The following is a 202701-nucleotide window of genomic DNA, read 5'->3' as shown; positions in this document are numbered from 1 at the left end:
AGGTAACACGGGTGCTACTGGCGCTACCGGACCTCAGGGCGCTCAAGGTAACACGGGTGCTACTGGACCTCAAGGTGCTCAAGGTAACACGGGTGCTACTGGACCTCAAGGTGTTCAAGGTAACACGGGTGCTACTGGACCTCAAGGTGTTCAAGGTAACACGGGTGCTACTGGACCTCAGGGTGCTCAAGGACCAACTGGCGCTACCGGCGCTACTGGTATCGGAGTTACCGGACCTACTGGACCTAGCTTCCCAGTAGCGACAATCGTTGTAACAAACAACATCCAACAAACAGTACTCCAATTTAACAACTTTATTTTCAGTACTGCAATTAACGTAAACAATATTATCTTTAACGGCACAAATACAGTTACTGTTATTAACGGTGGTATTTATGTAATTAGCGTATCTATTTCTACAACTGCGCCAGGATGCGCTCCTCTTGGAGTAGGCATTTCAATTAATGGAGCAGTCGCAACTGATAACTTCTCTTCAAATTTAATAGGCGACTCACTTTCATTTACTACAATCGAAACGTTAAGAGCTGGTGCAAACATTTCTGTCCAATCTACTCTTAACGAGATTACAATCCCTGCAACAGGAAATACTAACATTCGTCTAACTGTATTTAGAATTGCTTAAACTTCACTATTTATTATTTATGACAAATAAAAAAAGAGCGAAAAATTCGCTCTTTTTTTGTTATGTACACTAATTCATTACTACTCTAATTCAATTGAAACATTTTTTTGAGGTACAAATGTAGAAATTGCATGTTTATAAATAAGCTGTTGCTTACCTTCTGTTTCCAGTAGGACTGTAAAATTATCAAATCCTTTAATTAATCCACGAAGCTGGAAACCGTTTAATAAGTACAGCGTAACAAACGTATTCTCTTTACGGAGTTGATTTAAAAACTGATCTTGAATATTGATAGATTGCTTCATGTCGAATCCTCCTCTTTTTCTCTACTTACTATTATTCGACTTTAATTGTAACTTTCCTTCTATGTATCGTAAAATTTCTGACGCTTTTTCACCATCTGTAACATCAAACCACGTGACATCCATTTTATTACGGAACCATGTTAATTGACGTTTTGCATAACGGCGTGAATTCGTCTTTAATTGTGATACCGCTTCTTCTAAAGAAACACGATTCTCAAAATAATCATAGATTTCTTTATATCCAATGGCTTGAATAGATTGACAATCTCGTACCCCTCTATTATACAGCCCTTCTACTTCCTCTAACAAACCTTGTTCCATCATCAAATCAACTCGTAAGTTAATGCGATCGTATAGCATTGCTCGATCCATTGTCAAGCCAATTAATGACACATCATACAGCAACTCTTTTTCTTGTTTCTCAATTTGTTCACTCATTTTTTCGCCCGTCGTGTGAAAAATTTCTAACGCGCGGATAACACGTCGTACATTATTTGCATGAATACGTTCCGCACTTTCCGGATCTACTTCTTGCAATTTTTTATGTACATATTCTACACCACGTTCTAAAGCTATCTTTTCCATTTGTTCTCGGTATATCACATCACCAGCATCATCTGTAAACTGATAATCGAATAAAACAGATTGTATATAAAGACCGGTTCCACCAACTATAATTGGTAATTTACCACGCTCTGTAATCTCTCGGATATGCTTACGAACACGTTCTTGAAATTCTGCGACGGAAAATGAATCTTCCGGATCTTTTATATCGACCATATAATGTGGAATTCCATCCATCTCTTCTTTCGTCACCTTTGCAGTTCCAATATCCATTGTACGATAAATTTGCATGGAATCACCACTAATAACTTCACCGTTCAACGCTTTTGCAAGATCGATACTTAACTTCGTCTTCCCAACAGCCGTTGGTCCAATGATGACAGCAACTTTTTCACGTTGCACTTCTCCCATATCATTCAACTCGCTTTATGTAATGTACTCCATCTATTGATTATACCCAATCTTAACAATTTTAACGGCATTATTGCAAGTTCTTTCAATTCGGTACATGAAATTTCATATAAAAAAAGAACATAGTTTGTCCAAATCTGCATATACATGATAAAAATCGTTCGGAGAGGATGCGTTGACCATGAAACAATCCACTATCAATTTTGCAGCATTAACAAATGACCTCATTTTGGCTACCGCTACAAAAGAACAAAATTGTTCACAAGAAGAATTATACTTCGCCTTAAATTGTTTACTACGTTCCTTTTATTCTACTCTTCAAGAGACAACCTTACATGCGGAAAATGCACATACAGAATATATGCAAACTCAATTTTGCAGCGCATATAAAATTATTACAGGTAAAACAATTTATCCATTTCAATAATCATTTTTGAGACGAAAGTGTTCTATCACACACAAAATAATAAAAAGCGGTTGCTTACATATTTTCGAGCAACCGCTTTTTTACATTAATAAAGGTAAATTATTGTATAACTTTCACTTTTACAGATTTACGTCCCCAACTATTGGCACTACCATCCGAACCAACTAATACATCAATACGGTTTCCTTTAATCGCACCACCAGTATCTCCAGCAATCGCTTCTCCATATCCTTCCACCCATACTTTCGATCCAAGTGGAATTACCTTCGGATCAACAGCGATTACTTTCATATTTGGGTTCGCCGTTAAATCATGCCCCATTGCAGTTAGTACACGACCACCATACGTACCATTCTCACTTGGATTTGCTGTATACGCTGTCGCTTCTACTGTTATTTCACGACCACCACCTGCAGGCGCACTAGTTTCAGTAGATTTTGCCACTGGTTTCGCCACTGGCTTTGCTTTTTCTACAGGTTTACTTGATTCTACACTCTTAGCGGATTCCTTATTCTTAACTGCTGTATTATTTTTAACCGACGTATTTACTCTAGCCGGTGCTTCTTCTTGCGTTACAACTACTTTCTTTTCAATCAAAGGTGCCGTTCCTGTTAAAAATGGCACATGAACATATCCGACTTTTCCATTGTAGTCGAATTGTAACCATTCATTTTGAACTTGATTTGTCGTTTCAATCACATCATCTTTATTAAGTTTACCAAGAACTTCAGAGCCAGTATTCGCTCCAGCACGAACATTTAATACGCTCGCCGTTACATAATATGTACTTTTTGTAAATTCAGCACTTACAAATGCTTCTTTACCATCTAACTTAATTTTCGTCCATCCATTTTCTGTATTTATCACATCTAATTTATTTCCACTTAACATTTTACCTACAAGTTTTGACTCTACAGTTGGGTTTTCTCTAACATTTAATACATCTGTTGTTACAATCGTTTCTGCTTTCGCAGAACCCGCAAAAATCCCAAGACCAAAAACTGCTGCTGTTGCTATACCTAATAATTTTTTCATGAATAGCCTCCATTTGCTTTGTTTTCGTATTTTTATTATAGCAACAGATTTTTAGGATTTTTAGAAATCACACAATTACAAACCATTCGTAATATACGATTAATGAGTTGTAACATAAATTTCCATATTAATAAATTCCATTTCCAATAGAATCCCCAATAGTTTTCATATATTTTCCACATACGAGCACCAGAATTTTTTTCCAAAAAAAATTACAGTATTACTTTTTTGTTACAAAAAATTCACATTTCATTACATCTTTTACCAAAATTCATCATTCTTCAATTATTAACCTACTTTTTTGTAATAAAAAAAGAGCAGCTAATAGCAGCTACTCCCTTTTCATTTGTTATTTAATTTTCTTTTTCCAAATCCCCATCATAAGAGCTGAAACAACTGTCCCTATTAATATAGAGAAAATATATAGTAATGGTTTATTTACTAATGCAATAACAAACAATCCACCATGTGGTGCTGGTAATGTAATTTGGAATAGCATTGATAATGCACCTGCAATACTTGAACCAACAACACAACTTACTATCACTCGAACCGGATCTGCTGCCGCAAATGGAATCGCACCTTCTGTAATAAACGACGCTCCCATAATATAATTCGTTAAACCCGATTTACGTTCTGCCTCAGTAAACTTTGATTTAAAGAAGGTAGCTGCGAGTGCAATTGCTAATGGTGGTACCATACCACCAGCCATAACTGCTGAGTGAACACCAAAGTTCCCTGCTGAGATTGCAGCGATACCAAATGTAAATGCTGCTTTATTAATTGGCCCCCCCATATCGATTGCCATCATACCACCTAAAATTAAACCTAATAGTATAGCATTTGTACCACCTAAACTATTTAACCAACTCGTTAACATTTCGTTTAACGCAACTACAGGTGGATTAACTACTTTTAACATGATAACACCTGTAATTAATAACCCCAATACTGGGTAAAGCAAGACTGGTTTAATCCCTTCTAACTGCGCTGGTAAACTAGAAAATAACTTTTTCAACCCAACAACAACATACCCCGCTAAGAAACCAGCAATTAATCCACCTAAAAAGCCAGCATTTGCTTGCGCCGCCAAAAATCCTCCAACAACACCAGGCATAAAACCAGGTCGATCAGCAATAGAACTTGCAATAAATCCAGCTAAAATTGGTACAAGGAATAAAAAGGCTCCTTTTTCTCCACCACCAATGGTCATTAACATTTCAGCAATAGGACCTTCCGCCTTAATTCCACCGAACATAAATGCTAATGCGATTAAAATTCCTCCACCAACAACGAATGGAAGCATATTACTTACACCGCTCATTAAATGCTTATAAATTCCTAACCCTTTTTCTTTCTCTGCACTTTCTGCCTTCCCATCTTCTTTTATTCCTTTAAAGATTGGTGCATCTTGTTTTACAGCTCGATTAAGAAGCGTTTCCGTTTTTCTAATCCCGTCAGCGACTGGCACTTGAATAACATGTTTCCCAGCAAAACGGTTCATTTCGACTTGTTTATCTGCCGCAACAATTATAGCCGTTGCGCGTTCAATATCCTCTTTTGTGAAACCGTTTTTTATACCTGTTGACCCGTTTGTTTCAACTTTAATTGCTATTCCTAACTCTGCCGCTTTTGCTTTTAAGCTATCCGCAGCCATATATGTGTGAGCGATTCCAGTTGGGCAAGCCGTAACAGCTAATACGTATGGTTCATTTCCTTCTGGTTTTGCAACCTCAATGCCAGCTTCTTCTTCTTTTTCATTTTCTTTTTCATCAAATAAACGAAGAAGTTCCTCTTCATCCTTCGCTTCTAATAATTGCTTACGAAACCCTTCATCCATTAATAGTGTAGATAGGCGTGATAACGTTTCTAAATGAGTATTATTCGCCCCTTCACTCGCAGCAATCATAAAGAATAAATGTGCAGGCTGTCCGTCAAGTGATTCATAGTTGATACCGCTTACACTTCTACCAAAACAAATCGCTGGTTGCTTAACAGCTTTTGTTTTCGCATGAGGTATTGCAATCCCTTCACCAATGCCTGTTGTACTTTGTGACTCCCGCTTTAAAATAGCTTCTTTAAATTCGGCTTTACTATTTAAACGATTTGCCCCGTTTAATTTCTCAACTAATTCATCTATGACAGCTTCTTTATTTGAAGCTGTCAAATTCATAATGACTGTATCCCTTTTTAATAGTTCTGTAATTTTCATATGTTGCTTCCCCCTATCGCTTAGTTACAATTACTTGCGACAATAATTCTTCTACTTTTTCCTTTGCACATAAATCAGCTGAAAATGCTGTTGCACTCCCTGTTGCAACACCATATTGAAATGCCTTTTCAATATCTTTCGTCTGTTCATATTTACCTACAAACCCTGCAACGAGAGAATCTCCAGCCCCAACCGAATTAATTACAACACCTTTTGGAACAGTTGCTTCATATATACCTTCTGCCGTAAATAATAAAGCTCCCTTGCCTGCCATTGATACGATAACGTGCTCTACACCTTGTTCAATTAATTTTTTTCCATGCGGTAAAATAGCTTCTACTGTTGAAACCTCTACTCCAAATAACTCACCAAGTTCATGATGATTAGGCTTTATTAAAAAAGGCTTATTTTTAATTACATGCTGCAGTGCACTTCCGCTCGCATCTACTACTACGCGAATACCTTTTTCAGCTCCGAACGCTGCAATCGATTCATAAAAAGTCGTTGGGATAGATGCCGGTACACTTCCAGCTAGTACGACACAATCCCCTTGCTTCATACTTTCAATTTGTTTCATTAATATTTCAAATTGCTCATTTGTCACACTAGGGCCTTGCCCATTTAACTCTGTTTCTTCTTGCCCTTTGATTTTCACATTAATTCGTGAATCTCCGTCTACTTGTACGAAGTTTGTTGTCACACCTTCCTCATGTAATACATCTTTAATAAATCGACCGGTAAATCCACCAGTAAATCCAAGCGCTACATTTTCAACACCTAAACGATGAAGAACGCGAGAAACATTAATACCTTTTCCTCCAGGAAACTTCATATCTTTCTCCGCACGATTTACTGTTCCTAAATCGAAAGAATCAACTTGTACTACATAATCAATAGATGGGTTTAAAGTAACTGTATAGATCATTGTTTATCAGCCTCAATTACATTGGTTTGTCTTTTATATTTTTCTAGATCAATCTCTAAATAGTTTGTAATAATATTTGCCTCTTCAACATTGGCAATTTTCGCAAACGCAACTTCCGAAAACTTACTTTCATCAATTAAGAAATATCCTTCGTTTGCTAACGTTAATGCCATTTGTTTCAAAAGTGCCTCTTCTGGATCTGGCGTTGTAAAACCAAGTTGTTCATGTACACCATTCGCTCCTAAAAAACATTTATCAAAACGGTACTTCTGCATACTTTCCTGTGCCATCGCACCAATTAAAGCTTTCGTCCTACTCTTCATCATTCCGCCAAGTAAATATGCACGAATATTATTTTCAACTAAAGCTTCAATATGCATAAGTCCATTTGTAACGACAGTAACATCTTTATTTATTAAAAATGGAATCATTTCAAATGTTGTACTTCCTGCATCTAAATAAATGCAATCACCTTGTTCAACAATACTAGCGGCATACTTCGCAATTTGTTGTTTTATTTGAATGTTTTTGGATGATTTTTCAACCATCGTTGGCTCCTGTCCTTTTCCTGTTAAAACAGCAGCACCACCGTGAACTCTTTTTAATAACCTTTGTTTTTCCAATTGTGCTAAATCACGACGAATTGTCGACTCAGAGCTTTCTGTTCTTTCCACTAATTGTTGTAATTTAATAACCTTCTGCTCTTTTACAAGTTGCAATATCATTTGATGACGTTCAGGAGTTAACATTTTATTCACCTCTTCTTTGATTACAGTATAATGAAAACGATCACGAAAATCAACCACAAACATTCACAAATAATCAAAATCAGCCACAAACAATTATAAACAACAAAAAAGAAACCCATTTGATATAACAATCAAATGGGTTTCTTTTCTTGATTCACTTATAAAGAAGCTTTATATATACTTAAAACATCGTCTTTATTTAATTTTTTAAAGTTACCAAATTCACCATAAGCCATCGCTTTATCCGCCATTAAGTTAATCTCACTTTCCCCAATACCGTAATCAGCTAAAGTTACTGGCGCTTCAATTGAAGTCCAAAATTGACGTAACGCCTCAATTCCTTCTAATGCCACCTCTTTATCTGTTTTACCGTCTGTTTCTACATTAAACACACGAATAGCGAACTGTTTAAAGCGACTTACATTTTCATCTACAACATGCTTCATCCAGTTCGGGAATAAAATCGCAAGGCCACCCCCATGCGGTATATCATGAACAGCTGAAACTGCATGTTCAATATTATGAGTTGCCCAATCTCCTTTTACTCCCATCGCTAAAATACCGTTTAACGCCATCGTGCCGCAATATAAAATGGTCTCTCTATACTCATAATTTTCTAGATTACTTAAAAGCTTTGGAGCGGTTTCTATTACTGTTTTTAAAACAGATTCACAATAACGATCTTGTAATTCCGTATTTGTTCCATGATGGAAATACTGTTCTAATACGTGTGACATAATATCTACCATACCGTAAATCGTTTGATCTCTCGGTACAGATGCAGTATGGACCGGATCTAAAATGGAAAACTGCGGGAAAGTAACAGGACTACCCCAACCATATTTTTCATTCGTTTCCCAGTTTGTAATTACAGAACCAGCATTCATTTCAGAACCTGTCGCTGCAAGAGTGAGTACAGTACCAAATGGTAACGCCTCACTAGCAAATGCTTTTTTTGTTACAATGTCCCATACATCACCATCATATTTACTACCAGCAGCAATCGCTTTTGTACAGTCGATTACACTTCCGCCACCAACCGCTAAAATAAATTCGACTCCATTGTCTTTACAAATTTGAATCCCTTTCTTTACTGTCGATAAACGAGGATTCGGCTCAACACCTGTTAACTCAAATACTTCCGCATTTATATCCTTTAAATTAGAAATTACATTATCATAAATACCATTCCTTTTAATGCTGCCTCCCCCGTATACGAGAAGAACTTTTTTACCGAACTGTGGAATTTCAGTTTTCAACTGTTCTAATTGACCTTTACCGAAAATAAGTTTCGTTGGATTACGAAATACAAAATTTTGCATATCCCTTTACCATCCCTTCTATATGAAAAGCAACTATACTTTTGTATAACATACTTTTTTCATTTCACAAAAATATTTGCCTAACAAAAAAATCTCAGCCTTTAAGGCTGAGATTTTTTATTGATAATAAGGTGAGATCATTAAGTAAACAATAACACCAGATAAACTTACATATAACCAAATCGGCATTGTCCAACGTACAATTTTGCGATGGCGTGTTAATTGGTTTGTAAAACCAAATACAAGTGCAAACAATGCAAGTGGTACAATAATTGCTGCTAAGATAATATGTGTAATTAAAATGATGAAATACACATATTTAATAAATCCTTCTCCGCCAAAATGTGTTGCTGGCGCCAAGTAATGATACGATAAATAAGAAACACAAAATAGCAACGTTGTTGTAAATGCTGCTAGGATAAAACCACGGTGCATTTTCACATTCTTCTTAATAATAGAGTATAAAGCTGCTAATAAGAATACGAACGTAAAGCTATTAAAAATTGCATTTAACATTGGTAAAATTGTTACATCAAAATGTACTTCTCCTTCATAGCCAACAGGTCCAAAGAATAAAAATAAAATAATCGCATTTACAATTACAGAAAGCGTTATCACAATAGGAGCATAGCTTTTCTGATTTGTTGATTGATCCACCAAAATGGTCACTCCCTCTTCCTTCAAATATGTATACGTAACCTCACTATTTTAACATATTATTCACAGTGTAAATGTGACAATAGTTTGACACAGCAAGACAAGACAAAGAAAAAAATCCTTCTTAATAAAACTTCTTAAGAAGGATTTTATCGTTTTATTATTTAAATAGCAATGTAATTAGTTTTTGTTAAAAAACGTGCTGCTATATGCTTGAAAAATTTCAGACACTTGATATCCCATTAATGAAATTGCTGTTAATGAAAAGAAACCAATCATAAGAAATCGAAACCACATATAAATCTCCTCCTTGTATTTAGCTTAAAAAGCATTCGCTATATTACAAGTTGAGTGGCACTCTTCATCATCACTTTCTTTTTTCTTTACAATTGCTGTTATAAATCGAATCATAAAGAAGATAACAAAAGGAATTTGTTCGTAATTTATATTGGCATAGTGTAGCAACGGCTCGCGTTGCAAATCGAACGGAGATGAGAAGGAATAGAACATACCTTGCTCTTCCACATATACGATTACAATTTTCATGCAAAATACTATTCCTAGAAACGAAACAATATCTTGCCATTCTGTCGTATATAACAGGTTATACAGCTCTAATACGTACTCTTCCATCATCATCCCCCCTTCCTTTTTTACCATTTTGCTCGCCTTCGTATAAAAAGTCAAGAAAAAAGTTTATATTCACTATGACAATAGTAATTACTCTTTTCTTTATTTGTATATGAATCTTTTCTAGCAATGATTGGATTGGGTTTCCTTCACAAAAAATAAAATTACTATCGTACAAATTCTTCATTACTAATTATTATTTTTCTTCAACACAAATACTGAAATCTCAGGTACACTCCAAAATCTAACAGGCATTCGGGTTGTCCCAATACCACGGTTTACATATAAATATAACGGCTTATTCTTCCCCTCTAATTCATACATTCCTTCAACATAGCTCTCAGCTAATTTTGTAGTGATTAATGGACCTACAAAAGGAATTTGAACTTGTCCTCCGTGACTATGTCCTGACATTTGAAAATCAACTGGGTAACGTGCTACTTTGTCTACAACATCTGGTTCATGTACTAATAGCATATTGAAATCTTGTTGTTTTAAGTTTTTTAAAGTTGGGTCTATTTGTGGCTTTCCTAATAAGAAATCATCCAAACCTGATATTGTAATGTAGTTTCCATTGTCCGATTTAATTTTTTGTACTTCATTTACTAACACCGAAAAACCAGCTTCCTCCATATATTTTTTATAAAACAAACTACCGCCGCCACCTCTATCATGATTTCCAAACACAGCATATTTACCAAGCGGCGCATGAATTTCCTTCAAAATCTTTTTCGCTTCTTCTCTTTCCTCATTATAAGTTCCAAACTTATCTATTAGATCTCCTGTAAAAACTACTATATCTGGATGTAACTCATTCATTTTTTCAACCAAACTATCTAATTGTTTCAATGAAAATTCTGGTCCTAAATGTACATCTGAAAATTGCAAAATTTTCTTATTATTAAATTCTTTAGGGAGTTTAGAAGATTTCACTTCATTCCAAGTAACCGTTATTAATTTTCGTTCTATTTCCGTTGCATAGTAACACACGCCAACCGAAATCATTACCATACTTATAAAAACAGTAATGATAATTTTTCTAAAGTTTGATATGTTTTGTTCTTTCTTCATACGATGAGTATTCATGTTTTCACCTCTAGAAGTACTTTAAAGCCTTATTGTTACATTCATGTGACAACATGAACTGTTATTCATATCCAATTCTATCCCCTTCACTTTGACAAATTTATTTAGAAGTCATAACATATTTTTATAATACATAGATTCTTTGGAAAGTTCTTTCTTTCCATCACAATATGACGGAGGGGTTATTCATGTCTGTATACACACCAGAAGAAATTACAGAACTTGCTGCTAATTCTGGAAGAAAAAAAGCTCATTTATCATTACTCCCTATGTTAATTCTCGGCTTTTTTGGTGGCGCTTTTATCGCATTAGGGTATTTACTCGATATTCATGTTATTGGAACGATGCCAAAATCTTGGGGATCATTTACTAGTTTCTTAGGTGCCTCTGTCTTTCCTATCGGTCTTATACTCGTTATTCTTGCAGGCGGCGAACTAGTAACTGGTAACATGATGACAGTTTCAATGGCTTGGCTTCAAAAGAAAATCACCTTATTCCGCTTACTACGTAATTTAGTTATTGTTACGTTTAGTAACTTTATAGGGGCTGTATTCGTTGCTTATTTCTTCGGTCATATCGTTGGATTAACAGAGGGAGTTTTTTTAGCTAAAACAATTTCTATTGCACAGGCTAAATTACAAGACACACCACTGCAAGCCTTCATTTCTGCAATTGGATGTAATTGGCTCGTTTGTTTAGCTGTTTGGCTTAGTATAGGAAGTAAAGAATTTATCGGAAAGATAATCGGTATTTGGTTCCCAGTTATGACTTTTGTCGCGATTGGATTTCAACACGTTGTAGCCAATATGTTTGTCATCCCAGCTGCAATTTTTGCTGGTCATTTAACTTGGGCTGAATATGTTCCAAATTTCATTTTTGTTTTCTTTGGAAATTTAGTAGGAGGTATGTTATTTGTAGCACTACCTTATTTCATATCTTATAATAAGAAACTATCTTCCTCTACAGAGAAGACGGAAATAAAGAATAAATCTATATCCGCTTAAATTGAATGTCTGTAAAGTCGCGCTAAAAAATATTACAAATTTCATTTTTTTCGCGAATATATGTACGTACACTTGTTCTCGAATGTTTTATACGTTATAATAACAACTTAAATAGCATTATTTACATATGAGGTGAAAAACATGAACAAAACAGAATTAATCAAAAACGTAGCACAAAATGCTGAGATTTCTCAAAAAGAAGCTACTGTAGTTTTACAAACTGTAGTAGAATCAATCACTAACACTTTAGCTGCTGGTGAAAAAGTACAACTTATCGGATTCGGTACATTCGAAGTTCGCGAAAGAGCTGCTCGTACAGGCCGTAACCCACAAACTGGTGAAGAAATGCAAATCGCAGCTTCTAAAGTACCTGCTTTCAAAGCTGGTAAAGAACTTAAAGAAGCTGTAAAATAATGAAAAAATAGCCTTCTCGTTTACGAGAGGGCTATTTTTTCATTACATAATTAATAAAGATCTGACCATTATGCTGTTTCTTTTGTTCCTTTATGCAAATAAAACCTTTACTTTCAAAGAAAGGTTTTGCTGTAATACTCGCTTCTGTATATATATCCTTATGCCCCAAGTTCACTGCTTCTTTTTCTAACTCCTGTAGTATGTATGACGCTATCCTTTTCCCTTGATAATCTTTATGCGTAAATAGACGATCTACGTAATGATCATCATTATAATCCCCAAATCCCACTATCACACCGTTATAATCCGCTACATAACTAATATTCTTCTCTAAAGATTGTAACCAACTTTCCCTATCTAGTCGATCTGGCGCCCATGCCTGTAGTTGTAATTCGTTATAATCTTTTGCATTAATTGTATGAACTGTTTCATAGAACAACTGTAATACTTGTTCTAAATCCTCTTTATGAAATGTTCTAATAATCGTATCTTTTAACATAGTAGAGCCTCCTTACTAAACTATCATTTAACTTTTCTACCACCTACGATTCAATATTGCTGCTTTATTATATCTTTTTTCTTTCTATATGAACAAAAAACAATACTTATTTCAAAGTATTGTTTTTCGTTTTAAAAGCATATGCAATTACTCTATAGATTTTTATTTTTTTAATTTCACTCTTTGCAGTCGTAATGCATTTAATACAACGGATACAGAACTAAATGCCATCGCGGCTCCAGCAACCCAAGGTGCCAAGAAACCGAACGCGGCAATCGGGATTCCTAAGCCGTTATAAGCTAGTGCCCAGAATAAATTTTGCTTAATATTTCTTATCGTCATCTTACTCATAAAGATTGCATCAGCAATACTATTTAAATCACCACGGATTAACGTAATATCTGCCGCTTCCATCGCTACATCCGTTCCGGTTCCAATTGCCATACCGATATCCGCCGTAGCCAATGCAGGCGCATCATTTATTCCATCTCCAACCATTGCTACTTTCTTACCTTGCGCTTGCAGTTTTTTCACTTCTTCTGCTTTTCCTTCTGGTAATACTTCTGCAATTACATGATCAATACCAACTTGCTTAGCGATTGCCTGAGCGGTTTGTGTATTATCTCCTGTAATCATAACAACGTCTAGACCCATTTTCTTAAGTCTTGCGATAGCTGCTTTTGAAGTATCTTTTACAGTATCCGCAACGGCAACTATTCCAGCATACTCCTTATCTATTGCTATTAACATTGCTGTTTTTCCTTCTCGTTCTAGCGCTTCCATCGATTTAGAAACTTCTTCAATATCAATATCGAATTTCTTCATTAATCGACGTGTACCAATTAATAATTGTTTCCCTTCTACAACTGATTCGATACCGAATCCTGGAATCGCTTCAAATGTTTCTGAACTTGGGATATCAATTTTCTTTTCTTTAATTCCTTCTACAATCGCTTCTGCAAGTGGGTGTTCAGAATTTTTTTCTGCCGCACCTACTAAACGTAGTATTTCTTCTTCATGGAATCCATCTGCTACAATTACATCTGTTAACACCGGTTTCCCATTTGTCACAGTACCTGTTTTATCTAGAATAACTGTATCTAATCGGTGGGTTGCTTCTAAATGCTCTCCACCTTTAAATAAAATTCCATATTCAGCCGATCTTCCTGATCCCGCCATAATAGACGTAGGTGTTGCAAGACCTAATGCACACGGACAAGCGATAACAAGTACGGCTATCATTTTCTCAAGTGCTCCGCCAAAATCACCAGGTGTAACAAATAGCATCCACACAACAAATGTAATAATCGCAATTCCAACTACAACCGGTACGAAAACACCTGAAATTTGATCTGCTACCCTTTGAATAGGAGCTTTTGAACCTTGAGCCTCTTCTACTACTTTAATAATTTGAGCTAATGCAGTATCTCTTCCTACCTTAGTTGCTTTCACTTTTAAAAAGCCATTTTTATTTATTGTAGAACCGATTACTACATCCCCAATTGTTTTATCAACCGGGATACTCTCGCCTGTTAACATCGATTCATCTATTGCTGACTTTCCTTCTACAATTTCCCCATCTACCGGAATTTTTTCCCCTGGTTTCACATAAACGATATCACCAGCTACCACTTCTTCAATTAAAATTTTCATTTCTGTTCCATCTCGTACAACAGTAGCGGTTTTCGCCTGTAATCCCATTAATTTTTTAATTGCTTCTGACGAGCGTCCTTTTGCTTTCACCTCAAATAATTTACCTAAAATAATTAATGTAATAAGTACTGCACTCGTTTCAAAATACAAGTCTGTCATATGTTCCGAAGAACCAATCGACCTAATACTTAAATACACACTGTAGAAATATGCCGCAGACGTTCCAAGTGCAACGAGAACATCCATATTGGCGCTTTTATTACGTAACGCTTTATAAGCCCCAACATAAAACTGCCCACCAATGATAAACTGAACTGGCGTTGCAAGTGCTAGTTGTACCCATGGGTTCATAAGCATATCTGGTAAATAAATAAACGATGTAAATGAGAAATGACTTACCATTGCCCACAATAACGGAAATGATAAAATAAATGAAATGATAAATTTCTTCTTTTGTCGCTCAATTTCTTGTAAGCGATGATCAGTTGATCCATTTTGCTCATCTGATTTCACTTCTAATTTATATCCTAATTTCGTAATTGCACTCTTCATTTCATTTACATTAATTTCATCAGGATTAAAATCTACTGTAGCCGATTCTAAAGCGAAATTTACTGTCGCTCCGTTCACACCTTCTAACTTATTTAAACGCTTTTCTACTCTATTGGCACATGCTGCGCATGTCATCCCTGAAACAGTAAACTCAGCTTTATCACTGACAATTCCATACCCTAACGATTCAACTTTTTGCTTAAATTGTTGCGGATTCGTTTTCGCTGGATCGTACATTATTTTTGTTTTTTCAAGTGCAAAATTTACATTTGCATCATGAACACCTTCTACTTTTTTCAGACCTTTTTCAATTCTATTTGCACATGCTGCACATGTCATTCCTGATATTTGAAGATTGGCCTCTTTTTGTTCATTCATATCTCTCACCTCTATATACCCTTATGAGGTATAATTATTAGCAAAATAAATCGTACTTCATTTAAAGTACGATTTATTTCCATATCTAAAAATAATTATTGAACATCGTATCCTTGGTCTTCAATAACAGCAACGATATCTTTTAATGTTACAGCAGACGAGTCGATAGTAACTTCAACAGTTCCTTCTGCTAATTGAACTTTCACTTGTTCAACACCGTTTAGCTCTTTCACACTGCTTTCGATAGCATTTACACAATGTCCACAAGACATACCTTCAACTTGTAATGTTAACTGTTCCATTTAAAATCCTCCTCTTGTTTCTTCATTGTTTGTTAATCACAACTACATCTTACCATACCCCCCTAAGGTAATCAATGGTTTTGTATCATGATTTTTCAATTATTTTCTAAAAGTTTATTTTACATACACTTTTTCACTACAATACATCTAAATCCTATAAGGGTAAACAAAAAACAAGCCAGTTAAAAACTAGCTTGTTTTTACGCTTTTGAAAAACGTTCAAATACTGTCATTAATTCCTCAATTGCTTCGTCACCATTTCCATCTTTAATGGCTCCTGAAACACAATGACTTGTATGATTTTTTAAGACACCCATTCCTACTTTTTTCATCGCTGCATTAATCGCTGAAATTTGCACTAAAATATCCACGCAATAACGATCATTTTCAATCATATTTTGAATACCACGAACTTGGCCTTCAATTCTCTTTAATCTATTTATAATTTGCTCTTTTTCTTTTTCTGATCTATGTGTTACTGATTCATGCTCTTTATGATCCATATTATCACCTTCTTAAAGTTTCTCTTCATCCAATACAAGAATTGCTTTTACGAGTACACCAATTATAGCATTAAATATCTATGTATGATACCCCATATGAGTATATTTCCACTCTATGATTATTCTTAACAAATTATTAGCTTCTCAGTCTCAATTTTCATAATACCCTTTCCTTTTTTCAAAAAACATCAATAAGTGGGGATTGTCCCTCCCCACTTATTATTCGTCCCCAAATATAAAAGTCTCAATTTTCACACGTGCAAACTGAGACTTTTTTCTTCCTATATATAATTACTGCTGATCACATACTTTTGTATCATTCACTACTGAAGTTCCTTCAACGGTTACCGTATGAAAACAGTCATTTACACGAACTGTCACAACATTATCTTGCCGATCAATGATATGATATTCATTAAAATTTTTATTTAGAGCACTGCGAATTTGTTCTCCTTCATAAATTGGAATGCCATGTGATAAAACCCAAATAAGTCCAGCGATAGCAAGAATAGCTTTCATACGATCTACCTCCTTGAGAATATAGTGAACTTTTTATCCGTGCTTTTGCAGCTCTACGAATCATGTTTGGAATAAACCAAGCCTTTTTGGAAATAAGTTCATTTCGTCTATTCTATGCTTATGCTAATTGTGACCGAATTGTGACAACTTTTTGCCTCTTTAGACGAAAAGTTGAAACAAAACTTTCAAAAAGGACAATTCTACTTGAACAAACAAAAGGCTATGGAGAATTTCCCCATAGCCTTTTGTTTGCATTTTATTAAACAATCATTTCGTTATGTTTAATTTTAAGCGTTTCAATTTGAATTGTAGCACGTTCAATATGGAACTGTTTTTTTACATATCAATCATATTTTGAGGAACTTCGTGATTCTCCTGTTTCTTATCAATCGTCCAAATATGAAAAGTATGCATATCTCGTACACACTCTACACACAACTAATAAATCGTAATCCCTTACTTAAAGAAGTCGGCACAACAGATGCATGATTCTCCCCTTCAGCCTCATAAAACATAAATCTAAACTGATCGTGTTTTACTTGGAGAAGGCGCTCTGACAATTCGTTTGCCCCTACAACCATATGACCTCGTTCTAGTGACCCAACTGTAAGGAACACTCCTGTTTCAAACTTGGCACTATTTAATTCACTTATAAGATTCTCTTCTTTTTCAAGCACAGATTGGTTATTCCACCAAATAGATGGACTACTAATAAAATAATTTTGAAAGGCATTTACGTTTGTAAATAGTATATGTAAAGCAAATAAACCACCTAGCGAATGCCCAAATAACGTTTGTTTTCCTTTATCAATCTCAAAATCATTTTCGATTTGAGGCTTCAGTTCTTCTTCTATAAAAGTAAAGAAGTTATGTGCTCCTCCTGTTTTAGGCCACGGTTTGCCATCTGGTTTTAAAGGCGCATCTTTTGAAATTACGCTAGGCGTAAAATCATAGCATCTTTCTTCACCTGAAAATGCACCTTCAATTGGGTAACCAATACCTACTATAATGGCTGGTGAAACACCTGTTTTTTCTGCTCGAACTGATTGTATTTTAACCGCTTCATGGAATGTTTGAAAAAAGGCATTGCCATCTAATACGTATATAACAGGATAGCCTGACTCTGGTGCTGGCTGCCTCGGCTTTGAAATATGAATTTGATATTCCTTACCTTCTAATTTCGAATACATTTTCCACTGTTCTGTATTAGATGTTATAATCTGCTGTTTTTCAATAGTAGTAGTCATCTTATATCCCCCCTTCTTAACTCGTTACATATATTTCTACTTTTTCTTCTTGAGATACAACGCTATCATAACCGAAACAAACAGGAGCCCCATTATACGGATCAATCATGACACGTGCATCAATATGAAATACTTCTTTTAACACTTCATTTGTAATGATTTCTTCTGGGCTACCAGTTGTAACGATTTCCCCTTCTTTCATTGCAATAATTTCATCTGAAAACCTTGCTGCATGGTTAATATCATGTAGTACCATTACGACCGTACAATTATGTTCTTTATTTAATTTCTCCACAATTTGTAATACATCTAATTGATGAGACATATCAAGATATGTCGTTGGTTCATCTAGTAGTAACACTTCTGTCTCTTGTGCTAAAGCCATTGCTAACCATACCTTTTGTCGTTGACCACCTGATAAATTTGCAATTTGTCTCGTTCGAAATTCAGAAGTTTTCGTTATTTCTAATGCCCAATCAATCATTTCTTTATCTTTTGAAGTTAACTTATTTACGTTATTTCGATGTGGATAGCGTCCATAAGAAATTAACTCTTCTACTTTAAGCTCGCCTGGCGCAATTGGAGTTTGCGGAAGTAAAGCTAACTGCTTCGCAATTTCTTTCGTCGGAATTGTATTTAAATCCTGTCCTTGCAAATATACTTTACCGCTCTTTTGCTTTAAAATTCTTCCCATTGTTTTTAACAATGTCGATTTACCACACCCATTTGGCCCTATAATTGTCGTTACTTTTCCTTCTTGTATTTCCACATTTAAATCGCGAAACACTGTAAGCTTTTCATAACTCGTTTCTAAATTTTTTGCACTTAAAATACTCACTTTTATTCCTCCTCTTACGCTTTCGCCTTATAAAGTAAATATAAGAAATACGGTACACCGACAATAGAAATAACGATTCCAACTGGTAACTCTACAGGTGTGAACACTGTTTTTGCAATAAAGTCCGAAGCAATTACAAGAAACATTCCGATTACCCCGCACGTAGGAATAATATACTTATGCTGAATACCCACAAGCCTTTTCGCTATATGCGGTGCCATTAGTCCAATAAAACCAATACTCCCTGAAACTGCGACACATGCGCTCACAAGTCCTATACTACTTAGTAGTAAAATAGATTTCTCTCTTTCTACTGAAACACCTAAACTTGTAATACTCGTTTCTTCCAATTGAAATAAATCTAATAAATAAGCTTTCTTTTGTATGAGAGGAATTAATATAATAAGCCACGGCAACATAGCAATAATATATTTCCAGTTTGCATTATAAATACTTCCAGACACCCATACTGCAGCCATTTCAAAATCAGTTGACTTCATTTTGAGTGATAAGTACATAGAAAAGGCTCCAAATCCTGATCCAATCGCAATCCCTGTTAATAAAAGACGCTGCGAATCTAACTTACCGTTTTTCCAAGAAAACAGATAAATGATGATAGCTGCACCTAATCCGCCGACTAAACCAAACATTGGCATCATCATAATAGAAACCCAGTCTGTGCTTTTTAATTGCCCTTGAAAGAAAAACATAAAAATTACAATTGCTGTTCCTGCTCCGGCATTCACTCCTAAAATACCTGGATCCGCCAATCCGTTTCTCGTAATCCCTTGAATAACAGCACCCGCAACACCGAGACCTAATCCTACTAATCCAGCAATTACAATACGCGGAAGACGAAACTCAAAAATAACTAAATCATGGTCTGGTACTGGATCAATTCTAAGGAGTGTTTTAAATACATCTGTAATCGTAATATCAAACGTACCATTCGTTAAACTAATATAAATAGCACATAGTATTAAAAATATAATAATCCCCATCGTCATTCCAAAACGTTGACTTGAACTTTTAAGCATGTCTCTCTCCTCCTCTTGTACGGATTAAATAAAGGAAGAAAGGAATTCCAATTAAAGATGTTACGACTCCGATTGGCGTTTCAAATGGATAATTTACAAATCTACTTAAAACATCACATAATGCTAGAAAAACGCCGCCAATAACGCCTGCACATGGCAAAATCCACTTATAATCTACTCCAATTATAAAGCGAGTAATGTGCGGAATAATTAAACCTACAAAACCAACTTTCCCCACTAAAGCAACTGCCGTTCCTGTTAAGAAAATAACTGATAAAATTGCCATCGCTTTAACTAGTTTTGTACGCTGTCCTAGGTTAATAGAAACTTCTTCTCCTAAAGAAAGAATAGTAATAGATTTTGATATAAACAGCGCTAAAACTATTCCAATTATCCCAAAAGGTATCGTGATTTTAATTATATTAGGATCGACTTGATCTAATTTTGCATTAAACCAAAAACTAACATTTTGAGAAATTTGGAAATATGAAGCCATTGCAGCAGATACACTGCTTAAAAATGTTCCAATAACTGTCCCTATAATTGCTAACCGAACTGGTGATAAGCCATTTTGAAGAAGCGAACCAAAACCAAACACGATACCGGCTCCAAGTGCAGAGCCAATCATTGAACATAAAACCATGCCAATTGAGGACATGCCCGGAAGAAAAATCATACAAAGTGTAATAACAAAGGCTGCCCCATCCGTCACACCCATAATAGAAGGGGATGCAAGATAGTTTCTTGTCATCCCCTGCATAAGTGCTCCTGATATGGCTAGAAATGCTCCGACTAAAAGAGCTGCAACTACCCTTGGTAAACGTGAAGTAATAATAATATTATGATTTACATCGCTTGAATCAAAATGAAATAATGCGTTCCACACTGTTTCAGCATCAATACTTTTTGCCCCATACAAAATGGAAAGTACAACTGTAAATAAGATGAGTATGGGTGCTATACATAATATAGTTACTGGTACTGCATTTGTTTTCTGCATATCATTCAACGCACCTTACTTATTATATTATTTAGATAAATTTTTCACTGCTTCTTTTAAGAATGCTGTTTTACTCCAAGCAGTACCACCTTGTGCCATTGGATCAACAACGTTTACAAATACTTTCTTTTCTTTCGCGGCATTCATACTTTGCCAAATTGGATTCTTTTCAATTTCTTCTAGCACTTTCGGGTTTTTATTCTCAGTTGTCTCATATTGTAAGAAAATATAATCCGGGTTAAGTTCGGCAAGTTTTTCAAATGAAATCTTCTCTTGTGCTTTTACAGTCTTTAATTGTTCTGGAGCAGTTAGCCCAAGGTCTTTATAAATTACAGGGTTGAAGTACACTCCTTCTGGATATAGGAATAATTCGTTTGCTCTTAGTCTGATTACAAGTACTTTTTTGTCTTTTAACTTATCCCCTAGTTTTGCTTTTGCTTTTTCAGCATCTGCATTATAATCTTTAATAATTTTTTCTGCTTTATCCTTTTTACCAGTTAATTCTCCCATTAACTTTAAGTTATCTTCCCAATTTGTTGAAACATGTGATACTGGGAACGTCGGAGCTACTTTCGTAAACTTTTCAGCTGTTTCTGCTGGGAATTTCGTACTTGATGTAATAACGTCTGGTTTTAATTGAAGTAATGTTTCGAAATTTGGTTCCATTTTCTCACCAACAGATTTCGCACCTTCTAAATCTTTCTCTAGATACTTCGGTAATTTACCACCAACAGTAATGGCACCAACTGGTTTAATTCCAAGTACTGCTGCATCTTCCATTGACTCTAAACTAGCTGTCGCAATTTTATCTACTTTTGCTGGCACTGTATATTCTTTACCTAAGTATGTAATTTTTCTTTTTTCTTCTTTTTTCGTCTCACTAGCCTTTGTTTGTTGTTTTTGCTCTCCTGAAGTTTTATCTGCACTATTACATGCCGCTAAACCTACACTTAAAACTGTAACCATCCCTAATGTAAATAATTTCTTGTTCATCTTTATATAGCTCCTCTCGAATTTTCAAACTATGTTCTCAAAAAACTTAACTATATGAAACTTATCTTACATATATATTTCATTAGATGAATAATCCTATCCAGAACTCATTCTCGTTCACTTCCCCTAAGCTATAATTCTTTTACACCTCATCCATTGATAATCTTTTTCATTGATAATGATTATCGTTACTAAGTATATATTTAATATGCAATTATTTCAAGAAAGATTTGAAAAATTTTAACAAACTGAATTAAAAAAGAAGTATCCGCCTAACGTTAGGGGGACACTTCTTTTTTTAGAAATTTATATGTAATTCAACTGGGCAATGGTCTGATCCCATTACTTCACTATTAATTTTCGCCTCTGTTATTTGGTCTTTCATTCTTTCGGAAACAACAAAATAATCTAAACGCCATCCAATATTTTTTGCCCTGGCTCCCATTCGATACGACCACCACGAATATGCGCCTTCCTGATCAGGATATAGATAACGATATGTATCAATAAATCCTTCTTCTAAAATACATGTGAATTTCTCTCTTTCTTCATCAGAAAACCCGGGATTTTTCCGATTACTTTTTGGATTTTTTAAATCTATTTCTTTATGAGCAACATTTAAATCACCGCAAAAAATAACTGGTTTCTTCCCATCTAATCGTTTAATATACGCCCTGAAATCATCTTCCCATTTCATTCTGTAATCTAATCGTTCTAATCCTCGTTTGGAGTTTGGTGTATATAACGTTATCATGTGAAAATCTTCGAACTCTAAAGTAATAACTCGTCCTTCTTGATCATGCTCTTCAATTCCTAAACCGTATGTAACAGAAAGCGGTTCTTTTTTCGAAAAAATAGCTGTCCCAGAATATCCTTTTTTCACAGCATAATTCCAATATGTATAATATCCCTCTAGATTTAAATCAATTTGTCCATCTTGTAATTTAATCTCTTGTAAACAAAATATATCAGCATTTGATTCCTCGAGATATTCTAAAAATCCACCTTTTGCGATAACTGCTCGCAAACCATTTACATTCCATGAAATTAACTTCACTTATAATCCTCCTCTTGATGTTCACTTTCAAATTTCATGCTACCACAAAATAGAAAATCAAGCATATTTCCATCTTTGTAATCTTGCTCTTACATTTGTAAATACGTACATATGCACATTATTCAGGTTATACTAATTTCAGAGGTGATGTTCTTTGCACAATCAAGGATTTACATTAACAAGTGAGTATTGGCAAGCAATTATTCATAATGATTCTTCCTATGATACTAAATTCTTTTATGCTGTGAAATCAACTAGGATCTTCTGCAGGCCATCGTGCAAATCGAGAATACCGAATAAAAACAACGTACGAATTTTTCTAAATGCTGAGCAAGCATTGCGTGAAAACTTTCGTCCGTGCAAACGTTGTAAACCAAATGGGATAACTCTACCTAACGAAGAGTGGGTAGAACAAATTAAAGATTATATCGAAAAACACTTTGACGAAGGATTAACTCTCGACCTACTCGCAGAAATGTGCCACGGTAGCCCATTTCATTTACAACGTACTTTCAAAAGACTGATAGGAATAAGTCCAATAGAATATATACAACAATTCAGGATTGTTAAAGCTGCAGAATATCTTTCACATACAAATCAATCTATTAAAGAAATTAGTACTGCCGTCGGGATAGAGAACCCTGAGTATTTCGCAACTTTATTTAAAAGGAAAACCGGCTTTACTCCGACTGAATATCGAAAAAAGAATACAATGAAAGAGGGATACAATAATGAATTCCTACAAAAATAAATCTATATATTGGACGCTCCTTACACATAAAAATTGGCGCTTTCATATTGCCGCAACTGAAAATGGACTATGTTTCATTGGATCACAAGACGAAAACTTCGAAGAACTAACTATATGGGCTAGAAAAAAACTGCCGCAATATAAATTGACCCGCAATCCAGATTACTTGCAAACATATACGAAAGAAGTTATCGAGTATTTGGAAAACAAGCGGGAAACTTTTACATTCCCTATCGATGCTTACGGAACCGCCTTTCAATTATCTGTTTGGAATACGGTACGTGAAATTCCTTATGGGAAGACATATTCTTATTCAGAAATTGCCGAAAAAATGCAAAAACCTACAGCTATACGTGCCGTTGCTACTGCTATTGCTGCCAACCCTCTTCTCATTACAATTCCTTGCCATCGTGTTATCGGAAAGAATGGGAAACTAACCGGCTTTAGAGGTGGATTAGAAATGAAGAAAGAATTGCTTATATTAGAAAAGTCACAGGTAGAATGCATATGACAGCTGAATATACTAGCGCATTAACTTTAACAGTTCCGAAAGAATTTAGTTTCCAAGAAAATTTACGGTATCTATCCCGTTCTAACAATGAATGTATGTTTCACATTGAAGATAATAAAATTTATAAAGTTATTCCTGTTCAAAATATAAACCCTTTGGTTGAAATTAATATGAACATTGATGGCCATTTGGAAATACGTTTTTTAGGAGAATCATATATCTCTGACAAATGGATATGCGATGCTGTAGCTAACTATGTAACAGAGTGGTTTGATTTAACTACGGATTTAGCTCCCTTTTATACATTAGCTCAACTTGATCCACTCCTTCAAGGTCCTGTTCAAAACTTTTATGGACTTCGAACTTTAGGTATTCCGGATTTATTCGAAGCACTTTCCTGGGGAATTATCGGTCAGCAAATTAATCTCACATATGCTTATACGCTAAAAAGAAGGTTAGTTGAGACATTTGGAAGTTATGTAGAATGGGACGATAGAAAACATTGGATATTCCCATCACCTGAAATAATTGCAAATTTACATGTAGAAGATCTTAAAGACTTAAAAATGACGACAAGAAAATGTGAATATTTAATTGGTATTGCCAAGCTTATTACAGAGGGAAAACTGTCAAAAGAGGATTTACTACAAACACAAGATGTAAAGCTTGCTGAGAAACAACTAACTGCTATCCATGGTATAGGACCGTGGACTGCCAACTATGTTTTAATGCGCTGTTTACGATTTCCTTCCGCTTTTCCAATTGACGATGTCGGTTTGCATAATGCTATTAAATGTATAACAGGTTCCGAAAATAAACCTGCTAAACATGAAATAAAAGACTTTGCGGCAAACTGGGCAAATTGGGAATCTTATGCAACCTTTTATTTGTGGCGAGTACTATACTAAAAGAACCAAGTAGCACATTCGTACTACTTGGTTCTTTTTTAAGCTTGCTCCTCAAATCGTCTTGAAATTTCTACAATAACTTGAACAGCTTTTTCCATAGTATCTACCGAAACATACTCAAATTTACCGTGATAGTTTTCACCACCAGTGAAAATATTTGGTGTCGGTAATCCCATATATGATAACTGTGATCCATCTGTTCCACCGCGAATTGGATGGATATTCGGTTCGATATTTAAACTTTTCATCGCTTCATATGCAATATCAACAATTTCCCTCACAGGTTCAATTTTTTCAAGCATGTTATAGTACTGATCATTCATTTCTAAAACGACTGCATCTTGTCCATATTTCTCTTGCATTTGCTTCACAATATTTTCAACGTTATGTTTACGCGCTTCAAAATTTTCACGATCAAAATCTCGAATAATATAATACGCTTTACTTTGCTCAACATCACCGTTTAAAGAAAGCAAATGATAGAATCCTTCATATCCTTCTGTATATTCTGGTGCCTCTTCTACTGGTAAATGCCCGTTAAACTCCATAGCCAGTTTAGTTGCGTTACGCATTTTATTTTTCGCTGTTCCAGGATGTGTATTTGTTCCGTTAAATGTTAACTTAGCACCTGCAGCATTAAAGCTTTCATATTCCAAACCACCTAATGGACCTCCATCCATCGTATAAGCAAATGATGCGCCAAACGCTTCTACATCAAAATGCGATGGTCCACGGCCAATCTCTTCATCTGGTGTAAATGCCACTCTAATTTTCCCATGCTTAATTTGCGGATTATGTATTAAATAATTCATTGCAACCATAATTTCAGTCAGACCGGCTTTATCGTCTGCTCCAAGAAGTGTCGTACCATCAGTTGTAATAATCGTATGACCTTTATAAGATGGTAATTCTGGGAATTGTTCTGGTGTTAACACAACATTCAGCTCTTCATTTAATATAATCGCATTCCCATCAAAATTCTCATGAATTTGTGGTCTTACGTTTTTCCCTGTAAAGTCTGTCGCTGTATCTAAGTGTGCTAAAAAGCCAATTACAGGAACATCCTTATCCGTATTAGCAGGAAGTGTTGCCATTACATATCCATTCTCATCCATCGTCACTTCTGTTAACCCAATTTCTTTTAGCTCTTCCACTAATAACTTACCAAATTCGATTTGTCCAGGTGTTGTTGGAACTGTATGGCTTTCCTCATTTGATTGCGTATCAATTTTTACATATCTCGTAAATCTTTCAATAAGCTCTTGTTTCAAATTTGTTCACTCCCTTTTATATTTCTTTCTTCATTATAATCCTTAAGACAAAATTTTTTAACTTTTTTGACTGTGAAAGTATATATTCCATTTACATTTTTAAAGATTTAAAACAAATCAACAGGAGTCATAATATTTGTACATTTAAACTTTAACATGTAACATTCATAATTATAAAATATAGGAGGTATGAAAGATGAGGTTAACCCTCTTTCGCTATTTTCTTTTTTTCTTAGGATTAATTTTCTTTGGCCTTGGAAATGCTCTTGCAGTCAAAGTTAAATTCCTCGGGTTACATCCTTGGGAAGTTTTAAATATGGCCCTCTACCAAAAATTCGGATGGACCATTGGCACGTGGAGCGTCATATGCGGATTATGTCTCGTTTTGATTTCTTTGCTAGTAGATCGAAAATATATAAATGTGGGTACATTTTTAAATGCACTACTTATCGGTCCTATTATGGACTTTTTCTTACAATCAAATATTCTTCCAAACGCTACTAATTATTTATGGCTAAACTTACTCATTTTATTTTCTGGTATTGCCATTACAGGTATCGGAGGAGGTATGTATGTTGCGGCTGGAATTGGCGCTGGACCTCGTGATGGATTCATGCTTACTATTTCCGATAAAACAGGTCTATCTATTAGCCGTGCTCGAATCATTGTAGAATGCGTTGTACTCGGTATTGGATTTATGCTCGGTGGTCCTGTTTTTGTCGTAACTTTTCTATACACTTTTATTCAAAGTCCAATCTTTCAGCAATCATTTAAGATGTTTCAAACACTCTTACATACTTTACAAAACAAAAACAAAGAGCAAATTAATGAAAATTTATAAAACACAACTTAATACAAATGAATTCACCCTATTTACGATTTTTACCGCAAATAGGGTGTTTCTATTTTCATCTCACAATTTAAGAATATAGACTACTCATTCACAATAAAAGTATATACATCATCATAAACACAAACATTTACCCTAATAACGTACTTCCCGGGTTTACTAAAACTAATTGTTTATTCTGTAAAAAAGAGTGTTTTTTATAAATACGAATTAAAACACATTCCATATATTCAGTTTCATTCTCCTATCCATAATCTTTCTACATCCATTAATTGCTCGTCTTTAAATTCCAATTTATATATGTCAGGCTTCGATGTATGTATAAGAAATTCAAACCCGTATTGATTATCAAAATAATTCATCATTTGTGTCATTACAAGCCCATGTGTACCAATTACAATTTTTCCCCCTTGAAAATCCATTAATATTTCTTTTAACACTTTCACTGCCCTTCTCTGACAATCCTTATATGACTCCCCTTCCGTTAGTGCAAAATCCTGATTTGAAAACATCTTCTTTACAAGTGGATACACCTCTTTATCTGATATAATCTGATCCTCACTTAAAAACATACACTCTTTGAGATTTTCATATATTAATATTTCTTTTTCATAGAAACCCGCTGTTTTTTCTATCGTTAACACAGCCCTGTTATACGGACTTGAAATGAAAGCATCAATTTCCTCTGTTTTTAATATGTCCGTTACTCTATGAGCGTCTAAACTTCCCTTTTCAGTTAATCCACGTGTTCTTTCATTCCCTTCTAATTTTGGCGATTCACCGTGCCTAACCATATAGATATATGTATTCATACGTCCTCCTTGAAAATGTTCATTCGTCTTTTATAAAGTGAAACTTTAATCAGTGGGGGTTTTCTTCATCCCCCACTGATTATTAGTTGAACCAATCGGACTTTTATGGGCAGTTGATCCCCCAACTAACTTCTTTGCTTTCGCTGAATTTTGAGGTGGGGGTCTTACTGCCCATTAAAGCGGGATAAACTTTGCTGATTTGTTCGTCTAATCCATTCTCCTACTAAGCTCTCGAATAATTCAGGCTGTTCAATTTGTAAGTTATGCCCTGCCATATCCAAAACTGATAATGTTGCTCTTGGATAATCTTCAATAATTTCTATAATATCTTGATACCCTACCGATATATCTTGTCTTCCGGCTAATAAAAGAACGGGTTTCTCATATTTTTTATGATGAAAATCCATAGTAAGAGAGTAATTATTTTGCAACCTTGCAATAAATTCATAATTAGCAATATCTAGTTCTGGCTTAATTTCTTCTTTAAATCGCTTATATGTATATTCATTTGCTACCACCGCTAACTCACTAAAACCCTCTCTTTCCGTAGAAGTGAGCTTATTTAAAAATTCCTCATCTTGTAAAATTACCTGTTTATCTGGAAGAGTCCTTTTTTCTGGATCCGCTACAACAACAGGACATACTAATAGTAATCCGTTAACTCTTTCAAACAGCCTTGTGAGTATTCCCCTAGCTAAATAGCCTCCGTATGACTCTCCTACTAATAAAAATTCTTCCGTAGAAATGATTTTCTCAATAAATGTGATAAGCACTTCTACTATACGATCTGAACTATTTATCCAATCTGGAGCATTCGATTTTCCCATTCCAGGTAAATCAATATATATTCGCTTATAACTTTCATATTTCTGAAATACTGCTTCCATGCATTTCATCATTAACCTATGATCAGGAGCGCAGCCATGTATGATAATGACTGGTTTTCCTTCTCCAACGATTTCATAGTATATTTCTGCATCTTCAATTCGAAATAACATAAAAAACCCTCCCTATTTACACATTTCTTTTGAATTGCAATACTATCAAACTTATAAGAATACACGTTCTCAATTTACATCCCCTTTCAATTAATTGTCAAATTAAAATTTTCAGACTATAAATAAAAAACTTCCTTCTATTTTTATTTCCTAGAAGGAAGCTAATTTATTTTTACCCCATCATAATTTGAAACCTTGTTCTTCTATTTTCATCAACACAATTCTCCAACCATCTGGATCCTCTATTGTTATCCCTTTTTCTTTCCAATACGGATTCTCTGATTCTACTTCACCGTATCCCATTGCATGCAGCCTCTTACTCACTTTTTCTATTTCACTATATTCTCGCATATAAAATACTAATAAATTGTCTTTCGTTGGAGCTGGACAGGGACTTCCATCTTCATGTCTTGTAAACTCCAGATGATATTCTTCATCAGGTAGACCAAACATAACTCCATCATAGCCTTCATGATCATAGAACTCACCTATACGTTTTAAACCTAATCCTTTTTCATAAAAAGATGTAACCTCTTCAAACTTATCTGTTGGACGTGCTATCCGAAACTTCACCCAGTTTTTCATGTTCTTCCTCCCATACTAAAAATTTCATACATGATTACGTATTATTGTATATGCGTAAAACATTTTTGAAATCCCTCATTAGTATGAGAATAGATACATACAAACGTCTTACTTAAAGCAACCTATAACACCCAAAAACTCATCTAGAAAGAATGTTTTCATCATTTTATATGCAATTTTACATATTTACTTGCAAATCACTAAAAAATCTTTAAAATTCAAATGATGACTAAATATACAATTTCCATCTAAAATCCTAATAACAGTACAAACTATCAAATACAATACTTTTTCAATTTTAAGAAGTATTACACTCTTTAATTCTTTCCTTATAAACATGATTTTTATAAAGAAATCTGATACAATCCTTAAGTAATATTATTATGTATAGATATTACGAATATAGCGCATACTTATAGAAGGTGATTTAATTGAAACTAAATAAAAATTTGCAACTTTGTATATTAATTACAACACTGATAGGCTATTCCATCTATTCTATGTTTTTCTTTCTATTCCCTACTCAGTTTTCAAATTTCAGTGTACGCTTCGCTTCACTCATCGTTGAAGCCATTACATTTGTATCACTCATTTACTCTATATATTCAAAAAAAGTCCGTTCAAATCCGTTTTGGATATGTATCACTATTGCCATTGGAAATTTTCTATTAGGAAAAGTTGTATATACATATCAAAATACCTTTTTTGAACCTGCAATACACCATTTTACTGTTTCTGATGTGTTTTACATGTTTTTCTTACTTTTTTTCCTTATCGCTTTCTGTTATAAAATCTTAAAAAAGTGCAATAAATGGGGAAAATTGTTCTTTATTTGTGATATATGTATCGTACTTACTTCTATATTCACATTAGAATGGTATTTATTTAATGAGCCGGATTTAAATATATTCTCTCTTTCACTGGGAGATATTTTCCTTTCATTTCTATATCCAATTGCAGATTTATTATTTCTTCTACTAGGTGTTAGTATCTTTTTCCGCCCAACAATTTTTAATTCTAAACGGAAAATTTATATTTTTATTTTTGTATTAATAAGTTCTGCAACTTTTAACTATATTTATTTTTACTTAAACAGCCATTTATCAACAGAGACGATAACATTATTACGCCTTTTATATAGAATACCTATATTACTCATTGCGATAGCTGGTTCTATTCCAAAATCTCAAAATAGCGCTACAAGCTATTTTATTGTAGATCCTATTCTAGGAAAAAAAGTTTTAGTCGTATTTCCCTATCTTGCTGTTGCAATCTTAATTGGATTTACACTCAAAGAGCAAACATCATCATCCACCCTTATTACAGGAAATTGTATTACTTTTGTATTCGTGCTGATTCGTCATTCCATTGTACATATGCAAAACAAAAAATTAACACAGCGCTTACAACTATTTAATACTCAATTAGAAGAAAAAGTTACTTTACGAACTACTGATTTAGTCAAAAAATCAATAGCTTTATCTCAAAAGCAACAAAAATTCAAATCATTATATGAATATCATCCAGACCCTATTTTTACAATTGATTTAAACGGGACGTTCTTAAATGTAAATAAAGCAGGAAGTATTCTATTCGGAGCGGCTTCTAGTGAATTACTTGGTGAAACTTGTCTTTCTGTTATTTTAGATGAAGATAAGCCTAAACTTGTGTCTGCATTAGCAAAAGTAAAAAAACAAGAATCTACTTCCTTACAACTTCGCTCTCAATATAAGAACGGCTTTACTTATTTTTTATATGTTACTATCGTTCCTATTATGGTAGATGAACAAATTTCAGGAAGCTACATTATGGTGAAAGATATTACCGCCTTTAAAAAACAGCAAGAAGAAATAAAATATTTAGCATTCCATGATACTGTAACAAAAATTGGGAATCGGGCCTTTTTCCAAAAAAAATTAAGAACTGTTATAAGAAATGCAAAAGCAAAACAAAGTGAATTTGCACTGCTATATTTAGATTTAGACCGCTTTAAAGTTATTAACGATACACTTGGACATTCTACAGGTGATTGTATATTAGAAGAAGTAGCAAAACGTTTCCAATCATGCCTTTCATCACATACTTATGTTTCAAGAATTGGTGGGGATGAATTTACAATCCTAATTGAAAACTATACTGACCAAGATTCCTTATTATCGTTATGTAACCAATTATTTAAAAGCATGAAAAAACCGTTTGTCATACACGAACATAAGTTGACTTTATCTCTTAGCATCGGGATTGCTATTTATCCACATTCCGGAATCGATATCACTACACTATTGAAAAACGCTAATGTTGCAATGTATGACGCAAAGGAAAAAGAGCTTAACTCTGTCTCTATTTATGACGATATAATTGCTAGAAAGATTGAAAGACGATTACGATTAGAAAAAGATTTACCGAACGCAATTCAAAATGAAGAGTTGTTTCTTTTATACCAACCTCAAGTTGATAGCAATTGTAATAAAATTGTTGGAGCTGAAGCTTTAATTCGCTGGAATCATCCAGATCTAGGTATCATTTCTCCAAATGAATTTATACCAATTGCTGAGGAAACAATGCAAATCATTCCAATTGGAAAATGGACTTTACAACAAGCATGTCAGCAAATGAAACGCTGGCACACACTAGGATATTCTCATTTAAAAATAGGGGTTAATTTATCGGCCAAAGAATTTGAGCAAGAAGATTTTATACAATCCATTTCTTCTACTTTAGCAACTACTGGCTTACCCGCAGGTTCTCTTGACCTAGAATTAACGGAACGCATTGCAATGATGGATGAGAAAGAGACATTATTAAAGCTACGGACACTCAAGGGTTTAGGGATTCACATATCAATCGATGACTTCGGTACAGGCTATTCTTCGCTAGCATACTTACCCTTATATCCAATTGATACGTTAAAGATCCCGAGAGAATTTATTACAATGTCCGAAACGTGTGAAGATGGAAAGGAAATCATTAAAACAATCATCACATTAGCACATACATTAGAGATGTCTGTTATCGCTGAAGGCGTAGAAACGAAACAACACGTGAGTTTCCTTCAAAAAAATAAATGTCATTTTATTCAAGGTTACTATTACAGTAAACCTATTCATGCCGATTCATTTTCTACTCTGCTGGAAAAGTGAACTCATTCTTCATAGGTTTATATAATAATTTTCAGCTCCAATAAATACGAAAAAGGAAAGAAGGGTCAGTCTCCTCTTTCCTTTTTCTTTATGTTGCAACTTTTCATTTCCTTCACATATCATTTATTTAAGTAGTTACTAATACATTTATGATAACAGACTTAAATAGGGGGGATTTATATGCACCACGACAACACACATAATAAACGTTACAAAAATACCCCTCTTTCCCTCTTCTCTATAAAAAATGAGCTAAAACAAAAATGTACCAACGTAAATAACTCCCATTACACCCTTTCGAAAGAGGAAGAAATATTACTACATACAATTAAAGAACAAACAAAATTATTAAATCAAAATAATGTAACAAGGACTCGTGCTTACTTTCAGTTTCACAAAAAGTATCCTGAAATACATTGGGCACTGCTCGGACATATGGTGTCACGTAACGGCGGTTGGAACATGACTGATTTAAAAGGAGATTTATATACAAAGCTATTATCTGAAAAAGATCAATTTACTTTCTTTTCTTTTTTAGAACGTGGAAATTGGCTTATTTTTCAAGATGTATATCCACAATTTTTACTATATGAACAAAGTGTAAAAAGAGCTACAAACCTTTTCCGCCTTCTCTCTCACCTCAATGTTTCCACCTTTATGGAAACGATGTGGAATTCCTTTTGGAAAACTGGCGACAAAAGAACGTTAGCAATCGCTACTATTATTAATGAGCAAAATTACTTAGAAAAAAGAGTTATCCAAAATGAACACTTCAAAAAAAATGTTCTAAACAGCATTGGATTTAAACTATTTGATTTTTTTCAGTTCAATCATATCCTCTTCCCTTTTTACGAAAGTAAAATGAATGCTAAAACATTACTAATTGGTGATACAATGACACACTTCACTTCGCTACATGAACGAATTTCACTTGGAAAAAGATTATACACATTGTTATTTCATAATGAACATATTTTATCTCAAGTTAAGCATTGGGCAGATACTAATCCTCATACAGGCTCAAGAAAAGATTACTGGCCACATTTATTTTCAAGTGTAAATGAATCCTTTTCAAGAGAGTTTTATAAACGAAGAATAAAAAATTGCCAATTAAGAAATGATTCCTATCGTATATATAGTCCTGCACTTATGTACGCGTGGAAAAATGTGAAACACGAAGAAACAAAACATGAAGATTGGTTTAATGACTGGCAAGTGATACATTATTTAACTAATAAGGAGGAACATATACTTGGGCAAATTACAGAAGACTACTGCAAAACACTCGAAAAAATTGAATTGGCAATTCTCGCAAAGAAAAATGTCCTCCTTAGAGAAGAAGAATGATTTTTTAGCATTAACAGTTACAATCTTGCTCTCTACTGTTATCGGAACGTGCTTAGATGCTTTCTTTGTCACGAAACAAATATATTCCTTTCCAGTTAGACCGTTCCCATCCATATTTTCAGTCAACATAGGCTTCACGTTATTTGTACTACCAATTTTAACAGCTGCTTTCATACAAATTTCAAAAACATTATCTGCAGTTTCCAGAACTCTACTTATTATCTCAATAGGTATTTGTGCTAGTATGGTTGAACAAGTCACTGAGAAACTAGGTTTATTTATTCATAGTGCAAATTGGCATCATACTTATTCTTTGTTTGGGTATATGATTTTCCTTTCTTTTATTTGGATGATATACAATTGGATACAAAAATAAAGAGACCATTATTGATCTCTCCTTAAGCATAATCTTCATTTATTGCTAATGGTGCCAAAGTTTGAAGACTTTTAGAACGTAAACGATAGGCAACAACGTTCTTCTTGTATTGTTTTATTACATCAACATGTTCCTCATAGCTATATATCGATAATGTAATTGTTCTTTTCCCTTTCTTCGTTTCAATGATGATTGGTGTCCCTTCTCCGTGCGGCGGAAAATAATGTTTATCTAAAAATAAAGCCTCATTAAATTCGTGAATAACTTGCGTTTTCTTTTCCCCTTCTATATTCTTTCCATCTAACGATACAGTCGTATGTTCTTCATCAAGTTTTTGATGTAATTCAAATCTACTAATAATAGATTCTACAACAGAAGTCGGCATACTAGAAACTAGTACTTTAAGAGCGCCAAAAATAAATAATGTAACTATAAACCATGTTGTCACTTTTATCATCTCCATACATTTTAAAATACAAATTTCATTCCATACGGTATTAATATACTAATAAGTATTCCTGTTACAATCATCGTTACTGAACCAATAGTGGCTTCTTTCTCGCCTTCTTTCACTAGACGACTCACACCGATAATATGTGATGCGCAACCCATTCCAACACCTTTTCCAATCGTACTTGTTATACCGCAAAGCTTAAGTACTGTCGGTCCAATAATAGCACCAGTTATTCCTGCCACAACTACAAAACTAGAAGTCATAGATGGAATACCACCAATTTGATCCGCTAATGAAATAGCAATAGGCATCGTTGCTAATTGTGGTAGAGTAGTTAATATCAGTTCTTTATCTATATTTAAAATTCCACCAATCACTACAGTCATACTTGTTAAGGCCACTATACCTATCACTACACCGATAAGTATTGATAAAAAGTTTTTCATAAGTATCTTTCGCTCTTTAAATAAAGGTATGGCCAATGCTACAATTGCAGGGCTCAAGAACCCTGAAAGGATGTCCCCTCCATTTTCCTTATAATCTTGATGAGAAATTCCTAACGTGAGGAATAAACAAATCATAATCGCCGTTACTGTTAACACCGGTAAAGTAAATGGAAACGTGAATTTTTTATATAACTTTGTCGCAAATATATATATTACTACAGTAATAAAAATTAAGAGCATTTCAATAACGCACCTTGTCGATTTTATTTTTTTGATGTTACTAACAATTGACTTACATACCCTGAAATGGCCAAGGTTACTACCGTACTTGCAACAACTAAAAGGAATATACTGCTGCCCTTACTTAACAGAAACGATCCATATTCCATTAATCCGGTTGTCGAGGGAATTAAAAATAACGGTAAAAATACGATTAGCTTCTCCGCACCCAATTCAAACCATTTTAATGGAAAAGTCCGAGTAGAAAGGAGCAAGAACAGTATTAACATCCCTATTAAACTTCCTGGCATCGATAATTCAAATACTTCCTGAATCCATAGACCAACTAGGCTAAATATATACAGCACGCCTACTTGAAGTAAAAGTGTCACGTACTTCATTTCTTTCCCTCTTTTCACTATCTTGACATCCATATTATGAAATCTCATTTAACGTATCAGCAAACCGTGTAATTCCAAGTTGAATTTGTTCTATATTCGCTCTACCAAACGTAAATCGTATATATTCATTTTTAGAACCTAAAACACTTCCAGGAACAAATGCGACACCATTCCGTATAGATTCACCCAATAAGTGGTATTCATCAAACGTTCCCTTCACTTTACACCATACATGTATTCCACCCTCTGGAACGAAACATTCAACTCGCTCTCCCAATATTTCGTTAAGCTTTGCAATTAATACATCTCTTCTTTGCTTCAATTGTCCACGAAGCATCGTAATATGCGTATGAAAATCCTCTGATTCTAAAAATTGATTTGCTACCCACTGCGTAAATACACTATGGCCAAAATCAACTTGCTGCTTTGCATCTGCTAAACGCTCTATTACGCGCGTAGGACCAATTACCCATCCAATACGTAATCCTGATGCAACAATTTTTGATAGTGAACTTATATAAAGAACATTCCCGTTTGGATCCATCGATTTTAATGTCGGATTCACTTCTCCATTAAAAGAAGTCAAACTATACGGATCATCTTCTACAATTGGTATACCATATTCAGAAGATAATTCTAAAATCTTTTTACGTCTCGTTAATGATAGTACTGTTCCAGTTGGATTTTGATAATCTGGATTTAAAAACACCATTCGTATACGATGTTTTTTATGCAAATCAATTAAGTCATCTGGATTCATTCCATGCTGATCAACAGGTAAATGGAATATTTTTAACCCTGCAGATTTAAACATGGGAAGTGAAAAACAATAGGAAGGATCCTCAATCGCAATCGCATCTCCAGGCTTTAATAAGCATTGAACGATAAGATTAAGTGCCTGCTGTGCTCCTGATGTAATAAGGATAGAATTTGAATCCGCTTCAATTTGTTTATATTGATTAACGTGTGCTGCAATTGTTTTTCTCAACATTTCATTTCCAAGTGGATGGTCATAACCGAGATTTTCCATAAATGTTTTCTCAGACATAATCGTTCGAAACCTATCACTTGGAATTAATTCTGGTGACAATTCACCACTCGCTAAATTGATTAAGTCATCTTTTTGTGTTTCTGTTCGAATTTGTTGAACGAGTGGGACATTTGGTAAGAACGATCCATCCTCAACGTACCTACCCCAGTTCGGTATACGTTTATGCGACACACCCCATATATCTGTGTTCACTCTTGTTCCGCTTCCTTTTTGCCGTTCTACTACTCCAAGTGACTTTAATTCTTCATACGCAGCTACTATTGTGCTCCGGTTCACTTGTAATTCCTTTGCTAACATACGCTCAGAAGGTAACTTACTATCAGAAGGAAATTCACCTGAAGAAATGCCTCTTTCAATATAATCAGCGATTTGTTTATACACGGGGGTCTTCTCTGCACGATTTGGTTTCCATTCCATCCTGTTCCCTCCTCTCAAAACGAACTATCTTCAATTTATTAACAACAGGATTAACCAATCTTATTATTTAAAAACGCATCTACTGTTAAATTAAAGCTAGTAGGTTGTTCTAAATACGGTAAATGCCCACTATGTTTAAATTCAGCGTAAATCGTATTTCTTAAACATACCTCAAATTCTCTCACATATTTCTCCGGAACAAAATAGTCGTTTACACCCCTTATAATTAAAACAGGACAAGCAATAATGGAAAGATACGGTCTTTGATCATAATCAACTAATTCAGCAAATAACCTTTGAATATGCGCCGGTTTAATGGACTGTAAAGATTGATAAAACCCCCGGACAATTACTTTATTACCTTCTACTCCCATCGCCTTCAATAACGTATCCGCCCATGTTTTTCCGTTATCCGGTATGCTAAGTAAATCATATACTTCAAGGCGTTCTTTGCGATCTTTTAATTCTAAATAGGGAAATGCATTTACAATAATTAAGCTCGAAACAAAGCTTGGATATTGAATAGCAAAATCAATCCCTACTCTAGCCCCTTTTGAAAGACCACAAATAACTACTTTTTGTAACTTTAAATAATTGCATAACTCATACAAAACATTTGCGTATTCTTTAAAACTAATTTCCACCCCTTCAGATTTCCCATGTCCAGGTAAATCCAGTGAAACCACTGTCCAGCTTTTCTTGAAATATTGCCTTTGATATAACCAATTATTTGAGTTTCCTCCAAGACCATGCAAAAACAACATGACAGGTCCCGATCCTTCTATATTGTAAAAGACCTTTCGATTCCTATATTCAAAATACATATTCATCACCTTCAACTATCGCATCACTTAGTCTTATCTCTGAATGGATATATCCAAAATGGTTCTCTTTCTAACCACTCAACAGTTTCTGGAACACCATCTTCATACTCTCTTTTCAGTTCTGTTACCTTAGTAGCAAATTGTGATGCATGCGCTCGCAATGCCTCCAACTTTTTTGGCACATATTGTTTCACTTCATTTTTAAAATTTGGAGGACCTATTTCTCCGCTTCATGATTATTTGAAAAAGCTACTGCATAAAATGTTGGTCTTTTGTATTCCGGAATATTAGCTAACGCCTCAGCCACCGCTTCTCCTGTTGCATCATGATCTGGATGAACGGCATATCCCGGATAAAAAGAAATGACTAACGAAGGATTCAATTCTTCTACACATTTTTGTATTACACGTCTTAACTCTCCGGGAGTTTCAAATTCAAGAGTTTTATCACGATATCCCATCATACGTAAATCTTTAATCCCTAAAATGTTTGTAGCTCTCTTTAGTTCCTTCTCTCTTATAGCATATAATGATTCACGTGTTGCAAAAGGAGGATTTCCCATCGCTCTTCCCATCTCACCTAGTGTTAAACAGACATATGTTAAAGGAACCTTTTGCTCCGTATAAGCTAAAACTGTACCTGCCACGCAATAGGACTCATCATCCGGATGTGGAAAAACAACTAAAACGTGGCGTTCATTTTTTATCACTACATACTCCTCCATCACTTTCAATATTAGCCTGTTCCATTGCATACTATCAAATCATTACCGCATACCATGTTACCCCCACCAGTAGAACAAATAGAAGGAGAATATAGATAACAGATAAATTTTTTACATTCTTCTTTGTAGACTTCCCGTAATTCTCCTCCACATTTCGCGCAACTAGTACGGTCCCGAATAGCGATACAATTACAATAATAACCACTAGTGAAATTGCAAAGCTCATTGTATTTTCACCTCTCTAAAGACAATCTATTTTAATAAAGAACTTCCTCTTTAAAACGTTAATAACATACTACCTTTCTTCTCTTATCATAATGGATGTTTGCAAAAAACGGACCAACCACTTTTGTGTTTTTTTGCTCATCCACTTTGAAAATAAAAAAGCAACTGATCACTTATGATCAGTTGCTTTTTCATAGAATTCTCTACACCCATTTTCATATACAATTAACATTCATTATGATGACTTCCCTAATTTAACTAATTCTTCTTCCGAATCAGGACGTAATAAAGAGACTATAATACCAACAAATAAGCAAATAAAGAATGTTGCAGCCTTTGCAGATACAAGCACTTCAAGCGGTGAAAGTGACCAAATAATTGCACTGAAAAATCCAACAATAATCGTCGCAATAACACCTGCGCCCGACATACGTTTCCAAAAAAATATTAATAAAATAATAGCTGAAAATGTGTTACCAATACCCGCCCATGCAAAAGATACGAGGCTGTAAATTACAGATCCAGATTTAAGTGAAATAATTATACCTACAATACCGCTAATAACCGCTACAATACGTGATAAATGAACTAGCTTTTTACTTGAAATATTCCAGCGCAATGTTTTATGAATAATATCCTCACTAATAGAAGTTGTAATGACTAATAATTGCGATGAGGCAGTCGACATAATTGCCGCTAAAATACCTGCAATGATTATCCCCGCTACCCATGGCGGTAGTATATCAAATACCATATAAGGTAAGATCATCTCTGGATCGTCTATTGTACCTTGTTTATATAAAGTAGAAGCGAATATGGCTGATAAAAAAGCACCAATGTATACAACTAAAGTCCAAAGAATCGCCATATTACGACCTGTAATACGCTCTTTCTCAGTGGTAATTGCCATAAAGCGAGAACTTAATTGTGGTTGACCACCTAACCACCCAAAAAACCATGATACGTTTGTAAATAACATTGTACCTAAGGCGATTCCATTTAAACCACCAACCCAACTATCCGCACCATTTTCCATTTTAGCAAGCTCAGTTGAAATACTTAATCCTTGGTTTTGAATTTCCATAAAAGCTGCAATGGGAACGATAATGAATGATACAAGCATCAAAAAACTTTGAATCGTATCAGTCCATACTACAGACATAAAACCTCCCATACAAGAGTATGCAATAATGATTATAGCAATAATAATCGTTCCCCATGTAATATTAAAACCAGAGAATGAATAAACAGTTTTTCCCATTCCGGAAAATTGTGCTGCTAAATAGCAAACGAAAAACAATACAAGAACAATCGAAGCTAACCAACGGATGATATCTGCATGCTTTGGAAATTTCACAGCTATGTAATCCGTTAAACTATTCACCTTATATTTTTGTTGTTCCGTCATAAAACGTTTTGATAAAAATATCCATGAAAAAATAACCCCTAAAAACATTCCAGATAAAATCCAAATACCAGATAAACCAGCTACATAAATAAATCCAATTGCCCCTAAAAACATATAAGCTGATTCTCCTGTTGCACGCTCTGAGAACGCTAATGCCCATCCCGGAAGTTTATTCCCTCCTAAAAAATAGTCGTTGTGCGATAAATCTTTCTTGCTGAAATATATACCAATTGCAAGCATCGCAAGTAAGTATATAAAGATTTCAACATATACAACAGTTTGCATGACTTTATTCCTCCATCTGATTAAAGTAAACAATACCAATAGGTTTTATCAGATAGTATTTCGGAATTTTTTATTTGTCAATAGTTAGATTCCAAGTTTGAGGCGAATTTCTTGCATATTTCTAAAAATTCTAAAGCACCTGGAGAAAGATGGACACTACGATTATGGGCAATTCCAACATTCCTAACATACGACTCATAAAAATTTTTTCGGATAAGTTGATGTGGTGCATGAATTAAAAGTGAACTCGGTACAATTGAAATTCCTAAGTTTTCATTTACCATCGACAAAATAACTTGATCAACGGAAAAATCATATACGATATTTGGATGAATTTTATTTTCTGTTAAAATGCGTGAAACATCACGATCAATCGTTCGCTTTGGCATAATCCATCTTTCATTTTTTAATTGTTCTAGGTGCAGTTTCTCTTCATTAGCTAACGGATGATGCTTTGCCATAATACAAACGAGTTCATCATTAAAAACATGATTAAAAATAAGATCTTTTGAATGCGGCTCTACTAAAAATCCAATATCAACAACCCCATTATGTAGCCATTGCTCAATTTGATCATAATCGCCTTCCATTAAACGAATGTGTAAGTTGGGATGATGCTCCTCAAAATACGCTAACACTTTCGGCAATAAAACGAGCGATACACTGGGTAGTATACCAACAGATAATGAACCTCCAATAAGATTCTTTAAATCAGCAACTGCACTTTCAAGATGTTGCTGCTGTTTTAATATTTTTGAAATATGATCATAAACTACTTTTCCTTCGTTCGTCAAAACAATATTATTTCGATTGCGGATAATAAGAGCTAAGTTTAGTTCTGCTTCTAAATTACTAATAGCGTGACTAATAGATGACTGTGTAAGATTAAGCTTTAAACCAGTTGCAGTAAAATTCCCAGTATTGATGAGTGTATGAAATGCTGTATATTGTGCTAACGTAGCCATTGGTTAACTCCTTTTATGAATTTTTTTCATACTCGAATATAAAAACATTCATTTGATTTATTTTCATGCCCACCTCTATAATAAAAACAAAAACCAAGTAAATCAATACGGATTATTGAGGGGGTGCTAAAACATGGCAGAGGAAAAATTGATGATGAAAGCCTTATCCATGGACATCATTACAGCAAAAATGTTTACCGAATTACATGTATCTATTACCGAAGAGTATGATGAACGTGGACGGAACTTAATCCAAAAAGGGTTAGAAGTCTTCGGACTGAAAGACGCTGAAGCTATGGCAAAAAAAGCAACTGCAGAAGGTGAAAATCATACCTTCTTTGAATATTTACCACAAACTGTTGAAGGTGAAGAAAAATTTTCAAATTTAACTACGTATGCACGTTTTTCGAAAATGTTTGCACAAATCGCAAAACAAGTTGTTGATGAATATGGGATGGAAGGCGAACAAGTCATCATGCGAGCAGTCGAACGTTTCGGACAAAAACGTGGTGCTGGAATTGCACAGCGCGCGCGAACAAATGGCCTAGACAATTCTATTGAAAATTATTTAACAAACTATGATATGGGACGCAGTGATTTATTTGAAATAGATACCATCTACAAACAAAATGAAATTGAACAAACATTTACTCAATGTCCATTTGGTCAACAATGGGCTGATGACGAAATGGGTAAATACGGTATTCTATATTGCAAAGTAATCGATCCATCCATCGCCAAAGGATATAATAAAGATTTCGAAGTCGTGCATGACCAATTTGTACTTCGCGAAGGTCAATGTCATTTCCAATTCCAAATGAAAGAGTGAATGTAATGATTAATACGAATCGGCTGTTAGACCGCCTTCAACATTTAAGCAAAATTGGTCGTAATAAAATAACTGGCGGCATAAATCGCTTTTCTTTCACACATGAAGAACAACTAGCTATTAACCTTATAACCTCTTTTATGAAAGAAGCAGGTATGACTGTTACTACTGATGCTGTCGGAAATATTATTGGCACATTTGGTGAAGGTACTGAAACAATTATGCTAGGCTCACATATTGATACCGTTCCAGAGGGCGGAAAATATGACGGTGCTTTAGGAGTTTTAGCTGCAATTGAGATTGTGCAAACAATTCATGAACAACAATTAGCACTTTCAAAAAAAATACAAGTAGTTGCATTTAAAGATGAGGAAGGAACACGCTTTGGATTCGGATTGATTGGCAGTCGCGCTATGGCTGGCCTTTTAACACATAAACAATTACAACAAAAAGATATGGCGGGTATTACTATTGAAGAAGCTATGAAACAATTTCATTTATCCCCTCTTCCTTTAGACAACGTAAAACGTAGTGATATTAAAGCTTATTTAGAAATGCATATAGAACAAGGAAAAGCACTTGAAAATGAAGAACTACCGGTGGGCATAGTTTCAGGAATCGCTGCACCGTTATGGCTAGAAGTTACCGTTACAGGAATTAGTGAGCATGCTGGTGCAACGCCAATGCCAATCCGGCATGACGCGCTAACGGCAGCAAGTGAAATGATTTTAGCCATTGAACACATGCTTAATAATACGACCACCTCTGTAGCAACTGTCGGTAAACTAAATGTCGAACCTAACGGCGTAAATGTCATCCCGGGTAAAATAACCTTCACTATTGATATCCGTGACATAGACGAACAAAAAATAAGCACATTAGAAACTAATATTATAGATCAACTAAAAAAAATTGCTGAACGTAGAAATGTTACGATAGATTCAAAGGTGTTACAACGTGTCAAACCTGCAAAAACAGATGCTTTCTTAAATCACCAACTAACAAAAATTATCGAAAAAAATGGTATACGGCCTTATTCATTAATAAGTGGTGCTGGGCACGATGCGATGAACATTGCTGCTGTGGCACCAATCTGTATGTTGTTCGTCCGCTCCAAAGATGGTATTAGCCATAACCCGTTAGAATATAGTTCAGATGAAGATATCATAATCGCTACGAATATTTTTTATGACACAGTCCTTGAGCTTACAAAATAATTTTTCTATTTAATAGAAGAAAACCAAAATAAGAAGCCATCTGAAAAATTATTTTCCGATGGCTTCTTATTATAAAGACAACTAAATCTTTACTCATTATAGGAATAAGTAATTCCTGAAAGTCTCCTCCCTTGAATCATACATACCTTACGAAAACAAACACACCTTCCCTCCCTATCAAAATAGCTAGTTCCTCCCTTCACTAATTTGTTATACACTAAGAAAATAACAAACAAACTATTCGTTAGCAGGTGAAAGAATATGTATGATGTTACAATTATCGGTGCTGGAGTAAGTAGCATTTTTATGGCTTATTCACTAGCTAAAAGTAACAAAAAGGTTTTAATTCTTGATAAAGGTAAAGCGCTAGAAGATCGCCATTGTCCTTTAGACGAAGGAAAAGCGTGTAATTGTACTACATGTGATAAATATTTCGGATTTGCTGGTTTAGGAAAATCTGAAGGGAAATTTAATTATACAAACGGATTTGGTGGAGAACTTGAGCAAAAGGTTGGTAAAGAAAGCTTTATACAACTCATGGCCGAAGTAGATGAAATTCTATGTCAGTTCGGAGGAAATTCAATTTCAAAATATTCTACAGAAAATCCAAATCTCAACAAGAGGGCTGAATCGTGCGGTTTACAAATGCTAACAACTGAAGTACGGCATCTTGGTACTACCCTTTCAAGTGAAATTTTTCAGCAGCTCTACGAATTTTTACTTACGAAAATAAATATACAATTCGATATAGATGTACAACATATTATGAAACAGAAAGAGCATTTTACAATAGAGACAAATGAAGGAAAAGTTCAATCTAAGCAACTAGTATTGGCAACCGGGCGTTCCGGAGCCGATTGGTTAAAAGAAATGTGCACTTCTCTACATATTTCTCAAGAACAAACCCGTGTAGATTTAGGTATTAGAGTTGAAATGAAAGAACATCAATTACGTTCTATATTAAAAGATACTTTTGAAACGAAACTTTCTTATCAAGACGAAAATTTCACAGCAACTACATACTGTATGAATCCAAAAGGACGAATTATTCGAAAGTACGAAGAAGGTTTAGTTATGCCTGACGGTCAAAATTTTCGAGAGAAAGGAACTGGCACACCTAACTTAAATTTCACTTTATTTATCCCGCGCTATTTTTCAACTCTCAAAGAAGCAAATTTGTATGCAAGCTCAATTATTAAAGGCATTAACCAAGGACGAGATCGGATTATTATACAGCGCTTAGAGGACTTAATAAAAAAACAACCTACAACGGAAAACAGCATGAAACATAATCGTATACAACCTACACTTCACGGAGATTATGGAGATTTGCATAAAGAAATCCCTCCATTATATATTGAGGGGCTCAAAGAATTTTTATTACGTTTAGAACAATTTATACAAGAACCTATCGATCAAGATACTTTATTATATGGAATTGATGGAAAGTTCTATACCCCTACGATAAAAATCAATAACCATTTCGAAACAAGTATACATGGGTTATTTTTAATTGGAGATTGTTCTGGCGTCACTCATTCATTATCTCAAGCAGCTGCAAGTGGTCTATATGTTGGAAACTATTTATCTGATATTTGAACACCCTTCAAATCGTTTAAGTTTCACTATCATTAATAATTAACCCACAAAAGATTAGGATTTTACGAAATATATGAAAAATACACAAAAACTACATTCTCTATAGAATGTAGTTTTTTTACTCATTAATATCCCCGTTTACTTTACGCTCTCCTTTCATTTAAATTTCGACTAATTGAATGTCAATAGTTTAATAAGTGTCTATCCATTTTCACTTTCATTTGTTCGATATTTTGTAACATCACCATAGTGTTTAATATGGTAGGATGTCTATAAGTCAATTTCACTACAACTATGACTTTTTCTGCTTCGTTTCTAAAACAATTAAATTTATGTTACTTCGCTTTAAAATTCCACATTGTGTGTATATGAATACTTCAAATTATTACCTTTAGAAAATATAAATCTACAATGGTTCATTACACTCTAATAGTTATAAAAATATAATATATAACTTCAGTTGAATAAATCGCATAAAGAAGGTGTAAAAATGAAGAATAAAATCAATTTACAAATGCAAAATGTTAGCTTTGTTATCATAATGGCTTTGGCAGTTTGGTTAAAAACATATCTTATTACGCGATTCAGTTTTGATTTAAAAATTGAGTCTTCTACACAAGAGCTGATTTTGTTTATTAGCCCCCTAGCCGCCTCATTAGCATTCGTTGGATTAGCATTATTTGCAACGGGTGAAAAACGAAATTATATCGCGCTATGTATTAACTTCTTATTAACAATCGTACTTGTTGGAAATGTAATGTTCTATGATTTTTATAGTGATTTCGTTACGTTACCAGTACTTGGACAAACATCAAACTTTGGCCAATTAGGCGGCAGTATTATAGAAATATTGAACTATAAAATTATACTCGCTTTCGTAGACATTATTTTCTTCTTTATTTTGTTAAAAAAGAAGTCATTAGTCTTCCAAACAGGACGCGTAACTCATTCGGTACGCTTTGTATATTTTCTCTTAACGATTGGTATATTTTTTGCAAATCTACATCTTGCAGAAAAAGAAAGACCTGAACTATTAACGAGATCATTCGACCGAGTCATGCTTGTGAAAAATTTAGGACTATACACGCATCAAGTATATGATTTAACACTGCAAGTAAAAGCAGGTTCACAAAAAGCACTTGCTGATAGCAGTAAATTACAAGAAACTGAAAACTACGTAAAGGCAAACCAAAGTGAACCAAACCCTAATATGTTTGGTGCAGCCAAGGGAAAAAACGTAATCGTTGTCACCCTTGAATCCCTGCAAACCTTTTTAATAGGCGCATCAGTTAACGGTCAAGAAGTTACACCATTTTTGAATGAATTCATAAATGAAAGCTATTACTTTGATAACTTTTTCCACCAAACTGGGCAAGGAAAAACATCCGATTCTGAATTCTTAATCGATACGTCGTTGTATCCATTAAATCGAGGAGCTGTATTCTTCACACACGGTAACAATGATTATACTGCAACTCCAGAAATTCTGCGTCAGCAAGGTTATTTCACTTCTGTATTCCATGCGAATAACGCCACATTTTGGAATCGTAATATCATGTACTCTGCTCTCGGTTATGATCGTTACTATAATGAACTTGATTACAAAATTACGCCCGAAACAAATTTAAATTGGGGATTAAAAGATATCGAATACTTTGATCAATCAGTAGATATATTAAAAACTATTGATCAACCATTTTACGCTCGTTTCCTTACTTTAACGAACCATTATCCATTTACGTATGATGAAGATACAAAATTCATTGAACCATATAACTCGGGTAATGGCGTATTTGATCGTTACATCGTAACAGCACGTTACTTAGACGAATCAATTAAAAAATTTATTGAGCGTTTAAAAGCCGAGGGAATGTATGATGACTCTATTATTGTGTTATACGGTGATCATTATGGCATTTCTGAAAAGCATAATCGCGCAATGGCACAGTTTTTAGAAAAAGATCAAATAACAGAATTTGATACTTTAAATTTACAACGTACACCTTTATATATTCATGTCCCTGGACAAACAGAAGGTCAAACGATTTCAAAGCCTACTGGACAAATCGATATGAAACCTACTATTCTAAATTTATTAGGGATTGATACTACGAACGATATTCGTTTTGGTCATGATATGTTTTCAGATGAATATACCGGTTTTGTTGTTTTACGTGATGGTAGCTTTATTACAGACAAGTATGCATACAAAAACAATACTTTCTATGACCGCATAACAGGTGAAATTGTAGATTTACCAAAAAAAGAAGCACAAGCACTCATTAACCGCGCACAAAATGAATTACGAATGTCTGACAAAATTATTGAAGGCGATTTATTACGTTTCTCAGAAAGTAATAAAATTAAAACTGGTGAAGTACAAACTAAAATTAAAGAGACTGAAAAATAATTTATATAAAAAGGAGCAACTCATTATGGTTGCTCCTTTTTTTACTTTCTTATAACACATGATGCAATTTCAAATAAAAACTCTTATATATCTTACTTTTACTCTGCGCTTGTTTCTAAACTTACATCTATATAAGTATGATCATCACCTATATTTAAAATTACTTCACATTGACGTAATCTCAATTCAAAGAGCATGATAGAATCATGATATACTTCAGGATTGGATTTCATTTTATGTAACATCTCTTGTTTTTCTTGTATTTCTAATTGCGTATTTTCTACAGCTTGTTTCAAGGAGTTAAATGGATTCCTAAAAAATATATTAATATCCCGCTCTTGTGTGTTTTCAAATAGCTCAAATTGCAAAAAGAATTTCTTCATAATAGAATCCGTTACCTCGGTATAATCTTCATTTTCTACATACTGTTTGTATTTGTTATATAGCATAGCTTTGTTTTTAGGAAGAACTCCAAATAATTTACCGGCACTTTTCAGTAAAAATTGTGCTGGCGTAAATCGACGTAAAATATTTACTTCATCCATTTGTATTCTAGTCGTCATTCTGTCAGTATCTCTTCGCCAGTCATCAAGTACTTTAAAGTCACATTCTAACTGTATTCGATTTTCTCCAAATAAAGAATTAAGTCCTTCACTAAGTTCTTCTAAGTACGATTGACTTTGAAGGAGCTCATTATTAGAAGTTGCAATCCAATTTTGCATAGAAAGAGCAAGATTAGGTAATACAGTTTGTTCTAAATATTTATGCACTCTTTCATTCATTGCTTTATTTAGTTCCATATCCATGTGACCAAAATCGCTTTCTTCACTCATTAAATCAGAACAACTCTGTAATATCTTCGGAATATTTTCAGTAAGATCATTCGTAATTTCCGTTTTCATTGTACGATATGACTCTGTAATGAAATGAATTTTTTCCTTCTCAAATGCAGAAAGGTTATTAATGCTACCGTTTAGTTTCACTAGCATATCTTCATTCCAATTAATAGCATCCACTAGATTATTTTCTTTCTCAACGCGTTTATCCAAAAGATATGTAATTGTTTTTCGAATGAAGAACAATAGCTTTTCAGTACGTTCTGCATCGATATTTTTATGGTTAAAGTTAAAACGAATAAACTCTGTTAAATCATTTAGTTGTTGGCTATTTGTATATAACGAAGAATAAGGGAAAATCCTCGCATGCGGGAAATATGTGTTTATTCTTGCTGCCGTATCATGTAATACTCTTTTCACTTCTGCTTCACTATAAATGTTATCGATTTTATTTAATAAGAAATGCACTTGTAAATTTGGTGTATGTTCTTGAATGCTTAATAGAATATCACGTTCCTTATCAGTAAAAGGGGAATCCGCATTCAATACAAACAATAATTCATCCACAGAATTTAGATATTCAAATACCTCATCCCTAGTGTCGTTATTCCTATTAAAGCCAGGTGTAACTACGAATGTAAGCTTATTTTCACTTAAAAATCTGCATGGTAATTTAAATTCAACACATGCTCTATCTCTATATGTTTGGTGGTGTAACGACATTATATTATGGTAATCAAAGAAATTTTCAGTTGTTGTAATGGCTGAATCTGATATAGCTTTAATTTCTGTATGAGCATCATTTTTTAAAACTACTACATTTGAGATAGCGTTTTCTAATATATTTTCTCCTAATATAGAGTTAACAAATGTAGTTTTTCCATTTCCTGAAGTTCCCGTTACTAAAATACGATTTGTTCTTAAATCTGCGAGTTCGTCAACTAACCATCTAAATCGGTGACCTATTTCTATATTGTGCTTTTGTGCCCACTCTGTAATAGATTCAAAAAGATGTAGACTGTACTCTAAACCATTCACATGATTAACAGAATATAACAGTAGGTCTTCCGCATGTTGTATATTTGCTACATCCATTTTGGAAGGGAAAATTTCATCCCATGCCAACACAGCTGCTGATGGAAATACAGCATAAGATGGATTGACTACTTTTAACCAATTTGTTAAAAGACTTGGAATGATATCATGTAATTGTCTAAGCATATATTTCCCTTGAATTAATGCAAAGTATGTTTCTTCATAAAGAGAAGAAATTTTGTCCCATATGTCGGACGAATGTATTTCAATATGTAAGAAAAATTCATTTATTGTGTTAAGCCACAATAAATAATTTTGTTCATTTTTATAACTGTTCCAAAGTGATGAAACCATTTGCGTAAATTGCACTTGATCTACATTATTTAATGTAACTAATGCATCATAAAAATAATCTGGTGAAATATGTTTAGTAAATCCTTTATCGATATATCCTTTTAACACCTCAAACCATGGATAAGATTCTGTTCGAATTAACTCATTCACAGCAAGCTCTACTGCACTATCAAAATCTTGCTGCTCCTCATAAAAAGAACGGGCAATTTTTGTGACATTCGGATAATCCGGATTTAAAGAAACCGCTTCTTTAATAACAGCGAAAGCTGAATCAAAACTATTTTGCTCTATGTAAAGAGAAAGTAATTGTAGTCTAATTTCGGTCATCAATATTTTATTATCAGTAGTAATGGAAGTATAAACATTTTCAGCAACTGATAATTGATTAAGTTCGAAATAAGCATCCGCAATATTTTTTTGTGCCCATGGCGCTAATTCATTACCAACCTTCTCCCATTTAAAAATAGCTGCTTCAAAATCTTGATGGCGATAATAAAATTCACCTTGTGCAAAACGAATATAAGATCCATCAGAAATCTCATTTTTTTCTTCGTTTACATACGCTTCTCCAAGTACGTCAAGAGGTGCTTTTGTTTCATTCTCCATTAGGAACGTTTCATAATACATCTTTTTTATTAATTGTTTTTCTACTCTCATCTTTTCCCCCACTATATCTTGAAAATACACTTTTAAGATATGTCAATACTTTTTTGTATATATGCTTTTTATCTTAACAAAGAATATCTTTTGGAAAATTTCATTTTCCTTTCATTTTTCAAGTTAGATTGAATTTTCATGAGAAAAGTTTCAGTTTTTTTTCAATTCCCTTTCAGTTATGAAACAGCATTAAATGTTCCTAATAACCTGATAAAACTATAATTCCCCTGCATTATATTATCAATAAAAACCTATATAAGCCATATTATAAAAACAATTTATAACGAATATATATACAAAACTCCCTTCCCTAACAAATAAAAGAAATCATTATCATATATTTCTCCAATTGTTTTCCTTTAAAATATTTCAGTAGTTATGTAATTAATTTGTTCTAACCTATATAAATAACTAGTCCAAAAAAAATCTATATGCATATCATGTTATAGTAAAGAATTCAGGAAATCCTAAAAGGAGGCACTTTCATGTTTGAAGATAAATCTAAAATAAATTACCCATATGAATTTACTGAAACTACAACAGTTCCCCTAACAAACCCCATTGATAAAAAATTCAAGAACGGCACAGGTACACACAATTTCCCAATTAAAAAGCATTATAAAGAGCAAGTTTTATATACTGAAAAAATTAATAATAATAATAAAAATAAATAATCATATTGATCCTTATAACAATTAGCCAAATAAGAATCAATATTTGGCCATGCATAAGTTATATGTTTAGTAATGTAGCAATCTTTATTATACAATTTACGTACCTTTAAAAAGTGCTGATATACGGCGCTTTTTTATACATAGATAAATGAAAGTTATCTTAGTCTAGAACTACTTACAACCTTAAGGGTGATACACTCAAATTTAAATAAACTACAAAATCACTCCGCCATATTTCCGTTTAACAATTAACTCTACATATTAACTGTTGTCGAGGAAAAATTACCTTAACTACTTTCCTTTGATTGAATCGACTTGTCAGTTTAAGAGCATTTCGTTTCCTACTTGTGTAACAAACGGACCAGATTATTGGGAAAAGAAAACAAATCACCCAATGCTTTCTGAATATTATGGGAGGATGTACATACTGTGAACACTGTATATTTAGTGTTTAAGTCAACTTATAATTAAAAAATCGCGCTACATTAAATTGAAAGGTGAAAAAGTATGATTACAAATCAACAATTAGTAATAAACAATTTGGAAGAAAAATTAAAAGTATTTACTCATGCAGTTAGCGGAGAATTTACACAAGAAGAAGATTTCGTCATAGCAAATACAGAAATTCCTACTGATACGTTCAATGTAGTATTACCGAAATCTCCAAATATCAAAAATGCAGTTAAGATTAAACATGGTATCGATAATTTTTTTGATAAAAAATATCCCTTTAGCATTTGGATTGATGCTCAGTATTTAACTGAGGACTGGACAAAACTTATGCAAGAATATGACCAAAAAGAAGCAGAACGTAATGTAATGATGAAACTTGAAAATACGCTTAATGTTGGGCAAAGGATTTCCAATCAGCTTATAATTACTAATGTAAAAAATAATGAAGAACTTTTGAAATATAGCGGAGTATTTATGAGCCTATTTGAAGGTACACCCGAAAAAGATGCATTAGAAAATTATTTTAATAAGTTTTCACAAATGAAATTAGGTTCAGAAGTTCAAATGTTTATTGGATGCATAGATGAAATGCCTGTAACTACTGGTTTATTAATAGAAAGCAAAAATAGTTATGGTATTTATGATGTGATGACAAAAGAAGCATTTAGAGGTAAAGGAATTGGCAGTGAAATGTTTCAGTTTCTTCTAAATCAAACAATGGATAAACAAAAGCCAGTTGTATTACAAGCTTCAGATGCCGGAAAAAATATTTATAAGCGATTTGGATTTATAGATGTCGGAGAAATGGTTGTATTTGAATAAAAGGTTTTCTTATTTAGCTACAAGGCAGGATTGTTGAGCAATATAGGTAGGAAATAATCCAACTTCTTATAAAAAAATGACCAATGGAAACCATTAAGGGCGTGTTTTGATCAATCTTTTTTCAAAACACGTTTTTTCTTTTTGTTTGTTTCTCAAGGTTATTTGCATTCATTTGAACAAGCTTTATTCTAAAACAACAATGGAAACAAAAAAGATGTTTTCGGTATTATACCGAAAACATCTTTTAAGTACTTTATTTTGAACTCAATACATTATCTCTACATAACCCTCTTAAACATCTTCTCCAACTCATAAGTAGAATGATGTACAAGAATCGGCCTTCCGTGCGGGCATGTGTATGGGTTTGTTGTTGTACGAAGTTCCTCAAGTAAAGCAAATATTTGATCGTTCGTTAAATACTGATTTGCTTTAATGGAAGCTTTACAGCTCATCATGATAGCAGCTTCTTCACGCAGTTTTTTAATATCAACCTTTTTTAGTTTAACGACTTGTTCCATCATTTCGTCGATAATTTCTGTTTCTTGTCCTTTCGGGAACCACGTTGGATGCGAGCGAACGATAAAGGATTGATGGCCGAATTGCTCCAAGAATAGTCCAACTTTTTTCAGTTCTTCTAGCTGCTCTTCGACACGTAAAAATTCAGTAAGCGATAAGTCAATACGGTATGGTACAAGTAGTTCTTGTACTTCTTGTGCTACCCTTCCTACTTTATCACGGAAGTATTCATAATTAATACGTTCCTGCGCGGCATGCTGGTCAATCATATATAAGCCTTTATCATTTTGAGCGAAAATATATGTTCCATGCATTTGTCCAATTGGATAAAGCGGTGGTAAATCATTACCGTTCATTTCAATCTCTTTTATTTCCTGAACTTCTTCTTCTAATTCCTCTAACTCAAAGTCTTCATCGTTACTGCTCCATGATTTCTCTTCTCGAATCGGTTCTTGAATTATAGGTTTAGTAGATGGCTGCCAACTTTGTTCTTCTCTTACGAGCGACTGTGGTGGTTGCCATTCTTGCTTCGGCGGTTGCCACAGTTGTGCTGGCTGTTTCACAGCCAGTGGTTCTTCTTGTTTTTCATCCATGCCAGTCGGTAAAACGATGTTTGGCATAGATGGTTCTTTCGGCTTCGTATGCTCAAACTGGAATTGTTCTTGCACACTTTCATCTTTTTCTTTTTTCTTCGTTGTTACACCTGCATCTGGAATGAGCTGTATTTTTTTGAATGCTGCTTGCAAAGTTTCTTCGATCAGCTTTAGTAATTCTTGTTCTTTACTAAAACGAACTTCTAATTTCGCTGGATGCACGTTAACGTCAACTAGCATTGGATCCATTTCAATCGATAAGAAGCCGATTGGATATCGTCCGACTGGCAATAATGTATGGTATCCTTGCTGAACGGCTTTCATTAATACGAAATTTCGAACGTAACGACCATTTACGATCGTTGACATATAATTTCGAGATGCTCTCGTTACTTCTGGTAATGTTACATAACCTTTAATTGTGAAATCTAAAGATTCAGCTTCAATTGGAATAAGCTTCTTCGCAACTTGAATGCTGTAAATCGATGCAAGTACTTGTCTTACATCACCATTTCCTGATGTGTGAAGCAATTTCTTTTCATTATGAAACAGCTTTAACGATACTTCTGGGTGTGACATTGCGATACGATACACGATATCTGTAATATTCCCAAGCTCTGTATGAATGGTTTTCATATATTTAAGACGCGCTGGTGTATTAAAGAATAAGTTTTGTACTGTAATATCTGTTCCTTTTCGGCTCGCTGTTTTCTCCTGCTTTATAATGTCTCCACCTTTAATCATAAGGTGCGTACCAGGCGCATCACCTGTGCTAGTGATTAATTCTAATTCACTAACTGAGGCAATACTCGGCAATGCCTCACCACGGAAACCGAGTGTTCTAATGCGAAACAGATCGTTCTCATCTTTAATTTTGCTCGTTGCATGTCGTTCAAAGGCGACAATACAATCTTCTTCTGCAATGCCATCTCCATTATCAATGATGCGAATTTTTGATAAACCAGCTTCTTCTAAGTGGATTTCAATAGATGTACTATTCGCATCGATAGAATTTTCCACAAGTTCTTTTACGACTGAAGCAGGGCGCTCTACTACTTCCCCTGCCGCAATTAAGTTAGAGAGTTGGTCATCGAGTTTGCGAATTTTCCCCATCTACTTACTCATCCTTTCTTTAACTTTTTCTGTAAGCGATACAGTTCGTTCATCGCTTCTAAAGGTGTCATATCAAGTAAATCAATTTTTTTAATTTGTGCAAGTACTGCCGTTTCTTTTGCATCTAGAACTGGCTTGTCTTGTTTTTTCGAAGACTGTTCTCCACCAAAGAATGATAATTGTGATTCTTCTTCAGTCTCTACTTTCGCCCTTTGTACTTCTACTGGCTCTTCTTTTACAACTACAGGTTCTGGAGCAACTTCTTGTACTGTCACTTCTACACGCTTTGGAATAATAATTTCTTCCTGTCCTTCTAGTTGTGCTAACACTTCTTTCGCACGAGCGATTAAACTATCTGGAAGCTCCGCAAGTTGTGCAACATGAATTCCGTAACTTTTATCAGCTGCTCCATCTTGAATTTTATGAAGGAATACTACTTTTCCGTTCTCCTCAATTGCTGAAACGTGTACATTCTTCAGTTGATCTAGACTTTCTTCTAGCACCGTCAATTCATGATAATGCGTAGAGAATAACGTTTTCGCACCAATTTGGTCATGAATATGTTCAATGATTGCTTGTGCAAGTGCCATACCATCATACGTAGATGTACCGCGTCCAATTTCATCGAATAAAATTAAACTTCTTTCTGATGCATTTGCAATTGCATTTTTTGCTTCTAACATTTCGACCATAAATGTACTTTGTCCTGATATTAAATCATCCGCTGCACCAATTCTCGTAAAGATTTGATCAAATACAGGTAATACTGCTTCTGTTGCTGGTACGAAACAACCGATTTGCGACATAACCGTTACAAGTGCTAATTGTCTCATATACGTACTTTTACCAGACATGTTCGGTCCTGTAATTAAAAAGACATCCATCTTCTCTGGCATAATACAATCATTCGGTACATACAATTTCCCGTTCAATACTTTTTCAACGACAGGATGACGACCATCTTTAATAAAGATTTCACGCTTCGTTGTTAGTACAGGTTTTACAAACTGTTCTTCTTCACTAACTGTCGCAAAACTTTGCAGTACATCTAATTCACTAATTACTTTCGCTAAATGCTGTAATTTCGGAATGAAGACTTTTACTTCTTCACGAAGCGCTGTAAATAAATCGTATTCTAGTTGTACAATTTTTTCTTCTGCTTCTAAGATTAACGTTTCTTTTTCTTTCAGTTCATCTGTAATGAAACGTTCCGCATTAGCAAGCGTTTGTTTGCGTTCGTAGCGGCCTTCTGGAAGTGCTGCAAGATTCGCCTTCGTCACTTCAATGTAGTAGCCGAAAATACGGTTGTACCCGATTTTTAACGATTTAACTCCTGTAATATCACGCTCTCGTTTTTCAAGCTCAGCGATCCACGTTTTTCCGTTTTTACTAACGTAACGATATTGATCAAGCTTGTCATTATAACCGTCTTTAATAATATCTCCATCTTTAATAGAAAGCGGTGGGTTTTCTTGAATACTTCTTCCTAGTAATTCAGTTAAGCTCTCACATGGATCCGCTCCTTGAATTAACCTTGCTGCATAAGCATTATCTAACAAACTAATCGCTTCTAAAATAGCTGGTACTTGAAGTAAAGATCGTCTTAACTGTAATAAGTCCCGTGCATTCACATTACCAAATGCAACTTTCCCTGCTAAACGTTCTAAATCATATACTTCTTTTAGTTTTTCTTTTAAATCTTCACGTAAGAAGTAATCATTTACAAATGTCTCAACCATTTCTAAACGCTCTTCAACTTTTTCTTTCTGAATAAGTGGACGTTCCATCCACTGTTTTAACATACGACCACCCATAGCTGTTTTTGTTTTATCTAATAGCCATAATAATGATCCTGTTTTTTCTTTCGTTCGAAGTGTTTCTGTCAGCTCTAAATTTCGCTTTGAATGCACATCAATTTTCATAAATTGATTCGTATAATAAATTTCTACTGGTTGCAAGTGATCTAACGAACGTTTTTGTGTTCTTATTACATAGTTAAATAAGCGTCCAATTGCTTTAATTAACTTTGCTTGTGAAACATTTTTCACAAGATGTTCTAATCCTTCCGGAATAGTTGTTGCATCTTCATACGAAATCGTCATTTTTAATGTTTCAGTTAACTTTTTTAGTTCATCTTTAGAAAAGGAAGAATCTACAACAATTTCTTTCGAACCAGTTGCATACACTTCTAATAAAATATCTTCTACTGAACCTGTTAACAACGTTACTGTATTTTGTCCAGTCGTTAAATCATTACAAGCTAAAGCATACGATCCATCTTCAAAATGTGTTAATGCTGCTAGGAAGTTATTTTCTTTCTCATCAATCGTACGCCCTTCCATCATCGTTCCTGGCGTAATTAGTTGTACTACTTCACGGCGCACTACACCTTTAGCTGTTTTTGGATCTTCCACTTGCTCACAAACAGCTACTTTATATCCTTTTTCAACAAGTTGTTCAATATAATTTTTAGCTGCATGATGCGGTACACCGCACATCGGTATACGATCACTACTGCCACCATCTCGGCTCGTTAATGTAATTTCAAGTTCATGAGCTGCTTTAACCGCATCTTCAAAGAACATTTCATAAAAATCACCTAAGCGGAAAAATAAAAAGGCATCTTGATAGTCTGCCTTAACCTTTAAATATTGCTGTATCATAGGCGTATATTGCGTCATACTTTTCCTCCATAATTCTTACATAATAATCTATTTTCATATATGTCACATTTCACGGACACTCTTATCTCCTATTTCAGGAGTCTTTCTTCATTATAGCACATTTCATAAGGAATCATGTTCATTCAAGCACCACTTATGTAAAGTAAAAAGCTAGGAAGAACTTCTCCCTAGCTTTCTATTACTCTTCTTCTGCATCAACGATAAAGTTCGGGTCTAACTCTTCAAACTCATCATCATCGATTTGGAAATCTTCGTCTGATTCTACACAACCTTCAGGATTTACACTTACACAAATTTTCGTTTCGCCAACTACTTCTGTTACAAATTCACGTTCTACAGTTACAACAATTTTATTACCGTTTGGTGACACAAGAGCTTCTAAACAATTTGGCGGCTGAATAACACGAGCGATAATTTCTAAATCATCACCAGAAAAGTTTTTATCACGATAGCCAATGCTTACTTCATCCGTGTAGTTCACACGTTCTGTTACAACTTCTGTCTTTGTATTGCCATCAAATGAATACCAAGTGTTCACATCATAGAAACCTTCAATTTCCACATGCTTTCCGTTCTTTCTTGCTTCATACGAGTGGTTAATTACCCAGCACCCTAAAATACTTGTTGGCTCATTATTCGATTCACATGTATGCGTTGACTTTGTATACTTACGTCCTTTTCCAACCACTGCTTTTGTAATAATCTCTCTAAATTCGGACATTCGTAACCCTCCTCAATCACTATTCACTTAATCATATGCGTGACAATAGCGGAATGTGTCATTCTTTTTTCGAGAAGAACTTACGTTTAATCCACTAAAAAAAGAGATGTCAATTCGACATCTCTTTAACAACCACAATTTCCTTTTTTACTTTCTACCGCTGCGCCCGTTTCACCCTTCAATACATCGCCATTAGTTGAAATTAATATTTCATCTGTTACGTTGTTAGAAATCGTACTTGCAACTAGCTGTAGTAAGTCATTTACGTATGTTTGTGAAGATTTAAATTCTTGTACGACTGGGATACTATCTAACTTATCTTGCAGGGCATCAATTTCAGCTTCTACTTTTTTCAAAGCTTCCCATTTCCCGTAATGTTGCAAGTTTACTGCTTGTTTTTGCAGTGCTTTAATTTCATCAATTGCACGCTTTACATTTTCATTTTTATGAATTTGCGCCTCTGCTTTCTTAAAGAAATCAACTTCTTCTGTTTCAGAAATCATTTTTGCTAATTCTTTCGCTTGCTCAACAATTTCATCTTTCGAATATACTTTCATCTATTATTCCACCTCAATCGGCTCTTCAACTAATTCTCCGTTAAGAGACCAAGTTTTTGCATCCGTTACTTTTACTTTCACAAGCTGACCAATTAAAGATTTTGAAGCGACGAAGTTTACAAGTTTATTAGTACGAGTATAACCTGCAAGTACTTCCGCGTTATTTTTACTTTCCCCATCAACTAACACTTCTACAATTTGCCCTTTATAACGATTGTTCTTTTCAATTGCCAATTTATTTACTAATGCATTTAAGCGTTGAAGACGTTCTTTCTTCACTTCCATCGGTACGTTATCTTTCATTTTCGCAGCTGGTGTACCTTCGCGCGGTGAATAAATAAAGGTAAAGGCAGTATCAAATCCTACTTCACGATATAGCGACATCGTTTCTTCAAATTGCTCATCAGTTTCATTTGGGAAACCGACGATAATATCAGTTGTTAATACCGCATTTGGAATTGCTTCTTTAATTTTTCTTACAAGCTCTAAATAATGCTCACGTGAATATTTACGCGCCATAATTTTTAACATATCTGTACTTCCAGATTGAACCGGTAAGTGAATATGTTCTACTAAGTTTCCACCTTTTCCAAGCACTTCAATTAAGTGATCATCGAAATCGCGTGGATGGCTCGTTGTAAAACGAATACGAGCTATATCAACTTTACGGAGTTCGTCCATTAAATCGCCTAGACCGTATTCTATATCTTCAAAGTCTTTACCATATGCATTTACGTTCTGTCCAAGTAACGTAATTTCTTTATAACCATTCGCAGCTAAATGACGAATTTCTTGGATAATGTCTTCTGGACGCCTGCTTCGCTCTTTTCCACGTGTATACGGTACGATACAATATGTACAGAACTTATCACAGCCATACATAATATTTACCCAAGCTTTAATATCACCACGGCGTACTTTCGGAAGGTTTTCAATTACGTCCCCTTCTTTTGACCAAACTTCAACTACCGTTTCCTTCGAGAACATTGCATCTTTTAGAATGTACGGTAATCTATGAATATTATGCGTTCCAAACACCATATCTACATGCTGATTTTTTTGCATAATTTTATTTACAACAGATTCCTCTTGAGACATACAACCACATACACCAATTAAAAGGTCCGGATTTCTTCGTTTTAGTGATTTTAAATGACCTAGTTCACCGAACACTTTATTTTCAGCATTTTCACGAATGGCACAAGTATTTAATAATACTACATCTGCATCCTCAGTTGAAAAGGTTGGCTCATATCCAAGTGCAGTGAAAATACCAGCCATTACTTCAGTATCATGCTCATTCATTTGACAACCATATGTACGAATATAGAACTTTCTCCCTGTACCAAAATTGCGAAACTCTTCAGGTAAGCCAAAATCCCGTTCAATTTTAACTTCTTCTTTCCCTCGCTTTTTCGCATCTTTTAAGGATGGTGGTTGGTATACATTTTCAAAGTATTCGCTATAATCTTTCTCTTCTTTTTTCGTAGAGGAATTTGCTTGTTGACTTGCTAATCGTTGTTGCTCGTTCATCGGTAATCTCCTTTCACCCTTAACTATACACACTCTATAGTCCATTTTAATGCGCCTAGACCCACCTCAAAAATGGTTAGATAGCTTGAGAGATAACTTGTCCTTTGAAACTTGAGTAATCAATCTAATCATCCGTAAGAATGAAGTCTTCCCCACACAAATAGACATTCCCTTTTTGTATTTCTTTTGTCCTACCCAAAAGCATATTGCTTTATCCCTATAAACATTACCATAGTATGAAGCGTTTCGCCAATTTTTACAAAGAAGAAGGCTTATCCTATTATTACATTTCCTAGTTAATGAACATGCAATTTTCATACAACGATTTATATATTATTTTACCATTCTGAATTTTCTAAGTAAATATAACTACCTTATATTTTTCCTCATTAAAAAAGGTTGCCAAATGGCAACCTGCTCTTCTTACATTACATAAATTCAGCAACAAGTTCATCAAACATTTTCTGATCCATATTTAAATCAGATTTCACTAAAGGCTCTTCACTATAGCCTTTTACAAGTTCTTGGTATGAAGGTTGCGCTGTATTTTGATAAATTAAACCTGTTACTAATCCGTTATTTTCCATTAACGTTTGCATTGCCATCATGCGATTAGACGGATCATATCCCTCTACTGTACTTAGTTTTGTTAAATTTTCTTTAAACCAATCGTAAGTATTTACTTTATTGTAAGTAACACATGGGCTGAATACGTTAATTAATGAAAATCCTTTATGGTTAATACCAGCTTCAATAATTTGTGTTAATTCTTTTAAATCACTTGAAAAACTTTGCGCCACAAATGTTGCACCAGCCGTTAAAGCCATTTCCATAACATTTAGTGACGGTTCAATTGAACCTTGTGGTGTACTTTTCGTTTTAAATCCAGCTTCACTACGTGGTGAAGTTTGACCTTTTGTTAATCCGTAAATTTGGTTATCCATTACGATGTACGTAATGTCGATATTACGACGAATAGAATGGATTGTATGTCCCATACCGATTGCAAATCCATCACCGTCACCACCTGATGCGATAACTGTTAAATCACGATTTGCCATTTTCACACCTTGTGCAATTGGAAGGGCACGACCATGAATACTATGCAAACCATATGAATTAATATAACCTGAAATACGACCTGAACAGCCGATACCAGAAATAACAGCAAGTTCATCTGGGTTTAAGCCAACGTTAGCTGCCGCACGTTGAATTGCAGCTTGCACCGAGAAGTCTCCGCAACCTGGGCACCAATTTGGTTTTACACTGTTACGAAAGTCCTTAAATGTTGCCATTTAGTACAACCCCTTTTTTGCATTCGTTGTAAATCTCTTTTGGCAAGAATGGGTTTCCATCATATTTTAAAAGACTAGAAATTTTCTCACCATTACCAAGATTCATTTTCATAATGTTAGCAAGCTGACCTGTTGCATTGTTTTCTACAACTACAACGCGCTTCGCATTTTTCACAAGTGGATCGATTTCAGCTGTAGGGAACGGGTGAATTAAACGCACATGAGCATGGTTTACTTTCATACCCTCTTGTTCTAAACGCTCCATTGCCTCTTCGATCGCACCACGAGTTGAATTAAATCCAACAAGCAATACGTCTGCTTCGTCATGCTTAACATTTTTATAAACAGGGGTATTAAACTTCAAGTTATCCATTTTACGGAAACGTTTGTCCATTTGATCTTTACGGTTTATTGCGGATTCAGAAGGTTTACCCATTTCATCATGTTCTACACCTGTAACATGGTGAATACCATTTTTCATACCAGGTAGAACACGTGGTGAAACGCCATCTTCTGTTACTTCATAACGCTTGAAGTATGCTTTATTCTCACGTTCTGGTATTTCTATGTCTAAATCAAGCTTACCACGGCGAATTTCCACTTTATCTAACTTAAGTGGTTCTACAGTTTGTTTCCCTAAAGAAAGCTGTAAATCTGTTAAGAAGATAACAGGAACTTGATATTCTTCAGCTAAGTTAAACGCTTCTACAATATCATAGAAAGCTTCTTCAACTGTACTTGGTGCCATTACGATTTTTGGAATCTCACCATGCGTACCGTAAATCATCGCCATTAAATCAGACTGCTCTTGTTTCGTTGGTAATCCCGTACTTGGACCACCGCGTTGTGTATCAACAATTACTAATGGTGTTTCTGTAATACCCGCTAAACCAATCGCTTCCATCATTAAAGACAGACCAGGACCAGCAGACGCTGTTAATGTACGAACACCAGCATAGTTTGCACCGATTGCCATTGTACAAGCTGCGATTTCATCCTCAGTTTGGATTACTGTTCCGCCAACTTTCGGCAATTTTTTAATTAAGTATTCCATAATTTCAGATGCAGGCGTGATTGGATATGCTGACATAAAACGAGCACCACCAGCTACCGCACCAAATGCGATTGCATCGTTTCCAATCATAAACATACGTTTCTGACCATCAGCTTTTTCAAGCTGCATCATGTTTACTTTCTCACCTAGCAATTCTTTCATATATTGAGAGCCACGTTTAATTGCGTCCATATTTTTTTGAACGACTTGCTCTCCTTTACGACCAAAGATCTCTTCAACAACATCTAAATAAGCTGTTTCATCTAATCCTAATACCGCACTTGACGCCCCAACTGCAACCATGTTTTTCATTAATGATGTGCCTAATTCTGAAGCAATGTCTGTAAACGGTATCACATATAAATTCACATCTGTGTTGTCAGGTATTGTTGGATTAAATTTCGCATCCGCAACTACAATCCCACCCGGACGTAGTTCATGGAAATTAAAATCAATTGTTTCTTGATCAAAAGCAATTAAAATGTCTAAATCATCTGAGATCGCGCGTACTTCTGTTGTACTTACACGAATTTTATTATTTGTATGGCCGCCTTTAATACGTGATGAGAAGTGGCGGTAACCGTATAGGTAATATCCTAATCGGTTTAATGCAATACAGAAGATTTCTCCTGTACTTTCAATTCCTTCACCTTGTTGGCCTCCAACTTTCCATGAAAGTTGACTAATCATCTCCTACACCCCTTTTGGCTGCATTCATTGTAGTGTATTTTTTTACAGTAATAGTTTAGCATTTTTTATGCAAATAAACTACAACGGACGCAAATTATGCCTCTTCTGATTTCCCTGAATCTTTAGTATAAAGCTATTTCGTTTTTCATTCTAGTATTAGGTCTTAAAAAAATCAATAATATCAAATGAATTTATTTTAATTTTTCTGAATTTTTAAAACAAAAACTCAAAAACTGATATGTTCAACAAAATTATCGTATAAAAACCGTTCGACCATAGATGCATCATAGTGTTTGTAAAGCTCATTAACTACATTTTCATACTCTCTATATGCAGTTAAATCTACAACCGTCTCCAAAATCCCATCAAAGTCTGAACCAAAGCCTATATTCTTTTCTCCACCTAAGGAACAAATATATTCAATATGTCTTACTATATCTGTTATATTTGCCTGTCTTTCGCTCGTTAAAAATTGTGGTACAAAAGTAACGCCAATCACGCTATTTTTCTTTATGAGTGCTCTAATTTGTTCATCATTTAAATTACGTGGATGTTGACAAAATTTATAGCAATTTGAATGAGATGCAATTGGGTTTTTAGCAATTTCTATAACATCCCAAAAGCTTCTTTCATTCAAGTGAGACACGTCGGTCCATAAATGTAACATATTCAGTTCTTGTACAATATGTTTCCCAAAGGTTGTTAAACCCGCTCCACGCGTCTCTAGCGCACCGTCAGCTAATAAATTGGCATAGTTCCATGTCAGCCCAAAGGAACGCACTCCCAATCGATAAAACAGCCGTAATTTCATTGCATCCTTTCCAATGGCTTCGCAACCTTCTAATGTTAACAGCGCTCCAATCTCGTCCTGTTTTAACATGTTAATATCATCTTTTGTCTGAATAAACTTCACACCCGGTAATGATAAAATTTCATTATAAAAAATATCTACCATTTGTAATGCCACTTCAAATCGTTTTTCATATAGCACCGTTTCTGGCACATATATAGCAAAACATTGTATACTCCCTTTTCTTTTCTTTAATTGTTCCAATGTAATATGTAATTGCGGATCGTTTTTAAAATCCTTTTTCCCCTGTGCACTCCATAACTGAAAGAGTACATCACAATGAGCATCAAAAATTTTCATTTCCATTCCTCCATTATAAAAACAACCTGTTTGCATACTGCAAACAGGTTGTTTAAACTTAACGAGGTTCTACAATTAATTTTATTGCTGTACGCTCTTCCCCATCAATCATAATATCTGTGAACGCTGGGATACAAATCAGGTCCAAACCACTAGGCGCTACAAATCCTCTTGCAATTGCTACTGCCTTTACCGCTTGGTTCAATGCACCTGCACCAATGGCTTGAATTTCTGCTGTTCCGCGTTCGCGAATAACACCTGCAAGTGCACCAGCTACAGAATTAGGGACCGACGTTGCTTTAACTTTTAATATTTCCATTCCGCGTTTCCTCCTCGTTTCTATAAAAAGTATTAGCAATTATTTCACTTTAACTTATATTCACGAGGAATGACGCGTATTCCTGCTAAATTTCTGTAATTTTTCTAAAAAATTAAAAAATAATAACTTTTCTAATTTTAACCTAGAAATTACTCAAAAAATGGTTGATCATCATTAATTAAGATACGTTGAATTTTCTTAGCTTTTCCTGTATTAGGATCCACATCAACTAGCACTGCACTTAATTGTGTTCTACCAGTTGTCACTTCAAATCGTACTGGTAAGTTTGTTAAAAACTTCTTCAATACTGCTTCTCGATCCATACCTAAAATTCCATCGTAGGGCCCTGTCATACCAACATCTGTGATATATGCCGTTCCGCTTGGTAAAATACGATTATCTGCTGTAGGAACATGTGTATGTGTACCTACTACTGCTGTAGCACGACCATCAACATACCAACCTAACGCTTGTTTTTCACTTGTAGTTTCCGCATGGAAATCAATAAAGATAATATTCGTACGTTTTTTTGCAATGTTTATTAATTCATCCACTTTACGGAATGGGCAATCAATTGGAGGAAGGAATGTACGTCCTTGTAAGTTAATAACTGCAACTTCTGTTCCATTACAGTTCACAAAGATAAGTCCTTTTCCTGGAGTTCCTTCTGGGAAGTTAGCTGGTCTTGCAAGATATTTTGCATCATCAATAAATTCAAATACTTCACGGTTATCCCAAGCGTGGTTTCCAAGTGTAACCGCTTGTGCCCCGCATTCTAAAAAGTTTCGATATATTTTTTCCGTAATTCCACGTCCACCTGCTGCATTTTCTCCATTAATAATGGTTACTGTAGGTGTATATTTCTTCTTTAATGCCGGTACGTATTGTTGAATCATACCTCTACCAGGAGATCCTACTACATCCCCAACAAATAATATTCTCATATGTCTTACCCTTCCTATGTACTACATTTTTTATTACTATAGCTTCAAGTGATTCCCTTACAATATATGTATTATAAGTTTGTTTCACTTGTATGCTAATTTCCTTTATTTTAACCAATTCCAACACAAAAAAATAAAGTGGTGTTTCACCACTTTATTTTGCGTATTCCACTGCACGTGTTTCACGAATAACAGTTACTTTAATATGTCCTGGATAATCCAGTTCATTTTCAATACGTTTTCGAATATCACGAGCTAAACGATGAGCTTCTAAATCATCAATTGTATCTGGTTTTACCAGAATACGAACTTCTCGTCCTGCTTGAATTGCGAAAGATTTTTCTACGCCTTCATAAGACTCTGAAATCTCTTCTAACTTTTCAAGACGACGAATATAGTTCTCAAGCGTTTCACTACGAGCTCCAGGTCTTGCAGCTGATAATGCATCTGCTGCTGCAACTAAAACTGCAATGATAGAAGTTGGTTCTGTGTCCCCGTGGTGAGATGCAATACTATTTATAACTACAGGATGCTCTTTATACTTCGTTGCGAGTTCGACACCAATTTCAACGTGGCTACCTTCTACTTCATGATCAATCGCTTTACCGATATCATGTAATAGACCAGCACGTCTTGCTAGTTTTTCATCCTCACCAAGCTCTGCTGCCATAAGTCCAGTTAAATATGCAACTTCCATAGAGTGTTTTAAGACGTTTTGTCCGTAACTTGTACGGTATTTTAAACGACCTAAAATCTTAATTAAATCTGGATGTAATCCGTGAACACCCACTTCAAACGTTGTTTGCTCTCCGACTTCGCGAATATACTCGTCCACTTCACGTCTTGATTTTTCGACCATCTCTTCAATACGCGCTGGGTGAATACGTCCGTCCTGTACTAGTTTATCAAGAGCGATACGAGCTGTTTCACGACGAATTGGGTCGAATCCAGAAAGGATAACCGCTTCTGGTGTATCATCAATAATTAGGTCAATACCTGTTAACGTTTCTAACGTACGAATATTTCGACCTTCACGTCCGATAATACGTCCCTTCATTTCGTCATTTGGAAGATTTACAACCGAAACGGTTGTTTCAGCAACATGATCAGCTGCACATCTCTGCATTGCAAGAGATAAGATTTCTTTTGCTTTCTTATCCGCTTCTTCTTTCGCACGAACTTCACTTTCTTTTACCATTACGGCAATTTCATGAGAAACTTCATTTTCTACTTTACCAAGAATAATTGCTTTCGCTTGTTCGCGTGTCAGATTGGAAATGCGCTCTAATTCTGTTTGTTGCTTTTGAACTAACTCTCCCACTTTGCTTTCCAACTCTTCAATCTGTTGTTGTCTCGCTACAAGAGAATCCTCTTTCTTTTCTAACTGTAGCTCGCGTTTATCGAGCGTTTCGTCTTTACGATCAAGGTTCTCTTCTTTTTGCATTAAACGATTTTCTTGTTTTTGTAATTCGCTTCTACGGTCACGAATTTCTAATTCAGCTTCTGTACGAAGTGTATGAATTTCATCCTTTGCTTCTAAAAGCGCTTCTTTCTTAAGTGCTTCAGCCTCACGATTCGCTTCGTCTAGAATACGTTTCGCTTCATTAGCTGCACCATTAATCTTCGCTTCAGCAATAGACTTTCGAACAAAAAAGCCAACAACTGCACCGACTGTTGCAAGCAAAATGGAGATGAGTATCCAAACTGTACTACTCATGATTTCACCTCCCCTTGCTATGAATGAAAAAAGACTGTCGGCATGTACATTGAATACCAACATACAGCAAAGACCGTCGTCCCACTTTTTTAAGGGACTTTCTTCATTTCACAATTAAAATGTCATATTATTATTTCGGCAAGATTTAAGTCTTACTCCGAATATTACTTCTCTTCTTGAGAAGAGTGTTTCGTATATAAGAAAAAATATACATTCTCATTGTATCTATCGCAATTTTCATTGTCAAGCGTTGTCTACTTTTACTTTCTTTACCTTCAGCCCTAATTCATATATGAATTTAAAAAGCAGACAGCATATTATCCTGGAAAACCTTAGTAAATTCCAGTTTATTCATATAAAACATGCATATATTCCTCTTTATACATAGCCTTTTAAGCAGATTAAATATTTTCTCTCCAACGATATACAACGCTTTCATAATAATTAAAAATAAAAGACACGGGACCGTGTCTTTTATTTTTTAATCTTGAAGATTTGAATCTTCCGTGTCTTCCACACCAGAGTCTTCACCAATTCCGTGATGATCACGAACAAAGAAGGCAATTTCCTCTCTTAAATCCGTATTCTCTTTTAAGAATTGCTTCGAATTTTCACGACCTTGCCCTAAACGCTCTTCATTATAAGAGTACCAAGCACCACTCTTTTGAACGATATCAAGTTCAGAAGCCATATCTAAGATTTCACCTTCTCTTGAAATACCTTCTCCATACATAATATCAACTTCAGCAACACGGAATGGTGGTGCTACTTTATTCTTAACTACTTTTACTTTCGTTTTATTACCAACGATGTCGTTACCTTGCTTTAATTGCTCCGCACGACGTACTTCAAGACGAACTGTTGAATAGAATTTCAACGCACGACCACCTGGAGTTGTTTCTGGCACTATCTATAGATTTTCCATCTCTATAGTCCGGACTATCTCTTCATCTCTTTACAGAGAGCCTTGCACTTCCAGCAGTAGCCTATCACCTGCCGTACCCTACTCAGTTAACTAAAAGTCCTTTTCGGTAGTCTCTACACCTTCCCCATATCACTATGGAGCTTGGCACGGTATTACCCTAAATAATGGTGGGCTTCACCGTTAGCAACTATATGAATAGTTACACCCTTAGGCAATAAGGTTCACAAGGTTTTTTAACATGCTATCACTAGCAAGGGAAACCCAAGGTAAACTCCTTAATCTTTTGCAAGACTTTTTCTTTATTTGCTAGCTCTTCTTCATGTATAACAAGATATTTATAACAGCTCTCTTCCATAAATAAAAGTTTTCTTTTATCTCGTTCTTTTATTTTCGGGAGTGAGTGTGCCCATTTCCCATGGACATCTAAACAATATTTTCTACCTAAGTAGAAATCAATAGACCACTTATCGATTCTTTTTTGCTTAATGAACGCCAAATCTAAGCTTAACAATATCTCTTCAATCTGTTGTTCCAGTAAAGTATCATAATTTTTCTTTCTGACCTTTACATTAAGCTCTTTTCTCCTTTTAGCAACACATGTATCGGACACACCATACTTAACGGCAATGTCAACATGTGATAAATATGGATTTTTCAACTCTTGTTCAACTTCTGCGGTTTTAGGTAAGTAAATCTTCCTATGTCTGTTTCTTTTAATTCCGAGTAGCTTTAATATTTCACCTACTCGCCTTTCATCAAGATTAATTTCTTTACCTATATCTTTTAATTTTCTATCCGCATGTTTCACAATAAAATCCACTTGCCATTGTTCTATTTTTCGATAAGTTCTATTTCCAATTGTCACTGCCACTTTAATCTCTCCTTATAAGAAATCCCTTATAAAGACTTAAATGAGGAAGACAAATAAAGATTCAAGTACTACACACTGATTAAGCAACTTGTAGTTGATTTCCAAACATAACCCCAACTTTTTCACGAATTTGGTTAATAAAGATTGCGATTGTTTTTGATTTATTAATTGCACCTGAAAGTTTACGAAGTGCTTGAGACATTAAACGAGCTTGTAAACCTACGTGTGAGTCACCCATGTCTCCTTCAATCTCAGCTTTCGGTACAAGAGCTGCTACAGAGTCAATTACAATAATATCAACCGCACCACTTCGTACAAGTGCTTCTGCGATTTCTAAACCTTGCTCCCCTGTATCAGGTTGTGATAATAGTAATTCATCTATGTTAACGCCTAATTTTTGTGCATATACAGGATCCATCGCATGCTCCGCATCAATGAACGCTGCTTGTCCACCTTGACGCTGTACTTCAGCGATTGCGTGTAATGAAACTGTTGTTTTACCTGAACTTTCAGGTCCGTAAATTTCAATAATACGGCCACGTGGGTATCCGCCTACCCCTAGTGCCACATCAAGTGCTAAAGAACCACTTGAAATTGTAGAAACTCTACGCTCCGCTTGTTCTCCTAATTTCATAATTGAACCTTTACCGAATTGCTTCTCTATTTGTTTTAACGCCATATCTAATGCCGCTTGACGATCACTCATTCAAAATTCCTCCTTAACTGAATTGCTAATCTTATTATACCTATTTTCAATTCAATTTGCCAACAAAAATCGAACATTTATTCGATTTTTTTATTTTCCATTAAATAAAACTGCATTTAACCATTAAAAAAAAGCTAAAAGAGACTTATATCTCTTCTAGCTTTTTATACAAATGATAAAATCCATATTTTGCTGAGCGTTCCCTAATTTGTTGACGACTTCCGCTTAAATTAAGAGAAAAGACTACAGTTTGTTCATCCTTAATCGCCAATCCAACAAATACTGTTCCCGGCTCTTTATGTTCTGAAGCATCTGGTCCTGCTACCCCAGTGAAACTAATTCCGATATCCGCTTTTAATAATTCTTTAACATTTTCAGCAAGATAACGAGCACATTCTTTACTAACTGCACCATCCGTATGCAATATTTCTTCAGGCACATGCAAAACATGCTGCTTCACATCATTATGATAACAAATGACACCGCCTTTAAATACGGAAGATACACCCGAAATTTCTGTTACTTGATTTCCGAAAAGACCACCTGTTAAACTTTCCGCACAAGCTAAAGTTAATTCTTTTTTCTTCAATAACTCTATTGCCTTATAATGCAGAAATTCTTGGTCATATCCGTAGAAAAATTCTCCTACTCTTTCTAAAATCAAATCTTCTATACGCTGAATGAGTTTCTCCGCTTCCTCAGCATTTTGATGCTTTGCAGTTAAACGTAATGTCACTTCTCCATCATTTGCGAGTGGGGCGATTGTCGGGTTCGTTTGTCCATCAATTAAATCTTGAACTTTCACCTCTAATTGAGATTCCCCAATCCCGAAGAAGCGAAGCACACGAGAATAAATGTTTTCTCCCGTTGTAAAGTTACGTAAAAAAGGCTCTACATAACTTACATACATCGGCTTCATTTCTTTCGGTGGTCCTGGTAACAAAATATAAACTTTTCCGTTCTTATTTAACCCCATACCAGGCGCCATACCGTGATCATTGGCAAATACATTTGCTCCATTCAAAACAAGTGCCTGCTTTTTATTATTTTCAGTGAACTCACGACCTGTACGCTTAAAATAATCGCTTATTGATGCTAATGCCTTTTCATCATATACAAGCTCTTCTCCTAAGCTAGACGCAATTGTTTCCTTCGTCAAATCATCTTTTGTCGGGCCTAATCCACCTGTAAAAATAAGCATGTCCGCACGTTCTTCCGCAACTTCAATCGCCTGCTGTAATCGTTTGTTATTATCCCCAACTACAGTATGGTAGTACACGTTAATTCCGATTGAAGCTAACTTTTCAGATAAAAACTGGGCATTTGTATTTGCAATTTGTCCAAGTAATAATTCAGTTCCAACCGCAATAATCTCAGCATTCATCCCAATTCCCCCATAAACTTCTATTTTGAGTTTACAAAAGCAGCTCTATTTTTCCAGAAATAATCCCATCCTGAAATAACAGTAAAGAATAATGCAATCCATATAAAAATATCAGCAACCGGAATATGGATTAAATTTAAAGGTACATCGTGTAATAAATATGCTGCAATCGCGATAATTTGTGTCCAAGTCTTAATTTTCCCTAGCTGATTTGCTGCAACTACTTCTCCTGTTCCAGCAAGTACAAGGCGTAAACCTGTTACTGCAAACTCACGGCTTATAATTACAATAACAATCCAAGCAGGTACATATTGCATCTCTACTAACGTAATAAGTGCCGCTGAAACAAGTAATTTATCCGCTAACGGGTCAAGAAATTTCCCTAAATTCGTTACAAGATTATACTTTCTTGCGTAATGTCCATCGATCCAATCTGTAGCTGAAGCAACAATAAAGATAAGTGCTCCTACTAAATGTTGAATTGGTAAATCAACATTACCAATTGTGTATGAACCCCAATTAAAAGGCGCTAACATAATTACCATAAAAATTGGAATTAAGAAGATTCTAGATATTGTAATTTTATTTGGTAAATTCACAGCTATTCCTCCATCATATCAAAAACATTTGTTCATTGAAAAAAGTCATCGAAGCGATGACTGTTATTGTGCAGGTTGCTCTATCCCTAGATTTTTAATCAAGAATTTTTGGTGATAATTCTCTTCTGGATTCAATGGGAATGTAACGACTTGGCCATTCAATTTAAATTCAACATTCGGTGCACTTCCTATATTAAGGTTTACCTCTTTCGCTGTTGATAAATCATATTTTTGGGTCTGGCCCGCCTGTATAATACCGCTAAAGATATCATTTCCTGCCTCATTTTTAATACCTACATAACTTGCATCTTTTGTTATAATTTCCAGCTCTAACGTTTTATTATTATGAATTTCCAAAGTAGATACATTACCACTTGTTCCAACTACTTTCACTTCTTGTTGTCCCGTTGGTTGTGTTGGTTGTTCCTCTTTCTTTGGCTCTTCTTTTTTCGGTTCTTCTTTCTTTGGTTCTTCCGCTTTCGCTTCTTCTTTCTTCGTATCTAACGGAGAGTTTTCCGCTTTTTTAACTTCAATTTTCTCACTTTGAGCACTTGGAACTTTCTCATCATTTTTTCCAGTTAACGCTTGAAACACAAACCAAATTACCACTCCACATGCGATTACTAACAGCGCAACTAAGATTTTCGGCATATGATCTGCAATTGGCCATGATGAAGATTTTTGCATTGTTTCTTGTGTTTTTTGTCCAGTTGATACTTGTGGGACTTCACGCTTTTCAGATTGTGGTATCGTACTCTGATATTCTACAAGCAGTTCCTCTCCATTTAATCCAACAGCATCTGCATATTGTTTAATGAATGCACGCGCATAAAAAGCTCCCGGCAATACATCATAATTGCCTTCTTCAATCGCTACTAAATGACGTTTTTGAATTTTTGTAATCTCATGCAGCTGATCGATAGACAAGCCTTTCGCTTCTCTTGCTTCTTTCAGCTTTTGTCCTAATTCTGTCACTACTAACACCTCAATATTTCTTTAAAAGTCGAACATAGAGAAATTATTTTGCGTACCTTGCTCAATTTCATCTACTAAATTATATTGAATTTCTTCATCATAATCGTTACGTAACTCGATAATATAATCAAAATCATCCAATGTATATTCTGACTGACTCACAAATACATCAGGATGCTCCACAACTTTTGTTGCAGGCAATCTCATAATTTCACGAACAAGCTGCCAATGTCTTTCATTTGCACGCTTTGTTGACACAATTCCATCTAGGATGAAAATATTGTCGTCGCTATACTCATCTTCAATCAATTGACTACGAACAGTTTGCTTAATAAGAGTAGATGATACAAACAACCATCTTTTATTTGCACAAACACTTGCAGCAACAATGGATTCTGTTTTTCCAACACGAGGCATTCCTCGTATCCCAATTAGTTTATGGCCTTCTTTTTTCATTATCTCCGCCATAAAGTCAACAAGTAAGCCTAATTCATCACGTACAAATCGAAATGTTTTCTTATCATCTGCATCTCGTTGTATATACCTACCATGTCTAACCGCTAGCTTATCTCTTAGCTTTGGCGGACGATATTTCGTTACCGTTATGTTATCCATCGTATTTAAAATTGATTCAAGTCTAGAGATTTGCTCTTGATTATCACACATAAGGAGTAAACCACGCCTTGCATTATCCACACCATTAATTGTGACAATATTAATGCCGAGCATACCGATTAACGAAGAAACGTCACCAAGCAAGCCAGGTCGGTTTTTATGTATTTCATATTCAAAATACCATTCAATCATCCAAGATCACTCCCCTTGCTTACTTTACACCTACGTACTATATTATATGATTTCACCTTAATAGGGAAGCTAAATGTATAATCTAACCCGCGTAATTATTATACAAAAAAAGTAGAGAGGAGAATCTCCTCTCTACTTTTACTTATGTTGCACAAACTTAACCATTAAATTTGCGATTGTGTGTTGCTCTTGTTCATCAGCAACTTTCCAAAGCTCGGCTAATAATTTTTCTTGGTCATTACGTCCTTCTACTTCATTAGCAAGGTAATCACCAACACGGAATGCCATATCTGATACCGCGCCACCATCTAAACCTTTTCCTTGCGCTTGCTCTAAACGGTCTCCTAAGAAACTCTTCCACTGATCGAAATTTTCTAATACTGACATAATTAAGCACCTCACTATTGAGTAATAAAATCATGCTTAATTTGTACAATTTCTCATTTTTTATGTAAGAATTTTTTAGCAATGCCAACCGCCATTCACTCCGATAATTTGCCCAGTTATGTAAGATGACCCTGATGATGCAAGGAATGACACTGTTTTTGCTACTTCTTCTGGTAAACCGATTCTACCTAATGGTATGTCCTCAGCAATTCCAATTTTATCCTCTTCAGAAAAAGCACTTAACATTTCTGTTTCAATTGCACCTGGTGCTACTGCATTTACACGTAATCCACTTAAAGAAACCTCTTTCGCTAAAGCTTTTACGTATGAATTTTGGGCTCCCTTTACCATGGAATATAGCACTTCACAAGAAGCACCTATTTGCCCCCATATAGACGAAACAATTACAATATTGCCATCTCTTCGTCCAATCATTGACGGAAGTGCCATTGATAGTAGCTTATAGACACTTTTCACTTGCAGTTCCACCATATAATCCAATTCCTCGTTCGTTACATCTGTTACAAGTCCAAAGATACTCTTCCCAGCTGCGTATACGATAACATCAATAGGATGTTCAATTTGTTCCCACAATTGCTCTGCCCCATCACTAGAGGCTAAATTCGCTTTTACAGGGATTACTTCCTCCCATTCCTTTTGTAACTCTGTTACCTTCTTTTTATTGCTATTGTAATGAACATATACTGTATATCCATCCTGAATTAATTGTTTTGAAATAGCAGAGCCAATTCCTCCGCTCCCTCCAGTTACTAGTGCATACTTTTTCATAAATTCCCTCTCTTATCTCTACAAGTTCAACTTTCACACAACTAAATAATACCCTCATCTTACAATTTTTCAATAATAAGATGAGGGTATCTTTTAAATTTTATTTTTTCGGTAAAACTTGACAAACACTCATTTTTTCTTCTGATAATAATAATTTCGCTACTTCTTGTAAGTCTTGAACGGTCAGCCCTTCTAATACAGTCAATGCATCGAATAAGCTAGATTCATTAAACGCATATCGCGTAAACTGATTTGCAATATACTCTGGTGAATTTAACGAGCGTAAAAAACCACCAATTTTCTTTTTCTTCACTCGCTCTAATGCCGACTCATCTAATTGATTATAATCTGTTTTTAATAAAATATCTTTCAAACGCTCTGCCAATTCATCCGGACGCTTCGTATCGCCGCCAACCATTGCAAAACCAAAGTTATTTTCTTCCGTATAATCATACGAGAACGAATCATCAATAAGCCCTTCATTATATAAAGTTTCGTAATGAACAGAACTTTTCCCGAATAAATAATCTAAAAGTAAAGTAAGCGCGATTTCTTGTTTTAAAAGAGCATTTCCTTTTTCTTTTAAATTTGTCGCTTTAATACCTACTAAACATTTCGGTGTTTGGACAGGCATCGAAATGATTTTCTTCTTTTCATTTACTTCATTTGGCTCTTCTTCAAATGAACGTACAATTTCTGGCTGATTTTTATAATCTTTTTTCGCTTGATTTTCACGTACTAAATCCATAGTTTTCTCTGGATCAATTGCACCAACAACAAATAGTAACATATTACTCGGATGATAAAATGTTTCATAACATTCATATAATAAATCTTTCGTAATTTTACTAATAGACTCAATTGTCCCTGCAATATCAATTTTAATTGGGTGCTTTACAAACAAACTATCAATTAACCCAAAGTATAAGCGCCAATCTGGATTATCTTGATACATTTGAATTTCCTGCCCGATAATCCCCTTCTCTTTTTCAACTGTTTTTTCAGAGAAGTAAGGCTCTTGTACGAAGTTTAACAATGTATTTAAATTTCGTTCTACATTTGATGTACATGAAAAAAGGTAAGCTGTTCGTGTAAAGGATGTAAAAGCATTTGCCGATGCTCCTTGTTTACTAAACAATTGGAAAGCATCATGGTCTTCTTTTTCAAATAATTTATGCTCAAGAAAATGAGCAATCCCATCAGGTACACGAATCATTTCTTCTTTACCTAATGGTACAAATGTATTATCCATAGAACCATATTTTGTCGTAAACGTTGCAAACGTCTTATTAAAGCCTTGCTTTGGTAAAATATATACATCTAATCCGTTAGGAAGTTTTTCATAATAGAGCGTCTCTTTTAATTGCTCATAAACAATCTTCTCCATTTATTCTCCCTCCGTTCCATGTAAAAAGTAAATTGTATCTAGTTCAATATTTTTTGCCACTTTCACAATCTCTTCCTTCGTTACACTTTCAATACCCGTAAGCCATTCTCCAACTGGGCGCGTACGATCCGAAATAATACCATGATACAGCATTTCCACAAATCCGCGCGGTGTATCAATCGCTTCTAATATTTGATTTTGAATGACACTTTTTGTTTGATGCATCTCTTCTTCAGAAAACTCTCCGTTTTGCATCGCCAGCATCTGCTCTTTAATAATTTCAACTGCTTTTTCATAATTTTTCGCTTCGATTCCTGACATAACAAACAATAAACCTTTATGACTCTCAAAGCGCGACGCTGCATAGTACGCTAAGCTATTTTTTTCACGGACATTTACAAATAATTTCGAGTGAGAGAATCCTCCAAATAACCCGTTGAACAATTGCAGTGCAAAATAATCTTCATCTTTATATGTGACAAACGTACGATAGCCAATGTTTAATTTACTTTGTTTTAATTCTTGTTTTTCAACAATTTCTTTTTCTTCATTATTTCGCTTATGAAGGAGTACATTTCTTTCTTTCACAGGACGCGCCGAAACAGAAAAATATTTACTTACAAGATCAACTGCGTTTTCTGAAATATCACCAATAATATAAAGATCCATTTCATCTTCCGCTAACACTTTTTGATAATATTGATACAGACTTTCATTTGTAATAGAAGAAACACTCTCTTTTTTTCCATTTGCACTTAAACGATATGGTTCTACTTTACACATTTCTTCGATTAACCGCTCGTTTGCATAGCGCATTTTATCATCATAAGTAGCTTCAATTCGTTGCAAGAGCGCTCTCTTTTCACTTTCTACAATAGAAGGTAGAAAACTGTTCCCCTCTGTTGCTGGATGTAAAACAATATCCGATAACATAGAAAGCGCTTTTTCAAATAACGGTGGTGCATCATGTAAATATACTTCATTTGCAATGTCTACATAAATGGAGATGATGTGATCTTCCCCTTTTTTACTTACATCTACCGCCAAAGAAGATCCATATAATTCTTCTAAATATTGACGAAGACGAATTACAGAAGGTAGTTTTTCTGTCGCACTTTGCAATACATATGGCAATAGGGCACGCTCTGTCACCGTCTCCTCACTCAAAGGTGCTTTAAAACGAAATACAAACGTATTCGTTTTATATTTATCAGTTGGAATAATATGTACGCGCAAACCACCTAACTCATGTAATTGTTGTTCCATCAGTTTCATTTATAGCCCTCCTTTACGTATGTAGGAATATTCCTCTTCAATATACAGTTTTTAGAAATATAAAATCAACTTTTCTTCCTTATTATGCTTACATATGATTCTTTCTAAAAACTTTAGTATGTAAGGAATATGGAAAAATCCCGTATTAAACATATTCTATGTAAAAAAGCCCGCACTAATGTGCGAGCTTTTTTATGCTTACAAAATTCTTATCGTTTTCCTTTTTCATAAGGTGTTCCTAATGCTTTCGGCGCTTCCGAACGACCAACAAAACCAACAAGTGCTAATATTGTGAATACATATGGTAATATCGTTAATAAAACACTTGGAATTTGATCTAATACAGGAATTGTTCCACCTGTTACGCTAAGCGATTGTGCAAAACCAAAGAATAGTGCTGCGCCTAATGCACCTAGTGGATTCCACTTTCCAAAAATCATAGCAGCTAAAGCTAAGAAACCTTGTCCTGTAATAGTTGCTCCAGAAAAGTTATTAGAAATTGACATTGCAAAAACTGCCCCACCAATTCCAGCAAACACACCTGATATACAAACACCGATATAGCGCATTTTATATACATTAATCCCCATCGTATCGGCTGCCATTGGATGTTCACCAACAGCACGTAGACGAAGCCCAAACGGCGTTTTATAAATAACATACCAAACAACGAATGCTAAAATAATGGCAATATACGACGTTATCGGTACGTTTGAGAAAAATACTTTCCCTATAACAGGAATATCCGAAAGACCTGGAATGTCAATCTTTTCAATACGGTACTGAATAAAGTCAGTCTGTCCTTTATCAAAAATCTTCTTAATTGCAAATACTGTTAAACCAAGAGATAAGAAGTTAATCGCTACACCACTTACAACTTGATCAGCTCGGAATGTAATAGATGCTACCGCATGAAGTAATGCGAATAATCCACTACCAATTGCCGCAAATAATAATGCAATCCATGGCGTCATCGTTCCCCAAGTATCGCCCATTAATAGGTTTGTAACAACTCCAATAAATGCACCAAATAGCATTAGTCCTTCTAATCCGATATTTACAACACCTGATCTTTCACTAAATACACCACCTAGTGCTGTGAAAATTATAGGTGCTGATGTATATAACGTACCCGTCACAAGAATGGCTAATATATCTAAAAAGCTCATTTATTTCCCCTCCTTGCTCATGCGTGTAAGCGCCCATCTTAACACATAACTACATGCAACAAAGAAGATGATACACGCAATAATTACGTTAATAAGCTCTGATGGTACATCTGCCTCAAAGTTCATTTGAGGGGAAGCACTTTTCAAACCGCCAAATAATAATGCTGAAAGAATAATACCAAACGGGTTATTTCCTCCAAGGAGCGCTACGGCAATTCCGTCAAATCCGACTCCCGTAAACGAAGACATCGCTGTCATACTTTGGAATGTTCCTAATCCTTCCATTGCTCCACCAATCCCTGCAAATGCACCAGCAATTGTCATAGAGAATACTACATTACGAGAAACTTTCATACCTGCATATTGAGAAGCATGTTGATTAAATCCTACTGACTTTAATTCGTAACCTAAAGTTGTTCGATCTAATAAGAACCACATTAAGATAGCTACTAAAATGGCCACAATAATTCCCCAGTGAAGGCGTGAACCATCAGTAATGGAAGCAAGCCAATCAGAAGATAATGACGCACTCTCTTTAATGTCGTACGTTTTATCATTACCCTCATGTAAAAAGCGCTTAATGATGTCATATGTTACAAATAACGCGATATAGTTCATCATAATTGTTACAATAACTTCATTAACTTGAAACTTTCCTTTTAAGTATCCAGGAATAAAGCCCCATATTCCTCCCACCAACGCTGCAAATAAAATAGATAATGGAATGTGAAGAACAGCTGGTAGCGAAACTGCATAACCAAACCAAACTGCCGCAAGCCAACCAACTAACAATTGACCCTCTACTCCGATATTAAATAGGCCTGTACGAAATGCAAACGCCACAGATAATCCAGCAAGAATAAGCGGTATCATTGTACGAAGCGTCTCACCAATTGCACTTGCACTGCCGAACATTCCTGTCCAAAGTGCACTATAACCAACTATTGGATCATACCCACTAACTAGCATTACAATTGCTCCTACAAGTAAGCCGAAAATAACGGATAGTACTGGGACTAAAATATTTATCGTTCGTTCTGTTAAAAGTTTTTTAGCCATTTGTACCCACCTGCTCTTTCTTTGTTCCTCCAGCCATTAACAATCCAAGCTGTTGTTCGTTCGTTTCTTTCGCATCAACAATTGCCACAATTTTCCCTTCGTAAATAACAGCAATTCGATCACTAACATTTAAGATTTCCTCTAACTCTAGTGATAAAAGTAGCACTGCTTTTCCTTTATCCCTTTGTTCTATTAATCTCTTATGAATAAATTCAATTGCTCCCACATCTAAACCACGTGTTGGTTGCGCAGCGATTAATAAATCTGGATCACGGTCTACTTCACGTGCAATAATTGCTTTTTGCTGATTTCCACCAGATAGAGCACGCGCTAACGTTTGCTCACTTGGCGTACGTACATCAAACTGTTCAATAAGCGCCTTTGCTTTTTCTGTAATTTTGCTGAAATTTAAAATCCCTTTTTTTGAAAACGGATTTTTATAGTAAGTTTGCAGAACTATATTATCTCTAACAGAAAAATCAAGAACGAGTCCGTGTTTATGACGATCTTCTGGAATATGACCAATTCCTTCTTCTGTTATTCTTCTAACAGGCCAATTCGTTATTTCTTTTCCTTTAATTGCAATAGAACCTGACTCAACTTTTCGTAAACCAGTAATTGCTTCTATTAATTCACTTTGTCCATTTCCATCAATCCCTGCAATACCAACAATTTCCCCCGCACGAACAGTTAAGTCAAGGCCTTTTACAGCAGGTAGTTGGCGCGCATCGTGAACAACAATGTTTGCAATTGAAAGTACTTCTTCTTTTGGCTTAGCGTCTATTTTTTCTGTTTTGAAATTCACTTGACGTCCGACCATTAATTCTGCAAGTTTATGTTCATCCGTATTTGCAACGTCAACCGTTCCAATCCCTTTTCCTTTACGAATAATTGTACAACGATCGCAAACTTCCATAATTTCTTTCAACTTATGTGTAATAAGAATGATAGATTTACCTTCTTGTACAAGCTTTTTCATAATTTGAATAAGCTCATGAATTTCTTGTGGTGTTAACACTGCCGTCGGTTCATCAAATATTAAAATTTCTGCCCCTCGATAAAGTGTTTTCAAAATTTCAACACGCTGTTGCATACCAACAGAAATATCCTGTATTTTTGCATATGGATCTACAGCTAAACCGTATTGCTCAGACAATTTTTGGATTTCTTTAGCAGCTTCTTCAACAGCAATTTTCCCTTTTTTCTTCGGCTCATTTCCGAGAATAATATTCTCAGTAACTGTAAAATTATGAACAAGCATAAAGTGCTGATGGACCATCCCAATACCAAGGTCATTTGCTATATTTGGGTTTGTAATTTTTACAGGTTTCCCTTTAATTTTAATTTCACCTTGTTCTGGCTGGTACAAACCAAATAGTACATTCATCAATGTGGATTTCCCTGCACCATTTTCTCCAAGTAAAGCATGTATTTCTCCCTGCTTTACTTGCAGCGTAATATCATCATTCGCTACAATGCCTGGGAATACTTTCGTAATGTTATTCATCTCAATTACGTATTCCATTGTGTTCCTCCTTTTAACAGGGAACATTCCCCTATTACACTATTAACTTATTAAGCAATTTGGAAGTTTTATACATACAAAGGTTAGTTCTATGAACTAACCTTTGCTATTTCTCTATTTATTTTTTTAGAGAAGCTTCATATTCTTTATACTCTTTATCTGTAGCTGGCACTTTAATTTCACCATCTGTGATTTTCTTTTCAAGCTCTTCTACTTTTGTTAAAATTTCAGGATTAACTTTTTTCACGTTGTCAGTTGTTTTTGCAATACCAACACCGTCATCTTTTAAACCAAATGCTTCTACTTTACCGCCTTCTAATTTACCATCTTTTGCTTCTTGTGCTACTTTTTCAACAGCGATATCTACACGTTTTACCATTGAAGTTAATGTTACGTTTTCAGGCATACCTTCTTGATGTTGGTCACGGTCAACACCGATTACCCAAACGTTCTCACCTTTTTTCTTACGGTTTTTCGCTTCAGTGAATACGCCGTTACCTGTACCACCAGCAGCATGATAAATTACATCTACGCCTCCACCGTACATTGCTGAAGCAAGAACTGTACCTTTTTCAGGCTTATCGAATGCTTCTGCATATTCAGATACGATTTCAATGTTTGGATTTACTGCTTTTGCACCAGCTTTAAATCCATTTTCAAATTTACTAATTAAATCACTCTTCATTCCACCAACAAATCCTACTTTATTCGTTTTTGTTGACATAGCTGCCACCGCACCTACAAGGAATGACCCTTCATGATCTTTAAATGTAATGCTCGTTACGTTTGGTGCATCTACAACAGTATCAACGATTGCGAATTGTTGTTTTGGAGATTCTTTTGCTACCTCTTTAATTGCACCTTCTAATTTATAACCAATTCCGAAAGATAAATCATACTTATCTTTCGAAAATTTCTTTAAGTTTGGAATATAATCTGCTTCTTTTTCAGACTGTAGGTAACGATAATTTGTTTTTTCTTTTAATTTATTATCTTTACCAAACTTTTTTAAACCTTCCCAAGAAGATTGGTTGAATGATTTATCATCAACGCCCCCAACATCTGTAACCATACCAACTTTAAACTCTTTATCATCTTTTTTGCCGCCATCCGCTTTATCCGAATTACCACATGCACCTAACACTGTACTTGCTGCTAACGTTAACGATAATAATAGACCTGTTTTTTTCTTCATACTAGAAACCCCTCCTAAAATAATAAATATATCTCTTTATTCTTACGCTGCTGTCCCTAACTTCTTGCTGTCACCTCCCTAAAATGGAACATGCCTACATACGCTTTCTTAATACGTGGAAGCTAAACTTATCAGCTCTAAAGTAATTGATAGAATACAAAATTGGTTCATCATTTTGATCATAGTGCATTTGCTTTAAAACTAGCAGCGCCGTTTCAGGTTCACATTCTAAAATCGGTGAAATTTTCGGATGATAACCTATTGGCTCAATGTGAGCAACCGCGTACGTAATACGTTTGTGCGTATTATTATGTATAACAGTAAGCAACGATTCCTCATTGTATCCTGATAAATCTGGTAAAATCTCTTTTGCCAGTTTATCAACGCAATATACAACTGGTTCCCCATCTGCTGTACGCACACGCTCAATCATTACTGCATTAAATCCATCTTCACAATTAAATTTCTCTTTTTCTTCTTCTGTTAAAGTTGTTGTAGATGATGATAAAAAGATTGTTCCTGGTGTTTTCCCCACACTAGAAATCATATCTGTAATACTAGAAAGTTGCTCAATTCCAGAAGAAAATAGCGGTTTCGCATTTACAAATGTCCCCACACCATGTCTACGAATAACAACATTTTCTTCCTCTAAAATACGCAGTGCTTCCCTTAAAGTTGCTCTACTTACGCCAAGTTCTTTCGCTAAATCAAACTCTGACGGTAACTTTTGTCTTTCTTTGTAAGCTCCATCTTTAATTTTTTCTTTGATGTGATCTATCACCCGTAAATATAGGTGACGACTATCGGATTTTACTGACATAAGACTCCCCCGCATTTCAATTATTCGACCTCTGATGTAAGACTTCTTTTCTCTTTTTTCAACTTACAACATAGTAAATTACTAAATACTAAAAATAAACATAATCGTCGAATAAATATTAATAATTTTTCAAGAATAAATTTTCACTCTTTACTCCATAAAAAAAACTTTGCACCATAAACATTCCTCATATCGAGAAAAAGTTCGGCACAAAGATTCCTTACATCCTTTGTTACACACTTTTCCCCTCATAGTCCAGCAATTCATGGTTGCTAGGTAGAAACTTATGGACCTTATCTCCAAGATTATATGAGGCAGTGATTCTTTTCGAAGTAATCTTACCACTTGCTCCCATACGTGTCAACAAAATTTAACATTTTTCTACATTGAATATCGAACGTTTATAAAAATCATACTCGTAGTATTCGCATTCTAAAGAAATTACCTAGATGTAAGCCCTTTCTTTATCGTTGACTATAGTATATAACAAAAACAGCATATAAAAAAGCCTAATTGTAAAAACAATTAGGCTTTTTTTAAGAACTTTTTTCTTGCACATCATTTATAAGTACTTCTCTCGGTTTACTACCTTCATAAGGGCCTACTACACCATTCATTTCCATTGCATCAATTAAACGAGCAGCTCGCGTATACCCTACTCTAAATCTACGTTGCAGCATAGAAACAGAGGCCGTTTGCATTTCCACTACGAGTTGAACTGCTTCATCATATAATTCATCTTCTACTTCCTGCTTTGTATCAGGAACATCTTGCGGAATCATATCTTCTTGATATTGTGCTTTTTGCTGCCCAATAACATATTCTACAACTCTTTCAACTTCATCGTCTGATAAAAATGCGCCTTGTACACGCACAGGCTTCGATGCACCAATTGGTATGAACAACATATCCCCTCGGCCTAGCAGCTTCTCTGCACCACCACCGTCAAGAATTGTACGAGAATCTGTTTGAGAAGATACAGCAAATGCAATACGTGATGGAATATTTGCTTTAATAACACCGGTAATAACATCAACTGACGGACGTTGCGTCGCGATAATTAAATGAATACCAGCAGCACGCGCCATTTGTGCTAAACGCATAATTGCATCCTCTACATCTGAAGAAGCAACCATCATTAAGTCTGCCAGCTCGTCCACAATTACTACAATATACGGTAATTCAGGTTGTTTCGCTTCTGATTGACTGTTGTGCTCTTTAATATAGTCATTGTATCCTTCAATGTTACGCGTTCCACTATGAGCAAATAATTCGTAACGACGCTCCATCTCACTTACAACTTTTTTCAAAGCCTGTGACGCCTTTTTCGGATCAGTTACAACTGGCGTTAATAAGTGCGGAACACCATTATATACATTTAACTCTACCATTTTCGGATCAATCATCATTAATTTTACTTCATGCGGTTTTGCACGCATTAAAATACTAACAATAATACCGTTAATACATACACTTTTCCCACTACCAGTCGCACCAGCTACTAGTAAATGGGGCATTTTATTTAAACGAGCTAATACCGCTTCCCCTGTAATATCTCGTCCAAGACCAATTAATAGCTTTTCTTCCGGATGATTATTAGCCTTTGAATCCAGAACCTCTCTAAGCGTTACCATAGAAACTTCCGAATTCGGAACCTCAATCCCTACAGCTGATTTCCCGGGAATTGGTGCTTCAATACGAATATCTTTCGCCGCTAATGCAAGCGCTAAATCATCACTTAAACTAACGATTTTACTTACCTTCACTCCCATATCCGGATATACTTCATACTTCGTAACTGCCGGACCTCTATGTACTTTGGTTACTTTCGCTTTCACACCAAAACTTTGGAATGTCCGTTCTAATTTACGAGCATTTTCGTAAATCTCCGCATTTTCATTTGTCACTTGTTTATTTTTTGGGAATTTCAATATATCAAGAGAAGGAAGCTTATAGTCTTTATTTTCCACATTTGAAAATTGCATAGGAGGTGCTTGCGTTTCCGCCTCTAACGATTCAACAATTTTTTCTCCACGCTTTTTCTTTGGCTCCTCAACAGGTGGAGCTTCTTCGATAAACGGAGAAGGAATCGACTCTTCTTGTTCTACTTCGATTCGTTTATCCTCTTCTTCATTTACAGGATAATTCTCAGTGAAATTTGAAATAATCGGAGGATCAATTTGGATTTCTTCCACTGGCTCAATAATTTCTTCTTGTTCTGCAGCACGTCTGCTCCGTGTACTTCTTGTTGTTTTTTTCTTTTCTGTTTGTTCAGCGGCTCTTTTGGATCTCCAATCTTTATAATCCCCTTGCACCACTTCAAATTGACTTCTAAGAATTCTACCAACCGGAGCTAGCACTTCTCCAATATGTTTATTGGTTATACAGAGTATTCCAAGAATAACCAATATAATCCCGATAATATAGGCTCCTACTTCATCAAATAAGAAGTAGCATGTTGCGAACATAAGCGCACCAAACATACCTCCACCTAAATGAACACTATCTGGCCCCTTTTTCATTTCAAGAAAGAAGTTATCTTTCGTACTCACAATAACAGAAGTATTTTGCACTGCTCCATCTTTCGTAAGTAGGTTAAATAATGTAATATGACTAAACATTAATATCGCCAATACAATTAAATAAAATCCAATTAACCTTTTATTTAAAAGGTTTGGCCATCCACGTTTTATAACAAAGGAAACCGATAAAGCTATTACACCTAACACACCAATTATGTACCACTCACCAAAGAAGAAGCGAAAAAACAACACAAACGATTTTCCTACAACACCTAGCTGTAAAATCGTAATGATTGAAAGTGCAAAAAGAGTTAAACCAACGATTTCATAATACAAAGTTGGCTTTATCGTACGTCTTGCTTTCGCCTTCGTCCCTCTTTGCTTTTGTTTTGCCATTTCTTCACCTCACGTTCTGCATATAAGAAAAACTTCCTTCTAAAAAGCCCTACTTATATGTCTGTTTTCTCTATTTTTTCAGGTCTTTATATCTTCTATTTTTACACTTCCTGTAAAATGCTAAATAAACAGAAGAAAGCAGCCTACTCATGGCTGCTCAACCGTCTTGTTTTTTATATTATACCATAGCTTCTAAGCAAAATCCTTCTTTTTGCTAAAAGGTTATTTTCTGTCCAGGCTCATAATCTAAGTAATCAAAAGGATTCGTACTTAACACGCGTACAATAGAATAACACCCATGTTCCTCTTCAGAAACCATTAATTCCACACCATTTATATTTACAACTTTTTGACTTTCACACTGTGAATAATCGGCTGGATACACAAGTTGCTCTGGCATAATTGTATATAAAATCATTGTAGCATTGTCCCTTCAGCATTATTATCCATGCGTGCATCTATTAATTCATTTAATTTTCGAAGTGCACTGCCAATACCACCAACATCATCTATAAGTCCATACTTCACTGCATCTCCACCAATTACATTCGTCCCAATATCCCGCGTTAAATTCCCCTTCGCAAACATCAGCTCTTTAAAACGATCTTCCGTTACTTTCGAATGCTTCGTCACAAATCGAATGACTCTTTCTTGCATTTTATCCAAATACTCAAATGTTTGTGGTACACCTATAACAAGACCGGTTAGACGAATTGGATGAATCGTCATCGTCGCAGTTTCCGCAATAAATGAATAATCAGTAGAAACAGCGATTGGCACACCAATAGAGTGCCCCCCACCTAAAACAAGAGATACCGTTGGCTTTGAAAGCGAAGCTACCATTTCAGAAATTGCTAGCCCAGCTTCAACGTCACCTCCAACTGTGTTCAATATTAAAAGTAAACCTTCAATTTTCGGATTTTGTTCAATCGCGACAATTTGCGGAATGATGTGCTCATATTTTGTTGTTTTGTTTTGCGGAGGTAACTGAACATGACCTTCCACTTGCCCAACGATTGTTAAACAATGAATACGTGATTCGTTCATTTGTGGCACATTCGTTTGTCCAAGCTGTTGAATTTTCTCTACTATCGAAGCTTCTTTCCCCGTTTCTTTTGGCTCAGCTTCTTTCTCTTCATTTGCATTACGCTCACGTTCTGTCATATCGCATCCCCTTTCACTCGTATATCACTATTATTTCTTAAGTTATAAATTTCATTCGACGGAGTTGGAAAAGAAAAAAGATCACCCGTAAAGGTGACCTTTTTTAAACTTCCATAATAATCGGTAAAATCATAGGTTTTCTCTTTGTCTCTTCGTACAAGAACTGACCTAATAATTCACGAATATTTTGTTTTAACATAGACCATTCAATCGAATACTCTTTAATTGATTGCTCAACAATCATGCGTACAATCTCTGTAGATCTGTCAATTAACGCCTCTGATTCACGAACGTATACAAAACCACGTGAAATAATTTCTGGACCAGAGATTATTTTCTTTTCATCTTTACCAAGTGTTACAACAACTACTAATATTCCATCTTGAGATAACATCTTTCTATCTCGAAGTACAATATTACCAACGTCACCTACACCTAATCCATCGATTAATACATTACCAGCTTGTACTTTGCCAACTAAGTTTGCTTCATCGTCACCAAAAGCAATTACATCGCCTTTTTCTACAATAAAGATATTTTCTCTTGCAATACCTACATCTTCAGCTAAATATGCATGTGCTTTTTGCATACGGAACTCACCATGTACGGGTACAAAATACTTCGGTTTCATTAAATTTAACATTAATTTTAATTCTTCTTGACTACCATGACCTGAAACGTGTACTTTTCTTTCGCCGTAATAAATTACTTCCGCTCCAGCTCTAAATAATAAGTCAATAATTTTCGAAACAGAAATTTCATTACCTGGAATTGGAGAAGCCGCAATAATAACAGTATCACCTTTACGAATTGAAATTTGTTTATGCGCTTGCTTCGCCATTCTAGAAAGGGCTGCCATTGGCTCCCCTTGACTACCTGTCGTCAAAATAGCTACCTTTTTCTCTGGGAAGTTATCTACTTCTTGTAGCGAAATAACCATACCCTCTGGAACATTTAAATAACCAAGGCGTCTAGCAATGTCTACTACTTTCACCATACTACGTCCCACTACCGCTACTTTTCTGCCCGTTTCAGCAGCCGCATCAAACACTTGTTGAATACGGTGTACATTCGATGCGAATGAAGCAACAATAATTCGACCTTCTGCGCCGTAGAACACTTTAGAAATTTCTACACCAACTTCTTTTTCCGAACCTGTATAGCCTGGACGCTCAGCATTTGTACTATCAGATAATAAGCAAAGTACGCCTTCATTTCCGATTTGCGCCATTTTCCCAAGGTCTGCTCCACTATTTCCAATTGGAGTTTGATCGAATTTAAAGTCTCCCGTATATACGACAGCACCTTTTGATGTATGGAAACAAACGCCAACAGAATCTGGAATACTATGTGTCGTTCCAAAGAATGACACTGTTGTAGTATTAAACTCTACTGTTGAATTTGCGTCGATTGTTTTTAAGTCTACACGGCCTAACATGCCCGCTTCACCAAGTTTTTCTTGTATAAGTCCTACCGTTAATTTCGTTGCATATACTGGAATAGATAATTTACGAAGTACGTAAACAATTCCACCAATATGATCTTCATGACCGTGAGTAATAAATAAACCTTTTACTCGCTCTTGATTTTCCACTAAATATGTAATATCAGGAATAACAATATCAATTCCAAACATTTCATCTCCTGGGAACATTAATCCTGCATCTACAATAAAAATTTCAGAATCAATTTCAACACAGTACATGTTTTTCCCGATTTCACCTACTCCACCAAGAGCAAATACTTTAACAGACTCATTCTCTTTTCTCTTCATGTTGTTGCCTGGTTTAAAAATCTTGCAAACACTGATTTCACTAAAATTGCAGAGACACCAGGGGAAACTCTGCAACCACCATATATTCACCGTCCAAGACGAATGTCCTTACCGTTATGCGATATCATGTCCTTGTTTATTTTTTAAACCAGGTTTCACCTCTCTTTCATTATATAAATCAAATATCTTATTCGATATGATATGAAAATTTAACCAAATTATAATTTTTACCAATTTTGCTAAGCATACCCGTACTAAGCTACTTAGCCATATTATACCTGATACAAGAAATAGAACACAAGTTAAATCGTGAGAAAGAAAAAGGAAAAGAACGGATTTCCAACAAAAATATCGAACGAATTTCCTTTATATTTACTCCGATTTTGTACTCCATATTATTTTGAGGAAATAGCTCTAAATACTCTAAATTAATTTCACAATATGGATTTTCAAGACTTATTTTTCTAGAATCGAACAAAAACACTTATAAAATGAAGTTTTTTTATGAATTACGTCATATTCGAGACAATTACTCTGAAAAATAGAAGCAGTAGTTTATTACGTTTATACAAATGTTTATTCTATAATAGCTATGATTTTTTGCTGCCCTTAAAGGTGTATGATTATTTTCTTATACATATTGCAATACATAATGAAGAAGCGGTTAAACAGGTGCATAATATAAATCTTATAAGAACACATAGATGAGAATAAAGGGGAAAAGATTTTCATATCAATAAAAAAATGACCTAGCTTCACACTAGGTCATTTTTTATTAACGAGGGATAGATTGCATAACAGATTGTAACGTTACTCTTTCTTCTTCTGTTAACGGAAGAAGTGGTAAACGTACAGAACCTACGTCTAACCCTACCATTTGTAACGCTGTTTTTACTGGAGTTGGGCTTGGCGCCATAAATAATGAATCAGTTACTCTAACAAGTAATTGATGTAACTTTTGTGCCTTTTTGAACTCTCCTGCTTGAAATGCTGTAATCATTTCTTGCATTTCATTTCCGATAACATGAGATGCTACAGAAACAATCCCTTTCGCTCCAACTACCATAGCCGGTAACGTTAAACCATCATCACCGCTGTATACTGCAAAGTCGTCCGCTGTTTTTTCAATGATTGCTGTCATCGTCAACACATCGCCGCCTGCATCTTTAATCGCAACAATGTTTTCTATTTCTGATAAACGAACAACTGTATCAACGGAGATTTGTACAATAGATCGTCCTGGAACGTTATATAGCATAACCGGAAGCGGCGTGCTTTCAGCAATCACTTTAAAATGCTGATACATTCCTTCTTGACTCGGCTTGTTATAATACGGCGCTACTAGCATTACTGCATCAACACCAACTTCTGTTGCCTTTTTAGTTAATTCAATAGAAGCATGCGTATTATTGCTACCTGTTCCAGCGATTACGGGCACCCTTTTATCGACAACAGATACGACATGGCGATATAACGCTACTTTTTCTTCTGAAGTTAATGTAGGAGATTCTCCTGTCGTTCCTCCTACCACGATTGCTGTTGTACCGTTATCAATTAAATAATTTACCAATTTCGTTGTCTTTGCAAAATCGATATTCCCGTTTATATCAAACGGAGTTACCATCGCAGTTGCAATTGTCCCAAAATCTATCATGGTCTCACTCCTTACTGTTCCAGTTGCTTTTCTTTTGAAAGCTCAAATGCACTATGTAATGCATTTACAGCCTCCACTAAATCGACTTCTTTTACAAGAACCCAAATTGTTGTATGACTATCTGCTGATTGCAGAATTTGAATACCTTTTTCCGCTAAAGCTGTAACGATTTTCGCAGTAACCCCTGGGTACCCTGCCATTCCAGCTCCTACAATAGATACTTTTGCACAATGCTCTGTCACAATCGGCTCATATCCAAGGTTTTTTAATAATTCAACTGCACGATTTGATACATTATCACTCACTGTATAAGCTACACCAGTAGGTGAAATGTTAATTAAATCAACACTGATTCCTTCGTTCGCCATTTCTTTAAACACATGCTGTTGCAAATCATATGCCGTTTCTTTTGCAAGCACTTTAATTTGCGTCACATTAGATACATGAGCGATACCTGTAACAGGACGTTCTTCTACATCACGGCCTTTTGTAGCACCATCAGATGCTGAAATGAGAGTACCTTCACTATCAGAATACGTAGAACGTACACGAAGCGGTACTTTTGCATGCATCGCAATTTCAACTGCACGTGGATGAACGACCTTTGCACCTTGATAAGCCATGTTACAAATTTCATTGTACGTTACAGTTTGAAGATGGCGTGCATCTTTTACAATACGAGGATCCGCAGTCATAACACCTTCTACATCTGTGAAGATATCGATATATTCAGCATGAAGCGCAACACCTAATGCTGAAGCTGAAGTATCGCTACCACCGCGTCCAAGTGTTGTCGTATCACCTTTTTTCGTTTGTCCTTGGAATCCTGTAACAACGATTACATCTACATTTTGTAACTCTTCATGTACACGATCGCAGTTCATTTCAATAATTTTAGCATTTGTAAAATCATCATTTGTTACAAAACCAGCTTGCGCACCATTTAATGCTGCTGCTTTTATACCGTTCTCATTTAACATGTTAGAGAAAACGATTGCTGAGATTAATTCTCCGCATGATAGTAATAAATCTTGCTCACGTTTAGAAATAGTAGATTCCTCTTGGTTTACAAGACTTAACAAAGTATCAGTAGCATACGGTTCACCTTTACGACCCATAGCAGATACGACAGTAACTACTTTATAACCCGCATCTAACGATTTTTTTATATGATGAAGCGCATGCTTACGTCCATTTTCATCACGGACTGACGTGCCACCAAATTTTTGAACAATTATTTTCATATTTTGCACCTTCTCTTAGCCGTTTACACTAATTGTAATTTTACTAAGCGCTCTGCAATTTGAACAGAATTCCATGCAGCGCCTTTTAATAAGTTATCAGATACGACCCAAAGATGGAATCCTTTATCGTTATTTAAATCTTTACGGATTCTTCCAACGAATACTTCGTTTTTACCTACTGCAGTAGCTGGCATTGGATATAATTGCTCTTCTGGATTATCTTGCAGAACAATACCTTCCGCATTTGCAAGTAAGCTCTTAAATTCTTCTACTGTTACGCCTTCTTTTTCTACCTCGATGTAAACAGACTCAGAATGTCCTGATACGACTGGTAAACGTACACATGTCGCAGCTACTTCTAGTTCTGGCATATGCATAATTTTTTTCGTTTCATTAATCATTTTCATTTCTTCAAATGTAAATCCATTATCTTGGAATTTATCAATCTGTGGAATCGCATTAAAAGCGATTTGGAAATGCTTCTTGTCACCTGATACAGGTAAAACATTCGCTTTAACTTCTTCCCCATTTAAGATTGCTTGTGATTGTTCATGAAGTTCTTCAATCGCTGCCGCACCAGCACCTGATACAGCTTGGTATGTGGAAACGATTACTCGTTTTAAACCATATTGCTGACGAACTGGCTCAAGAGCTACTACCATTTGAATTGTAGAACAGTTTGGATTTGCAATAATACCATTATGTTCTTTTAAGTCGTTTTCATTTACTTCAGGTACAACAAGTGGCACGTTTTCTGTCATACGGAATGCACTTGTATTATCAACAACAATCGCACCGCGTTTTGCTGCTTCTGGCGCTAATTGTTTCGATACAGATCCACCAGCACTAAATAGTGCGATATCTACTCCTTCAAAACTTTCAGGAGTTGCCTCTTGAACTGTAAATTCTTCGCCTTTAAATACAAGTTTCTTACCTGCAGATCGTTTAGATGAAAGTAACGTTAATTTCCCGATTGGAAATTCTCGTTTCTCTAAAGTATTTAACATTTGTTCACCAACTGCGCCGGTTGCTCCAACTACAGCGACATGAAAAGTTTTTTGCTTTTCCATCACTATGCCCCTTTCTAGATACCAATCCTTCTATAACTTAGAATCAGAAGGAGTATACAATACCCCTTCTAATCTTAATAACGTTAATTTTATCATATTCTACAGTAAGAATGATGGTTTCATCAAAAATTGTCCGTTTTTTTTCGTTTTTTAATTCATATATCTGAATTTTTCTACGACAACTGGTTGCAATTGCTTCCCTTGCAGTGCTTCTAATACTGTATCTTCAAGCAGCTCCATACGAGCTACCATTGAGTTCGGTTTTTTCTCTGGTGCGTCTTGACCGAATGGGACGAAGTAGATGTTTTTTGTGGCCATGAGGCGCATTAAGTTGACACCATTTAATCCTAATGCATCATTCGTCGAAACAGCCAATACGACAGGCTTGCCATTTCTCAGCGTCGCCTTTGCTGCCATTAGTACAGGAGAATCTGTCATTGCATTCGCAAATTTACTCATAGAGTTTCCTGTTAAAGGAGCAATTACCATACAATCTAATGGGATTTTAGGTCCAAGTGGTTCTGCTCCAACGATTGAATTAATCGCCTTAAAACCTGTTACTTCTTCAATCTTTTTAATCCACTCTGCTCCTTCTCCAAATCTCGTATTTGTTGATTGAACAGTGTAAGAAACAACAGGGCGTACTTCCGCTCCTTCAGCAATTAATTTTTCTAAGTGTGGCATAACTTCCTCGTACGTACAATGTGAACCTGTAAATCCGAAACCAATTCGTTTCCCTTTCAAATTCATTTCTTTTCCTCCCCCTTTGCGATTGCGTCTGCTGTTAATAACTGAGAAAGAACGTTTGCTAAAATTTGCCCTGCCGTTTTCGGAGCAACAATGCCCGGCAAACCAGGTGCTAACAACGCTTTAACTCCTCTTTTTTCCGCATATCTAAAGTCGGTACCACCTGGTTTAGAAGCTAAATCAATTACTAACGTATGAGCTGGCATTTTTGAAATAACATTGGCTGTTACAACGAGATGCGGAATTGTGTTAATGACAATATCGATATTTCCTACTTCTTTCTCAACATCTTGCATATGGAAAGGAGAAAACATCATTTCTGTAATACGTGCAATATGTTCAGATCGTCTTGCTCCAACTTTGACGTGGGCTCCTAATGATTGAAATGCTCTGGCAACACTCATCCCTGTTCTACCAAATCCTAAAACCATTACATTGGACCCATGAATTGTATAGTCGGTATGTTGAATTACCATCATTAATGTACCTTCTACAGTCGGAATAGAATTGTAGATTGCCACATCATCACGATCAAATAATTTAACTAGCTTTCGGTTCGTAGTAGATACGAGATTTTCCAAGTAAGGCGTACCAATACCTGAATATATAGTAAAATGCTCTGGTGTATTTTCAATTTGTTCTTTCGTTATAGAAACTTTTTCATTTGAAAAAATAGTATCTACTTCTCCCTTGGCATTTGTACCTGCAACTGGCAAAATAATTGCATCTACAGAAGTGAAATCTAAATTTTGTATACTTTCTTTTGCTGCCCCTGTGAAACCATGATCTAACTGATCAAACCCTATCAATGAAAGTTTTGCATCCAATTCGACTAGCTTGCGAATTACTTCTAGCTGTCTTGCATCTCCTCCTATGACAGCAATATGCATCTCAGTCAACATTCCCTAATTCACCTTCTTTTTCTGTCATTTATAAGAAAAGTGCCTACTTTTTCTTTTTCCTCCACATCATATGTAATGTACGAGTTTTAGGTGATTGAAAAACGAAAAGCACATATGATTTATCAGCTTTATATGTAGATATAAAAAAGACGACCAAAATGGTCGCCATTCATTTCGAATTTGAATGATCTGTAATATCACAAAGGATCATATCATGTCCCACTTTCTTAATTTGCCTCCACGCTACCCTTATTTCTTGTGGTTCCTTTTTAAAACCTCCCCATTTTCCAGCAGGTATAATAAGCGCTTCTATTTGTCCATCTCCCTCATTAATCTCTAAATCCACATAGCCTAAAACCCCCATTTTTTCTGCTCTTTCTAAATCTACGATCTCTTTACCACTTAATTCACTTAATCGCATATACTCTCCTCCTATCGAATTTTTCATGTAAGCTATCTATATTTAGTACCTATTCTGTATGGCTAAAAAAAATAACCGTACCTTTTTTAAAAGAGGTACGGTTATTTTCGAATATATTATGAAAAACAATTATAGTTTAATTCCTTTTGGAAGTTTTCCATCCGGACTAATAAGTGCCGCAGAAAACTCATCTGTAAACATGTTACGAATTAACCCGTCTACATTTTCTTTTGTTACAGTGTTAACACTTTCAATAATCTCATCAAGTGAACGATGCTTACGAAGAAGCAATTCATTTTTACCATTACGGCTCATACGACTATTCGTACTTTCTAAACTTAACATTAAGTTTCCTTTTAATTGCTCTTTACTATTGATAAGCTCTTTTTCTGTAATACCTGTATTTTTCAATGTCTCTAACGTTTCTTGCATTGTATCATACAGCGTATCTAATTGTTGACTACCTGTTCCACCATACAGTGTTAACATACCTGTATCTTCATAAGAAGAGTGGTAAGAAAATACTGAGTAGGCTAACCCGCGTTGCTCACGTACTTCTTGGAATAAACGACTACTCATACTGCCGCCTAAAATATTATTTAATACAATTAAGTTATAAATATCTTCGTGTCCCATTTGCAAGCCTTTATATCCTAAACATAAATGAGCTTGTTCCGTTTCCTTTTTACGTGCTACCTTATTAAAATGGAAAATTGGGCTATGTACTTGTTCACGGTTTGTCGTTCCTTCATAACTACCGAAATATTGCTCTACTGTTTGTAAAAACGCTTCATCAATATTTCCTGCAATTGATACAACTACATTTTCAGGCGTGTAATGATCTTTTATATATTGACGCAGCGTATCACCTGTAAACGTATCAAGCGTTTCTTCTGTTCCTAAAATAGGATATCCAAGTGGATGCGTTTCATATGTTGCTTTTGTTAACATATCATGTACAATATCATCTGGAGCATCTTCGTACATTTTAATTTCTTCACATACGACATTCTTCTCTTTTTTCAGTTCTTCTTCATCAAATGTTGAATTAAAGAACATATCAGCTAAAACATCTAAAGCATATTTAGCATGCTCATCTAGCACCTTCGCATAGTAACATGTATATTCTTTTGAAGTAAAAGCATTCACTTGCCCACCAATGCTATCAAATGATTCTGCAATTTCTCGTGCGCTACGTGTTTCTGTCCCTTTAAAGAACATGTGCTCTAAGAAGTGAGAAATCCCGTTATTTTTTACATTTTCATTTCTTGATCCTGCATGGATCCAAATACCAATCGCAACCGATCTTACTGTTGGTATGTTCTCCATAACTATTCTTACACCATTTTTACAAGTATATTTTTTAATCAAAAACTTTCCTCCTACTGCCAGTTTCTCTAAATAAATGCTATTATTTAATGATAACAAGTTTAAGGATGAATGTCATGCAAATGTATTTAATCTACACGTTTTTCATCCATTAATTCTGTTATATTCCCTACTTTATATCCTTGTTCCTTCAATTTTGTAATCATTGTGTCTAATGCTTCTGCTGTAGAAGAGGTAGGATGCATTAATACAATAGCACCTGGATGTATTTTGCGCATCACCCTTTGCAATAGTACGTCTGGTTCTGGTCGTTTCCAATCGATTGTATCTACTGTCCACATAATCGTGCCCATGTGAAAATCATCTGCAATTTTCACTACTTCATCTCGAAAGCTGCCACTTGGCGGGGCAAACCATCTCACTTTTTGATTCGTAGCAACTTCTATCATTCGATTTGTTTTTTGCAACTGATCTCGTATTTCATCAGATGCTAACGTTTTCATATTTGGATGTGTGTAAGAATGATTTCCGACTTCTTGATTTGCATCAACAATCATTTTTGCAAATCGTAAATTTTCTTTCACCCAACGGCCTTCTAAAAAGAAAGTCGCCTTCACATCATGTTTTTTCAAAATCTCTAATATACGAGGCAAATACTCATTTCCCCATGCCACATTTATTGTTAATCCCACCATCTTTTTATTTGGATGTCCCCTATAAATTGGAGCCGGTGATAAATCTTCTAGATGGACACTTGGTGATACTTCCTTGAATTCAAGATGTTTTTGATCAAATTTCTTTAGCTTTTTCATATTATTATACGATGCTTCAATATCCACCTGTCTTCCATTATATCCAGGTGTTGCTTTCCATATTTTATCAATCATCGCATTTTGCGGTGCAATCTCATATTGTTTTGCATGCTTTTGAATTTCTTCATATAAGTTATCCTGTGCAAAAACGGAATAAGAGCCTACACTGACATATAAAAAGAATATACATATGTATGCCAATATACGAACTTTCATATAAACCCTCCCATTAACTATATAAAAAAACATTTTCTTCTTATCTTTGTTAATTTGAGCGTTATAATGAAAACTATACCTATACTGACATAAAAATATATGTAAATCATATTTTTACATAACAAAAAAAGCCAGTTATACTGGCTTTTACTTATTGCTGCTCTTGTTTGTTTTCTTCTTTAGCAGCTTCTTTTTCTTGCTCTTCTTTTAGCAATACTTTTCTAGATAAATTCACGCGACCTTGCTTGTCAATCTCGATAACTTTAACTGTAATTACATCACCGATTTTCACAACGTCTTCTACTTTACCTACACGCTCAAGTGCAAGTTCAGAAATGTGAACTAATCCATCTTTACCGCTGAATAATTCAACGAAAGCACCGAATTTCTCAACACGTTTCACTTTTCCTTCGTAGATTTCTCCTACTTGTACTTCGCGAACGATATCTTCGATAATTTTCTTAGCTTTGTCGTTCATTTCTTGATTTATTGAAGAAATGAATACTGTACCATCTTGCTCGATGTCAATTTTAACGCCAGTTTCTTCAATAATTTTATTGATTTGTTTACCGCTTGGTCCGATAACGTCACGGATTTTATCTGGGTTAATTGTCATTGTAATAATCTTTGGAGCGTACGCTGATAATTCAGTGCGTGGCTCTGCAATAACAGATAACATATGATTTAGAATATGCACACGACCAACTTTCGCTTGTTGCAATGCCTCTTCTAAAATTTCACGAGATAGACCATCGATTTTAATGTCCATTTGTAGTGCAGTTACACCTTGTGCTGTACCTGCTACTTTAAAGTCCATATCACCTAAATGATCTTCCATACCTTGAATATCAGATAAAATTGTGTAATGCTCACCTGATTTAACTAGACCCATTGCAATACCTGCAACTGGAGCTTTAAGTGGAACACCAGCATCCATCATTGCTAAAGTACTACCACAAATACTTGCTTGTGAAGTAGAACCATTTGATTCTAAAACTTCAGATACAAGACGTACTGTGTATGGGAAATCTTTTTCAGATGGAATTACAGGCTCAAGAGCACGTTCTCCTAGTGCACCGTGACCGATTTCACGACGACCTGGTCCACGCATTGGTCTTGTTTCACCAACACTAAATGATGGGAAATTGTAATGGTGCATAAAGCGTTTTGATTCTTCTACACCAAGACCATCTAAAATTTGCACATCGCCTAATGCACCTAATGTACAAATACTTAATGCTTGTGTTTGTCCACGTGTGAATAAACCAGAACCGTGTGTACGAGATAAAATACCAACCTCTGATGCTAATGGACGGATTTCGTCACCTTTACGGCCATCTGGGCGGATTTTTTCAACTGTAATAAGACGACGTACTTCTTCTTTTACAATTTTATATAAAATCTCATTTACTTGTCCTAATGTATCAGCGTCAGCTTCCTGCGCTTCGTAATGCTCAATTACACGCTTTTTCACTGCGTTAATTGCATCTTCACGTGCATGTTTCTCATGTACTTGAATTGCAGAATGCATATCCTTCTCAGACATTTCACGTACAGCTTGATTAAGATCAGCGTCAACTTCATAAAGTTTCACTTCTGTTTTCTCTTTACCTACAGCTTGTACAATCTCTTCTTGGAATGCAATTAGACGTTTAATTTCGTCATGACCAAACATAATTGCTTCTAACATCGTTTCCTCAGGCACTTGATCTGCTCCTGCTTCAACCATGTTAATTGCATCTTTCGTACCAGCTACAACAAGGTGAATATCACTTTGTTCTTGCTGTTCTACTGTTGGGTTGATAACGAATTCGCCGTTAATACGACCAACTGTTGCACCCGCGATTGGACCTTCAAATGGAATATCTGAAATCGATAACGCTAATGAAGAACCAAGCATAGCTGCCATTTCAGAAGAACAATCTTGATCAACACTCATTACAATGCTAACAACTTGTACTTCGTTACGGAAACCATCTGCGAAAAGTGGACGAATTGGACGGTCGATTAAACGACTTGCCAAAATTGCTTTTTCACTTGGACGACCTTCACGTTTAATGAAACCGCCAGGAATTTTTCCGACTGCATATAAACGCTCTTCATAGTTTACTGTAAGTGGGAAGAAATCTACATTTTTAGCTTCTTTTGATGCAGTTGCTGTAGATAGAACCGCTGTATCGCCATATCTTACTAATACTGCCCCGTTCGCTTGCTTTGCAAGCTGACTTGTTTCAACTGTTAGCTGACGACCAGCCCAATCTATCGAGAAGACTTGCTTTTCTTGACTCATTTAAGTACCCCTCTCAATTTAAAGTATTCAATTCTTCTATGTAAATGGATAGTATATCACAATATTCTACCTCTAGTATTACCGAAAATGAAGTAAGCTATAAAGAGTAGAAGATATATTTTTACCTAACAAAAAAGCGGGAATATTCCCGCTTCTCTGACTATCGACGTAAGCCAAGCTTTGTGATTAATTCACGGTAACGTGTGATATCGCTATTACGAAGGTAAGTTAGTAAGTTACGACGTTTACCAACCATCTTTAATAGACCACGACGTGAATGATGATCTTTCTTGTGAGTACGTAAGTGCTCGTTTAGAGTGTTAATTTGCTCCGTTAGGACAGCAATTTGAACCTCTGGAGAACCAGTATCAGTCTCATGAGTTCTAAATTGTGCAATGATTTCATTTTTACGCTCTTGTGTTAAAGCCATCCTATTTCACCTCCTAATAATTAAACCCCCAATTACCTAGCAAGCGTCGGTGAGTCGCAATGCCAAGCAATGGTTGTCATAAAGTACATAACATAGAATACTACTTTTCATTTGAAAAAGCAAGTATATTCTTTTCGTTCGTAAAATATTCTTGTGCTGTTTTCTTATCTTTTGCGATTTGTTCAACTAACTCATCGATGCCATTGAATTTCTTCTCTTCTCTTATACGCATATGCCACTCTACTGTAACATTTTGATCATATATGTCTTTGTTAAATTCAAATAAGTGCACTTCAATAGATAATTGACGCTCATCTTCTTTAAAGGTTGGTTTATATCCAATATTACATACACCATCGTACCATTCATCGTGAACTTTTAATCTCACTGCATAAACACCTACAGGTGGTAATAGATACTCATCACTTAAACCTACATTAGCTGTCGGAAAACCAATTTGACGTCCACGTTTGTCACCGTGTACAACCGTTCCCCCTACTGTATACGCTCTACCTAAAATAGATGGAATTTGTTCCATTTCGCCATTTCGAATTAACTTTCGTAATGCTGTAGAACTTACTTTCTCTTCTTGAAATTCAACTTTTTCAATCACAGTCTGTGTAAACTCCCCTCTTGCATGAAATGGTAAAGTCTCCATCTTTCCTTTTCCTAAACGTCCATATGAATAATCAAATCCTGCTACTACATGCTTTACATTTAAACCAATAATATAATCATCTACAAATTGTTGTGGCAATAAGCCTGCAAATGATTCGTCAAATTTAACAACATATAATATATCGATTCCTAAGTTCTCGACTATTTTTTCTTTATCACACATTGGTGTAATATACTCGGCATGCGCTTCTTTTTTACCTAAAACAACAGATGGATGCGGATAAAATGTCATCACTGCACTTTTGTATCCCCGTTCATCTGCTATTTGCTTCGCAGTTCGAATCACACATTGATGTCCTAAATGAATGCCATCAAAAAATCCTAATGCCATTACAGTAGGTGGTAATTCTAATTTATTTTGTTCATGTGGATGAGTTAAATGAATAAGTTTCACGCTTGAATTCACCTTTTTCTGTAATAATCCTTCCAATAATTCATTATAGCTTTAGTTCTTGATTATTCACAAGTACTTTCATCGGCTTTAGCATACCAGGGTGTTTTGGATGGTGCTCATAAATTGCAAGGCAGCGATCGTTTTTATCAAACACTGTTATAAATGGCGCCGTTATCTGCAATTCATTTTTTAAGAACATACCATTCTTTATTTTTTCTGCTTGCTTTTCATCTACAACCATTTTCGGGAACTTGCTTAACGCTTCATCAATTGAAATGAAGATAGACTCTACTGTTCCATTTTGCACGTTTTCTTCAATTTCTTCAAATGATATGCAATCTTCTAATAAAAATTCACCAGATGCTGTTCTTACAAGGTGAGACATATGTGATGGAAAACCAAGTTTTTCTCCGATCATTACTGCGAGCGTTCTTACATACGTCCCTTTACTACATGTTACACGGAAACGGAATGAAATATTTTCTCCTTCAAAAACTTCACGGTCATCTAGTAATACAAATTCATGAATTGTAATTGTACGAACTGGACGTTCAACCTCTTGTCCTGCTCTTGCATATTCATATAATTTTTTCCCATTAACTTTTACAGCCGAAAACATCGGAGGCATTTGTTCAATCGTACCTGTTAATGCCGCAAGAACCTCTTCCACTTCCTTACGAGTAATAACACGATCTACATTTTTCGTTTCCACAACTTCACCCGAAGCATCTTCAGTTGTTGTTGAAAAACCTAGTGTCACTTCACCTTCATACGTTTTCGTTTCACTTGTTAAAAATTGCGCAATCTTCGTCGCTCGTCCAACACAAATAGGTAATACTCCTGTTACATCTGGATCTAATGTTCCTGTATGACCAATTCGTTTTTCACGCAATATCTTTCTTAATTTAAATACACAATCATGTGATGTCATGCCCTTTGGCTTATGTAATAGTACTACACCTTCCATATATGTTCACCTCATCGTAATTCTTTCATAGTCATTACCTAAAACTTATTTTACATTGAAAAAATGGATAGACAAATGTCTATCCATTATTCTTCACGTTTACCTTCTTTATTAATTTCATGTAAAAGTGTATCAATTCGATGACCATATCCGATAGATTCATCAAATTCAAAGGAAATTTCCGGCGTTTTACGAAGACGAATACGTTGGCCAATTTCTGAACGAATGAAGCCTTTTGCCTTCGCTAAACCTTTTAGCGTACTTTCTTTCTGTTCTTCATCACCTAAAACAGAAATATACACTGTAGCAATTTGTAAATCTCCACTCACTTGTACATCTGTTACAGTAACAAATCCGACACGTGGATCTTTAATTTTACGACTGATGATGTCGCCTAATTCTTTTTTCATTTGCTCGCCTACACGGTTTGCACGTAATTTCATAACTCTTCACCTCATTCAATACCATTCCAATTGTGTTATCGTACGTTCAATTTCAGGAAATGAATCGATATACTCAAGTACACGATTCATTTCTTTTTCACAAATAACACGATTAGAGGATACAGAAACAATTGCAATTTCTGTACGTTGCCATACATCTTGATGCCCTACTTCTGAAACAGCTACGTTATAACGCTGCTTCACACGAGTTAGCACCCGTTGCAAAATTGCTCGTTTCTCTTTTAAGGAATGCACATCGTAAATCATACACTCGAATGAGAGTGAAGCGATAATCATCGCTTCACTTCTTCCATAATGTACGCTTCAATGATGTCCCCTTCTTTAAGATCATTATATCTCTCAATTGTAATACCACACTCATAGTTTTGTGCAACTTCTTTTACATCGTCTTTGAAACGTTTTAACGTATCAAGTTGTCCTTCGAAAATTACTATACCATCGCGGATAATACGAACGCCACTATCACGTGTAATTTTACCGTCTATTACGTAACAACCTGCGATTGTTCCAACTTTTGTTACTTTAAACGTTTGACGAACTTCCGCTTGACCGATTACTTTTTCTTCGAATTCTGGATCAAGCATACCTTGCATTGCTAATTCAATTTCTTCGATTACTTTGTAGATAATACGGTGTAAGCGAACATCAACGTTCTCTAATTCAGCTGTACGCTTCGCGTTCACATCTGGACGTACGTTAAATCCAATTACAATTGCATTAGATGCAGAAGCTAAAATAACATCAGATTCTGTAATCGCACCTACACCAGTGTGAATAATTTTAACTTTTACGCCTTCAACATCAATTTTACGAAGTGATGCTGCCATTGCTTCTACAGAACCTTGTACGTCTGCTTTTACAATTAAGTTAATTTCTTTTACATCGCTCTCTTGGATTTGTTGGAATAAATCTTCAAGGCTTAATTTAGATTTCTCACCACGTTGTGCAAGTAACGCTTCTTGTGCACGTGATTCACCGATTTGACGAGCTTTCTTCTCATCAGCGAATGCCATGAAACGATCTCCAGCCTGTGGTACTTCATTTAAACCTGTAATTTCAACAGGAGTTGATGGACCAGCAACTTTTACACGACGACCAATATCACTTACCATTGCACGAACACGTCCGAATGATGTACCAACAACGATTGGGTCTCCAACTCGAAGTGTACCGTTTTGAACAAGTAATGTCGCGATAGTTCCTTTACCTTTATCAAGTTGTGCTTCAATTACAGTACCAGTCGCATAGCGATTTGGATTTGCTTTATATTCTTCTACTTCACTTACAAGAAGAATCATTTCTAGTAAGTTGTCAATTCCTTCGCCTTGAATCGCAGAGATTGGTACGAAGATTGTATCTCCACCCCATGCTTCTGGAACTAATTCATATTCTGTTAATTCTTGCATTACGCGATCAGGATTTGCTGCTGGTTTATCCATTTTATTCACAGCTACAATAATTGGTACTCCAGCTGCTTTCGCATGGCTAATCGCTTCAACTGTTTGTGGCATAACACCGTCATCAGCTGCAACAACAAGGATTGTAATATCAGTTACTTGCGCACCACGAGCACGCATCGTTGTAAATGCCGCGTGACCAGGCGTATCTAAGAAAGTAATCTTCTTATCATTTACTTCAACTTGGTATGCACCAATATGCTGAGTAATTCCACCTGCTTCGCCAGCAGTCACTTTTGAGTTACGAATAGAGTCAAGTAATGTTGTTTTACCATGGTCAACGTGTCCCATGATTGTAACTACAGCTGGACGTTCTTTTAAGTTCTCTTCATCATCTTGCTCATCGATGAATGTTTCAAATTCAGTCTCACTTACAATTACTTCTTCTTCTACTTCAATACCGTAATCAGTAGCAATTAACTCAATTGTATCTTTATCTAAGTCTTGGTTAATTGTTGCCATAATTCCTAGCATGAAAAGTTTCTTAATAATTTCAGACGGCTCTTTGCTTAATTTTTTAGCAAGCTCACCTACTGTAAGGCTTCCAGAGAAAGTAATTTTATCTGGTGTTTCTACTATTTGTGTTTGTTGTCTTCCAGCAAAGTTATCTTGACGCTTGTCTTCGTTACCTTTACCTTTTTTCTTTTTCTTGTTGCTGTTCTTTTTACTACGAACAACCTTTTCTTCTACTTCAAACTCATCTGCAACAGAAGGTTTTTCTGCTTGGTATTCATTATCTAATTTGTTTACTACTTCATCGTCTAACATTGTCATATGATTCGAAACCTCGATATTCATTTCTTTTAGTTTTGTCATAAGATCTTTACTTGAGATATTATGTTGTTTTGCATATTCATGCACTCGAATTTTACTCATACCTTCACCCCCGGTAATTTGTATCGAGCATGCTACGCAGCTTTTTCGCAAAGCCTTCATCTAACACAGCTACAACGACTCGCTCATCTCTCCCAATCGCATGCCCTAATTGTTGTCGATTTTCGACCTTTCTCATTGGTACGTTGTAATACGTCGTTTTATCCGTGATGCGTTTTGTAGTATTTGCTGACGCATCTTCAGATAGCAATACAAGCTTTGCTTTGCCACTTCGTACTTCTTTTAAAACGAGTTCTTCACCCGAAATAAGTTTTCGGGCCCGGTTTGCTAGTCCTAAAAACGATTTCCAATCGGACACTTATTTCGACTCCTTCTCAACAAGCTCAAGAAGCTCTTCGTATAGAGAACCGTCGATTTTCGCTTTTAGATGATGTTCCAAAACATTTTTCTTTTGAGCTTGAAGAATGCTTTCTTTATCTTTTGACAAGTATGCACCTCGTCCTGATTTTTTTCCAGTTAAATCAATGGACACTTCTCCCTCTTTGGAACGAACAATGCGAACGAGCTCTCGTTTTGATTTCATTTCTTGCGTCGCAACACATTTTCGTAACGGAACTTTTCGATTGCTCATACTCATCACCTCTATTCGATTTCGTCTTCAACAGAATCGAATCCGAATGCGATTACGCTATCTTCTTCTGTTACAATACCAAGTTGTTTCGCATCAGACTCACTCTTAATATCAATTTTCCAGCCTGTTAATTTAGCCGCAAGACGCGCATTTTGTCCACGCTTACCGATAGCTAATGATAGCTGGTGGTCTGGAACAACAACAGTTGTCGCTTTTTCTTCTTCATCTACAAGCACTTTAACAACTTGTGATGGGCTTAAAGCATTTGCAACATATTCAACTGGATCATTTGACCAGCGAACGATGTCAATTTTTTCACCTTTTAATTCGTCTACAATGCGTTGTACACGTTGTCCTTTCGGTCCTACACAAGAACCTACTGGATCCACGTCAATGTTCTCTGCATATACAGAGATTTTAGAACGATCGCCAGCTTCACGTGCTACAGAACGAATCTCTACCGTTCCATCATAAATTTCAGGAACTTCCATTTCGAATAAACGTTTTAAAAGACCAGGATGTGTACGTGATACGTAAATTTGTGGTCCTTTTGTTGTTTTTTCTACTTTCGTAATGAATACGCGAATACGATCATGTGGTTTGTATTGCTCATTAGGCATTTGCTCACTTACAGGTAATAAAGCTTCTACTTTCCCTAAGCTTACATAGATGAAACGAGCATCTTGACGTTGTACAATACCAACCATAATATCTTCTTCACGGTCACTAAACTCAGAGTAAATAACACCGCGCTCTGCTTCACGCACTCTTTGTGTTACAACTTGTTTAGCAGTTTGTGCTGCAATACGACCGAAATCTTTTGGTGTTACTTCGATTTCTAGTACGTCACCATCTTGGTAGTTTGGATTAATTTGTCTTGCTTCCTCTACAGAAATTTCAAGACGTGGATCAAACACATTATCTACTACGTCTTTACGTGCTAAAACTTGAATTGTTCCCACTTCTGGGTTAAAGCTCACACGAACGTTTTGTGCTTGATTAAAATTGCGCTTATAAGCAGAGATTAACGCTGCTTCAATCGCATCAATAATAATATCTTTGCTAATTCCTTTTTCTGACTCTAATACGAGCAAGGCATCTAACAACTCAGTGCTCATGAAGATCCCCCTTCTAACTAAAACGTAACAGCAAGTCGCGCATTTGCAACTTTATCCATTGGAATTTGGATTTCTTTTTTACGTGTTTTAATTGTTAATAATAATGTTATTGTTGTACCATCGTAAGAAAGCAGTTTGCCTTCAAACATTTTTTCACCGTCAATCGGCTCATATGTTTTAATTGCCACTTGTTTTCCTACCGCTTGCTGGAAGTCTTTCTCTTTCTTTAATGGGCGTTCCGCTCCAGGAGATGATACATCCAAAAAGTAAAGATGAGGAATTGGATCCTCTTTATCTAAAGCTTCGCTTAAACGTTCACTTACCGCACCGCATTCTTCAATGTCGACTCCCTTTTCAGAATCGATGAATACGCGTAAGAACCAGTCTTGTCCTTCTTTCACATACTCTACATCTACAAGTTCAAGATTTAACTCTTCAACGATCGGCTGCGCAAATGCTTCTACAACTTCTGTGACTTTCTTATCCATAAACAGCCTCCTTCCTGCCGCCATGTACCATTTACAAGAAAAGACTCCGTCCATAGAACGGTCTATCTTATTCTTTCTCGTTAGCTAACAAAAGCCCCTGCCGTTAAGCAGGGAATATCTGTCTTAGTATTACCAAATTTAAGAAGTAAAACTTGTAACAAAATATGTATATACGACAGAAATTTCTTACCTCTCTACATCAATAAAACGTAGATAGTAACACGAAAGAGTGGGTTTCCCCACTCTTTTTTTCACACAATATACATGACATGGTTATCTCGGTTAATAGTATACCATAGCAAATGTTGATTTGCAAAGACTTTTCCTACCTATTAGAACAGTGATAACTGGTTTTGATCCGGCAAATCTCCTAAGCAACCTTGACTATCTAAATACTCAATTATCGTTTTCGAAACCTTACTGCGTTGCTGTAAGTCTTCTTTTGATAAGAAGTCGCCATTTTTACGTGCTTCTACAATACTTAAAGCAGCGTTCGTACCTAGACCAGGCACTGCATTAAATGGAGGAATTAATGAGTCGCCATCAATAATAAATTCTGTTGCATGTGAGCGGTATAAATCAACCTTTTGGAATGAGTATCCACGTTCACACATTTCAAGTGTCATTTCTAGTACTGTTAATAAACTCTTCTCTTTTGGCGCAGCATCGAGTCCCTTTTGCGCAATTTCATCAATTCTCACACGTATAGATGCCGAGCCTTTCGCCATCGCCTCTACATCAAAGTCATCTGCACGAACTGTAAAGTAAGCCGCATAGAATAGAAGCGCGAAATGCACTTTAAAGTATGCAATACGTACAGCCATAAGTACGTAAGCAGCCGCATGGGCTTTTGGGAACATGTACTTGATTTTCTTACATGAATCAATATACCAACCTGGTACGTTATTACTTTTCATGTCCTCTTCCCATTCTTCTGGTACACCTTTACCTTTACGTACCGACTCCATGATTTTGAAAGCTAATGATGGGTCTAAACCTTGATAGATTAAATATACCATGATGTCATCACGACAACCAATAACTTCACTCAGCGTACATGTACCGTTATAAATTAACTCGTTTGCATTACCGAGCCATACGTCCGTACCATGTGATAGTCCAGAAATCTGCACTAACTCTGAGAATGTCGTAGGTTTTGTCTCTTCTAACATCTGTCTTACGAATTTCGTACCAAACTCTGGTATACCAAGTGTACCTGTTTTACAGTTAATTTGTTCTTCCGTTACGCCTAACGATTCTGGGCCAGAGAAAATTTTCATTACTTCCGGATCGTCCGTTGGGATTGTTTTCGGATCAATACCACTTAAATCTTGTAACATACGAATAACTGTCGGGTCATCGTGTCCTAGTATATCAAGTTTCAATAAGTTATCATGAATCGAGTGGAAATCAAAGTGTGTCGTTCTCCACTCAGCCCCTATTGAATCTGCCGGAAACTGTATTGGTGAGAAATCAAAGATGTCCATGTAATCTGGCACAACGATAATACCACCTGGATGCTGTCCGGTTGTACGTTTTACACCGGTACATCCTGCTACTAAGCGGTCAATCTCTGCATTGCGAATCGTTAAGTTATGATCATTTGCATAACCTTTTACATATCCATAAGCCGTTTTCTCTGCAACTGTACCAATCGTTCCTGCACGATATACATAATCTTCACCGAACAGTACTTTCGTATAGTTATGGGCACGTGGTTGGTATTCTCCAGAGAAGTTCAAATCGATATCGGGTACCTTATCTCCTTTAAATCCTAGGAACGTTTCGAACGGAATGTCATGTCCATCTTTTACATAAGGAACATTACATGTTGGACAACTTTTATCTGGCAAGTCAAAACCAGAACCTACAGAACCATCATTAAAGAATTCGGATTGCTTACACTTCGGACATACATAATGTGGTGGTAATGGGTTTACCTCTGTAATTTCCATCATCGTTGCTACGAATGATGAACCTACCGATCCACGCGAACCTACTAAATATCCGTCTACTAACGATTTTTTCACAAGCTTATGTGAAATTAAATAAATTACGGCGAATCCGTGTCCAATAATACTTTTCAATTCTTTTTCTAAACGCGCTTCTACAATTTCAGGTAGCTCTTCACCATAAATGCTACGCGCCATTTCATAACTCATATCACGCGTTTCATCATCTGCACCTTCAATTTTCGGTGTGTATAGATCATCTTTTACTGGATGAACATCGCCAATTAATGATGCAATTTTTTGTGTATTCGTGACAACAATTTCTTTCGCTGTATCTTCACCTAAGAATGAGAAACACTCTAACATTTCATCTGTTGTACGGAAATGTACAGGCGGTAACGAATGTCGATTTAATGGATTAGCTCCACCCTGCGAGCTGACTAAAATTTTGCGATACATTGCATCCTCTTGATCTAAATAATGCACGTTTCCTGTAGCGACAACTGGTTTATCTAACGTCTCACCTAGTTTTACTAAGTTAGAAATAATTGTTTTTAATTGCCCCTCATCTCGAACAAGCTCACGTTCTACTAAATGACGTAACACCTCTGGAGGCATTACCTCAATGTAATCATAGAACTGCGCAATTTCTTCTACCTCTTCTGGAGCTTTTTGCATCATTGCCTCAAACACTTCACCTTTATCGCAAGCTGTTCCTACTAAAATTCCTTCACGGTATTTTTTTAATAGTGACCTTGGTACACGTGGTACACGGTAAAAGTAATTCAGATGAGAATAAGAAACAAGTTTGTATAAATTTTTCAATCCAACGTCTGATGTAGCAAGTAATGTCATATGACTTGGACGTCCACGTTTATATGCATCCCCTTGTCCCATGCTATCATTTAATTGATCGTGATATTCAAAACCTTTTTCAATCACATCTTTTAACATTTTCACAAGTAAATATCCCGTTGCTTCAGTATCATAAATCGCACGGTGATGTTGCGTTAATTCAATATCAAGCTTTTTACACATCGTATTTAATCGATGATTTTTCATTTCTGGGAATAAGAATCGTGCAAGTTCTAACGTATCAATAACTGGGTTATTCGTTTTTTCTAGCCCCGCCTTTTTAAATCCTACGTTAATGAAGCCCATATCGAAGCTTGCGTTATGAGCAACAAGTGTATGGTCGCCCATCCATTCCTCAAACTTTTTAAACACTTCATCCACTTCTGGAGCATCTGTTAACATATCATCTGTTATACCTGTTAATTCAATAATCGTCGCCGATAGTGGTTGATGTGGATTTGCGAAAGATTCAAAGCGGTCAATAATTTCGCCACCTTTTACTTTTACAGCCGCCAACTCAATAACTGTATCGTACACAGCTGATAACCCTGTCGTCTCAACGTCAAAAACAACATACGTTTCCTCTGCCAGTAAACGATGCGCTTCGTTATATGCTATCGGTACACCATCATTAACTAAATTTGCCTCTACACCGTATATAACTTTAACCCCAGCCTTTTTACCCGCAGAGTATGCTTCCGGGAAAGACTGAGCAACAGCATGGTCTGTAACCGCAATAGCCTCATGCCCCCATTTCCCTGCTTGGGCAACAAGCTTAGAGACAGGCGTAACAGCATCCATTTGACTCATTGGAGTATGAAGGTGCAGCTCTACACGTTTTTCGCCTTCTGGCGCTTTATCTTTACGAGACGGTCCTGTTATTTCATTAATATCATTTGCAATCATTACTAGATCTCGAACGAATGTATCATTTTGGACAGAACCACGAGCCTTCACCCACATTCCTTTTTTCAAGGATTGTAGCATTGGAATATCTTCTTTATCACGTGAGAACATTTTGATCATAATAGAATCTGTATAATCCGTTATTTTTAACGTTAATAACGTACGTCCACTACGAAGCTCTTTTGTTTCCACATGGAAGACATATCCTTGAACCGTTTTTCTTCTTTCTTCATCTTGAATTTCTCGCATCGGTGTAATCTCTTCATCTGGCTTAATCAGATACCCGAGTGTAATCGGTCCTTCATGCACAACGCTGCTTTCTTCAGCTTGCTTCTTCGCCATTTCTTCCATAGCTTGTATAACACGCTCGCGGTCTTCTTGCTGCGTTTGCTCACGAAACTTTTGCATTTCTTCTACATTTTGTTTTATATGTGTGTCTAACTGAAAACGTGGAAATCCAAAAGCTTCATATTGTTCACCTACTGGTTTCGCAACGTTTTTCTTTAGAGCAGTAGATTCTAGCTCATTATTCACATTTATTAGCAACTTCACGCCATTCACTTGTGGAAGTTGTTTTTTTAAGTACGCAAACATAGGTGAAAATGTAATTCGTTCCGTACAAAGTGGCCAATACGCCCTCACTTCTTCTTCTGTAAATTGTTTATTCTCTGTTTCTAATGCAAATGTTGTTCTTGCAATATGAGAAAATGATTGCTTAAGCTTTGTTTCTAGCAATTCATATAATTCTGTTGGCAAAATACGTGGCACTTGTAAGTCAAAATGCCAACTTTTATTTGCTTTATCGATAACTAGCTTTTCAATACCACCGCCATGTAAATATTGATTTATAAGGTCTTCTGGTATTTGCAACTGCTGGAGCAAAATTTGAAATCGCTCTTGTTGTTCATTTGTTAAAGACATAAGCACTCTCCTTCCATTTGCTATTATAAATTGAAACGTACTACAAAGAAAGATTTCTACCTTCTTCTTTTACAAAATACGTTTACAAAGAAAGAGAAGGTACCTCATTACGAGGTACCTCTTCTTATTTTAAAATATTAGCAATATATGTTTGAAGTTCTTCTACTTTCACTTCTTCAGACTCGCCTGTAGCACGTACTTTCACTTCTACAATACCTTCGTCTGCTTTTTTACCAACTGTAACACGAACTGGAAGGCCGAATAAATCTGCATCTGCAAATTTAACACCTGCACGTTCTGCACGGTCATCTAATAATACTTCATAACCTTGCTCTTGTAATGAGCTGTATATACTTTCACCCATTTCACGTTGTGCATCAGATTTCATGTTCACTGGAATTACATGCACATGGAACGGCGCGACAGCTTTAGGCCAAACTAAACCGCTCTCATCATTAAACTGCTCTGCAATTGCTGCCACTGTACGAGATACACCGATACCGTAACAACCCATAATAAGTGGTTGTGTTTTCCCGTTTTCATCTAGGAACGTTGCGTTCATTGCTTCACTATAACGAGTTCCTAATTTGAATACATGACCAACTTCAATTCCGCGTGCGAAAAGAATTGTTCCGTTTCCGTCTGGAGATTGGTCTCCTTCTTGAATGAAGCGTAAATCTGTATATTGACTTACTTTAAAGTCACGTTCTGGATTTACATTTACATAATGGAATCCTTCTTCGTTCGCTCCTGAGCATCCGTTGACAATTGATGCTACAGCATGGTCAGCGATAATTTCGATATCACCTGTTACACCAATCGGTCCTAATGAACCAACTTCACAATTTAATAGTTGTTTTACTTCTTCATGAGAGGCAAGCTCAACAACTGAAGCACCGTATACATTTTTCACTTTTACATCGTTTACTTCATGATCACCACGAACAAGTACCACTACTAATTTCTCATCTACTTTAAATACCATAGACTTAATACACTTGTCAGCTTCAATGTTTAAGAATGCAGATACTTCTTCAATTGCTTTTTGGTCTGGTGTTGCTACTTTTTCAAGTGCTTTTTCTGCTTCGTCACTCTTCGTATACGTAGCTACAACTGGAGCCATTTCGATGTTCGCTGCATAATTAGATGTATCAGAGTATGCAATAGTATCTTCACCGACTTCAGATAATACCATAAATTCATGTGTATCTTTTCCGCCCATTGCTCCAGAATCAGCAATGACTGCACGGAAATTCAAACCACAACGAGCAAAAATATTAGAGTACGCTTTGTATAAACGATCGTATACTTCATCTAAGCTCTCTTGTGTAGCATGGAAAGAGTATGCATCTTTCATTAGAAACTCTCTTCCACGTAATAAACCGAAACGAGGTCTTTGTTCATCACGGAACTTCGTTTGAATTTGATATAATGTTAACGGCAATTTTTTATATGATTTTACTTCATCACGTACAAGATCAGTAATTACTTCCTCGTGTGTAGCTCCTAATGCAAATTCACGAGCATTACGATCTTTCATACGCATTAATTCAGATCCGTAAGAATACCAACGACCTGATTCTTGCCATAGTTCTGCTGCTTGCATAGCCGGCATTAATAACTCTACAGCTCCTGCACGTTCCATTTCTTCTCGAACGATACGTTCTACCTTATGCAGTACTTTTAAACCGAATGGTAGAAAACTATAAATACCAGAAGCATTTTGACGCATAAAACCTGCGCGAAGTAATAATTGATGACTTTTAATTTCAGCATCAGCTGGAACTTCACGTAATGTAGGACTGAATACCATACTTTGTTTCATTTATTCGCACCTCTTCATTTTACTCTTACACGCAGTAAAACCCCTCACCTCGAGTTAGGTGAGGGATTTTATTCTACGAGCTCTATTTCATTATAAGTTTCACTTTATTTTACAAGAAAAACTTACGAATGTCATTCCATGTTACAACTAACATAAGTAACATTAATAATGCAAAGCCAATAAAGTGAACCATTCCTTCTTTTTGACGGTCAATTGGTTTCCCTCGTAATGCTTCAATTAAGAAGAAGAACAAACGTCCACCGTCTAAAGCAGGAACTGGTAGTAAATTAAATAAACCAAGGTTAATGCTTAAAACTGCCGCTAAACTTAATACACGTGTAAATCCATAATCTACAACTTGATCTGTTAGATTATAAATTCCTACTGGACCTGACAACTCATTAATAGAGAATTGACCAGTTACTAATTTCACAAGAGACTCAAAAATTAGTTTCGTCCACTGATAAGTTTGTTCAAAACCTGATTTAATAGAACCCATCACTGTTTTCTCTACAGGAGAGTAAACACCAATTCTACCAACTTCTTCTTTACCTTCTTTATCAAGTGTTGGCGTTACTTTCACATTAAACTGTTCACTATCACGTTTTACTTGTAACGTAATTTCTTTATTCGGGTTTTCACGTACAATGGTAACAACATCTTTCCATGTACTTGTGTTTTTCCCATTAATTGCTTGAATTGTATCGTTTTCTTTTAATCCAGCTTGCTCTGCAGCACTATTCTCCATCACTTTTCCAACCATTGGTTTGTCAACGGGAACCCCTTGTACAAATCCAAGAATCACAAAAATAACAAATGCTAAAATGAAGTTCATTGCAGGACCCGCAAAGATTGTTAAAGCGCGTTGACCTAATTTCTTAGAGCCAAACTGCCTATTGTACGGAGCAATTTGAATTTCTTCCCCAGCAGTAATGATACGAGCCTTTTCATTCACTCGGAATGTTTGAAGCTCCTCCTCGTATTCTTCATAGCCCGAAATTGTTAAATTATGTTCTAACTCAGCTTGTTCCACTTCAATAACGCGAACATTTGGATACTTTTCATATCCATCAAAAACTAATTTTACAACTTCGTCTTTTTCATTTAATACAAGGCCAACCTTTTTCCCAGGCTTTAACTCAACTGTATCTGCATCCTCGCCAGCCATTCTTACATAGCCACCAAGGGGCAGTAATCGAATCGTATACACCGTTTCATTCTTTTCAAATGAGAATATTTTCGGACCAAAACCAATCGCAAACTCACGGCATAAAATACCTGCTCTTTTTGCGAAATATAGATGCCCTAGCTCATGGAAAAATACGAGTGCACCGAAAATTAATATAAAGGCAATCGCTGTATTCAATTCCATACCACCTTTGCTAAATTTGTTCCATCACAAACCGTCTTGTGGCTGCATCAATTTCCAGAATTTCCTCTAAGCTCGGACGTGCAATGACATTGTGATGGTTCATTGCTTTTTCAATGAGGTCTTCCACTGTTAAGAAACCAATTCTCTTTTGTAAAAAAGCTTCAACAGCTACTTCATTCGCTGCATTCATTACAGCTGGCATACTTCCACCTGTTTTTCCAGCTTCATACGCAAAACGTAGGCAACGGAAACGTTCTTGATTCATTTTCTCAAAATGCAATGTTCCCATTTCCCATAAATTTAACTGCTTTGTATCTGAAAGAGGTAATCGATCAGGATATGTAAGTGCGTATTGAATTGGTACTCGCATATCAGGTGAGCCAAGCTGTGCCATTACACTACGATCTTCAAATTCAACCATAGAATGAATAATACTTTCTTTATGTAAAACAACATCGATTTGCTCATACGGGATACCAAAAAGCCAATGTGCTTCAATTACTTCTAGTCCCTTATTCATCATTGTAGCAGAATCAATTGTAATTTTCGAACCCATTGACCAGTTTGGATGTCGAAGCGCATCTTCTACGGTCACATGATGCAATTCATCTCTCGTTTTATCACGGAAACTTCCACCAGAAGCCGTTATAATTAGTCGAGAAATTCTTTTTTCATTTTCACCATTCAAGCATTGAAAAATAGCTGAATGTTCACTGTCTACTGGAAGTAACGAAACATTATGTTTTCGCGCTGCTTCCATTACAAGATGCCCTGCAGTTACTAACGTTTCTTTGTTTGCAATTCCAATTGTTTTTTTTGCCTCAATTGCACGAAGTGTTGGTAACAACCCTACACTACCTACAACAGCATTTACTACTATCTCCGCATCTGGATGTAGTGCTACTTCTAAAAGTCCTTCACTACCATATACAATTTTTGTATTACCAGAGACAGCTTGTAATTTTAAAACATCTTCCTCTCTTTGCACAGAGACAATTTGCGGAGAAAATTCTTGAATGACCTTTACTGCGTAGTCAATATTTTTCCCTACAGAAAAAGCAACGAGACGGAATTGGTCTGGGTGCGAGCGTAATACATCTAAAGTTTGTGTACCAATTGATCCGCTTGCACCTAATAAACTAATGTTTTTCATGACTCCAACCCCTCGTTCATTTATTAATTGTATTGTAATAAGAAGTAGAGAATTGGTAAAACGAATAACCAACTATCTGTTCGATCTAATATACCACCATGTCCTGGTAAAATTGTACCTGAATCTTTTACGCCATAATGACGTTTAAAAGCAGATTGTACTAAATCACCAATTTGTCCAAAAATAGAAATGATAATTGTCAACACAATTAAAATCCCTATATTAGCCTCAACTGGGAAGAACATATTGTAAACAAGTGCCACAACAATTCCACAAACGATGCCACCTAATGAACCTTCAATCGTTTTATTTGGACTAATTTCTGGCCATAATTTTCTTTTCCCTAACGCTTTACCTACGAAATATGCGCCTGAATCAGTAGCCCATATAACAAATAATGCGCAAAACACATATTTAATTCCTAATATTCTCGTTTCATTTAAATATAAGAATCCCATTGCAACATATGTTGTTGCCATTAGTAAAAATGAAGCATTGTCAAAAGTAAATGTATTCTTGGAAAGGACTGTATATGATAAAAGTAATAAAACAATCACAAATGTGATTTCTAATTTACCTAATCCAATCCATGTAAACAGTTCTGATGCACTACTTGGAATTAAAATAATCCATAATAATACTGCAGCTAAAACTGTTGGTACTGAAATAAGCGTAAGCTTATTCATACGAATTAATTCATATAAACCTATAGAAGCAAGTGCATACACTAAAACCGTAAAAGGCACGCCACCGTAAATTACGATGGGAATGAATAGCGCGGCAGCAACCACTCCAGTAATAATTCTCTGTTTCACTACCAAACCCTCTCTTTCTACACGCCTCCGAATCTGCGCCCTCTATGTTGAAAGTCTGTAATCGCATTTAGCAAATGTTCCTCGGTAAAATCTGGCCAATACACATCTGTAAACCAAAATTCCGAATATGCAATTTGCCATAACATGAAATTACTAATACGTAGCTCTCCGCTCGTACGGATTAACAACTCTGGGTCAGGTAAAGAACTCGTCATTAAGTAGGAAGAAAGCATTTCTTCACTTACATCTTCAACACGAACTTTTCCTTCCTCACTATCTTTCATCATATGTTGCACAGCAGAAACGATTTCATCTCGACTTCCATAGTTTAACGCGAAATTAAGAATTAATCCCGTATTCTCTTTCGTATCTTCCATGGCTTTTTCCATCGCTCTGCGTGTATGCGTAGGAAGACGATCTTGTTGCCCTATTACTCGGACTTGTACGTTCTCTTCAATCAATTCTGGTAAAAATGTACCTAAAAATTCTTCCGGAAGCTTCATTAAATAATCAACTTCCTTTTTCGGTCTTTTCCAGTTCTCAGTTGAAAAAGCATAGAGAGTTAATACTTTCACATTAAGTTTACTTGCAAATTTTGTAATTTTCTTTACAACTTGCATACCTTCATGATGTCCCGCAATACGAGGCATTGCTCTCCTCTTCGCCCATCTTCCATTACCATCCATAATGATAGCAATATGTTCTGGGATGTATCCTTTTTTCACTTCTTCAACGAGATGATCAAACGATGTGTCCTTTTTACCTTTAAAAAAAGGAAAGTTTTTAAACATCATTCATACCCTCCAGCAAGCAGACGTATGCCTAAAAGTGTAAAAAGACCCCCTTAAGAAGAGGGTCATATTTGCGAAGGTATCGCTATTACACTTCCATGATTTCTTTTTCTTTGTTTTTTGCGATTTCGTCAACTTTTGCAATATATTTATCTGTTTCTTTTTGGATATCTTCAGTATATCCTCTTAAATCATCTTCTGTAATCTCGCCAGCTTTTTCAAGCTTCTTAAGATCATCGTTACCGTCACGACGTACGTTACGAACAGCAACTTTTGCTTCTTCAGCATATTTTTTGACAACTTTTACAAGATCACGACGACGCTCTTCTGTTAATGCAGGGAATGCAATACGAATTACAGTTCCATCATTAGAAGGGTTTAAGCCTAAATCTGCTTTTAAAATTGCTTTTTCGATATCACCGATAGAAGTTTTATCATAAGGTTGAATTACTAGTAAACGTGCTTCTGGAACTGTAATGTTCGCTAATTGCACAACAGGTGTTGGTGCACCATAGTAATCAACTTGTACTTTATCTAATACAGACGCGCTTGCACGGCCAGCACGAACTGTTGCTAATTCACGAGAATAAGCAGCAACTGCTTTTTCCATTTTTTCATTTGAAGACTTCAATACTTGTTGTCCCATATTTATTTCCCCCTTACAACTGTTCCGATATTTTCGCCTAAAACGGCACGTTTAATATTACCTTTTTCCATAACCGAGAATACAATTAATGGAATATCATTATCCATACATAAAGAAGAAGCCGTAGAATCCATTACTCCTAAACCTTCTTTTAACACATCTAGGTAAGTAAGTGTTTCGTACTTCGTAGCTGTCGGATCAATAGATGGATCTGCACTATATACGCCATCCACATTATTTTTCGCCATTAAGATAACATCAGCTTCGATTTCAGCTGCGCGTAATGCTGCCGTTGTATCTGTAGAGAAGTAAGGATTACCTGTACCTGCTGCAAAGATTACAACACGTTTCTTCTCTAAGTGACGAACTGCTTTACGACGAATGTAAGGTTCTGCCACTTGACGCATTTCAATTGAAGTTTGTACGCGAGTTTGGATTCCGATATTCTCCAAGCTATCTTGAAGTGCTAACGAATTCATAACTGTAGCTAACATGCCCATGTAATCTGCTCCTGCACGATCCATGCCCATTTCACTTCCAATTTTTCCACGCCAAATGTTCCCGCCACCAACAACAACAGCAACCTCTACATCAAGTTCTGCAATTTCTTTCACTTGTTCCGCAACTGATTTAATAACAGCTGGGTTAATTCCAAATCCTTGTTCGCCAGCTAAAGCTTCTCCGCTTAGCTTTAAAACGACACGATTATATTTCGGTTTACTCATAATGAACCTCCAATTGCTTACATCTTTATTTTAAAAAAGGGAACACAAAGTGTTCCCTAATCTGTATTAGTTGCTACCTTTTACTTGGTTCATTACTTCTTCAGCAAAGTTGTCTTCGCGTTTTTCGATACCTTCACCAACAGCGTAGCGAACGAATCCTTTTAATGTTCCGCCTTTAGACTCAACGAACTGACGAACTTTCATATCAGGGTTTTTAACGAATGCTTGGTCAAGTAAGCAAATCTCTTCGAAGAATTTGCCTAGACGGCCTTCAACCATTTTTGCAACGATTTTTTCAGGCTTGCCTTCGTTTAATGCTTGTTGTGTTAATACTTGACGCTCATGCTCAACTTCTTCAGCTGTTACAGCATCGCGGTCGATGTATTTAGGGTTAACTGCAGCGATGTGCATTGCAACATCTTTAGCAGCTGCTTCATCAGTAGAACCTTCAAGAACTGTTAGAACACCAATGCGTCCACCCATATGTAGGTAAGCACCGAATGCATCTGCATCAGTTTTTGTTACGATTTCGAAACGACGAAGTGTAAGTTTTTCACCAATTTTAGCGATTGCTTCATTGATGTGCTCTTCAACTTTTTTACCATTTTCCATTGTTTGAGCCATAGCTTCTTCAACGTTAGCTGGTTTGTTAGTTAATAGGTGAGCAGCTAATTCTTTAATTAATGTTTGGAAACCTTCGTTTTTCGCAACGAAATCAGTTTCTGAGTTTAATTCTAAGATTAAACCGTCGTTACCGTTTGTTTCGATGAAAGTTAAACCTTCAGCAGCAATGCGGTCTGCTTTTTTAGCAGCTTTCGCAATACCTTTTTCACGTAAGAAGTCAATTGCCTTCTCCATGTCGCCATTAGTTTCTGTTAAAGCTTTTTTGCAGTCCATCATACCTGCGCCAGTTTTTTCACGTAATTCTTTTACCATTTGTGCAGTGATTGCCATACTTTTCATCCTCCTAAAATATGTATTTATACCTTTTATAAAGGTGTTTATACCTTAAAAAAGGTGATAAAAGGCCGAACCCCTTATCACCTTTCCAAATTTGTTACGCAGTAACAGTTTCTTCACCTTGTTTTGCTTCAAGGATCGCGTCTGCCATTTTAGATGTAAGAAGTTTTACAGCACGAATTGCATCATCGTTTGCTGGGATAACGTGATCGATTTCGTCTGGATCACAGTTTGTATCAACGATACCGATGATTGGAATGTGTAATTTGCGTGCTTCAGCAACTGCAATACGCTCTTTACGAGGGTCTACTACGAATAATGCACTTGGAAGACCTTTCATATCTTTAATACCGCCTAAGAATTTCTCAAGACGCTCTAACTCTTTTTTAAGTTGAACAACTTCTTTCTTAGGTAGTACTTCGAAAGTACCATCTTCTTGCATTCTTTCGATGTCTTTAAGACGCTTGATACGCTTTTGGATTGTTTGGAAGTTTGTTAAAGTTCCACCTAACCAACGTTGGTTAACGAAGTACATACCAGCACGAGTTGCTTCTTCTTTAATAGCTTCTTGTGCTTGTTTTTTAGTACCTACGAATAAGATGTCTCCACCTTCAGCAGCGATGTCACGCATCGTTCTGTAAGCTTCCTCAACTTTTTTCACAGTTTTTTGTAAGTCGATGATGTAGATACCGTTACGCTCTGTGAAAATGTAACGCTTCATTTTTGGGTTCCAACGACGAGTTTGATGTCCGAAATGAACACCAGCTTCAAGCAATTGCTTCATAGAAATTACTGACATAATATAGTTCCTCCTAAATGGTTTTTGATATCCTCCGTTTACTTCATCTCTAAGCGAAACTACAAACGTAGCACCAACACTTAAATCAGTAAACGTGTGTACTTTGTACTGACACCACTGCTTACTATATCATACTGAAATATTACAATCAAGTCGAAAATGCGAACAATGTAAAACTTTCTTTATTCACACTCGAATTCTAGTATTACCAACCTGCATTTCTTTTAAGCAAAAAAATGAAATTCAATTCATAGCTTTTCCAAAGAACACGATTATGACGTTTTTTAAATACACCATCAATCTTTTATACACAAAAACTCTCCTCAAAAAATGAGGAGAGTTTTATAAATTAGTTTGTTTTTAATTTAGCAAGTTCCTGTAGAAACTTGTCGTTTAGCACTTTAATGTATGTTCCTTTCATACCTAAAGAACGAGACTCAATAACACCAGCACTTTCTAATTTACGTAGTGCATTTACGATTACAGAACGAGTAATTCCTACGCGATCAGCAATTTTACTTGCAACAAGTAAACCTTCTGTTCCATTTAATTCTTCGAAGATATGCTCGATTGCTTCTAACTCACTGTAAGATAATGAGCTAATCGCCATTTGAACAACAGCTTTACTACGTGCTTCCTCTTCGATTTCTTCTGCTTTTTCACGTAAGATTTCCATACCTACTACAGTTGAACTGTATTCAGCAAGGATTAAATCATCGTCTAAGAACTCTTGACCAAGACGAGCTAACACTAATGTACCTAGACGCTCACCGCCACCAACGATCGGTACGATTGTAGTTAAACCTTGACCGAATAATTCTCTATTTTCTACTGGGAATGCTGTGTAAGCACTGTTTACATCTAAGTTTGAAGATGTTTCTGTAATGTTGAATAAGCTTTGCGTATATTCTTCTGGGAATTGACGCTCAGCAAGCATTTGTTTCATACGCTCATTCTCGATTTGTTGGTGAATCGCATAACCTAGTAATTTACCACGACGACTTACTACGAATACGTTCGCTTCAATTACTTCACACATTGTGTCAGACATTTCTCTAAAGTTTACAGGCTTCCCTGCTGCGCTCTGTAATAACGCATTTAATTTTCTCGTTTTTGCTAATAATTCCATTTCAAAAGTTCCTCCTACATATTACTCACATATTTTTTCATCACTTGGAAACTAGGGCGAGTCACCTGATGACACTATTACAAAATAAACTGGCTCACATCTTTATTTTTAGCAATTGTTGCTAATTTCTCCTCAACGTATTGAGGTGTTATCGTTATTTTCTCTAACGTAATTTCAGATGCTTCAAACGATAAATCTTCAAGGAGCTTCTCCATAATCGTATGAAGTCTTCTTGCTCCAATATTATCTGTATCCTGATTAACTTGATAAGCAATCTCAGCAATCTTACGAATAGCTTCGTCTGAAAATTCAATTTCTATACCTTCAGTCGCTAATAATGCCATATATTGTTTAATTAGCGCATTGTCAGGCTCGATTAATATTTTCACAAAATCATCTGTCGATAATTTCGTTAATTCTACTCGAATCGGAAATCTCCCTTGCAATTCCGGAATTAAATCCGACGGTTTAGACATATGAAACGCTCCAGCTGCAACGAATAAAATATAATCCGTTTTTACTGATCCGTATTTTGTCGCAACATTCGATCCTTCTACAATTGGTAAAATGTCACGTTGCACGCCTTCACGTGATACATCTACGCTATTCGACTGCTTACCAGCAATTTTGTCAATTTCATCGATAAAAATAATCCCGAGCTGTTCAGCACGATAAACAGCCTCTTGTGTAACTTCATCCATATCAATTAAGCGCTGTGCCTCTTCATTTGTCAAGAGTTTTCTTGCTTCTTTTACAGAAAGTTTACGTTTTTTCGTTTTTTTCGGCATAAAACTTCCTAATGCATCTTGGAAATTCATTCCCATTTGTTCCATACCAGTTCCTTGCAACATATCGAACATGGAAGACTGTTGTTCAGTCACTTCAATCGATACGATTTCATCTTCAAGAAGTCCTGCAGCAAGCTTTCTTTCCACATCTTGACGTTTCTTTTCAATTTCAACATCTTCTTGCACATCAGATGTTTGATTCGAATTTTGAGCCCCACCAAAAAGCATTTCTAATGGGTTTTTAAATCCAGATTGCTTCTCTGGACTTGGCACTAAAATTTCAACAAGACGTTGGTTCGCTTGCTCTTCTGCTTTGTCCTGTACTTTAATTACCATTTCTTCTTTCACGATACGAACTGACGTTTCCACAAGGTCACGTACCATCGACTCTACATCTCTACCTACATATCCAACTTCTGTAAATTTCGTAGCTTCAACCTTAATAAAAGGTGCTCCAACGAGTTTCGCCATTCGTCGTGCTACCTCTGTTTTACCAACACCTGTCGGTCCAATCATTAAAATATTTTTAGGCGCAATTTCATCACGTAAATCTTCAGCTAATTTACTTCGGCGGTATCGATTTCTTAAAGCTACAGCAACCGCTTTCTTCGCATCTTTTTGACCGATAATGTATTGATCTAATTTTTCCACAATTTGACGCGGAGTAAAATGTAAATGCATATAAAATGCCTCCCTTACGATTCTACAATTCTTCCACAATTATATTGTGGTTTGTATAAACACAAATATCGCCAGCAATCTCTAAACTCGCTTTCGCAATTTGCTTCGCTGTTAAGTGTTCACTTGCATATTGCTTTAAAGCACGACCTGCTGAAAGCGCATAATTCCCACCAGATCCAATTGCTAAAATACCATCATCTGGTTCAATCACTTCTCCTGTACCTGAAACAAGGAGCATAGTTGTTTTATCCATGACAATGAGCATCGCTTCTAGTTGACGTAACATTTTATCGCCACGCCATTGTTTTGCCATTTCAACAGCGGCACGCTGTAAGTTGCCATTATACTCTTCTAATTTCCCTTCAAACATTTCGAAAAGAGTGAACGCGTCAGCAACTGAACCTGCAAAACCAGCTAAAACTTTACCTTGAAAAAGCTTGCGAACTTTACGAGCTGTATGTTTCATTACAACAGCATTTCCCATTGTTACCTGGCCATCTCCAGCCATTGCACATTCTCCATTATGATGAACTGCAAATATCGTTGTAGCGTGGAAATTTCCCATAGAAAAAACTCCTTTATATGTTTTTATAGCTTTAAAAGCAATTTATGCCCGCGGGTGATGCTTCATGTAAACAGAACGTAATCTTTCTTTAGAAACATGCGTGTAAATTTGTGTCGTCGACAAATTTTCATGACCTAACAGCTCCTGTACAGTACGTAAATCCGCCCCTTCATCTAACATATGTGTAGCAAATGTATGCCTTAACATATGAGGACTTATCCGCATTGTCAATGAAGCCTTCTTAATGAGTTCGTTTAATACATAACGTACACCACGGCTCGTTAGCGGCGTTCCTTTCGCATTTAAAAATACCATATGAGAGTGTTCTTCAGTCTTGTTCGCTAACTGTTTTCTTCCGTTCTCTATATAAGTAATTAAAGCATCTTGTGCATAGCTTCCGAACGGAATATACCTTTGTTTTTTTCCTTTTCCCATCACTAAAATTGTTCCCACTGCGAAGTCAATATCGGTAAGTTGTAAATTGATACATTCACTCACACGGATCCCAGTCCCATACATCAACTCTAATAATGCTTGATTCCTTTGACCTAGCGGTGTCTCTGTATCAGAAACTTCGAATAATTCCTCTAATTCTTCAGCATATAAAAACTTTGGGATTGACAATTCTTTTTTGGGGAGTGACGCAAGTGCAAACGGGTTATCTGTCCGATAACCTTCACGCATCAAAAAACGATATAAACTTCGTAAGCTTGATACTTTTCTTGCGACAGATTTACGGGCTAACTTTTCATCGTGCAACGTCGTTAAGTACAAACGAACATCCGCGTATGTAACATCTAAAAAAGAGGATATACCTTCTCGCTCCATAAATTGCACAAAATGTTCTAAATCATTTTGATAACTTGCAATTGTATATTTTGAATAATTTCTTTCAATTTGTAAATATCCAACGAATAATTGTAACAAATTCTCCACATTCACATAATTCACCTCAATAAAGGCTACTAAATCGTATCACAACTTAGTAGCCTTTGCAAGATATTTAACTAAATATTTACAAAATTTTGAATTGTTTCTAAAGCGCGTGTAGCGTACGCTTCATTTCGTTCTGCTTTTCTTTTAATTTTCTTCTCTAACGGTGCAAATAGACCGAAGTTTGCATTCATTGGCTGGAAGTTTTTCGCATTTGTCGCTGTAATATAGTTCGCCATGCTTCCCATTGCAGTTACAGGTGGTAATACAACTGGCTCTTCACCTTTTACAAGTCGAGCAGCGTTAATACCCGCTAATAACCCTGACGCTGCCGATTCAACATATCCCTCTACACCCGTCATTTGACCTGCGAAGAATAAATCATCACGTTGTTTATATTGATATGTTGGACGAAGCAAGTTAGGTGAATTAATAAACGTATTACGATGCATTACACCGTAACGTACAATCTCTGCGTTTTCTAGCCCTGGAATTAGCTGTAATACTTCTTTTTGTGGTCCCCACTTTAAATGCGTTTGGAAACCTACAATATTGTATAACGTTCCTGCTGCATCATCTTGACGTAACTGAACAACAGCATATGGCGTCTTTCCTGTTTTCGGATCTTCTAATCCAACAGGCTTCATCGGTCCAAATACTAGCGTCTGTCTTCCTCTACTTGCCATAACTTCTACCGGCATACAACCTTCAAAGAAAATTTCTTTTTCAAATTCTTTTAAAGGCACTGTCTCAGCAGCAATTAAAGCTTCATAAAAACGGTCAAATTCTTCTTCTGTCATTGGACAGTTTAAATATGCTGCTTCACCTTTATCATAACGTGATTTTAAATATACTTTATTCATATCAATGCTGTCTTTTTCAACGATTGGCGCTGCAGCATCATAGAAGTAGAAATAATCTTCACCTGTTAGTTCCTTTAATTGTGCAGAAAGGTCAGGAGAAGTAAGTGGACCTGTTGCAATAATAGTTGGTCCTTCTGGAATTTCAGTGATTTCTTCATTCATAACAGTTACGTTTGGATGATTTTTCACATATTCAGTTACTTTCGCCGCAAATTCATGACGGTCTACAGCTAAAGCACCTCCAGCTGGTACAGAACACTCATCGGCTGCACGAATAATTACTGAATCCATTAAACGCATTTCTTCTTTAATAACTCCAACTGCATTTGTTAATGTGTTTGCACGAAGTGAGTTACTACATACTAATTCAGCGAATTTATCTGTGTGGTGAGCCGGTGTTTGCCTTACTGGTCTCATTTCGTATAATCTAACTTGAACGCCGCGTTTTGCAATTTGGTAAGCTGCTTCACTCCCTGCAAGACCTGCGCCAATGACGTTTACTACTTGTGTTGTCATATATATATCACCTTTCCTTTTCTTCCCGAAAAAAATGTGAGCAGTTACGCTCACATTTGTTGTTCTTCTTCATAATCGCACGAAATACATTGTACTTGCACGCCTTTTTTCAACTTTTTCTCTACAAGCATACCTTCGCACTTCGGACACTTACGGCCAATCGGCTTATCCCAAGATACAAAGTCGCATTCTGGATACGTACCGCATCCATAGAAAAGACGTTTCTTTTTATTACTACGGCGTTCAATAATTTGACCTTTATCACACTTCGGACAAGTAACACCGATTTCTTTCACAATCGGTTTTGTATTACGACAATCTGGGAAATTCGAGCAAGCCATAAATTTCCCGTATTTACCCATTTTAAAGACCATTGGGTGATCACACAATTCACAGTCTTCCCCAGCTGGTTCATCTTTAATTTCCACTTCACGCATTTCTTTTTCCGCTTTTTCTAGACGCGGTTCAAAGCCTACGTAGAAATCATCAACAATTTTTACCCAATTCGCATTTCCTTCTTCTACTTCATCAAGGCTCTGCTCCATATTGGCAGTAAATTCAATGTTAATAATTTCCGGGAAAAACTCTAAAATGAGTTCAATTACTATTTCACCAAGTTCAGTTGGAACGAAGCGTTTATTATCCAAGCCTACATATCCACGTTTTTGAATCGTTTCAAGTGTTGGCACATACGTAGATGGTCTTCCAATTCCAAGTTCTTCAAGTGTTCTTACTAAACGAGCTTCTGTATAACGCGGCGGAGGTTGTGTAAAATGCTGCTTCGGTTCTAAGTCCTTAGAAAATACAGTTTCCCCTACTTCTAAAGGCGGCAACATCTTATCCTTTTCTTCAGCCCCATCGTCTTTCGACTCTACATACACCTTCATAAATCCTGGGAACTTTACAACCGATCCACTAGCACGGAACTGAACATTGTTATTAATGAGTCTCGCTGTCACAGTATCCATTATAGCAGACGCCATTTGACTTGCAACAAATCGCTCCCAAATCAATTTATACAACCGAAGTTGGTCACGGCTTAAGAAACTTTTTAGTTCCTCTGGCTTTCTCATTACCGAAGTAGGACGAATCGCCTCATGCGCATCTTGCGCATTTGATTTTTTCGTTTCCTTCTTCTTTTCTGTTCCTATGTATTCCGTACCGAACGCCTCAGTGATGTAAGCACGAGCCTCTGTTTGAGCTGTTTCTGAGATACGTGTTGAGTCAGTTCTCATATACGTAATAAGACCTACAGTCCCTTGCTTTCCAAGATCTATCCCTTCATACAATTGCTGTGCAAGCATCATTGTTTTCTTTGCTCGCATATTTAACTTACGTGCAGCTTCTTGTTGCAAGGAAGATGTTGTAAATGGTAATGCAGGATTACGTTTGCGCTCTTTTCTCGTTACATTTTCAACTGAAAACGCATTATCTTTCATCTGTTCAATTATTTCATTCACTTGCGTTTCATTCGTTAATTGAACTTTCTCACCATCTACACCGTAAAAACTTGCTTCAAATGTGTCTTTCCCTTTCACAAATTCTGTCTTAATTGTCCAGAATTCTTCAGGTTCAAAGCTTTCAATTTCTCTTTCACGTTCGATAATTAAACGAACTGCTACAGATTGTACGCGTCCTGCACTTAATCCTTTTTTTACTTTCTTCCATAATAAAGGACTAATATTGTAACCAACAAGGCGATCAAGTATACGTCTTGCTTGTTGTGCATCTACTAAATCCATATTAATCGCACGCGGATGTTTAAATGATTCTTTGATTGCATCTTTTGTAATCTCATTAAACACAACTCGGCAATCTGATTCAACGTCCACATTTAGCGTATTTGCTAAATGCCAAGCAATTGCTTCCCCTTCGCGGTCTGGATCGGCCGCGAGATAGACTTTCTTTGCTTTTTTTGCCGCTGATTTTAAATCTTTTAAGACGGGACCTTTACCACGAATGGTAATATACTTCGGGGTGAAGTTATTCTTTACTTCTATCCCCATTTGACTTTTTGGCAAATCGCGAACGTGTCCCATAGACGCGACAACTTTGTATTTTTTTCCTAAATATTTCTCAATGGTCTTCGCCTTAGAAGGCGACTCCACGATTACGAGGTAATCTGACATGCTAGTGCCTCCTTAAGAGGTGGATTCAAGTCTTCATTAATCTTATTGATTTCTCTTGTTTTTGTCAATCAAGAATGAATATACCATACAGTGCCAATCTACCATTTGTCAATAATTGTTTAATAAAAACATAAAAATATAAGGTTAATTTAAAATCTCTTCTAAGATATCTTCTGCATTTCTTACTAGTTTTGCACCTTGTTGAATAAGATGATTTGTTCCCGATGCACCCTCTATAAATATAGGTCCAGGAAGCGCAAATACCTCTCTATTTTGCTCTAACGCAAGGTCCGCAGTAATAAGTGTTCCACTTCTCGATTTCGCTTCTACAACTAAAACCCCTTTACTTATACCACTAATAATCCGGTTCCTTTTTGGAAAATACCATTTTTTCGGTGCATAGTGCGGCGGATACTCTGTTAATAACAATATATATTCCTTCCAGGCCTCATATAAATGTCTATTTTCTTTCGGATACATATAAGATAATCCGTGTCCCAATACCGCAATAGTCGGGCAATACTGCTTTACTGTAATTTCATGAGAGATTGTATCTATCCCCCTTGCAAACCCGCTGACGATAAGCCACCCTCTTTCTAATAATGGATGTACAATAAACTTTAAACTCTCATGACCATATAAAGTCGGCTCTCTCGTTCCAACAATCGCTAGTTTATTTGTTTTTTTGAGGAAATTCTTTTCTCCTTTTCCATATAAAACAAAGGGAGGATCTTGTATTTCACGTAATAATTGTGGATAATCTTCATCCCATATAGTCAAATAAAAGACTCGATTTTTTTCTAAATAAGATATATATTGCGGTAGATTTGAAGTTTGAAGAAAATTTACTAATTCTGAAGATTTTTTCGAGGATATTCCTGTGTAGTGTTCCATTTGTTTTGAATTAAAAGTGTATATTTTTTTCAATTCTGGATCGACATATAGTAACCTTTCTATCGCCTTCCAATGGTCTGCTAGCATGTAATGAAGATGCAATAATCGTTCTCGTTTCATCTCACTTCTCCTTACCCATAATTTTTATTATGTAAACAGAAGAACTATAAAAAGACACCTCTAATAAGAAGGTGTCTTTCAAAAAGTTTAATAGTTTTTACAAGTCTCAAATAATCCCTTTTCTTTTAATACAGAGATTAATGTTTCACCCATAACAGCTGGTGTTTCTGCTACTTTAATACCACAAGCTTCCATTGTTTTAATCTTTTCTGCAGCAGTTCCTTTACCACCAGAAATGATTGCTCCAGCATGGCCCATACGTTTGCCTTCAGGCGCAGTTTGGCCACCAATGAAGCCTACAACAGGTTTTGTCATATTAGCTTTTACCCATTCAGCTGCTTCTTCTTCCGCTGTACCCCCGATTTCACCAATCATAATTACAGCATGTGTTTCTTCATCTTCATTAAATGCTTTTAACGCATCAATAAAGTCTGTACCGTTAACAGGGTCTCCGCCGATACCTACAGCAGTAGATTGACCAATACCTTCTTGTGTTAACTGATGTACAGCCTCATACGTTAATGTACCAGAGCGAGATACGATACCTACATGACCTTTTTTATGAATGTATCCTGGCATAATACCGATTTTACATTCATCAGGCGTAATAACACCTGGGCAGTTTGGTCCAAGTAAACGTGTATGTTTACCCGCCATATATCTCTTTACGTTTACCATATCTAATACAGGAATTCCTTCAGTAATACATACTACTAAATCAATTTCTGCATCAACTGCTTCCATAATTGCATCAGCCGCAAAAGCGGGTGGAACGTATACAACTGAAGCGTTTGCGCCTGTTGCCTTCACTGCATCTTCTACTGTATCAAATACTGGTACACCTTCAATATCAGTGCCACCTTTACCTGGTGTTACACCACCGACAATTTTCGTACCGTATTCAATCATTTGTTTTGTGTGGAATAACCCTTGAGAACCTGTAATACCTTGAACAATAACTTTTGTATCTTTATTAACTAATACGCTCATTTTTCTCCCCCGCTTTCTATTAGCCCACTAGTGAAACAATTTTTTGTGCACCGTCTGCCATAGATTCTGCTGCAACAATATTTAATCCAGACTCATTTAAAATTTTCTTACCTAACTCTACGTTTGTACCTTCAAGACGTACAACTAAAGGCAACTCAAGGCCAACTTGCTTCGTCGCTTCAATAACACCTTCTGCAATAACATCACACTTCATGATGCCACCAAAAATATTAACGAAGATACCTTTTACATTTTTGTCAGAAAGGATAATTTTGAATGCTTCTGTAACTTTTTCAGCTGTCGCACCGCCACCAACATCTAAGAAGTTAGCTGGATCACCATGGTAATGTTTAATGATATCCATTGTAGCCATCGCTAAACCTGCACCATTAACCATACAACCGATATTTCCATCTAATGGAATGTAGTTTAAGTCATATTTAGAAGCTTCAATTTCTTTTGCATCTTCTTCTTCAAGATCACGAAGTTCTAAAATGTCTTTATGGCGATATAAAGCATTAGAATCAAAGTTTAATTTCGCATCTAATGCCATAACTTTACCGTCACCTGTTGTAACAAGTGGATTAATCTCAGCGATAGAGCAATCCTTTTCGATAAACGCACGGTATAAGCCCATCATAAACTTCACAGCTTGTCCTACAAGCTCTTTTGGAATATTGATGTTAAATGCGATTCGGCGCGCTTGGAAGCCTTGTAAGCCTACTGCTGGATCAATATATTCTTTAAAGATTTTTTCAGGTGTTTTTTCTGCTACTTCCTCAATTTCTGTTCCGCCTTCTTCAGACGCCATTAAAACAACTTGAGAAGTTGCACGATCTAACACAAGACCTACATAATATTCTTTTTTAATATCGCAACCTTCTTCGATAAGTAAGCGTTTTACTTCCTTACCTTCAGGACCTGTTTGATGTGTTACAAGTGTAGTTCCTAAAATGCTCTCTGCATATGTACGAACTTCATCTAAATTTTTTGCAACTTTTACTCCGCCAGCTTTGCCGCGTCCACCAGCGTGAATTTGTGCTTTTACTACACATACATCCGTTCCTAATTCTTTCGCTGCTTCTACAGCTTCTTCTACTGTAAATGCAACCTTCCCGTTCGGAACGCTAACCCCATAGCTTCTAAGGACTGCCTTACCTTGGTACTCATGGATATTCATGGTCCCATCCTCCCCTGTTTTCCTGTTTTACTCGAAAAGTTTTTTAATGTTTAAAAAACATTACATTGCCATTGTATAAGATGATTGGCACGCTGTCTACAATAAAGTGTCAGAAAACTGAAATCGCTTTATTCTTTTTTGAAAATAGTAATGTTTATATGTCAAAATAAAAAATAAGCTGCGTTTTCGCAGCTTATTTTTGAATCATATCTTTAATAGGTGCAAACGATTTTCGATGTTCCTCTAACACTCCATGTGCTTCAATCGCTTCTAAATGTTGTTTTGTTCCATATCCCATATGTTGTTCAAATCCATATGCAGGATACTTTCCTCCAAGCTCTTTCATCATACGATCTCTCGTTACTTTCGCAATAATAGATGCAGCTGAAATAGAAATACTTTTAGCATCACCTTTAATGATCGATGTTTGCGGAATTGGTGTAGGGAGTTTCATCGCATCAATTAATAAATATTGTGGTGTACAAGATAAATTCGCAACAGCATCTAACATCGCTTGTTTCGTCGCTTGATAAATATTTATTTCATCAATAACTTGTGGTGATACAATTCCAACTCCAATTGCAATGGCTTGCGCTTTGATTTCATCATAAAAACGCTCTCGCTTCGCCTCACTCAGCTTTTTCGAGTCATTTAAACCTGGAATATAAAAATCTTCCGGAAGGACAACAGCCGCTGTCACAACAGGCCCAGCTAACGGTCCACGCCCCACTTCATCAATACCTGCGATATATGCGAGACCTTTTTCACGTAATGCATTTTCGTACTTTGACATTTCCAGAAATTTTTCTCTTTCCTTTTGTGCTAATTCTTTTTGTTTATACCACTTCAAAATTAGTTTTTGAATCCCTTTTCGCTCATCCTTCAATAGCAATTGAAAATGCTCATCTTCTTCACTTATAATTTCTTGTAGTATATTTTCCGCTTCTTGTATAGTCATTTTTTGCATCCTTTTACACTCCCTTTAAATGTATCCAAAAAGAAAAGACGCACAAACGCACGTCTTATACTTCTTCTATTTTTTCTACATCTTCTATCTGCTCTGCAAACTCTTCTGGTGTTTCAAACGTCATTTTTCCAAGTTTGCCACCACGAAGCTCACGAAGCACAAGCTCAGATGTTTTATCATAATCAATCATTCCGCCGCCCATTAAACAGCCTCTATTTTTTCCAACTGCATCGAATAACTCCACAATATCTTCTGGAATGTCATTTAAATTATATCGCTCTTTCAAACGTTCTGGGTAATGCTTCTCCATAAAACGGAATGCGTAAACAGCTACATCTTGCAAATTTAAAATGGAATCTTTAATTGCTCCCGTTGTCGCTAAACGAAGACCCACTAACTCATCTTCAAATTTAGGCCATAGAATACCTGGCGTATCTAACAATTCCATTTCCTTCCCAACTTTAATCCATTGTTGAGCTGTTGTCACACCTGGACGATCACCTGTTTTAGCAATATTTTTCTTCGCCAATTTATTAATTAACGTAGATTTACCAACATTCGGTATCCCTACAATCAATGCACGAATCGCTCTCGGTCTAATACCTTTAGCAACCATTTTATCAAACTTTTCTTTAACCAACACTTTACAAGCCGCTGCAATTTCCTTCATACCTTGTCCAGCTTGTGCGTTAATCGAAATTGCCATATGACCTTTTTCTTTAAAATATGCGATCCATTGTTTCGTTAAACGATCATCTGCCATATCTGCTTTATTTAAAACAACAAGCCTCGGTTTATGCGTAATAATCTCATCGATCATTGGATTTCGAGATGATAAAGGTAATCGAGCATCTACAAGCTCAATTACAACATCAATTAACTTTAATTTTTCTGTTACTTGGCGTCTAGCCTTTGCCATATGTCCCGGGAACCATTGAATTACCATGTTGCCACCTTCTTTTTCTTTTCTTTTATTTTATTTCACAATACGAGCATCTTTTAACGGCCAATATAGCATATTTGCTTTACCAATCACTTGATCCATTGAAATAGTTCCAATTGAACGGCTATCTTTACTAAAACGACGATTATCGCCCAAAACAAATAATTGACCTTCTGGAACAGTTTTCTTCCCTGTCATTTCTTCAAGAGTAAAATCATATGTAAGCGGTCCGTCAGCAATTTGTTTTTTCTGCTTGTCTAAATACGGCTCCTCATAAGCCTTTCCGTTAACATATAGTTTATCATTACGATACTCTATTTCATCGCCTGGTAGGCCAATAATACGCTTAATATAGTCCTTATCTTCCGTTGCTCGGAATACGATAATGTCAAATCGTTTCGGATCTCCTATGTGATAACCAATTTTATTGACAATCATTCGATCACGATCGTGTAAAGTAGATGCCATCGATACTCCATCTACGAGAATTGGTGCAAAGAAAAACTGTCTAATAACGCCCGCTAATACAACAGCAATCAAAATTGCCTTGATCCATTCCCAAAGTGAACTCTTTTCTTTCTTCATGTATTTCCCCTCCACGGTTATGTAAGCTGCTCGTATTATATCAAAATTTTATATAGATTGGAAAAAGGGAGCTTGCGCATTTACAAGCTCCCATACATGTCTTATCGAATTTCTTTAATACGTGCTTTTTTACCGCGAAGGTTACGTAAGTAGTATAACTTAGCACGACGTACTTTACCACGGCGAAGTACTTCGATTTTCGCGATTCTTGGCGTGTGAATTGGGAATGTACGCTCAACACCTACACCGTAAGAAATTTTACGAACTGTGAATGTTTCACTGATTCCGCCACCACGACGTTTAATTACAACACCTTCGAAAAGCTGAATTCTTTCACGAGTTCCCTCAACTACTTTTACGTGTACACGTAAAGTGTCTCCAGGACGGAATGAAGGAAGGTCAGTTTTTAATTGGCCTTTTGTAATTTCTGCGATTAATTGTTGCATATTAAATTCTCTCCTTTAAACAGATGCTCTTATAAAGTCTTAATAAATTACAGCGGAACACCGTTAATACGGCTACTGATTTCAGTAGCACAAATGTTATAATAGCATATTGCTAGGACTGTTGCAATAGAAAATATATCAAGCCCTTATCGGCCTTCTTTAATTTGTTCTAGCCATTTCTTTTCTTGTTTAGATAATTCTCGTTCTTCCAGTAAGTCCGGTCTACGTGTATACGTACGACGCAAGGACTCTTTATGGCGCCATTCATCAATATTTTTATGATTTCCTGACATTAGTACATCCGGCACCTTCATCCCACGAAAATCAGCTGGACGTGTATAATGCGGATGTTCTAACAAACCTGTACTAAACGAATCCTCCACTTGCGAGGCATGGTTTCCTAGTACTCCTGGCAATAGACGTACGACACTATCAGTAATAACCATAGAGGCCAATTCTCCGCCAGTTAATACGTAATCACCAATAGAAATTTCATCTGTTACGAGATGTTCACGAATTCGTTCGTCATATCCTTCATAATGCCCACATACAAAGATTAGATGTTCTTCCTCTGCAAGCTCTTCCGCTTTCTTCTGAGTAAACCTTTCTCCTTGCGGACACATTAAGACAACTCTCGGCTTACGCTCTGTTTCTTTCGTTAAATCTTCCACCGCATCAAAGATAGGTTGCGGCGTTAACACCATCCCAGCGCCTCCACCATACGGATAGTCATCTACACTATTATGCTTACTAGTCGTATAATCACGGAAATTGACAACACGAAGCTCTACAGCTTCTTTTTCTTGTGCTTTCTTTAAAATTGAAGATCCAAACACACCCGTAAACATATCTGGAAACAACGTTAAAATATCAATTTTCATTATAGCAATCCTTCCATTACATGAATGGTTACTAATTTATTTTCGATATTAACTTGAAGTACAACGTCATCGATATAAGGAATTAAAAGGTCTTGACCCTTTGGACGTTTAATTACCCAAACATCATTTGCACCAGGAGATAGAATCTCTTTGATTGTCCCTAGCGCTTCTCCTTCTTCTGTCACAACACTGCAACCGATAATTTCATGGTAGTAGTATTCACCTTCAGCTAATTCGCCTAACTGCTCTTCTGGTACTTTTATTAAAGAACCTTTAAGCTTCTCAACTTCATCTACATTGTTGTATCCTTCAAGTGTTAATAAATCAAATGTCTTATGTTGACGATGAGAAGTTACCTTTACCGGAAGATAGTCTGTATCTTTTTCATTCGATATGTATAACGTGTTTCCTACTTTATATCGCTCTTCCGGAAAATCAGTACGAGAAATAACTCGGATTTCTCCTCTTACGCCATGCGTATTTACAATTTTCCCTACGTTAAACCATTTTGTCATAAATAGTATGTCACCCCTGGTTTCTATATAAATTAAGCATCTCCATTTCACATATGGAACATGCAATCTCTCTTTAAATGTTAAAAAAGGGAGAGGAATAACTCCTCGCCCTTTTTACGTTTATTGAATTTCCAGTGTTACTTTTTCATCATTATGATGTCCCACTGAATACAAGAGCATTCGAATCGCTTTCGCAACTCGCCCTTGCTTTCCAATGACTTTTCCAACATCCTCAGGATGTACAGTTAATCGATACTTTATCTCTCCGTTGCAAAGTTCCTGTGTAACTTTTACATCTTCAGGATGATCGACAAGAGGCTTGACAATCGTCTCGACTAACTTCTTCATAGTCATTGCCTCAATTACTTACCTTGTTTAGATAAGTGGAATTTCTCCATGATACCTTGGTTAGAGAATAAGTTACGAACTGTATCAGATGGTTTAGCACCATTTCCTAACCATTTTAATGCTGCTTCTTCGTTGATCTTAACTTCAGCTGGTTGAGCAACCGGATTGTAAGTACCGATTTCCTCAATGAAACGTCCGTCACGAGGAGAACGAGAATCTGCAACAACTACACGATAGAAAGGAGTTTTTTTAGCTCCCATACGTTTTAAACGAATTTTAACTGCCATTTATAAAGCACCTCCGAATTTATTTCACACAGATAATTATATTAGCAAAAAGACTATTGCTTTGTAAAGTATTTTTTCTTAACAGAGCCATCTTTTTTCCTTACATGAATGGAAACTTCAATCCACCTAGTCCTTTTTTCTTACCTTTTTGCATTCCAGTCATCGTTTTCATCATCTTTTTCATATCATCAAATTGCTTGATTAAACGATTGATTTCTTGTACCGTTGTACCGCTACCTTTGGCAATGCGTTTTTTACGACTAGCATTGATTATTTCCGGTTGTTCTCGCTCTAATTTAGTCATAGAACGAATAATTGCTTCAATATGCCCAATTTGCTTTTCATCAACTTGCGCATTTTTCAGCCCTTTAATTTTATTTGCACCAGGAAGCATTCCTAACAATTCGTCAAGCGGTCCAAGTTGACGCACTTGTCCAAGTTGTTCTAGGAAATCGTCAAGCGTAAACGAAAGCGTACGCATTTTTTGCTCAAGTTCTTTTGCTTTCTCTTCATCAACTGTAGCTTGCGCTTTTTCAATTAATGTTAAGACGTCTCCCATCCCTAAAATACGGGATGCCATACGTTCTGGATGGAACGCTTCAATCGCATCTAGTTTTTCACCCATACCAGCAAATTTAATTGGTGTGTTTGTTACAGCTTTAATAGATAATGCAGCACCACCGCGCGTATCACCATCTAATTTCGTTAATACAACACCTGTTAAACCTAACTGTTCATGGAAACTTTGTGCAACATTTACCGCGTCTTGTCCCGTCATCGCATCGACAACAAGGAAAATTTCATCCGGTTTCGCAACTTCTTTCACTTTCGCTAATTCATCCATTAGTTCTTCATCAATATGCAGGCGACCTGCTGTATCGATTAAAACATAATCGTGATGATCTTCTTTTGCTTTTGCAATCGCTTGTTTCGCAATTTCAACAGGACTTACTTGATCTCCTAAAGAGAATACAGGCATGTCCAATTGCTTCCCTAATGTTTCAAGCTGTTTAATAGCTGCTGGACGATAAATATCAGCTGCAACAAGCATCGGTTTACGATTATGCTTTTTACGAAGCAAATTCGCAAGCTTACCTGTCGTCGTTGTTTTACCCGCACCTTGCAGACCAACCATCATTATAACAGTCGGTGGCTTATTAGCAACAGCAATTTTGCTTTGCTCTCCGCCCATAAGTTCTGTAAGTTCTTCCTGTACGACTTTAATTACTTGTTGTCCAGGTGTCAAACTTTTCATTACATCTTGTCCGACAGCACGTTCAGACACACGCTTTACAAAATCTTTTACTACTTTAAAGTTAACGTCCGCTTCTAAAAGAGCTAGACGAACTTCTCTCATCATTTCTTTCACATCGGCTTCAGAAACTTTTCCTTTGCCGCGGATTTTTTGCATTGTCTGTTGAAGTCGGTCGGCTAATCCTTCAAATGCCATATTGCCGCCCTCCTAATCTAATTTTTCGATAGCTTCAACAACTTGTTTCATTTCTTCATTCACATGCTCTTCTTCGCTGATTAGCTGTTTTAGCTTTGCAACAAGTCGCTGTCGCTCTTGAAACTTTTGAAGTAATACTAATTTATCTTCATATTCTTCAAGCATCGCTTCAGTCCGTTTAATGTTATCATACACGGCTTGGCGACTTACATCAAATTCTTCCGCAATTTCACCAAGAGATAAATCATCTAGATAATAAAGCGACATATAACTTCTTTGTTTTTGCGTTAACAACGATTGATAAAAATCAAATAAATAGTTCATTCTCGTTGTTTTTTCGAGCATGTTGGATCATCCTTTGTTAAGTGATTTCCCTTTACATGAATTAGTTTACATGGAGTACAAAAGAGTGTCAAGTTTTTTTCTTAACATCACATTTTTTTATAGAAAAAGAAGCGGAAAATACCGCTTCTTTCGCTTATACTTCTTCTGTTTCTACTAAGTTCGCAAATAAACCATACACATATTGTTCCGGATCGAACTGTTGCAGATCATCCATTTGCTCTCCTAATCCAACGAATTTCACCGGTACATCCATTTCGTTACGAATCGCTAGTACAATACCACCTTTAGCAGTTCCATCTAACTTCGTTAAAACAATACCAGTAACATTCGTTGCTTCACGGAATGTTTTCGCTTGACTTAAACCGTTTTGCCCTGTTGTTGCATCAATAACAAGTAATACTTCATGAGGAGCTCCTGGTACTTCGCGCTCAATTACACGCTTTACTTTCTCTAACTCTTTCATTAAGTTCACTTTATTTTGTAAACGTCCTGCTGTATCACATAGTAATACGTCTACTTTACGTGCTTTTGCAGCTTGAACAGCATCATACATAACCGCTGCTGGATCAGACCCTGATCCTTGTTTAATCACTTCTACACCAACGCGATCGCCCCATACTTCTAATTGTTCAATCGCTCCAGCACGGAATGTATCTCCTGCCGCTAATAAGACAGACTTTCCTTCTGATTTAAATTTATGTGCTAACTTACCAATTGTCGTTGTTTTCCCTACACCGTTAACACCAACAAATAAAACAACTGTTAATTGATCTTCTTGTATATTAACTTCATTACTAAAATCGCTGTCACCTTTATAAATTCCTACTAACTTTTCTGAAATAACAGCCTGTACTTCTTTCGGATCTTGAATGTTACGACGTTGTACTTCTTCTTTCAACTGATCAATTAATTCCATTACTGTCGAAACTCCGACATCGGCACTAATTAAGATTTCTTCTAATTCCTCAAAGAAATCTTCGTCTATTTTGCGATAACGATACACTAAATCATTTACTTTATCGGCAAATGAATTTCTTGTTTTTTCCAAACCTTGTTTAAACTTCTCTGTTACCGTATCTGTTTGTTTAGAAATTTTTTCTTTTAATTTTTTAAAAAAGCTCATACTTCCCATCCTTCCTATTTACTTGCCACTAGTTCTTCTCCATCATCTAAGCGAACCGAAACAAGTTTAGATACCCCTGATTCTTGCATTGTTACACCATACAATACGTCAGACTCTTCCATTGTACCTTTTCTATGTGTAATTACAATAAACTGCGTCTCATCACTAAACTTCTTTAAATACTGTGCAAAGCGGGCAACATTTGCCTCATCTAGAGCCGCCTCTACCTCATCTAGTACACAGAATGGTACTGGGCGCACTTTTAAAATACCAAATAAAAGCGCAATCGCTGTTAAAGCACGCTCTCCACCTGAAAGTAAACCTAAGTTCTGCAGTTTCTTCCCTGGCGGTTGCGCTACAATATCAATACCCGTATTTAATAAGTCATCTGGATTCGTCATTACTAAATCCGCTCTACCGCCTCCAAATAATTCAGAGAATACCGATTGAAACTCCATTCGAATTCCTTCAAATGTAGTAGAAAAGCGTTTTTTCATTTCTTCATCCATTTCAGTAATAAGTTGGTGCAATGTCGTTTTCGCTTCTTCTAGATCATCTTTTTGCTCTAGTAAGAATGTATGACGCTCTGCTACACGCTCATACTCATCAATCGCCCCTAAGTTTACTGTACCTAGCTCTTCGATAGATAGTTTAATTAGCTTCACCTTTTTACGTGCATCCTCAGCAGGCATCATCATTGTATACTTCAGTTTTGCCGCTTCAAATGAAATCGTATATGTTTCACGTAAATGTTGTAATCTATTTTCTAACTCTACATCAAGCCGATTTATTTTTACTTCTTGATCTTTCAACATCTCAAGAATGTATTTATGTTTACCTGTTGTTTCTTTCAAATTACGCTCTAAATGTTCTACTCTCTCTTGTAACGATACACGTTGTTCACGACGAGAGCGGATCAACTCTGAAGTTTGATTACGATCATATGCTTTCTTCTCAATCATATTCGTAATTTGCTCTTCACCACTTGAATTCGATGTCATTTCTTGTTTTAAGAACGCTAAATCCTCTTTCGTTTTGACAAGTGTCGCATCCGTTTCTTCTTTTTCTTTCGTCAATCGTTCAACTTTTTCTTTTTGATTAGATAAGCGCTGTTGCTTTTCAGCCGCTAACACTTTTAACTCAGTCATTTCTTTTTGAACTTTTTCTTTCGAAGAATGTTGCTCACTTTTTTGTTTTGTTAAAGCGGTAATTTTACTATCTAACTCAGTAATATCAGCTTGAAGATTCGTTAAAATTCCTTCTAATTCCTCTTTACGCCCTTGCATTTTCACTCGATCTTGTAAGAATCCTTCAATCTCTAAATCATAAATAGATAAGCGATCGTTAATACGATGTTCTTCTAATTCTAAACGATTAATTTCTTCTCTTAATCTCTGCTCATCTACACGCTCAGCTTCTACACCTTGTCTTAGTTCGCGTATTTTCACTTCTTTTTCTTGAATTTCTTGTTTTACTGCTTTAACAAAGTTTTCTAACTTCGTTGTTTTTTCTTCCATATCAGTTAACTTGTTAGTCCACTCTTCCAGTTCACGTTGGCGTCCCAATAAAGAAGATTTCGCTTGTTTTACCGCTCCACCCGTCATAGAACCACCAGGGTTCACTACATCACCTTCGATCGTTACAATGCGATAACGGTATTGTAGTTGTTTCGCTAACTCATTTGCTCCGCGTAAATCTTTCGCAACAATAACCGTACCTAATAAATTCGAAACTACATTTTCATATTTATTGTTGTACTGAACAAGTTCTGCCGCCACACCAACAAACGATGGGTGTTGATTTACGATACGTAATTGCTCAAATGATAACGATCTACTTTTAATAACAGCTTGTGGTAAAAACGTTGCTCGTCCATGTTTATTTTGCTTTAAAAACGAAATCGCATTACGAGCATGTTCTTCAGTTTGCACTACGATATGTTGCATAGCTGCACCTAAAGCGATTTCCATTGCGATTTCATATTCTTTCGGTACAGTCAGAAGTTCTGCAACAGCTCCCTCGACACCTTGCAATCTATTCTCTCTAGCTTTTAATACTTCACGTACCCCTTGATAGAAACCAGAGTAATCTTCTTGCATCTCTTCTAACATTTCTTTTCGAGAACGTGCCTGTTGTACAAATTGATACGCTTGATATAGTTTCGTTTCATTTTCACTATACTGCGCCTTACATTTCCCTAGCGCCGTTTCCGTCTTCTGTATGTTCGAAAGAATACCAGCTACTTTTTCTTTCACTTGTTCGTAACTTTCTACAAGTTTCGTCTTTTTCGCTGTAATTTCCATACGCATCTCTACATATTTCGCGTTTTCTTCATCAAGACGTTCATTTTTAGAGCTCTGCTGTTTAGATTGTTCTTCAATCATAGATAACTCATTACGATGACTAGCTTGGTGATTTAAAAGTTCAATATAATCACCTTTTAAATTCTCAATTTGTTCCTCTAAATTGTCAGCGAAAGTTGCAAGCAATAGCTCATTATCATGCAATTTTTTCTCTAACTCTTTTACTTGATCTACAAATTGCATCAAAACTTCTGTACTCGATTCAATTTCACCATCATAACTTTTAGCTTTTTCTGTTAATTCAACAATTAACTGTTCGAGTTGCGCACAATGCGTTGTTGCATTTTGCTTTCTCTCTTTTAATAACTCACGCTGTCCTTCTAGTTTTTCTAGCTCTTTACTAGAAAGAAGCAGTACCTCTTGTAAGGAATCTACAGACTCATCTACCGCTTGTAATTGTCCTCGTAATTCCTCAAGCTCTTCTTCACCTTTTTGTAAATTCGTTGACATTTTAGCTTCTTCGTTTTTATTATGCCCAAACTGATTTCGAAGCGCTTCCCATTTCTCATGTAATTCTTCAATTTCATGTACAATAAGTGCTGCTTCTACTTTCTCTAATTCTTCTTTTTTCTCGAGATAATCTTTCGCAATAGAGGCTTGTCTTTCTAAAGGTTCTACTTGACTACTTAATTCGTGAATTATATCTTGTACACGATTTAAGTTTTCTTGTGTGTCTGCTAATTTGCCTTCAGCTTTCTTTTTACGAAGTTTGTATTTCAGCACACCTGCAGCTTCCTCAAATACACCGCGACGCTCTTCTGATTTACTACTTAAAATCTCTTCAACTTTCCCCTGGCTAATAATCGAAAAAGCTTCTCTTCCCATACCAGAGTCCATAAATAAATCAATAATATCTTTTAATCTACATGATTGTTTATTAATATAAAAATCACTATCACCCGAACGAGATACACGGCGCGTTACACATACCTCATTATATTCAATTGGCAAACGTTGATCTTCATTATTTAAAGTTATTGTTACTTCAGCAACATTAACTGCTCTTCTCGTATCACTGCCCGCAAAAATAATATCCTCCATCTTTGCACCACGTAATGATTTTGCAGATTGTTCACCAAGTACCCAGCGAATTGCATCCGTAATATTACTTTTTCCACTCCCATTAGGTCCTACTACAGAAGTTACACCTGGAACGAAATCGACAGATACACGCTCAGCAAAAGATTTAAATCCTGCTATTTCTAATCTCTTTAAAAACACGAAAGGCCTTCCTCCTATTCTCCGTTGTTATAAATGCCGTCTGCATACAAACGGGCCATTATACGGATTTCCCTCCCTTTTATTTACAAACAAAAAGAAAGTTTCATTCTATGCATAAGGAATCCCCCTCATTCAAAGGGGGATTCCTTATAGTTGTTCTTTTAATTTTTTCAACGCTTCTGCAGCAGCTTGTTGCTCTGCTTCTTTTTTCGACTTCCCACTACCAAGACCTAATGCCACGTTATTTAACGTAACACGTGACACAAATTCTCGATTGTGAGCCGGTCCTTTTTCTTGCAGAATTTGGTATTCAATATTGCCACTACCATCACGCTGAATCAATTCTTGTAATTGACTCTTATAATCCATCACATGAGAAAAAGCACCTTCATTAATTTTCGGATATACAACTTCTTTTAAGAATCCCCAAACTGTTTCTAGCCCTTGATCAAGGTAAAGGGCTCCAATAAACGCTTCAAAGACATCCGCTAATAAAGCTGGTCGTTCACGTCCACCCGTCATTTCCTCACCTTTTCCTAATAAAACAAGGCTACCAAATGACAACTCGTTTGCAAAACGAACAAGAGATGGCTCACATACAATAGCTGCACGTAATTTTGTTAACTCTCCTTCGCTCATTGTCGGATATTTTTGAAACAGATACTGTGATACAGTGAGTTCCAATACAGCATCGCCAAGAAATTCCAGACGCTCATTGTCCTCATGCGGTTTTTTTCGATGCTCATTCACATACGATGAATGCGTAAATGCTTGAATCAATAATTTTTCATCTGTAAACGTAATACCTATCTCTTCTTGAAATACTTTAAACGCTTCACGATATTTTGTTTCGTATTTTTTTTCTCTATGTTTTCGGTACGGCATAGGTCCCTCCAGATATAAGCCGAGAAGCCCCGCTAAAAAACGGGACTTCACTTAAGCATTATAGATGACTCTCTATGTAAGTCACAGCATCGCCAACAGTAGCAATCTTTTCAGCATCTTCATCAGAAATTTCCATTTCGAATTCATCTTCCAATTGCATTACAAGTTCTACTACATCTAGGGAGTCTGCGCCTAAATCTTCTTTAAAGCTCGCAGCTGGTACTACTTCAGTTTCTTCTACACCTAAACGATCAACGATGATTTTTGTTACACGCTCTAAAACATCTGCCATTCCATTCACCTCCCCTCAAATATTATATTAAATATTAGCAAAAAAAACTAGTTGAAATCGATTCTTTTATTACATTACCATTCCGCCATCAACATTTAACGTTTGGCCTGTCACATATTTACTTTGATCAGAAGCGAAAAATGTGACAGTATTTGCGATATCTTGCGCTTCACCAAACTGAGCTGCAGGAATTAATTTTAACATTTCGGCTTTTATATTTTCATCCAGTACATCGGTCATATCAGTCGCAATAAACCCAGGAGCAATTGCATTTACTGTAATATTTCGACTCGCTAACTCTTTTGCCGATGTTTTTGTTAATCCAATTACACCTGCTTTAGCAGCAACATAGTTTGCTTGTCCTGGATTCCCTGTTACACCAACAACAGAAGCGATATTAATAATACGTCCATGACGTTGACGCATCATATATCGAGATACTGCCTTCGTACATAAAAATACACCTTTTAAGTTTGTATTAATAACTGTATCCCATTCTTCTTCTTTCATACGCATTAATAAATTATCTTTCGTTACACCTGCATTATTTACAAGAATATCAACTTGTCCAAATGTATCTACCGTTTGTTTTACCATATTCGTAACGTCTTCTGCATTTGCAACATCTGCTCTTACTGCAATTGCATCCGAACCTAATTTCTTTATTTCATCAACTACTTCATTTGCCTTTTGCTCATTACCAGCATAATTTACTACTACATTTGCCCCTTGTTTCGCTAAATCTATTGCAATCGCACGGCCAATCCCGCGTGAAGCACCGGTTACTAATGCTACTTTTCCTTTTAACATCAGTTTTCTCCTCTCAAATTTGAAATGGTATCTTTTAATGTCTCTTCATCGTATATCGCATATGCTTTCACTGATGAATCAATCGACTTCATAAGTCCAGCAAGCACTTTCCCAGGTCCAATTTCAATAAATGTATCTACCCCTTGATTCACCATATATTCCACAGATGGATACCATAATACAGGCGAATAAAGCTGTTCGATTAGCTTTTCTTGAATATCTGCACCACGTGTAATAACGTCCGCTGTAACATTCGCGATGACTGGAATATTCGTATCTCGAATTGTAATTTCATTTAAAACACTTTGGAATTTTTCAGCTGCTGGTTTCATAAGTGAAGAGTGGAACGGTCCACTTACTTTAAGCGGAATCGCTCTCTTCGCGCCATTTTCTTTCGCTCTTTGAGAAGCAATCTCTACTCCTTGCTTCGTTCCAGAAATCACAATTTGCTTCGTGCTATTCATATTAGCGATTTGCACTGCATATCCTTCACTTGTTACTTCTTCAGTAACTCGTTTCAATATATCTGGGTCAGCACCTAAAATAGCTGCCATCGCACCTTCCCCGCCTGGAACAGCCTCTTCCATATATTCCCCGCGTTTCCTTACAGCATATACAGCATCTTCAAAAGTTAATGCACCAGCTGCCACAAGAGCGCTATATTCACCTAAACTGTGTCCTGCTACAAAATCAGGTGTAATACCGTACTCTTTCAAAGCTGTCAAAATTGCATAACTCGTTGTTAATAATGCCGGCTGCGCATTTGTCGTTAATGTTAGCTTTTCCTGTGGTCCTTCAAAAATCACTTCTGAAAGTGAATCCTGTAACACCTCATCTGCTTTTTCAAAAACTTTCGCAACCTCTTTATTATTATCCGCTAACTGTCTACCCATTCCAACTGCCTGTGAACCTTGGCCCGGAAAAAGAAATGCTAGTTTTCCCATTTCAAATCCTCCTCTTATTGGAGTGGCTCTTTCTCCATTACACTTGAAATTGTAGGAATAACTTCTTTCGCTACCATTTCTCTCGTTTGACGAATCGCACTGAATATCGATTGGTCATTAGAAGAACCATGAGCCTTAATGACAGGAGCTTTCAATCCAAATAATGCCGCTCCGCCATACTCCGAATAATCCATTTTATCTTTTAATACCATAAGTTTTGGTTTTAATACCGCTGCTGCTAATTTACTTGTAAACGAACTCATTAATTGCTCTTTTAACATAGAGAATAATGCAAGAGCTGTTCCTTCTAGTGACTTCAGTGCTACATTACCTGTAAAACCATCGCACACAACAACATCTGCTACACCTTGCAATAAATCTCTCGATTCTACGTTCCCAACGAAATTAATTGGTGCGTCTTTAAGCATTGCAAAGACTTGTTTAGAAAGCTCGTTACCTTTTCCGTCCTCTGTTCCAACGTTTAATAGTCCAACGCGAGGATTTTTAATCCCTCTTACTTTCTCAGCGTAAACAGATCCCATTACCGCGTACTGATATAGATGAATTGGTTTTGCATCAACGTTCGCTCCAACATCTAGCATAACAAAACCTTTTCCATCAACAGTTGGCATTGTTGGTGATAATGCTGGTCGTTCAATCCCTTCCATACGACCGACAACAAATAATCCAGCCGCCATTAAAGCTCCTGTACTACCTGCTGATATACAAGCATCTGCTTCACCATTTTTCACTTGCTCTGCTGCAAGTACCATTGAAGCTTGTTTTTTTCGACGAACCGCTCTTACTGGTTCATCTGTCGATTCAATTTTTTCGTCTGTATGAAGAATCGTAATTCGCTCTTCACTAGTTAAGTGTTGACGAATTTCTGCCTCTTTTCCTACTAACGTAATATGTAAATCTGAATATTCCTTAATAGCTTTCATTGCCCCTAACACGACAGCCTTCGGAGCATGATCGCCACCCATTGCATCTATTGCGATTTTCATAAGTTGTTACCTTCCTCACTATAATTACTAGATCGATACATTTCAAAAGTGCCTGTAAAAACAAGTTCTTCTCCAACAAAGCTGCGCACTTTGACAACCGTCCGTCCTTTATCATTCTCTACATCTTCAACGCGCGCTTTTGCAACAACACGCTCTCCTAATTTTACAGGACGAATGTATCGAATGGTAGACTTTGCAGTTAAAGCTAATTCTTCATCAATAACCGCAACAGCTAGTGAGTTTGCTTGTGCAAACAAATGATGCCCACGGGCAATTTGATTTCTTTTAAATACATGCTCTACCTTAACTTCAAAGATAGAAATTGCATGTCTATCTAATTCTATATCGATAATTTCGCCGACAACCTCTTCTAACGGTAAAGATTTCACATCTTCTTCATGTTGCTTTGTAGCTACATGCTTAATTCTCTCTCTTAATTCAGGAATAGATAATTCCATTCGATCCAGACGAACCGTTTGTATACTAACCTGAAATTTTTCAGCTAAATCTTCATCCGTTATAAAAGGATTCGTTTCGATTGTTTGTTGTAATAATTCTTGTCTTTCTTTTTTACTTCTTCTTTTTTTCATACCGCACCATCCGTTTTTTATGACTAGGTACTAACAGTAGTATATAATCATTAAAAGTAGAATGCAACAAAAATTTTTGTTGACTCCCTTTAATCGAGCTTCTCTCCTTGGAACACACCTGTCCCATCAAGATACGTGCGCAAGGCAGCATACTGATCGTTGTGCCAAAACGCTTCTGAATCTACTAGTATCGCCGCATCTTGTCTCGCTGTTTCTAACGCCCGATAATCATGTACCATATCAGCAACCTTAAATTCTGGTAAACCACTTTGCTTACTTCCAAAGAAATCCCCTGGACCTCGTAATTCTAAATCTTTTTCCGACAATACAAATCCATCATTTGTTTCAGTCATAATGCGCATTCTTTCTTTTCCCGTTTCTGATTTCGGATCTGCGATTAATAAACAATACGATTGCTCACTACCACGTCCAACACGCCCTCTCAGCTGATGGAGCTGCGATAAACCGAAACGCTCTGCGTCATAAATGACCATAACAGTCGCATTCGGTACGTTAACACCTACTTCAACAACTGTTGTTGATACAAGAATTTGCACTTTATTTTCACTAAATTGTCCCATTATCTCTTCTTTTTCCTGAGAGGATAATCTCCCATGCATTAATCCAACCTGACACTTCCCTTGATAATGATGAGTTAGCATACTATGTAAGTCGATAGCATTTTGAACATCGAGTTTCTCAGATTCTTCAATAAGAGGACAAATAACATATGCTTGTCTTCCCTTTTTTATCTCTTTCTCCACAAAACCGAGAACGCGATCTAACATATCATGTTTTGCCCAGTATGTTTCAATTACCTTTCTACCCGCCGGCATCTCATCGATTATAGATACATCCATCTCTCCAAATGCAGTTATCGCTAACGTACGTGGAATTGGAGTGGCTGTCATAAATAATACATCTGGACTTTCACCTTTCTCCCGTAAAACCCGGCGCTGCGCTACACCAAATCGATGTTGTTCATCAGTAATAACGAGACCTAACCTATGAAATATAACTTCATCTTGAATTAAAGCGTGTGTTCCGACAAGGATATCTATTTCTCCTTGTTCTAATTTCGCCAAAATTTCTCGACGTCTCACACCTTTAACAGAACTTGTTAGCAATTCAACCTTCATACCAAAATGAGAAAACGTCTCCGCGAGCGATTGATAATGTTGTTCTGCTAAAATTTCTGTTGGAACCATTAAAGCACCTTGATAATGCGCTAATTTCGCTGCATACAGACCGATTGCAGCAACGACCGTTTTCCCTGAACCTACATCACCTTGCAGCAGACGATTCATCCGATAGGGAGATGTCATATCTTTCATAATTTCATCTACAACTCGGCGCTGCGCACCAGTTAACGGGAACGGAAGTGTATCGATAAACTCTTGTAATTCTGCTGAAGGAATTTCTTTTTTCGTCCCTTTCGAATTTTCTCTCTCCATTTTCCGTAACGTTTGCATTTTTAATTGAAATAGGAAAAACTCTTCATAGACAAAACGGCGGCGTGCTTGTTTTAAATCTTCCTGCCCTACTGGAAAATGCAAGGCCCTGAGCGCTTCATAGCGTGGTAATAATTTATATCGACTTAACAAACCATCAGGTAACACTTCGACTATAGAGTCCCCATACTCCTTTAACGCTTGGGCAATAAAACGACGCATCTGTTTCACTGTAAGTTTCCCTTTTACTGAGTATACAGGCTCTACTTCTTGTTGACGTACTACCGGTCCAAAATGAAGTTCTGATACCGCAATCGTTTGACGATGCTGATCCCATTTACCAGTAATCGTTACTGCCTCATCTAACTTTAACTTTTGCTTATAGTACGGTCTATTAAAACATACAGCAGTAATTAAATAACGACCGACAAGGACACGAACTGTAAGGCGTGACTTCTTTTTCCCGTAATATTGCAGTAAAGGAGCACTATGAACTTTCCCCTCCACTGTTACACGCTCATCATGCTTTACTTCAGCAAGATCTTTCATCGCATAGTCTTCATAACGGTACGGAAAATGTTCTAATAGATGAGAAACTGTGAAAATTCCCATCTCGTGTAGTAATTCAGATGTTTCTCCACCGATTCCCTTTACATCTGTAACAGGAACTTGTACACCTTCATTCAAAATTCTCACACCCCGTCACATTATTTTCTTTGTTGCACTTTACCTGCGTATTCATTAACATCTGCAATCGCTCTCTTTCACCCTATATATTCTATCATAGGCATTCTAAGAGAAACTACTCAAATCCCTCATAAACAACACGAAAGAAAAGAGCCTCACTATTAGCAGCAAGGCTCTTTTTTATCTTCAATATGCTAGCCCTTTGAACACCAACTAGTAACAAACTTCATATTACTACTTCGTATTCATTAGCAAGTAAGGAATCCATTTATTTTCAAAACGAATCTTTTCTTATTCTACAGAGAAGATGAAAGAGTACACTGGTTGGTTCCCAGCATGCACTTCTACTTCTGCATCTTCAAAATTCTCTTCTACAAATTCAACTAACTCAGCTACTTCTTCGTCAGTTGCATCTTCACCTTGTAGAATCGTTACGATTTCAGAATCTTCATCAATAAGCGCTTCTAGTAATTGCTTTGCAGCCCCTACTTTTTCAGCATTTGTTGATACGATTTTTCCATCTGCAATACACATGAAATCATCTTTTTGAATTGCTACACCGTCAATTTCAGTATCACGAACCGCATACGTAATTTGACCTGTTTTCACATGAGATAAAGCTTCTTTCATGTTTTCTTCATTCTCTTCTAATGTTCCAACTGGATTAAATGCTAACATTGCAGCCATACCTTGAGGAACTGTTTTAGAACGAACAACAATAACTTCTTGATCCACTACTGACGCTGCTTGTTCTGCCGCCATCACGATATTACCGTTATTTGGCAAGATGATAATCTTTTCAGCATTTGCTTCTTCAATCGCCTTCACGATATCCTCCGTACTTGGATTCATCGTTTGGCCACCTTCGATAACTTTCGTCGCACCAATGCTCTCAAATAAAGTTTTAATACCAGATCCCATAGCTACAGTTACAATACCATACGGTTGCTTCTCTTTCGATTGGCTTGGTTGCTCAGGCATCATAGTAGGTTCATCTAATAAAGCAGTATGCTGTTCACGCATATTTTCTACTTTAATCTTAATTAAGCTACCATAACGTTGTCCATAATTCATAGGATCTCCAGGATGTTCCGCATGAATATGAACCTTAACAACCTCATCATCTGATACAACAAGTAGTGAATCTCCGTATACACTAATATCTTCACGGAATTTTTGTTCAGAGAAATTATGTTCTTTCATTTTTTCAGGCTCTAATTTCACCATGAATTCCGTACAATATCCATACTTTATATCTTCTGTACTCAATTGGCTTTGTACACTACGGTGATGTTCTGCGCGTACCATGTCATTCATAGATGGTTGGGCAGACACATTAGAAGAAATCGTTTCTCCTTTTAAGTCAGCTAAAAATCCTTCGTATACAACAACAAGACCTTTACCACCGCTATCTACAACGCCAACTTGTTTTAATACAGGTAATAAATCTGGCGTACGATTTAACGATGCATTCGCTTCTTTCACAACGTCTTCCATAAACAAAACAAAGTCGCGCTGTTTTTTCGCAACTGTTACTGCATATTTACCCGTTTCTCTTGCAACCGTTAAAATCGTTCCTTCAATCGGTTTCATAACCGCTTTGTAAGCCGCTTCTACCCCAGCATCTAAAGCTGCAGCAAAATCAACTGTTGTTAATTCTTCTTTTTGTTCAATGGATTTAGAGAAACCACGGAATAACTGAGATAGAATAACCCCAGAGTTACCACGAGCTCCCATTAATAATCCTTTGGCTAAACTTACACCGACTTTACCAGCGTGCTGTGAAGGATTTGCTTTCACTTCACGTGCGCCTGAAGTCATAGATAAGTTCATGTTTGTACCGGTATCGCCATCTGGAACTGGAAATACGTTTAATGCATCAACAAGCTGAACATTATTTGTTAAATTATTCGCTCCTTGCATGATCATTTGTGATAAACGTTTTCCATCAATTTTTTGAATTGACACAGATTTTCCTCCTTAATGCACATTACAAGTTTATTACTTTAACTCCTTGTACGTAGATGTTTACAGAATCTACTGCTAGTCCTACAGTTTGATCTAATGTATATTTCACTTTCGTCTGCACGTTATGTGCTACTTCTGAAATTTTCGTACCATAGCTCACAATAATATACATATCAATATGTACTTCATCTTCATCTTTACGAACAATAACACCTCTAGTGAAGTTTTCTTTTCGTAAAATGTCTGTTAAACCATCTTTTAACTGATTTTTTGATGCCATACCTACGATACCGTAGCAATCTACTGCGGCACCTCCAGCAATTGTTGCAATTACATCTGTACTAATATCAATTTGACCATACTTAGTTTTAATTTCAATTGACATCTCGTTTCCCCCTTCATAAATGGTGAAAGTGAGCTAGACTACTTTAGTTACTATCATATAATCTTTTTAAAGAAAATTCCATCGTTCTTTCTTTTCACTCTCATATTTTATGTTTTAAATCACATTTTTTATGATGAGCAAAATAGTCCATTGTTATTATACAACATGTACCACTATAATATGTCAAGCAATTTTTCTTGATTTCAACTTTTCATCATCGACATATAGTGTCAAGTAATTTTTCTTGATTTCTTTTTTCTACGGTGTTGCATTCTCTTTTTAGTTGTGTTAAATTATAGTAGTGTTTTTAGCATCGCAAAAAAGACTAACATTGAAAAATTACGTATGGTAAGGTATCAAGGGAGGGAAATATAAATGGCTCGTGTTTGTGCTATCACTGGAAGAAAAGCTCGTTCTGGTAACTCTCGTTCTCACGCAATGAACGCTACAAAACGTAAATGGGGCGCTAACCTTCAAAAAGTTCGCGTACGCATCGACGGAAAAGTTCAACGTGTTTACGTTTCTGCTAGAGCATTAAAATCTGGCAAAATCGAACGTGTTTAATAATAAAAAAAAGAGCCGCTAGGCTCTTTTTTTACTATACCAATGGAAAAAGCACCGGTAATAGGTGCTTTTTTCAATCCTTTTTGAAGGTATTTAACATGGCACGAACAATTCCACCAAGAAATTTAGGTAACTTAATTGTATAAAATCTCATGGTTTCCCTCCTAATCCCCATTACTCCACTTGTTCACTATATGATGTAAGGAGCAAAATTGTTTCTTCAATCAGTGCTTCTTATCACCATTAATATGCCAGAAGTAAATGAAAAAGTACCTTTTTCCTCAACGAGTTCATTACTAATACAAAGTGTAGATCCCCACTCTATTGTTTTATTCGTAAGAGGATACTTAAACCCAAGCAATGTAATCCCTTCCACTATTTCAGTAACCGGCACAAAAGATACATAAGGGAAATTTTTATTCACTTCAATTGTATGTGTCCCCACTTCTTTAACTGTTATTTCATTTTTATTGTCTACAATGCACATTTCTACCTCTACTTTTAACCCTCTTAAAAGCATCTGTATATTTGCTAAACCGTGATCAAGCCTTCCGCCCGTAGCACCAAAAATACGAATTAATGCCGGTTTCTGTTCTAACGCCCAGTTAATTGCAATTTCTAAATCCGTTTGATCTTTTTCCCGCGGAACAATATGTAATTCACTCGTTTGCTGTCCCATCCATACTAATTCTTCTTCTGTTACTGAATCGTAATCTCCAAACGCAACAGCAGGAGTAATACCTCTTTTTAATAAACGATACACGCCTCTATCAACCGCCGCCCACACTACTTGCTCATTTTCATATCGCGAAAAATCTGCACAATATTCTGCAGGACCTCCTGCTAAAATATGAATAATCATTTTTTCTTCCCCTTCTATTATAAAAAGGCAATCTGCCATTCGGTAGATTGCCTTTTTACATATTTTTCTCTACCCTTTGTAAATAGTGAAAGCTTACTGAACTAAAAGCTTCACTAGGATACAGACTCGTTCATTCATTATCCACGAATGACACGAATTGCTTCACCGCGGTCTTTTTGATTGTATACTGCTGATCCAGCTACAAGTACATTTGCTCCTGCTTCAATACAAAGTCTTGCTGTTTCAGCGTTCACACCACCATCAACTTCAATTTCTACTTCTAAATTGCGCTCTTTAACCATTTCTGCAACTTGTTTAATTTTCGGTAATACAGAATGGATAAATTTCTGTCCACCAAATCCAGGGTTTACTGTCATAAGTAATACCATATCGATATCTTCTAATACATGCTCAATAGTTGAAACTGGCGTATGCGGATTTAATACAACTCCCGCCTTAATGCCATGAGATTTAATTAACTGAATTGTACGATGCAGATGAGGACAAGCTTCTACATGAACAGTAATAATATCCGCTCCCGCTTTTGCAAAAGTCGGGATATAATTATCAGGATTTTCAATCATTAAATGTACATCTAGCGGTAACGATGTAATTGGACGAATAGCTTCTACAATTAATGGTCCAATTGTAATGTTTGGTACGAAATGTCCATCCATTACATCGACGTGAATGTAATCTGCTCCGCCTTTTTCTACATCTTTAATCTCTTCCCCTAATTTTGAAAAATCTGCTGATAAGATCGATGGTGCAATTTTAATCATAACTAATACCTCGGCTTTCTCTCTCTAATTTCTTCTACGAATTGTTTGTAATTCTTATAACGATATTCTGTAATCTTCCCCTCTTCAACAGCTGCCTTTACAGCACATTTCGGTTCAGAAAGATGTGTACACCCTCTAAATTTACAGTATTGGCTCGCTTCTTTCAACTCTGGAAAACAATATGTAAGATCTTCTACTTCTATATCTATGAAATCAAGTGAACTAAAACCAGGTGTATCTGCAACTAGTCCACTTCCAATCGCAATTAATTCCACGTGTCTTGTCGTATGTTTCCCGCGCCCTAAATGCGAGGAAATATCATTCGTTTTCAGTTCTAACTCTGGACGTAAAACGTTAAGCATAGAAGATTTTCCAACACCAGATTGCCCTGCAACGACAGAAACACAACCTTCTAAAAATGGTTTTAAAATATCAATACTTTCCGATGTATTTATAGAAGTAAATAATACATCATATCCCATTTCACGATAGTCATTTGCATACGATTCAACAGTCTCTCTCATTTTTTCATCCACTAAATCCATCTTACTAATACAAATAATCGGCTTAATGTTATGATATTCAATCAGCACTAAAAATCGATCTAACAATCCGGGATTAAAATCTGGTTCTACTGCAGAGAAAACAAGAATCGCTTGGTCAACATTAGCAATAGGAGGTCTAACAAGTTCGTTTTTTCGATCAAATACTTCAAGCACGTATCCTTCACTCGGATTATCTGCTTGAAAGACAACTTGGTCTCCTACAAGTGGCGTAATTTTATTCTTTCTAAATACACCACGCCCGCGACATTGTGTAATTCCTTCTTCATGCTGCACATAATAAAACCCACTTAGAGCTTTTATAATTTTTCCTTCTGGCATATAATTCTCCTTTATTTTGTATAAAGTGAAGCTGTCATTAATATTGAATGGATTAGAATTCTTTAAATAATCATTTCAAACCCATCAAATCTACACCAAGGTTACCATATTTAATCTACCATCAAATTCGACATATTATTTATAACAGTATCATCTTTATAGCTTTTTGAATCATATATTTTTGCCTGTTATACCATCCACGTTGTAGATAGCATAACAGGCAAGAGTAATACATCATATTTCTGTATAGAAAGCGATAACGGCCACTATTATTGAGTTGGATATGGTACTTCATTGTCAATAATCGTAACTCCATCTCTTACGATTTTATAGTGTCCCTTTGTACCTTCTTGGATAATAAATTCTAAAGAAATTGTTGCCGACTCTGTAATCGTTCTAGTTTCAATTGGTCTATCCATTTTTTGTTGCATATCTTCTTTATAAATTTCTATCGTTTGCGGTTTTTTCTCACCTATTATAGAAGATTCATACGGAATAGAAATATTATCCACTTTCACTGTTTTCGTTACTTTCGGCTTAGGACCCTCTGAAATGATAACCGTCACTTTATCTCCTTCTTTTAACGGTGTTCCTGGTTTTGGAGATTGTGAAATTACAAGTCCTTTATCAACAGTATCGGAATACTCTCGTTTTATATCTGGAGTTAGTTTTCTCTCATTCAAATAACCATTTACGCTATTTTCAGTCCATCCCGAAAAATCACCTGGTCTAATTTGATAAGGACCTTTACTTACCCAAATTTTCAGTTCTTGTTCCGCCTCTACTACCATTTGATCCGGCGTCGGAATTTGCTCAACGATTTCACCTTTTGGCCTATCATTTTCAATATAATTTATTGTAACATGTTTATATTTTTCTTCTAATTCAGACCTTATACTCTCAAAATCTTTTCCTGTGAGATCACTCATCTTACTTTTCTTTTTTCCACCTGATTGATAGATAGTAATTTTAGAGTTTTCTTTTACAACTCTTCCTGCCACAGGGTCTGTTTTTATGACATCCCCAGATTCAACATCATCTGTATATACAATATTAGGTTCCGTAACCTCAAAACCCTTTTCAACTAATGTATTTACTGCTGTCGTATACTTCATACCAGCCACATCAGGGACCTTTACATCTTTTGGAATAAAGAATCCCGGAATAACAGTAAGCGCTAACGTTATTCCAATCGCTAAGAGTAAAAATGTTGTAATTAAAATTTTGAGCCATTTACTACTTCGTTTTTTCTTCTTATTTAAATCTGCATCTTCTTTTCTTGTCTGTTCATCCACTTTGCTTCCCTTTAAGACAATTGTTTCATCAGTTACATTTTCGAATAATTGTTCCTGTTGAATAATTGGAATCGCTTTTGTCGCTTCCATATCTTCCGGTATGTAAAATGGTTGCTCATTTATCCTCTCTGGATATAGTGCAGTTTCAATATCTCGTTTCATCGCATTAGCAGATTGATATCGATGAAACGGATCTTTCGCAGTTGCCTTTAATATAATATTTTCGACACTTTGCGGAATATTTTCATTCCATCTTTTCGGAGACGGAATTTCACTTTGTAAATGTTTTAAAGCTATAGCAACAGCAGATTCGCCAGAAAACGGTTGTCTTCCTGTTAACAACTCAAACATAACAATTCCTAGGGAATAAATATCTGATTGTTTATTTGCTATCCCGCCGCGTGCTTGTTCTGGTGATAAGTAATGCACCGAACCAAGTACTGAATTTGTATGTGTAATTGTTGTTGCACTTGTAGCTGTCGCAATTCCAAAATCTGTTACTTTTATTATTCCATCAGCTCGAATTAAAATATTATGCGGTTTTATATCACGATGCACAATTTCAAAATGATGGGCGTGTGCCATGGCGGATGTTAACTGCTCCATTATATCAAGAGCTTCTCCTATAGGTAACATCCCTCGCTCTATTATGTATTGCTTCAATGTTTGTCCAGGTACATATTCCATTACAAGATAATATATACCATCCTCTTCCCCAACATCATACATATTCACAATATTTGGATGCGACAACGTTGTAACAGATTGCGCTTCTCGATGGAAACGTTTAATAAACTCTTCATTGTTTGAATAGTCGAGTCTTAATATTTTTACCGCTACATCCCGGCCGAGTATGTCATCATGAGCTAAATATACATTGGCCATTCCTCCGCCACCAATCATTTTTAGCAGCTTATAACGGTCATTTAAGCGTTTTCCAATCAGCACGTTGCACTTCACCTACTTTCGTTTGTCGAATCCGCATAATCAATAAGAACAAGGGTGATATTATCTTCTCCGCCACGATCATTCGCCAATTGAATGAGACGTTGTCCCTTAACTTCAAGTTGTTCATTTAACTGTAAAATTTGTTTCATATCAGCAATGGAAACTTTATTAGATAATCCATCAGAGCAAAGAAGTAACTGATCATCTTCCTCTAACACCAATGTTTTAACATCTAATCCGACTTTCTCTTCTGTTCCCAATGCCCTTAACAAAACATTCTTTTTCGGGTGATATTCTGCATCTTCCCTTGAAATTTCACCATGTCTCACAAGTTCATTTACAAGAGAATGATCTTCCGTTACAAGCGATATCTCTCCCTCTGATACCATATAACAACGACTATCTCCTATATGGCCAATTGTTACAAAATTAGGCGTACAAATTGCTATGATAACTGTTGTTCCCATGCCATTACATTCTATATGTTGTTTAGAATATTCATAAATACGTTCATTAATAATTCCAACACTAGTATGTAACCACTCTTCTACTTTTTTCGGCTCATTTATATTATGCGTTTGCTTCCAATAATCATGGAATAATTGAATGGCCATCGAGCTAGCTACATCACCAGCTCGATGCCCCCCCATTCCATCTGCTACTACCGCTAAAATATTTCCATCTAAATTGTGAAAAACTCCTGCACTATCTTCATTATGTTGACGAACTTTTCCTTTATCTGATAGAAACACGGCTTTCATCTCGTCACCTCGTCTCTTCTTTGCGCTCCTTCGCACGCAACTGACCGCAGGCAGCATCAATATCATGACCTTGTTCACGGCGAATCGTTACATTCACTCCACGATCTTTTAGCGTCTTTTCAAATAAGAAAATTTGCTCACGTGGTGTTCGTACATAATCACGTTCAGGTACGTAGTTTACCGGAATTAAGTTCACATGACATTTTACACCTTTTAAGAGCGCAGCAAGTTCTTCAGCGTGCTCAACTTGGTCGTTTTCTCCTCCAAATAATCCATATTCAAATGTAATACGACGCCCTGTTCTATTTACATAGTATTTAATAGCTTCCATTAAATCAGGTAGCTTATAAGCACGGTTAATCGGCATTAATTTTGAACGTAACTCTGAATTTGGAGCATGCAATGAAATCGCAAAATTAATTTGTAAATCTTCTTCAGCGAACTTATAAATTTTCGGGATAATTCCACTCGTCGAAACTGTCATATGTCTCGCACCGATATGAAGACCTTTTTCATGGTTAGTGATGCGTAAAAAGCCCATTAAATTATCGTAGTTATCAAATGGTTCTCCAATTCCCATAACAACAAGAGAACTTACACGTTCGGATGTTTCATCAAGCGCACGCTGTACTTCTACTACTTGCGCTACGATTTCTCCAGCTTCTAGGTTTCGTTTTAATCCACCAAGTGTAGAAGCACAGAACGTACATCCAATACGACAACCAACTTGCGTTGTTACGCAAATGGAATTTCCATATTCATGTCGCATTAATACCGTTTCAATAGAATATCCATCATATAACTGGAATAAGAATTTAATTGTCCCATCCGAAGACGTTTGTTTTACTAACGTGTTTAATGTAGTAATATCAAAGGAATTCGACAATTTATCACGCAATCCTTTAGAAAGGTTTGACATATCCTCATAATTTTTTACACGTTTTTTATATAACCAGTCAAAAATTTGTCCAGCACGGAACTTTGGTTCACCTTGTTCCTTTAACCAATCTTGCATTTCATGAAGTTGTAATGAGTAAATTGATGGTTTTTTCGTTTCTACATTTTTCTTTTGTTTTCTTACAGTCGTTTCCATGATGCTACACCTTCTTCCTTAAACAAGCAATATAAAAGCCATCTGTTGCAAAATAATGCGGTAAAATTTGTACTTGACCTTCATCAATATACGGACTTAACTTTTCTGGCATACGCTCTTTTATCGTAGTATCCCACTCAAATTCAGGATTCTCTTGTAAAAATCGCTCTATTACTTGTTCATTTTCTATTTTTTCAATTGTACACGTACTATAAACAAGGCGACCACCTTGTTTTAATAACGGTGCTATTTTTTCTAGTATGGCAAGTTGAATCGTCGATAATCTTTCACTATCGCCTTTATCTTTACCCAACTTAATATCAGGTTTACGTCTAATTACACCAAATCCAGAACATGGTGCATCTACTAATATTTTATCAAACGTTTCATTTGCAAAGTGCTCTTGCACTTTTCTAGCATCTAATGCCTTTGTTTCTATATTTTCTAGACCAAGTCGATCTGCTTGTTGTTTAATTAAACGCACTTTGTGTGCATGTAAATCAAGAGACATGACCTTACCAGTTCCTTTTAGTCGCTCTGCGATATGCGTTGTTTTTCCGCCCGGAGCAGCACAACTATCTAGAACTACATCTCCCTCATTCGGTTCTAAAGCACGTGCTACAAGCATAGAGCTTTCATCTTGAATAGAAAGAAAACCTTTTTTGAACGCATCTGTATGCGCTACATTCCCTCTTTCAATTTGAATCGCATCATCTGACAAATCACCACGTTTTGCTTCTATACCTTCACTTGCCAATAACTCAATCGCTTCTTCTACTGTTACTTTATCAACATTTACACGTGCTGTTGGTACAGGTGGTAACATGTTTACTTCACACATTTTCCCTGCAGTTTCTAAATCATATTCCGAAGCCCACTCTTGGACAAGCCAAACTGGATGACTCGTTGCAATTGCAAGACGTTCTACTGGATCCTTGATTTCATCTACAGAAGGTACACCTTCCCTTTGAATCGAACGTAATACACCGTTCACCATACCAGCAATCCCTTTATGCCCACGACGCTTTGCAATCTCAACCGCTTCATGAATAGCCGCTCTTTCTGGCACTCGGTCTAAATAAATCATTTGATATAACGATAAGCGAAGCAATACCCTTACCCACGCCTCAACCTTCTTTTTTAAAAAAGGTTGTAAATAATAATCTAATGTATCACGACGTTGAATCGTCCCGTATACAATTTCAGTTAATAAACCAATATCTTTTCTATCAATTGAACTTTTTTCGATTAGATTATTTAAAAGTAAGTTGCTATATGCACCACTTTTTTCTACTTGAATTAAACCATCAAGAGCTAACTCACGAACATTTTGTCTCATTCATTTTCTCCTAACTTCGTTCCAATTTCAGGTTTTGTACCACGTAAAAATTGCGAACAACTCATACGCTTTTTACCAGAAGGTTGCAACTCAGTAATTTTAACACCCGTTTCATTACTAGTTGCTACAACAAAACCATCTTCTTCGATCGCAACAATCGTACCTGCTTCAGCCACTTCAGTTACGGGTACTTTTTCTCCCCACCATACTTTAACAACTTGTCCTGCTAAAGTCGTATAAGCAACTGGCCATGGATTCAATCCGCGAATGTGATTGTATACTTCCTCACCTGTTTTTGTCCAATCAATTTTCTCTTGCTCACGTTTTATATTATATGCAAACGTTACTTCTTCTTCGTTTTGTTTAATTGGTTCTAACTTACCTTGAATTAATAACGGTACTGTTTTAGATAGAAGGTGTGCCCCAGCCTCACTTAACTTATCAAATAATGAACCTGTCGTTTCACGCTCGTCAATTTCCACTTCCACTTGCGTTAAGATATCACCAGCATCCAATTTTTCTACCATATACATAATTGTAATGCCCGTTTTTTCCTTACCTTCCATAATTGCATAATGAATCGGTGCACCACCACGAAGTTCTGGAAGCAAAGAGGCATGGACATTAATACATCCATACTTTGGTGACTCTAAAATTTCATTTGGTACAATTTGACCGAAAGCAGCTGTTACAATTAAATCTGGTTCTAGTGCCAATACTTTTTCATATTCGTCTTTTTCACGAATTTTTAACGGTTGTAACACTGGAATACCATGTTTTTCTGCTTCAACTTTAACAGGTGTAGGCGTTAATACTTTTTTTCTACCTACTGGACGATCGGGTTGTGTCACAACACCTACTACATCATAACCATCTTCGATAAGACGACGAAGCACCGGCACTGAAAAGTCCGGTGTTCCCATAAATACAACTTTCATCATTCAAAAACCGCTCCTTTAATGCCTATTCTAATTCATTTTCTTCGTAATATCTCGTCACTTTAGATGTAAATAATACACCGTGTAAATGATCGATTTCATGTTGAATGGCACGCGCTAAAAAACCTTCCGCTTCTAATAAAAATACTTTACCACGACGATTTTGCGCTCTTACTTTAATATAATCGGCACGCTCCACTTCACCATAAAGTCCCGGGAAGCTTAAACAGCCTTCGGGACCTACTTGTTCACCACGTTTTTCCAGGATGGCTGGATTGATTAACTCGATTTTTCCCGTATCATCACCAATATCAACTACCGCTACTTGCAAGCTTACCCCTACTTGAGGCGCAGCTAAACCAACTCCATCCGCAATTAACATTGTTTCATGCATATCTTTTAACAATTTCACCAACTTTTTATCAAAGTTAATTACTCTTTCACATGGTGTTTCTAACACTTCATTTGGATGCTTTACTATTTCTAAAACTGCCATATTTCCCTCCGCTACATTAACATTGTTGGATTAAAATCAATTGAGATTTGTAGCTCTTTTTGCATTTCTGCTTGATAATGTTCATTTACCATTTTGAGCACGTTCTTTAAGTTTGGTTCCCGTTTGTATTTTATCATGCATTGATAACGATATCTATCTTTTATCCTTGGAATTGCTGAAGCAACTGGTCCTAATACCATCGTCTGCTGCGTACAATGCATTCGCAATTGACCGACAATTTTTTCCGTCACTTGCACTGCCTTTAATAATTCTGGGTGAGATACTGTCACAAGTACAACATAGTAATAAGGTGGATATTGTCTCGTTCGTCTCATTTGCATTTCTTGGTCAAAGAACACATCATATTGTTGGTTCTTTGCTAACTCTATACTGTAATGTTCTGGCGTATACGTTTGAATGATAACTTCCCCTGGCAATTCATGTCGGCCTGCTCGTCCACTTACTTGCGTCAATAACTGATAAGTCTTTTCACTCGCCCGAAAATCAGGTAAATGAAGCATTGTATCTGCAGTTAACACCCCAACAAGCGTTACTTTCGGAAAGTCTAATCCTTTAGCAATCATTTGTGTTCCAAGTAATATATCTGCTTTTTCTTCCCCAAACGCCTTTAATAACTTTTCATGCATCCCTTTACGACTTGTCGTATCTACATCCATTCGAATGACTCGTGCCTCTGGAAATAGTTTTGTAATTTCTTCTTCTACCTTTTGTGTACCTGTACCAAAGAAACGAATATATGTACTTTGACAAGCGGGGCACGCAGATGGCATATTCTCTTCGTAACTGCAATAATGACATTTTAAACGATGGTTCATTTTATGATATGTCAGTGAAATATCACAATGCGGACATTGTACAACATAGCCGCAATCACGACACATAACAAATGTAGAATGACCTCTTCTATTTAAAAAGAGTACCATTTGTTCTTTCTTTTCTAATCGATCTGCTATTTTTTCATGCAATGCCTTGGAAAACATTGATCGGTTCCCATCACGAAGTTCTTCACGCATATCAACAATCTCTACAGTTGGTAAAGCTTGTTCATTCATGCGTTTTTCCATCGTTAGTAGTTCATAAACACCTTTCTTTGCTCTTGCAAACGATTCAAGCGTCGGCGTTGCACTACCAAGAACGATAGGACATTTATGATATTGTCCTCTCCACACAGCTACATCTCTTGCATGATACCGCGGATTATCTTCTTGCTTATAACTCGATTCATGTTCTTCATCGATAATAATAATTCCTAAATTTTCAAAAGGCGCAAAAACAGCTGAACGCGCACCAACTACGACCTTCACTTCTTTTCTTAAAATCTTACGCCATTCATCATATTTTTCTCCAACAGACAGCGCACTATGAAGAACTGCAACTTGTGAGCCAAATCTTCCCTTAAAACGATCTACCATTTGAGGCGTTAGCGCAATTTCAGGAACAAGTACAATAGCTTCTTTCCCCTTCTCGAGTACTGCTGCTATGGATTGTAAATACACTTCTGTCTTTCCACTTCCTGTAACACCATATAGTAAAAATGGATTGTAAGTTTCATTTGTAATTGATGATAAAATCGGTGTAATGACTTGTTTTTGTTCCTCAGTAAGTGGAAATGGTTTCGTTTGTTCAAAATCATCATCGTCATACGGATTTCGGTATACTTCCACATACTTTTCTGAGATTAGCCCCTTTTTGACAAGTGCTTTTATTGGGGCATCTGTTATTTGTAATTCTTCTGTTATCACTTTCAACGGTACACTTTTATAATTTTCCACAAAATAATAGAGTACATCTTGTTGTTTTTTACTTTTCAGTTCAAATGCCGCTAATTCCAATTTATCTTCTGGCAACTCCGGCTGAACTACCCTTTGTTTCTTCTTCTGCACTTTATCCTTCACTTGATATACAACTTCAATCGTGCCATTTTTAATTTCTTGTTGAATAGTGCGGTATAACTGTGGCTGCGTCTCAATCGCTTCCCAATCTATCGCTTCCTTGTCCTGAAATAAAAACAATATTTCAGATGCTACTGTTTCTTTTTCACGAAGTTGCAGACGCTTTTTATACGTTGCTTTAATCGCCGTCGGAAGCATTACTTGGAAAGCTGAAATCATATAACATAACGTTTCACTTGTAAGCCAATACCCAAGCTTTAATAATTCCTCATTTAAAACCGGTGTTACGTCTAATATTTCATGGATTGTTTTTAGTTTCTTACTTTCTACGTCAACAGAATCTTTAATCCCAATAATAAATCCTTGCAATTTCCTCGGGCCGAACGGAACAACTACACGCATTCCTGTCTGGACAATATCTTCCCATTTTTTAGGGATAATATAATCAAATGGGCGATCTGTCTGACGAGCAGGTACATCAACAATTACACTTGCAAATTTCATAAACGATCATCTTCCAACATCATTTCGATTTGCTTTAATATTTCACGAGCAACCTCTTTCTTCGTTAAAAGCGGCAACTCAATAACTTCTCCATCTTTTCTATACATTGTTACAATATTCGTATCTGTACCAAATCCAGCTCCTTGCGCCTTTACATCATTCGCAACAATCATATTCGCATTTTTCTCACGTAATTTTTTCGTTGCGTATTCCTCTACGTTTGTCGTTTCAGCCGCAAAACCGATAAGTAACTGTTTGTCCTTCATCTCACCTAACGTTTTTAAAATATCTACTGTTCTCTCGAGTTCAATTACAGCATCGCCATTTTTCTTTTTCATTTTATTATCGTGAACATATTTCGGACGATAATCTGCAACTGCTGCTGTTTTAATGACAACATCTACATTTTGATAATGTTGAAGAACCGCTTCTAACATATCTTGTGCAGATTCCACTTGTATCGTTGTTACATGTAATGGCATATTTAATGCTGTCGGTCCTGAAACAAGTATGACATCAGCACCTAATTTTGCTGCCTCCTCTGCAATGGCATATCCCATTTTCCCTGAAGAAAAATTCGTCATAAAACGAACTGGATCAATCTTTTCGCGTGTCGGGCCAGCAGTTATTAATATTCTTTTTCCTTGCAATGGCTTTTTTTCCGAGAAAGCCTCCTCTAACCGTGCAATAATTGCTTCAGGTTCTTCTAATCTTCCCTTCGCTACATAACCACACGCTAAAAAGCCTTCTCCAGGCTCAATAAATGTATATCCTAACTCTTTTAACGTCATCATATTTTTTTGAACAATTTTATTTTCATACATATGCACATTCATAGCAGGTGCAATCCACACTGGGGCTGTAGTAGCTAACAAAGTCGTTGTAATCATATCATCTGCAATACCGTTAGCTAACTTTCCAATACAATTGGCTGTAGCAGGTGCAACAAGTACTACATCTGCCCAATCTGCTAAGTCGATATGCGCAATAACAGCTGAGTCTTTCTCATCAAATGTATCTGTATATACATCATGGCGAGAAAGTGCTTGAAATGTAAGAGGCGTAACAAACTTCATTGCTGACTCACTCATCATTACTTTTACAATAGCACCAGCTTGTGTCAATTTACTCGTTAACCCAGCCGCTTTAAAAACCGCGATGCCTCCTGTTACACATAGAAGTATCTTTTTCCCTTTTAGCATATGACTCGTCCTCTTTCTTTTTCAAACTTATAATACCGAAATAGAATTTTCAGCTCGTCAGTACCAATATTTCATCCTATCGTAAAAAAATAACAACCTACTTGTAAATAGGTTGTTACCGTTACATAGAAAATTATAAAGTCTATGTTTTAAATTGTCGAAGGCAAAGTCTTATTCAGCTACTCCATCTTCACTTGGTACGTAGCTTAACACTTCTGCATCGATTTCTTCTAATGCTTTACCTACACATTTATGAGAAACAGGTTGTTCAATCACACAGTTATTAGCAAGTTGCATTTCACGCGCACGCTTTGCAGCCACTGTTACAAGTGTATATTTAGAATCGATTTTTGTTAATAATGAATCAATTGATGGATTTAACATAATTATAGACCCTCCGTCATTTCTTTATAATATTTTGCTACTCTTTCGCGGCGGCAATGTTCGCCAACCACAATTGCTTTAATTCTTTCACAAGCTAATTCAACTCGGTCGTTTTCTACTACATAGTCGTAAGCGTCCATCATTTCGATTTCCTCTTTCGCTACAGTTAAACGATTTTCAATAACATCTTCAGTTTCTGTACCACGACCGACAATTCGGTTCTTTAGCTCAGATAAACTTGGAGGTGCTAAGAAAATAAATACACCTTCTGGGAAAGCTTTCTTAACTTGAATTGCTCCTTGCACTTCAATTTCTAAGAATACGTCTTTTCCTTCTTGTAATGTTTTTTCAACATAGTCAATCGGTGTTCCGTAATAATTACCTACGAACTCAGCCCATTCAAGTAATTTTTCATTACGGATCATTTCCTCGAATTCTTCTCTCTCTTTAAAGAAATAATCCACACCGTCTACTTCACCTTCACGTGGCTTACGTGTCGTTACTGAAATAGAGTACTGAAAACGTGTATCCTCATGGCTAAACAGCTCTTTTCGAACCGTTCCTTTTCCAACCCCAGAAGGTCCTGAAAGAACGATGAGCAATCCTCTTCTACTTCTCATAAATATGTAAAACCTACCCTTCCTCACTTAAATCTTCTTTATTATTCAAACGATGTGCAATCGTCTCTGGTTGAATTGGACTTAATACAACATGCCCATCATCCATAACAATAACCGCCCTTGTTTTTCTCCCATACGTAGCATCAAGTAAAGCATTATGTTCACGTGCTTCCTGTACTGTTCGTTTAATAGGAGCTGACTCCGGACTTACAATAGCAATAATTCGATGAGCAGATACAATGTTTCCGTATCCAATATTTAAAAACCGCATGGCCATAGTTTGCGCCTCCTAGTAAGTCTATCCGATTTCTCCACCACGTATAACTTTATATATTTTTTGAAAGCTACTCAATATTTTGTACTTGTTCACGAATTTTTTCAAGGTTATTTTTCATTTCTACCACATATTTTGAAATTGTTAGGTCATTTGCCTTAGAACCAATCGTATTAATTTCTCTATGCATCTCTTGCACGATGAAGTCCATTTTCCTTCCAACTGGTTCCTCAATTTGCAGTGTTTCACGAAATTGATCTAAATGACTTTGCAAACGAACTAATTCCTCATGAATATCACAACGCTCTGCAAACATTGCAACTTCTGTTAGCAATCTTTGTTCATCCAGATCTTGATTATGTAATTCTTTTAAGCGATTCTCTAATCGTTCACGATATTTTTGTGTAACCATCGGTGCATGTGGAATAATTGCGTTTACACAATTGTCAATCTCTTGCAAACGATACGCTATATCTTTATGTAATCGTTCTCCTTCGCCAACTCTCATCGTTTTTAACATATGAGTAGCTTGACGAACAGCCTCATATAAACTGTTTTCGAATTGTTCATTTACTTTTTCTATTTCTTCAATTGCTGTTACTTCTGGCATTGCCATCAATTGCTCAAGTGTAATAGAATCTTGTAATTGAAACTTTCCTTTTATATCTTTCATAATCGATTGGTACTGCTCAAGAAGCGCCCAATTCACACTTAATTTTCTTTCAACAAGCCCTTCACCCGTTATACTAATAGACACTTCAATGCGCCCACGTCGAACTTGTTCTGCAATTATTTTACGAAGTTTGTCTTCAAATACCATCATTTGCTTCGGAAGTCGAATACTCATCTCTAGAAAACGGTGGTTCACCGATTTCATTTCTACTGTAATTTGAAAAGTATCATTTTCAACTTTCGCTCTACCAAATCCTGTCATGCTACAAATCATTTTTATCACATCCAAGCCATGAAATAACTCAATGAAAAAGGTAATAGAGACAAGGCTCTACTACCTTCTGTAAATTATATCACATTTTCATAACATTGACTATTTCAAGTTTAATCCCTTCTTATATAATATTGGTTTTTTCTTCTCCCTTTTTTTCCCTGTTAATAAAGATCCCACTAGTAAGAAAGTCGGAATTGATGACAACCCTCCAATTAACAACCAATCTCTTGCTTGTATTGGCATTGTGCTAAAAATCGGTTGTAGCGGTGGATAATATATAACTACTAGCATTAACAGTAAAGAAATGATAACCGCTCCTACTAAATACACGTTCCCAAATGGATTGCGGTGGAAGACCGAATGTTCACTACGGCAATCAAATACATGAATAAGCTGCGCAAGTACCAACGTCGCAAATGCCACGGTTTGTGCATATTTCAGTTCATTTGGGTGTTGATTATACGCAATAATAAACGCCACTAACGTCACTGCCCCGATAAGAAATCCTCGGCTTACAATTTTCCAAGCAAGCCCTCTAGCAAATACTCCCTCTTTCGGATGACGCGGCGTTCTCTTCATCACATCTCCTTCAGCTTTATCCAGACCTAATGCCATCGCTGGTAAACCGTCAGTCACTAAATTCACCCATAAAATTTGAATTGGAACCATCGGTAATGGTAACGCAAGTAACATTGCAAATAACATAACTAAGATTTCTCCAACATTTGATGCTAATAAGTATCGGATAAACTTACGTATGTTCTCGTATATATTTCTACCTTCTTTAATTGCTGATTTTATCGTAGCAAAATTATCGTCTAGCAGAACGAGTGAAGATGCTTCTTTCGCAACATCTGTCCCTGTAATTCCCATCGCTATCCCAATATCCGCTGTTTTTATGGCTGGGGCATCGTTCACTCCATCACCTGTCATCGCTACTATATGCCCTTTATTTTGCAGTGCCTTAACAATTTTTAATTTATGTTCAGGTGATACACGAGCAAATACATACGTATCTTCTACAACATTTTCTAATTCCTCTACATCCATATTCGCAAGTTCTACTCCTTCAACAACGCGTCCACCAGTTGGTAAAACTCCTAATTGTTCTGCAATCGCCATTGCTGTCACTTTATGATCTCCTGTAATCATCACTGTTCGAATACCGGCTTCTTTACACTCTTTTACCGCCTGTTCTACCTCTGGTCTTGGCGGATCAATCATTCCTTGTATACCAACTAACATAAAATCTTTTTCAACGTCTCTTTCATGTTCAATAGAATCAGTTGCTTTTAATGGCTTGAATGCAACTGCAATTGTTCGAAGTGCTTGACTGCCTAAACTATGAATAGCCGCCTGTACTTCCTTTCTATACAATTCACTTAATGGTTGCTGCCTATCCGCCCATAAGATCGTTTGGCTCATTTGCAAAAGGACATCTGGCGCCCCTTTTGTCACCACAAACTTTTTCCCTTCTCGATCTCGCACAATTACACTCATCATTTTTCGGGTCGAATCAAATGGAAATTCACGAATAATTTCAAATTTCCCTTTCAGTGCTTCACGCGTTATCCCTGCTTTCATTGCTGCAGCTACAAGCGCTCCTTCTGTTGGATCTCCATCTAATACATACGCCTTTTTCTTTTGAATAATATTTGCATTGTTACATAGTGAACCAAATGTAAGTAATTGATAAAGTGATTTTGTCCTAGCTGGATCAACTTCTTTTTCACCTTTCATAAATGATCCATTAGGTTCGTATCCTTGCCCCGTCACTTTCCATAACTCTCCACCTGACCACATATGTGTTACCATCATTTTGTTTTGCGTCATTGTTCCCGTTTTATCAGAGCATATGACAGAAGCACAGCCTAACGTTTCTACAGCTGGTAACTTCCTTACAATTGCTCTCTTTTTTATCATGCGCTGTACACCAAGCGATAAAGCTACTGTAACGATTGCTGGTAATCCTTCTGGAATAGCAGCAACAGCTAGCGACACGCCCGCTAAAAACATATGATATACTTCATTCCCTTGATACACACCAGCTAATACAACGAGCGCTGTCAAAATAAGAGCCACAATAATTAATATTTTTCCGAGTTGCTCTAATCTTCTTTGCAGTGGTGTTTCCATTTGCTCTGCATTTTGCAACATATTTGCAATTTGGCCCATCGCTGTATTCATACCAGTCGCTACAACAACCCCTGTTCCAGATCCTCTCGTAATCATCGTACCCATAAAAGCCATATTTTTTTGATCTCCAATTGCAACATCTTGCCCTTGCAATGCTTCTACCTTTTTTTGCACTGGTACTGACTCTCCTGTCAAAGCAGACTCTTCAATATATAAACTCGATGCCTCAACGAGACGTACATCAGCCCCAATACGATCTCCACTGGAAAATTTAATAACATCACCTAAAACAAGCGCTTTAGATGGCGCCTTTACCCACTTTCCATTCCGCATCACAGTAACTTGCGGGGCGGCTAACTCCTTTAGGGCTTCCAATGATTTTTCGGCCTTTCTCTCTTGAAAAAAACCTAGAATTCCATTGATAATAACAATGGCAACAATTGCGATAGAATCAATATATTCACCTAAATAAGCAGAAACTATTGTTGCACCAAACAAAACAAGTACCATAAAATCTTTAAATTGCGCTAAAAATACCATTAGTGCCGAAGGCCTTTTTGCTTCATCTAATTCATTTGTACCAAATTTTTTGATTCGGCCCTCTGCTTCTGTCTCCGTAAGTCCAACCTTCACATTTGTATTCGTTCTTTCTTCTACTTCATGTGCCCGCATTCCATACCAGTTCATCCTGCTATCGACCTCCTAATTCCAGACATACTCTATTGAAAGCTTATTCAGCCTCGTCCAAAAAAATGCTATAATTAACTTTTAGTTAGAAAGGAGTGTTCACTCATGGCATTCGATGGATTATTTACAAGAGCGATTACGCATGAAATTGCAAATTCTCTTTACACGGGAAGAATTTCAAAAATATATCAACCTTCAAAATACGAAATTTTATTACATATTCGAGCAAACGGAAAAAATCAAAAACTGATTCTTTCCGCTCATCCGACATATGCACGTTTACACTTAACAAATCAAAATTACGATTCACCTGCACTTCCACCAATGTTCTGTATGCTTCTCCGTAAGCATTTAGAAGGTGGGTTCATTGAAAAAATTGAACAAATTGATTTAGAACGTATTATTCAAATCACAGTGCGCAGCAGAAATGAAATTGGTGATGAATCACTAAAAACACTAGTAATTGAAATAATGGGACGACACAGTAACATCATCTTATTAGATACGAAAACGAACGTTATTTTAGATAGCTTAAAACACGTTTCGTTAGCCGTAAACCGTCATCGAACGGTATATGCTGGTGCTGAATACGTTGCACCGCCCGCACAACATAAAATTAATCCACTTCAGATTGAAACGGATGATGAATTTATTAGACCGCTAGACTTTCTATCTGGAAATATGGATAAACAGCTTGTCGGGACTTTTACTGGAATATCGCCGTTATTCGCAAAAGAAGTAGTGAAAACAGCAGGTATGGTAAATGAAAAAGCTTTATCTGAAGCATTTTTCTCCATACAAAAACCATTACTCACTCATACATATACACCAGCAATGATTACTGCAAACGGGAAAGAATTCTTTTATCTTTTCCCTCTGACACACTTGCAAGGAGAAGAGAAAACATTCTCATCCGTAAGTGAATTGTTAGATCGCTTCTTCTTCGGTAAAGCAGAGCGTGACCGTGTAAAACAACAAGCTCATGATTTAGAGCGCTTTATGCAAAACGAAAAAAATAAAAATGAGAAAAAACTTATTAAACTTGAAAAGACATTACAAGATGCTGGAAAAGCAGATAAATATCAACTTTTTGGAGAGCTACTTACAGCCAATATGTATGCTTTAAAAAAAGGTGATAAAGATATTGAAGTCGTTAACTATTACGATGAAAATGGCGGAACTGTAAAGATCACATTAGATCCTTTAAAAACACCATCTGACAATGCACAACGCTATTTCCAAAAGTACCAAAAAGCAAAAAATTCAGTTGTTGTTGTAGAAGAACAAATCGAAAAAACAAATGAAGAAATTCTTTATTTTGATAGCTTACTTCAACAAATGGAAGCTGCTTCTTCAAAAGATATTGAAGAAATTCGCGAGGAATTAGCTGAAGAAGGTTATATGCGCAATCGTAAAACGAAAAACGCAAAGAAAAAACCAACTAAACCAGTATTGGATAAATACTTGGCTAGTGACGGCACTGAAATTTTCGTCGGTAAAAACAATAAGCAAAATGATTATTTAACAACGAAATTTGCCCGTCGTGATGAAATTTGGTTACATACGAAAGACATACCAGGCTCTCACGTTGTCATTCGTTCTTTAGAACCAGCTGAAGAAACTTTACTAGAAGCTGCAAAAATTGCCGCTTATTACAGTAAAGCAAAAGAGTCTAGCTCTGTACCTGTTGATTTCACAAAAATACGCCATGTGAAAAAACCGAGTGGTGCAAAACTTGGTTTTGTTACGTACGACAATCAGCAAACCGTATATGTAACACCTGATGCTGACACTGTAATGAAATTAAAAGCGTAAATAAAAAAAATGCGTTGCTTGTATGCAGCGCATTTTTTATTCGTTCCTATACCCATTAACTAATCCATAACATCTTTCTTTTGTCATTTTATATATTTTCAAAAAAATTGACAGTGCTATTCCACATCTGTATAAATTTTTTTACAGTATGTACATACAGTGCCCCTCAAATCAATGTATTTTATCCACTATTCATTATTTAAGTGATCTAGATGTTATAAGTACCCCACCTCTCACAAATAGCTGGCTACTTTTTATTTTCTCTACAATATATATTTTGGCACGCTATTTGCTTTATTTAATACTGTGAATAGGGGGAATTAACATGACTTTAAAAATTAATAAAATCCAAAACCAACTACAAAATTATGAAATTGACGGATTACTTATTACCAAAAAAGAAAATCGCCAATATGCAACAGAATTTACAGGTAGTGCTGGCGTCGTTTTAATTGCTGCGGATAAAGCTGTTTTTATAACTGATTTTCGCTATGTAGATCAAGCGAAATCACAAATAAAAGATGCTGAAATTATTATGCATAAAGGAAATTTAGAAAAAGAAATCGCAAATCAAGTATCGAAATTAAACATACAAAAACTTGGAATTGAAGAAAACAACATGACATTACAACAATATAAAAACTTACAAAAATACGTACATGTAGAAATGGTTCAAGTGTGCGAAATCATTGAAAATATTCGTCTTATTAAAGACATGCCCGAAATAGAAACAATGAAAATCGCAGCTAATATTGCGGACGAAGCATTTCATCATATCCTTACGTTTCTAAAACCAGGAATAAGTGAAACTGATGTACGAGATGAGTTAGAATTTTTCATGCGAAAAAAAGGAGCTACATCCTCATCATTTCAAATTATTGTAGCTTCTGGTGTTCGTTCTTCTCTTCCTCATGGCGTTGCATCAAATAAAATAATCGAGCGAGGTGACATTGTCACATTAGATTTCGGTGCACTTTACGACGGATATTGTTCCGATATAACACGTACTGTAGCAATCGGGGAACCATCAGAAGAATTCAAAAAAATATACACTGTTGTACGCGAAGCATTAAAACGTGGAACGGAAGCAATTAAGCCTGGAGAAACTGCGAAAAGTATCGATGATGTAACAAGAAACTACATTACAGATTGTGGATATGGTCAATATTTTGGTCATTCTACTGGTCATGGTCTTGGCTTAGAAATACATGAACCTCTTCGCCTATCCCAAGAAAGTAAGGCTACATTAAAAGAAGGTATGGTTGTTACAGTTGAACCAGGTATTTACATACCAAACTGGGGCGGTTGTAGAATTGAAGACGATATCGTCATTACAAAAGACGGATATGAAGTTATTACAAAATCAAATAGAGAGCTAATTGTTATTCCTTGTTAATATTATCAAATTTTTTACAGGATTTTTTCTTTACATATAGAATCCCTTATCTGGAGTATTTGTTTAAAAGAGGGGGAATTTTAATTGAATTTTGTAATTGATAAAATAGATGGTTTACAGCCTGAATTTTCAAAACTTGTTTCCATGATGAATTACGCTCGTTACACAACGATGCAAGCAGTGGAAGACTTAACAGTTGAAGAACTGGATTATTTATATGATGAGGAAGCAAATTCTATTGGTATGTTATTGTACCATATGGCCGCTATTGAATTTTACTACCAGATTCATACTTTTGAAGACCGTGAACCAACGGAGGCTGAATTAGAACGTTGGTTACCTGGTATTGAGTTAGGTGATCTTGGACGTGAGAAAATAAAAGGAAACGCTATTGAATTTTACATAAATACATTACAAGAAGTACGTTCCAAAACCATCGAGACTTTTCAATCGTTACCTGATGAATGGTTATTTAAAACGACAGACTTTTGGTATGACAAACCAGCAAATAACTATTTTAAGTGGTTTCACGTTTTTGAAGATGAAATCAATCATCGCGGACAAATTCGTTTAATTAAAAAGATGCAAAAAGCTCATGCAGTAAAATGAGAAAATGCCACCGAATAAGGTGGCATTTTCTTTTATTCATTAACGAATAGCTTTTCGTTTACTGTTTTAGTGACTACCGCTACCAACATTAAAATGCATATTAAATATAGCAATTTCGCAATAAATAACCACCCTTGAAACATTACAATTTCATCTATTATCTCATTTCCTCTCAATAACAAAAACGGTATCGTGCTAATTATAATGACAAACTCGATGCTGAAAACAATTTTCTTTTTTCGGCTATACGCTTTCCATTCATCCCAGCGATACATAGGTGCAAAAATCAATACTCCTATACATAATATAACGGGTACCCATTCACTTTTAAGAAATTGCCCTGAAATAACTGATAATAGTAAACAAACGAGCATACCATAATAGCCTATTTTCTCTTTCATTCGTACTCCCCCATTCTACTTCTCTTTAAATTCCATTTTTAGGATTAATTGTATTGTATCATCCATTTTTATTCCTTACCATTACAGTACATGAAATTTCATTTTTTTCTTTTCCCTATACTCACATACTTTCATTGCTTTCATACAATACACTACACGAATGCCTAAAGGATGTGACTGTTATGGGAGTTGAATTAACGCTATTACACGCTCTCTATGTTCTTTGTTTACTCACTATTATTACCTTCTTTATTCTCAGGAAAGATACGACGATTATTTGTATCGTTTTTATCTTTTTATTAGCATTAACTGCAACAAGTTCTATCCCTCTTGCCATTAGCGGGATTTTCCAAAGTTTCATTTACGCCATTACTGAGCTATTACCAACTATATTAATCATCTCCATTATCGTATCCATGAGTAACCTACTCGTTCATACCGGCATAAATGATACGATGATTTCACCATTTACAAAAATGATTCGTACCCCTACCCTCGCCTACTGGATTATCGGTCTTTTAATGATGACAATTTCTTTCTTCTTTTGGCCTTCTCCAGCTGTCGCTTTAATGGGAGCTATTTTATTACCAGTCGCTGTACGCGTCGGTCTTCCGCCAATTGGTGTTGCCATTGCTATGAACTTATTTGGACACGGCATCGCCTTGTCAGGCGACTTCGTTATTCAGGGCGCTCCGAAATTAACAGCGGATGCTGCTGGTCTCCCTGTTTCCAGCGTCGTATCTGCAAGTGTTCCCCTCGTTATCGTTATGGGCGTTGTTACAACTTCCGTCGCTTTTTTCTTCTTGCGAAAAGAATTTCATACTGGACTATCGTTACAAGACTCTGTTTCATCAACTGAATCATCTAAAACTACTATTTTATTATCTCCTCGCATAAAGAAATGGCTCGCTATATGTATCCCTATCGTCTATATCCTTGATATCCTTTGCATGATTCAATTTAAACTACAAGGAAGCGATGCCACTGCACTTATCGGCGGGACGACTGTTATTATGATCATCATCATTTCTCTCATCGCCTACAAAGGTAAGGGACTAAATAAAACGACCGATTATTTTATAGAAGGGCTCCAATTTGGATTTAAAATTTTCGGTCCAGTTATTCCAATTGCTGCACTTTTTTATTTAGGGGATAGTGGCTTTATAAAAATTATTGGAGACTATTTACCGAAAGGTTCACACGGCATCATTAATGACTTAGGAATCGCCTTATCTCAAACTGTTCCTTTAAATCAATATGTATCGGCGGGAACTTTAACTATTGTTGGTGTCATAACAGGCTTAGATGGATCTGGCTTTTCCGGTATATCACTTGCTGGATCGATTGCCAATCTTTTCGGAACAGCACTTGGGCATGGAACAGCTACCTTAACAGCACTCGGACAAATCGCTGCCATATGGACTGGGGGCGGAACATTAATTCCTTGGGCACTTATTCCTGCCGCTGCGATTTGTAAAGTCGACCCATTTGAACTTGCACGCCGAAACTTTTTACCGGTTGTTATCGGTTTAATTGTCACCACTATCGTTGCGATGTTTATCCTATAACATAAGCAAGTGTTCTCTTGCTTACGTTTTTTGCTTGTAAAATTCATCATGAATTACTCGTTTTCAAGAGGGATTCGTTATTACTTAGCGAAATTATATTAGGAGAGTAATTATTTCAAAACGTTTATGAGAAACAGATTACTGCAATTAGAAAAGGGGACATACCTATGAATGAATTGATTTTCGTCTTATTAATTTGTCCATTACTTATCTTTATCGTTTCTGTTATTGGAACACGTAGAACGAAAACGTATTACGTAATGCCGCTTGTAACGTTTGCTAGTTTTTTAATAATAGGTGTTATCGCCTTTACTCCCAAATTTTTCTTTTGGGTTGGTATGTACAGCATCTTCTCATTTATTGTTTCTTACATGACTCTATTGTTTGTGAGAGGATATGAGGTTGTGGAAAACGCTAAATAGTTGTTAGCAAGGAGATTGTAATATGATTTTCTTTGATATTGATGGAACTTTACTTGATTACGACACTGCTGAGAAAAATGGTATCTCACATTTCTTCCAAAAGTATAATGATATTTTTTCAGGAAACGAATTAGAGGCTATGAAGCTATGGCATGAATTATCCGAGAAATATTTCAACAAATTTTTATCCAAGGAATTATCTTTTGAAGAACAACAAAGGATGCGAATGTATCATTTATTTAAAGCATACGGAGTAAACTTATCACCTTGGGAATCTCAGCACAAATTCAAGCAATATATAGAACTATATAAGAACAACTGGACCGCGTTTGAAGATGTACACTATACATTACAGACCTTGCAGCAAGAGGGGCACTCATTAGGTATCATTAGTAATGGTGACTATGAACAACAAGTCGAAAAATTAACTGCCCTAAACATTCTACAATATTTCAAATATATATTTACTTCTAGTGAACTTGGTATATCAAAACCATACCCTGAAATGTTTCACCGATCCGTATTACAATCGAATCTTGAAATGAAAGATTGCTATTATATTGGCGATCGATTAGAGACTGATGCGATTAGTAGTACAGCAGCTGGAATGCAAGGGATATGGTTAAGGGATAACTCGCAACTCAAGTACGATATTCCTACTATATGTTCTTTACATGAAGTTTTAACAATAATATAAAAGACGACCACGTTCCCCCGCGGTCGTCTTTTTTCGTGTTACGCTGTGATCCAAGCTTCGTTAGCTGGATTTTTACGCCACTCTTGTAATTTTTTCGTTTCAGCTTGTCCAATCATACCTTTTTCTGCTGCAACTTCAGTTAATGCACTGTAATCACTTAAAGAATATGATGCTACGTTAGCTGCTTCTAGTTTTTCTTTTCCTGCTTCTAACTCGTATGTGAAGATTGATACGATTCCTAATACTTCACAGCCAGCTTCACGAAGTGCTTCTACACATGTAATTGCACTACCGCCAGTTGAAATTAAGTCTTCTACTACTACTACTTTTTGACCTTTTTCAGCTTTTCCTTCGATTTGATTCCCTTTACCGTGGCCTTTTGCTTTACTACGTACGTAGCACATTGGTAAATCCATACGATCGCTTACCCATGCAGCGTGCGCAATACCAGCAGTTGCTGTTCCTGCAATAACTTCTACAGTTGGGAAGTGCTCTTTAATTAACTCTTCTAATCCAGCTGCAATCGCTTGACGTACTTTTGGATAAGATAAAGTTAAACGGTTATCACAATAAATTGGTGATTTCATACCTGAAGACCAAGTGAATGGATCATTCGGTTGTAAAAATACTGCTCCAATTTCTAATAAATGCGATGCGATTTCTTTTTTCATACTGTTACACCTTCCCACTGTTGTTTTACTGTTTTATACGCTTCAAGCGGATTTTCTGCTTTTGTAATACTACGTCCAACTACGATGTAGCTTGAGCCAAGTTCCCTCGCACGTTTCGGTGTTGCTACGCGCACCTGGTCATTTACATCATCGCTTGCAAGACGGATCCCCGGTGTTACTGTTACAAATTCATCTCCGCATACTTCACGTAATTTTGGAACTTCAAGCGTTGAGCAAACAACGCCATCAAGTCCACTTTCTTTCGTTAATTTTGCATAATGAGCAACCGCTTCTTCTAACGTTTTCTCAATGCCGATCTCTTTTTTCATCATAGCTTCCGAAGTGCTTGTTAGTTGTGTAACTGCAATACAAATCGGTCTCTCTTTTCCTTCTTGCTTACCTTCCTCTAATCCCTCAATCGCAGCTTTCATCATGCTGCTTCCCCCAGCAGCATGAACATTTACCATATCTACATCTAGACTAGCTAGGCTACGCATAGCGCTTTTTACTGTATTCGGAATATCATGAAGTTTTAAATCTAGAAAAATCTTATGTCCTTTTTCTTTTAAGTACGTAATAATTGCAGGGCCTTCTTTATAAAATAACTCCATACCAACTTTGACAAATAACTCTTCCCCTTCAAAGTGGCGCAAGAATTGTTCTACATCTTGTTTCCCTGGAAAATCTAGTGCAACGATTAACGACTGTGACATGTTTGCTTCCAGCTCCTTCCTTGACATTCCGAAATGTGATCAAATCCTAATTCATCTAGTAATGCTGGTAACTCTTCAATAATTGTCGGACATACGAACGGATCGATAAAGTTCGCTGTACCTACTGCAACTGCGCTTGCGCCAGCGTAGAAGAATTCAATTACATCTTCCGCTGTTTCAATACCGCCCATTCCGATAATTGGAATGTTAACCGCTTGACTTACTTCATGTACCATACGAATTGCTACTGGCTTAATCGCAGGACCTGATAATCCGCCTGTACGGTTTGCTAAAATTGGTTTAGCTGTTTTTAAATCTAGACGCATACCAAGCAATGTATTAATCATCGTTAAACCATCTGCACCTGCATTTTCAATCGCTTTTGCAATTTCCACAATGTTTGCCACGTTCGGTGACAACTTCACGTATACAGGTACTTCAGAAACCTCTTTTACTCGCTTCGTTAAATCAGCAGCAATTTCAGGATTTGTACCAAAGGCGATACCACCTGTTTTTACGTTCGGACAAGAAATATTTAATTCTAGTGCATGGACATTAGGCGCTTTAGAAATTTCCTTTGCAACCGCTACGTAATCCTCAGCTTGTGAGCCCGCAACGTTCGCAATAATTGGAAGGTCAAATTGTTCTAACCATGGTAATTCAGAATTCATTACTTTTTCTAATCCTGGGTTTTGAAGTCCGATCGCATTTAACATGCCGCCTGGCGTTTCAGCAACACGAGGTGTCGGATTTCCATAACGTGGTTGTTCTGTCGTCGCTTTAATCATGATTGATCCTAGTACACTTAAATCGTAAAACTGTGCATATTCACGACCAAATCCAAAGCATCCAGATGCCGGTATAATTGGATTTTTTAATGATAATCCTGGTAATTCAACTTGCAATCTGTTCATAGTACAACCTCCCCGATTGGAAATACTGGTCCGTCGCTACACACCTTCTTGTAAGAATGTCCACTTGGATCTTCTTGTAAGTGGCATACACATGCGAAACAAGCTCCAATACCACAGCCCATACGTTCTTCTAATGAAATATAGGCTTTTTTCTCTTTGTAACGTCCTTCTAATGCACGAAGCATCGCTAACGGACCACATGAATAAAGAATATCAAAGTCAATTCCGTAATTATCAATTACATCTGTGACAAATCCTTTTGTACCGTGTGTACCGTCTACTGTCGCAACGTACGTATCACCAAGTTCTGCAAATTTTTCTTCATAGAAAACAACATCTTTCGTTTGAAAACCTAAGATGTGAATCACACGTACACCTTTTGCAACGAGGCGCTGTGATAGTTCATAAAGTGGTGGTACACCAATTCCCCCGCCTACTAGTAAAGCTGTTTGACCAGCTTCCGCTTCTTCTACAGGAAAACCATGCCCTAGTGGTCCTAGTACATCTACCATTTCACCTTGTTTTCTAGTTGCTAATGTTTTTGTCCCTTGTCCTTCCGCACGATATAGCATTGTAAATTCGTTCTTCTCTTGATCTACATTACAAATACTAATCGGGCGGCGCAGAAGGGGCGCAATGCCCTCTGCTACCTTAATGTGTACAAACTGCCCTGGTTCGTTCATTTGCTGTACTAACGTTCCTTGAAGCACTAACTCGTAAATGTTTTTTGCGATTTCTTTTTGATTAACGACGATCATATTTTGCTTTTGCATCATGCATGTACCACCTCGTGACGCTTTGTTTGCGTAATTTCTTTCATTGAATGAGCTGAGAATGTCATAGATTCTAATACTCGTAAGATTGCTCTTGTTGTATCAAGTGATGTTAAGCAAGCCACACCATTTTCTACTGATTCACGGCGAATGCGGAAACCATCACGCGCTGGTTGTTTTCCTTTTGTTAATGTATTGATTACAAACTGTGCTTTTCCTTGACGGATAATATCAAGTAAGTTGTAGTCTTCAGAATCAATTTTGTTTACAACTTGCACTGGAATATTTTGCTCTGCTAACGATTGTGCTGTTCCAGCTGTTGCTAATAAGTTATAACCAATTTCGTGGAAGCGTTTTGCAATTTCCATTGCCTCTTCTTTATCTTTATCCGCTACTGTGATGATTACTGATCCGTGCGTTGGAATGTTAATTCCAGAAGCAACTAGACCTTTGTATAATGCTTTTTCAAGCGTTAAGTCTTTACCCATTACTTCACCTGTTGATTTCATTTCAGGTCCTAATGTTGTATCAACTGAACGTAGTTTCGCAAATGAGAATACCGGAGCTTTTACATATACTTCTTTCTCTTCTGGGTGATAGCCCGTTCCGTATCCTTGTTCTACTAGGTTTTGACCTAAAATAACTTTCGTTGCAACATTCGCCATCGGTACGCCTGTAATTTTACTTAAGAACGGTACTGTACGGCTCGCACGTGGGTTTACTTCAATTACGTACACTTGATCTTTGAATACTACAAACTGGATATTTAGTAATCCAACAATGTTTAATCCTTTTCCAAGTGCAATTGTATGTTCAATGATTTGTTCTTTTAGTTTTTCAGATAAACTTTGTGGTGGATATACTCCAATTGAATCACCAGAGTGAACTCCAGCGCGTTCAATATGTTCCATAATACCTGGAATGAATACATTCTCACCATCTGAAATTGCATCTACTTCAATTTCTTTACCAACCATGTAACGGTCGATTAATACCGGATGATCTGCATGAACTTTAACTGCATTTTTCATGTAGTGCAGCAGTTCTTCTTGACGATATACGATTTCCATCGCACGTCCACCTAGTACGTAAGATGGTCTTACTAATACTGGGTAACCAATTTCTTCAGCGATTGCTACCGCTTGTTCTACAGTCGTTGCTGTTTTACCAACTGGTTGCGGGATACCAAGCTTTGTTAAAGCAGCTTCGAATTTATCACGATCTTCCGCACGGTCTAAATCTTCAAGTGATGTTCCTAAGATTTTCACACCATGTGCTTCTAATTTAGCAGCTAAGTTAATTGCCGTTTGTCCACCGAACTGAACGATAACACCTTCTGGCTTTTCTAAATCGATAATGTGCATTACATCTTCAATCGTTAATGGTTCAAAGTATAATTTGTCAGAAATACTGAAGTCTGTTGAAACTGTTTCTGGGTTGTTATTAACAATGATTGCCTCATATCCAGCTTCTTTTATTGCCCATACAGAGTGAACTGTTGCATAGTCAAACTCAACACCTTGACCGATACGGATTGGACCAGACCCTAGTACAACCACACTCTTACGATCTGTTATAACCGATTCATTCTCGTCACCGTATGTGCTGTAGTAATATGGTGTTGCAGATTCGAACTCTGCCGCACAAGTATCTACCATTTTATAAACAGGAGTTATATTGCTTTCTTTACGCATATCGTAAATTTCACGCTCTGTTTTGTTCCAAGCATTGGCGATGTAATGATCACTGAAGCCCATTTCTTTCGCTGATTGTAATACTTCCATATTTCCTACATTTTCTTTTACTTCGCGTTCCATGTTTACGATGTTTTCAACTTTTTGTAAGAAGAAGAAGTCCATTTCACACCAATCATTGATTTCTTCTTTCGTTACGCCTTGACGAATTGCTTCTGCTACAATAAACAGTCGCTCATCATCAGCTTTTATAATGCGTTTTTTCATCGTCTCTTTATCAAGCTCTTTTAAATGATCTAACTCTAAGTGATAAACGCCAAGCTCTAAAGAACGAACCGCTTTTAATAAAGATTGCTCTAAGTTACGTCCGATTGACATAACTTCACCAGTCGCCTTCATTTGTGTACCAAGTGTTCTGTTTGCTGATTCAAACTTATCAAATGGCCAACGTGGAATTTTTGAAACCACATAGTCTAATGCTGGCTCAAAGCAAGCGTATGTTTTTTGTGTTACTGGATTTATAATTTCATCTAATGTTAAACCGACTGCAATTTTTGCCGCTAGCTTCGCAATTGGATATCCAGTTGCTTTAGATGCTAGTGCAGATGAACGACTTACACGTGGGTTTACTTCGATTACATAGTATTGGAAGCTATGTGGATCAAGTGCAAGCTGAACGTTACATCCACCTTCAATTCCTAATGCACGAATAATTCTTAATGAAGTGTTTCGTAACATTTGATATTCACGGTCGCTTAATGTTTGGCTCGGTGCTACTACGATAGAATCACCTGTGTGAACCCCAACTGGATCGATGTTTTCCATGTTACATACTACAATCGCGTTATCATTCGAATCACGCATTACTTCATATTCAATTTCCTTACAACCAGCAATGCTCTTTTCTAATAAACATTGTGTTACTGGACTATGTTTTAATCCACCTGATACGATTTCAATTAGTTCTTCTTCATTACTACAGATTCCGCCACCTGTTCCTCCCATTGTAAATGCTGGGCGAACAATAACTGGATAACCAATTTCTTTTACAAATTCATGTGCTTCTTCCAGCGTATGAATGATCGTACTAGATGGAATTGGTTCATTTAAATCCTGCATTAATGTACGGAATAAATCGCGATCCTCCGCTTGCTCGATAGCTGATAATTTCGTTCCTAAAATTTCCACTCCGCATTCTTCAAGTATGCCTGATTTCGCAAGTTCAACAGCCATATTTAAGCCTGTTTGACCACCTAATGTTGGTAAGATTGCATCTGGACGTTCTTTACGAATAATACGGCTTACGAATTCTAATGTTAATGGTTCTATATATACTTTATCTGCCGTTGCAGTATCTGTCATAATTGTTGCTGGGTTAGAGTTAACAAGGATTACTTTGTAACCTTCTTCTCTTAGAGATTGACAAGCTTGTGTACCAGAGTAGTCAAACTCCGCTGCTTGCCCAATTACAATTGGTCCTGATCCGATTACTAAAATTGTGTTAATGTCTAGGCGTTTTGGCATAACTCTTCCCCTTCTTTCTTGAAGTTTTCAATCATTGCTAAGAAATCTTCGAATAAATCATTTGCATCTTCTGGTCCTGCTGAAGCTTCTGGATGGTATTGTACTGTAAATGCTGGGAACTTCTTATGACGAAGACCTTCTACTGTTCCATCATTTAAAGCAACATGTGTAATTTCAAGCTCTGTATTTTCAACTGATTCTTCTTCTACTGCGTAACCATGGTTTTGAGATGTAATTGCTACTTTTCCAGTTGCAAGATTTTTTACTGGATGGTTTAAACCACGGTGACCGAATTTCAACTTACTTGTATTCGCACCAGATGCTAGAGCGAACAATTGATGTCCTAGGCAAATTCCGAATAAAGGAACTTTACCGATAATGTCTTTTAACATTTCAATTGCTTCTGGTACATCTTTTGGATCCCCAGGTCCGTTACTTAACATAATTCCATCTGGACTAAGGCGTAAAATTTCTTCTGCTGTTGTGTTGTAAGGAACTACAATTACATCACAGTCACGCTTATTTAATTCTCGTAAAATACCATGTTTCATTCCGAAGTCTACAAGTACAACTCGGTGTCCGCGTCCTGGACTTGGGTATGGATCTTTCGTTGATACGCGTTTCACGTGATCTGTAAATACTGTCGCTTTTAATTGGCTCACGATGTATTCTACATCTGCATCCATGTTACAAAGGCGTCCGCGTAATGTACCGTATTGGCGAATTTTTCTCGTTAATTTTCTCGTATCAATTCCTGCTAATCCCGGGATGTTTCTTTCTTTTAAGTAATCATTTAACGAAATTTCATTACGGAAGTTTGATGGATGATCACAAATTTCGTTTACGATTAAACCATTTACAGATGGGTGAATCGATTCGAAATCGTCACGGTTAATGCCGTAGTTTCCGATTAATGGGTACGTGAATGTTACGATTTGACCGCAATATGATGGATCAGATAATGTTTCTTGATATCCAGTCATTCCTGTTGTAAATACAACCTCACCTGACTTTTCGATTTCTCCTCCGAAACCTTTTCCAATTAATACTGTTCCATCTTCTAAGATAAGTTGTCTTTTCATACTAATGCACTCTCCTTTTGCCATGCGATCTTACCACCAACGATTGTCATTACCGGCCATCCTTGGCATTTCCAACCTGCGAATGGTGTGTTTTTTCCTTTTGATAAGAATGTTGTTGGATCAATCTCTTCTTCTTGTTCTAAATCAATGATTGTAATATCAGCTGTTCTACCTTCTTTCAGGCGACCTGCTTCTAAGCCGAATGTATCAGCTGGCTTTTCTGTTAAATATTGAATTAACTGCTCTAATGTAATAATTCCTTTTTTCACAAGGTTTGTGTATAGAAGTGGGAATGCTGTTTCAAAACCAGTAATTCCGAATGGTGCTCTTTCAATTCCTTGTGCTTTCTCTTCCGCTGTATGCGGTGCATGATCAGTTGCGATCATATCAATTGTTCCATCTAATAAACCTTCAATTAGTGCTGCGTGGTCTTCTTTTCCACGAAGCGGTGGGTTCATTTTGAAGTTAGGATCAGCTGATGGGATATCATCTTCACATAACACTAGGTGATGAGGTGTTACTTCTGCTGTGACTTTAATTCCAGCGCGTTTCGCATCACGGATTACACGTACAGACCCTTTCGTACTTACGTGACATACGTGATAGTGACAATCTGCCGCTTCAGCAAGCAGTATATCCCTTGCAATATGTACAGATTCACATACTGATGGGATACCGTTTAATCCGTGTTTCTCAGAAAACTTCCCTTCATGTACACAACCTTTATTAATAAGTGTATTCTCTTCACAGTGTGCAACTACTGCCATATTCAGTTTTGCTGCACGCTTCATAGCAGCTAACATCATGCTAGCATCTTGTACGCCTACACCGTCATCAGTGAAAGCAAATGCTCCAAGTTCTTTTAACGTTTCGAAATCTGTCATTTCAGAACCCGCTTGACGTACTGTAATTGCTCCATATGGTAGTACGTTGACATGCGCTTTTTCTTTAATACGATTTTGCAAGTCTTCCATATGTTCTCTGCAATCTGGTACTGGGCGTGTATTTGGCATTGCACAAATTGTAGTGAATCCACCTTTTGCCGCTGCTAGTGTACCTGTTTCAATTGTTTCTTTATGTTCACCACCTGGTTCACGAAGATGTACGTGTACATCTACTAATCCAGGTGCGATTAACTTTCCGTTCACATCGATTACTTCAGCATTATCTGCCGTAATATTTTCTGCTACCTTAGCGATTTTACCGTCTTGTACGAGAAGATCTGTTGCTACGATTTTTCCTTCTTCATTCATATAACGACCATTTTTAAACAAGTAATTCATGTTTCATTCCTCCTAATACATTTGGTAAGGCGCGTTTTAGTACAGCCATTCTTACGTAAACTCCATTTTCCATTTGTTTAAATATGCGTGAACGCTCACACTCAACAAGTTCACTTGCAATTTCAACATCTCGGTTTACAGGAGCTGGATGCATAATAATGCTTCCTTCTTTCATACGCTTTTCTCTTTCCACTGTTAATCCGTGTTTCTCATGATACTCTTTCATAATGTCTGTTTCATAATGATCATGGCGCTCATGTTGCACACGAAGTAACATCATTACATCCACTTCCGGAACAAGTTCATCTAATGGTTTGTATGTTCCAAATGTGTTGTCTTCATCTTTCCACTCTTCTGGACTTGCAAAGTAAATTGTTGCACCCAGCTTCGTTAATGCTTCTGCATTAGAACGTGCTACTCGGCTGTGACGAACATCTCCTACTATTGCAATCTTCAAACCTTCAAATCTTCCAAACTCTTGTTTAATTGTAAGAAGGTCGAGTAGACACTGCGTTGGGTGGTTTCCACATCCATCTCCAGCGTTTAAGATTGGGATATTCACCTGATCTTTTAGTCCATCGAAGTAGCGATCTTGCTCATGGCGGATGACCACTGCTTTTGTTCCGATTGATTCTAGTGTTCTTATCGTATCGTATAAAGTTTCTCCTTTTTGTACGCTAGATGCATCAGCTGAAAAGTTTAAAACATCAAGTCCTAATCTCTTCTCAGCAACTTCAAAGCTAAATCTCGTTCTCGTACTATTCTCAAAGAACAAGTTTGCAACAAAAGTTTGCTCTGTCGTTTTGCTCTCTTTTCCATTCGCAAAATCTTCTGCGTCTTTTAGGATTTCTGAAATTTCTACTTCCGATAATTCACTCATCGTTAACAAATGGCTCATCGTCATCCCTCATCTTTCTGATTTTTATGTTACCACTTTTGTATATTTATAACAACCTTTGTATAAAAATACCCTAGTCATGTAAGACTAGGGTGCAAGGAAGAAGCCACCCTTTTCTGTCTCACAGGACTGAATTAAAAGGTTATTTTTATGAAGCAATCTGCTTAGATTGTTTTGTATGTTTTTCTTGTTTTGTTTCTGGTAGTAGTAGATTTAACAGTACACCTACAATCGCTGCAAGCGCCATTCCTTCTACTTGGAATGAATCCCCTACGTGAAGTACCGCTCCACCAATACCGATTACTAGTATTACTGATGCAATCATTAAGTTTCGTTTGTCACTTAAATCTGTTTTATCATCTACCATCATGCGTAATCCGCTTGATGCGATTACACCGAATAGTAAGATTGATACCCCGCCCATAACTGGTGTTGGGATCGAATGAATCAGTGCAGAAATCTTACCGATAAATCCGAATGTGATTGCGAACACTGCTGAACCGATGAATAAGTATACACTGTACGCTCTCGTAATTGCTAGCACACCGATGTTTTCACCATACGTTGTATTCGGTGGTCCACCGATTAGTGATGCGATCAATGTTGCCACTCCATCACCAAAGATTGAACGGTGTAAACCTGGTTTTTCAATTAAATCTCTTTTTATAACATTTCCTAATACAATTTGATGTCCGATATGTTCTGAAATTGTTACGAGTGCAACTGGTACCATTAAGAGTACAATCTTCCATGAAAACTCTGGTGTGTATGTTACAAATGGTACTGTGAAATCTGGTATGACAAACCATTTTGCCTCAGCTACCGGCTTTAAATCAACTAGCCCTTGGAAGTAAGCAAAGATGTAACCTCCGATGATTCCAAGTAAAACTGGTATGATACTGAAGAACCCTCTCCCGAATATGGAGCAAATGATTGTAATTGCTAATGTTACTAATGCTACTGAAAAGTGTGTAAAGCTATACTTGCCATCTGCACCGTTCATCGCCATATTTACTGCAGTGTGTGCTAAAGCTAAACCGATTACCATTACAACCGGACCGACTACGATTGGTGGAAGTAATTTCATAATCCACGCTGATCCAGACTTCTTAATTCCGATTGAAATTAACAGGTATACAAGTCCTGCAAGTAAACCACCAAGCATTGCTGCTCCCGGTCCACCTGCTGTTTTCGCTGTTATAATCGGTGCGATAAAGGCGAATGATGATCCTAGATAGGCAGGTACTTGACCTTTCGTTATAAGAAGAAACGCTAACGTTCCTAATCCACTTGATATTAATGCTACTGATGGATTCAATCCTGTTAAAAACGGAACAAGCACTGTTGATCCAAACATCGCGAACAAATGTTGTATACTTAAAAATAACCATTTTCCCGGTTTCGGTACTTCATTAACGTCTAACACTGGCTTTTGTTCCATTGTTACATCCTCCTTCAGTTGCAATCTTTACAATAAAAAAACTCTTTGCGCCTGTGCACAAAGAGTCCTATACTTTCGTATGCCAAATTTGACATATGAAAGCCAAGACCCTTTGGCAGCCTCACAGGACTACATTTAAAAGGGCTTACTTATCATATATACTTACTCGATCTTGTTGATCTGTCTCTTGCAAATCAACTTCAATACGTTCTTCACTTGATGTTGGAATGTTCTTTCCTACATAATCAGCGCGAATTGGTAGTTCACGATGACCTCTATCAACAAGAACAGCTAATTGAATTTGTGATGGTCTACCTAAATCCATTAGAGCATCCATCGCCGCTCGAACTGTTCTTCCTGTGTATAATACATCATCCACAAGGATAACTTTTTTCTTCGTAATATCTACAGGAATATCAGAACCTTTTACAAGTGGTTCTTTATGTTTTGATTGTAGTGTTAAATCATCACGATATAACGTAATATCTAACTCGCCTACTTCCATTTCTTTTCCTTCAATTTGACCAATTCGTTCTGCCAAACGTTGTGCAATAAAAATTCCACGTGTTTTAATTCCGACAAGAACACAATTATCGACACCTTTATTTCGTTCCACGATTTCATGACTAATTCGTGTTAAAGCGCGGCGAATCATTTGGTCATCTAAAACGACAGCTTTTTCCTGCATGTTCTACACCTCCAAGCTTTTTTCTTGCATGAGAGGAATGGTATAAAAAAAGTCCTCTCAGCGTGTGCGAGAGGACTTTTGAAAAAAGGGTACAGCATACCCTAAGTATTTCAAACCGTTACCTTCTCAACCTCACGGGGCTGTGTTAAAGGATCATTATTTAACTGTTGTCAGTATCTCAGTTTTCGTGTGATTTGTCAATACTATTTTCGTAAAATATTTAATGCATCTTCAAACACTTCTGGAATAGGTGCTTCAAACTGAATATATTCACCAGTACGAGGATGGTCAAATCCTAAAATACCTGCATGAAGTGCTTGTCCATTCATATCTAATGTTTTCTTTGGTCCATACTTGGGATCTCCCGCAAGTGGATAGCCAATATATTTCATATGAACACGAATTTGGTGCGTACGTCCCGTTTCTAAACGACATTCTACAAGTGTGAAATCTTTGAAGCGCTCTAACACTTGGAAGTGAGTAACAGCGTTCTTACCATTTTCATCAACTGTCATACTTTGACGCTCTTTCTTATCACGGCCAATTGGTGCATCGATAGTTCCCTTATCATGCGGAATAACACCGTGCACAATCGCTTTGTAACGTCTTGTTACTGTTTTTGCTACAAGTTGATTTACAAGTGACTCGTGTGCCATATCATTTTTTGCAACCATTAATAGGCCAGATGTATCTTTATCAATACGATGCACAATACCAGGGCGCATTACACCGTTAATACCTGATAAATCTGTACAATGGTGCATAAGTCCGTTTACAAGCGTACCGCTTGTATGCCCTGGCGCTGGATGTACAACCATACCACGTGGCTTATTTACAACAAGTACATCTGCATCTTCATAATAAATTTCTAAATTCATATCTTCTGGTTGAATATCTAATGCTTCTGGTTCAGGAATCGTTACTGTAATTTCATCATTTGCTTTAACTTTATAATTCCCTTTAACCACTTTCCCATTTACTGTTACAACAGCATCTTTAATCCATTGCTGCACTTGTGAACGTGACCATTCACTGTTTATTTCTGCAACGAATTTATCAATTCGCTCGCTCTTTTGTTCTTCTGCTACTGTTACTTGTACTACTTCACTCATTCAATTACTCCTTCGTTTTCTTTCCTTCTAATACTGTTTGAATAATAATTAATACAACTCCAATACATAATGCTGAGTCAGCTATATTGAATACTGGATAGTTATACGAGAAAATATACACGTGAATGAAATCCACTACTTCTTGTCTAAATACACGATCAATAAAATTGCCAATTGCTCCGCCTAAAATTAGACCTAATGAAATACCTAGAAGCTTGTCTGTCTTCGCATACTTTTTCATATAAAATACGATAAACACTACGAAAACGACTGTAATAATGTAGAAAAACCACATTTTATTTTCTAAAATACCCCAGGCAGCTCCTCTATTTCGATGTGATGTTATGTATAATACATTATCGATAATCGGAATGCTTGTACCCAATTCCATGTTCTTTACAATTAGCCACTTCGATATTTGATCGATGGCAATGACAAATAACGCTATTACATAATATATCATTTTCATTTCCCCCACAAAGACAGTGTACCTCAAAATTTTAGCATAGCTGCTACCTTTTCACAATGAACCTTTATAGAAGAATAAAATAAATTAAAAAAAGGTAATATAATATCGTTGTGCGTATTCATACATTTACCTTTTCATAGAAAAATTCATGAATCGTACGGGCAGTGGGCATTGTTTTCATTTGTTTTACCGAAATTACTCTCCCCGTTTCTTCACAAATACCGTACATATCTATTTCCATTTTAAATAATGCACGTTCTACATCCTTTAAGTCCTCTTTCATATCATGTAAGAGCAATTTTTTCTTTATCTCTTCCTGAATTTCATATCCGAGCTCCCCACTAAACTCCATATCGTATTTATGCATTACTTCTTTAGCTAGTCTCTCTTGCAACTCTTTTCTCATCAATTGCAATTCTTCTTTTATTTCCATGTAGATTTCATTCACGTGTACATTCCTCCTAGCTGTAATGTACAGTTAGTGTGTCCGAAATCAATTTGCTTACCTCACACACATTTTTCCTTCATAGGAAAGAGAGTGAAAGTTATTTCAATATACTGTCAACAAAAAAATGACTGCACTTTACGTGCAGTCATTCCTTATTATTTTACATAGTTTTCTTTAACAACTGTTGCACAACGCTCACATAATGTTTCATGTTCAGCATCTTTACCAATTGTTTCTGAAACTACCCAACAACGTTCACATGTTTCACCAGTTGCTTGAGCAACAACAACCGCTGTATGCTCATATTTTGGCGCATCTGCTGGAGCTTCTTCCATTAGACCACCAAGCTTATACTCAGAAACAATGAATAATTGCTTTAAGTCTTCACTAATAGACTCTAACATAGCTTTCATTTCTGCAGTTGGATATAGTGTAATGCTTGCATTTAATGACTTACCGATGACTTTTTCATTACGCGCTACTTCTAACGCCTTTAATACATCATCACGTAATGTCATAAATGCATCCCATTTTGTTTTTAATGCTTCCGCACCATCTATTTCTGCAGCTTCTGGCATATCAGTTAATTGTACGCTTTCTTCAGTTACACCCGGAACATATGGCCATACTTCATCAGCTGTATGCGGTAAGATTGGTGTTACAAGTTTCGTCAGTGCAACAAGAACATCATATAATACAGTTTGAATTGCACGACGATCTGCATGGTTTGCACCTTCAATGTATAAAATGTCTTTTGCAAAGTCTAAATAGAATGAACTTAAATCAATTGTACAGAAGTTGTGAATTGCATGATACACAGCAGCGAAGTCGTATGTCTCATATGCTTCTTTTACTTTTGTAATTAAGTCATTTAATTTCACTAACATATAACGATCTACTTCACGAAGTTCAGCTACCGCTACTGTATTTTCACTTGGCTTAAAGTCATCTAAGTTTCCTAATAAGAAACGGAATGTGTTACGGATTTTACGATACACTTCTGCTACTTGTTTTAAAATATCATCTGAAATACGTACGTCAGATTGATAGTCAACAGAAGATACCCATAAGCGTAAGATGTCTCCACCTAATTGATCCATAATTTTCTTCGGTACGACGATGTTTCCAATCGACTTACTCATTTTACGTCCTTCACCATCTAATACGAAACCATGGCTTAGTACGCCTTTATATGGAGCTTTACCTGTTACAGCAACTGCTGTTGATAATGAAGAGTTAAACCAACCACGATATTGGTCAGATCCTTCTAAATATAAATCAGCTGGACGTTGTAAGTCATCGCGCTCTTCTAATACCGCTTGGTGAGAAGAACCTGAGTCGAACCATACATCCATGATGTCTGTTTCTTTACGGAATTCGCCATTTGGGCTACCTGGATGTGTAAATCCTTCTGGTAATAGATCTTCCGCTTCACGCTCGAACCATACGTTAGAACCGTGCTCACGGAATAAATCTGCTACATGGTTAATTGTTTCATCCGTAATAATTGGATCCCCATTCTCTGCATAGAATACAGGAATTGGCACACCCCATGCACGCTGACGAGAAATACACCAATCACCACGGTCACGAACCATATTATGAAGACGAGTTTCTCCCCATGCTGGTACCCATTTTGTTTCCGCAACAGCTTCTAATAACTCTTTACGGAATGCTTCAATAGATGCAAACCATTGTGCTGTCGCACGGAAAATAATTGGTTTTTTCGTTCTCCAATCATGTGGGTATGAATGCGTAATGAATGTTAGTTTCAATAACGCGCCTACTTCTTCTAATTTTTCTGTAATTGGCTTGTTAGCTTTATCATAGAATAAGCCTTCAAATCCAGGTGCTTCATTCGTTAATACACCTTTATCATCAACTGGGCAAAGTACTTCTAATCCATACTTTTTACCAACAACGAAGTCATCTTCCCCGTGTCCAGGTGCTGTATGAACACAACCTGTACCTGCATCTGTTGTTACATGATCTCCTAGCATAACTAATGAATCACGATCGTAGAATGGATGTTTTGCAACTGTATACTCAAGTTCGCTACCTTTTACCGTTTTCACAACTTCAGCATTTTCCCATTCTAACGTTTTTGCAACTGTCTCAAACAGCTCAGAAGCGATGATATATTTCTCATCATTTACTTTTACAATGCTATATTCAAGTTCTGGATGAACAGAAATACCTAAGTTTGCAGGTAACGTCCAAGGTGTTGTTGTCCAGATAATGAATTTCTCATCACCTTCTAATACGTTCTTTCCATCTTTAACAGGGAATGCTACGTAAATAGATGCTGATTTTTTATCTTGATATTCAATTTCAGCTTCTGCTAAAGCTGATTCACTCGTTGGAGACCAGTAAACTGGCTTTTGTCCTTTATAGATATAACCTTTTTTCGCCATGTCACCAAACACTTTAATTTGTTGTGCTTCATAAGCTGGCTCTAAAGTAATATATGGATTATCCCAATCTGCACGTACACCTAGACGCTTAAATTGTTCACGTTGACGCTCTACTTGCTCATATGCGTACTCTGCACATAACTTACGGAACTCAGCAACCGTCATTTCTTTACGTTTTACACCTTTATTTGTTAAAGCTTGCTCAATTGGTAAACCGTGCGTATCCCAACCTGGTACATATGGTGCACTGAAACCAGTCATTGATTTATAGCGAACAATAAAGTCTTTCAATACTTTATTTAATGCATGTCCCATATGAATGTCACCATTCGCATATGGAGGTCCATCATGCAATACAAATAAAGGACGACCTTTTGTATGCTCTTGCACTTTTTCATAAATGTTCATTTCAGCCCATTTTTCTTGCATTGCAGGCTCACGCTTTGGTAAATTCCCACGCATTGGGAACTCTGTTTTTGGCATCAGTAATGTATTTTTGTACTCCATGCTCAATTCCTCCTTACATGTATAAAAGAAATACTTAAAAAACGGAATAAAAAAGAGACCTTCTCATCCCCAAAAGGGACGAGAAAGTCTCCCGCGGTACCACCCTAGTAGACCATATACGTATGTATAAGATCCTCTTTATATTCTTAACGCGAATATACGCCTACGCTTACTCTATTTGTTCAGCGCGGAACTCCAGGGTGATATTCCCATTATCTCCTTATCCTGAGCTTACACCATCCTCAGTTCGCTATATAAGGTGTGAAAAGGTACTTATCCCTATCTTCGTTTTTCTTAATAAATATGTTGTTTAAAATTATATGTAATAATGAGAAAAACGTCAAGCTTACACTGTTTCTTCTTTTTTCAACAGCTCGTCCACTTCGTCTTCTAACTCAATTAACTTATCCCAATCATCGTTGTTTAACATTTCAAGCTGTGTTTCTAACAGCATACGGAAACGAGTTCGGAATACTTTTGCTTGTTTCTTCAGCTCTTCAATATCAAAGGCAACTTTTCTTGATTTTACTAAAGCTTCGTTAATAATACGATCTGCATTCTTTTCAGCTTCACGTACAATTAATTTCGCTTCTTTTTGCGCATTACGTTTTACTTCTTCCGCTGCTTCTTGTGCTACAACAATCGATTTGTTTAACGTATCTTCAATATTAGAGAAATGATCTAACTTTCCTTCTAATTGCGCAACCTTTTCTTCTAAAGCTTTTTTCTCACGAATGACTAATTCATAATCTTTGATAATTTGATCAAGAAACTCGTTTACTTGATCTTCATCATAGCCACGGAATCCGCGACCAAATTCTTTGTTATGAATGTCTAATGGTGTTAACGGCACAACGCCACCTCCAAGTAGTTATCTAAATTTCCTCTTTCAATTATATCTTTTCTTCGACAAAATAGGAGGATTTCCTTCTAAAAAACCAATCATTTTAGTATACCATACAAAATTCTCCATTTGTCGCGTTTTGTTTTACCTTCTACAGAAAATAATTTACTTCGTCCGTATCCTCTTACAGAAAAAACATCTCCTGGATAACATTCATAAGAAGTTTGCTCCACTGTTTTCCAATTGACTTTCACTAAACCATTTTTTATTAAAGGTTGTACTTTCTGTCTGGATAAATGTAACATTTCAGCTAGCATAACATCTAAACGAAGTGAAGAAACCGTTCCAGATTTCTCTCCCCACGTTTCATGCATCTGCAGAATTTGTTCTCCTTGTATTGATGATAAGGAGACTTTTACTTTCCCTATTGATTGTAAGTTCATCTCAATGTACGATACGATTTCTTTCGCAACTATAATTTGGGCACGATTTTCTTGAAGCAAAATATCACCACATTTTTCTCTCGTTAAACCAAGAGACATGAATGTACCTAATATTTGCCGATGCTCTAGCGTATGAAACTTGGAAGGATAGTCAATTTCTAATACTTCTAATTGAAACTCTTCTTCATTTAATTCTAGATAATCTGGATAAATAATTGCTCTTTTACGCTCCGCGTGAGGCGTTGCACCATCGAATTGCACAGCAACATCTCCTTGTCCAATTACCATAGAAACAATTTGTTGCTGTCTTGGATCAAGGAAATCTGTTAATTTCACTTGATGGTACTCCGCCGTTCGCTTCCACTCTAACACTTTATCCACAAAGACCTCTTCATCTGGTCTGAAATGTTCGTAAATGCTCATGTATGTAACCTCTTATTATAAGAAATAGCCAAACAAACTGAACAAACCACTTTTAGCAAGTTTTAACGCAAAAATCGCAACGAGTGGAGAAATATCAATCATACCAAGCGGCGGAATAAATCTGCGGAATGGTTCTAAATACGGTTCACAAATTCGTGACAGGAAATCTCCAAAAGATGATTCCTTTGCACCAGGAAACCATGATAGGAGAATGTAAATAATAAGTGCCCACGAGTAAATCTCGAAAGCATAACTTAACACCATTAAAACTGTTGTCATGGCGTATTACCACCTCTTTATATTTGTTTCTTCTTCTTCACCGAATAACTCTGAAATTGCACCAACAATATCTACATTTTCAGGTGTACACATAAATGTTTTCGGTCCTATTTTTTGAATGTCCCCGCCTATAGCGTATACAGTACCACTTAAAAAGTCAACGATACGTACCGCTTGATCTGTAGACATTCTTTGTAAATTAATTACAACAGCTCGTCTACCTTTTAAATGGTCCGCAATCCCTTGCGCTTCCGAATATGTGCGTGGTTCTAATAAAACAACTTTTGAAGATTGCTTTGCCGTTTCAATGCTCACAACATTTTGTTTCGGTTGCGCTTTTGGAAACGTAACATCTTGTTGTTCTGGCGGATCTTGCTGCTTCTTCATGTCTGTTTGCTCCTTTTCATAGCTATATTGAGCTGCTTCTTTTTCTTCTGGTGTATCAAAAAAGAAGTATTTTACTTTTGACCAACTCATAATAAGATTCTCCTTCCTTTTACGCTTTTCCTACTAAAATCGTTCCCAAACGAATATATGTAGCACCTTCTTCAATTGCAATCGTGTAGTCATTGGACATCCCCATTGATAACTCTTTACATGGTGCATATGACAATCCTAGCCCCTGCACCTCTGTTTGTAGCACACGTAACTTTTTAAAGCAGCGACGAACCTCTTCCTCTTCTTCCGTAAATGGCGCCATCGTCATTAGTCCGACCACTTCAATCTTATCCAGTTCTTGCAAACTTTGAATAAAAGATATCGTCTCTTCTATTGCCAACCCTTGCTTCGATTCTTCAGGTGAGGTTTTCACTTGAAGAAAGCATTTCACTTTCTTATCGGCACGTTTTTGAATTTCTTTCGCCAAAGAAAGACGATCTAATGAATGTAAATAATCAATTTCATTAATGATTTCTTTTACTTTTCTCGTTTGTAATGAGCCAATAAAATGCCAATTAACTTTTGAGCCAAAATGCTCATATTTCTGTATGAAACCTTCATTTCTATTTTCACCTAAATCAATAATTCCAGCTTCAATTACTTCGTTTGTTTTTTCAATTCCTACAGTTTTTGTAACTGCAACGAGTTTAATATCTTGCAACGAACGTCCAGCTCGTGCGCAAGTTGCTTTAATAGCTTCGTTTACAATTACTAAATTTTCTTGCACTGTCATTTGCTTCCTTCCTCCTTAAAACCTATGAAACTCAACATTCTCCCTGTCTTTCCTTGATCACGACGATGAGAGAAAAATAGTTGTTCTTCACAGTTTGTACAAAGAGATGACATTACAATATGCTCTTCTTTTATACCTGCTTGTACACATAATATACGATTAATTTCTTTTAAATTAATTGCGTACTGCCCATCAGAAATTTTTTTATAGGGGACAGACCCGTTTACTACTTGCTGTGCTGCAGTTAATACTCTATCATCAACAACATAACAACAAGACCCTATTGCCGGTCCAATCGCAACATGAATTTCATCACTTGAAATCCCTTCTGCATTCCATTTTTGAATCATTTCATTTGCAATCTCTTTTACAGTCCCTTTCCATCCAGCATGCGCAAGTCCTATCATACCATGTGATGGTGCATAAAAATAGAGCGGGACACAATCCGCGTAACAAGACGTTAAAAGAACATCGTTACTAGTCGTATAAATGCCATCTGTTTTTGAAATGCCATCCTCATATGAATAGACGCCTCTTCCTTTTTCTTGTTGTCCTACTTTTTCAACATGGTGATCATGAACTTGTTCAGAGCAAATCCAGTTTTCCAATGGTTTTTGTAACTTATTTGCTAAAATGCGTCTGTTTTCATGAACGTTCTCCGCAATATCATTCACATGTAATCCTAAATTCATCGCATGAAAGGAGCCCGTACTTATCCCACCATCTTTTGTCGTAAATCCAGCAGTAATGTTTCCAAGTTCTTTCCACGCTTGTAAATACAGTATACCGTCCACATATTTAAATGGTTCTCTCATAACAAAGCGGCTGCTACTAAAAATATAGACAAATGTTTATTCTTAGAGTATTCCTGTTTCTCCGTGTCCTGTCTCGCCACTCACCCGCTACTACAGTTTACTGTAACACTCCACAGGCGTAAATTCCGATGTAGCCCACCGTATATATACAATCTATTTACGTTAGTATTGTATATTCTTTTGCTTGTAAAAGGTTGTTCGCTGCGTTCAAATCCCTATCCATTGCATTACCACATTCACATTCATATACCCGGTCAGATAATTTTAAATCTGCTTTCTTTTGACCACAATAGGAGCACAACTTTGAAGATGGATAAAATCGGTCTACTTGACGTAATTCAATTCCATATTCCTCACATTTCGTCAAAAGCCACGTTTTAAAATTATAAAAAGACTGCTTGGAAATTGCTTTAGATAGATGTTTATTCTTCAGCATATCTCTTACATTCAAATCTTCCACTGTAATAAACGTTGGCTTGGTTTTCACCACATTCGTTACAATAGACTTTACATACTCTAGTCGAATATTCGCTAATCGAGCATGCAGCTTTTGCACCCTAAGAACATTTTTATCTATATTCGCTCTTTTAATAGTAACAGATTTTCCACCTCTCTTTTTTAGATTTTCATATTTTCGCGATAAAGAGCGTTGTTCACGTTTTAACCGTTTTTCTATCTTTTTTACTTTTACTGTTTTATTTATATTTTTATGAGTCTTTCCATCACTACGTACAGCGAAATCCTTCAACCCTAAATCAATCCCTAGACCTATATTATTCAATATTGGTTTTACCCTTACTTCTTCTCTTTCACAAAGTACAGATACAAAATATTTTCCTGCTCTTTGATATACTACGCCACTTTTTACAGTTGCATCTTTAGGGATATATCCATATTCTTTTAACCTTATCCAACCAATTGTAGGGATTTTTACTCTATGCCTTTCTACTGTCCAATCTGTTTTGTTGTTTTTAGGAAAATAGCACTTCACATCTTGCTTCTTCTTTTTCTTATATCGTGGAAATTTAGATAAACCTTTAAAAAATCGCTTAAAAGCTTTATCCCCGTTCATAATCGCTTGTTTTACAGCTTTACTGGATACTTCTTTTATCCACTGATCACATTCTTTTGTATGGACATTGTTCAACCATTTAGAAAAGTCATACCCACCTAGAAACTTTCCTTCGGCTTCATACAGCTCTTTGTTTTTAGAGATATACAGGTTGTAAACATACCTACACACACCAATCGTCTGATTTATTTGGGTTATTTGTTCTTTTGTCGGATGGATTTCTATTAGATATGCTCTTTTCATACAGCTTTATCCTCCGATATTTTCTTTTTATACTTCCTTAACCCATAAATTCTACAACTAAATACATGAACGATAGATAGTAAGTCTTGAATAATCTCTTCCTGTAGAGATTATTTTTGTATATTTTATATAACTGTATTTAGCTCCTTTTAATTAAAATAACATAAAAAAGCATGGTACTTCCTGTCTATTTTACCATACTTTTATTTTTTCATAATGCCAACAGAAAAAAAAGAGGAATTTGTAATATTCTTTATGAAATTGTCGGTGTTTGTATTGATTCTGTTACAGAATTAACAGGATTTACTCTTACAAGTATGACATCTTCCCCAATTTTCATAATTTCCTCCCATGGAATTACAATTTCTACGTCCTTTCCAAAAATACCAAGCATGCGTGCCTGTTTTGTAATGATAATAGACTGCACCTTCCCTGTGTTTATATCAATTTCAATATCTCCAATATTCCCTAACCTTTTTCCATCTGAAATGTTTATAACATCCTTCACCTGCAACTCCGAAATTCGTATCACTTTCATCCTCCCCCTTATATATGACAAATTTAAAAATGATGTTTCTCAAATTAACAAGATGCACCCTCTACTAAAATCCATATTATTTTTCATTATATGAACACCGTCTCCCTACTATGAGCGCAAATAAAAAGGTCTCACCATAAATGGTGAGACCTTATCCTTGAATCGTCTTATTCATTTGTTTAATAGCTGATTTCTCTAAGCGTGATACTTGAGCTTGAGAAATCCCAATTTCTTCTGCAACTTCCATTTGTGTCTTTCCTTGAAAGAAACGCTTTCGAATAATCATTTTCTCTCGATCATTTAAACGCTTCATTCCTTCTTTTAACGCTAATTCTTCGACCCACTGCTCGTCCTTTTGTTTTTCATCACTTAACTGATCCATAACAAAGATAGGATCTCCCCCATCGTTATAAATCGGCTCAAATAATGAAACCGGATCTTGAATCGCATCTAAAGCAAAAACAATTTCTTCATGAGTCACTTCAAGGACTTTTGCAATATCCATCGCTGTTGGTTCTTTTGAATTTTCTGCAATCAATTTTTCTCTTACTTGCAACGCTTTATACGCAATATCTCGTAACGAGCGAGATACGCGAATCGGATTGTTATCACGCAAATATCTGCGTATTTCCCCAATAATCATCGGCACAGCATACGTTGAAAATTTTACATTTTGGCCTAAATCAAAGTTATCAATCGATTTCATAAGTCCGATGCAACCAACTTGAAATAAATCGTCAACATACTCTCCTCTGTTATTAAATCTTTGGATGACGCTCAGTACAAGACGTAAGTTTCCATTCACTAATTTCTCTCTTGCGCTTATCTCTCCACTTTGCATTTCACGAAATAATTTACGCATCTCTTCATTTTTTAGTACTGGAAGTTTAGCTGTATCAACACCGCAAATTTCTACTTTGTTTCTCGTCAAAGTGTTCCCTCCTATCGGGAGTTGCTGTACAGTGTAAAGTATTTCCTTTGAAGGGGATTTTATGCATGTGGTTTTTTCTTCACTTTTCATTTTAGTTACCTTTTCTTGTACAACTAAACAGAATAAGACCAGCCTAGATAAAGGCTGGTCTTATTCTCTACACCATTTTATTAAATTCTTTTCGTAATCTTTTTATGATTCTTTTTTCTAAACGCGAAATGTATGACTGTGAAATTCCAAGCATATCTGCCACATCTTTTTGTGTCTTTTCTTCTTCTCCAGCAAGCCCGAACCGGAGCTCCATAATTTGTTTTTCCCGATCATTTAATTGGTGCAATGCTTTCATTAGAAGGTGACGATCTACAGTAGCCTCTAAATCTTTTGTAATAATATCATCATCTGTACCTAATACATCCGATAACAACAGTTCATTCCCATCCCAATCAATGTTAAGCGGCTCATCAAAAGAGACTTCTGAACGATTTTTATTATTCCGACGCAAATGCATTAAAATTTCATTTTCTATACAACGCGATGCATATGTTGCTAATTTTATTTTCTTTTCTGGATTAAATGTATTTACCGCTTTAATAAGGCCGATTGTTCCTATGCTAATCAAATCTTCAATATTTATCCCTGTATTTTCAAACTTTCTTGCTATATATACAACTAGCCGTAAATTACGTTCTATAAGTAATGATCTTGCTGCCTGATCTCCCTTTGGCAATTTATTCAAAAGAACTTCCTCTTCTTCTTTCGTTAACGGTGGCGGTAGCGCTTCACTTCCACCGATGTAATAAATTTCATCGGTCTTAATTCCTAATTTCAGCAATACTTTATACCAAAGGTATACTAAATAAAATTTTAATTTCATCATATTATCCCGCCTCTCATAATTAAGCAATTACCATCTTTTGCGAAATCAACATTTTTGGATGTACAATGCATTGGTACTCTCCATTAGTAGACAGTTGTTGTGTATTTAACCCAATTAATACTTTGTTTACAACAATAGTGCTGCCTTCATGATAAACTTGCACACTATTCGGCTTAATTGCCCATAAAAATTGACTCTCTACTCCAACTGCGCGAAAAGGAATTAAACGTAATTTTGTCGCCCATCCAGAATCATTTTCTGGTATTTGAGGAATTTCTGTTTTGGAATAAATTTGTTCTGTTAACCAAGCTGGCAAACAA

General features: G+C 36.3%; 189 protein-coding genes, 5 pseudogenes, 1 riboswitch and 1 other annotated feature (1 of these 196 cut by a window edge). Of the genes and pseudogenes, 24 read left to right on the top strand and 170 right to left on the bottom strand.

Annotated features, from left to right (window positions below; genetic code table 11):
- Positions 1-643 (top strand): Gly-Xaa-Xaa repeat protein (locus BAQ48_RS26055; RefSeq protein ID WP_131800856.1); only part of this gene is annotated, 643 nt, incomplete at its 5' end.
- Between the two features lie 80 nt (positions 644-723).
- On the opposite strand, the gene hfq is transcribed toward BAQ48_RS26055, so the two are convergent.
- Positions 724-948 carry an RNA chaperone Hfq gene (hfq, locus tag BAQ48_RS26050; RefSeq protein WP_000813896.1) on the bottom strand — a complete coding sequence of 75 codons (225 nt, stop codon included), beginning with the start codon at positions 946-948 and terminating at the stop codon, positions 724-726.
- A gap of 21 nt (positions 949-969) precedes the next feature.
- Positions 970-1923 (bottom strand): tRNA (adenosine(37)-N6)-dimethylallyltransferase MiaA, encoded by a 954-nt coding sequence (gene miaA, locus BAQ48_RS26045; RefSeq protein ID WP_071713303.1) that lies wholly within the window; start codon positions 1921-1923, stop codon positions 970-972.
- 181 nt (positions 1924-2104) lie between these two features.
- Between miaA and BAQ48_RS26040 the strand changes: the two genes are divergently transcribed.
- Positions 2105-2350, top strand: a complete 246-nt coding sequence (locus BAQ48_RS26040) for a hypothetical protein (RefSeq protein WP_000814413.1) — start codon at positions 2105-2107, stop codon at positions 2348-2350.
- Between the two features lie 99 nt (positions 2351-2449).
- Here the strand turns inward: BAQ48_RS26040 and entD are convergent, their stop codons facing one another.
- The 8 genes from entD to BAQ48_RS25990 all read right to left on the bottom strand — a co-directional run bounded on the left by entD (position 2450) and on the right by BAQ48_RS25990 (position 10966).
- Complete coding sequence (entD, locus tag BAQ48_RS26035; protein ID WP_071713302.1) at positions 2450-3385, bottom strand: cell wall-binding protein EntD; 936 nt, start codon at positions 3383-3385, stop codon at positions 2450-2452.
- 349 nt (positions 3386-3734) lie between these two features.
- On the bottom strand, positions 3735-5597 hold the full coding sequence (locus BAQ48_RS26030; RefSeq protein WP_071713301.1) for a PTS fructose transporter subunit IIABC: 1863 nt from the start codon (positions 5595-5597) through the stop codon (positions 3735-3737).
- A 13-nt stretch (positions 5598-5610) separates the two neighbouring features.
- Positions 5611-6522 carry a 1-phosphofructokinase gene (gene pfkB / locus BAQ48_RS26025; protein WP_071713300.1) on the bottom strand — a complete coding sequence of 304 codons (912 nt, stop codon included), beginning with the start codon at positions 6520-6522 and terminating at the stop codon, positions 5611-5613.
- A complete protein-coding gene (locus BAQ48_RS26020) occupies positions 6519-7271 on the bottom strand; it encodes a DeoR/GlpR family DNA-binding transcription regulator (protein WP_071713299.1) in 753 nt (250 codons plus the stop codon). Before BAQ48_RS26020 ends, pfkB begins: the two co-directional genes overlap by 4 nt.
- Before the next feature lie 158 nt (positions 7272-7429).
- Entirely contained in the window at positions 7430-8593 is a 1164-nt protein-coding gene (locus BAQ48_RS26015) for an iron-containing alcohol dehydrogenase (protein ID WP_071713298.1), read from the bottom strand.
- A gap of 117 nt (positions 8594-8710) precedes the next feature.
- Positions 8711-9253: a DUF420 domain-containing protein gene (locus BAQ48_RS26010; RefSeq protein ID WP_000228316.1), complete on the bottom strand. Its 543-nt coding sequence runs from the start codon at positions 9251-9253 to the stop codon at positions 8711-8713.
- 318 nt (positions 9254-9571) lie between these two features.
- Entirely contained in the window at positions 9572-9910 is a 339-nt protein-coding gene (locus tag BAQ48_RS26000; protein ID WP_002019036.1) for a hypothetical protein, read from the bottom strand.
- 159 nt (positions 9911-10069) lie between these two features.
- The gene (locus tag BAQ48_RS25990; RefSeq protein WP_071713296.1) at positions 10070-10966 is read right to left on the bottom strand and encodes a metallophosphoesterase; all 897 of its coding nucleotides are present in this window, start codon (positions 10964-10966) and stop codon (positions 10070-10072) included.
- A 188-nt stretch (positions 10967-11154) separates the two neighbouring features.
- Here BAQ48_RS25990 and BAQ48_RS25985 point away from each other — a divergent pair, with 188 nt between their 5' ends.
- Together BAQ48_RS25985 and BAQ48_RS25980 are read left to right on the top strand one after the other, a co-directional pair.
- Entirely contained in the window at positions 11155-11970 is an 816-nt protein-coding gene (locus BAQ48_RS25985) for a formate/nitrite transporter family protein (protein WP_071713295.1), read from the top strand.
- Between the two features lie 141 nt (positions 11971-12111).
- On the top strand, positions 12112-12384 hold the full coding sequence (locus tag BAQ48_RS25980; protein WP_001043902.1) for an HU family DNA-binding protein: 273 nt from the start codon (positions 12112-12114) through the stop codon (positions 12382-12384).
- 31 nt (positions 12385-12415) lie between these two features.
- On the opposite strand, the gene BAQ48_RS25975 is transcribed toward BAQ48_RS25980, so the two are convergent.
- The 12 genes and pseudogenes from BAQ48_RS25975 to BAQ48_RS25925 all read right to left on the bottom strand — a co-directional run bounded on the left by BAQ48_RS25975 (position 12416) and on the right by BAQ48_RS25925 (position 22962).
- Positions 12416-12883: a GNAT family N-acetyltransferase gene (locus BAQ48_RS25975; RefSeq protein WP_071713294.1), complete on the bottom strand. Its 468-nt coding sequence runs from the start codon at positions 12881-12883 to the stop codon at positions 12416-12418.
- A gap of 162 nt (positions 12884-13045) precedes the next feature.
- Positions 13046-15466 carry a heavy metal translocating P-type ATPase gene (locus BAQ48_RS25970; protein ID WP_071713293.1) on the bottom strand — a complete coding sequence of 807 codons (2421 nt, stop codon included), beginning with the start codon at positions 15464-15466 and terminating at the stop codon, positions 13046-13048.
- A gap of 95 nt (positions 15467-15561) precedes the next feature.
- Positions 15562-15768: a copper chaperone CopZ gene (gene copZ / locus BAQ48_RS25965; RefSeq protein WP_000436973.1), complete on the bottom strand. Its 207-nt coding sequence runs from the start codon at positions 15766-15768 to the stop codon at positions 15562-15564.
- Positions 15769-15968: 200 nt separating this feature from the next.
- Positions 15969-16271 (bottom strand): metal-sensing transcriptional repressor, encoded by a 303-nt coding sequence (locus BAQ48_RS25960; RefSeq protein WP_000349641.1) that lies wholly within the window; start codon positions 16269-16271, stop codon positions 15969-15971.
- Between the two features lie 291 nt (positions 16272-16562).
- Positions 16563-16790 (bottom strand): hypothetical protein, encoded by a 228-nt coding sequence (locus BAQ48_RS25955; RefSeq protein ID WP_000644301.1) that lies wholly within the window; start codon positions 16788-16790, stop codon positions 16563-16565.
- A 259-nt stretch (positions 16791-17049) separates the two neighbouring features.
- Positions 17050-17222 (bottom strand): annotated as a pseudogene (locus tag BAQ48_RS28360) (cation diffusion facilitator family transporter); the annotation flags it as partial.
- A complete protein-coding gene (locus BAQ48_RS25950; protein ID WP_071713292.1) occupies positions 17219-18037 on the bottom strand; it encodes an alpha/beta hydrolase in 819 nt (272 codons plus the stop codon). The pseudogene BAQ48_RS28360 and the gene BAQ48_RS25950, both read right to left, overlap by 4 nt.
- 16 nt (positions 18038-18053) lie before the next feature.
- Positions 18054-18875 carry an ABC transporter ATP-binding protein gene (locus BAQ48_RS25945; RefSeq protein ID WP_071713291.1) on the bottom strand — a complete coding sequence of 274 codons (822 nt, stop codon included), beginning with the start codon at positions 18873-18875 and terminating at the stop codon, positions 18054-18056.
- A 14-nt stretch (positions 18876-18889) separates the two neighbouring features.
- Positions 18890-19912 (bottom strand): FecCD family ABC transporter permease, encoded by a 1023-nt coding sequence (locus BAQ48_RS25940; protein ID WP_000920453.1) that lies wholly within the window; start codon positions 19910-19912, stop codon positions 18890-18892.
- Entirely contained in the window at positions 19905-20912 is a 1008-nt protein-coding gene (locus BAQ48_RS25935) for a FecCD family ABC transporter permease (protein ID WP_071713290.1), read from the bottom strand. Before BAQ48_RS25935 ends, BAQ48_RS25940 begins: the two co-directional genes overlap by 8 nt.
- A gap of 27 nt (positions 20913-20939) precedes the next feature.
- Entirely contained in the window at positions 20940-21905 is a 966-nt protein-coding gene (locus BAQ48_RS25930; RefSeq protein WP_001035496.1) for an iron-hydroxamate ABC transporter substrate-binding protein, read from the bottom strand.
- 298 nt (positions 21906-22203) lie between these two features.
- Positions 22204-22962: an exodeoxyribonuclease III gene (locus BAQ48_RS25925; protein WP_071713289.1), complete on the bottom strand. Its 759-nt coding sequence runs from the start codon at positions 22960-22962 to the stop codon at positions 22204-22206.
- Between the two features lie 154 nt (positions 22963-23116).
- Here BAQ48_RS25925 and BAQ48_RS25920 point away from each other — a divergent pair, with 154 nt between their 5' ends.
- From BAQ48_RS25920 to BAQ48_RS25910, 3 genes are read left to right on the top strand one after another with little or no spacing between them, the layout of a single operon-like run.
- Positions 23117-23713, top strand: coding sequence for a bifunctional transcriptional activator/DNA repair enzyme AdaA (locus tag BAQ48_RS25920; RefSeq protein WP_071713288.1), 597 nt, complete (start codon positions 23117-23119; stop codon positions 23711-23713).
- Positions 23694-24224: a methylated-DNA--[protein]-cysteine S-methyltransferase gene (locus BAQ48_RS25915; protein WP_071713287.1), complete on the top strand. Its 531-nt coding sequence runs from the start codon at positions 23694-23696 to the stop codon at positions 24222-24224. The genes BAQ48_RS25920 and BAQ48_RS25915 overlap by 20 nt, the downstream gene beginning before the upstream one ends.
- The gene (locus BAQ48_RS25910) at positions 24221-25132 is read left to right on the top strand and encodes a DNA-3-methyladenine glycosylase family protein (RefSeq protein WP_071713286.1); all 912 of its coding nucleotides are present in this window, start codon (positions 24221-24223) and stop codon (positions 25130-25132) included. The genes BAQ48_RS25915 and BAQ48_RS25910 overlap by 4 nt, the downstream gene beginning before the upstream one ends.
- A 38-nt stretch (positions 25133-25170) precedes the next feature.
- Here BAQ48_RS25910 and pepT read toward each other — a convergent pair whose 3' ends face one another.
- On the bottom strand, positions 25171-26403 hold the full coding sequence (gene pepT / locus BAQ48_RS25905; protein ID WP_071713285.1) for a peptidase T: 1233 nt from the start codon (positions 26401-26403) through the stop codon (positions 25171-25173).
- 196 nt (positions 26404-26599) lie between these two features.
- Here pepT and BAQ48_RS25900 point away from each other — a divergent pair, with 196 nt between their 5' ends.
- On the top strand, positions 26600-27244 hold the full coding sequence (locus tag BAQ48_RS25900) for a YczE/YyaS/YitT family protein (RefSeq protein ID WP_071713284.1): 645 nt from the start codon (positions 26600-26602) through the stop codon (positions 27242-27244).
- A 245-nt stretch (positions 27245-27489) separates the two neighbouring features.
- Here the strand turns inward: BAQ48_RS25900 and BAQ48_RS25895 are convergent, their stop codons facing one another.
- The 3 genes from BAQ48_RS25895 to BAQ48_RS25885 all read right to left on the bottom strand — a co-directional run bounded on the left by BAQ48_RS25895 (position 27490) and on the right by BAQ48_RS25885 (position 29648).
- Positions 27490-28065 carry a histidine phosphatase family protein gene (locus BAQ48_RS25895; RefSeq protein ID WP_071713283.1) on the bottom strand — a complete coding sequence of 192 codons (576 nt, stop codon included), beginning with the start codon at positions 28063-28065 and terminating at the stop codon, positions 27490-27492.
- Positions 28066-28229: 164 nt separating this feature from the next.
- The gene (locus BAQ48_RS25890; RefSeq protein WP_071713282.1) at positions 28230-29063 is read right to left on the bottom strand and encodes an alpha/beta fold hydrolase; all 834 of its coding nucleotides are present in this window, start codon (positions 29061-29063) and stop codon (positions 28230-28232) included.
- Between the two features lie 180 nt (positions 29064-29243).
- A complete protein-coding gene (locus BAQ48_RS25885) occupies positions 29244-29648 on the bottom strand; it encodes a VOC family protein (RefSeq protein ID WP_071713281.1) in 405 nt (134 codons plus the stop codon).
- A gap of 431 nt (positions 29649-30079) precedes the next feature.
- Between BAQ48_RS25885 and BAQ48_RS25880 the strand changes: the two genes are divergently transcribed.
- From BAQ48_RS25880 to BAQ48_RS25870, 3 genes are all read left to right on the top strand, one after another.
- Positions 30080-32788 (top strand): bifunctional diguanylate cyclase/phosphodiesterase, encoded by a 2709-nt coding sequence (locus BAQ48_RS25880; RefSeq protein ID WP_071713280.1) that lies wholly within the window; start codon positions 30080-30082, stop codon positions 32786-32788.
- Positions 32789-32968: 180 nt separating this feature from the next.
- Positions 32969-34135, top strand: a complete 1167-nt coding sequence (locus BAQ48_RS25875) for a DUF2515 domain-containing protein (protein ID WP_071713279.1) — start codon at positions 32969-32971, stop codon at positions 34133-34135.
- On the top strand, positions 34110-34511 hold the full coding sequence (locus BAQ48_RS25870; RefSeq protein WP_071713278.1) for a CBO0543 family protein: 402 nt from the start codon (positions 34110-34112) through the stop codon (positions 34509-34511). Before BAQ48_RS25875 ends, BAQ48_RS25870 begins: the two co-directional genes overlap by 26 nt.
- 22 nt (positions 34512-34533) lie before the next feature.
- On the opposite strand, the gene BAQ48_RS25865 is transcribed toward BAQ48_RS25870, so the two are convergent.
- The 9 genes and pseudogenes from BAQ48_RS25865 to BAQ48_RS25825 form a co-directional block, all read right to left on the bottom strand.
- Positions 34534-34959: a YfmQ family protein gene (locus tag BAQ48_RS25865; RefSeq protein WP_071713277.1), complete on the bottom strand. Its 426-nt coding sequence runs from the start codon at positions 34957-34959 to the stop codon at positions 34534-34536.
- A gap of 20 nt (positions 34960-34979) precedes the next feature.
- Positions 34980-35651, bottom strand: coding sequence for an LrgB family protein (locus BAQ48_RS25860; protein ID WP_071713276.1), 672 nt, complete (start codon positions 35649-35651; stop codon positions 34980-34982).
- 23 nt (positions 35652-35674) lie between these two features.
- Positions 35675-36031: a CidA/LrgA family holin-like protein gene (locus BAQ48_RS25855; RefSeq protein ID WP_071713305.1), complete on the bottom strand. Its 357-nt coding sequence runs from the start codon at positions 36029-36031 to the stop codon at positions 35675-35677.
- A 34-nt stretch (positions 36032-36065) separates the two neighbouring features.
- The gene (gene pdxR / locus BAQ48_RS25850; protein WP_071713275.1) at positions 36066-37499 is read right to left on the bottom strand and encodes a MocR-like pyridoxine biosynthesis transcription factor PdxR; all 1434 of its coding nucleotides are present in this window, start codon (positions 37497-37499) and stop codon (positions 36066-36068) included.
- 50 nt (positions 37500-37549) lie between these two features.
- A complete protein-coding gene (locus BAQ48_RS25845; RefSeq protein WP_071713274.1) occupies positions 37550-38323 on the bottom strand; it encodes an alpha/beta fold hydrolase in 774 nt (257 codons plus the stop codon).
- Positions 38324-38346: 23 nt separating this feature from the next.
- A pseudogene (bshB2, locus tag BAQ48_RS25840) lies at positions 38347-39029 on the bottom strand (bacillithiol biosynthesis deacetylase BshB2).
- A 52-nt stretch (positions 39030-39081) separates the two neighbouring features.
- Positions 39082-39273, bottom strand: coding sequence for a hypothetical protein (locus tag BAQ48_RS25835; protein ID WP_000006455.1), 192 nt, complete (start codon positions 39271-39273; stop codon positions 39082-39084).
- A 234-nt stretch (positions 39274-39507) separates the two neighbouring features.
- On the bottom strand, positions 39508-40965 hold the full coding sequence (locus BAQ48_RS25830; RefSeq protein WP_071713273.1) for a sodium/proline symporter: 1458 nt from the start codon (positions 40963-40965) through the stop codon (positions 39508-39510).
- A 77-nt stretch (positions 40966-41042) separates the two neighbouring features.
- Positions 41043-41930, bottom strand: a complete 888-nt coding sequence (locus tag BAQ48_RS25825; protein WP_071713272.1) for a LysR family transcriptional regulator — start codon at positions 41928-41930, stop codon at positions 41043-41045.
- Positions 41931-42081: 151 nt separating this feature from the next.
- Between BAQ48_RS25825 and BAQ48_RS25820 the strand changes: the two genes are divergently transcribed.
- The 4 genes from BAQ48_RS25820 to BAQ48_RS25805 all read left to right on the top strand — a co-directional run bounded on the left by BAQ48_RS25820 (position 42082) and on the right by BAQ48_RS25805 (position 47985).
- Positions 42082-42759, top strand: a complete 678-nt coding sequence (locus BAQ48_RS25820; RefSeq protein ID WP_242660494.1) for an L-2-amino-thiazoline-4-carboxylic acid hydrolase — start codon at positions 42082-42084, stop codon at positions 42757-42759.
- The gene (locus BAQ48_RS25815; protein WP_423219977.1) at positions 42729-43976 is read left to right on the top strand and encodes a Zn-dependent hydrolase; all 1248 of its coding nucleotides are present in this window, start codon (positions 42729-42731) and stop codon (positions 43974-43976) included. Before BAQ48_RS25820 ends, BAQ48_RS25815 begins: the two co-directional genes overlap by 31 nt.
- Before the next feature lie 261 nt (positions 43977-44237).
- Positions 44238-45575 (top strand): NAD(P)/FAD-dependent oxidoreductase, encoded by a 1338-nt coding sequence (locus tag BAQ48_RS25810; RefSeq protein WP_071713269.1) that lies wholly within the window; start codon positions 44238-44240, stop codon positions 45573-45575.
- A gap of 490 nt (positions 45576-46065) precedes the next feature.
- Entirely contained in the window at positions 46066-47985 is a 1920-nt protein-coding gene (locus tag BAQ48_RS25805; protein WP_071713268.1) for an LTA synthase family protein, read from the top strand.
- 98 nt (positions 47986-48083) lie between these two features.
- On the opposite strand, the gene BAQ48_RS25800 is transcribed toward BAQ48_RS25805, so the two are convergent.
- On the bottom strand, positions 48084-50867 hold the full coding sequence (locus BAQ48_RS25800; protein ID WP_071713267.1) for a dynamin family protein: 2784 nt from the start codon (positions 50865-50867) through the stop codon (positions 48084-48086).
- A gap of 485 nt (positions 50868-51352) precedes the next feature.
- Here BAQ48_RS25800 and BAQ48_RS25795 point away from each other — a divergent pair, with 485 nt between their 5' ends.
- Positions 51353-51541, top strand: a complete 189-nt coding sequence (locus tag BAQ48_RS25795; RefSeq protein WP_000461143.1) for a hypothetical protein — start codon at positions 51353-51355, stop codon at positions 51539-51541.
- 507 nt (positions 51542-52048) lie between these two features.
- Entirely contained in the window at positions 52049-52816 is a 768-nt protein-coding gene (locus BAQ48_RS25790; protein ID WP_071713266.1) for a GNAT family N-acetyltransferase, read from the top strand.
- Between the two features lie 278 nt (positions 52817-53094).
- Here BAQ48_RS25790 and mutL read toward each other — a convergent pair whose 3' ends face one another.
- The 90 genes and pseudogenes from mutL to BAQ48_RS25335 all read right to left on the bottom strand — a co-directional run bounded on the left by mutL (position 53095) and on the right by BAQ48_RS25335 (position 152578).
- Complete coding sequence (mutL, locus tag BAQ48_RS25785) at positions 53095-55038, bottom strand: DNA mismatch repair endonuclease MutL (protein ID WP_071713265.1); 1944 nt, start codon at positions 55036-55038, stop codon at positions 53095-53097.
- 8 nt (positions 55039-55046) lie between these two features.
- A complete protein-coding gene (gene mutS, locus BAQ48_RS25780) occupies positions 55047-57719 on the bottom strand; it encodes a DNA mismatch repair protein MutS (RefSeq protein WP_071713264.1) in 2673 nt (890 codons plus the stop codon).
- Positions 57720-57900: 181 nt separating this feature from the next.
- Positions 57901-58443, bottom strand: a complete 543-nt coding sequence (cotE, locus tag BAQ48_RS25775; RefSeq protein ID WP_001288800.1) for an outer spore coat protein CotE — start codon at positions 58441-58443, stop codon at positions 57901-57903.
- A 125-nt stretch (positions 58444-58568) separates the two neighbouring features.
- Positions 58569-59000, bottom strand: a complete 432-nt coding sequence (locus BAQ48_RS25770) for a YlbF/YmcA family competence regulator (RefSeq protein ID WP_000870462.1) — start codon at positions 58998-59000, stop codon at positions 58569-58571.
- A gap of 3 nt (positions 59001-59003) precedes the next feature.
- Positions 59004-60533 carry a tRNA (N6-isopentenyl adenosine(37)-C2)-methylthiotransferase MiaB gene (miaB, locus tag BAQ48_RS25765; protein ID WP_071713263.1) on the bottom strand — a complete coding sequence of 510 codons (1530 nt, stop codon included), beginning with the start codon at positions 60531-60533 and terminating at the stop codon, positions 59004-59006.
- Between the two features lie 428 nt (positions 60534-60961).
- On the bottom strand, positions 60962-61828 hold the full coding sequence (locus BAQ48_RS25760) for a 2-oxoacid:ferredoxin oxidoreductase subunit beta (protein WP_071713262.1): 867 nt from the start codon (positions 61826-61828) through the stop codon (positions 60962-60964).
- Positions 61815-63572, bottom strand: a complete 1758-nt coding sequence (locus tag BAQ48_RS25755) for a 2-oxoacid:acceptor oxidoreductase subunit alpha (RefSeq protein WP_071713261.1) — start codon at positions 63570-63572, stop codon at positions 61815-61817. Before BAQ48_RS25755 ends, BAQ48_RS25760 begins: the two co-directional genes overlap by 14 nt.
- Before the next feature lie 226 nt (positions 63573-63798).
- Positions 63799-64758 carry a dipeptidase gene (locus BAQ48_RS25750; protein WP_116758556.1) on the bottom strand — a complete coding sequence of 320 codons (960 nt, stop codon included), beginning with the start codon at positions 64756-64758 and terminating at the stop codon, positions 63799-63801.
- A 22-nt stretch (positions 64759-64780) separates the two neighbouring features.
- Complete coding sequence (gene spoVS / locus BAQ48_RS25745) at positions 64781-65041, bottom strand: stage V sporulation protein SpoVS (protein WP_000404341.1); 261 nt, start codon at positions 65039-65041, stop codon at positions 64781-64783.
- Between the two features lie 149 nt (positions 65042-65190).
- On the bottom strand, positions 65191-65985 hold the full coding sequence (locus BAQ48_RS25740; protein WP_071713259.1) for a TIGR00282 family metallophosphoesterase: 795 nt from the start codon (positions 65983-65985) through the stop codon (positions 65191-65193).
- A gap of 154 nt (positions 65986-66139) precedes the next feature.
- Complete coding sequence (gene rny, locus BAQ48_RS25735) at positions 66140-67702, bottom strand: ribonuclease Y (RefSeq protein WP_071713258.1); 1563 nt, start codon at positions 67700-67702, stop codon at positions 66140-66142.
- A gap of 481 nt (positions 67703-68183) precedes the next feature.
- Positions 68184-68606 (bottom strand): annotated as a pseudogene (locus BAQ48_RS25730) (recombinase RecA family protein); the annotation flags it as partial.
- A gap of 268 nt (positions 68607-68874) precedes the next feature.
- Positions 68875-69498, bottom strand: a complete 624-nt coding sequence (locus BAQ48_RS25725) for a PDDEXK family nuclease (RefSeq protein WP_071713257.1) — start codon at positions 69496-69498, stop codon at positions 68875-68877.
- A 97-nt stretch (positions 69499-69595) separates the two neighbouring features.
- Positions 69596-70204: pseudogene (gene recA / locus BAQ48_RS25720) on the bottom strand (recombinase RecA); the annotation flags it as partial.
- Positions 70205-70349: 145 nt separating this feature from the next.
- Positions 70350-71588, bottom strand: a complete 1239-nt coding sequence (gene cinA, locus BAQ48_RS25715) for a competence/damage-inducible protein CinA (RefSeq protein WP_071713256.1) — start codon at positions 71586-71588, stop codon at positions 70350-70352.
- Between the two features lie 20 nt (positions 71589-71608).
- Entirely contained in the window at positions 71609-72187 is a 579-nt protein-coding gene (gene pgsA / locus BAQ48_RS25710; protein WP_071713255.1) for a CDP-diacylglycerol--glycerol-3-phosphate 3-phosphatidyltransferase, read from the bottom strand.
- A gap of 63 nt (positions 72188-72250) precedes the next feature.
- Complete coding sequence (locus BAQ48_RS25705) at positions 72251-73162, bottom strand: helix-turn-helix domain-containing protein (RefSeq protein WP_071713254.1); 912 nt, start codon at positions 73160-73162, stop codon at positions 72251-72253.
- Positions 73163-73183: 21 nt separating this feature from the next.
- A complete protein-coding gene (locus tag BAQ48_RS25700; protein WP_000574107.1) occupies positions 73184-73969 on the bottom strand; it encodes a DUF3388 domain-containing protein in 786 nt (261 codons plus the stop codon).
- Between the two features lie 138 nt (positions 73970-74107).
- Entirely contained in the window at positions 74108-74356 is a 249-nt protein-coding gene (locus BAQ48_RS25695) for a DUF3243 domain-containing protein (RefSeq protein ID WP_000114504.1), read from the bottom strand.
- 75 nt (positions 74357-74431) lie between these two features.
- Positions 74432-75145, bottom strand: coding sequence for an elongation factor P 5-aminopentanone reductase (gene ymfI / locus BAQ48_RS25690; RefSeq protein ID WP_071713253.1), 714 nt, complete (start codon positions 75143-75145; stop codon positions 74432-74434).
- A 100-nt stretch (positions 75146-75245) separates the two neighbouring features.
- The gene (yfmH, locus tag BAQ48_RS25685; RefSeq protein WP_071713252.1) at positions 75246-76532 is read right to left on the bottom strand and encodes an EF-P 5-aminopentanol modification-associated protein YfmH; all 1287 of its coding nucleotides are present in this window, start codon (positions 76530-76532) and stop codon (positions 75246-75248) included.
- Entirely contained in the window at positions 76533-77807 is a 1275-nt protein-coding gene (gene yfmF / locus BAQ48_RS25680) for an EF-P 5-aminopentanol modification-associated protein YfmF (protein WP_071713251.1), read from the bottom strand.
- 209 nt (positions 77808-78016) lie between these two features.
- Positions 78017-78976 (bottom strand): ABC transporter permease, encoded by a 960-nt coding sequence (locus tag BAQ48_RS25675; RefSeq protein WP_000008854.1) that lies wholly within the window; start codon positions 78974-78976, stop codon positions 78017-78019.
- Positions 78977-80035, bottom strand: a complete 1059-nt coding sequence (locus tag BAQ48_RS25670) for an ABC transporter permease (RefSeq protein ID WP_001085256.1) — start codon at positions 80033-80035, stop codon at positions 78977-78979.
- A complete protein-coding gene (locus tag BAQ48_RS25665; protein WP_000456910.1) occupies positions 80028-81560 on the bottom strand; it encodes an ABC transporter ATP-binding protein in 1533 nt (510 codons plus the stop codon). The genes BAQ48_RS25670 and BAQ48_RS25665 overlap by 8 nt, the downstream gene beginning before the upstream one ends.
- Positions 81561-81678: 118 nt before the next feature.
- Entirely contained in the window at positions 81679-82755 is a 1077-nt protein-coding gene (locus BAQ48_RS25660) for a BMP family lipoprotein (RefSeq protein WP_071713250.1), read from the bottom strand.
- Between the two features lie 94 nt (positions 82756-82849).
- Positions 82850-83575, bottom strand: a complete 726-nt coding sequence (locus BAQ48_RS25655) for a GntR family transcriptional regulator (protein ID WP_000114180.1) — start codon at positions 83573-83575, stop codon at positions 82850-82852.
- Between the two features lie 231 nt (positions 83576-83806).
- Positions 83807-83908: riboswitch (purine riboswitch) on the bottom strand.
- Positions 83909-84111: 203 nt separating this feature from the next.
- On the bottom strand, positions 84112-86493 hold the full coding sequence (locus BAQ48_RS25650; RefSeq protein WP_071713249.1) for a DNA translocase FtsK: 2382 nt from the start codon (positions 86491-86493) through the stop codon (positions 84112-84114).
- Between the two features lie 214 nt (positions 86494-86707).
- The gene (locus tag BAQ48_RS25645; protein WP_071713248.1) at positions 86708-86911 is read right to left on the bottom strand and encodes a YlzJ-like family protein; all 204 of its coding nucleotides are present in this window, start codon (positions 86909-86911) and stop codon (positions 86708-86710) included.
- Positions 86908-87657 (bottom strand): translocation-enhancing protein TepA, encoded by a 750-nt coding sequence (tepA, locus tag BAQ48_RS25640; protein ID WP_071713247.1) that lies wholly within the window; start codon positions 87655-87657, stop codon positions 86908-86910. The genes BAQ48_RS25645 and tepA overlap by 4 nt, the downstream gene beginning before the upstream one ends.
- Positions 87658-87760: 103 nt before the next feature.
- Positions 87761-89431, bottom strand: coding sequence for a ribonuclease J (locus tag BAQ48_RS25635; protein WP_071713246.1), 1671 nt, complete (start codon positions 89429-89431; stop codon positions 87761-87763).
- Positions 89432-90206: 775 nt separating this feature from the next.
- Entirely contained in the window at positions 90207-91085 is an 879-nt protein-coding gene (gene dapA / locus BAQ48_RS25625; RefSeq protein ID WP_071713244.1) for a 4-hydroxy-tetrahydrodipicolinate synthase, read from the bottom strand.
- 11 nt (positions 91086-91096) lie between these two features.
- Positions 91097-92329: an aspartate kinase gene (gene dapG / locus BAQ48_RS25620; protein WP_071713243.1), complete on the bottom strand. Its 1233-nt coding sequence runs from the start codon at positions 92327-92329 to the stop codon at positions 91097-91099.
- A 23-nt stretch (positions 92330-92352) separates the two neighbouring features.
- Positions 92353-93399: an aspartate-semialdehyde dehydrogenase gene (asd, locus tag BAQ48_RS25615; RefSeq protein WP_000414854.1), complete on the bottom strand. Its 1047-nt coding sequence runs from the start codon at positions 93397-93399 to the stop codon at positions 92353-92355.
- Positions 93400-93549: 150 nt separating this feature from the next.
- Positions 93550-94149, bottom strand: coding sequence for a dipicolinate synthase subunit B (gene dpaB / locus BAQ48_RS25610; protein ID WP_001049480.1), 600 nt, complete (start codon positions 94147-94149; stop codon positions 93550-93552).
- Entirely contained in the window at positions 94146-95048 is a 903-nt protein-coding gene (gene dpaA / locus BAQ48_RS25605) for a dipicolinic acid synthetase subunit A (RefSeq protein ID WP_071713242.1), read from the bottom strand. The genes dpaB and dpaA overlap by 4 nt, the downstream gene beginning before the upstream one ends.
- Before the next feature lie 169 nt (positions 95049-95217).
- A complete protein-coding gene (locus tag BAQ48_RS25600; protein WP_001239744.1) occupies positions 95218-95469 on the bottom strand; it encodes a YlmC/YmxH family sporulation protein in 252 nt (83 codons plus the stop codon).
- Positions 95470-95598: 129 nt separating this feature from the next.
- Positions 95599-96840: a M16 family metallopeptidase gene (locus BAQ48_RS25595; RefSeq protein WP_000593010.1), complete on the bottom strand. Its 1242-nt coding sequence runs from the start codon at positions 96838-96840 to the stop codon at positions 95599-95601.
- A gap of 86 nt (positions 96841-96926) precedes the next feature.
- On the bottom strand, positions 96927-97826 hold the full coding sequence (locus tag BAQ48_RS25590) for a polysaccharide deacetylase family protein (protein WP_071713241.1): 900 nt from the start codon (positions 97824-97826) through the stop codon (positions 96927-96929).
- A gap of 151 nt (positions 97827-97977) precedes the next feature.
- Positions 97978-100116: a polyribonucleotide nucleotidyltransferase gene (pnp, locus tag BAQ48_RS25585; protein ID WP_071713240.1), complete on the bottom strand. Its 2139-nt coding sequence runs from the start codon at positions 100114-100116 to the stop codon at positions 97978-97980.
- Between the two features lie 160 nt (positions 100117-100276).
- Entirely contained in the window at positions 100277-100546 is a 270-nt protein-coding gene (rpsO, locus tag BAQ48_RS25580) for a 30S ribosomal protein S15 (protein WP_001229392.1), read from the bottom strand.
- A gap of 100 nt (positions 100547-100646) precedes the next feature.
- Positions 100647-101618, bottom strand: a complete 972-nt coding sequence (ribF, locus tag BAQ48_RS25575; protein WP_071713239.1) for a bifunctional riboflavin kinase/FAD synthetase — start codon at positions 101616-101618, stop codon at positions 100647-100649.
- A 43-nt stretch (positions 101619-101661) separates the two neighbouring features.
- Positions 101662-102585 carry a tRNA pseudouridine(55) synthase TruB gene (truB, locus tag BAQ48_RS25570; protein WP_000399353.1) on the bottom strand — a complete coding sequence of 308 codons (924 nt, stop codon included), beginning with the start codon at positions 102583-102585 and terminating at the stop codon, positions 101662-101664.
- An 86-nt stretch (positions 102586-102671) separates the two neighbouring features.
- Positions 102672-103028 (bottom strand): 30S ribosome-binding factor RbfA, encoded by a 357-nt coding sequence (gene rbfA, locus BAQ48_RS25565; RefSeq protein ID WP_000776443.1) that lies wholly within the window; start codon positions 103026-103028, stop codon positions 102672-102674.
- Positions 103029-103043: 15 nt separating this feature from the next.
- On the bottom strand, positions 103044-103325 hold the full coding sequence (locus BAQ48_RS25560) for a DUF503 domain-containing protein (protein WP_000582364.1): 282 nt from the start codon (positions 103323-103325) through the stop codon (positions 103044-103046).
- Positions 103322-105382, bottom strand: a complete 2061-nt coding sequence (gene infB, locus BAQ48_RS25555; protein WP_000036351.1) for a translation initiation factor IF-2 — start codon at positions 105380-105382, stop codon at positions 103322-103324. Before infB ends, BAQ48_RS25560 begins: the two co-directional genes overlap by 4 nt.
- A 4-nt stretch (positions 105383-105386) precedes the next feature.
- Positions 105387-105698, bottom strand: coding sequence for a YlxQ family RNA-binding protein (locus BAQ48_RS25550; protein ID WP_001286528.1), 312 nt, complete (start codon positions 105696-105698; stop codon positions 105387-105389).
- Positions 105699-105971, bottom strand: coding sequence for an RNase P modulator RnpM (gene rnpM, locus BAQ48_RS25545; RefSeq protein ID WP_000071127.1), 273 nt, complete (start codon positions 105969-105971; stop codon positions 105699-105701). It abuts the gene before it with no gap.
- 11 nt (positions 105972-105982) lie between these two features.
- A complete protein-coding gene (gene nusA / locus BAQ48_RS25540) occupies positions 105983-107089 on the bottom strand; it encodes a transcription termination factor NusA (protein WP_000102601.1) in 1107 nt (368 codons plus the stop codon).
- A gap of 17 nt (positions 107090-107106) precedes the next feature.
- On the bottom strand, positions 107107-107577 hold the full coding sequence (rimP, locus tag BAQ48_RS25535; RefSeq protein WP_000359095.1) for a ribosome maturation factor RimP: 471 nt from the start codon (positions 107575-107577) through the stop codon (positions 107107-107109).
- Positions 107578-107909: 332 nt separating this feature from the next.
- On the bottom strand, positions 107910-112211 hold the full coding sequence (locus BAQ48_RS25530; protein ID WP_071713238.1) for a PolC-type DNA polymerase III: 4302 nt from the start codon (positions 112209-112211) through the stop codon (positions 107910-107912).
- A gap of 124 nt (positions 112212-112335) precedes the next feature.
- Entirely contained in the window at positions 112336-114036 is a 1701-nt protein-coding gene (locus tag BAQ48_RS25525) for a proline--tRNA ligase (protein ID WP_071713237.1), read from the bottom strand.
- 109 nt (positions 114037-114145) lie between these two features.
- Entirely contained in the window at positions 114146-115402 is a 1257-nt protein-coding gene (gene rseP, locus BAQ48_RS25520; RefSeq protein ID WP_001090247.1) for an RIP metalloprotease RseP, read from the bottom strand.
- Positions 115403-115418: 16 nt separating this feature from the next.
- Positions 115419-116561, bottom strand: a complete 1143-nt coding sequence (gene dxr, locus BAQ48_RS25515) for a 1-deoxy-D-xylulose-5-phosphate reductoisomerase (protein WP_000790362.1) — start codon at positions 116559-116561, stop codon at positions 115419-115421.
- A gap of 23 nt (positions 116562-116584) precedes the next feature.
- The gene (gene cdsA, locus BAQ48_RS25510; RefSeq protein WP_071713236.1) at positions 116585-117376 is read right to left on the bottom strand and encodes a phosphatidate cytidylyltransferase; all 792 of its coding nucleotides are present in this window, start codon (positions 117374-117376) and stop codon (positions 116585-116587) included.
- Positions 117377-117393: 17 nt separating this feature from the next.
- Complete coding sequence (uppS, locus tag BAQ48_RS25505; protein WP_000971299.1) at positions 117394-118170, bottom strand: isoprenyl transferase; 777 nt, start codon at positions 118168-118170, stop codon at positions 117394-117396.
- Between the two features lie 85 nt (positions 118171-118255).
- A complete protein-coding gene (frr, locus tag BAQ48_RS25500) occupies positions 118256-118813 on the bottom strand; it encodes a ribosome recycling factor (protein WP_000531503.1) in 558 nt (185 codons plus the stop codon).
- Positions 118814-118815: 2 nt separating this feature from the next.
- Positions 118816-119538, bottom strand: coding sequence for a UMP kinase (gene pyrH, locus BAQ48_RS25495; protein WP_000042664.1), 723 nt, complete (start codon positions 119536-119538; stop codon positions 118816-118818).
- Between the two features lie 66 nt (positions 119539-119604).
- Complete coding sequence (gene tsf / locus BAQ48_RS25490; RefSeq protein ID WP_001018582.1) at positions 119605-120492, bottom strand: translation elongation factor Ts; 888 nt, start codon at positions 120490-120492, stop codon at positions 119605-119607.
- Positions 120493-120595: 103 nt separating this feature from the next.
- Complete coding sequence (gene rpsB / locus BAQ48_RS25485) at positions 120596-121297, bottom strand: 30S ribosomal protein S2 (protein ID WP_000111485.1); 702 nt, start codon at positions 121295-121297, stop codon at positions 120596-120598.
- A 349-nt stretch (positions 121298-121646) separates the two neighbouring features.
- The gene (gene codY / locus BAQ48_RS25480; RefSeq protein WP_000421290.1) at positions 121647-122426 is read right to left on the bottom strand and encodes a GTP-sensing pleiotropic transcriptional regulator CodY; all 780 of its coding nucleotides are present in this window, start codon (positions 122424-122426) and stop codon (positions 121647-121649) included.
- Positions 122427-122503: 77 nt separating this feature from the next.
- On the bottom strand, positions 122504-123895 hold the full coding sequence (gene hslU, locus BAQ48_RS25475; RefSeq protein WP_071713235.1) for an ATP-dependent protease ATPase subunit HslU: 1392 nt from the start codon (positions 123893-123895) through the stop codon (positions 122504-122506).
- Positions 123896-123917: 22 nt separating this feature from the next.
- The gene (hslV, locus tag BAQ48_RS25470) at positions 123918-124460 is read right to left on the bottom strand and encodes an ATP-dependent protease proteolytic subunit HslV (RefSeq protein ID WP_000526272.1); all 543 of its coding nucleotides are present in this window, start codon (positions 124458-124460) and stop codon (positions 123918-123920) included.
- Positions 124461-124502: 42 nt separating this feature from the next.
- Positions 124503-125402, bottom strand: a complete 900-nt coding sequence (gene xerC, locus BAQ48_RS25465; protein ID WP_071713234.1) for a tyrosine recombinase XerC — start codon at positions 125400-125402, stop codon at positions 124503-124505.
- 65 nt (positions 125403-125467) lie between these two features.
- Positions 125468-126772: an FADH(2)-oxidizing methylenetetrahydrofolate--tRNA-(uracil(54)-C(5))-methyltransferase TrmFO gene (gene trmFO / locus BAQ48_RS25460; protein WP_000213004.1), complete on the bottom strand. Its 1305-nt coding sequence runs from the start codon at positions 126770-126772 to the stop codon at positions 125468-125470.
- Positions 126773-126822: 50 nt separating this feature from the next.
- Positions 126823-128901: a type I DNA topoisomerase gene (gene topA, locus BAQ48_RS25455; protein ID WP_071713233.1), complete on the bottom strand. Its 2079-nt coding sequence runs from the start codon at positions 128899-128901 to the stop codon at positions 126823-126825.
- Positions 128902-129045: 144 nt separating this feature from the next.
- Complete coding sequence (gene dprA / locus BAQ48_RS25450) at positions 129046-129915, bottom strand: DNA-processing protein DprA (protein WP_071713232.1); 870 nt, start codon at positions 129913-129915, stop codon at positions 129046-129048.
- An 87-nt stretch (positions 129916-130002) separates the two neighbouring features.
- The gene (sucD, locus tag BAQ48_RS25445; RefSeq protein WP_000115179.1) at positions 130003-130905 is read right to left on the bottom strand and encodes a succinate--CoA ligase subunit alpha; all 903 of its coding nucleotides are present in this window, start codon (positions 130903-130905) and stop codon (positions 130003-130005) included.
- 19 nt (positions 130906-130924) lie between these two features.
- Positions 130925-132085, bottom strand: coding sequence for an ADP-forming succinate--CoA ligase subunit beta (gene sucC / locus BAQ48_RS25440; protein ID WP_001020788.1), 1161 nt, complete (start codon positions 132083-132085; stop codon positions 130925-130927).
- Positions 132086-132278: 193 nt separating this feature from the next.
- Positions 132279-133052 carry a ribonuclease HII gene (locus BAQ48_RS25435; protein ID WP_071713231.1) on the bottom strand — a complete coding sequence of 258 codons (774 nt, stop codon included), beginning with the start codon at positions 133050-133052 and terminating at the stop codon, positions 132279-132281.
- 55 nt (positions 133053-133107) lie between these two features.
- A complete protein-coding gene (gene ylqF / locus BAQ48_RS25430) occupies positions 133108-133998 on the bottom strand; it encodes a ribosome biogenesis GTPase YlqF (RefSeq protein ID WP_000236694.1) in 891 nt (296 codons plus the stop codon).
- 30 nt (positions 133999-134028) lie between these two features.
- On the bottom strand, positions 134029-134580 hold the full coding sequence (gene lepB, locus BAQ48_RS25425) for a signal peptidase I (RefSeq protein WP_071713230.1): 552 nt from the start codon (positions 134578-134580) through the stop codon (positions 134029-134031).
- Between the two features lie 101 nt (positions 134581-134681).
- Positions 134682-135026 carry a 50S ribosomal protein L19 gene (gene rplS, locus BAQ48_RS25420; RefSeq protein WP_001186515.1) on the bottom strand — a complete coding sequence of 115 codons (345 nt, stop codon included), beginning with the start codon at positions 135024-135026 and terminating at the stop codon, positions 134682-134684.
- Between the two features lie 146 nt (positions 135027-135172).
- Positions 135173-135907, bottom strand: a complete 735-nt coding sequence (gene trmD, locus BAQ48_RS25415; RefSeq protein ID WP_071713229.1) for a tRNA (guanosine(37)-N1)-methyltransferase TrmD — start codon at positions 135905-135907, stop codon at positions 135173-135175.
- Positions 135907-136422: a ribosome maturation factor RimM gene (gene rimM, locus BAQ48_RS25410; protein ID WP_000170275.1), complete on the bottom strand. Its 516-nt coding sequence runs from the start codon at positions 136420-136422 to the stop codon at positions 135907-135909. The genes trmD and rimM overlap by 1 nt, the downstream gene beginning before the upstream one ends.
- A 120-nt stretch (positions 136423-136542) precedes the next feature.
- Positions 136543-136770: a KH domain-containing protein gene (locus BAQ48_RS25405; protein ID WP_000737393.1), complete on the bottom strand. Its 228-nt coding sequence runs from the start codon at positions 136768-136770 to the stop codon at positions 136543-136545.
- Between the two features lie 14 nt (positions 136771-136784).
- On the bottom strand, positions 136785-137057 hold the full coding sequence (rpsP, locus tag BAQ48_RS25400; protein ID WP_000268750.1) for a 30S ribosomal protein S16: 273 nt from the start codon (positions 137055-137057) through the stop codon (positions 136785-136787).
- A 100-nt stretch (positions 137058-137157) separates the two neighbouring features.
- Positions 137158-138507 carry a signal recognition particle protein gene (gene ffh / locus BAQ48_RS25395; protein ID WP_000863460.1) on the bottom strand — a complete coding sequence of 450 codons (1350 nt, stop codon included), beginning with the start codon at positions 138505-138507 and terminating at the stop codon, positions 137158-137160.
- Between the two features lie 12 nt (positions 138508-138519).
- A complete protein-coding gene (locus BAQ48_RS25390; RefSeq protein WP_000891061.1) occupies positions 138520-138852 on the bottom strand; it encodes a putative DNA-binding protein in 333 nt (110 codons plus the stop codon).
- Between the two features lie 133 nt (positions 138853-138985).
- Entirely contained in the window at positions 138986-139975 is a 990-nt protein-coding gene (ftsY, locus tag BAQ48_RS25385; RefSeq protein WP_000007653.1) for a signal recognition particle-docking protein FtsY, read from the bottom strand.
- Between the two features lie 14 nt (positions 139976-139989).
- Positions 139990-143559 (bottom strand): chromosome segregation protein SMC, encoded by a 3570-nt coding sequence (smc, locus tag BAQ48_RS25380; protein ID WP_071713228.1) that lies wholly within the window; start codon positions 143557-143559, stop codon positions 139990-139992.
- Positions 143560-143706: 147 nt separating this feature from the next.
- Positions 143707-144444 carry a ribonuclease III gene (gene rncS, locus BAQ48_RS25375; protein ID WP_001146870.1) on the bottom strand — a complete coding sequence of 246 codons (738 nt, stop codon included), beginning with the start codon at positions 144442-144444 and terminating at the stop codon, positions 143707-143709.
- Positions 144445-144502: 58 nt separating this feature from the next.
- On the bottom strand, positions 144503-144736 hold the full coding sequence (acpP, locus tag BAQ48_RS25370; protein WP_000786062.1) for an acyl carrier protein: 234 nt from the start codon (positions 144734-144736) through the stop codon (positions 144503-144505).
- 69 nt (positions 144737-144805) lie between these two features.
- On the bottom strand, positions 144806-145546 hold the full coding sequence (gene fabG / locus BAQ48_RS25365) for a 3-oxoacyl-[acyl-carrier-protein] reductase (protein ID WP_071713227.1): 741 nt from the start codon (positions 145544-145546) through the stop codon (positions 144806-144808).
- Positions 145546-146490, bottom strand: coding sequence for an ACP S-malonyltransferase (gene fabD / locus BAQ48_RS25360; RefSeq protein WP_071713226.1), 945 nt, complete (start codon positions 146488-146490; stop codon positions 145546-145548). The genes fabG and fabD overlap by 1 nt, the downstream gene beginning before the upstream one ends.
- Before the next feature lie 14 nt (positions 146491-146504).
- Positions 146505-147497 carry a phosphate acyltransferase PlsX gene (gene plsX, locus BAQ48_RS25355; protein WP_000684089.1) on the bottom strand — a complete coding sequence of 331 codons (993 nt, stop codon included), beginning with the start codon at positions 147495-147497 and terminating at the stop codon, positions 146505-146507.
- Entirely contained in the window at positions 147494-148087 is a 594-nt protein-coding gene (fapR, locus tag BAQ48_RS25350) for a transcription factor FapR (RefSeq protein ID WP_000747352.1), read from the bottom strand. Before fapR ends, plsX begins: the two co-directional genes overlap by 4 nt.
- An 89-nt stretch (positions 148088-148176) precedes the next feature.
- Entirely contained in the window at positions 148177-150225 is a 2049-nt protein-coding gene (gene recG / locus BAQ48_RS25345; RefSeq protein WP_071713225.1) for an ATP-dependent DNA helicase RecG, read from the bottom strand.
- Positions 150226-150516: 291 nt separating this feature from the next.
- On the bottom strand, positions 150517-152193 hold the full coding sequence (locus BAQ48_RS25340) for a DAK2 domain-containing protein (RefSeq protein ID WP_071713224.1): 1677 nt from the start codon (positions 152191-152193) through the stop codon (positions 150517-150519).
- Positions 152194-152215: 22 nt separating this feature from the next.
- Entirely contained in the window at positions 152216-152578 is a 363-nt protein-coding gene (locus tag BAQ48_RS25335) for an Asp23/Gls24 family envelope stress response protein (protein WP_000021109.1), read from the bottom strand.
- 375 nt (positions 152579-152953) lie between these two features.
- Here BAQ48_RS25335 and rpmB point away from each other — a divergent pair, with 375 nt between their 5' ends.
- Complete coding sequence (gene rpmB / locus BAQ48_RS25330) at positions 152954-153142, top strand: 50S ribosomal protein L28 (protein ID WP_000124776.1); 189 nt, start codon at positions 152954-152956, stop codon at positions 153140-153142.
- Positions 153143-153215: 73 nt separating this feature from the next.
- Here the strand turns inward: rpmB and spoVM are convergent, their stop codons facing one another.
- The 17 genes from spoVM to BAQ48_RS25245 all read right to left on the bottom strand — a co-directional run bounded on the left by spoVM (position 153216) and on the right by BAQ48_RS25245 (position 171206).
- Entirely contained in the window at positions 153216-153296 is an 81-nt protein-coding gene (gene spoVM / locus BAQ48_RS25325) for a stage V sporulation protein SpoVM (protein WP_001213599.1), read from the bottom strand.
- A 66-nt stretch (positions 153297-153362) separates the two neighbouring features.
- Positions 153363-154043 (bottom strand): thiamine diphosphokinase, encoded by a 681-nt coding sequence (locus tag BAQ48_RS25320; protein ID WP_071713223.1) that lies wholly within the window; start codon positions 154041-154043, stop codon positions 153363-153365.
- A 98-nt stretch (positions 154044-154141) separates the two neighbouring features.
- Complete coding sequence (rpe, locus tag BAQ48_RS25315; protein WP_071713222.1) at positions 154142-154786, bottom strand: ribulose-phosphate 3-epimerase; 645 nt, start codon at positions 154784-154786, stop codon at positions 154142-154144.
- A gap of 2 nt (positions 154787-154788) precedes the next feature.
- Positions 154789-155670: a ribosome small subunit-dependent GTPase A gene (gene rsgA, locus BAQ48_RS25310; RefSeq protein ID WP_071713221.1), complete on the bottom strand. Its 882-nt coding sequence runs from the start codon at positions 155668-155670 to the stop codon at positions 154789-154791.
- A gap of 269 nt (positions 155671-155939) precedes the next feature.
- Positions 155940-157913 (bottom strand): serine/threonine protein kinase PrkC, encoded by a 1974-nt coding sequence (prkC, locus tag BAQ48_RS25305; RefSeq protein ID WP_071713220.1) that lies wholly within the window; start codon positions 157911-157913, stop codon positions 155940-155942.
- Positions 157914-157921: 8 nt separating this feature from the next.
- The gene (locus BAQ48_RS25300; protein ID WP_000648687.1) at positions 157922-158674 is read right to left on the bottom strand and encodes a Stp1/IreP family PP2C-type Ser/Thr phosphatase; all 753 of its coding nucleotides are present in this window, start codon (positions 158672-158674) and stop codon (positions 157922-157924) included.
- Between the two features lie 4 nt (positions 158675-158678).
- Positions 158679-159767: a dual-specificity RNA methyltransferase RlmN gene (rlmN, locus tag BAQ48_RS25295; RefSeq protein ID WP_000450551.1), complete on the bottom strand. Its 1089-nt coding sequence runs from the start codon at positions 159765-159767 to the stop codon at positions 158679-158681.
- A 4-nt stretch (positions 159768-159771) separates the two neighbouring features.
- Positions 159772-161106 carry a 16S rRNA (cytosine(967)-C(5))-methyltransferase RsmB gene (gene rsmB / locus BAQ48_RS25290; RefSeq protein ID WP_071713219.1) on the bottom strand — a complete coding sequence of 445 codons (1335 nt, stop codon included), beginning with the start codon at positions 161104-161106 and terminating at the stop codon, positions 159772-159774.
- Complete coding sequence (fmt, locus tag BAQ48_RS25285; protein WP_000978791.1) at positions 161103-162047, bottom strand: methionyl-tRNA formyltransferase; 945 nt, start codon at positions 162045-162047, stop codon at positions 161103-161105. Before fmt ends, rsmB begins: the two co-directional genes overlap by 4 nt.
- Before the next feature lie 22 nt (positions 162048-162069).
- Positions 162070-162540 carry a peptide deformylase gene (def, locus tag BAQ48_RS25280; RefSeq protein WP_000279467.1) on the bottom strand — a complete coding sequence of 157 codons (471 nt, stop codon included), beginning with the start codon at positions 162538-162540 and terminating at the stop codon, positions 162070-162072.
- 11 nt (positions 162541-162551) lie between these two features.
- Positions 162552-164957 carry a primosomal protein N' gene (gene priA, locus BAQ48_RS25275; RefSeq protein ID WP_071713218.1) on the bottom strand — a complete coding sequence of 802 codons (2406 nt, stop codon included), beginning with the start codon at positions 164955-164957 and terminating at the stop codon, positions 162552-162554.
- Positions 164954-166159, bottom strand: a complete 1206-nt coding sequence (gene coaBC / locus BAQ48_RS25270; protein WP_000911763.1) for a bifunctional phosphopantothenoylcysteine decarboxylase/phosphopantothenate--cysteine ligase CoaBC — start codon at positions 166157-166159, stop codon at positions 164954-164956. Before coaBC ends, priA begins: the two co-directional genes overlap by 4 nt.
- 171 nt (positions 166160-166330) lie before the next feature.
- On the bottom strand, positions 166331-166543 hold the full coding sequence (gene rpoZ, locus BAQ48_RS25265; RefSeq protein ID WP_000933966.1) for a DNA-directed RNA polymerase subunit omega: 213 nt from the start codon (positions 166541-166543) through the stop codon (positions 166331-166333).
- 2 nt (positions 166544-166545) lie between these two features.
- Entirely contained in the window at positions 166546-167163 is a 618-nt protein-coding gene (gene gmk / locus BAQ48_RS25260) for a guanylate kinase (RefSeq protein ID WP_002019101.1), read from the bottom strand.
- A 13-nt stretch (positions 167164-167176) separates the two neighbouring features.
- Positions 167177-167440 carry an extracellular matrix/biofilm regulator RemA gene (gene remA / locus BAQ48_RS25255; RefSeq protein ID WP_001251456.1) on the bottom strand — a complete coding sequence of 88 codons (264 nt, stop codon included), beginning with the start codon at positions 167438-167440 and terminating at the stop codon, positions 167177-167179.
- 67 nt (positions 167441-167507) lie between these two features.
- Entirely contained in the window at positions 167508-168383 is an 876-nt protein-coding gene (locus BAQ48_RS25250; RefSeq protein WP_071713217.1) for a YicC/YloC family endoribonuclease, read from the bottom strand.
- Between the two features lie 99 nt (positions 168384-168482).
- Positions 168483-171206 (bottom strand): calcium-translocating P-type ATPase, SERCA-type, encoded by a 2724-nt coding sequence (locus BAQ48_RS25245; RefSeq protein WP_071713216.1) that lies wholly within the window; start codon positions 171204-171206, stop codon positions 168483-168485.
- A 105-nt stretch (positions 171207-171311) separates the two neighbouring features.
- Between BAQ48_RS25245 and BAQ48_RS25240 the strand changes: the two genes are divergently transcribed.
- From BAQ48_RS25240 to BAQ48_RS25230, 3 genes are all read left to right on the top strand, one after another.
- Entirely contained in the window at positions 171312-173021 is a 1710-nt protein-coding gene (locus BAQ48_RS25240) for an Rqc2 family fibronectin-binding protein (protein WP_000863247.1), read from the top strand.
- A gap of 325 nt (positions 173022-173346) precedes the next feature.
- Positions 173347-174417: a M24 family metallopeptidase gene (locus BAQ48_RS25235; RefSeq protein WP_071713215.1), complete on the top strand. Its 1071-nt coding sequence runs from the start codon at positions 173347-173349 to the stop codon at positions 174415-174417.
- 84 nt (positions 174418-174501) lie between these two features.
- Positions 174502-175026, top strand: a complete 525-nt coding sequence (locus tag BAQ48_RS25230; protein WP_071713214.1) for a DinB family protein — start codon at positions 174502-174504, stop codon at positions 175024-175026.
- Between the two features lie 32 nt (positions 175027-175058).
- Here BAQ48_RS25230 and BAQ48_RS25225 read toward each other — a convergent pair whose 3' ends face one another.
- Positions 175059-175427 carry a YoqO family protein gene (locus BAQ48_RS25225; protein ID WP_071713213.1) on the bottom strand — a complete coding sequence of 123 codons (369 nt, stop codon included), beginning with the start codon at positions 175425-175427 and terminating at the stop codon, positions 175059-175061.
- Positions 175428-175609: 182 nt separating this feature from the next.
- Here BAQ48_RS25225 and BAQ48_RS25220 point away from each other — a divergent pair, with 182 nt between their 5' ends.
- The 3 genes from BAQ48_RS25220 (at position 175610) to BAQ48_RS25210 (ending at position 178114) form a co-directional block, all read left to right on the top strand.
- Positions 175610-176995, top strand: coding sequence for a hypothetical protein (locus BAQ48_RS25220; protein WP_071713212.1), 1386 nt, complete (start codon positions 175610-175612; stop codon positions 176993-176995).
- A gap of 167 nt (positions 176996-177162) precedes the next feature.
- On the top strand, positions 177163-177417 hold the full coding sequence (locus BAQ48_RS25215; RefSeq protein WP_071713211.1) for a YbeF family protein: 255 nt from the start codon (positions 177163-177165) through the stop codon (positions 177415-177417).
- Between the two features lie 22 nt (positions 177418-177439).
- Positions 177440-178114 (top strand): HAD family hydrolase, encoded by a 675-nt coding sequence (locus BAQ48_RS25210; protein WP_071713210.1) that lies wholly within the window; start codon positions 177440-177442, stop codon positions 178112-178114.
- Between the two features lie 38 nt (positions 178115-178152).
- Here the strand turns inward: BAQ48_RS25210 and pyrE are convergent, their stop codons facing one another.
- From pyrE to spoIIGA, 26 genes and pseudogenes are all read right to left on the bottom strand, one after another.
- On the bottom strand, positions 178153-178785 hold the full coding sequence (gene pyrE / locus BAQ48_RS25205; protein ID WP_000711449.1) for an orotate phosphoribosyltransferase: 633 nt from the start codon (positions 178783-178785) through the stop codon (positions 178153-178155).
- Positions 178782-179498: an orotidine-5'-phosphate decarboxylase gene (pyrF, locus tag BAQ48_RS25200; RefSeq protein WP_000083493.1), complete on the bottom strand. Its 717-nt coding sequence runs from the start codon at positions 179496-179498 to the stop codon at positions 178782-178784. The genes pyrE and pyrF overlap by 4 nt, the downstream gene beginning before the upstream one ends.
- Positions 179483-180412, bottom strand: a complete 930-nt coding sequence (gene pyrD / locus BAQ48_RS25195) for a dihydroorotate oxidase B catalytic subunit (protein ID WP_001081057.1) — start codon at positions 180410-180412, stop codon at positions 179483-179485. The genes pyrF and pyrD overlap by 16 nt, the downstream gene beginning before the upstream one ends.
- Positions 180409-181188 carry a dihydroorotate oxidase B electron transfer subunit gene (gene pyrK, locus BAQ48_RS25190; protein ID WP_000983359.1) on the bottom strand — a complete coding sequence of 260 codons (780 nt, stop codon included), beginning with the start codon at positions 181186-181188 and terminating at the stop codon, positions 180409-180411. Before pyrK ends, pyrD begins: the two co-directional genes overlap by 4 nt.
- Positions 181185-184403, bottom strand: a complete 3219-nt coding sequence (gene carB / locus BAQ48_RS25185) for a carbamoyl-phosphate synthase large subunit (protein WP_071713209.1) — start codon at positions 184401-184403, stop codon at positions 181185-181187. Before carB ends, pyrK begins: the two co-directional genes overlap by 4 nt.
- Positions 184388-185485, bottom strand: coding sequence for a carbamoyl phosphate synthase small subunit (locus BAQ48_RS25180; protein ID WP_000828670.1), 1098 nt, complete (start codon positions 185483-185485; stop codon positions 184388-184390). Before BAQ48_RS25180 ends, carB begins: the two co-directional genes overlap by 16 nt.
- The gene (gene pyrC / locus BAQ48_RS25175; protein WP_071713208.1) at positions 185482-186768 is read right to left on the bottom strand and encodes a dihydroorotase; all 1287 of its coding nucleotides are present in this window, start codon (positions 186766-186768) and stop codon (positions 185482-185484) included. Before pyrC ends, BAQ48_RS25180 begins: the two co-directional genes overlap by 4 nt.
- On the bottom strand, positions 186752-187666 hold the full coding sequence (gene pyrB, locus BAQ48_RS25170; protein WP_071713207.1) for an aspartate carbamoyltransferase: 915 nt from the start codon (positions 187664-187666) through the stop codon (positions 186752-186754). The genes pyrC and pyrB overlap by 17 nt, the downstream gene beginning before the upstream one ends.
- A gap of 148 nt (positions 187667-187814) precedes the next feature.
- Positions 187815-189107: a uracil permease gene (gene uraA / locus BAQ48_RS25165; protein ID WP_071713206.1), complete on the bottom strand. Its 1293-nt coding sequence runs from the start codon at positions 189105-189107 to the stop codon at positions 187815-187817.
- A gap of 145 nt (positions 189108-189252) precedes the next feature.
- The gene (pyrR, locus tag BAQ48_RS25160; RefSeq protein ID WP_001156489.1) at positions 189253-189795 is read right to left on the bottom strand and encodes a bifunctional pyrimidine operon transcriptional regulator/uracil phosphoribosyltransferase; all 543 of its coding nucleotides are present in this window, start codon (positions 189793-189795) and stop codon (positions 189253-189255) included.
- 203 nt (positions 189796-189998) lie between these two features.
- Entirely contained in the window at positions 189999-190907 is a 909-nt protein-coding gene (locus BAQ48_RS25155; RefSeq protein WP_071713205.1) for an RluA family pseudouridine synthase, read from the bottom strand.
- A 4-nt stretch (positions 190908-190911) separates the two neighbouring features.
- Entirely contained in the window at positions 190912-191370 is a 459-nt protein-coding gene (gene lspA / locus BAQ48_RS25150) for a lipoprotein signal peptidase LspA (RefSeq protein ID WP_000642182.1), read from the bottom strand.
- 124 nt (positions 191371-191494) lie between these two features.
- Positions 191495-191824, bottom strand: a complete 330-nt coding sequence (locus BAQ48_RS25145) for a TraR/DksA C4-type zinc finger protein (protein WP_001002953.1) — start codon at positions 191822-191824, stop codon at positions 191495-191497.
- A gap of 155 nt (positions 191825-191979) precedes the next feature.
- The gene (gene ileS2 / locus BAQ48_RS25140) at positions 191980-194745 is read right to left on the bottom strand and encodes an isoleucine--tRNA ligase (protein ID WP_071713204.1); all 2766 of its coding nucleotides are present in this window, start codon (positions 194743-194745) and stop codon (positions 191980-191982) included.
- A 71-nt stretch (positions 194746-194816) separates the two neighbouring features.
- Positions 194817-195040 (bottom strand) — a binding site (T-box leader).
- Positions 195041-195091: 51 nt separating this feature from the next.
- Positions 195092-195598, bottom strand: a complete 507-nt coding sequence (gene divIVA, locus BAQ48_RS25135; RefSeq protein WP_001131611.1) for a septum site-determining protein DivIVA — start codon at positions 195596-195598, stop codon at positions 195092-195094.
- A gap of 89 nt (positions 195599-195687) precedes the next feature.
- On the bottom strand, positions 195688-196455 hold the full coding sequence (locus BAQ48_RS25130; RefSeq protein ID WP_071713203.1) for a YlmH family RNA-binding protein: 768 nt from the start codon (positions 196453-196455) through the stop codon (positions 195688-195690).
- Between the two features lie 15 nt (positions 196456-196470).
- Positions 196471-196734, bottom strand: a complete 264-nt coding sequence (locus BAQ48_RS25125; protein WP_000214325.1) for a YggT family protein — start codon at positions 196732-196734, stop codon at positions 196471-196473.
- Between the two features lie 6 nt (positions 196735-196740).
- Positions 196741-197211, bottom strand: a complete 471-nt coding sequence (locus BAQ48_RS25120) for a cell division protein SepF (protein ID WP_000119137.1) — start codon at positions 197209-197211, stop codon at positions 196741-196743.
- A gap of 19 nt (positions 197212-197230) precedes the next feature.
- Positions 197231-197905, bottom strand: a complete 675-nt coding sequence (locus tag BAQ48_RS25115) for a YggS family pyridoxal phosphate-dependent enzyme (protein ID WP_071713202.1) — start codon at positions 197903-197905, stop codon at positions 197231-197233.
- Positions 197902-198720: a peptidoglycan editing factor PgeF gene (gene pgeF / locus BAQ48_RS25110; RefSeq protein WP_071713201.1), complete on the bottom strand. Its 819-nt coding sequence runs from the start codon at positions 198718-198720 to the stop codon at positions 197902-197904. Before pgeF ends, BAQ48_RS25115 begins: the two co-directional genes overlap by 4 nt.
- 157 nt (positions 198721-198877) lie before the next feature.
- Positions 198878-200035, bottom strand: a complete 1158-nt coding sequence (locus tag BAQ48_RS25100) for an RNA-guided endonuclease InsQ/TnpB family protein (protein ID WP_071713200.1) — start codon at positions 200033-200035, stop codon at positions 198878-198880.
- A pseudogene (locus tag BAQ48_RS28355) lies at positions 200032-200145 on the bottom strand (IS607 family transposase); the annotation flags it as partial. The pseudogene BAQ48_RS28355 and the gene BAQ48_RS25100, both read right to left, overlap by 4 nt.
- A 143-nt stretch (positions 200146-200288) precedes the next feature.
- Positions 200289-200573, bottom strand: a complete 285-nt coding sequence (locus BAQ48_RS25090; RefSeq protein WP_071713199.1) for a YlmC/YmxH family sporulation protein — start codon at positions 200571-200573, stop codon at positions 200289-200291.
- 151 nt (positions 200574-200724) lie between these two features.
- A complete protein-coding gene (sigG, locus tag BAQ48_RS25085) occupies positions 200725-201504 on the bottom strand; it encodes an RNA polymerase sporulation sigma factor SigG (RefSeq protein ID WP_000197755.1) in 780 nt (259 codons plus the stop codon).
- A 157-nt stretch (positions 201505-201661) separates the two neighbouring features.
- Positions 201662-202381 (bottom strand): RNA polymerase sporulation sigma factor SigE, encoded by a 720-nt coding sequence (gene sigE / locus BAQ48_RS25080; RefSeq protein WP_000976947.1) that lies wholly within the window; start codon positions 202379-202381, stop codon positions 201662-201664.
- A 19-nt stretch (positions 202382-202400) separates the two neighbouring features.
- Positions 202401-202701, bottom strand: the final stretch of a protein-coding gene (gene spoIIGA, locus BAQ48_RS25075; RefSeq protein ID WP_071713198.1) for a sigma-E processing peptidase SpoIIGA. Its footprint extends 617 nt past the window's final position; the window shows 301 of its 918 coding nt (coding positions 618-918); its start codon lies beyond the right edge, outside the window; the stop codon is at positions 202401-202403.

Source organism: Bacillus luti (assembly GCF_001884105.1).
GTDB lineage: Bacteria > Bacillota > Bacilli > Bacillales > Bacillaceae_G > Bacillus_A > Bacillus_A luti.
Note: the sequence above shows the minus strand (reverse complement) of the source record. Positions and strands in the feature narration are given on the sequence as shown.

Coding starts and splice junctions, on each gene's coding strand:
- hfq (WP_000813896.1), bottom strand. CDS start 948: ATGAAGCAATCTATCAATATTCAAGATCAGTTTTTAAATCAACTCCGT.
- miaA (WP_071713303.1), bottom strand. CDS start 1,923: ATGGGAGAAGTGCAACGTGAAAAAGTTGCTGTCATCATTGGACCAACG.
- BAQ48_RS26040 (WP_000814413.1), top strand. CDS start 2,105: ATGAAACAATCCACTATCAATTTTGCAGCATTAACAAATGACCTCATT.
- entD (WP_071713302.1), bottom strand. CDS start 3,385: ATGAAAAAATTATTAGGTATAGCAACAGCAGCAGTTTTTGGTCTTGGG.
- BAQ48_RS26030 (WP_071713301.1), bottom strand. CDS start 5,597: ATGAAAATTACAGAACTATTAAAAAGGGATACAGTCATTATGAATTTG.
- pfkB (WP_071713300.1), bottom strand. CDS start 6,522: ATGATCTATACAGTTACTTTAAACCCATCTATTGATTATGTAGTACAA.
- BAQ48_RS26020 (WP_071713299.1), bottom strand. CDS start 7,271: ATGTTAACTCCTGAACGTCATCAAATGATATTGCAACTTGTAAAAGAG.
- BAQ48_RS26015 (WP_071713298.1), bottom strand. CDS start 8,593: ATGCAAAATTTTGTATTTCGTAATCCAACGAAACTTATTTTCGGTAAA.
- BAQ48_RS26000 (WP_002019036.1), bottom strand. CDS start 9,910: ATGGTAAAAAAGGAAGGGGGGATGATGATGGAAGAGTACGTATTAGAG.
- BAQ48_RS25990 (WP_071713296.1), bottom strand. CDS start 10,966: ATGAATACTCATCGTATGAAGAAAGAACAAAACATATCAAACTTTAGA.
- BAQ48_RS25985 (WP_071713295.1), top strand. CDS start 11,155: ATGTCTGTATACACACCAGAAGAAATTACAGAACTTGCTGCTAATTCT.
- BAQ48_RS25980 (WP_001043902.1), top strand. CDS start 12,112: ATGAACAAAACAGAATTAATCAAAAACGTAGCACAAAATGCTGAGATT.
- BAQ48_RS25975 (WP_071713294.1), bottom strand. CDS start 12,883: ATGTTAAAAGATACGATTATTAGAACATTTCATAAAGAGGATTTAGAA.
- BAQ48_RS25970 (WP_071713293.1), bottom strand. CDS start 15,466: ATGAATGAACAAAAAGAGGCCAATCTTCAAATATCAGGAATGACATGT.
- copZ (WP_000436973.1), bottom strand. CDS start 15,768: ATGGAACAGTTAACATTACAAGTTGAAGGTATGTCTTGTGGACATTGT.
- BAQ48_RS25960 (WP_000349641.1), bottom strand. CDS start 16,271: ATGGATCATAAAGAGCATGAATCAGTAACACATAGATCAGAAAAAGAA.
- BAQ48_RS25955 (WP_000644301.1), bottom strand. CDS start 16,790: ATGAAAGCTATTCTTGCTATCGCTGGACTTATTTGGGTTTTATCACAT.
- BAQ48_RS25950 (WP_071713292.1), bottom strand. CDS start 18,037: ATGACTACTACTATTGAAAAACAGCAGATTATAACATCTAATACAGAA.
- BAQ48_RS25940 (WP_000920453.1), bottom strand. CDS start 19,912: ATGCTTAAAAGTTCAAGTCAACGTTTTGGAATGACGATGGGGATTATT.
- BAQ48_RS25935 (WP_071713290.1), bottom strand. CDS start 20,912: ATGCAGAAAACAAATGCAGTACCAGTAACTATATTATGTATAGCACCC.
- BAQ48_RS25930 (WP_001035496.1), bottom strand. CDS start 21,905: ATGAACAAGAAATTATTTACATTAGGGATGGTTACAGTTTTAAGTGTA.
- BAQ48_RS25915 (WP_071713287.1), top strand. CDS start 23,694: ATGAATTCCTACAAAAATAAATCTATATATTGGACGCTCCTTACACAT.
- BAQ48_RS25910 (WP_071713286.1), top strand. CDS start 24,221: ATGACAGCTGAATATACTAGCGCATTAACTTTAACAGTTCCGAAAGAA.
- BAQ48_RS25900 (WP_071713284.1), top strand. CDS start 26,600: ATGAGGTTAACCCTCTTTCGCTATTTTCTTTTTTTCTTAGGATTAATT.
- BAQ48_RS25895 (WP_071713283.1), bottom strand. CDS start 28,065: ATGAATACATATATCTATATGGTTAGGCACGGTGAATCGCCAAAATTA.
- BAQ48_RS25890 (WP_071713282.1), bottom strand. CDS start 29,063: ATGTTATTTCGAATTGAAGATGCAGAAATATACTATGAAATCGTTGGA.
- BAQ48_RS25885 (WP_071713281.1), bottom strand. CDS start 29,648: ATGAAAAACTGGGTGAAGTTTCGGATAGCACGTCCAACAGATAAGTTT.
- BAQ48_RS25875 (WP_071713279.1), top strand. CDS start 32,969: ATGCACCACGACAACACACATAATAAACGTTACAAAAATACCCCTCTT.
- BAQ48_RS25870 (WP_071713278.1), top strand. CDS start 34,110: ATGTCCTCCTTAGAGAAGAAGAATGATTTTTTAGCATTAACAGTTACA.
- BAQ48_RS25860 (WP_071713276.1), bottom strand. CDS start 35,651: ATGCTCTTAATTTTTATTACTGTAGTAATATATATATTTGCGACAAAG.
- BAQ48_RS25855 (WP_071713305.1), bottom strand. CDS start 36,031: ATGAAGTACGTGACACTTTTACTTCAAGTAGGCGTGCTGTATATATTT.
- pdxR (WP_071713275.1), bottom strand. CDS start 37,499: ATGGAATGGAAACCAAATCGTGCAGAGAAGACCCCCGTGTATAAACAA.
- BAQ48_RS25845 (WP_071713274.1), bottom strand. CDS start 38,323: ATGTATTTTGAATATAGGAATCGAAAGGTCTTTTACAATATAGAAGGA.
- BAQ48_RS25835 (WP_000006455.1), bottom strand. CDS start 39,273: ATGAGCTTTGCAATTTCACTAGTGGTTATTATTGTAATTGTATCGCTA.
- BAQ48_RS25830 (WP_071713273.1), bottom strand. CDS start 40,965: ATGCAAACTGTTGTATATGTTGAAATCTTTATATACTTACTTGCGATG.
- BAQ48_RS25825 (WP_071713272.1), bottom strand. CDS start 41,930: ATGGCTACGTTAGCACAATATACAGCATTTCATACACTCATCAATACT.
- BAQ48_RS25820 (WP_242660494.1), top strand. CDS start 42,082: ATGATGAAAGCCTTATCCATGGACATCATTACAGCAAAAATGTTTACC.
- BAQ48_RS25815 (WP_423219977.1), top strand. CDS start 42,729: ATGTCATTTCCAATTCCAAATGAAAGAGTGAATGTAATGATTAATACG.
- BAQ48_RS25810 (WP_071713269.1), top strand. CDS start 44,238: ATGTATGATGTTACAATTATCGGTGCTGGAGTAAGTAGCATTTTTATG.
- BAQ48_RS25805 (WP_071713268.1), top strand. CDS start 46,066: ATGAAGAATAAAATCAATTTACAAATGCAAAATGTTAGCTTTGTTATC.
- BAQ48_RS25800 (WP_071713267.1), bottom strand. CDS start 50,867: ATGAGAGTAGAAAAACAATTAATAAAAAAGATGTATTATGAAACGTTC.
- BAQ48_RS25795 (WP_000461143.1), top strand. CDS start 51,353: ATGTTTGAAGATAAATCTAAAATAAATTACCCATATGAATTTACTGAA.
- BAQ48_RS25790 (WP_071713266.1), top strand. CDS start 52,049: ATGATTACAAATCAACAATTAGTAATAAACAATTTGGAAGAAAAATTA.
- mutL (WP_071713265.1), bottom strand. CDS start 55,038: ATGGGGAAAATTCGCAAACTCGATGACCAACTCTCTAACTTAATTGCG.
- mutS (WP_071713264.1), bottom strand. CDS start 57,719: ATGACGCAATATACGCCTATGATACAGCAATATTTAAAGGTTAAGGCA.
- cotE (WP_001288800.1), bottom strand. CDS start 58,443: ATGTCCGAATTTAGAGAGATTATTACAAAAGCAGTGGTTGGAAAAGGA.
- BAQ48_RS25770 (WP_000870462.1), bottom strand. CDS start 59,000: ATGAAAGTATATTCGAAAGATGAAATTGTTGAGCAAGCGAAAGAATTA.
- miaB (WP_071713263.1), bottom strand. CDS start 60,533: ATGAACGAGCAACAACGATTAGCAAGTCAACAAGCAAATTCCTCTACG.
- BAQ48_RS25760 (WP_071713262.1), bottom strand. CDS start 61,828: ATGGCAACATTTAAGGACTTTCGTAACAGTGTAAAACCAAATTGGTGC.
- BAQ48_RS25755 (WP_071713261.1), bottom strand. CDS start 63,572: ATGATTAGTCAACTTTCATGGAAAGTTGGAGGCCAACAAGGTGAAGGA.
- BAQ48_RS25750 (WP_116758556.1), bottom strand. CDS start 64,758: ATGCAAACAGGTTGTTTTTATAATGGAGGAATGGAAATGAAAATTTTT.
- spoVS (WP_000404341.1), bottom strand. CDS start 65,041: ATGGAAATATTAAAAGTTAAAGCAACGTCGGTCCCTAATTCTGTAGCT.
- BAQ48_RS25740 (WP_071713259.1), bottom strand. CDS start 65,985: ATGAGAATATTATTTGTTGGGGATGTAGTAGGATCTCCTGGTAGAGGT.
- rny (WP_071713258.1), bottom strand. CDS start 67,702: ATGAGTAGTACAGTTTGGATACTCATCTCCATTTTGCTTGCAACAGTC.
- cinA (WP_071713256.1), bottom strand. CDS start 71,588: ATGAATGCTGAGATTATTGCGGTTGGAACTGAATTATTACTTGGACAA.
- BAQ48_RS25700 (WP_000574107.1), bottom strand. CDS start 73,969: ATGATTGAATGGTATTTTGAATATGAAATACATAAAAACCGACCTGGC.
- BAQ48_RS25695 (WP_000114504.1), bottom strand. CDS start 74,356: ATGTCAGTATTAGAAAATTTCGATCAGTGGAAGAGTTTCTTAGGAGAC.
- ymfI (WP_071713253.1), bottom strand. CDS start 75,145: ATGAAAAAGTATGCACTAGTAACTGGAGGGAGCGGAGGAATTGGCTCT.
- yfmH (WP_071713252.1), bottom strand. CDS start 76,532: ATGGAGAAGATTGTTTATGAGCAATTAAAAGAGACGCTCTATTATGAA.
- yfmF (WP_071713251.1), bottom strand. CDS start 77,807: ATGAAACTGATGGAACAACAATTACATGAGTTAGGTGGTTTGCGCGTA.
- BAQ48_RS25675 (WP_000008854.1), bottom strand. CDS start 78,976: ATGAGCTTTTTAGATATATTAGCCATTCTTGTGACGGGTACGTTATAT.
- BAQ48_RS25670 (WP_001085256.1), bottom strand. CDS start 80,035: ATGGCTAAAAAACTTTTAACAGAACGAACGATAAATATTTTAGTCCCA.
- BAQ48_RS25665 (WP_000456910.1), bottom strand. CDS start 81,560: ATGGAATACGTAATTGAGATGAATAACATTACGAAAGTATTCCCAGGC.
- BAQ48_RS25660 (WP_071713250.1), bottom strand. CDS start 82,755: ATGAAGAAAAAAACAGGTCTATTATTATCGTTAACGTTAGCAGCAAGT.
- BAQ48_RS25655 (WP_000114180.1), bottom strand. CDS start 83,575: ATGTCAGTAAAATCCGATAGTCGTCACCTATATTTACGGGTGATAGAT.
- BAQ48_RS25650 (WP_071713249.1), bottom strand. CDS start 86,493: ATGGCAAAACAAAAGCAAAGAGGGACGAAGGCGAAAGCAAGACGTACG.
- BAQ48_RS25645 (WP_071713248.1), bottom strand. CDS start 86,911: ATGATTTTATATACAATTATGCCAGAGCAACTTGTGTATCCAGCCGAT.
- tepA (WP_071713247.1), bottom strand. CDS start 87,657: ATGACAGAACGTGAGCGTAATGCAAATGAAGAGAAAGAAGCTGAGCCA.
- BAQ48_RS25635 (WP_071713246.1), bottom strand. CDS start 89,431: ATGAAGAGAAAAGAGAATGAGTCTGTTAAAGTATTTGCTCTTGGTGGA.
- dapA (WP_071713244.1), bottom strand. CDS start 91,085: ATGATAGATTTTGGGACAATTGCAACTGCGATGGTAACTCCGTTTGAT.
- dapG (WP_071713243.1), bottom strand. CDS start 92,329: ATGAAAATAATTGTTCAAAAATTTGGTGGCACGTCAGTCCGTGATGAA.
- asd (WP_000414854.1), bottom strand. CDS start 93,399: ATGGAAAAGCAAAAAACTTTTCATGTCGCTGTAGTTGGAGCAACCGGC.
- dpaB (WP_001049480.1), bottom strand. CDS start 94,149: ATGAATTTGAAAGGGAAACGAATTGGTTTCGGATTTACAGGTTCACAT.
- dpaA (WP_071713242.1), bottom strand. CDS start 95,048: ATGTTGACTGAGATGCATATTGCTGTCATAGGAGGAGATGCAAGACAG.
- BAQ48_RS25600 (WP_001239744.1), bottom strand. CDS start 95,469: ATGCGATTAAGTGAATTAAGTGGTAAAGAGATCGTAGATTTAGAAAGA.
- BAQ48_RS25590 (WP_071713241.1), bottom strand. CDS start 97,826: ATGAAAGTTCGTATATTGGCATACATATGTATATTCTTTTTATATGTC.
- pnp (WP_071713240.1), bottom strand. CDS start 100,116: ATGAGTCAAGAAAAGCAAGTCTTCTCGATAGATTGGGCTGGTCGTCAG.
- rpsO (WP_001229392.1), bottom strand. CDS start 100,546: ATGGCTTTAACACAAGAGCGTAAAAATGAAATCATTGCACAATTTAGA.
- truB (WP_000399353.1), bottom strand. CDS start 102,585: ATGGAAGGTGTAGTACTATTACATAAGCCAAAGGGCATGACATCACAT.
- rbfA (WP_000776443.1), bottom strand. CDS start 103,028: ATGAAATTACGTGCAAACCGTGTAGGCGAGCAAATGAAAAAAGAATTA.
- BAQ48_RS25560 (WP_000582364.1), bottom strand. CDS start 103,325: ATGATTATCGCTTCACTCTCATTCGAGTGTATGATTTACGATGTGCAT.
- infB (WP_000036351.1), bottom strand. CDS start 105,382: ATGAGTAAAATTCGAGTGCATGAATATGCAAAACAACATAATATCTCA.
- rnpM (WP_000071127.1), bottom strand. CDS start 105,971: ATGAGCAATCGAAAAGTTCCGTTACGAAAATGTGTTGCGACGCAAGAA.
- nusA (WP_000102601.1), bottom strand. CDS start 107,089: ATGAGCACTGAGTTGTTAGATGCCTTGCTCGTATTAGAGTCAGAAAAA.
- rimP (WP_000359095.1), bottom strand. CDS start 107,577: ATGGATAAGAAAGTCACAGAAGTTGTAGAAGCATTTGCGCAGCCGATC.
- BAQ48_RS25530 (WP_071713238.1), bottom strand. CDS start 112,211: ATGTCTTTAACAAATGAACAACAAGAGCGATTTCAAATTTTGCTCCAG.
- BAQ48_RS25525 (WP_071713237.1), bottom strand. CDS start 114,036: ATGAAACAAAGTATGGTATTCAGTCCTACATTACGTGAAGTTCCAGCT.
- dxr (WP_000790362.1), bottom strand. CDS start 116,561: ATGAAAAACATTAGTTTATTAGGTGCAAGCGGATCAATTGGTACACAA.
- uppS (WP_000971299.1), bottom strand. CDS start 118,170: ATGATGTTTAAAAACTTTCCTTTTTTTAAAGGTAAAAAGGACACATCG.
- frr (WP_000531503.1), bottom strand. CDS start 118,813: ATGGGACAACAAGTATTGAAGTCTTCAAATGAAAAAATGGAAAAAGCA.
- pyrH (WP_000042664.1), bottom strand. CDS start 119,538: ATGAGTAAACCGAAATATAATCGTGTCGTTTTAAAGCTAAGCGGAGAA.
- tsf (WP_001018582.1), bottom strand. CDS start 120,492: ATGGCAATCACTGCACAAATGGTAAAAGAATTACGTGAAAAAACTGGC.
- rpsB (WP_000111485.1), bottom strand. CDS start 121,297: ATGTCAGTAATTTCTATGAAGCAATTGCTTGAAGCTGGTGTTCATTTC.
- codY (WP_000421290.1), bottom strand. CDS start 122,426: ATGGAATTATTAGCAAAAACGAGAAAATTAAATGCGTTATTACAGAGC.
- hslU (WP_071713235.1), bottom strand. CDS start 123,895: ATGCATTTACATTTTACTCCGCGTCAAATTGTGGAAAAATTAGATCAA.
- hslV (WP_000526272.1), bottom strand. CDS start 124,460: ATGGGAAATTTCCACGCTACAACGATATTTGCAGTTCATCATAATGGA.
- trmFO (WP_000213004.1), bottom strand. CDS start 126,772: ATGACAACACAAGTAGTAAACGTCATTGGCGCAGGTCTTGCAGGGAGT.
- topA (WP_071713233.1), bottom strand. CDS start 128,901: ATGTCAGATTACCTCGTAATCGTGGAGTCGCCTTCTAAGGCGAAGACC.
- dprA (WP_071713232.1), bottom strand. CDS start 129,915: ATGAAACGAGAACGATTATTGCATCTTCATTACATGCTAGCAGACCAT.
- sucD (WP_000115179.1), bottom strand. CDS start 130,905: ATGAGCGTATTAGTTAATAAAGATACAAAAGTTATTGTTCAAGGTATT.
- sucC (WP_001020788.1), bottom strand. CDS start 132,085: ATGAATATCCATGAGTACCAAGGTAAGGCAGTCCTTAGAAGCTATGGG.
- BAQ48_RS25435 (WP_071713231.1), bottom strand. CDS start 133,052: ATGCAAAAAATGACTATACAAGAAGCGGAAAATATACTACAAGAAATT.
- ylqF (WP_000236694.1), bottom strand. CDS start 133,998: ATGGTAATTCAATGGTTCCCGGGACATATGGCAAAGGCTAGACGCCAA.
- lepB (WP_071713230.1), bottom strand. CDS start 134,580: ATGAAGAAAGAAAAGAGTTCACTTTGGGAATGGATCAAGGCAATTTTG.
- rplS (WP_001186515.1), bottom strand. CDS start 135,026: ATGCAACAATTAATCGCAGAAATTACAAAAGGCCAATTAAAAACTGAC.
- trmD (WP_071713229.1), bottom strand. CDS start 135,907: ATGAAAATTGATATTTTAACGTTGTTTCCAGATATGTTTACGGGTGTG.
- rimM (WP_000170275.1), bottom strand. CDS start 136,422: ATGACAAAATGGTTTAACGTAGGGAAAATTGTAAATACGCATGGCGTA.
- BAQ48_RS25405 (WP_000737393.1), bottom strand. CDS start 136,770: ATGAAGAAGTTAGTCGAGACGATTGTCAAGCCTCTTGTCGATCATCCT.
- rpsP (WP_000268750.1), bottom strand. CDS start 137,057: ATGGCAGTTAAAATTCGTTTAAAACGTATGGGAGCTAAAAAAACTCCT.
- ffh (WP_000863460.1), bottom strand. CDS start 138,507: ATGGCATTTGAAGGATTAGCCGACCGACTTCAACAGACAATGCAAAAA.
- BAQ48_RS25390 (WP_000891061.1), bottom strand. CDS start 138,852: ATGCTCGAAAAAACAACGAGAATGAACTATTTATTTGATTTTTATCAA.
- ftsY (WP_000007653.1), bottom strand. CDS start 139,975: ATGAGCTTTTTTAAAAAATTAAAAGAAAAAATTTCTAAACAAACAGAT.
- rncS (WP_001146870.1), bottom strand. CDS start 144,444: ATGCCGTACCGAAAACATAGAGAAAAAAAATACGAAACAAAATATCGT.
- acpP (WP_000786062.1), bottom strand. CDS start 144,736: ATGGCAGATGTTTTAGAGCGTGTAACAAAAATCATCGTTGATCGTTTA.
- fabG (WP_071713227.1), bottom strand. CDS start 145,546: ATGTTAAAAGGAAAAGTAGCATTAGTAACCGGTGCTTCACGCGGGATT.
- fabD (WP_071713226.1), bottom strand. CDS start 146,490: ATGGGAAAACTAGCATTTCTTTTTCCGGGCCAAGGTTCACAGGCAGTT.
- plsX (WP_000684089.1), bottom strand. CDS start 147,497: ATGAAAATCGCAATAGATGCAATGGGTGGCGATCATGCTCCGAAGGCT.
- fapR (WP_000747352.1), bottom strand. CDS start 148,087: ATGAAAAAAAGAAGAAGTAAAAAAGAAAGACAAGAATTATTACAACAA.
- BAQ48_RS25335 (WP_000021109.1), bottom strand. CDS start 152,578: ATGTCAATTGAAATTAAAACTAAGTATGGTCAAATTGATATTAGTACA.
- rpmB (WP_000124776.1), top strand. CDS start 152,954: ATGGCTCGTGTTTGTGCTATCACTGGAAGAAAAGCTCGTTCTGGTAAC.
- spoVM (WP_001213599.1), bottom strand. CDS start 153,296: ATGAGATTTTATACAATTAAGTTACCTAAATTTCTTGGTGGAATTGTT.
- BAQ48_RS25320 (WP_071713223.1), bottom strand. CDS start 154,043: ATGGCAGATTGCCTTTTTATAATAGAAGGGGAAGAAAAAATGATTATT.
- rpe (WP_071713222.1), bottom strand. CDS start 154,786: ATGATTAAAATTGCACCATCGATCTTATCAGCAGATTTTTCAAAATTA.
- rsgA (WP_071713221.1), bottom strand. CDS start 155,670: ATGCCAGAAGGAAAAATTATAAAAGCTCTAAGTGGGTTTTATTATGTG.
- BAQ48_RS25300 (WP_000648687.1), bottom strand. CDS start 158,674: ATGAAAGCCGTGTTTCTATCAGATAAAGGAAAAGTTCGTCAACATAAT.
- rlmN (WP_000450551.1), bottom strand. CDS start 159,767: ATGGAAACGACTGTAAGAAAACAAAAGAAAAATGTAGAAACGAAAAAA.
- rsmB (WP_071713219.1), bottom strand. CDS start 161,106: ATGAGACAAAATGTTCGTGAGTTAGCTCTTGATGGTTTAATTCAAGTA.
- fmt (WP_000978791.1), bottom strand. CDS start 162,047: ATGATGAAAGTTGTATTTATGGGAACACCGGACTTTTCAGTGCCGGTG.
- def (WP_000279467.1), bottom strand. CDS start 162,540: ATGGCAGTTTTAGAAATAGTAAAGCATCCAAATGAAGTGTTAGAAACA.
- priA (WP_071713218.1), bottom strand. CDS start 164,957: ATGAAATTTGCAAGTGTAATTGTTGATGTACCTGCTCGTCAGACAGAT.
- coaBC (WP_000911763.1), bottom strand. CDS start 166,159: ATGCTAAAAGGGAAAAAGATACTTCTATGTGTAACAGGAGGCATCGCG.
- rpoZ (WP_000933966.1), bottom strand. CDS start 166,543: ATGTTAAATCCATCAATTGATTCATTATTAACAAAAATCGATTCTAAA.
- gmk (WP_002019101.1), bottom strand. CDS start 167,163: ATGAGAAGTAGAAGAGGATTGCTCATCGTTCTTTCAGGACCTTCTGGG.
- remA (WP_001251456.1), bottom strand. CDS start 167,440: ATGGCCATGCGGTTTTTAAATATTGGATACGGAAACATTGTATCTGCT.
- BAQ48_RS25250 (WP_071713217.1), bottom strand. CDS start 168,383: ATGATTTGTAGCATGACAGGATTTGGTAGAGCGAAAGTTGAAAATGAT.
- BAQ48_RS25245 (WP_071713216.1), bottom strand. CDS start 171,206: ATGAACTGGTATGGAATGCGGGCACATGAAGTAGAAGAAAGAACGAAT.
- BAQ48_RS25240 (WP_000863247.1), top strand. CDS start 171,312: ATGGCATTCGATGGATTATTTACAAGAGCGATTACGCATGAAATTGCA.
- BAQ48_RS25235 (WP_071713215.1), top strand. CDS start 173,347: ATGACTTTAAAAATTAATAAAATCCAAAACCAACTACAAAATTATGAA.
- BAQ48_RS25225 (WP_071713213.1), bottom strand. CDS start 175,427: ATGAAAGAGAAAATAGGCTATTATGGTATGCTCGTTTGTTTACTATTA.
- BAQ48_RS25220 (WP_071713212.1), top strand. CDS start 175,610: ATGGGAGTTGAATTAACGCTATTACACGCTCTCTATGTTCTTTGTTTA.
- BAQ48_RS25215 (WP_071713211.1), top strand. CDS start 177,163: ATGAATGAATTGATTTTCGTCTTATTAATTTGTCCATTACTTATCTTT.
- BAQ48_RS25210 (WP_071713210.1), top strand. CDS start 177,440: ATGATTTTCTTTGATATTGATGGAACTTTACTTGATTACGACACTGCT.
- pyrE (WP_000711449.1), bottom strand. CDS start 178,785: ATGAAAAAAGAAATCGCATCGCATTTATTAGAAATTGGAGCAGTATTT.
- pyrF (WP_000083493.1), bottom strand. CDS start 179,498: ATGTCACAGTCGTTAATCGTTGCACTAGATTTTCCAGGGAAACAAGAT.
- pyrD (WP_001081057.1), bottom strand. CDS start 180,412: ATGAACAGATTGCAAGTTGAATTACCAGGATTATCATTAAAAAATCCA.
- pyrK (WP_000983359.1), bottom strand. CDS start 181,188: ATGATGCAAAAGCAAAATATGATCGTCGTTAATCAAAAAGAAATCGCA.
- carB (WP_071713209.1), bottom strand. CDS start 184,403: ATGCCAAAACGCCTAGACATTAACACAATTTTAGTAATCGGATCAGGA.
- BAQ48_RS25180 (WP_000828670.1), bottom strand. CDS start 185,485: ATGAAAAGACAACTTATCTTAGAAGATGGAACAGTATTAATTGGAAAA.
- pyrC (WP_071713208.1), bottom strand. CDS start 186,768: ATGAATTACTTGTTTAAAAATGGTCGTTATATGAATGAAGAAGGAAAA.
- pyrB (WP_071713207.1), bottom strand. CDS start 187,666: ATGAGCCATTTGTTAACGATGAGTGAATTATCGGAAGTAGAAATTTCA.
- uraA (WP_071713206.1), bottom strand. CDS start 189,107: ATGGAACAAAAGCCAGTGTTAGACGTTAATGAAGTACCGAAACCGGGA.
- pyrR (WP_001156489.1), bottom strand. CDS start 189,795: ATGCAGGAAAAAGCTGTCGTTTTAGATGACCAAATGATTCGCCGCGCT.
- BAQ48_RS25155 (WP_071713205.1), bottom strand. CDS start 190,907: ATGAGTGAAGTAGTACAAGTAACAGTAGCAGAAGAACAAAAGAGCGAG.
- lspA (WP_000642182.1), bottom strand. CDS start 191,370: ATGATATATTATGTAATAGCGTTATTTGTCATTGCCATCGATCAAATA.
- ileS2 (WP_071713204.1), bottom strand. CDS start 194,745: ATGGAGTACAAAAATACATTACTGATGCCAAAAACAGAGTTCCCAATG.
- BAQ48_RS25130 (WP_071713203.1), bottom strand. CDS start 196,455: ATGAGCATTTACGAACATTTCAGACCAGATGAAGAGGTCTTTGTGGAT.
- BAQ48_RS25125 (WP_000214325.1), bottom strand. CDS start 196,734: ATGACAACAGTTTTAATGGTGTTAAGTTATGCTTTCGAGATTTACTCG.
- BAQ48_RS25120 (WP_000119137.1), bottom strand. CDS start 197,211: ATGAGTTGGTCAAAAGTAAAATACTTCTTTTTTGATACACCAGAAGAA.
- BAQ48_RS25115 (WP_071713202.1), bottom strand. CDS start 197,905: ATGACAGTGCAAGAAAATTTAGTAATTGTAAACGAAGCTATTAAAGCA.
- pgeF (WP_071713201.1), bottom strand. CDS start 198,720: ATGAGAGAACCATTTAAATATGTGGACGGTATACTGTATTTACAAGCG.
- BAQ48_RS25100 (WP_071713200.1), bottom strand. CDS start 200,035: ATGAAAAGAGCATATCTAATAGAAATCCATCCGACAAAAGAACAAATA.
- BAQ48_RS25090 (WP_071713199.1), bottom strand. CDS start 200,573: ATGAAAGTGATACGAATTTCGGAGTTGCAGGTGAAGGATGTTATAAAC.
- sigE (WP_000976947.1), bottom strand. CDS start 202,381: ATGATGAAATTAAAATTTTATTTAGTATACCTTTGGTATAAAGTATTG.